The sequence below is a fragment of the Amphibacillus xylanus NBRC 15112 genome (assembly GCF_000307165.1).
In the GTDB taxonomy this organism is placed as follows: Bacteria; Bacillota; Bacilli; order Bacillales; family Amphibacillaceae; genus Amphibacillus; species Amphibacillus xylanus.
Genome location: NC_018704.1, coordinates 692,056 through 922,741, shown reverse-complemented (window position 1 = coordinate 922,741; position 230,686 = coordinate 692,056). Strand labels below are relative to the sequence as shown.

At 36.0% G+C, this 230,686-nt stretch carries 204 protein-coding genes, 3 rRNA genes, 5 pseudogenes, 3 riboswitches and 1 other annotated feature (2 of these 216 running past the window's edge); of the genes and pseudogenes, 50 read left to right on the top strand and 162 right to left on the bottom strand.

Annotation, left to right across the window (positions count from 1 at the left end):
* The 3 genes in view from AXY_RS04565 to AXY_RS04555 are tightly spaced (at most 52 nt apart) and all read right to left on the bottom strand, a layout consistent with a single transcriptional unit that may run on beyond the window.
* Positions 1–60, bottom strand: the beginning of a protein-coding gene (locus AXY_RS04565; RefSeq protein WP_015009617.1) for an HD domain-containing protein. It extends 519 nt beyond the left edge of the window; the window shows 60 of its 579 coding nt (coding positions 1–60); the start codon lies at positions 58–60; the stop codon falls past the left edge of the window.
* Positions 61–330 (bottom strand): hypothetical protein, encoded by a 270-nt coding sequence (locus AXY_RS04560; RefSeq protein ID WP_015009616.1) that lies wholly within the window; start codon positions 328–330, stop codon positions 61–63.
* A 52-nt stretch (positions 331–382) separates the two neighbouring features.
* Positions 383–685, bottom strand: a complete 303-nt coding sequence (locus tag AXY_RS04555) for a hypothetical protein (RefSeq protein WP_015009615.1) — start codon at positions 683–685, stop codon at positions 383–385.
* A 692-nt stretch (positions 686–1,377) separates the two neighbouring features.
* On the opposite strand from AXY_RS04555, the gene AXY_RS12760 reads away from it, so the two are divergent.
* The 5 genes from AXY_RS12760 (at position 1,378) to ribH (ending at position 5,256) form a co-directional block, all read left to right on the top strand.
* On the top strand, positions 1,378–1,521 hold the full coding sequence (locus AXY_RS12760; protein ID WP_015009613.1) for a transposase: 144 nt from the start codon (positions 1,378–1,380) through the stop codon (positions 1,519–1,521).
* A gap of 150 nt (positions 1,522–1,671) precedes the next feature.
* Positions 1,672–1,809: riboswitch (FMN riboswitch) on the top strand.
* A gap of 119 nt (positions 1,810–1,928) precedes the next feature.
* A complete protein-coding gene (gene ribD, locus AXY_RS04545; RefSeq protein ID WP_015009612.1) occupies positions 1,929–2,981 on the top strand; it encodes a bifunctional diaminohydroxyphosphoribosylaminopyrimidine deaminase/5-amino-6-(5-phosphoribosylamino)uracil reductase RibD in 1,053 nt (350 codons plus the stop codon).
* Positions 2,982–2,983: 2 nt separating this feature from the next.
* On the top strand, positions 2,984–3,604 hold the full coding sequence (locus AXY_RS04540) for a riboflavin synthase (protein WP_015009611.1): 621 nt from the start codon (positions 2,984–2,986) through the stop codon (positions 3,602–3,604).
* Complete coding sequence (locus AXY_RS04535) at positions 3,601–4,782, top strand: bifunctional 3,4-dihydroxy-2-butanone-4-phosphate synthase/GTP cyclohydrolase II (RefSeq protein ID WP_015009610.1); 1,182 nt, start codon at positions 3,601–3,603, stop codon at positions 4,780–4,782. Before AXY_RS04540 ends, AXY_RS04535 begins: the two co-directional genes overlap by 4 nt.
* Before the next feature lie 12 nt (positions 4,783–4,794).
* Entirely contained in the window at positions 4,795–5,256 is a 462-nt protein-coding gene (gene ribH, locus AXY_RS04530) for a 6,7-dimethyl-8-ribityllumazine synthase (protein WP_015009609.1), read from the top strand.
* Between the two features lie 207 nt (positions 5,257–5,463).
* Here the strand turns inward: ribH and AXY_RS12250 are convergent, their stop codons facing one another.
* The 3 genes from AXY_RS12250 to AXY_RS04515 form a co-directional block, all read right to left on the bottom strand.
* On the bottom strand, positions 5,464–5,652 hold the full coding sequence (locus tag AXY_RS12250) for a hypothetical protein (protein ID WP_015009608.1): 189 nt from the start codon (positions 5,650–5,652) through the stop codon (positions 5,464–5,466).
* Positions 5,653–5,833: 181 nt separating this feature from the next.
* Complete coding sequence (locus AXY_RS04520) at positions 5,834–6,034, bottom strand: helix-turn-helix transcriptional regulator (RefSeq protein ID WP_015009607.1); 201 nt, start codon at positions 6,032–6,034, stop codon at positions 5,834–5,836.
* On the bottom strand, positions 6,021–6,557 hold the full coding sequence (locus AXY_RS04515; protein ID WP_155835467.1) for a DUF6773 family protein: 537 nt from the start codon (positions 6,555–6,557) through the stop codon (positions 6,021–6,023). The genes AXY_RS04520 and AXY_RS04515 overlap by 14 nt, the downstream gene beginning before the upstream one ends.
* A 218-nt stretch (positions 6,558–6,775) precedes the next feature.
* Between AXY_RS04515 and AXY_RS04510 the strand changes: the two genes are divergently transcribed.
* From AXY_RS04510 to AXY_RS04500, 3 genes are read left to right on the top strand one after another with little or no spacing between them, the layout of a single operon-like run.
* Positions 6,776–7,150 (top strand): GntR family transcriptional regulator, encoded by a 375-nt coding sequence (locus AXY_RS04510; RefSeq protein WP_015009605.1) that lies wholly within the window; start codon positions 6,776–6,778, stop codon positions 7,148–7,150.
* Positions 7,140–8,009: an ABC transporter ATP-binding protein gene (locus AXY_RS04505; RefSeq protein ID WP_015009604.1), complete on the top strand. Its 870-nt coding sequence runs from the start codon at positions 7,140–7,142 to the stop codon at positions 8,007–8,009. The genes AXY_RS04510 and AXY_RS04505 overlap by 11 nt, the downstream gene beginning before the upstream one ends.
* On the top strand, positions 7,993–8,706 hold the full coding sequence (locus AXY_RS04500) for a hypothetical protein (RefSeq protein ID WP_041450106.1): 714 nt from the start codon (positions 7,993–7,995) through the stop codon (positions 8,704–8,706). The genes AXY_RS04505 and AXY_RS04500 overlap by 17 nt, the downstream gene beginning before the upstream one ends.
* 251 nt (positions 8,707–8,957) lie before the next feature.
* Here the strand turns inward: AXY_RS04500 and rrf are convergent.
* The 4 genes from rrf to leuS all read right to left on the bottom strand — a co-directional run bounded on the left by rrf (position 8,958) and on the right by leuS (position 17,095).
* Positions 8,958–9,070: ribosomal RNA gene (gene rrf / locus AXY_RS04495) — 5S ribosomal RNA — on the bottom strand.
* Between the two features lie 287 nt (positions 9,071–9,357).
* Positions 9,358–12,280 (bottom strand): 23S ribosomal RNA (locus AXY_RS04490).
* Between the two features lie 489 nt (positions 12,281–12,769).
* Positions 12,770–14,339, bottom strand: a 16S ribosomal RNA gene (locus tag AXY_RS04485).
* The 16S, 23S and 5S rRNA genes sit together here, the layout of an rRNA operon.
* A gap of 335 nt (positions 14,340–14,674) precedes the next feature.
* Positions 14,675–17,095 (bottom strand): leucine--tRNA ligase, encoded by a 2,421-nt coding sequence (leuS, locus tag AXY_RS04480; protein WP_015009602.1) that lies wholly within the window; start codon positions 17,093–17,095, stop codon positions 14,675–14,677.
* Positions 17,096–17,173: 78 nt separating this feature from the next.
* Positions 17,174–17,391: a binding site (T-box leader), on the bottom strand.
* Positions 17,392–17,615: 224 nt separating this feature from the next.
* Between leuS and AXY_RS04475 the strand changes: the two genes are divergently transcribed.
* Entirely contained in the window at positions 17,616–18,197 is a 582-nt protein-coding gene (locus AXY_RS04475) for a tRNA (mnm(5)s(2)U34)-methyltransferase (protein ID WP_015009601.1), read from the top strand.
* Here the strand turns inward: AXY_RS04475 and AXY_RS04470 are convergent.
* The 11 genes from AXY_RS04470 to yugI all read right to left on the bottom strand — a co-directional run bounded on the left by AXY_RS04470 (position 18,194) and on the right by yugI (position 29,983).
* Positions 18,194–19,279, bottom strand: coding sequence for a tetraprenyl-beta-curcumene synthase family protein (locus AXY_RS04470; RefSeq protein WP_015009600.1), 1,086 nt, complete (start codon positions 19,277–19,279; stop codon positions 18,194–18,196). The genes AXY_RS04475 and AXY_RS04470 overlap by 4 nt on opposite strands.
* 35 nt (positions 19,280–19,314) lie before the next feature.
* Entirely contained in the window at positions 19,315–20,514 is a 1,200-nt protein-coding gene (metK, locus tag AXY_RS04465; RefSeq protein ID WP_015009599.1) for a methionine adenosyltransferase, read from the bottom strand.
* 253 nt (positions 20,515–20,767) lie between these two features.
* Positions 20,768–21,241, bottom strand: a complete 474-nt coding sequence (gene ytkD / locus AXY_RS04460; RefSeq protein ID WP_015009598.1) for an RNA deprotection pyrophosphohydrolase — start codon at positions 21,239–21,241, stop codon at positions 20,768–20,770.
* Positions 21,242–21,255: 14 nt separating this feature from the next.
* Positions 21,256–21,870, bottom strand: a complete 615-nt coding sequence (locus AXY_RS12245) for a hypothetical protein (RefSeq protein WP_015009597.1) — start codon at positions 21,868–21,870, stop codon at positions 21,256–21,258.
* Between the two features lie 75 nt (positions 21,871–21,945).
* Positions 21,946–22,281, bottom strand: coding sequence for a YolD-like family protein (locus AXY_RS12240; RefSeq protein ID WP_015009596.1), 336 nt, complete (start codon positions 22,279–22,281; stop codon positions 21,946–21,948).
* 15 nt (positions 22,282–22,296) lie between these two features.
* Positions 22,297–23,526: a DNA polymerase IV gene (locus AXY_RS04445; RefSeq protein ID WP_015009595.1), complete on the bottom strand. Its 1,230-nt coding sequence runs from the start codon at positions 23,524–23,526 to the stop codon at positions 22,297–22,299.
* A gap of 179 nt (positions 23,527–23,705) precedes the next feature.
* Entirely contained in the window at positions 23,706–24,284 is a 579-nt protein-coding gene (locus tag AXY_RS04440) for an ECF transporter S component (protein WP_015009594.1), read from the bottom strand.
* A 157-nt stretch (positions 24,285–24,441) separates the two neighbouring features.
* A riboswitch (FMN riboswitch) is annotated at positions 24,442–24,578 on the bottom strand.
* 65 nt (positions 24,579–24,643) lie between these two features.
* A complete protein-coding gene (asnB, locus tag AXY_RS04435; RefSeq protein ID WP_015009593.1) occupies positions 24,644–26,533 on the bottom strand; it encodes an asparagine synthase (glutamine-hydrolyzing) in 1,890 nt (629 codons plus the stop codon).
* A gap of 389 nt (positions 26,534–26,922) precedes the next feature.
* A complete protein-coding gene (locus AXY_RS04430) occupies positions 26,923–27,978 on the bottom strand; it encodes a M20/M25/M40 family metallo-hydrolase (protein WP_015009592.1) in 1,056 nt (351 codons plus the stop codon).
* A gap of 116 nt (positions 27,979–28,094) precedes the next feature.
* On the bottom strand, positions 28,095–29,441 hold the full coding sequence (locus AXY_RS04425) for a glucose-6-phosphate isomerase (RefSeq protein ID WP_015009591.1): 1,347 nt from the start codon (positions 29,439–29,441) through the stop codon (positions 28,095–28,097).
* A gap of 179 nt (positions 29,442–29,620) precedes the next feature.
* A complete protein-coding gene (gene yugI / locus AXY_RS04420) occupies positions 29,621–29,983 on the bottom strand; it encodes a S1 domain-containing post-transcriptional regulator GSP13 (protein WP_015009590.1) in 363 nt (120 codons plus the stop codon).
* A 258-nt stretch (positions 29,984–30,241) separates the two neighbouring features.
* On the opposite strand from yugI, the gene AXY_RS04415 reads away from it, so the two are divergent.
* Positions 30,242–31,411 (top strand): MalY/PatB family protein, encoded by a 1,170-nt coding sequence (locus AXY_RS04415; RefSeq protein WP_015009589.1) that lies wholly within the window; start codon positions 30,242–30,244, stop codon positions 31,409–31,411.
* A gap of 194 nt (positions 31,412–31,605) precedes the next feature.
* Here AXY_RS04415 and AXY_RS04410 read toward each other — a convergent pair whose 3' ends face one another.
* The gene (locus AXY_RS04410; RefSeq protein WP_015009588.1) at positions 31,606–31,869 is read right to left on the bottom strand and encodes a phosphocarrier protein HPr; all 264 of its coding nucleotides are present in this window, start codon (positions 31,867–31,869) and stop codon (positions 31,606–31,608) included.
* Positions 31,870–32,112: 243 nt separating this feature from the next.
* Here AXY_RS04410 and deoD point away from each other — a divergent pair, with 243 nt between their 5' ends.
* From deoD to AXY_RS04395, 3 genes are all read left to right on the top strand, one after another.
* Entirely contained in the window at positions 32,113–32,832 is a 720-nt protein-coding gene (deoD, locus tag AXY_RS04405) for a purine-nucleoside phosphorylase (RefSeq protein ID WP_015009587.1), read from the top strand.
* 77 nt (positions 32,833–32,909) lie between these two features.
* Positions 32,910–33,506 carry a biotin transporter BioY gene (locus AXY_RS04400; RefSeq protein ID WP_015009586.1) on the top strand — a complete coding sequence of 199 codons (597 nt, stop codon included), beginning with the start codon at positions 32,910–32,912 and terminating at the stop codon, positions 33,504–33,506.
* Positions 33,507–33,587: 81 nt separating this feature from the next.
* A complete protein-coding gene (locus tag AXY_RS04395) occupies positions 33,588–34,061 on the top strand; it encodes a divergent PAP2 family protein (protein WP_015009585.1) in 474 nt (157 codons plus the stop codon).
* Positions 34,062–34,142: 81 nt separating this feature from the next.
* On the opposite strand, the gene AXY_RS04390 is transcribed toward AXY_RS04395, so the two are convergent.
* Both AXY_RS04390 and AXY_RS04385 read right to left on the bottom strand, forming a co-directional pair.
* The gene (locus tag AXY_RS04390; protein ID WP_015009584.1) at positions 34,143–34,364 is read right to left on the bottom strand and encodes a hypothetical protein; all 222 of its coding nucleotides are present in this window, start codon (positions 34,362–34,364) and stop codon (positions 34,143–34,145) included.
* A 43-nt stretch (positions 34,365–34,407) separates the two neighbouring features.
* Entirely contained in the window at positions 34,408–35,622 is a 1,215-nt protein-coding gene (locus AXY_RS04385; RefSeq protein ID WP_015009583.1) for an NAD(P)/FAD-dependent oxidoreductase, read from the bottom strand.
* A gap of 207 nt (positions 35,623–35,829) precedes the next feature.
* On the opposite strand from AXY_RS04385, the gene AXY_RS04380 reads away from it, so the two are divergent.
* Positions 35,830–36,819 (top strand): NAD(P)/FAD-dependent oxidoreductase, encoded by a 990-nt coding sequence (locus tag AXY_RS04380; protein WP_015009582.1) that lies wholly within the window; start codon positions 35,830–35,832, stop codon positions 36,817–36,819.
* A gap of 57 nt (positions 36,820–36,876) precedes the next feature.
* Here the strand turns inward: AXY_RS04380 and AXY_RS04375 are convergent, their stop codons facing one another.
* Positions 36,877–37,233, bottom strand: a complete 357-nt coding sequence (locus AXY_RS04375; RefSeq protein ID WP_015009581.1) for a HesB/IscA family protein — start codon at positions 37,231–37,233, stop codon at positions 36,877–36,879.
* A 193-nt stretch (positions 37,234–37,426) separates the two neighbouring features.
* Here AXY_RS04375 and AXY_RS04370 point away from each other — a divergent pair, with 193 nt between their 5' ends.
* Complete coding sequence (locus tag AXY_RS04370) at positions 37,427–37,648, top strand: NifU family protein (protein WP_015009580.1); 222 nt, start codon at positions 37,427–37,429, stop codon at positions 37,646–37,648.
* A gap of 54 nt (positions 37,649–37,702) precedes the next feature.
* Here the strand turns inward: AXY_RS04370 and thrB are convergent, their stop codons facing one another.
* Genes thrB through AXY_RS04355 form a run of 3 tightly spaced genes read right to left on the bottom strand, consistent with a single transcriptional unit; the run spans position 37,703 to position 40,938 of the window.
* Entirely contained in the window at positions 37,703–38,584 is an 882-nt protein-coding gene (thrB, locus tag AXY_RS04365) for a homoserine kinase (RefSeq protein WP_015009579.1), read from the bottom strand.
* Complete coding sequence (gene thrC, locus AXY_RS04360; RefSeq protein ID WP_015009578.1) at positions 38,581–39,642, bottom strand: threonine synthase; 1,062 nt, start codon at positions 39,640–39,642, stop codon at positions 38,581–38,583. The genes thrB and thrC overlap by 4 nt, the downstream gene beginning before the upstream one ends.
* Before the next feature lie 3 nt (positions 39,643–39,645).
* Positions 39,646–40,938, bottom strand: a complete 1,293-nt coding sequence (locus AXY_RS04355) for a homoserine dehydrogenase (RefSeq protein ID WP_015009577.1) — start codon at positions 40,936–40,938, stop codon at positions 39,646–39,648.
* Between the two features lie 303 nt (positions 40,939–41,241).
* Between AXY_RS04355 and AXY_RS04350 the strand changes: the two genes are divergently transcribed.
* On the top strand, positions 41,242–41,757 hold the full coding sequence (locus tag AXY_RS04350) for a phosphatidylglycerophosphatase A family protein (protein ID WP_015009576.1): 516 nt from the start codon (positions 41,242–41,244) through the stop codon (positions 41,755–41,757).
* Between the two features lie 60 nt (positions 41,758–41,817).
* Here AXY_RS04350 and AXY_RS04345 read toward each other — a convergent pair whose 3' ends face one another.
* A complete protein-coding gene (locus tag AXY_RS04345) occupies positions 41,818–42,102 on the bottom strand; it encodes a YutD family protein (RefSeq protein ID WP_015009575.1) in 285 nt (94 codons plus the stop codon).
* A 192-nt stretch (positions 42,103–42,294) separates the two neighbouring features.
* On the opposite strand from AXY_RS04345, the gene AXY_RS04340 reads away from it, so the two are divergent.
* The gene (locus AXY_RS04340; RefSeq protein ID WP_015009574.1) at positions 42,295–43,230 is read left to right on the top strand and encodes a M23 family metallopeptidase; all 936 of its coding nucleotides are present in this window, start codon (positions 42,295–42,297) and stop codon (positions 43,228–43,230) included.
* Positions 43,231–43,279: 49 nt separating this feature from the next.
* On the opposite strand, the gene AXY_RS12545 is transcribed toward AXY_RS04340, so the two are convergent.
* Positions 43,280–43,378 carry a methionine/alanine import family NSS transporter small subunit gene (locus tag AXY_RS12545; protein ID WP_015009573.1) on the bottom strand — a complete coding sequence of 33 codons (99 nt, stop codon included), beginning with the start codon at positions 43,376–43,378 and terminating at the stop codon, positions 43,280–43,282.
* Between the two features lie 18 nt (positions 43,379–43,396).
* The gene (locus AXY_RS04335; RefSeq protein WP_015009572.1) at positions 43,397–44,869 is read right to left on the bottom strand and encodes a sodium-dependent transporter; all 1,473 of its coding nucleotides are present in this window, start codon (positions 44,867–44,869) and stop codon (positions 43,397–43,399) included.
* A 770-nt stretch (positions 44,870–45,639) separates the two neighbouring features.
* On the opposite strand from AXY_RS04335, the gene AXY_RS13180 reads away from it, so the two are divergent.
* Together AXY_RS13180 and AXY_RS13175 are read left to right on the top strand one after the other, a co-directional pair.
* Entirely contained in the window at positions 45,640–45,897 is a 258-nt protein-coding gene (locus AXY_RS13180; RefSeq protein ID WP_015009571.1) for a hypothetical protein, read from the top strand.
* The gene (locus AXY_RS13175) at positions 45,866–46,444 is read left to right on the top strand and encodes a transposase (RefSeq protein ID WP_015009570.1); all 579 of its coding nucleotides are present in this window, start codon (positions 45,866–45,868) and stop codon (positions 46,442–46,444) included. Before AXY_RS13180 ends, AXY_RS13175 begins: the two co-directional genes overlap by 32 nt.
* Here the strand turns inward: AXY_RS13175 and metF are convergent.
* Both metF and metE read right to left on the bottom strand, forming a co-directional pair.
* Positions 46,414–47,277: a methylenetetrahydrofolate reductase [NAD(P)H] gene (gene metF, locus AXY_RS04325; RefSeq protein ID WP_015009569.1), complete on the bottom strand. Its 864-nt coding sequence runs from the start codon at positions 47,275–47,277 to the stop codon at positions 46,414–46,416. The two genes, AXY_RS13175 and metF, sit on opposite strands and share 31 nt — an antisense overlap.
* The gene (metE, locus tag AXY_RS04320) at positions 47,274–49,550 is read right to left on the bottom strand and encodes a 5-methyltetrahydropteroyltriglutamate--homocysteine S-methyltransferase (RefSeq protein WP_015009568.1); all 2,277 of its coding nucleotides are present in this window, start codon (positions 49,548–49,550) and stop codon (positions 47,274–47,276) included. The genes metF and metE overlap by 4 nt, the downstream gene beginning before the upstream one ends.
* A gap of 381 nt (positions 49,551–49,931) precedes the next feature.
* On the opposite strand from metE, the gene AXY_RS04315 reads away from it, so the two are divergent.
* Positions 49,932–51,161, top strand: coding sequence for an IS110 family RNA-guided transposase (locus tag AXY_RS04315; RefSeq protein WP_015009567.1), 1,230 nt, complete (start codon positions 49,932–49,934; stop codon positions 51,159–51,161).
* Between the two features lie 694 nt (positions 51,162–51,855).
* Here the strand turns inward: AXY_RS04315 and AXY_RS12755 are convergent.
* The 3 genes and pseudogenes from AXY_RS12755 to tnpA form a co-directional block, all read right to left on the bottom strand.
* A complete protein-coding gene (locus AXY_RS12755; protein ID WP_015009566.1) occupies positions 51,856–52,017 on the bottom strand; it encodes an aminopeptidase in 162 nt (53 codons plus the stop codon).
* A gap of 44 nt (positions 52,018–52,061) precedes the next feature.
* A pseudogene (gene tnpB, locus AXY_RS12750) lies at positions 52,062–53,166 on the bottom strand (IS200/IS605 family element RNA-guided endonuclease TnpB).
* Positions 53,167–53,172: 6 nt separating this feature from the next.
* A complete protein-coding gene (gene tnpA, locus AXY_RS04305) occupies positions 53,173–53,523 on the bottom strand; it encodes an IS200/IS605 family transposase (RefSeq protein WP_051007528.1) in 351 nt (116 codons plus the stop codon).
* On the opposite strand from tnpA, the pseudogene AXY_RS12530 reads away from it, so the two are divergent.
* Positions 53,523–53,807 (top strand): annotated as a pseudogene (locus AXY_RS12530) (superoxide dismutase); the annotation flags it as partial. The gene tnpA and the pseudogene AXY_RS12530 sit on opposite strands and share 1 nt — an antisense overlap.
* A gap of 121 nt (positions 53,808–53,928) precedes the next feature.
* Here AXY_RS12530 and AXY_RS04300 read toward each other — a convergent pair.
* The 5 genes from AXY_RS04300 to AXY_RS04280 form a co-directional block, all read right to left on the bottom strand.
* A complete protein-coding gene (locus AXY_RS04300; protein WP_015009562.1) occupies positions 53,929–55,422 on the bottom strand; it encodes a glycoside hydrolase family 5 protein in 1,494 nt (497 codons plus the stop codon).
* Positions 55,423–56,402: 980 nt separating this feature from the next.
* The gene (locus AXY_RS04295) at positions 56,403–59,432 is read right to left on the bottom strand and encodes a type I restriction endonuclease subunit R (protein WP_015009561.1); all 3,030 of its coding nucleotides are present in this window, start codon (positions 59,430–59,432) and stop codon (positions 56,403–56,405) included.
* Between the two features lie 14 nt (positions 59,433–59,446).
* Positions 59,447–60,697 (bottom strand): restriction endonuclease subunit S, encoded by a 1,251-nt coding sequence (locus tag AXY_RS04290; protein ID WP_070104672.1) that lies wholly within the window; start codon positions 60,695–60,697, stop codon positions 59,447–59,449.
* Positions 60,687–62,474, bottom strand: coding sequence for a type I restriction-modification system subunit M (locus AXY_RS04285; RefSeq protein ID WP_015009559.1), 1,788 nt, complete (start codon positions 62,472–62,474; stop codon positions 60,687–60,689). Before AXY_RS04285 ends, AXY_RS04290 begins: the two co-directional genes overlap by 11 nt.
* A gap of 11 nt (positions 62,475–62,485) precedes the next feature.
* Complete coding sequence (locus tag AXY_RS04280) at positions 62,486–62,686, bottom strand: helix-turn-helix domain-containing protein (RefSeq protein WP_015009558.1); 201 nt, start codon at positions 62,684–62,686, stop codon at positions 62,486–62,488.
* A gap of 395 nt (positions 62,687–63,081) precedes the next feature.
* On the opposite strand from AXY_RS04280, the gene AXY_RS12905 reads away from it, so the two are divergent.
* Entirely contained in the window at positions 63,082–63,381 is a 300-nt protein-coding gene (locus AXY_RS12905) for a hypothetical protein (RefSeq protein WP_172634995.1), read from the top strand.
* Positions 63,318–63,662, top strand: a pseudogene (locus AXY_RS04275) (RNA-guided endonuclease TnpB family protein); the annotation flags it as partial. The gene AXY_RS12905 and the pseudogene AXY_RS04275, both read left to right, overlap by 64 nt.
* A 145-nt stretch (positions 63,663–63,807) precedes the next feature.
* Here the strand turns inward: AXY_RS04275 and yunB are convergent.
* The 12 genes from yunB to AXY_RS04215 all read right to left on the bottom strand — a co-directional run bounded on the left by yunB (position 63,808) and on the right by AXY_RS04215 (position 76,683).
* Complete coding sequence (gene yunB / locus AXY_RS04270) at positions 63,808–64,569, bottom strand: sporulation protein YunB (protein ID WP_155835466.1); 762 nt, start codon at positions 64,567–64,569, stop codon at positions 63,808–63,810.
* Positions 64,570–64,627: 58 nt separating this feature from the next.
* Positions 64,628–65,704 (bottom strand): HD-GYP domain-containing protein, encoded by a 1,077-nt coding sequence (locus tag AXY_RS04265; RefSeq protein WP_015009554.1) that lies wholly within the window; start codon positions 65,702–65,704, stop codon positions 64,628–64,630.
* A gap of 102 nt (positions 65,705–65,806) precedes the next feature.
* Entirely contained in the window at positions 65,807–67,198 is a 1,392-nt protein-coding gene (locus AXY_RS04260) for a bifunctional metallophosphatase/5'-nucleotidase (protein WP_015009553.1), read from the bottom strand.
* Between the two features lie 146 nt (positions 67,199–67,344).
* Complete coding sequence (locus tag AXY_RS04255) at positions 67,345–67,920, bottom strand: ATP-binding cassette domain-containing protein (RefSeq protein WP_015009552.1); 576 nt, start codon at positions 67,918–67,920, stop codon at positions 67,345–67,347.
* A gap of 721 nt (positions 67,921–68,641) precedes the next feature.
* Positions 68,642–70,039, bottom strand: coding sequence for a Fe-S cluster assembly protein SufB (gene sufB / locus AXY_RS04250; RefSeq protein ID WP_015009551.1), 1,398 nt, complete (start codon positions 70,037–70,039; stop codon positions 68,642–68,644).
* Between the two features lie 33 nt (positions 70,040–70,072).
* Positions 70,073–70,510, bottom strand: a complete 438-nt coding sequence (gene sufU, locus AXY_RS04245; protein ID WP_015009550.1) for a Fe-S cluster assembly sulfur transfer protein SufU — start codon at positions 70,508–70,510, stop codon at positions 70,073–70,075.
* Positions 70,500–71,720, bottom strand: a complete 1,221-nt coding sequence (locus tag AXY_RS04240) for a cysteine desulfurase (protein ID WP_015009549.1) — start codon at positions 71,718–71,720, stop codon at positions 70,500–70,502. The genes sufU and AXY_RS04240 overlap by 11 nt, the downstream gene beginning before the upstream one ends.
* A gap of 1 nt (position 71,721) precedes the next feature.
* Positions 71,722–73,029 carry a Fe-S cluster assembly protein SufD gene (gene sufD / locus AXY_RS04235; RefSeq protein ID WP_015009548.1) on the bottom strand — a complete coding sequence of 436 codons (1,308 nt, stop codon included), beginning with the start codon at positions 73,027–73,029 and terminating at the stop codon, positions 71,722–71,724.
* A 17-nt stretch (positions 73,030–73,046) separates the two neighbouring features.
* The gene (gene sufC / locus AXY_RS04230; protein ID WP_015009547.1) at positions 73,047–73,832 is read right to left on the bottom strand and encodes a Fe-S cluster assembly ATPase SufC; all 786 of its coding nucleotides are present in this window, start codon (positions 73,830–73,832) and stop codon (positions 73,047–73,049) included.
* Positions 73,833–74,154: 322 nt separating this feature from the next.
* On the bottom strand, positions 74,155–74,970 hold the full coding sequence (locus AXY_RS04225; protein ID WP_015009546.1) for a MetQ/NlpA family ABC transporter substrate-binding protein: 816 nt from the start codon (positions 74,968–74,970) through the stop codon (positions 74,155–74,157).
* A gap of 29 nt (positions 74,971–74,999) precedes the next feature.
* Positions 75,000–75,665 carry a methionine ABC transporter permease gene (locus tag AXY_RS04220; protein ID WP_015009545.1) on the bottom strand — a complete coding sequence of 222 codons (666 nt, stop codon included), beginning with the start codon at positions 75,663–75,665 and terminating at the stop codon, positions 75,000–75,002.
* Between the two features lies 1 nt (position 75,666).
* A complete protein-coding gene (locus AXY_RS04215) occupies positions 75,667–76,683 on the bottom strand; it encodes a methionine ABC transporter ATP-binding protein (RefSeq protein ID WP_015009544.1) in 1,017 nt (338 codons plus the stop codon).
* Positions 76,684–76,775: 92 nt separating this feature from the next.
* Positions 76,776–76,888: riboswitch (SAM riboswitch) on the bottom strand.
* Positions 76,889–76,998: 110 nt separating this feature from the next.
* Here AXY_RS04215 and AXY_RS04210 point away from each other — a divergent pair.
* Entirely contained in the window at positions 76,999–77,421 is a 423-nt protein-coding gene (locus AXY_RS04210; protein WP_015009543.1) for a TlpA family protein disulfide reductase, read from the top strand.
* Between the two features lie 466 nt (positions 77,422–77,887).
* Here the strand turns inward: AXY_RS04210 and gcvH are convergent, their stop codons facing one another.
* Positions 77,888–78,271 carry a glycine cleavage system protein GcvH gene (gcvH, locus tag AXY_RS04205; RefSeq protein WP_015009542.1) on the bottom strand — a complete coding sequence of 128 codons (384 nt, stop codon included), beginning with the start codon at positions 78,269–78,271 and terminating at the stop codon, positions 77,888–77,890.
* A 15-nt stretch (positions 78,272–78,286) separates the two neighbouring features.
* Entirely contained in the window at positions 78,287–78,643 is a 357-nt protein-coding gene (locus AXY_RS04200; RefSeq protein ID WP_015009541.1) for an arsenate reductase family protein, read from the bottom strand.
* A gap of 197 nt (positions 78,644–78,840) precedes the next feature.
* On the opposite strand from AXY_RS04200, the gene AXY_RS04195 reads away from it, so the two are divergent.
* The 5 genes from AXY_RS04195 to AXY_RS04175 all read left to right on the top strand — a co-directional run bounded on the left by AXY_RS04195 (position 78,841) and on the right by AXY_RS04175 (position 81,742).
* Positions 78,841–79,083 (top strand): hypothetical protein, encoded by a 243-nt coding sequence (locus AXY_RS04195; RefSeq protein ID WP_015009540.1) that lies wholly within the window; start codon positions 78,841–78,843, stop codon positions 79,081–79,083.
* Positions 79,084–79,109: 26 nt separating this feature from the next.
* Complete coding sequence (locus AXY_RS04190) at positions 79,110–79,430, top strand: spore coat protein (protein ID WP_015009539.1); 321 nt, start codon at positions 79,110–79,112, stop codon at positions 79,428–79,430.
* Positions 79,431–79,714: 284 nt separating this feature from the next.
* Positions 79,715–80,470, top strand: a complete 756-nt coding sequence (locus tag AXY_RS04185) for a metal ABC transporter ATP-binding protein (protein ID WP_015009538.1) — start codon at positions 79,715–79,717, stop codon at positions 80,468–80,470.
* Between the two features lie 13 nt (positions 80,471–80,483).
* Complete coding sequence (locus tag AXY_RS04180) at positions 80,484–81,338, top strand: metal ABC transporter permease (RefSeq protein WP_015009537.1); 855 nt, start codon at positions 80,484–80,486, stop codon at positions 81,336–81,338.
* The gene (locus AXY_RS04175; RefSeq protein WP_015009536.1) at positions 81,335–81,742 is read left to right on the top strand and encodes a Fur family transcriptional regulator; all 408 of its coding nucleotides are present in this window, start codon (positions 81,335–81,337) and stop codon (positions 81,740–81,742) included. Before AXY_RS04180 ends, AXY_RS04175 begins: the two co-directional genes overlap by 4 nt.
* A 50-nt stretch (positions 81,743–81,792) precedes the next feature.
* Here the strand turns inward: AXY_RS04175 and AXY_RS04170 are convergent, their stop codons facing one another.
* The 15 genes from AXY_RS04170 to AXY_RS04100 all read right to left on the bottom strand — a co-directional run bounded on the left by AXY_RS04170 (position 81,793) and on the right by AXY_RS04100 (position 99,996).
* The gene (locus AXY_RS04170) at positions 81,793–82,212 is read right to left on the bottom strand and encodes a universal stress protein (protein ID WP_015009535.1); all 420 of its coding nucleotides are present in this window, start codon (positions 82,210–82,212) and stop codon (positions 81,793–81,795) included.
* Positions 82,213–82,269: 57 nt separating this feature from the next.
* The gene (locus AXY_RS04165; protein WP_015009534.1) at positions 82,270–83,202 is read right to left on the bottom strand and encodes a M14 family zinc carboxypeptidase; all 933 of its coding nucleotides are present in this window, start codon (positions 83,200–83,202) and stop codon (positions 82,270–82,272) included.
* Between the two features lie 52 nt (positions 83,203–83,254).
* Positions 83,255–84,418, bottom strand: a complete 1,164-nt coding sequence (locus tag AXY_RS04160) for an acyl-CoA dehydrogenase family protein (protein ID WP_015009533.1) — start codon at positions 84,416–84,418, stop codon at positions 83,255–83,257.
* A 153-nt stretch (positions 84,419–84,571) separates the two neighbouring features.
* Positions 84,572–85,804 (bottom strand): methyl-accepting chemotaxis protein, encoded by a 1,233-nt coding sequence (locus AXY_RS04155; RefSeq protein WP_155835464.1) that lies wholly within the window; start codon positions 85,802–85,804, stop codon positions 84,572–84,574.
* Between the two features lie 87 nt (positions 85,805–85,891).
* Positions 85,892–86,248 carry a response regulator gene (locus AXY_RS04150; RefSeq protein ID WP_015009531.1) on the bottom strand — a complete coding sequence of 119 codons (357 nt, stop codon included), beginning with the start codon at positions 86,246–86,248 and terminating at the stop codon, positions 85,892–85,894.
* 25 nt (positions 86,249–86,273) lie between these two features.
* Complete coding sequence (locus tag AXY_RS04145; RefSeq protein WP_015009530.1) at positions 86,274–86,819, bottom strand: chemotaxis protein CheW; 546 nt, start codon at positions 86,817–86,819, stop codon at positions 86,274–86,276.
* A 127-nt stretch (positions 86,820–86,946) separates the two neighbouring features.
* On the bottom strand, positions 86,947–87,411 hold the full coding sequence (locus tag AXY_RS04140) for a chemotaxis protein CheX (RefSeq protein WP_015009529.1): 465 nt from the start codon (positions 87,409–87,411) through the stop codon (positions 86,947–86,949).
* 155 nt (positions 87,412–87,566) lie between these two features.
* Positions 87,567–88,508, bottom strand: a complete 942-nt coding sequence (locus AXY_RS04135; protein ID WP_015009528.1) for a siderophore ABC transporter substrate-binding protein — start codon at positions 88,506–88,508, stop codon at positions 87,567–87,569.
* Positions 88,509–88,562: 54 nt separating this feature from the next.
* Positions 88,563–89,321, bottom strand: a complete 759-nt coding sequence (locus tag AXY_RS04130; RefSeq protein ID WP_015009527.1) for an iron ABC transporter ATP-binding protein — start codon at positions 89,319–89,321, stop codon at positions 88,563–88,565.
* Positions 89,315–90,262 carry an iron chelate uptake ABC transporter family permease subunit gene (locus AXY_RS04125; RefSeq protein ID WP_015009526.1) on the bottom strand — a complete coding sequence of 316 codons (948 nt, stop codon included), beginning with the start codon at positions 90,260–90,262 and terminating at the stop codon, positions 89,315–89,317. The genes AXY_RS04130 and AXY_RS04125 overlap by 7 nt, the downstream gene beginning before the upstream one ends.
* On the bottom strand, positions 90,255–91,205 hold the full coding sequence (locus tag AXY_RS04120; RefSeq protein ID WP_015009525.1) for an ABC transporter permease: 951 nt from the start codon (positions 91,203–91,205) through the stop codon (positions 90,255–90,257). The genes AXY_RS04125 and AXY_RS04120 overlap by 8 nt, the downstream gene beginning before the upstream one ends.
* A 264-nt stretch (positions 91,206–91,469) precedes the next feature.
* Complete coding sequence (gene addA, locus AXY_RS04115) at positions 91,470–95,186, bottom strand: helicase-exonuclease AddAB subunit AddA (RefSeq protein WP_015009524.1); 3,717 nt, start codon at positions 95,184–95,186, stop codon at positions 91,470–91,472.
* Position 95,187: 1 nt separating this feature from the next.
* Positions 95,188–98,655 carry a helicase-exonuclease AddAB subunit AddB gene (gene addB, locus AXY_RS04110; protein WP_015009523.1) on the bottom strand — a complete coding sequence of 1,156 codons (3,468 nt, stop codon included), beginning with the start codon at positions 98,653–98,655 and terminating at the stop codon, positions 95,188–95,190.
* Positions 98,656–98,789: 134 nt separating this feature from the next.
* Positions 98,790–99,458: a TVP38/TMEM64 family protein gene (locus AXY_RS04105; RefSeq protein WP_015009522.1), complete on the bottom strand. Its 669-nt coding sequence runs from the start codon at positions 99,456–99,458 to the stop codon at positions 98,790–98,792.
* A 106-nt stretch (positions 99,459–99,564) separates the two neighbouring features.
* Positions 99,565–99,996, bottom strand: a complete 432-nt coding sequence (locus tag AXY_RS04100) for a lipocalin-like domain-containing protein (protein WP_015009521.1) — start codon at positions 99,994–99,996, stop codon at positions 99,565–99,567.
* Between the two features lie 534 nt (positions 99,997–100,530).
* Here AXY_RS04100 and AXY_RS04095 point away from each other — a divergent pair.
* Positions 100,531–100,911, top strand: coding sequence for a hypothetical protein (locus AXY_RS04095; protein WP_015009520.1), 381 nt, complete (start codon positions 100,531–100,533; stop codon positions 100,909–100,911).
* A 55-nt stretch (positions 100,912–100,966) separates the two neighbouring features.
* Here the strand turns inward: AXY_RS04095 and AXY_RS04090 are convergent, their stop codons facing one another.
* From AXY_RS04090 to AXY_RS04020, 15 genes are all read right to left on the bottom strand, one after another.
* Positions 100,967–101,512, bottom strand: coding sequence for a competence protein ComK (locus AXY_RS04090; RefSeq protein ID WP_015009519.1), 546 nt, complete (start codon positions 101,510–101,512; stop codon positions 100,967–100,969).
* Between the two features lie 272 nt (positions 101,513–101,784).
* Complete coding sequence (locus AXY_RS04085) at positions 101,785–102,780, bottom strand: lipoate--protein ligase (protein ID WP_015009518.1); 996 nt, start codon at positions 102,778–102,780, stop codon at positions 101,785–101,787.
* 69 nt (positions 102,781–102,849) lie between these two features.
* Positions 102,850–103,584, bottom strand: coding sequence for an MBL fold metallo-hydrolase (locus tag AXY_RS04080; protein WP_015009517.1), 735 nt, complete (start codon positions 103,582–103,584; stop codon positions 102,850–102,852).
* Positions 103,585–103,926: 342 nt separating this feature from the next.
* Positions 103,927–105,459, bottom strand: a complete 1,533-nt coding sequence (locus AXY_RS04075) for a glycoside hydrolase family 43 protein (protein ID WP_015009516.1) — start codon at positions 105,457–105,459, stop codon at positions 103,927–103,929.
* A gap of 25 nt (positions 105,460–105,484) precedes the next feature.
* Complete coding sequence (locus AXY_RS04070; RefSeq protein WP_015009515.1) at positions 105,485–106,099, bottom strand: hypothetical protein; 615 nt, start codon at positions 106,097–106,099, stop codon at positions 105,485–105,487.
* A gap of 80 nt (positions 106,100–106,179) precedes the next feature.
* A complete protein-coding gene (gene yicI / locus AXY_RS04065) occupies positions 106,180–108,495 on the bottom strand; it encodes an alpha-xylosidase (RefSeq protein ID WP_015009514.1) in 2,316 nt (771 codons plus the stop codon).
* 21 nt (positions 108,496–108,516) lie between these two features.
* Positions 108,517–110,547, bottom strand: coding sequence for a beta-galactosidase (locus AXY_RS04060; protein ID WP_015009513.1), 2,031 nt, complete (start codon positions 110,545–110,547; stop codon positions 108,517–108,519).
* Positions 110,548–110,661: 114 nt separating this feature from the next.
* Positions 110,662–112,359: an ABC transporter substrate-binding protein gene (locus AXY_RS04055; protein WP_015009512.1), complete on the bottom strand. Its 1,698-nt coding sequence runs from the start codon at positions 112,357–112,359 to the stop codon at positions 110,662–110,664.
* Between the two features lie 51 nt (positions 112,360–112,410).
* On the bottom strand, positions 112,411–113,295 hold the full coding sequence (locus AXY_RS04050; protein ID WP_041450259.1) for a carbohydrate ABC transporter permease: 885 nt from the start codon (positions 113,293–113,295) through the stop codon (positions 112,411–112,413).
* Between the two features lie 51 nt (positions 113,296–113,346).
* The gene (locus tag AXY_RS04045; RefSeq protein WP_015009510.1) at positions 113,347–114,360 is read right to left on the bottom strand and encodes an ABC transporter permease; all 1,014 of its coding nucleotides are present in this window, start codon (positions 114,358–114,360) and stop codon (positions 113,347–113,349) included.
* A gap of 249 nt (positions 114,361–114,609) precedes the next feature.
* Positions 114,610–115,944: a DUF4340 domain-containing protein gene (locus AXY_RS04040; RefSeq protein ID WP_015009509.1), complete on the bottom strand. Its 1,335-nt coding sequence runs from the start codon at positions 115,942–115,944 to the stop codon at positions 114,610–114,612.
* A gap of 14 nt (positions 115,945–115,958) precedes the next feature.
* The gene (locus AXY_RS04035) at positions 115,959–116,630 is read right to left on the bottom strand and encodes a YesL family protein (protein ID WP_015009508.1); all 672 of its coding nucleotides are present in this window, start codon (positions 116,628–116,630) and stop codon (positions 115,959–115,961) included.
* A gap of 661 nt (positions 116,631–117,291) precedes the next feature.
* Positions 117,292–118,809, bottom strand: a complete 1,518-nt coding sequence (locus AXY_RS04030) for a response regulator transcription factor (protein ID WP_015009507.1) — start codon at positions 118,807–118,809, stop codon at positions 117,292–117,294.
* Between the two features lie 15 nt (positions 118,810–118,824).
* Entirely contained in the window at positions 118,825–120,609 is a 1,785-nt protein-coding gene (locus AXY_RS04025; RefSeq protein WP_015009506.1) for a sensor histidine kinase, read from the bottom strand.
* A gap of 23 nt (positions 120,610–120,632) precedes the next feature.
* Entirely contained in the window at positions 120,633–122,906 is a 2,274-nt protein-coding gene (locus tag AXY_RS04020; RefSeq protein WP_015009505.1) for a glycosyl hydrolase family 95 catalytic domain-containing protein, read from the bottom strand.
* 459 nt (positions 122,907–123,365) lie between these two features.
* Here AXY_RS04020 and AXY_RS04015 point away from each other — a divergent pair, with 459 nt between their 5' ends.
* On the top strand, positions 123,366–126,143 hold the full coding sequence (locus AXY_RS04015) for a glycoside hydrolase family 3 protein (protein WP_015009504.1): 2,778 nt from the start codon (positions 123,366–123,368) through the stop codon (positions 126,141–126,143).
* Positions 126,144–126,207: 64 nt separating this feature from the next.
* Here AXY_RS04015 and AXY_RS12520 read toward each other — a convergent pair whose 3' ends face one another.
* Entirely contained in the window at positions 126,208–128,829 is a 2,622-nt protein-coding gene (locus tag AXY_RS12520) for a carbohydrate binding domain-containing protein (RefSeq protein WP_172635001.1), read from the bottom strand.
* Positions 128,830–129,251: 422 nt separating this feature from the next.
* Complete coding sequence (locus AXY_RS04005) at positions 129,252–129,425, bottom strand: hypothetical protein (RefSeq protein ID WP_155835463.1); 174 nt, start codon at positions 129,423–129,425, stop codon at positions 129,252–129,254.
* Positions 129,426–129,719: 294 nt separating this feature from the next.
* Between AXY_RS04005 and AXY_RS04000 the strand changes: the two genes are divergently transcribed.
* Positions 129,720–130,079 (top strand): hypothetical protein, encoded by a 360-nt coding sequence (locus tag AXY_RS04000; protein WP_015009501.1) that lies wholly within the window; start codon positions 129,720–129,722, stop codon positions 130,077–130,079.
* A 274-nt stretch (positions 130,080–130,353) separates the two neighbouring features.
* Here the strand turns inward: AXY_RS04000 and AXY_RS03995 are convergent, their stop codons facing one another.
* From AXY_RS03995 to AXY_RS03835, 30 genes are all read right to left on the bottom strand, one after another.
* Positions 130,354–132,270, bottom strand: a complete 1,917-nt coding sequence (locus tag AXY_RS03995) for a right-handed parallel beta-helix repeat-containing protein (protein WP_015009500.1) — start codon at positions 132,268–132,270, stop codon at positions 130,354–130,356.
* A gap of 146 nt (positions 132,271–132,416) precedes the next feature.
* The gene (locus AXY_RS03990; protein WP_015009499.1) at positions 132,417–132,599 is read right to left on the bottom strand and encodes a hypothetical protein; all 183 of its coding nucleotides are present in this window, start codon (positions 132,597–132,599) and stop codon (positions 132,417–132,419) included.
* Between the two features lie 35 nt (positions 132,600–132,634).
* Positions 132,635–133,135, bottom strand: a complete 501-nt coding sequence (locus AXY_RS03985; protein ID WP_015009498.1) for a hypothetical protein — start codon at positions 133,133–133,135, stop codon at positions 132,635–132,637.
* 21 nt (positions 133,136–133,156) lie between these two features.
* Positions 133,157–133,444 carry a hypothetical protein gene (locus AXY_RS03980; protein ID WP_015009497.1) on the bottom strand — a complete coding sequence of 96 codons (288 nt, stop codon included), beginning with the start codon at positions 133,442–133,444 and terminating at the stop codon, positions 133,157–133,159.
* 48 nt (positions 133,445–133,492) lie between these two features.
* Positions 133,493–133,723 carry a P-loop NTPase family protein gene (locus AXY_RS03975; RefSeq protein WP_015009496.1) on the bottom strand — a complete coding sequence of 77 codons (231 nt, stop codon included), beginning with the start codon at positions 133,721–133,723 and terminating at the stop codon, positions 133,493–133,495.
* 429 nt (positions 133,724–134,152) lie between these two features.
* Positions 134,153–134,737 (bottom strand): hypothetical protein, encoded by a 585-nt coding sequence (locus tag AXY_RS03970; RefSeq protein ID WP_015009495.1) that lies wholly within the window; start codon positions 134,735–134,737, stop codon positions 134,153–134,155.
* Between the two features lie 275 nt (positions 134,738–135,012).
* Complete coding sequence (locus AXY_RS03965) at positions 135,013–135,369, bottom strand: hypothetical protein (RefSeq protein ID WP_015009493.1); 357 nt, start codon at positions 135,367–135,369, stop codon at positions 135,013–135,015.
* 310 nt (positions 135,370–135,679) lie between these two features.
* Positions 135,680–135,967, bottom strand: coding sequence for a hypothetical protein (locus tag AXY_RS03960; protein WP_015009492.1), 288 nt, complete (start codon positions 135,965–135,967; stop codon positions 135,680–135,682).
* A 168-nt stretch (positions 135,968–136,135) separates the two neighbouring features.
* On the bottom strand, positions 136,136–136,375 hold the full coding sequence (locus tag AXY_RS03955) for a hypothetical protein (protein WP_172635000.1): 240 nt from the start codon (positions 136,373–136,375) through the stop codon (positions 136,136–136,138).
* Positions 136,376–136,808: 433 nt separating this feature from the next.
* On the bottom strand, positions 136,809–137,258 hold the full coding sequence (locus AXY_RS03945) for a hypothetical protein (RefSeq protein ID WP_015009490.1): 450 nt from the start codon (positions 137,256–137,258) through the stop codon (positions 136,809–136,811).
* 233 nt (positions 137,259–137,491) lie between these two features.
* Positions 137,492–138,154: an ATP-binding cassette domain-containing protein gene (locus AXY_RS03940; protein ID WP_015009489.1), complete on the bottom strand. Its 663-nt coding sequence runs from the start codon at positions 138,152–138,154 to the stop codon at positions 137,492–137,494.
* Complete coding sequence (locus tag AXY_RS03935) at positions 138,155–139,654, bottom strand: hypothetical protein (protein ID WP_015009488.1); 1,500 nt, start codon at positions 139,652–139,654, stop codon at positions 138,155–138,157.
* A gap of 339 nt (positions 139,655–139,993) precedes the next feature.
* Positions 139,994–140,452: a hypothetical protein gene (locus tag AXY_RS03930; protein WP_015009486.1), complete on the bottom strand. Its 459-nt coding sequence runs from the start codon at positions 140,450–140,452 to the stop codon at positions 139,994–139,996.
* Between the two features lie 566 nt (positions 140,453–141,018).
* Positions 141,019–141,336, bottom strand: coding sequence for a hypothetical protein (locus tag AXY_RS03920; protein ID WP_015009484.1), 318 nt, complete (start codon positions 141,334–141,336; stop codon positions 141,019–141,021).
* A 298-nt stretch (positions 141,337–141,634) separates the two neighbouring features.
* Entirely contained in the window at positions 141,635–142,084 is a 450-nt protein-coding gene (locus AXY_RS03915) for a hypothetical protein (RefSeq protein WP_015009483.1), read from the bottom strand.
* Positions 142,085–142,497: 413 nt separating this feature from the next.
* Complete coding sequence (locus tag AXY_RS03905; RefSeq protein ID WP_015009482.1) at positions 142,498–142,689, bottom strand: hypothetical protein; 192 nt, start codon at positions 142,687–142,689, stop codon at positions 142,498–142,500.
* Positions 142,690–143,199: 510 nt separating this feature from the next.
* Complete coding sequence (locus AXY_RS03900) at positions 143,200–143,766, bottom strand: rhomboid family intramembrane serine protease (RefSeq protein WP_015009481.1); 567 nt, start codon at positions 143,764–143,766, stop codon at positions 143,200–143,202.
* A gap of 15 nt (positions 143,767–143,781) precedes the next feature.
* A complete protein-coding gene (locus AXY_RS03895) occupies positions 143,782–144,252 on the bottom strand; it encodes a hypothetical protein (RefSeq protein ID WP_015009480.1) in 471 nt (156 codons plus the stop codon).
* Positions 144,242–144,844, bottom strand: a complete 603-nt coding sequence (locus AXY_RS03890; RefSeq protein WP_015009479.1) for an ABC transporter ATP-binding protein — start codon at positions 144,842–144,844, stop codon at positions 144,242–144,244. Before AXY_RS03890 ends, AXY_RS03895 begins: the two co-directional genes overlap by 11 nt.
* Positions 144,841–145,593 (bottom strand): hypothetical protein, encoded by a 753-nt coding sequence (locus AXY_RS03885; protein WP_155835462.1) that lies wholly within the window; start codon positions 145,591–145,593, stop codon positions 144,841–144,843. Before AXY_RS03885 ends, AXY_RS03890 begins: the two co-directional genes overlap by 4 nt.
* A gap of 549 nt (positions 145,594–146,142) precedes the next feature.
* The gene (locus AXY_RS03880) at positions 146,143–146,532 is read right to left on the bottom strand and encodes a hypothetical protein (protein ID WP_155835461.1); all 390 of its coding nucleotides are present in this window, start codon (positions 146,530–146,532) and stop codon (positions 146,143–146,145) included.
* Between the two features lie 30 nt (positions 146,533–146,562).
* A complete protein-coding gene (locus AXY_RS12230; RefSeq protein ID WP_015009475.1) occupies positions 146,563–148,062 on the bottom strand; it encodes an HlyD family efflux transporter periplasmic adaptor subunit in 1,500 nt (499 codons plus the stop codon).
* On the bottom strand, positions 148,059–148,526 hold the full coding sequence (locus AXY_RS03870) for a hypothetical protein (RefSeq protein ID WP_015009474.1): 468 nt from the start codon (positions 148,524–148,526) through the stop codon (positions 148,059–148,061). The genes AXY_RS12230 and AXY_RS03870 overlap by 4 nt, the downstream gene beginning before the upstream one ends.
* Entirely contained in the window at positions 148,519–150,750 is a 2,232-nt protein-coding gene (locus AXY_RS03865) for a peptidase domain-containing ABC transporter (RefSeq protein ID WP_231841373.1), read from the bottom strand. The genes AXY_RS03870 and AXY_RS03865 overlap by 8 nt, the downstream gene beginning before the upstream one ends.
* Positions 150,751–151,194: 444 nt before the next feature.
* Positions 151,195–151,623: a transglycosylase domain-containing protein gene (locus AXY_RS03860; protein ID WP_015009472.1), complete on the bottom strand. Its 429-nt coding sequence runs from the start codon at positions 151,621–151,623 to the stop codon at positions 151,195–151,197.
* A gap of 228 nt (positions 151,624–151,851) precedes the next feature.
* A complete protein-coding gene (locus tag AXY_RS03855) occupies positions 151,852–152,478 on the bottom strand; it encodes a response regulator (protein ID WP_015009471.1) in 627 nt (208 codons plus the stop codon).
* On the bottom strand, positions 152,475–153,539 hold the full coding sequence (locus AXY_RS03850) for a sensor histidine kinase (protein ID WP_015009470.1): 1,065 nt from the start codon (positions 153,537–153,539) through the stop codon (positions 152,475–152,477). Before AXY_RS03850 ends, AXY_RS03855 begins: the two co-directional genes overlap by 4 nt.
* A gap of 8 nt (positions 153,540–153,547) precedes the next feature.
* Complete coding sequence (gene liaF / locus AXY_RS03845) at positions 153,548–154,309, bottom strand: cell wall-active antibiotics response protein LiaF (protein ID WP_155835459.1); 762 nt, start codon at positions 154,307–154,309, stop codon at positions 153,548–153,550.
* A 231-nt stretch (positions 154,310–154,540) separates the two neighbouring features.
* Positions 154,541–155,743, bottom strand: a complete 1,203-nt coding sequence (locus AXY_RS03840; protein ID WP_015009468.1) for an ABC transporter permease — start codon at positions 155,741–155,743, stop codon at positions 154,541–154,543.
* A 3-nt stretch (positions 155,744–155,746) separates the two neighbouring features.
* Complete coding sequence (locus AXY_RS03835; RefSeq protein ID WP_015009467.1) at positions 155,747–156,481, bottom strand: ABC transporter ATP-binding protein; 735 nt, start codon at positions 156,479–156,481, stop codon at positions 155,747–155,749.
* 479 nt (positions 156,482–156,960) lie between these two features.
* Between AXY_RS03835 and AXY_RS03830 the strand changes: the two genes are divergently transcribed.
* The 3 genes from AXY_RS03830 (at position 156,961) to AXY_RS03820 (ending at position 158,707) form a co-directional block, all read left to right on the top strand.
* Positions 156,961–157,389 carry an HIT family protein gene (locus tag AXY_RS03830; protein WP_015009466.1) on the top strand — a complete coding sequence of 143 codons (429 nt, stop codon included), beginning with the start codon at positions 156,961–156,963 and terminating at the stop codon, positions 157,387–157,389.
* Positions 157,390–157,491: 102 nt separating this feature from the next.
* Complete coding sequence (locus tag AXY_RS03825; protein ID WP_015009465.1) at positions 157,492–158,010, top strand: tryptophan transporter; 519 nt, start codon at positions 157,492–157,494, stop codon at positions 158,008–158,010.
* A gap of 328 nt (positions 158,011–158,338) precedes the next feature.
* Positions 158,339–158,707: a YtxH domain-containing protein gene (locus AXY_RS03820; protein WP_015009464.1), complete on the top strand. Its 369-nt coding sequence runs from the start codon at positions 158,339–158,341 to the stop codon at positions 158,705–158,707.
* A 601-nt stretch (positions 158,708–159,308) separates the two neighbouring features.
* Here the strand turns inward: AXY_RS03820 and AXY_RS12515 are convergent.
* Complete coding sequence (locus AXY_RS12515; protein WP_015009463.1) at positions 159,309–159,401, bottom strand: YjcZ family sporulation protein; 93 nt, start codon at positions 159,399–159,401, stop codon at positions 159,309–159,311.
* A 193-nt stretch (positions 159,402–159,594) separates the two neighbouring features.
* Between AXY_RS12515 and AXY_RS03815 the strand changes: the two genes are divergently transcribed.
* Positions 159,595–160,476: a peptidylprolyl isomerase gene (locus AXY_RS03815; RefSeq protein WP_015009462.1), complete on the top strand. Its 882-nt coding sequence runs from the start codon at positions 159,595–159,597 to the stop codon at positions 160,474–160,476.
* A gap of 121 nt (positions 160,477–160,597) precedes the next feature.
* Complete coding sequence (locus tag AXY_RS03810) at positions 160,598–161,821, top strand: HD domain-containing protein (RefSeq protein WP_041450099.1); 1,224 nt, start codon at positions 160,598–160,600, stop codon at positions 161,819–161,821.
* A 105-nt stretch (positions 161,822–161,926) separates the two neighbouring features.
* Here AXY_RS03810 and AXY_RS03805 read toward each other — a convergent pair whose 3' ends face one another.
* The 8 genes and pseudogenes from AXY_RS03805 to AXY_RS03775 all read right to left on the bottom strand — a co-directional run bounded on the left by AXY_RS03805 (position 161,927) and on the right by AXY_RS03775 (position 173,970).
* Positions 161,927–164,854 (bottom strand): AAA family ATPase, encoded by a 2,928-nt coding sequence (locus AXY_RS03805; RefSeq protein ID WP_015009460.1) that lies wholly within the window; start codon positions 164,852–164,854, stop codon positions 161,927–161,929.
* Positions 164,844–166,079, bottom strand: coding sequence for a metallophosphoesterase family protein (locus AXY_RS03800; protein ID WP_015009459.1), 1,236 nt, complete (start codon positions 166,077–166,079; stop codon positions 164,844–164,846). The genes AXY_RS03805 and AXY_RS03800 overlap by 11 nt, the downstream gene beginning before the upstream one ends.
* A 916-nt stretch (positions 166,080–166,995) precedes the next feature.
* On the bottom strand, positions 166,996–168,264 hold the full coding sequence (locus tag AXY_RS03795) for an ABC transporter permease (protein ID WP_015009458.1): 1,269 nt from the start codon (positions 168,262–168,264) through the stop codon (positions 166,996–166,998).
* On the bottom strand, positions 168,257–169,156 hold the full coding sequence (locus tag AXY_RS03790; protein WP_015009457.1) for an ABC transporter ATP-binding protein: 900 nt from the start codon (positions 169,154–169,156) through the stop codon (positions 168,257–168,259). The genes AXY_RS03795 and AXY_RS03790 overlap by 8 nt, the downstream gene beginning before the upstream one ends.
* Positions 169,157–169,331: 175 nt before the next feature.
* Positions 169,332–169,613: a response regulator transcription factor gene (locus AXY_RS13075; RefSeq protein WP_269447592.1), complete on the bottom strand. Its 282-nt coding sequence runs from the start codon at positions 169,611–169,613 to the stop codon at positions 169,332–169,334.
* A gap of 36 nt (positions 169,614–169,649) precedes the next feature.
* A pseudogene (locus AXY_RS13070) lies at positions 169,650–169,943 on the bottom strand (response regulator); the annotation flags it as partial.
* Between the two features lie 269 nt (positions 169,944–170,212).
* Positions 170,213–171,787: an HlyD family efflux transporter periplasmic adaptor subunit gene (locus tag AXY_RS03780; protein ID WP_015009455.1), complete on the bottom strand. Its 1,575-nt coding sequence runs from the start codon at positions 171,785–171,787 to the stop codon at positions 170,213–170,215.
* Positions 171,784–173,970, bottom strand: a complete 2,187-nt coding sequence (locus tag AXY_RS03775) for a peptidase domain-containing ABC transporter (protein ID WP_015009454.1) — start codon at positions 173,968–173,970, stop codon at positions 171,784–171,786. The genes AXY_RS03780 and AXY_RS03775 overlap by 4 nt, the downstream gene beginning before the upstream one ends.
* A 300-nt stretch (positions 173,971–174,270) precedes the next feature.
* Here AXY_RS03775 and AXY_RS12510 point away from each other — a divergent pair, with 300 nt between their 5' ends.
* Genes AXY_RS12510 through AXY_RS03770 form a run of 3 tightly spaced genes read left to right on the top strand, consistent with a single transcriptional unit; the run spans position 174,271 to position 174,871 of the window.
* Positions 174,271–174,447 carry a class IIb bacteriocin, lactobin A/cerein 7B family gene (locus AXY_RS12510; protein WP_015009453.1) on the top strand — a complete coding sequence of 59 codons (177 nt, stop codon included), beginning with the start codon at positions 174,271–174,273 and terminating at the stop codon, positions 174,445–174,447.
* A gap of 20 nt (positions 174,448–174,467) precedes the next feature.
* Positions 174,468–174,638, top strand: coding sequence for a hypothetical protein (locus AXY_RS12745; RefSeq protein ID WP_015009452.1), 171 nt, complete (start codon positions 174,468–174,470; stop codon positions 174,636–174,638).
* Positions 174,639–174,655: 17 nt separating this feature from the next.
* Complete coding sequence (locus AXY_RS03770; RefSeq protein WP_041450098.1) at positions 174,656–174,871, top strand: hypothetical protein; 216 nt, start codon at positions 174,656–174,658, stop codon at positions 174,869–174,871.
* A gap of 142 nt (positions 174,872–175,013) precedes the next feature.
* On the opposite strand, the gene AXY_RS03765 is transcribed toward AXY_RS03770, so the two are convergent.
* The gene (locus tag AXY_RS03765) at positions 175,014–176,612 is read right to left on the bottom strand and encodes a peptidase domain-containing ABC transporter (protein WP_015009451.1); all 1,599 of its coding nucleotides are present in this window, start codon (positions 176,610–176,612) and stop codon (positions 175,014–175,016) included.
* Between the two features lie 294 nt (positions 176,613–176,906).
* Between AXY_RS03765 and AXY_RS12740 the strand changes: the two genes are divergently transcribed.
* The 5 genes and pseudogenes from AXY_RS12740 to AXY_RS13170 all read left to right on the top strand — a co-directional run bounded on the left by AXY_RS12740 (position 176,907) and on the right by AXY_RS13170 (position 179,629).
* Positions 176,907–177,068, top strand: a complete 162-nt coding sequence (locus AXY_RS12740) for a hypothetical protein (protein WP_015009450.1) — start codon at positions 176,907–176,909, stop codon at positions 177,066–177,068.
* Between the two features lie 29 nt (positions 177,069–177,097).
* A complete protein-coding gene (locus AXY_RS03760) occupies positions 177,098–177,277 on the top strand; it encodes a hypothetical protein (protein WP_015009449.1) in 180 nt (59 codons plus the stop codon).
* An 85-nt stretch (positions 177,278–177,362) separates the two neighbouring features.
* Positions 177,363–177,881, top strand: coding sequence for a signal peptidase II (locus AXY_RS03755; RefSeq protein ID WP_015009448.1), 519 nt, complete (start codon positions 177,363–177,365; stop codon positions 177,879–177,881).
* 599 nt (positions 177,882–178,480) lie between these two features.
* Positions 178,481–179,125, top strand: a complete 645-nt coding sequence (locus AXY_RS12225) for a transposase (RefSeq protein WP_015009447.1) — start codon at positions 178,481–178,483, stop codon at positions 179,123–179,125.
* Positions 179,094–179,629 (top strand): annotated as a pseudogene (locus tag AXY_RS13170) (transposase). Before AXY_RS12225 ends, AXY_RS13170 begins: the two are co-directional and overlap by 32 nt.
* 101 nt (positions 179,630–179,730) lie before the next feature.
* Here the strand turns inward: AXY_RS13170 and ptsG are convergent.
* The 11 genes from ptsG to AXY_RS03690 form a co-directional block, all read right to left on the bottom strand.
* A complete protein-coding gene (ptsG, locus tag AXY_RS03740; RefSeq protein ID WP_015009444.1) occupies positions 179,731–181,740 on the bottom strand; it encodes a glucose-specific PTS transporter subunit IIBC in 2,010 nt (669 codons plus the stop codon).
* A gap of 174 nt (positions 181,741–181,914) precedes the next feature.
* Positions 181,915–182,757 (bottom strand): glucose PTS transporter transcription antiterminator GlcT, encoded by an 843-nt coding sequence (gene glcT / locus AXY_RS03735; protein ID WP_015009443.1) that lies wholly within the window; start codon positions 182,755–182,757, stop codon positions 181,915–181,917.
* Between the two features lie 183 nt (positions 182,758–182,940).
* Positions 182,941–183,996, bottom strand: a complete 1,056-nt coding sequence (gene rlmN, locus AXY_RS03730; RefSeq protein ID WP_041450253.1) for a 23S rRNA (adenine(2503)-C(2))-methyltransferase RlmN — start codon at positions 183,994–183,996, stop codon at positions 182,941–182,943.
* Between the two features lie 307 nt (positions 183,997–184,303).
* On the bottom strand, positions 184,304–185,224 hold the full coding sequence (locus AXY_RS03725; protein WP_015009441.1) for a glycine betaine ABC transporter substrate-binding protein: 921 nt from the start codon (positions 185,222–185,224) through the stop codon (positions 184,304–184,306).
* A gap of 63 nt (positions 185,225–185,287) precedes the next feature.
* A complete protein-coding gene (locus AXY_RS03720; protein WP_015009440.1) occupies positions 185,288–186,124 on the bottom strand; it encodes an ABC transporter permease in 837 nt (278 codons plus the stop codon).
* Entirely contained in the window at positions 186,117–187,313 is a 1,197-nt protein-coding gene (locus tag AXY_RS03715) for a quaternary amine ABC transporter ATP-binding protein (RefSeq protein WP_015009439.1), read from the bottom strand. The genes AXY_RS03720 and AXY_RS03715 overlap by 8 nt, the downstream gene beginning before the upstream one ends.
* Positions 187,314–187,700: 387 nt before the next feature.
* Entirely contained in the window at positions 187,701–187,958 is a 258-nt protein-coding gene (locus tag AXY_RS03710) for an HPr family phosphocarrier protein (RefSeq protein ID WP_015009438.1), read from the bottom strand.
* A gap of 128 nt (positions 187,959–188,086) precedes the next feature.
* Positions 188,087–189,040 carry a DNA-binding protein WhiA gene (gene whiA, locus AXY_RS03705; RefSeq protein ID WP_015009437.1) on the bottom strand — a complete coding sequence of 318 codons (954 nt, stop codon included), beginning with the start codon at positions 189,038–189,040 and terminating at the stop codon, positions 188,087–188,089.
* A 15-nt stretch (positions 189,041–189,055) separates the two neighbouring features.
* Positions 189,056–190,024: a gluconeogenesis factor YvcK family protein gene (locus tag AXY_RS03700; RefSeq protein WP_015009436.1), complete on the bottom strand. Its 969-nt coding sequence runs from the start codon at positions 190,022–190,024 to the stop codon at positions 189,056–189,058.
* 4 nt (positions 190,025–190,028) lie between these two features.
* On the bottom strand, positions 190,029–190,910 hold the full coding sequence (gene rapZ, locus AXY_RS03695; protein ID WP_015009435.1) for an RNase adapter RapZ: 882 nt from the start codon (positions 190,908–190,910) through the stop codon (positions 190,029–190,031).
* A 22-nt stretch (positions 190,911–190,932) separates the two neighbouring features.
* On the bottom strand, positions 190,933–191,382 hold the full coding sequence (locus tag AXY_RS03690; protein ID WP_231841426.1) for an 8-oxo-dGTP diphosphatase: 450 nt from the start codon (positions 191,380–191,382) through the stop codon (positions 190,933–190,935).
* A gap of 264 nt (positions 191,383–191,646) precedes the next feature.
* On the opposite strand from AXY_RS03690, the gene AXY_RS03685 reads away from it, so the two are divergent.
* The 3 genes from AXY_RS03685 (at position 191,647) to AXY_RS03675 (ending at position 195,310) form a co-directional block, all read left to right on the top strand.
* A complete protein-coding gene (locus AXY_RS03685) occupies positions 191,647–191,880 on the top strand; it encodes a heavy-metal-associated domain-containing protein (protein WP_015009433.1) in 234 nt (77 codons plus the stop codon).
* A 239-nt stretch (positions 191,881–192,119) separates the two neighbouring features.
* A complete protein-coding gene (locus AXY_RS03680; RefSeq protein WP_015009432.1) occupies positions 192,120–193,997 on the top strand; it encodes a heavy metal translocating P-type ATPase in 1,878 nt (625 codons plus the stop codon).
* A 1,007-nt stretch (positions 193,998–195,004) separates the two neighbouring features.
* Positions 195,005–195,310 carry a heme biosynthesis protein HemY gene (locus AXY_RS03675; RefSeq protein WP_015009431.1) on the top strand — a complete coding sequence of 102 codons (306 nt, stop codon included), beginning with the start codon at positions 195,005–195,007 and terminating at the stop codon, positions 195,308–195,310.
* A 120-nt stretch (positions 195,311–195,430) separates the two neighbouring features.
* Here the strand turns inward: AXY_RS03675 and AXY_RS12220 are convergent, their stop codons facing one another.
* Together AXY_RS12220 and AXY_RS03665 are read right to left on the bottom strand one after the other, a co-directional pair.
* A complete protein-coding gene (locus tag AXY_RS12220; RefSeq protein ID WP_051007526.1) occupies positions 195,431–195,787 on the bottom strand; it encodes a hypothetical protein in 357 nt (118 codons plus the stop codon).
* A 339-nt stretch (positions 195,788–196,126) separates the two neighbouring features.
* Positions 196,127–197,443, bottom strand: a complete 1,317-nt coding sequence (locus AXY_RS03665; RefSeq protein WP_015009429.1) for a 6-phospho-beta-glucosidase — start codon at positions 197,441–197,443, stop codon at positions 196,127–196,129.
* A gap of 201 nt (positions 197,444–197,644) precedes the next feature.
* Between AXY_RS03665 and AXY_RS03660 the strand changes: the two genes are divergently transcribed.
* Complete coding sequence (locus tag AXY_RS03660) at positions 197,645–198,367, top strand: MurR/RpiR family transcriptional regulator (protein ID WP_015009428.1); 723 nt, start codon at positions 197,645–197,647, stop codon at positions 198,365–198,367.
* A gap of 170 nt (positions 198,368–198,537) precedes the next feature.
* Here the strand turns inward: AXY_RS03660 and trxB are convergent, their stop codons facing one another.
* The 14 genes from trxB to AXY_RS03590 form a co-directional block, all read right to left on the bottom strand.
* The gene (gene trxB, locus AXY_RS03655; protein ID WP_015009427.1) at positions 198,538–199,488 is read right to left on the bottom strand and encodes a thioredoxin-disulfide reductase; all 951 of its coding nucleotides are present in this window, start codon (positions 199,486–199,488) and stop codon (positions 198,538–198,540) included.
* A gap of 104 nt (positions 199,489–199,592) precedes the next feature.
* Positions 199,593–200,606, bottom strand: coding sequence for a tetratricopeptide repeat protein (locus AXY_RS03650; protein ID WP_015009426.1), 1,014 nt, complete (start codon positions 200,604–200,606; stop codon positions 199,593–199,595).
* Between the two features lie 61 nt (positions 200,607–200,667).
* The gene (locus AXY_RS03645; RefSeq protein WP_015009425.1) at positions 200,668–202,251 is read right to left on the bottom strand and encodes an FAD-dependent oxidoreductase; all 1,584 of its coding nucleotides are present in this window, start codon (positions 202,249–202,251) and stop codon (positions 200,668–200,670) included.
* Between the two features lie 79 nt (positions 202,252–202,330).
* Complete coding sequence (locus AXY_RS03640) at positions 202,331–202,855, bottom strand: acyltransferase (RefSeq protein ID WP_015009424.1); 525 nt, start codon at positions 202,853–202,855, stop codon at positions 202,331–202,333.
* The gene (gene ppaX, locus AXY_RS03635) at positions 202,856–203,497 is read right to left on the bottom strand and encodes a pyrophosphatase PpaX (RefSeq protein ID WP_015009423.1); all 642 of its coding nucleotides are present in this window, start codon (positions 203,495–203,497) and stop codon (positions 202,856–202,858) included.
* A gap of 82 nt (positions 203,498–203,579) precedes the next feature.
* Positions 203,580–204,407 (bottom strand): prolipoprotein diacylglyceryl transferase, encoded by an 828-nt coding sequence (lgt, locus tag AXY_RS03630; RefSeq protein WP_015009422.1) that lies wholly within the window; start codon positions 204,405–204,407, stop codon positions 203,580–203,582.
* An 18-nt stretch (positions 204,408–204,425) separates the two neighbouring features.
* Positions 204,426–205,379, bottom strand: a complete 954-nt coding sequence (gene hprK, locus AXY_RS03625; protein ID WP_015009421.1) for an HPr(Ser) kinase/phosphatase — start codon at positions 205,377–205,379, stop codon at positions 204,426–204,428.
* Between the two features lie 133 nt (positions 205,380–205,512).
* Positions 205,513–207,255 (bottom strand): aminodeoxychorismate synthase component I, encoded by a 1,743-nt coding sequence (gene pabB / locus AXY_RS03620; RefSeq protein WP_015009420.1) that lies wholly within the window; start codon positions 207,253–207,255, stop codon positions 205,513–205,515.
* Positions 207,256–207,697: 442 nt separating this feature from the next.
* Positions 207,698–208,498 (bottom strand): hypothetical protein, encoded by an 801-nt coding sequence (locus AXY_RS03615; protein WP_015009419.1) that lies wholly within the window; start codon positions 208,496–208,498, stop codon positions 207,698–207,700.
* 463 nt (positions 208,499–208,961) lie between these two features.
* Positions 208,962–209,324, bottom strand: a complete 363-nt coding sequence (locus AXY_RS03610) for a phage holin family protein (protein WP_015009418.1) — start codon at positions 209,322–209,324, stop codon at positions 208,962–208,964.
* A complete protein-coding gene (locus tag AXY_RS03605) occupies positions 209,321–209,524 on the bottom strand; it encodes a PspC domain-containing protein (RefSeq protein WP_015009417.1) in 204 nt (67 codons plus the stop codon). The genes AXY_RS03610 and AXY_RS03605 overlap by 4 nt, the downstream gene beginning before the upstream one ends.
* Positions 209,525–209,539: 15 nt before the next feature.
* Positions 209,540–212,416, bottom strand: a complete 2,877-nt coding sequence (gene uvrA / locus AXY_RS03600) for an excinuclease ABC subunit UvrA (protein ID WP_041450096.1) — start codon at positions 212,414–212,416, stop codon at positions 209,540–209,542.
* On the bottom strand, positions 212,413–214,395 hold the full coding sequence (gene uvrB, locus AXY_RS03595) for an excinuclease ABC subunit UvrB (protein ID WP_015009415.1): 1,983 nt from the start codon (positions 214,393–214,395) through the stop codon (positions 212,413–212,415). The genes uvrA and uvrB overlap by 4 nt, the downstream gene beginning before the upstream one ends.
* Before the next feature lie 218 nt (positions 214,396–214,613).
* Entirely contained in the window at positions 214,614–216,200 is a 1,587-nt protein-coding gene (locus AXY_RS03590; protein WP_015009414.1) for a peptide chain release factor 3, read from the bottom strand.
* A gap of 149 nt (positions 216,201–216,349) precedes the next feature.
* On the opposite strand from AXY_RS03590, the gene AXY_RS03585 reads away from it, so the two are divergent.
* A complete protein-coding gene (locus AXY_RS03585) occupies positions 216,350–219,538 on the top strand; it encodes a DEAD/DEAH box helicase (RefSeq protein WP_015009413.1) in 3,189 nt (1,062 codons plus the stop codon).
* 174 nt (positions 219,539–219,712) lie between these two features.
* Here AXY_RS03585 and AXY_RS03580 read toward each other — a convergent pair whose 3' ends face one another.
* The 8 genes from AXY_RS03580 to secA form a co-directional block, all read right to left on the bottom strand.
* Positions 219,713–220,891, bottom strand: a complete 1,179-nt coding sequence (locus AXY_RS03580) for a PDZ domain-containing protein (protein WP_015009412.1) — start codon at positions 220,889–220,891, stop codon at positions 219,713–219,715.
* Between the two features lie 930 nt (positions 220,892–221,821).
* Positions 221,822–223,300: a S41 family peptidase gene (locus AXY_RS03575; RefSeq protein WP_015009411.1), complete on the bottom strand. Its 1,479-nt coding sequence runs from the start codon at positions 223,298–223,300 to the stop codon at positions 221,822–221,824.
* Between the two features lie 256 nt (positions 223,301–223,556).
* Entirely contained in the window at positions 223,557–224,945 is a 1,389-nt protein-coding gene (locus AXY_RS03570; protein ID WP_015009410.1) for a murein hydrolase activator EnvC family protein, read from the bottom strand.
* Between the two features lie 87 nt (positions 224,946–225,032).
* Positions 225,033–225,929 (bottom strand): permease-like cell division protein FtsX, encoded by an 897-nt coding sequence (ftsX, locus tag AXY_RS03565; RefSeq protein WP_015009409.1) that lies wholly within the window; start codon positions 225,927–225,929, stop codon positions 225,033–225,035.
* Positions 225,919–226,605 carry a cell division ATP-binding protein FtsE gene (gene ftsE, locus AXY_RS03560; RefSeq protein WP_015009408.1) on the bottom strand — a complete coding sequence of 229 codons (687 nt, stop codon included), beginning with the start codon at positions 226,603–226,605 and terminating at the stop codon, positions 225,919–225,921. The genes ftsX and ftsE overlap by 11 nt, the downstream gene beginning before the upstream one ends.
* Positions 226,606–226,938: 333 nt before the next feature.
* Complete coding sequence (locus AXY_RS03555) at positions 226,939–227,805, bottom strand: YitT family protein (protein ID WP_015009407.1); 867 nt, start codon at positions 227,803–227,805, stop codon at positions 226,939–226,941.
* Positions 227,806–227,834: 29 nt separating this feature from the next.
* Positions 227,835–228,933 (bottom strand): peptide chain release factor 2 gene (gene prfB / locus AXY_RS03550; protein ID WP_155835458.1). Its coding sequence is split into 2 segments (ribosomal slippage): positions 227,835–228,869 and positions 228,871–228,933, totalling 1,098 coding nucleotides; the frame shifts between segments, so codons are not numbered across the junction.
* Positions 228,934–229,025: 92 nt separating this feature from the next.
* Positions 229,026–230,686, bottom strand: the 3' portion of a protein-coding gene (secA, locus tag AXY_RS03545) for a preprotein translocase subunit SecA (RefSeq protein WP_015009405.1). The gene runs 847 nt beyond the window's last position; only the last 1,661 of its 2,508 coding nucleotides appear in the window; its start codon lies off the right edge, out of view; it ends in the stop codon at positions 229,026–229,028.

Genomic DNA, 230,686 nt, shown 5'->3' with positions numbered 1-230,686 from the left:
TCCCTTTCTCGTTTGGTTTTGATGACTTAATGTCGCAAACTCAATCGCTTGGTTAATCATTTAGTCCACTCTCCTTTGATAACTGTACGTCCCATACTCGCCATCTTTCAGGACATAAAACATACTATTTTCAACTTCATAGCCCGCTTCATCTGCAGGGATCTCCCAGATCGCCTTCAATGTGCGCCCTTGGCTACTGACAATATAGTCTTCATCACCAAAGTGACAATCGATGATCTCGTTCATCTTTTCATCACTCAAGTTCGGATCAAACTCAACGACTAAATCATAGAAAGTCGTCTTACAAATCTCGCCAAGCTTCTTTCTCATATATAGACCTCCGATTATTTTATAATTTTCCCCAAGTGACAAGGGGGGACTTTTAACCGAGTAGATTTAGCCTTTCTGCCAATGTTCGATTGTGTTCGATTAAATCTAACCAATCTGGATTAGGAATTTCCCCAGCCATTAGCAATGTGACCTCTACCCGATCTCGACTTGCTATGAATGATGTGATTCTCTTGTCCGTTTCATCATCATAGACGGTCATTAGGCCATTATCTCTAACCTCGATCACTTGAGAGATGTATTCCGCATAGCCAGTACCAGTTGGGACTAAGTGGTTGACTCTGTAATAGCCGACAACGTTCCCTTCACCGAACACCTCCATTAATTGATTACTCATGTGCGCTCATCCTTCCCATTTTAGATCGTTAACCTTCTTACTACACTTATCATACAACAACGGATGGGCAGTATATTGACCATCCGTTGTTTTTTTGAAAAAGCATGAGTCAGATTAGTTTAAATGAGCATTCAGGTCTTTGATCGCCTCAAAGAGATCGTTTTCCATCAGTTCAGTTAAACTGCGCATCTCGACTTCAGCCTTAGTTTTCAGATAGATCTGATCAGTCTCAACAAGCTTGTAGTCGGCGGTATATAACCCACCTCTCATCTTATCGGACATCTCTAGAACTGGTTTTTTACCCTTTTCGGTTCGCTCGTTGTAGGCTAATAGCTGTAGCTTAGTATTTGGGAATCTGTCTTTGCTGTCACCTGAGAAGTAGATGCTTCGATTCTCTTCTTCATTTAATAAATAGATCCCTTGTCCTTTTCCACCTGTCAGCTCTATTTTTTAAACGTTTAGATTGTATCGCGCAATAATTTCTGGTTTAATTTCTGAAAAACGTTCTGCTGTCTGATATTTCCGATCGAGATTTAACCTAGATTATTCACAGCCCGACCATAAGCCACTAAGAAACTGCGTTAAATCAATTAAAAATACACAATCGATCTTTCACTAATTAAGTGAAAAGGAGCCCGATCTTTGATATTGTATAAGTGTCTAAACAAACACAAATCAAGGAGGACTCCATAATGAAAAGTGTAATCGAAAAGTCACTTAATTTCAACAAAATGATCAAAGTTAATTTTGACGGTGGAAATTTAACCTCAGACTCAGGGCTATTATTGTATAAAGAGTTCGATGAAAAGATTGGACTCGGCCAGTCTATTCAATAAACCCTTCAAGTCAAAGACCCTGTAGACCACCGAGAACATACCAACCATGATGTCGTCATTCAAAAAATTTATCAACATATTTCCGGTTATCACACAGATGACCATGTTGACATAAAAAAAACTAAATGTTATTCTTTTTATGAATTGAATATGTTTCTTCGGGGCAGGGTGTAATTCCCGACCGACGGTGACAAGTGTGAACTTGAAGTCCGTGACCCGCAATTATTTGCGGTTGATCTAGTGAAAATCTAGAACCGACAGTTAGAGTCTGGATGGGAGAAGAAAAAACTAATTAGCTAAGATGACAGGATCAGTATACCCTTTTTTGTCATACTTTCTTTTAGTCGATGAACCAAAGCCTCGTGTATCGAACACAAGGCTTTTTTATTTGGAAAGGAGGAAAATATATGCATGAGAAATACATGAAGCTAGCGATCCAAGAAGCTAAAAAGGGATTTGGTAGAACATTTACAAATCCTTTGGTTGGTGCTGTCATTGTCAATAATGATCAAGTCATTGCATCAGGTGCACATTTGGAATATGGCAAAGAACACGCCGAAGTTAATGCCCTCTCATCATATAAAGCTCCCGATAAACGATTCGATTCAATTCTCTACGTTACACTTGAACCTTGTAATCATGATGGCAAACAACCCCCTTGTACACAAGCAATCATTAACAGCGGGATAAAACAAGTGGTCATTGCCCAACTCGACCCTAACCCTTTAGTTGCAGGTAAAGGCAAGAAAAAGTTAGAACAACATGGCATCAAGGTAATTACTGGTGTGCTAGAAACAGAGGCTCGCGAATTGAATCCTTTTTTCAATTGCTTCTATGAACAAAATCGTCCCTATATCACTTTAAAACAGGCAATTACTTTGGATGGTAAACTATCATTAGATTCAAAGCGCACAGCAATCACGGGAAAGGATACTTATCAATACGTTCGAAAAGAGCGCAATCATTATCAAGGGATCTTAGTTGGAAGTCAAACGATTTTAACAGATAATCCTTTTCTGCTGGGAACAGATCAAACCTTGCATCCAATTCGGATCATTCTAGATCGGCGCGGTCGATTATTCAACAAACTCGATCTAAATGTTTTTATTAATCAAGCTAGTCCAGTTTGGATTTTCACCGAACGAAAAGTAAACATTAAGCTTCCAAAACATGTTGAAGCAATCGTTCTCAAAAGCGCTACAGTCAAATCGATTATCAAAGAATTAACGAGGAGAAATATCCACTCTCTCTATGTAGAAGGTGGAGCGAAAGTTCATGACAGCTTTTTAAACAGTGGTTATTGGGATCAAATGATTACTTATATCGCCCCAAAGGTCATTGGCGGCAACGGCGTGCCAGCAATGTCAAGCACAAGAGAAGTTAATCAAGTGATTGAATTAACGAATGTTACGGTTGAATCCATTCATGATGACTTAAGAATTTCTGGAAGAAGGTGTTGAAATTGTTTACTGGTCTAATTCAAGAACAAGGAAAAATCCTAAAAGTTAATCGAAAGGCAGATACAGTACAGTTGACTTGCCAAGCTTCAGAAAAAATATTAGCTGACTATCAAATTGGAGATAGTATGGCGATTAACGGTGTTTGTCTAACAGCAATTGCTAAGACTAATTCCCACTTTACCGTTGATATCATGCCCGAGACTTTTTACCGGACAACTTTTTCTAAATTAAAAATAAACGATCAAGTAAATTTGGAACGTGCACTCTCTTTCCACGGAAGATTAGAGGGTCATTTAGTATCCGGGCATATTGATACAACCGTTCGATTGATCGAAAAAAGGAACCATGAAAATGCATTGATTTTAACATTTGACTATCCTAAAGATCAACAAGGCGAAATCATTCCACAAGGATCAATTGCAATTAATGGCGTTAGCTTAACTGTCACAGATGTGCAAGCACGGTCTTTTTCTGTTAGTTTAATCCCACATTCAAAGGATCAGACAAATTTAGGAACGTTAAATCGCGGTGAGTATGTTAACGTTGAAACAGATATGATTGGAAAATATATTAAGGCACAAGCTCATCTTACTGATAAAGTAACGGGAGGATTTCTACAATGACTAAACATATTGAAAAAGCGATCGAAGACTTAAAACAAGGCAAGCTTATCATTGTCGTAGATGATGATAATCGTGAGGCAGAAGGAGATTTAGTTGGTTTAGCGAGCTTAGCTACGGCCGAAACTGTGAATTTCATGACCAAACATGCGCGAGGTTTAATCTGCGCACCTATTTCTGAAGCTATTGCGGATCATTTTGGCCTCACAGAAATGATAGAAGAGAATACAGATCCATACAGAACAGCGTTTACGATCAGTGTCGATCATAAGGAAACCTCAACAGGAATTTCTGCTTTCGATCGCGCAAAAACAATTAAAGAATTAGCTAACCTGTCTAACAACGAGCAAGCATTTCATAAGCCTGGCCATATTTTCCCGTTAATCGCAAAAGAAGGGGGCGTACTCGAGCGAAGAGGCCATACTGAAGCAGCCATTGATTTAGCTAAGCTGGCAAACGAACCGCAGGCTACCTATATATGTGAAATCTTAAACGATGATGGGACAATGGCACGAAGACCGCAACTAGAAGCGTTAGCTGCCGAGTGGAAAATGCCAATCATTAGTATCGAAGAATTAGTGACTTATTTGACCGCAAATCAAGAATTAACAGTCAAGCTACCAACATCTTATGGAGACTTTGATTTAACTCTGTTCGAGGATCAAGCAAATAAAGAGCACCTTTTGCTTTCTAAAGGTGAAATTAGAAGTCTTCAAGAGCCTTTACTGATACGTGTCCACTCTGAATGTCTTACAGGTGATATCTTTGGCTCACATCGTTGCGATTGCGGCGAACAATTACACGAAGCATTGCGGATGATTGAAGAAAATGGCATCGGAGCCATTTTATATTTACGCCAAGAAGGACGTGGAATTGGTTTAAAAAACAAACTGAAAACCTATCAGCTTCAGGAAAATGGTCTAGATACATTTGATGCAAATATCGCACTAGGTTTTGAACCGGATGAGCGAGATTATCACTTTGCCGCCCAAATTCTTAAGTCGCTAGGAATTAAAATGGTTAACTTAATCACAAATAACCCAGATAAAATCGAACAATTACAAGCGTTTGGCATCGAAGTCGTTGAACGTATTCCATTAGAAGTCAGACCTGAAAAGGAAAACCTCAATTATTTAAGAACAAAAAAGGAAAAATTTGATCACCTATTATCAATTAACTAAAGGAGAATTAATATGCCAATATTTGAAGGTAATTTTAACGGAGAAAATCTAAAAGTAGGAATTGTGATCGCTCGATTTAATGAGCTAATCACTTCTAAGCTCTTATCTGGGGCAATTGACAATTTATTACGACATGGGGTTAAGGAAGAAGATATTGATATTTACTGGGTTCCAGGCGCATTTGAGATTCCTTTTATCACAAAAAAATTAGTTGACAATCATAAATATGACGGAATTATCACTCTTGGAGCCGTGATCCGCGGGGCAACGACACATTATGAATTAGTTACGAATGAAGTCGCCAAAGGGGTCGCACATATTGGACTAACATCAGATATACCGGTTTTATTCGGCGTGCTAACAACAGAAACGATCGAACAAGCACTTGAACGAGCTGGAACAAAAGCTGGCAATAAAGGTAGCGAAGTTGCACAAGGATTACTAGAATTGATCTCACTTAATAAAGCGATATAAAGTGAATCTTTAATTCAGTAAAAAACTAAGCTATGGCAATTAGACGTACATTCATACCACCGAGTACACCATTTTTGTGCTCGGTGGTTTATTTTAAAAATGAAATTTATCATTAAGCCAGATCAAGTTTGAACTGCCCCCTGTCAAGTAGACAGGTAAATAAACAAAATATTTTGTGCCATGTATGACTTTCATACATGGCTTTTCTTATGCTGGAATTTTATATTTACGAGCTAATTGAATGATAGGTATACCTTTTTGGATGTGCTCTCTAACAATTAGGTCCTTGAACTCTTTACTGTAATAATTATTTCTCAACTTCGTTTGAATGCCTTCAAGACCATTTTCTTGGTATCTTAGTACCTTATCATTAAAGATCGCTTCACTTAACAACAAACCTTTTTCTTCACTTAAGTTCCGATAACTTCATCCTTCATGTAGATACATTTGAATATATCTTTCAAGTTCATCAACAGTATATTTACTATTAGAACGCATAAAAATCCCCCTAAGGTTAGATTTTCGGTCTAACTTTAGGGGGAGCATATCAATTTTCACATGTCTCTTTCTGATCTTTTTAGTTTGGATCTTGCCAAAATAGTTCATCAAGCGTTTTGCCAAGTCGATGACAAATGGCTAAGCATAAGTTAAGCGTTGGATTATATTTCCCTAATTCAATTAAACCGATCGTCTGCCTCGTAACCCCGACTTCTTTTGCTAATTCAGCTTGTGATAAATCTTGCTCTATTCGAGCTACTTTAAGTTTAATGTTCTTCATTTTCATCACCAGAATCAGAATTGATCATCATTTTATTTACTACATCGTCACTTTTTTTATACAACGTATCGTGTCCGATAACTAAAGTGATGATTAAAAATGGTAAATAGATCATTAGTGAAACAAATGTCACCATGAAAAAATACTCAATACTCTGGCCCAAATTGTCTCCATACCGTACTGCGCTATTAATGCCGAATATTAAGGCAATTACAACACCACCAATTATACTTCCAACAAGGTTTTTCTTCCTTCTCGGCCATTTACTCGTTGCATCGTGGATTTCCACTTCCGCTGAAAATATCCCCAATTGCATAGAACGATAGGTATAGTAAGCACTGCTAAATATTAAAATGATTAATTCTGTTGCAATATCTTCTATCCCTTTATCAAGGAAAAAGTATTTCACAATACTTGATAAACTACAAATGATCGTTACGATAATAAACACTTCAGCGTAAATTTTATTTTTTAAATTAACAATTCTTTCATCGATAACCTTCGTTTGTTTAAAGAGTCTCATTTTCATTTCTCCTAACTTTGGTATTTTTATTATATAACGTCAGATGTCATAATGCAATATATAAATGTCATTTAGTAAGTTATTTTTTTCAAAATAATAAAATATAGCTATTTTGGGCGGTATCATTCATTTTTTATTGAAAAATTGACTTGCAAAAGTTCCCTTAATGTTATATGGTTAGTTACATAAGTAACTAACCGATTAGGTGGTGATTTTTATTGACAGCAAGATTGAAGGATGATCAGCCTATTTTTATTCAAATAGCTGAATTAATTGAAACAAGCATTGCAGATGAAACTTATCTTGCGCACGATCAAGTCCCTTCGACAAATGAATTTGCGAAACACTATCAAATTAACCCAGCGACAGCGGCTAAAGGAATTAATCTACTTGTTGATCAAGGGATACTTTATAAGAAACGGGGCGTTGGTATGTTTGTAACTGATGAGGCTAAAGAAATCATTTTCAAAAAAAGACGAGAACGATTTTATGATCATTTTATTATTCCTTTAGTTGAAGAAGCGAAAATGATTCAGTTAACGAAAGACCAGCTTATTAATTGGATTGAGGAGGAGTTAAAGTATGAGGATTGAGATTGATAAGATTACTAAAACATTTGGTAAAGAGACAGCTTTAAAACAGCTATCCTTAGAACTATCGGGAAACAAAATTATTGGTTTATTAGGTAAAAACGGAGCAGGGAAAACAACGTTATTACGCCTGTTAGCAGGGCATTTTCGACCTTCTTCAGGAGAGATTAAAATTAATCAGCAACCTTCTTTTGATAACTACAACGTTACAAAAGATATTTGTTTCATTGAAGAAAATCATAACTTTTATCCAAAGTTTAGAGTAGATGATATATTAAAACTATCTGCAGTTTTTTATCCAAATTGGAATACAGAAGAAGCAAATCAGTTACTCAATATTTTTAAATTGAAGAAAAAACAAAAAATTCATGCTTTATCAAAAGGTATGCTTTCTGCTCTTGGAATTATTGTTGGTATTTCTAGTCATGCACCATTAACAATATTCGACGAACCATATATCGGACTAGATGCTACTGCAAGGTCTACCTTTTACGAATTGTTACTATCCTCTTATCAAGAAGATCCACGTATGATTGTGTTATCGACACACTTAATTGATGAGGTAAGTAATTTGTTTGAAGAAGTTGTTATTCTGCATGATGGTGAGGTATTGCTTCAAGAACTAGCAGATGATTTAGCAACAAAGCATCAGCTCATCTCTGGTTCAAAGCAGGCTGTTGATCGAGCAATTACAGGGAAAAATGTGATTTATCAATCAGAGTTACTCGGTAGAAAATCAGCAATTATTTTCGATGATCAGATAGACATCACATCTGATCTAACGAGTTCACATGTTAGTTTACAAGAATTATTTGTATATCTTACAAAAGAGGAGGTTGCTCAAAATGTTCAATCAAATTAAGCACACCTTACAATATTATTATAGCTATTCGATTAAACCAGTGATGACCTTTTGGTCGTTATTCTTTATGTTTTTACTATTAAGTTTATTGTTATCTAATTTTAGGGATGTTACCTTTCATTTAACGGGGATCACTTCTCTTTTTAGCATCATTTTTATGATTTTGTTTCCTGTTTTCACATTCAAGAATGTTTTCCCATTTGTTATCAAGCTCGGGATTAGTCGGAAAGCATTTGTAATTTCCACTTATATTTATAGCTTTACATTAAGTTTGATTATGACTGGATTAAACTATCTTTATTTGTATGGATTTAATCTCATAGCAGATGGTTTCTCTATTGAAGGATTCAATTATATCGGTCTAAATATGGAAGGCTTCGTAGAATTGATGCATGGTAACGTCTATCTCTTTGACTTACTTCTACATCTAACATTATTTTTATTTTTCACTTTTCTAGGTTCATTTTTCTATCGATTTGGATTTGTTTATGGGCTTATCCTGACATTCATATTTCCATTGAGCATGCTTATTCGTTCAGTCGGGATAAAAATTGTTGAAGTTTTAGAATACTTTTTTATCTTTCAAGAAACCTATACTCCACTAAGCTTTATCATTACAATACTAATTAGCTCTGCACTTCTGTGGTTAGTTGTTAATCGAGCAAGTGTAATTGATCAAATTACTAAACAGAACTAATCCGTTGTGTCGTTGTACTATATTATAACGTTAGTAAGTCCAAAAAACTCACTAACGTTTTTTATGCGTCTAATTTTATAACTCACGTTATAAATTGAAATTAGCTACATATACATTCCGTGATACAAGATTCAGCTTCGAGAAGGTCCCATAAGGGATTCCGTTTTGACTAAAACTCTCTAGCAATGTTAAAATCACAGTTCCAACACATCAAAAAAGCCTCAAGATAATTAAATCTTGAGGCTTTCTTAGCTTAGCGACGTCCTACTCTCGCAGGGAAAACCCAACTACCATCGGCGCTGAAGAGCTTAACTTCTGTGTTCGGTATGGGAACAGGTGTGACCTCTTCGCTATTGTCACTAAACCTACAGGTTATATACCCTGAAAACTAGATAAGAAATGCACCTGACAAGTGTCATCAAATTCAATGCTGAACGGTTGGTTCAGCTATATAACCTAGCTTCCACTCCCAGCAACTAGCGCCACTTCCTTCTCCTCCGTGCGATAAGTCAACATCAACTCACTTGCGTTCGTTGTGTTTCCTTTATCTCCTTCGGATCAGTCCAGTGCGTACGTTGCTAAACGGTCGTTTCAGCTTTTTGATTAATCTAGCTCAAGCTCCTGAATGAACAGTCGCTTTCGCTTTTTGTTTTAGTTAAGTCCTCGATCGATTAGTATTCGTCAGCTTCACATGTCACCATGCTTCCACCTCGAACCTATCTACCTCATCGTCTCTGAGGGATCTTACTCTAAAAGATGGGAAGTCTCATCTTGAGGGAGGCTTCATGCTTAGATGCTTTCAGCACTTATCCTTTCCATACGTAGCTACCCAGCCATGCTCCTGGCGGAACAACTGGTGCACCAGCGGTATGTCCATCCCGGTCCTCTCGTACTAAGGACAGCTCCTCTCAAACTTCCAAACGCCCACGACGGATAGGGACCGAACTGTCTCACGACGTTCTGAACCCAGCTCGCGTACCGCTTTAATGGGCGAACAGCCCAACCCTTGGGACCGACTACAGCCCCAGGATGCGATGAGCCGACATCGAGGTGCCAAACCTCCCCGTCGATGTGGACTCTTGGGGGAGATAAGCCTGTTATCCCCGGGGTAGCTTTTATCCGTTGAGCGATGGCCCTTCCATGCGGAACCACCGGATCACTAAGTCCGACTTTCGTCCCTGCTCGACTTGTAGGTCTCGCAGTCAAGCTCCCTTCTGCCTTTACACTCTATGAATGATTTCCAACCATTCTGAGGGAACCTTTGGGCGCCTCCGTTACTCTTTAGGAGGCGACCGCCCCAGTCAAACTGCCTGCCTGACACTGTCTCCGAACCGGATAACGGTCCTGGGTTAGAAGGTCAACACCATCAGGGTGGTATCCCACCGGCGCCTCCACGTAAGCTAGCGCTCACGCTTCTTTGGCTCCCACCTATCCTGTACAAATGGCATCAACATTCAATATCAAGCTACAGTAAAGCTCCACGGGGTCTTTCCGTCCTGTCGCGGGTAATGCGCATTTTCACGCATAGTATAATTTCACCGGGTCTCTCGTTGAGACAGTGCCCAAGTCGTTGCACCTTTCGTGCGGGTCGGAACTTACCCGACAAGGAATTTCGCTACCTTAGGACCGTTATAGTTACGGCCGCCGTTCACTGGGGCTTCAGTTCAACGCTTCGTACCAAAGGTACTAACGCATTCCCTTAACCTTCCAGCACCGGGCAGGTGTCAGCCCCTATACTTCGCCTTGCGGCTTCGCAGAGACCTGTGTTTTTGCTAAACAGTCGCTTGGGCCTTTTCACTGCGGCTTCTTCTAAAAGAAGCACCCCTTCTCCCGAAGTTACGGGGTCATTTTGCCGAGTTCCTTAACGAGAGTTCTCCCGCTCACCTTAGAATTCTCATCTCGCCTACCTGTGTCGGTTTGCGGTACAGGCACCTGTGTCCTGGCTAGAGGCTTTTCTTGGCAGTGTGGAATCAGAAACTTCGGTACTATATTTCCCTCCCCATCACAGCTCATGATTAATATCAGACGGATTTGCCTATCTGACTCACTCACTGATTGGGCGTGCATTTCCATCAGCACGCTTTTCTTATCCTCCTGCGTCCCCCCTTCGCTCGTAACGGTCACGAGGTGGTACAGGAATATCAACCTGTCATCCATCGCCTACGCCCTTCGGCCTCGGCTTAGGTCCTGACTAACCCTGAGTGGACGAGCCTTCCTCAGGAAACCTTAGGCATTCGGTGAAGAAGATTCTCACTTCTTTTTCGCTACTCATACCGGCATTCTCACTTCTAAGCGCTCCACCAGTCCTCTCGGTCTGACTTCTCTGCACTTACAACGCTCTCCTACCATTGATCGAAGATCAATCCGTAGCTTCGGTGATACGTTTAGCCCCGGTACATTTTCGGCGCAGCGTCACTCGACCAGTGAGCTATTACGCACTCTTTAAATGGTGGCTGCTTCTAAGCCAACATCCTGGTTGTCTGTGCAACGCCACATCCTTTTCCACTTAACGTATACTTTGGGACCTTAGCTGACGGTCTGGGTTGTTTCCCTCTCGACTATGAACCTTATCACCCATAGTCTGACTCCCAAGTCTATATCTCTGGCATTCGGAGTTTGACTGAATTCGGTAACCCGATGAGGGCCCCTAGTTCAATCAGTGCTCTACCTCCAGGATACGTATCTTGAGGCTAGCCCTAAAGCTATTTCGGAGAGAACCAGCTATCTCCGTGTTCGATTGGCTTTTCACCCCTACCCACACCTCATCCCCGCATTTTTCAACATACGTGGGTTCGGGCCTCCAGTCAGTGTTACCTGACCTTCACCCTGGACATGGGTAGATCACACGGTTTCGGGTCTACGACCTTCTACTATATTCGCCCGTTTCAGACTCGCTTTCGCTGCGGCTTCACCTTTTCTGGTTTAACCTTGCAGAAAATCGTAACTCGCCGGTCCATTCTACAAAAGGTACGCCGTCACCCATTAACGGGCTCCGACTACTTGTAAGCACACGGTTTCAGGTACTATTTCACTCCCCTCCCGGGGTGCTTTTCACCTTTCCCTCACGGTACTGGTTCACTATCGGTCACTAGGGAGTATTTAGCCTTGGGAGATGGTCCTCCCGGATTCCAACGGAATTTCACGTGTTCCGTCGTACTCAGGATACACATCGGAGGTGATGATCTTTCCACTACAGGGCTGTTACCTTGTATCGCGGACCTTTCCAGATCGCTTCGTGTAAATCGTCACTTTGTAACTCCTAATGATGTGTCCTACAACCCCAGTAAGCAAGCTTACTGGTTTGGGCTAATTCCGTTTCGCTCGCCGCTACTCAGGAAATCGCTTTTGCTTTCTCTTCCTCTGGGTACTTAGATGTTTCAGTTCCCCAGGTCTGCCTCATTTAACCTATGGATTCAGTTAAATGTACTACTCCATTACGAGTAGTGGGTTCCCCCATTCGGAAATTCCCGGATCAATGCTTACGTACAGCTCCCCGAGACATATCGGTGTTTGTCCCGTCCTTCGTCGGCTCCTAGTGCCAAGGCATCCACCGTGCGCTCTTTCTTACTTAACTAAAGTTGAAATTTTTATTGCTTCACAGTAAAAAAGACTTTTGGTCTTACTTTGTTTAAAAGTTTGATTTGATGTCTTGTCATACAGCTCGTGTTCAATCCTCATAAATAAGGAATGTTCACTTACTGTTTATTCTTATCTAGTTTTCAAGGTACGCTTCCACACGGATGTGGTGACTTCTGTGTTGTCACAAATGTTTTCGATGGGGCGAGTAATCGCAGTCCCACGGATGTGACGATTTTAACAGAAGATCCTTTGAGAGATTGATCTCTCAAAACTGAACCAAACAACTGAATTGTTAAGTCAGCCCATAGGGCTGTTCCTAGATCAGTCTAGCTCCGACGCCTTATCGACTAGCAGATTTCGAATGCCTTCCTACGATAAGTCAATATCGATTCACTTACGTTCATCGTATTTCCTTTATCTCGTCAGGCCTTCTCCAATCTGTACGTCGATGAGCAAGGCGTCTCCACTTCCTGATTTTCCTTAGAAAGGAGGTGATCCAGCCGCACCTTCCGATACGGCTACCTTGTTACGACTTCACCCCAATCATTGGCCCCACCTTCGGCGGCTGGCTCGCTAAAAGCGTTACCTCACCGACTTCGGGTGTTGCTAACTCTCGTGGTGTGACGGGCGGTGTGTACAAGACCCGGGAACGTATTCACCGCGGCATTCTGATCCGCGATTACTAGCGATTCCGGCTTCATGTAGGCGAGTTGCAGCCTACAATCCGAACTGAAAATGGTTTTATGGGATTGGCTCCACCTCGCGGTTTCGCAGCCCTTTGTACCATCCATTGTAGCACGTGTGTAGCCCAGGTCATAAGGGGCATGATGATTTGACGTCATCCCAACCTTCCTCCGGTTTGTCACCGGCAGTCAACTTAGAGTGCCCAACTGAATGCTGGCAACTAAGTTCAAGGGTTGCGCTCGTTGCGGGACTTAACCCAACATCTCACGACACGAGCTGACGACAACCATGCACCACCTGTCACCGCTGTCCCCGAAGGGAAAGCTATGTCTCCATAGCGGTCAGCGGGATGTCAAGACCTGGTAAGGTTCTTCGCGTTGCTTCGAATTAAACCACATGCTCCACCGCTTGTGCGGGTCCCCGTCAATTCTTTTGAGTTTCAGCCTTGCGGCCGTACTCCCCAGGCGGAGTGCTTAATGCGTTAACGCCAGCACTAAGGGGCGGAAACCCCCTAACACCTAGCACTCATCGTTTACGGCGTGGACTACCAGGGTATCTAATCCTGTTCGCTACCCACGCTTTCGCGCCTCAGCGTCAGTTACAGACCAGAGAGTCGCCTTCGCCACTGGTGTTCCTCCACATCTCTACGCATTTCACCGCTACACGTGGAATTCCACTCTCCTCTTCTGTCCTCAAGTTCTCCAGTTTCCAATGACCGCTTGCGGTTGAGCCGCAAGATTTCACATCAGACTTAAAGAACCGCCTGCGCGCGCTTTACGCCCAATAATTCCGGACAACGCTTGCCCCCTACGTATTACCGCGGCTGCTGGCACGTAGTTAGCCGGGGCTTTCTCGTTAGGTACCGTCAAGGTACCACCCTATTCGAATGGTACGTGTTCTTCCCTAACAACAGAACTTTACGATCCGAAGACCTTCTTCGTTCACGCGGCGTTGCTCCGTCAGACTTTCGTCCATTGCGGAAGATTCCCTACTGCTGCCTCCCGTAGGAGTCTGGGCCGTGTCTCAGTCCCAGTGTGGCCGATCACCCTCTCAGGTCGGCTACGCATCGTTGCCTTGGTGAGCTTTTATCTCACCAACTAGCTAATGCGCCGCGGGCCCATCTATAAGTGATAGCTTGCGCCATCTTTTATCCTCTCGTCAGGAGACAAAAGGTTTTATCTGGTATTAGCTCACGTTTCCGTAAGTTATCCCAGTCTTATAGGCAGGTTGCCCACGTGTTACTCACCCATCCGCCGCTCGATCCATTAAACGTCACTCCGAAGAGATCTGTTTAATTTCACGCGCTCGACTTGCATGTATTAGGCACGCCGCCAGCGTTCATCCTGAGCCAAGATCAAACTCTCAATAAAATTGATAGAGTTACGATTAACTCAATTTTGAAGCACTAGCTTCTTCTTACTTGTTTTTCTTAACATCTTTCGTTGTTTGGATTCAGTTTTCAAAGATCAATCGTTGTCGAATCTCGTCGACAACAAACTTATTGTAACACAAACTGATTTGCTTTGTCAATTGCCAATTTTTAACGTCATAATTTCTGTTTGTTTTTTTGGCAACGAAAGTTATTCTACGTTTTTTTAAATCTAAAGTCAAGCATTTTTAAAAGTTTTTTCTTAGAAAAAAACCCAAGCAATCAGAAACCTTGTGATTGCTTGGGTTTTACCCATTAAATTTAATTGTTTGATTATTAATTAGCGACGATATTTACAAGCTTCCCTGGAACGACAATTACTTTTCGTACAGTTTTACCTGCAATTTTCTCTTTAATTATTTCATTGTCTAATGCTAATTTTTCTAATTCCTCTTTTGTTGCATCTTTATCAACCATTATCCGCGCACGGTTTTTACCTAGAATTTGAATAACAATTTCAACTTCATTTTCCTCTAGCTTTGCTCCATCATATTCTGGCCATGGCTCATATGCAATTGTTTCAGAGTAACCTAATTTACTCCACAATTCTTCTGCAATAAATGGCGCAACAGGTGATAGTAATTTAACAAAACCTTCAACATAGTCTTTCAAAATTTGTTCTGCTTTATAAGCTTCATTAATAAAGACCATCATTTGTGAAATTGCTGTATTAAACTTCAGACTTGTAAAGTTATCAGTTACTTGTTTAACTGTTTCATGATAAACCTTCTCTAATTGATCTTGCTCTACTTGGTTTACAATTTTCGGAGATAGTTTATCCGTTTCTTCATCAACGAATAGACGCCATACACGATCTAAGAAACGACGTGAACCATCTAAACCTGCTTCTGACCAAGCAATTGAAGCATCAAGTGGGCCCATAAACATTTCGTAAAGTCTTAATGTGTCGGCACCGTGACTTTCAACAATGTCATCTGGGTTTACGACGTTGCCTTTTGACTTACTCATCTTCTCATTGTTTTCGCCGAGGATCATACCTTGGTTAAATAGCTTTTGGAATGGTTCTTTTGTCGATACTACCCCAATATCATACAAGAATTTATGCCAGAATCGAGCATATAGTAAGTGAAGTACTGCGTGTTCAGCACCACCAATATAAATATCTACTGGTAACCACTCTTTTAATAGGTCTTCATCAGCAATTTTTTCTGTGTTGTTTGGATCGATATAGCGTAAGTAATACCAGCTACTACCTGCCCATTGTGGCATTGTATTTGTCTCTCTTCGACCTTTCATACCTGTTTTCGGATCTGTCACGTTTACCCATTCTTCAATATTTGCTAACGGTGACTCACCAGTGCCGGAAGGTTTTATTTCTGTTGTCTTAGGCAACATTACTGGTAATTCACTTTCATCAACACCTGTTACAGTACCATCTTCCCAATGAATAATTGGAATTGGCTCTCCCCAATAGCGTTGGCGGCTGAATAGCCAATCACGTAAACGATAAGTTACTTTACGTTCACCTTTACCTTCACTTTCCAGCCATTCAATTGCTTTATTGATTGCTTCTTCTTTATTTAATCCATTAAGGAAATCTGAGTTAATATGTTTACCATCTCCAGTAAACGCCTCTACTTCGATGTTTCCTCCCTCAAGTACCGGAATAATCTCTAAATCAAAAGTTTTGGCAAACTCATAGTCACGTTGATCATGGGCAGGTACTGACATAATCGCACCTGTACCATAACTAGCTAAAACATAATCAGCAATCCAAATTGGTATCTGCTTATTATTAATTGGGTTAATTGCATAAGCACCCGTGAAAACGCCTGTCTTCTCTTTTGCTAAGTCAGTTCGTTCTAGATCACTCTTAGATTTAATTTTTTCAATATATTGTTCAACAGCTTCTTTTTGTTCTGGAGTAGTAATCTGTGAAACAAGTGAGTGTTCAGGTGCAAGCACTGCATAAGTAGCACCAAATAAAGTGTCTGGTCTTGTTGTAAATACTGTAAATGTTTTGTCTTGACCAGCAACTTCAAATGTAACGTTTGCTCCTTCAGATCTGCCTATCCAATTTCGTTGCATTTCTTTAATACTCTCTGGCCAATCAAGTTCATCTAAATCTTCTAATAGACGATCAGCATATGCGGTAATGCGTAACATCCATTGTTTCATCGGACGTCGCTCTACCGGATGACCTCCACGTTCACTCAGACCATCAATAACTTCCTCGTTAGCTAATACAGTACCTAATGCTGGACACCAGTTAACAGGAACTTCATCGATATAAGCTAAACCTTTTTCATATAGCTTTAAGAAAATCCACTGTGTCCATTTGTAATAGTTTGGATCTGTTGTGTTAATTTCACGATCCCAGTCATATGAAAATCCAAGATCTTGAATTTGTCTTCTAAACGTATCAATATTTTTGTCTGTAAATTCAGCAGGATCATTTCCTGTATCTAAAGCATACTGCTCTGCCGGTAATCCAAACGCATCCCACCCCATTGGATGTAAGACCTCGTAACCTTGCATCCGCTTCATACGTGATAAAATATCAGTTGCAGTATAACCTTCTGGGTGTCCAACGTGTAAACCAGCCCCAGATGGATATGGGAACATATCTAACGCATAAAACTTTTTCTTCTCTGATCTTATATTCGTTTTAAATGTTTTGTTCTCTAGCCAATACTTATTCCATTTCGTTTCAATTTTCTTGTGATCATAAGCCATGATCTAATTCCTCCTTTATAACGACAGCTATATTTTTTCAGAACGTTAGTTCGCAAAAATAAAAAGTCCCCGTCCCAAAACTGGGACGAGAACTTTTTTCCCGCGGTACCACCCAAAATTAACATTGTACAAAATGTTCACTTTGTTTTCTTTAACGCAGAATACGGCGATCACTACTTAAATTTCACAATCGCAACATAAAAGGTGAGTTCATCATCGGTATGGATAACTTTCAGCAACCGTTACCTCTCTTTAGACATACACAAATGATTACTATTCCTTCTCATCGTCGTTCATCATATTTTAACAGTATTTTAGTGAAATCAACTCTATTTGTCAAGTAAAGCTTTGTTCAATTAAAGATTTTATGCGTTTTCTTATTTCTTATGGTAAAATAACCAATGGTATTTATCTAATCAATCGGTTGAAATTAAAAAGAACCGATTGATTTTTATACTATTTCATTACAATCTTATATGTGACAAATATTTTTTTCAAAATGAATGGTGGTGTCAATAAAATGTTAAAACGTGTGATTCCATTTGCCCATCACTTAATTGAGCAGGCTGTTCAACCCGGCGATTGTGTCGTTGATGCAACGTGTGGTAATGGACACGATACCGTCATGCTAAGCCGCGCAACTGGTGATTTAGGTAAGGTTTATGCTTTTGATATTCAAGCAGAAGCAATTGAAAATACGAAAAAACGTTTAGCTGACGAATCGATCACGAATGTTGAATTGATTCATGATAGTCATGATCGAATTGGGTATTACATTGATCAAACGGAGAACCAACAAATCGGTGCTGCTATTTTTAATCTTGGTTATTTGCCGGGCAGTGATAAATCAGTTATTACTAAACCAAACCATACAATTGATGCGATTCAGCAAATTATTGATCGATTAAAACTAGGTGGACTCATTGTCTGTGTTGTTTATCACGGGCATCCTGGTGGGAAAGAAGAGAAAGACGCCTTACTTGAGTATGTGAAGCAGCTAGATCAGAAAATATTTAATTGTATTAGCTATGGCTTTATTAATCAAAAAAACAATCCACCTTTTGTCATTGCGATCGAAAAAAAAAGCGACAGATTAAATTAAAAAATTTGATCTGTCGTTTTTATATGGCGATTAAGAAAGCGAATTCCCCAGTGAAAGAACCTCGCTCTATATCCACCAGCTTTTAATAATCTTCTTTTTAATCTTTGGCCATCTTTTATCGTATGTACTTTAGGATCAGCTAAATAAAGTGCTAATAAACCTTCATATATGTAACGATGAAAATGATCGTCTGGCAAATGGCGGACGCTTTTTTTACTTTGATCAATAAAATAAACAATCCGCTGCTCCATTTCCTCATGACTTGGGTAATAGAAGCAAAAGTTCAAATCATTTTCTAAACGATCTTCTTCTTGATCAATTAAATAATCAAGTAAAATATGTAATCCTTGTATGTATGGAAAGTAACCATGATAAATATCACTTATTATTGTTGCAGATAAACGATCTTTTTGATATGCGTAGCTTATCAAACAAAAAATAGCTAATGTGGAACCTGTCGCTGCTGAATATTCATACCATGCAATCGTACGATCAGATAGTGAATTGTTTTCAAACGATTTTATCAAGCGTTCAACCCGATCTTCTGGCAGTACGTGTTTATCAACTTGAAGGTCAATATATTTCATTGCTAATTCAAGCAATTGTTCTTGAATTAATCCGTAATCAGGTAGTTGACGCAACTGCTTTTGACATACTCGAACCAATTCATCCAAATAACCACCATCATCTTGATCCTGTCGGTGATGATAATAATTTATGGTTTCATTTGAAAGATTAAATATTGACAGCATCGATTGGTGTAATGAACGAAAATCGATCGGATCTAACGAATCACTGCGATCACATAGATTATCTAAGTAATCACTTATCGTCTGATAGGCGACTATAAATGTAATCGCCTCTCTCCATTTATCTTTAGCTAGCATCGCATAAATTCCCCCGCCCCTAGCATGGAAAGCTTTTGCTTCAATACTTTGCAATGCTTGCTTTCGAAGATTAGGATTAGGGATTTTTTCGGCACGTGTGTGCCAATAATGCAACTCTTCATTAACAGCAGGTATAATCTTTTTTACTGCTGTCTTTGCTAATTGAGTAGCCGATCGATAATCACGCTCATTCATGTTCTCCACTCCATTTCAGATCAAACTAAAACAGTTTATTTGTTAACAAACGCTTTAATTGCTTCAGCTTTATCTAAACGCTCCCATGGAAATTCAACGTCAGTTCGGCCAAAATGACCGTATGTTGCTGTTGGTTTAAATATAGGCTTTCTTAATTGTAACATATTAATGATTCCCGCAGGTCGTAAATCAAATAGGTCACGAACCGCTTCGATTAACTTTTCTTCACTTACTTTTCCAGTTCCAAATGTATCAATTGAAATCGACACAGGCTCAGCAACTCCAATAGCATAAGCTAATTGAACCTCACAATTATCTGCAAGTCCTGCGGCAACGATATTTTTAGCTACATATCGAGCAGCATATGAAGCTGAACGATCGACTTTTGTAGCATCCTTACCACTAAATGCACCACCACCATGTCGTGCATAGCCACCATACGTATCAACAATAATTTTGCGTCCAGTTAAGCCAACATCACCTTGTGGCCCTCCAATAACAAAGCGACCTGAAGGGTTGATGATGTATTTAGTCTGATCATCTAGCAATTCATTGGGAACAATGGCTTTAATGACATATTCTTTCATATCTGATTGAATTTGCTCAAGTGATACGTCTGCATCATGTTGTGTAGAGATAACAATTGTATCAATCCGGATTGGCTGATTTTGTTCATCGTATTCAACCGTTACTTGAGTTTTTCCATCAGGACGCAAATAATCTAGTTGACCATTTTTTCGAACATCGGTTAATTGTTTTGCTAGCTTATGCGCTAACGAAATTGGTAATGGCATATATTCTGGTGTTTGATTTGTTGCATAACCAAACATAAGTCCTTGATCGCCTGCTCCAATTGCTTCAATTTCCTCATCAGTCATCTGACCTTCTCTTGCCTCTAATGCAAGATCAACACTATCTGCAATATCACGTGATTGTTCATCAATCGCTGTGAGCACAGCACAAGTTTCATAATCAAATCCATATGCCGAATCAACGTAACCAATTTCTTTCACAGTTTGTCTAACAATTTTCGGTATATCTACATATGTTGATGTTGTAATTTCACCTGAAACAAGTACAAGTCCAGTTGTAATAGTAGTTTCACAAGCTACGCGAGCTAGCGGATCTTCTTTTAATATTGCGTCTAGAACAGCATCTGATATTTGATCACAGATTTTATCCGGATGCCCTTCAGTTACTGATTCTGACGTGAATAATCGACGATTTGCAGTCATTCTGTCAAATCTCCCTTCTCTTTCTTACACTATATTTCTCATTTTATATCCAATAACTTTTGGTTGTTTTCTATCATATCATAACTTGACAACAAAACTATGGCGATTTTTAAAAATTTCTGTAGATTAATGGTGCATTTTTATGTTTTCACTTGATTGCTACTATAGTCAAAGTAACTGAATTTTATCCTTTTTTCAAACATCATTTCTTTCCAGCGGCAATAACTAAGCGCCTGACCATTAGGGCAGACGCTTAGTCTTTAAACTTTTTGTTAATTTGTTCAAGGCTACGCTTAACAATATCATCTTTCATTATAAAGCTAAATTGACGTTTCTGCTTGATATTTTTAGGTAGTTTTTCGAGTAATACCGGCCCATCTGTTTCGTAATAAGTGGGTTGTTCGACGATTTCACTTATTCGGGCATAGTAAATATTTTTATCTACTTGATCTCCCTTACCTTCAACATGGTATTGTCCAATATAATGAATATCGGCAATATTGGCACCTGTTTCTTCTTTGACTTCTCGGATAGCTGCCTCTTGCGCAGTTTCATTTTCTTCTACTTTCCCACCTGGGAATTCTAAACCCCGTGTCTTATGTTTCGTTAACAGCCATTTGTCTTGATATCGACAAATAACGAGGACGTGCATCGGTTCTTCGGAAAAAGGATTCTTTTCAAAAGATAGCTTAACCACATTATTATAATAATCTCGAAAAACATACATCTTCATCGCTACTTTCAAATTAGATCTAGTTGTTCATCTTCGGCGGGCAGGTGTTCAATCCTAACAATTTGCCAATTATCCTCCTGAGAAAATTCAATCAGTATTCGGTATCGACCATACAAGTCTATCTCATTTTCTTGTTCAATTACAACGTTACCATTGTCTAATTGCGTCACTTCATACGGATTACCTGAAATAAACCATGGCGGTAATTCTGTTGGCACGATGTAAAGCCCACCGTCATGCTCTTCAAAATAGTAATCAATATAAGGTTGAACAGCTTGTTTCGAAACGATATCTTGATAACGATCAATTAAAGCTTCTTTAGTTGATATGCCTTTTACCTTATAATCTTGATCAATATCTTGAAGAAAAATATTAATAAAAGCTTCCACTTTATCAATTATAACATCTTCTGTTAATAGATGTTGTTCAGTCGCTCGATCTAATTGTACAATATCTTCTTTTATTACGATAGTTTTTTCCATACTCTGCATAGAACGGTATGATCCATCTTCAGCAACCGCTTGATGATCTTTCTTTGTTGGTAATTGATAAGATAGCAGAAGCAGACCGACCAAAATCAACGTAATTGTTGTCACTAAAATAATAAATTTGTTCTGCTTCATTTGCTCACCTCAAGTTCTTGTTGTTAATTTAATCTACCACTATTAGACGCATTTTAAACACTATCACCATACTTCTTATTCAATCGAAACCAATTCTGTTAAGTAAAAGTAAAACTTCTCTGTTTCAGTAACGAACTGAATTTGTTGTTTGTCTCGATCAATGTCACTTATTCGTCCCACACATTGATGATGTGCATCACTTTCATAATATGTTAGCTTAACGATTCTATTCTCTATATAAGCAAGCTCTATTTCATATAAAAAAGCTGCCAACATCTGCTCATCATAATCAGGGCGCTGCTTCTTAGACCGATTCTCTTCATGCTGACGCAATAAAGCTTTATGCTCTGGTAACATCATTCGACTTGACTCCCAGATTAAATTTGAGCCTTCAGTTAATTTATTTTTCATCTTTCCTTACTCCTTCTAACGATTATGACCACCTATTTTTGTCGCTCTAATCCGAGCTTGACCAGCATCTAATAAAGACGATGCATTCATAATTGCTGTTAAGCCATATCTTTCTCTAATTCGATCAATCATGATCGCCAATTGTTCTTCTTCAGTTGGGTCATCAAAAAACGACAGCTGTCTTTCTGTTTTGGGCATTAATTGCGCTAATGAGATCCCTAGCGCTCGAACAGGATAACCTAACCAGTACTTGTCAAATAACACTTTTGCAGTTTCATTAATCACACGACCTAATTGAGTAGGCTCTCTCAAAGTCAGTTGCCGATTAAAACCTAACTTTTCTTTAAACCGATTACTTTGAACTTGAAGCGATACAGTCAAACCAAGATAATTTTGCTTTCGCACACGACGAGCGACTTCTTCTGATAATTCTTTAATGACAACATAAATATCTTCTCGCGCTTCATAATCTCTCGGTAATGTCATATGGTGCCCAATTGCTTTTTGCGTTTGATGTGTTCTTGGTACGACAGGGCTCTGGTCAATTCCATTCGCCAATCGCCACAGAACTTCACCGTTAATCCCCCACCGTTTCTGTAACCATTTAACAGGATATTGAGCAAGGTTACCAATCGTGTGCAAACCCATATTAGTTAAATGAACACGCATCCGACCTCCTACACCAAATAGCGCATTGATTGGAAGCGGCCAAAGTAAAGATTTAAGATTAGATTCATTTAATTCCGCTACTCCTGTTCTGTTTTTCTTGGCAAAATTATCACACGCCATTTTAGCTAATACTTTATTTGGACCAATCCCAATTCTTGACTCGACACCTATTGTTTCAAAAATTTCATCATGAATTTGCTTTGCTAGCTGCTCTTTCGTTTTAAATAAATGAATTGTATTTGTCACATCAAGAAATTGTTCATCGACTGAATAAACCTCAACAAGATCAGAGTATTGCTCAAGGATTTTTGTTATTTCATAGGAAACTTTTAAATATAGAGACATATGAGGTTGAATAACCTCCAGTTCTGGGCATTTTGCTTTTGCCTCCCATAATGATTCAGCTGTTTTAACCCCGAATTTTTTCGCAAGAGGACATGCAGCTAATACAATCCCACTTCGCTGTTTTGGGTCTCCCGCAACAATAACCGGTTTGTTTTGTAATGCTGGATGACTCACCTTTTCAACGGAAGCATAAAAGGATTGCATATCTACTAAAAAGATCGTCCTACTCATCTGTCTATTCACTCCTAAGAAGCTATAATAAGAACATATGTTTGTAATTGTATTTTATTCGAACGTACGTTCTTTTTCAAGTGGAATTATTTGTGTGGATAAATCAGTCATTTGATTTTTATAAAAAAGAGGAAATAAAAAAACCTTCTCAGTTAAGAAAAGGCTTGTAAGTTTAATAATTAATTAAAGATGGCATGCTTTTGTTTGATCCATGGTTTTAGCTTAAGAAACACTGGTACGAATAAGACAGATACAATCACACTTTTCACCAAGTTAAATGGGATCACACCAGCAAAAATGGTGCTTAACATGACGGCGCTAGACATATCGCCCCAGCCCATAATATTACTGTAGATCGGTAGCAGGACAAAGTAATTTAACAGTCCCATCGCAAGTGTCATAATGATCGTTCCAGTAATTAGACCAGAAATCAAACTTTTATCTCCCTTAAATTTGTGATAAATCATTGAAATTGGAATAACAAAAGTGATCCCTGCAACAAAATTCGCAAATACTCCGACTGGATCTGCTGCACCAGTAAACAATAAATAAAGTAAATTCTTAATTAACTGCACGATCACACCAGCCATTGGTGAGAAAATTAAAGCAGCCAATAGAGTAGGAACCTCACCAAAATCTACTTTTAGATATGGTGGGAGAAATGGTAATGGGAAGTTTAAAAATAACAACACCATTGAAATCGTCCCAAACAGCGACAAGATAATTAATTTTAATAACTTTGATGATTGATTTTTCATATCAACATCCTCCTTCATCTTTTTAATATCGATTAAAATCTTTAAATTGATGAAGGGAGAGTAACTTTCTTGACCAAAAAAACAAAAAATCCTAAAGCAGAAAAGGGCCTTAGGATAAAAATAGGTATCAAGAAATAAATGGCTACGCCAAATTACTCTTAATCTTCTCCCATCCAGACTTTACTGTCGGTTCTGGAATTACACCAGATCAACCACTTAGAAAGTGGGTCACGGACTTACAACATCATGTTGCTTACCGTCGGTCGGGAATTACACCCTGCCCCGAAGATTTAATCGATATTTAATTAATTATATTATAGTCGATAACGATGAGTTTGTGAAGATATATGCTTAATTCTTTAACTAATCTTTCTTTTTTCGTCTAATTGATGATCAATTTGATCATCTTTAACAAAAATTCGATGCCAAATCATAAATATGATTGCCGTCCAAATCTTTCTACTGTAATCGTTTTTCCCTTGGCGATGCAAATCAAGTAATTTGATAAAATACGCTTTATTAATTAATTCATCCGTCTCACTTTCATTAATCACTTGTTTAGCCCAGTCATACATCTCATTTTTCAACCAATGGCGAATCGGAACAGGAAAGCCAAGCTTTTTACGATCAATGACATGTTCAGGAACAATTCCTTTTGCAGCCTCACGAAGAATATACTTCGTTGTACCTTTAGCAATTTTTAAGTTAACAGGAATCCCCATTGCCAGATCAATAACACGATCGGCCAAAAATGGCGTCCGTAATTCTAGAGCGTGAGATGCCAACATTTGATTAGCCTTCATTAAAATATCGCCACGCAACCAAGTGTGTAAATCAACATATTGCATCTGTTCAACCGGGTGTAACGTAGACACATCTTGATACAATGGTTCCGTAATCTGTTGATAAGTAATATTAGGATCATGGTGCATAAGTACACTATTGAGTTCATCATTTTCAAACATTTTTGCATTACCAATATAGCGATCTTTTAACGGGATCGTCCCGCGTTCTAAATAACTTTTACCCTTTACGCCTTCTGGCATCATTTGAGCAAGTCGATGCAACATTTCTTTCATCTTAGTCGGTATGTAATCAAATACCTTTAACGAAAGTGGCTCTCGATAAATTCGATAACCACCAAATAATTCATCAGCACCTTCACCCGATAAAGCTACTTCGACATGCTTTCGTGCTTCTTGGGCGACAAAATATAAAGGTACACATGATGGATCAGCTAGTGGATCGTCCATCTGCGCAATAATTTGCGGTAAATTTTTTATATATTCTTCAGCAGTAATGATCTTAGCGTAATTTTCAATTCCAAGTTCGGCCGCTGTTTGTTTGGCAATATCAACTTCCGAAAAACCTTCCTGTTCAAAGCCAACAGAAAAAGTTTTAATAGACGGGTTAATTTGTTTTGCGATTGATACTATGAAGGATGAGTCGATCCCTCCAGATAAAAATGCACCGATTCTTTGATCTGATTTCATCTGTTTGCTAACTGATTCAATCAAGCTGTCTTGGATACGTTTGACCCACTGATCTTGTTGTAGAAAAAGATGAGAAAATGACGGTTGCCAATAACGATGAATCTGTACCTGTTCATCATATTTGTGGAAAAGATAATGACCAGCCTCTAACCTATTCACTCGCTTATCTAAAGTAAAAGGTTCTGGTACGTATTGAAAATTAAAATAATATTGAAGCGCTTGGCGGTTTAATTGAGTATTACTCGTATTGTCATTAAGTAACTTCTTACTACTTGAGATATAAAGTGACTCATTAGTTATATGATAATAAAGTGGTTGCAATCCTAACCGATCTCTTGCAGCATAAACTGTTTTTTCCTCCTGACTCCAAACTGCGATTGCAAACCTTCCACGAAGTTTTTTAAATGCACGCGCTTTATATTCAACAAATAGGTGTAACAGCATTTCTGACACGCTATTTGAATTAAAGACATAGCCGCTTTCTTGTAAATGTTTGCGTAATTCAATTGCATTATCTATTTGTCCTGTGAAAATAACGGCAAAAGATTTATCATTTGAGACATAGAATTGATTAGTTTGTTCTTGATTGACACCACACGACTGTGGCATTGCAAATTTAACGTATTTATTTTGAAAAAAAGGATCACTAATCGGACCAAGATTTTGCATTTGTTGTGAAGACTGTGAAGTGTCATCTTGACTCTCTTCACTAGATATTAACGATGACAATTGAAGCACAACAAAAAAATCAGACATAACAACTCTCCTCTTCTCAAATATTAATTGACACTTAATTAGTCTATTAAGCTAGATAAAAGTTACAGTTGTTTTTGGTTTTAGAGGAAATATATCCATTAAATACTGTGAAAAACGGTTGTACAATATATAACGTTGGTGAGTTTGAAAACTTATTAACGTTATTTTATTTTAAGTATATTTAATTTTATAACTCACGTTATAAAGCGCAGTTAGCTAAAAGCCGTGCATGCGGAAAGCGAGTGTATTTCACCTGCGGTGAACAAGTTGTATCTTTATTAAAACTAAAATAAAGTTATTCTCGACTAATTATGAAACCTATCAACACTATTTAAGATTGAATCTAAAAAACAAAAAAATGTAGAGGATTTGACCTCTACATTTTTTAATTAATCTTCTAATGGATTTAGATTTTCTTCTCCTGTTAAGCCAGCAATAAATTCAACTAATAATTCAATTTCTTGCTCGATGTCTTTTATACTAACTGTTTCAACAGGTGAATGCATATATCGCAATGGTAATGACACTAAAGCGACAGGGACACCTTTACCTGTTAGTCGCATTCGGTCTGCATCTGTTCCTGTATAGCGCGGAGTTAACTCATATTGAATTGCCATATCTAATTTTTCAGCTGTATTTTCTAACCACTGATTAATTTTACGGTTAATTGGCGCACCTTTAGCAATCACCGGACCACCTTCTAACTTAACCGCACCATATTTATTGCGATCAACGTTCGGATGATCTGTTGCAAATGTCACGTCACATGCGATTGCCATTGTCGGTTCAATGCCCGATGCAGCAAAATAAGCACCACCCATATTCGTCTCTTCATTAACTGTGCTTGCAGCATAAACACCGACTTTCACATCACGATTAGCTAGTTTTCGTAAAACTTCCGCTACAATAAATGCACCTGTACGATTATCCAAGCCACGACCTGCAATATAGCGATCCATTAAAATCTCTGGTTTACGATCATAAACAATTAAATCGCCAATTTGAACATATTGTTCAACTTCAGCTTTTGATTTTGCACCGACATCAATAAAAAGATCACTTAGCTCAAAGTCACCTTTAATTCCACCGAGGTGTTGAGCGTTAACGCCAATCACACCAATCAATTCTTTCCCATAACCTTGGATTCGTACTCTCATTCCGATTGCAGCTTTCGGATTAACCCTACCAACCTCATCAAAATAAATAAAACCATCCTCGTCAATGCGATTAACAACTAGTGCAATTTCATCAATGTGACCAGCAAGTAAAATTTTAAATTGAGCATCTTTATTTAAAACACCAATTGCATTACCCGCATGATCCGTAATAATCTCATCGGCAAAATCTTTCACATAGTTGATCCACTTTTTTTGAATTTCTACTTCCATACTAGATGGAGATGGTGTATTAAGTAGTTCTAATAAAAAATCTTGGTTTTCTAACATGATACGTTACCCCTTTCTAAAACTATCACTATCATAGCAAAAAATCAGTTATAAATATATCTTCCAATATGAAAAAAACTCGCTAGCGAACTGAATCACTAACGAGTTTAATTCAATTATAGACGTTTTTCTAATTCTTCTTTTTCTTTTTCAAAACCTGGTTTACCAAGCAGTGCGAACATATTCTTCTTATAAGCTTCAACACCTGGTTGGTCAAATGGATTTACACCAAGTAGGTACCCACTAATTGCACAAGCCTTCTCGAAGAAATAAACAATATATCCAAATGTATAAGCATCTAGTTCTGGTAAATGAATAATTAAGTTTGGAACTTGACCATCTGTATGAGCAAGCATTGTTCCTTGATATGCTTTTTCATTTACAAAGTCAACAGTTTGTCCAGCAAGATAGTTCAAACCATCAAGATCTTGATCCTCTTTCTCAAGCGTCAAGTCATGACGTGGTTTTTCAACATGTAAAACAGTTTCAAATAGATCACGACGACCTTCTTGTACATACTGACCTAGTGAGTGTAAGTCAGTTGAGAAATTAGCTGATGATGGGAAAATTCCTTTAAAGTCTTTTCCTTCACTTTCGCCAAATAACTGTTTCCACCACTCAGAGAAATACTGTAATGCTGGCTCATAGTTGATTAACATTTCAATCGTTTTACCTTTATTATAAAGAACATTTCGAATTGCAGCGTACTGGTATGCTGGGTTTTCATCAAGATTAGGATTTGCTAATTCATCCTGAGCTTTTTTAGCACCTTCCATCATCGCGTCAATATCAACACCAGTTACTGCGATTGGAAGCAATCCTACCGCTGTTAATACAGAGTAGCGGCCGCCAACGTCATCAGGAATAACGAATGTTTCATAACCTTGCTCATCTGCAAGTGTCTTTAAAGCACCTTTTGCCTTATCAGTTGTTGCAAAGATACGGCCTTTTGCTTCTTCTTCACCATATTTATCAATTAGATATTTACGGAAAATACGGAATGCGATTGCTGGTTCAGTCGTTGTTCCACTTTTTGAAATAACATTAATTGAAACATCTTTGCCTTCTAACAAATCAAAGACATCTTTCATATATGTTGAGCTAATACTATTTCCAACAAATATAACTTGAGGTGTTTTACGTTGGTCTTTTGATAGTACATTGTAGAATGAGTGATTCAGCATATCAATTGCTGCACGAGCTCCTAAATAAGAGCCTCCGATACCGATAACTAATAAAACATCTGAATCTGTCTTTATCTTCTCAGCTGCTTTTTTAATTCGGTCAAATTCTTCTTTATCATAGTTTTCTGGTAAATCGACCCAACCTAAAAAGTCGTTTCCGGCACCTGTTTTATTGTGCACCATTTCATGAGCTAATTTAACAGGCTCTTTTAAATAGTCTAATTCATGTTGTCCGAAGAACGGTAATGCTTTATCGTATTCGAAGCGTACATGTGTCATATAATTGACCCCCTTATTAATAGTCTAAACTAAAGATACCTAAATAATGGTTTGAAATCAAGTAAGAAAAATAAAAATTGTGAAGATTAAAAAACCATGTGAATTTCTAGTCTATTTTAACGAATAATGATAAAAGAAAAACCAGATCAAGTAATAATAACTTGACCTGGATATTTTAATTATTTATTTAGATCAGATTGCTTCAACCACTCACCAAGTTTATCTTTTAATGTGTTGAAACCTTGCTCATCTTGTTGCATAGCCGGGGCTTGTCTTTTCGGTTTAGCTTGCTTTGGGGCTTCCTCAGTTGCACGAATCGATAAAGAATATTTATTTTTTTCTTCATCAATTGCTAAAATTTTAACATTTACCTCATCACCAACTGCGATATGCTCATTGATATCTTTAACAAATCCGTGAGTGATTTCTGAAATGTGAACAAGTCCTTGAACTTGATCATTTAAAGCTACAAATGCACCGTATGGTTGAACACCCGTTACTTTACCTGTTAATACTTGACCTACTGTTAATTTTTCTGACATAATAACAACTCCTGTTTTTGATTGACAAATCAATAACGATTACAAATAATCGTTGGATTCACCGATAGTTTTATACACAATTATATATTCTAACACAGTTTTAAAATAAACGACAATATTTTTGCTTTTCCTTATTATTTACTATGTGTTCAATCTATACAAATGATACGAACAAATCATACGGAATAAAACAGAATTATGTTATAATAATTTCCAACTGTAAAGTACAGTAGTATTCAAAAAGGAGTCGAACACATAATGACAATCTTTAAATCCTTACCTAATCGAAAAGGCACGCGTTCAGCAAAATGGGATCTAGTCAAAAATATCTTTGGTTCAGATGATGTCCAACCGATGTGGATTGCTGATATGGACATTGAAATTGCTGAACCAATCAAAGATGCATTAATTAAGCGTATTGAACACGGTGTATTTGGCTACACCATAACAGATAATCAGTTGAACCTAACAATAAAGAACTGGCTAAGGAAGCAACACAAATGGGAGATTGATCCGGATTGGATAATATACAGCCCAGGTGTACTTACAACAATTCATATGACGATTTTGTCTCAAACAAATCCTGGCGACAAAATCTTAATTCAAACACCTGTTTACCACCCTTTTCATCAAATCATTAAATATCATGATAGAGAATTAGTAACAAACCCACTTATTTTCGAGAATGGACAATACACCATTGACTTTGATGATCTTGAAGAAAAGTTTAAGCAAGGTGTAAAAGCATTACTTTTCTGTAGTCCGCACAACCCAGTTGGAAGAGTTTGGACTAAAAGTGAGCTTGTGAAAATTTTAGAGCTTGCGAAAAAATACAATGTCTTAATTATTTCTGATGAAATTCATGCTGATCTTATTTATCAGCCTTATCAGCACATACCGTTAAATTCGCTCGATACTATGATGAGCAATAGAATTGTATCTTGTTATTCACCAACAAAAACATTTAATCTCGCCGGATTACAAGTATCATATGCCATCGTCCCTTGTAAAAAGATGCGTGAAGAAATTGCTTCTGCTCTTTCAAATTATGGGATGGGATCATTAAACACATTAGGAATTACAGCATTAGAAGCTGCATATCAACACGGAGATGAATGGTTAAGTCATTTAATCAAGCTGTTAGATCATAATCGACAAATTGTAAAAAAGGCTTTTGCAAATTGTACAAAAATTGACGTCATCGAACCTGAGGGAACTTATCTGCTTTGGCTTGACTGTAGAAAGATGAACCTCACACAAGGTGAGTTAGTTAAATTTATGAATGAAGAAGCAAAAGTTGGCCTGAATAATGGCTTAAGCTTTGGTGAGGAAGGTCGTGGTTTTATGCGCCTTAACTTAGCAAGTCCAAGTTCATACATTAAAGTAGGTGTTGATAAAATTATTGCAGCACTTGATCGTTTGAGTTAAATGCAGTGAACAGGTTTCGTTTTTAATTAAAATAATTGGTTTTATGCTCGAAGTAGTAGGTATTATGCTTGAAATTAATGATTAATGCTCGCTTTTTTCATTTTATGCTCTAAATAAAATCTTTACGATCGATCAAGCATAAAATGCCAAAAAAAAGAAAGATCTATTCACGTGAGATAGATCTTTCTTTCTTATTATTCACCGAGTTGTTCGCGAATAGCAGCTGCTACACCTTCGATTGCTTCATCCTCATCTGGACCTTCGCAAGTTACTCTAATTTCTGCCCCTTTAGGTACACCTAAAGACATGACACCCATAATTGATTTTAAGTTTACTGTTTTTCCATTATAGTGCATTTGGACGTCAGACTCATACTGTCCTGCCTTATTTACTAATAGTGTTGCAGGACGCGCGTGAATACCCGTATCATCTGTGATTGTAAACGTTTGCTCTCTCATACTCTTTCCTCCCAACTATGATCATCATTTTAAATAATCCATCTTATTAAAAAAATAGATTATTTATAGCTATTATATACTAATTTTAACATGAAATGAACTAATTTGTTAAGTTTATCTATCATTTCATAAAATAATCTAATATATTTCTATTTTTATGCTTTAAACGCTCTAACAAAATAATTTGTAATATTAAAATAATTGTGTTAACTTTTATCTATAAAAGGTACAGGAGGCACAATCATGAGTACACATATAGGTGCAAAACAAGGAGAAATTGCCGATAAAATCTTATTACCTGGGGATCCATTACGAGCTAAATATATTGCTGAAAATTTTTTAGAAAATCCTGTTTGTTATAATGACGTCCGCGGTATGCTTGGTTATACTGGAACGTATAAAAATGAACGTATCTCTGTTCAAGGCACAGGAATGGGGGTACCATCGATATCAATATACGTCAATGAGCTCATACAAGAATACGATGTAAAAAAACTAATTCGTGTTGGTACATGTGGTGCTCTGCAAAAAGACGTCAAAGTACGTGATGTCATTTTAGCTCAAGGCGCTACAACAGACTCACAAGTGAATCGTATGGTGTTTGGTGGTATTGATTTTGCCCCATTAGCTGACTTTGAATTACTTAAAAATGCTTACCAGGTTGGATTAGAAAAACAATTGAACTTACGAGTTGGCAACGTATTTACGAGCGACAGCTTCTATCGTGATAATGGATTAGAACTATTTGAAAAATTAGCCAATTATCAAATCTTAGGTGTGGAAATGGAAGCAACTGCCCTTTATACGTTAGCTGCAAAATATAATCGACAAGCATTAGCGATTTTAACTGTTTCAGATCATGTCTTAACAGGTGAAGAAACAACAGCTCAAGAACGTCAAACAACTTTTAACGATATGATTGAAGTCGCTTTAGAAACAGCGATTATGAATGATTCGAACTGAGTTTGTCATTAGACAAACTCTCAAATATTACAAATTGTTAACCTAGTAAAAATAAAGTTTACAATGGAGGGGAAAAGATGAAATTAACAACAAGGGAACTATGTTATAGTGCTATTTTTATTTGTTTAATGGCAATTGGAGCAAATCTAACGAGCTGGGCTCCATTTCTTGCGATTCCGATTGGTGGCGTGTCAGTGCCACTGTCACTGCAAACATTCTTTAGTATTTTAGCTGGCTTACTGCTTGGCAAACGAGTCGGTGCACTCTCTATGATTGGTTATCTATTGTTAGGTGTAATCGGCGTACCTGTCTTTGCTCAAATGCAAGGAGGTCCATTTGTTTTAATTAACTATACTGGCGGTTTCTTAATCTCATTTATTTTCGTTGCCTTCGTAACTGGGTATCTAACTGAAAAAAAATCAAACTTCACAAAGTCGACAATTATTTATGTTTGCTTAGTCGGTGTAATGGTTAATTACATAATAGGTGTTAGTTATATGTATTTAGCGATGAACAGTTGGTTAGGAATCGAGGTCGGCTATCTGACAGCTTGGGTTTCAATGATCCCCTTTTTAATAAAAGATGCTGGTCTTGCCCTAGTTGCAATGGTGATTTATATCAGATATTATCGACTGTTCCCGAGTATTTCGCCTCATTTAAAGCCAAAATATTAGTCAGAATTGAATGACTTAAATAAAAAACTTGTGCTATAATAATCGATAGCATTGATTTGAGGATGAAGGGATGTGTCAGGAGTGGCTCTATTAAAAAATTTCCCACTTATAATTTCACTATTTGCAATATTATTTGCCCAAGGAATTAAAGTTCCAATCCATTATATTGCAACGAAAGAATTTAAGCCTGGCCTTGCATTTAGCACTGGAGGTATGCCAAGTAGCCACTCTGCTGCTGTTGCTGCTGTAACGACTGGAATTGGGATAGAGCACGGATTATCATCCGGTATTTTTGCTGTCTCATGTATATTTAGTATTATTATCATGTTCGACGCAACCGGAATTAGAAGACAGGCTGGTGAACAAGCTATTGTCTTAAATATGCTTGTTAAAGATTTTCAATATTTTGTTGAAGAAGCAAAAGGCTGGTCTAAGAAAAAAGAATATGAGAAGAAGCAAGAATTAAAAGAATTATTAGGTCATCAACCAATCGAGGTTTTCTTTGGTGGCTTAACTGGTATTGTTTTAGCTTTACTTGCTTACCCACTTTTTTAAATCAAACCAAAAAGCAGTTCAATGATTAGATAGTCATAAAGACATTATCTAATCATTGAACTGCTTTTAATTTACCCTCTTTTAAATAGCTGTTGGCTCGCTATACTCATTCGATTTAAATGCAGCAATTGCCTCTGTTTTATAATCAAAGTCAATTGATCGAATGAAATAGTGCTGACTTGTATGTGTAGCAAACCCTTGATTAATACCGAATAATGATATATTTGATATAGCACTAATTGTTGTGAGTGCTGCTAATACAAGCACACACGTTAAGATGAGATAGTAGATAAATCTTTTCATCGCTAAACTCCCTTCCTATCTAGACAGGGTCGCCAATTTCATTTCAATCTATACTACTTCTCTTTTTCATTTGCATTCTTACAAGCTTCCATCCACCAATTTCATATAAAAACTGATAATCAGATAACTTCTTCAAATAAGCAACAGGTCTACCAAAAATTCTTCTCCCATTAGCTGTCACACCAATTGCATCTTTAGCACCAATCGAAGCAATTGTCCCTTTATTTTTGAATTCAAATGGAATGATCTCATCAGATCCTGAGAGCTTTAATAATAAGTTATCGACAGCTGTTTTAGCCTTTTGAATGGCAATATCAGCATTAGGTAAATATGCACGCCCTTTTGGATCTTTAACAAGCGCAACATCACCAATGACATAAATTGATGGATATCCCGGTACAGTTAAGTCTTGTTCAACTTCAACACGACCAAGCATTGTTGGGATTTTGGCCTGCTCAATTAAGTGGTTCCCTCTGACACCAGCGGTCCAAACAAATAAATCAACGGGTAAATCTTCCACAATTCCAGACCGCTCGATCTTGATACTATTAGAATTCAATGACTTAATTTTTGTTCCTAATTTAAATTCAACACGTCGATTTTCTAATTGTTGCATAGCATATTCGCCCAATTCGAGATCGAATTCAGGTAACACAGTTGACTCATATTCGATTGAAAGAAGTTTGATTTTACGATAATCGATCCCTCTTTCAGCACATAGAATCGGTAATTGTTCCGTTAATTCTCCAAGTAAGACAACTCCCGTAAAGCCTCCACCACCAATAACAAATTGGAGATCACGTGACATTGATGTTTGGCGATATTCATCTAAAATCGTTAATATCCTTTGATGCAGGCGCATTGCTCTGGTCAGTGTCGTAATTGAATAGGCGTGCTCTTTTAGTCCAGGAATTTGAAAAGAGTCAATTTCTGAACCTAAGCCAATAATTAAATAGTCATATGGATATGCACCACTATCAGTTTTAATTATTTGTTGCTTTGGATCAATGTCAGTAACAGATGCTTCAATTAAATTTACTTTCTGCAAATCTAATATGTCTTTAAGGTCAAAAATAGTATCATTAACAGAATGGGAGCCCGCAGCATTGCGGTGCAGCCATGATGTTTGATAGTGATATTGATGTTTATTAATTAATGTCAATTCAATTGATTGTTCTATTTTAGCATGCTGTAGCTTTAAAATTGCTGTTAAGCCAGCATAGCCAGCTCCTAAAACTACTATTTTAAGCGGGGTCATGTTAAACCCTCCTATCGATTGTTAAAATCATTTTTGTCACAATCTTGTCATATTTATCTTAGCCGGTTTAGTTGTTTTTTTCAATCACCAAAATCAATCACAAACAGACTTGCTTGATTCTAAAATTAATTTTAATTATTATTGTAACAAGTATGTTAAAATGGATTTTAACTGTGTATACGTGCACCAATGAGGAAGGATGAAAAAATGGTAGAAAATAAAATATATGACGTAACGATTATCGGGGCTGGTCCAGTTGGTTTATTTACTGCCTTTTATGGTGGGCTTAGACAAGCAAGTGTTAAGATTATTGAGAGTCTACCTCATATAGGCGGCCAATTGAGCGCCCTTTACCCTGAAAAAAATATATATGATATTGCTGGGTTCCCAAAAATCGGCGCCCAACAATTAGTTAACAATCTAAAAGAACAACTAAAATTGTTCGATCCAACTTTTTGTTTAGAAGAGTCAGTAGAACAAGTTGAGAAATTAGAAGATGGTACTTTCAAATTAACGACAAACAAAGAAGTCCATCTCTCTAAAACGATCATTATTACTGCTGGCAATGGAGCGTTTCAACCAAGAAAATTAAATTTAAGCGAAGCTAAAATGTTTGAAAATCGTAATCTCCATTATTATGTTGATAATATGAATCAATTTAAAGATAAACGAGTTGTTTTATTTGGCGGTGGAGATTCAGCAGTTGATTGGGCTTTAATGCTTGAGCCGATCGCAAAAGAGGTAACTTTAATTCATCGACGTGATCAATTCCGCGCACATGAACATAGCGTGAAGCGGTTAACTGAATCAAGTGTAAATATCTTAACACCTTTTGTTCCAGAAAAGTTAATTGGTGATGATCGTATTGAGCAAGTTGTCGTTAAAGAAGTAAGAGGCGATCAGGTTCATACGATTGATGTTGACGAAGTAATTTGTAATTACGGTTTTATCTCAAAGCTAGGCCCAATTAAAGACTGGGGATTAGAAATTGAAAAAAATAGCATCGTCGTTAATTCAAAGATGGAAACAAATATTGAAGGTATTTATGCAGCAGGTGATATTTGTACTTATCCAGGAAAAGTAAAATTAATTGCTACTGGTTTTGGTGAGGGGCCTACTGCGATTAATAACGCAATGGCACACATCGAGCCTGATGCAAGACTACAGCCAAGACACTCAACAGACATGTTTGATTAATTAAAAATGCTACCTAATAGAGTGAATTTAACTTTATTAGGTAGCATTTTGTTTTTCTCATTTTTCCGATACGCTTTGACGTTGGCTTGGATTATTTTCAGAGCCGCATCCACATGACTTTACTATATTTGGATTATCAATGGTGAATGCTCCTCCCATCATGTTTTGCTTAAAGTCTATCGTCGTACCTGTGATAACACTGACATCTGTTTTTTTAATCGTTACTGGAATACCATTTATATTAGTTAAGTAATCATACTGATGATCATAATTCTGATCAAAACCTAATGTATAGGACAAGCCATTGCAACTCTCGTCCTTTATACCTAAGCGAAGTCTAAGCTGATCATTATCTTCATAACCTAACAATTCAATCATACGCTCTTTAGCTTGTTGAGTAATTTGGAGAACCATCAACCCTTACCCTCCTCGTCTTTCTTAAACAATAGTATACGTAAAAAGTACTATGAATTCAAATTTACCGTTCTGTTATCCTTATATTTCCTAATTTCGCTGATTATTTCCCGAGAAATAATCTCAATTGCTTTTTTATTCATTAAATAAATGTTATACTGAAACAAGCAAGAGAGAAAGGAGTAGATGGATGATGCATGAACAAGTCCAAGAAGCTTTAAATAAATTACGTCCATTCTTACTACGTGATGGTGGCGATGTTGAACTCGTAGAAGTGAATGATGGAATTGTACGTCTCCGTTTACTTGGAGCATGTGGCAGTTGCCCAAGCTCAATGATTACTTTAAAAGCAGGAATTGAGCGTGCCCTCGTATCAGCAGTACCTGGTGTGCGTGAAATAGAGCAGATCGTCTAATTAAACAAACCAAACACAAAACAAGGATTCAATATTATTTGAATCCTTGTTTTGTTATTTAACGAATACACCTTGATTGACGGCTTGGAGTGTTAACCACTTCAGTTGTGGAAATTCCCTTTTCCACTTAGCTAGGCTTTTTTGAGCTTGTTCTTCACTAGCTAGTGCAATCATTGTCGGTCCAGCACCACTTAAGTAAAGACCATAAACTTGATCTATCAGAGCCTTTTCAACTTGGTCATAATGGGGAATTAATTGTTTACGATAAGGTTGGTGGAAAAGATCCTGACTTACTAATCTACCTAACACTGGCCAATTCTGTTGACAAATAGCTGCAACACTAACATTTGCAATACTACTCGCTTTGACACTTTCGCTATGGCTAAGTTGTTTCGGTAAAACAGCACGAGCATCCTTTGTTTTTAGTTCGAAATCAGGAATTATCGTAACAAAAGTTAAATTATTTATCGGCACATGAATCGTTTCAACAGTTTGATCATAATGACCGATTACACAACCGCCCAAAACGGCAGGTGCAACATTATCAGGGTGACCTTCAATTTCAGTCGCAAGTAAAACCTTCTCATCAGCGGTAAGATTTAACTGAAGTAATTGATTGGCAAGCTCAATACCAGCAACAATAGCAGTAGCACTGCTACCCAGTCCTCTTGCGAATGGTATATCACTTGTTACTTCAATTCGACATGGTGGTAATACATCAACTTGATATCGATCTGCTGTCTTTTTTGCAATTTGATAAATGAAATTAGATTCATCAGTTGGTAAGTCATTTAGATGCTCAGATAAGTGGACGAATTCTAGCTTATCTGAGAGCTTTACCTTCAATGTTAGGTATAGGTTAAGTGCAATACCAATTGAATCAAAGCCAGCCCCTATATTCGCTGTAGTGGCTGGCACTTTGATCATAAAGGTCATTTTGATTCACGACCTACTATTTCATTAATCACAATTTCATCATCATTTGGCAAGACAGTAGGTTTAATTGTACTATATTCAATTGCTGTATCTGGATCTTTAAGTCCATTTCCAGTTAGGACACAGACGACCTGTGCACCTTTTTCGACCTTACCTTCTTCTAATGCCTTAAGCAATCCTGCAATCGAAGAATTTGAAGCTGGCTCTGCAAAGATACCCTCATTTTCAGCTAACCATTGATACGCTGAAATCATTTGATCATCAGTAATTTCATCAATGATCCCACCAGATTCATCTCGAGCCGCGACTGCTTGCTTCCAACTAGCTGGATTACCGATTCGAATAGCTGTACCAACCGTTTCTGGATGTTCGATTACTCGGTTATGGACAATCGCTGCTGAGCCACTTGCTTCGTAGCCCATCATTTTTGGTAAGCCTGTTTGTTTTGCTTCGTGATACTCCTTGAAGCCTTTCCAATATGCTGTAATATTCCCTGCATTACCAACAGGAATAAACAAGTAATCTGGCGCTTTACCAAGAACGTCGCAAATTTCAAAAGCAGCTGTTTTTTGACCTTCAATTCGGTATGGATTTACTGAGTTTACCAATGTAATATCATCACGTTCACCCAATTTACGCACAATTCTTAATGCATCATCAAAGTTCCCTTCGATTGAATAAGTCTCAGCACCATACATAACTGCTTGAGCTAGTTTTCCTTGAGCAATTTTCCCTTCTGGAATAATAATAATCGAGCGAATTCCTGCTCTTGCAGCGTAAGCTGAGGCTGAAGCAGATGTATTTCCAGTTGATGCACATATTACTGTCTTTGCGCCATTCTCGATTGCCTTTGCGATCGCCATTACCATACCGCGATCTTTAAATGAACCGGTTGGGTTGACGCCTTCAATTTTCGCATAGGCTTCAATGCCATATTTTTCAGATAATTTTTCTAATTTAATTAGTGGCGTATTGCCCTCATGTAAGCTAATCATCGGTGTTTGATCATTGATCGGTAAAAAGCTTTTATATTCCTGTAATAGACCTTGCCATGCCATAAACTATTCCTCCCCATCCACTCGATAGTGACTAATTAATCTATCTACAACAGTTAATTTTTCAAGTGCTTGCATACTTTTTAGTAATTGTTCTTGACTGATATGATGCGTTACCATGACAATCTCAGCGCGTCCTTTCTTTTTAGCTGGTAATTGTAATATTTTCGCAAAGCTTACATCATTTTCAGAAAACACGTTTGTAATCTCTTGAAAAGCTCCAGCTTGATCTTCAACGCCTAATCGAATGAAATGGCGAGAAAACTTCTCGTGATCAGCTTTTAACTTTCGTTTAAATTGAGGTTCAATATATGAACGTCCACTAATCCCTAAACGTAAATGACGCACAACTTCCATTAAATCTGATACAACAGCTGTTGCTGTTGGTAAACTACCAGCACCCGGACCATAGAACATCGTCTCACCAACCGCTTCACCATGCACAAAAACAGCGTTAAACTCATTATTTACTAGAGCTAATGGGTGATCTTGTGGTAATAATGTAGGTTCAACTGTTACCTCTGCTTTATAATTATCCATAGCGGCAATGCCAATTAATTTAATTGTATATCCAAGACTTTTAGCAAAGTTAATATCTTCTTGTGTCACCTGGCGAATACCTTTAACCGTTACATCTTCAAGATTTAACTCCATCTTAAATGCTAAATTAGCTAATAAAACCATTTTACGAGCAGCATCTAAGCCATCGACGTCCGCACTCGGATCAGCTTCCGCAAAGCCTAATTCCTGTGCTTCTTTTAAGACAACGTCAAAATCTAATCCTTCTTTAGTCATTTTAGTCATAATATAGTTTGTTGTACCATTAACAATTCCCATGACCTTTTCAATATGATCAGAAGCTAAACCATCAACTAGCGTCCTAACAATTGGAATCCCACCAGCGATACTTGCATCGTATAAAATGTCACATTGGTTCTCCTTAGCAAGTCGAAGCAATGTCTTACCATGAAGAGCCATTAAATCTTTATTTGCAGTTACGATATGTTTTTTATTTTTTAACGCACGTTCCAATAATTCATGCGTTCCATCTATTCCACCCATTACTTCAACAATCACATCAATCTCATCATGATCAACCAACTCAGACGGATCTGAAGTTAACCAACTACGATCAATTGCGACATCTCTTGGTTTTGAAATATCGTTCACTAAAATCTTTTCAATAACAATATCACAGCCAAGCATATGTTTAATTCTTGCTTTATGATCTCGCAAAACTTTAACTACACCAGTACCAACAGTACCTAAACCACATAAGCCGATTTTTACCGTATCCATTTCAATGCCTCCCCTTTGTTCCCACATGAGAAACAAATGTTTATTTATAGTGGACATTATACAACTTGTGCCAGATAGATTCAAGGTGAATTAACATAAATTTCAGAAAAAAGTGAAAATTCCTTTCAATCATTATAAACTTGTGCGCCAATCCTTTCAATATCTTTTTTGATTGTTTCATGCTATGATCGGTTATATTAAGTAATAACTGTGAATTAAGTTCTAATAAGAAGAATTGGTTTGTAAAGTTGTTTTGTTTTAGTTATGATATGACTAAATACTTGATAGATGGGATGGGGTTATATGTCAGAAAAACAACCTAAGACAGACTTAGAAAGAAAAGCACGTGAATGGATCAAAGAACGTGGTGTGACACTTGAAGATATCGGGGAGCTAGTCTACTATCTACAATCACCCTATCAAAAATCATTATCGCTAGAAGAGTGTATTGAGCATGTAGACCGTGTATTAAGTAAACGAGAAGTTCAAAATGCAGTCATTACAGGGATTCAGCTAGATGTATTAGCTGAACAAGGTAAACTTGAATCACCACTTCAGGAAACAATTTTAACTGATGAGGGCTTATACGGAATCGATGAAATTATTGCATTGTCAATTGTTAACGTCTATGGGTCAATTGGATTTACTAACTATGGCTATATTGACAAACAAAAGCCAGGTATTTTGAAAGAACTGAATGATAAATCATCTGGTAAATGTAATACATTCCTTGATGATATTGTTGGAGCAATTGCTGCTTCGGCTTCTAGTCGCTTGGCACACAGTATTGAAATTGACAATGATGAAGAACTTGATTAATTAAATAAATACGCTTAGTCCTTCACGTCTATTCGTGGAAAACTAAGCGTATTTTTTATTCTATTTATCAATTCGTTTAACAATAAAATATGCACAACCAAAATTACAGTATTCTAATAAATAATCATCAATTGCTGCAAACTTTGTATCAAATGTTGCTTTAGGATTTTGATCATCAAAAAAACCTTTGAGTCTCAACTGCTCGTAGCCCCAGTCACCAACAATATAATCGTATCTTGCTAAAATATCACTATATCGCTCAATAAATGCATTTTTATCAAAACCATTTTTAAAATTTTCAACTAATTGATAAGTCCGACCTTCTACCTCTACTCTATCGATCATCTGACAATACCTCACTTTCCATATATTCCGTTATACATCATTTAGTAATGTTTGTTTAGCTATTTCTATTTTAGCATAAAATAGCTAGCTTCAACAATGTAAGTTAAACCTGATTGGATCAAACTGCCAGTTATTTTTCGATTATTTTTGACCATATTATACGTATTAACTTTATAAGATGAGGTTTTATCAATGATCAAAATAGCTATTTTATTTCTTTTTATCTTTCAAATGATGACAAATCCAATTTTCGCAGAAGAAAATCAGAACCCAAATCAAGAAAGGTATGCTTTATATAAAAAGACTGAAGCGATAACACAAATCCCTTGGTACTATTTAGCTGCGATTGATCAATACGAACGCGTCATTCACCAGGACGACCGAATCATATCGATCAGCTTCCCTGATTCTGAGTGGTATGGCGTGACTAATATTAACAAGGACCATTCAGAGATAGCCATTAATTTACACAACGGGATGGGCATAGATGGAAATGCAGATGGATTAATTGATCCGAATGATCCAGAAGATCAGCTATATACATTAGCTTATTATTTATCTCGTTATGGAATTACGGAATTACAAATTCAAGAAGCATTGTGGCAGTATTATCAACGTCCTTTAGCAGTGAAGACGATTAAACAAAACGCTAAGATCTATCGGACATTTCAGACCATTGAATTAAATCAACGTGCTTTTCCTATACCTAAGCATTTTAATTACAGTTATAAGAGTACTTGGGGAGATGCTCGCGGATTTGGCGGTAGGCGAATTCATGAGGGTACTGATATCTTTGCTGATTACGGCACACCAGTAAGAGCAACTACTTACGGGACTGTTGAAATTAAGGGTTGGAACCGATTTGGCGGATGGCGAATTGGTATTCGTGATTTAAATAATGTTTATCATTATTATGCTCACTTAAGCGGCTTTGAAGGTAATATAAAGATTGGTGATATTGTTGAACCAGGTGATGTTATTGGTTATGTCGGTTCGACAGGATACGGCCCTCCAGGTACATCTGGAAAGTTCCCACCACATTTACACTATGGAATGTATAAAGACAATGGTGAAAATCAATGGGCATTTGATCCCTATCCATCATTAAGAAGAGCTGAAAGACAATAAAAGCGTTGTTAAGGTTATCGATACCTTAACAACGCTTTTCATCTCAACATTATTTAGATGATTTAAACGCATGAAAAACACTTGCTGCTAATCCACCCCAAATGATGAGCATACCAATGATCATCATTACAATTGCTCCAGTTGACAAGATGAACACCCCATATCATTAATTTTCATTTGGCCATTTTTTAATCGTAATAAATGCACCTAGTGCGATCGCTCCAATAACAATCGTCCAACCAAAATTAAATAAAAATTCTCTCGGATAATCTCCATATGCGTGGATCATATCTGTTCTCAAATTTTGAATCATCATATAGCCTAATACAAGTGGTGTAATGAATCGTAACGAAAATTGCCACCAAGAACCAATCTTAAGATCCGATACTTCATCTGCATGTGACTTCAAGTTATTCAATTCGCGTGCAAACCAAGCGATTCCAACAACTTCTATCAACCCTACTAATGCAACACCATAATTATTAATAAAATAATCAACAGTATCAAGTAAGACTAAACCACCTTGTGTCGCATAAAATATCGAAATAATTGATGCTAAACCTACACCGATTAGAACTGAAGTTCGTCGTGAAATATTAAATTTCTCCTGAAGTGCAGCAATATATGTTTCATTTATCGATACCATTGATGTTAATCCTGCTAAAACAAGTGAAATAAAGAATAAAAAACCAAATAATGCCGAAGCAGGCATCTGACTTACGATCTCAGGAAATACCATAAAAGCTAAACCGATCCCACCTTCAACAACGTCTGACACATCTTGACCTGTCTGGCTAGCCATAAATCCTAATGCGGCAAAAACACCAATTCCAGCCAATAATTCAAATGCCGAGTTTGAAAAACCTGTAATGAATGCATTGTTTGTGATGTCTGAATTTTTAGGTAAATAAGATGAGAATGTAATCATAATTGCAAAGCCAATTGATAAACTATAGAATATTTGCCCATAAGCGGAAACCCATACAGATCCGTTCATAATTGAAGCCCAATCTGGAGCAAAAAAAGCATCTAAACCAGATAATGCACCTGGTAAAGTAATCGCACGAATCACAATTAATAAAAAGCAAATTAATAATAGTGGAATAAAAATTCGATTCGCAAGCTCAATTCCTTTTTTTACTCCTCTAAATAAGATAATAAATACAATTGCCCAAATAATGACTAGTGGGATCAGCACACTAGGTACAAATGCACCAAATTCACCAGGAGTAGCCATATTTAAGAAATCATTAGTGAAAAATTTTTCTGGATTATCTCCCCAAGCTTGTGAAAAAGAAAAATAAGCATACATACTTGCCCAAGCAACAATGATCGGGTAATAAGTGGATATAACAAATGAGATAATCACCTGCCACCAACCAATCCACTCCATACCACCACTAATTCTTTTTAATGAACGTGGAGCTGAGCTACGATATTTATGGCCTATCGTAAATTCCATAATTAACATTGGTATACCAGCTGTTAATAATGCAAATAAATATGGTATAAAAAAGGCACCCCCACCATTTCCATACGCTACCGCTGGGAAACGCCAAATATTACCCAAACCTATAGCAGATCCCATTGCTGCAAGTAAGAATCCTAACCGGGACCCCCACTGTGATCTTTCTTCCATAAAAATCCCCTCTCAAAATAAAAAATAGGTTAACAATGATCGTTTATCCAACCCATCACTATTAATCTATTGAATATTTCTTATTTTCTGACATTAATTGAATTATAACGACTATATATTAAACTGTCAAAGCATCTTTTATGAACTTTTAGTGAAATATGCATGAAAAACCCCCTAAGGGGGAGTGCTAGTAGTGATGGAAATAAAATATGCGGAGTGACAGGCTTTAGGCGGAGACAAAACCCGAGTAATGAACAAACTGTGTTCAATACTCGGGTTTTATTATTTAATAACTATAACTTATTATCCTTTATACCTGTAAACATCTTCAGTCAACATTTCCTCTTCTCTCAACCAACGAGTTCCTGATACCTCAGGTAAAAGACTTTTATATTTACCGACATTTAAGATGTGTAGATGCCCAACCTTATCTATATTAACGGAATTAATGTTTGCAGTATTGTAAGCTGGCGCATGAATATGAATTAATAGTTGCTCTACAGCACTGATTTTATCATGCCATATTTCGTGTGATGGAGTTACTTGACCACTTAATCTAACGATATAAAAGATGAAATGATTTTCTAACCAATACGAGTGTTGTATGGGAAAAAGCAGTTAAAAATTATAGTGAGAAGTTAATCGAAAACTCAAATAAAATATATGATGAGCTACTTGAAAAAGAAATTATCCCGGAAATTAAACGTGAAAGTCCTGACGAACTTTCCATTACTGAACTTGAAGAAATAGCTGAAAGATTAGAAGAAACGGTGAACGATTATAATAAGAAAATTGAGGAATGTGAACTTGGAAGTGAACGTAAAAGCATTCGTTCAGAGAGAAAGTTTCCTAAGCAAGCATTGAAACGAATAAAGGACTTTATTGATCGAAAGAAGAAATACACACAAGATATGGCTATATTTGGAGAAAGAAACAGTTATTCTAAAACCGATCATGATACTACTTTTATGCGTATGAAAGATGACTATATGAGGAATGGACAATTGGGAGTACAATGGAGAGCATGACTATTACGTTTGTCCGAACGGACAAAAATTAACTTTCCAGTACTTTTCTAATCGTACAGATCGTTATGGATTTACAAGGGAATTTAGGGTATATCAATCTGAAAATTGTAATGATTGTCCATTACGCTCTCATTGCACAAAAGCAAAAGAGGGGAACAATCGAAGGTTGTTTATTAATAAAAAGTGGGAAGAGCAAAAAGAATATATAAGAACTAAGCTTTCGGAAGAAGAAACTGGAGACATTTATAAAAAACGCAAAATAGATGTTGAACCAGTTTTTGGATTCTTGAAGGCTAATTTGTCGTTCACTCGATTTTCCGTTAGAGGAAAATCGAAAGTAGAAAATGAATTAGCATTTGCCTTAATGGCGGTAAACTTAAGAAAGTATACCGCCAAAATCCAAAATGAAAATAATCCTAACAATCCAAAACAAAATAGAAATTGCGGAAACAACAATTCAATGTTGATTCCGCAATTTTTCTCATCTAAGACTGGTTATGTCCCAGCCTCGACTTTTTATATGACCAACAGTTTATTAATTGCATGATATATACGGTGGGCGATATCAGGCTTGTTCATTGTATACAAATGAATACCATCCACACCTTGAGTGATCAGATCAACAATTTGATCAACTGCATAGGCGATACCCGCCTCTTTCATTGCCTCGGGATTATCTTCGTACCTTTGCATCATCGCTAAGAATTTCTTCGGGAGCTTTACACCACATAAACTAACCATCCGTTCGATTTGTCTTTTATTAACAACCGGCATAATCCCAGCTTGAATAGGGACATTTATCCCTGCGATTGCAGCATGTTCTTGAAATGAATAGAAATAGTCATTATCAAAAAATAATTGAGTAATCAAATGATCTGTTCCTGCATCAACCTTTCTCTTTAAATAGAGAATATCTTTGACAATACTATCAGATTCAATATGACCTTCAGGGTAACAAGCACCAATAATGTTAAAATCACCATGTTCTTTAATAAATGAAACCAGATCGCTCGCATAGTTAAATTCATTTTTAGGCGCTATATTCGGGTTAATATCTCCTCGAAGTGCTAGAATATTTTTTATGCCTTGCTCTTCAAATTCACGAATTAGATTTAATGCCTCTGTTTTAGATAAATTAATACTCGGTAGATGGGCAACACTTTCAATCCCATAGTGATTCTTTATCTTCGATGCAATTTCAACTGTTTTTGATCGTGTACCTTGACCAACTGCTCCAAATGTGACGCTAATAAAATCTGGGTCTAATTCTGTTAATTGTTCAACTGTGTCATAAATCATATTTACTGATCCTGGCTGTCTCGGCGGAAAGATTTCAAATGACAAGACTTTTTTTGAATCAAATAGATCTAAAGTTTTCATTGAAATAATTCCCGTTTAACTTCATTAACCGCTTCAACCATATTTCTAAGACTTTCTGCAACTTCCTTATTCCCTCTTGTCTTTAATCCACAGTCTGGATTGACCCAAACTTTTTCCAGTGGCATCTTCTCTAAGATATGGGTGATGACAGCTTTAATCTCAGGTACACTTGGAATTCTCGGCGAATGAATATCGTAGACACCTGGTCCGACTTGTGTTTTAAATTGATTTTCTCGTAAAACATCCACAATTGAAAGATCTGAACGAGATGCTTCAAAGGTAATTACATCCGCATCCATTTGGTCAATATCTTCAATAATATCCGAAAATTCACTGTAGCACATGTGTGTATGAATTTGCGTTTCAGGTCTTACGCCACTATGAACGAGTCGAAAGGCAGGAATTGCCCAATCAAGATATTCACTGTACCAATCACTTTTTCTAAGCGGTAACTTTTCTCTTAAAGCCGCTTCGTCTACTTGAATATGACGAATACCTTCTTTTTCAAGGTCAAGCACTTCTTCTCTTATCGCCAAAGCAATTTGTAAAACACAATCTTTTAGCGAAATATCTTCTCTTGGGAATGACCAATTTAGAATCGTAATTGGTCCTGTTAACATCCCTTTCACTGGCTTATTTGTTAGTGATTGAGCATAGACAGAGTACTCAACTGTGATCGGACTTGTTCGGCTCACATCTCCCCAAATAATCGGTGGTTTCACACATCTTGTTCCATACGATTGTACCCAGGCATTTTGAGTAAAGATAAAGCCTTCAAGATGTTCACCAAAATATTCAACCATATCGTTTCTTTCAAACTCGCCATGGACTAAAATGTCTAAGCCAATGTCTTCTTGTAGTGCGATACATTCTGCAATTTTTTGTTTATTAAATGCTGTATAGTGTTCTAAAGAAATTTCACCCTTTTTAAATCGTGCACGGTTTTCCTTTACATCAAGTGTTTGTGGAAACGAGCCAATTGTCGTTGTCGGTAATGACGGTAGATTGAATTTTTCTCGTTGCAGACGTTCCCGTTCAGAAAAAGCAGGTTGTCTTTGAAAATCTTGTTCAGTTAATGATTTCACTCTATCCTGTACAACTAAATTTTCAAAGTGATCACGATTATCAAAGATAAACTTTCTTGTTTTGAACTCTAAGTTATCCTGATAGTTTTCCTCCTTTAAAATATCCGATAATTCGATCAATTCAGTTAACTTTTCTTCAGCGAATGCTAAATGTTGTTTTTCTGTATCCGCAAGTTTATGTTCGTTGTCTAAAGTGTATGGAACATGAAGTAATGAACAAGACGTATTAAGAACGATCGATGGACTCTTCACTTTTAATTGATTAATTAATAATACTGTTTGATCATAGCGATTACGCCAAATATTTTTACCATTAATAACTCCAGCAAACAAGATTTTATCGTTCGGGAAACCAAACTCATTAATCAATGTTAAGTTTTTTCTTCCTTCAACAAAATCAAGACCTAAGCCGTCGAAAGGTAAATCGATTGCTGTTTGATAGATATCACGGATATCGCCAAAGTAAGTTTGAAGAAGTACTTTGATTGAACCTTTTCGTTCAAGAATCTCTGTGTAAAGTTGTTTAAATAGGGTTTGATCTTCTTTAGTCAAATCCATCACAAGTGATGGTTCATCAAATTGAATCCATTCTGCCCCCAACTTTTCAAATGTCTCAATGATGTTGACATAGGCTGTCACTATATCTTCAATAAAATCATTCGCCTGTTTTTGACCCGTATATTTAGCCAATTTTAAGAAAGTAAATGCACCTATAATAACAGGCTTAGTAATTACTCCATTATTCTTTGCTTCTTCAAATTCTTCAAAAGGTTTATTTCCAACTAATGATAACCTAGTCTCATCTTCAATTTCAGGAACAATATAGTGATAATTCGTGTTAAACCACTTCTTCATCGCCAATGCTTTTACATCGCCCTGCTCACCTTGGTAGCCTCGAGCCATTGCAAAATATTGATCGATTGGAGTTAGTTTTAATTGTTGATACTTTTTCGGGATCGCATTTAGTAACACTGCTGTATCTAGAACATTGTCATACAACGAAAAATCATTTGATGATATAAAATCAATTCCTTTATTTAGCTGTTTGTCCCAATGCCTTTTTCTTAACTGTGCTGCTGACTTTTGAAGCTCAACTTCTGTAAGGTCTCCCTTAAAGTATTGCTCTGTTGCAAATTTTAATTCTCGTAAAGCTCCTATCCTTGGATACCCAATCACTGCTGTTTTCATTATTATTCCCCCTCGTATATTATGTTTAGGCCCTATCATTTGAGCCCAGATTTTCTTGCATTTTCTGCTGAATATAGTCAAAAGTCTTGGACGTCCCGAGATGTTCCTAGATAATGGTCTTAGGATCATTTGGGACAATTCTTTTCCCCCTTGTGGCTAGACCACACTATAAAGACTGTTTCCCAGTGTGCGTGCGGACCTTCCTACTCGCAGGCTGTGCACCCTGAACCTCGAACCTAGATGATAGTAGCTCTGGGGCGGCTTTCGAATCAGGGATAGTACTTATACACGAGGTTGCTGATCGGCGTTCACACTAGGGATATCTCAGGGTGTCCAAGAAATAAGTACCAATGATTCTAAATCGAAAGGAGGAAATCCCCCATGAAATTATTTGCTGGATTAGATGTTAGTTCTTTTGATATCAAGGTTTGTTTGTTAGATGGTGAAGGAGAAAAGGTTAAATCCTTCACGGTCTCTAATGACCTTCCTGGTGCGAGTGAGCTTCGGGATACCGTTTTAGAATGCGTGAATGGTCAGGCTGTTGATACACTCAGATTCGGGCTTGAGTCCACGTCTGTTTACAGTTTTCATCCATCCATGTTTCTTCATCATGACGAGGCTCTCAAAGCACTTGGCGCAGAGGTTTTTGTCATGAATCCGAAACAGATTGCGAACTTTAAAAAGAGTTATAGTGACATGGACAAAACCGATGAAATTGATGCCTTCGTCATCGCCGATTATCTGCGTTTTGGCCGATTGCCAATGTCCGTGGTAAAAGAGAGCCAATATGTTGCGCTCCAACAGCTTACACGTTCCAGGTATCAGCTGGTCCATCAGGTTACCAAGGAAAAGCAGCACTTCCTTCAACACTTGAGTTTTAAGTGCAACACTTTCAAAGAGGAGGTCGACTCTTCTGTCTTTGGAAATGCCATGATGGAGCTGTTTTTTGAGAAGTTCAGTCTGGATGAACTTGCGCAAATGCCGGTCGAGGATCTGGCTGCTTTTCTTCAGGAAAAGGGCAGAAATCGTTTTGGGAATCCGGAATGCGTTGCGAAATCCATCCAGAAAGCTGTTCGCTCTTCCTATCGTTTAGACAAGGTTGTTGAAGATTCCATCGATATCATTCTCGGAACGACTATTGAAGTTATTCGTACACTTCAAAAGCAGGTAAAAGAGATTGATAAAGCAATCGAGAGAATAATGGCTGGCTTGACGCAAACGCTTGTAACCATCCCTGGCATTGGGCCAGTATTCACAGCTGGAATTATCGCTGAGATCGGCCAAATCGAGCGATTTGATGATGAAACAAAGATAGCCAAATATGCAGGCCTTTATTGGCGAAAACACCAATCAGGCCGCTTTACAGCGGACGACACTTCACTTTCGCGGAACGGGAATCAGTACCTCAGATATTACCTGGTTGAAGCCGCCAACTCGGTAAGAAGGCACGTTCCTGAGTATCAAGCTTATTACGCGAAGAAATACCAAGAAGTTCCGAAGCATCAACATAAAAGAGCACTCGTCTTAACCGCAAGAAAATTAGTGCGTTTGGTGGATGCGCTACTACGCAATCACCAAGTCTACACGCCAAAAAGGAGCGTGAATATATGAAGTTAGCAAACTTCAAAAATCCTTTTAAATAATTCCAGTAATTACCAAATATTTACTGGTCTAGTTTCGTAATGCCTTTTTTAAGAAATCTGAACCTTGATAATCAAATATTTAATTATTTCTTTGTTGACATACCACCGCAGGTCTCGTTTGTTTATTAGCATGATTCTACCATATCGTATTCCAAATAAAGTAATACCTATTTCTTATCACTAGATATAGCTTTAAGCTATAGGTCAGTCATTCATATGAGTCAATTTCATAATACAAAAATCTAGTTAAGAACACGAACAATTACAAATGAAAATACAATATCATACGTAAATAAAGAAGCCTAATCAAGTGATTAGAACGGCAGGCGGCGACTCCAGCGGGAACAATCGTGTCCGAAGATCCAGTGATAAAAGCTTGGAAAGCTTTTATCAATTAGCTGAGGCCGATCCCGCGGAAAGCGTCCGCCTAGAGTGGAAATCACCGCGTCACCTATAACCCAATTGTTCGTGTTTTATAGCCAATTAAGTCATTATGAAATTCATTCATATAAGTAAACAATTATGAAATTGACTGACTACGGGAATAATATGCCTACATTTTTCAAGGTCAAGTAATGAGATTGAACTGACAGTTGAGTTATTCATTAAAAAAGACGGTTGATCACACCACATTAAAATGTGAGTAATCAATCGTCGATTCATTAAATATCAAACGCCCATGCGCCTTTACGGAAAACGGCTTCTGTTGAGCCATCAGGTAAAATCCCGTCAATGTCTAACTCAGCAGAACCAATCTTGAACCTCTCATGGCTAAAGCCACGAGATTCTTGGGTAGTCCGCTCTACTGAGCAGAATGAGTACATGATGTACCACCAAGCTATCCCCGCAGTTCCTGCGGTTACTGCGATTATGCAGATAGTAGTCTTTTGCCTTCGGCAAGAATATTCAAACTTGCGTTTACATCCCTATCCCATTCACTATAGCAAGAAGGACACTTCCATTGTCGCAAGTTAAGACCTTTAACCTCTTTGTTTTGGTATCCACAACACGAACAGAGTTGAGAGGAAGCGAACGTTTTGCCTACGACAACGACAATACGTCCATGCCACTTTGCCTTGTATTCAAGCATCGTTCTGAATTGATACCAGGACACTTCGCTAATTGCTTTGGCAAGTTTGTGGTTCTTCATCATGTTAGACACTTGCAAATCTTCAATCGCAATGATGTCGTGGTTTTTGACAATATACGTTGAAATTTTTTGCAAGTAGTCTGTTCAGGCATTTGCAATGCGTTCATGGATTCTGGCAACCTTAACTCGTTGTTTATTCCAGTTTGAAGAACCTTTCACACGTCTGGAAAGGATACGTTGTTCACGAATGAGTTTTTGTTCCATATTCCGTAGGAATTTCGGATTCTCGAACACTTTACCGTTAGATAGAATAGCGAAATCCTTTAACCCAACGTCAATACCGACTTCTTTGTTTGTTTTTGGCAATGGTTGCACGTCTGTTTCTACTAACAACGAAACAAAGTATTTGCCAGAGGGATTGCGTCTAACCGTAGCATTTAAAATACGACCTTCTACTTCTTTTGATTTCGCAAAACGAACAAGTCCAAGTTTAGGGCGTTTAATCTTATCTCCTTCTATCGCAATATTTCCGTTTGTGTGTTTCGTTGTGTACAACTGAACTTTATTCCTTTTTGACTTGAAACGTGGTGCATCATTCTGCTTCTTGAAGAATCGTGAATATGCGTCTGCGAGGTTCTTTACTGATGATTGAATAGCGATGCTATCTACTTCTTTTAGCCAAGGTAATTCTTTTTTTTAGATTCGGCAGTTCGGAAGAACATACTCCGTATGACAATCCTTTACCTGTTTCTTTGTATGTTTCGTTCCACTTCGCCAAGAAGTGGTTGAACACAAATCGACTGCAACCAATCGTTTTAACAATTAATACTTCCTGCTCTTTGGTTGGATAGATACGGCATTTGTATGCTTTATTTACTAACATTGCTTTTCACCTCACTTTCTGATTTTCGATGTATTGTCGTATTTGCGCTTCCGTGTGTTCACTTACGGTTGCCACAAAGTAAGAATGATTCCAAAGATTCCCTTCCCATAGCTTCTTTTTTAGCTGGGGGAACGCTTTAAATAGCAACCTTGCCGAAACACCCTTTAACGCTTTGATGATATTTGGAATTGAATGTTGCGGATTACAATCAATTAGGAGATGAACATGGTCACAATCAATTTCAATTTCTGAAATCGTGAAACCATTATCTGTAGCAATTTGATTGAGTATTTCCTTTAGCTTTTTATCTATATCACCAAGCAACACTTTATGGCGATATTTCACACACCATACAATATTTCACAGAAGCAGCAAATAAGGTAGAGGGCGGTGGCTGGGCAATTTTAGTCTGGTCGCCACGTTCAAGACGTTTAGAAATTCTTCAAGCAGAAAAACATCAAAATTTGAGTCAGTGGGATGTGATTCCATTGCTTATGTTTGATGTTTGAGAGCATGCTTACTATCTTAAGTATAAGAATGAGCGGGAAAAGTATATCGACAATTGGTGGAATCTCGTTAACTGGCCTGAAGTTGAAGCTCGCTTCAATCAAGCTAGTCAGGTGAAGTGGGAAGCGTACTAGTAGAAGTATATGAGACTAACTACTGATTAATAGAGTTAGTCTCATATACATTAAAACCAACCATTTCTTATTTACATGTGATCATAAGTTTTAAAGGATTAAGTTCGCATTCCCTTTTCTACTAATGTGAATAAACATGATCAACATAAAAAGCGGTTTTTCCAGATGAATGATTTCCACCAATAAACTGGATACCAACTTCTCTAATGTTTGAGCGATCAACATTTGATAAATCTAGTGATAGATCAATAGATTCTCCCGCTCTAATTGTCTGTACACCACTATCTCTCCACGTCCAGCCATCTCCGTACTTAACGTATAGCTTCACGTCGATACCAGATCCATAATTCCCCCAATTAGCACCCCTTACCGTTGCGTTTAATGTTGACCCAGATAAATTAAAGGGACCGATTCGATATAAATAGTGTTCTCTTCCAGATGCTAATTGCGCATCGGCTTTTAAAGCATATGAACCACTAGCACTCCATTCATTTGTTGCCCAAGGTCCACCAGATACATTGCTTGCTTCCCAACCTTCAGTACCATTCTCGAAGTTTGCGAAATGACTTACATCACCAGGAGTCTCTTCCTCACCATTTCCAGGAGTCCCGCCATTGTTTCCTGAAAAAACAGAAGCAATTTGACTCGTTTCTCTTAATCCATTTGCTCCATTTACAATCCTGTCACCCCAAGATGTTAAATAATTTCCTCCCCAATCATTTGATAGATCAAGATACTCCCACTCAGTTCCATTGCCTTTCCATGACCATGCTAACCAACCAACACCTGTCTGCTCCGCGTAACTCAAAATCGTATCTTCATCAACATCGCCATCTGTGTGATAATGACCAAATTCACCAATCACTAGAGCTAAGTCTTGATTGATCACACCGTTAATATTATCTCTAACCATTTGATCATCACCGCCAGCATATTCATACATATGAATCGAAAACATTGTATTCCCTAAACGATCTGCATTAAATACTTCTCTACCATATTGATGGATCGAGCTAGGAAATTGCCCCCAACCTGCTGCATCAATCATCAACGTATGTGTTAATCCAGCATCTCTTAATCTCGGTATCGCCTGTTTATAACCATCTGCCCAGAGACGACCATCCCAAGTGCCATACCATTCATTGACAATGTTTATGATCACCGTATCTTCTTTACCAATTAACGCATCTTTAATTTCAATCCAATAATCTACAGCCCGGTTCAAATCCGATAATGAATCCGACCCAGTAGCATCATGAACCTCAAGTACAGCGACTAAATTATTGGCTTCTGCGGTTTCAATCAAATTTCTGACTATGTTTATATCATCTTTTTGGTATTGCCCTCCATCAGATAATACAATTCGGATAGTATTCGCTCCTGTAGCCGCAATTGCAGGAATTGCCTCGGTATACGTGTCCTTATACCATGAATGGGCATGATTAACCCCACGCATAACAAATTGATTTCCATTTGCATCATACAGATTGGAATCGCTTACATAAAAGCCGTTAGCAGCTTTTACATTCACAATATTCCCAGGGACAAACAACATTAACACAGTTAATACAACAAAAAATACACTACTCAATAGTTTTAGTTTAGTTAACTTCACTCGTCTTCCTCCTTTTTATATGCTTTTACCTTCTCCTTAGTTTAATTACTCTGAAAGTTATCGCTCCTTTCCTCTTAAATTACTAAGTTGAAAATAAATTGACAATGAGATTAATTAAAATCAAATCATTATAATTAAGTTAACCACAACTTAATTGAAAACGCATTCATATCGGCGTTTAAACTATAAAGTAACATGATTTTCAAACCTTTTCAATAGTTATATTATACTAATTCAGCTTATCGATTAGCTTAACTTATTGGTTTTGTGGCGAAAATTTATTTATCGCAAAAAATAAAAATAACCACCAAAGGGGGAGTGCTAGTAGTGATGGAAATAAAATATGCGGAGTGACAGGCTTTAGGCGGAGACAAAACCCGAGTAATGAACAAACTGTGTTCAATACTCGGGTTTTATTATTTAATAACTATAACTTATTATCCTTTATACCTGTAAACATCTTCAGTCAACATTTCCTCTTCTCTCAACCAACGAGTTCCTGATACCTCAGGTAAAAGACTTTTATATTTACCGACATTTAAGATGTGTAGATGCCCAACCTTATCTATATTAACGGAATTAATGTTTGCAGTATTGTAAGCTGGCGCATGAATATGAATTAATAGTTGCTCTACAGCACTGATTTTATCATGCCATATTTCGTGTGATGGAGTTACTTGACCACTTAATCTAACGATATAAAAGATGAAATGATTTTCTAACCAATACGAGTGTTGTGTTATTCTCGTATAAAAAGTCTGCTCATTTGCTTGTCCAATATATAATAGAACATTTTCTCCGTAGACAAGGTGATTTCCATAAATTTGATAGATGCCATAATCCGTTTTCGTAGTTGTTTAGTGACCTTAAATCTTCGATACGAAAAGGACCTTCCCATTTTAATTGAATAACTTCAACTCTAATCATCCCGCTTTTTATGAAATATGGACCACTTTAACTCTAAATTAACAATTTGATATTTAAGCATAATTATCAGGTGTTTGTGACCTTAACCACTTATACAAATCTTTTGCAATGAATGAATAAATTGTATTGTAGTATGATTGGTCAGCATCGAACAATTTTTCATATGCAGATTGATTTTCAGTATACTGTTCAATAATAAAGTCTTGAAACTGTTCTTTAAACAAATTATTTTCAAACATTTCTACACTATTATTCCTTGCCATATTTACTAATTTTGCATCTGCACTTTTTCTAAGGGTTCGGTGCATTGTTTCTACTAGGACACGGTCACCCTCCGTAAAATCTTCTGGGAAACGTTCGTTGATTCTTTGGATGATTTCTTCTAATGTATCATGTTCATCTGTCGGTTTAACAGTTGCATCTACAGTGCCCGGATGTTCTAACATACCGCTTCCATCATCTTCTGCTATAAGCGATATTTCTCCCTGAAAGTCTTCTTGTAATTTGTAATATTCTAATTTTACTTTATCATCAATACTTATCTTTTCACGCTTTTCCTTGGGGATAAACTTAAGTAAGAAACCTGTAAAGATACTTTCCTCTAGTAAATCTTTATCAAAAGTTCGGTCAATTTGTGCAATGTAGTTATACCACTTATTAAAATTACGTAATGTCACTCTAAAATCATATTGCACATCTTCTTCTAGTTCCTCATAACGACCCAGTATTGGTTTGAATAGGCTGGATAATCTGCCAAGTAATCGTTCGTCTTGTTTATTACCTGCTTGTTCATTTATTTTCATTACTTGTTTAATGTCGTCATCATTATAAACATAAAACTTTCTTAATTTACTTTGTGTATCATAAATAAGGTTAATATTAATTTCTTCTTTTAATGTTGTCGCTTCATAGAAAGGTTGGAAAGCTTCAAATATATCTTCTTCTGTATTGACAAAATCTAAAACAAAAGTATCTTTTTTACCTGGCATGGTTCGATTTAAGCGTGATAAAGTTTGTACTGCTTTCACACCACGTAATTTCTTATCGACAAACATCGTGTGAAGTAATGGTTCATCAAAGCCTGTTTGATATTTCTCTGCAACGATCAGTAAATTAAAATCATCGCTATGGAAAGTTTCTTTCAATTGATTTTCTTGAATCCGTTCTCCAGACTTTGTGATATTTAGTTTAGGTTCCGTATATTCTTCTCCATCATCATTGACTGTTCCTGAAAACGCAACGAGGACATCTAAATCTTTATAACCTTTTTCCTCAATATATTGCTTAAACTCTTTCATATATCTGACTGCGTGTAATCTTGATGATGTAACAATCATTGCCTTTGCTCGACCGTTAATCGCTTTTTTCGTTACTTCTCTGAACTGTTCAATCATAATCTCTGTTTTCTGACGCAAAACCCAAGGATGAAAAGATTGGTATCTAGCAATCGCACGAACCGCTTCTGTTTTTGGTAATTCAGGGTTATCTTCAATTTCTTTTGCGATTCGGTAAGAGGTCTTATAAGTCATATAATTTTTAAGAACATCTAATATAAACCCTTCTTCTATCGCTTGACGCATGGAGTAAATATGAAAAGGTCGATAGCTACCATCTTTTTGCCTTGTCCCGAACATTTCAATCGTCTTTTCTTTCGGTGTGGCTGTAAAGGCAAAGAAGCTCAAATTGTTATGCTGACCTTGCGAAAGTAGTGTTTGCACTAGTTGGTCTTGATCATCTAAAGATTGGTTTTCAATTTCTTCTTCAATTTCTTGATATTCCTTTAAAGATGCTTCTTTATCTGCTAAAGCTTGCTTTAACTTTTGTGCACTTGATCCTGTTTGAGAGGAATGTGCTTCATCCACAATGACAGCAAAATTTCGTCCAGCCACACTATCTATCTCATCGTAAATGACAGGGAATTTTTGCAATGTTGTAATAATAATTTTCTTTCTATTATTAATAGCATCTTTTAAATGTTGGGACGTTTTATTATCCCCGATTGTTTCAACTTGACCAGTCGTATGTTCAAAACTGAGTAATGTATCTTGTAACTGCCTATCTAAGACAGTTCGGTCTGTCACGATAATGATAGAGCTAAAGATTGGCTCATCCTCTTGATTATGTAAAGAAGCCAAATGATAAGCCAGCCAAGCGATACTATTCGATTTTCCTGACCCTGCTGAATGTTGAATTAAGTAATTTTTACCCGCTCCATATTCTTTTGTATCTGCAACTAACTTTTTCACGACATCTAGCTGGTGATAACGTGGAAATATAAGAATATTCTTCTTCACTTCTAGGTTCATAAACCGTTCGATAATATCCATAAGTTGATTGCGCTGTAACACTTCTTCCCATAAATAGGCAGTTGGATAACCATCAGCATTAGCTGGATTTCCTGCACCACCAACATTTCCTGGACCATTGGAGCCTTGGTTAAATGGAAGAAAATATGTCTTATTTCTAGCTAGTTTCGTTGTCATGTAGACATCGTAATGATCTACCGCAAAATATACGAGAAACCGTGTGTTAAACTGAAAAACAAGTTCTCTTGGGTCACGATTTTGTTCAAATTGTAGTCTTGCATGTTCAACACTTTGGCCTGTATATTGATTTTTCAACTCCAAAGCGACAAGAGGTATACCGTTGACAGCGAGTACCATGTCAATCGAGTTACGATTGTTTGCACTATAATAAAACTGGCGAATACAGTGAAAACGATTAGCTTCATATAGCTTCAAGTTATCATAACTGATGGATGAAACAGGACGGAAATAAATGACACGGAAATGAACACCACGGTCACGAATGCCCTTGCGTAGAACGTGTAGTAGACCATGTGTTGTTACTTCTTCATTAAAACGCCTTATAAAACGGTCTACCGCAGCTTCTTTATAAATAGAAACATACCGCTTCCAAGCACGTGGTTGGGTTTCTTGAATGAAATCAATCAGGACAATAGCATCCATTCCAATAGAAGGATCATAGTTGGTTTCGGCAAAAGACACAGACTGCCAACCACCTTCACTTGTTAGTACTGTTTCAATATCTTGCTCAAAGCGAATTTCCTTTTTCTCAAGCATGAAACTTACCCCCCTTACACTTCTTTTTTCCCTGTCACATATTCATAGATTAAGGACTTCTTATAATCTTCAAGTTCCTCGATTATTTTTGTTTTGTCCTCAATCAATTTATCGATACGAGATGTTTGTTCGTCTAGGTAGGAGACGATTTGACGTTGTTCATTTATAGATGGAACAATAACTTCTATTTTTTTAATATCATTATAAGTAACGTTTTGACGCACACCACTTCCCATTCCATAGAACCCTTTATAAATATCGAAAGAATGTAAATACAGTCGAATGTATTTTGGTAATATTACATTTTTATGATCCGTTCTAATCGTTATATAAGCAGAAGTTATAATCCCTTTTTCTGTTACAAATCCTGTTCTTAAACTCACTTTATCATTTTGCAAATCCGTCATCCTTAATACAATATCACCGGATTCAACAATATTGTAATTTTTAAAATTGGCAGGTAATAAACCATCGGTAGAATTGATATTTCTTCTAATTATTGAACCGTAGGATAGGGATAGTAAGTTCTCCTCCTCAAGTTCATCGTTTTTATCTTTCACTTGGGAAAAATAGTTACTTATCTTTCTAACACTCCAATGTTTCGGAATCTTCCCAATCCACTCAATCCCACTATCTTTCATTTCCACATTCGGGTCTAAGCCTTTTGTAACTGCTTCTGTGATCAGTGATTGTTTGTATTTTTTTAGTTCTTCGATGGATTGTTGGGTTTGTGTAATGATATTATTAGTATTTTGAGTTAAGCGATCTAACGTTTGTCCTATTTGCTTTTGTTTATCATTTGGTGGGACTGGAATAGATATATTTTTCATTTTTAACCATTTCGTAGACCATAAGTCGTCTACAATTCCCGTACCCCATCTATAAAATTCTTCAGCAAAGGCATAATTCTTTAATAAATACTTTGTATAATCTCTATCTATTGTATAAGAATAGAGAACAGTATTTATAACTGAAACCGAACCATCCATAGATGAAATACCTGCAGACATCTTTCTATCTGATCGCGAATTAATTACAAAATCATTTTTTAAAACTAACTTCCTATTATTATGATTAGATGATTTGGCTGCTGTTTCTAGTTGTGGGACTATTCCATTTTTAGTAACCGATAAAGGTTCAAAGTCTAAGTCGGAAACCTTATCGGTTCTTTCAATATAATGTGAACCTATTTTGGAAACTTCCCAATCCTCCGGTATTTCCCCAATCCACTCAATTCCGCTGTCTTTCATTTTCCTAGTCAACATTCTCCACATCCTTCCCTGATAGTGCTTGGAAGTTTGCAACGATTGACTCTTCTAATTTTTTAATCCGTTCAGCAATAACTTCTGATGGTTCTGGTGCTGTGTACTTATAGAAAAGTCTCGTAAAGGGAATTTCATAACCGATCTTGTCTTTTGAACGATCCATCCAGGCATCTGGGTTGAAAGGTAATACTTCCCGCTCAAAATAATCATCAATATCTTCTGTTAAAGGGATATCCTCTGTGTCGCGAAGTTTTGGATCTGGTTTTGGATCCCCATTCTTTTTACGTTCAATTTCTCCGTTTTCATCTTTCAGCGGACTTTCGACAGTGACACGTGTAAAACCAAATTCTTCATTATCAAAGATTTTCGATTCAACAACACGTTCATCTAAGTAATATTCATCATTAGTAAACTCTCCATAAGCTTTGACAATCATGTCACGGCATTCTTCCGAAATATCAACACGCTTTTCACCAATGTTCTTCCTACGCTTTTCAAACATTTTTGATGCATCAATGAGCTGCACTTTTCCTTGACGTTCTTGAGTTTTGTTTTTCGTGATAATCCATATGTATGTCGAAATACCTGTGTTATAAAATAAATCATTCGGAAGTTGTACAATAGCTTCTAACCAATCATTTTCAATGACATACTGTCGAATTAAACTTTCACCTGCTCCTGGATTACCAGAAAACAATGCCGATCCGTTATGAATAATTGCCATTCGTCCAGTCTCTTTTAACTTTGAAATCCCGTTTAACTGAAACAATAATTGCCCATCACTGATTCTTGGTAGTCCAACCCCAAATCGCCCATTTTCACCAAGTTCATGTTCAGCCTTTACAGCATTTTGGTCACTCTTCCAATCAATCCCAAATGGCGGGTTAGAAATACAGTAGTCAAAAGTATAGCCTTCGAAAGCATCTTTTGATAGGGTACTGCCTAATGCCATATTGTCTGGATTTCCTCCACGAATCATCGTATCAGCCTTTGCGATTGCGTATGTTTCAGGGTTTAATTCTTGACCAAAGGTTGCAACTTCTGCACTTTCATTCATCTCATGAATTCGTTCTGTCATGGCTGACAACATTTGTGATGTTCCCATCGTTTGGTCATAAACTGTCTTCACCACATCTTTTCCAGTTAAAGTATCCTGATCTTCAACTAAGAGTAAATCTGTCATTAAATAAATAACATCCCTGCTCGTAAAGTGTGCCCCAGCTTCCTCGTTATAACTTTCTGAGAATTTTCTGACAAGTTCTTCAAAGACATATCCCATGTCTGTACTCGTCATCTTGTCTGGTCCTAGATCAACTTCTTTTTTACTAAATTCCTGAATGACATAAAAGAGGCGATCGTTTTCTGCTAGATTACTAATCTCTAAATCGAATTTAAAGTTAGCTAGAATATCCTGCATATTTTCCGAAAAACCATTTAAATAGGCTCTAAAGTTTGTTTCAATGTTTGCTGGATCTGCAAGCAATGTTTCAAATGTATAAAGGTTTGTGTTGTAGAAAGAATAGCCAGATGCTTTTGTTAGCATTTTGTTACGCATAGTTTCATTCATATTTTCTGTTTTCTTTGCGACATTTAATACAGCATCACGAGTTGGTTTTAATGTATCATGCAAACGCTTGATCACTGTCATCGGTAAAATGACCTTTCCATACTCATGAGGTTTATAAAGTCCGCGTAAAATATCCGCAACACTCCAGATTAAGTTTGCTTGTCTTTGTACATTAATTGATGTTTGTAAGTTTCGATTAAATTCATTCATTTTGTTCGCTCCTATTTCTCAAATTCTAAAATATCATGGACACGACAATTCAAAGTCCTGCATATCTTTTCAATACTCTCAAGTGAAATATATTCATTTCTTCTCATCCGTGTCGTAATATTCCCCGAATAACCTGCTTGTTTTTCTAATTCTCTTGTTGTCATATTTCGTTCATCTAATAAGTGAAATAATTTCTCATATCGTACACCCATTTCACTTCCTCCTTATCTTGAACGACTTCTGTCTACCTATCTAACATCATATCACGAAGACGTGAAACAGTCACTTGAAAATATGATATTCGTCTATTTTTGTCAATTCAAATAGAACTGATTTTCTTTTTTTAAAAAAAGGGGTTCGAATCGGTGAAATTATTCGCATATAGGTGAAGGACATATTTACAACTGTGAAACTTGTCGAGAGGTTCATAAGTGAAAAGACAGATTAGACAAACACACAGATAGAAAGATTCCCTCATTGTTCCTTGACAATTGAATAGCTAAACAAATTAAAGTCAAAGGAGGTGTATGTTTTCTGTGAGTGACATTGAAAGTATTCCAGCGGAAATGAAAGAGCACGATATATTTTGTTGCTGGAAAGAAGAAAAATGAAAGTACCATATAACGCAAGGACAGGCAGTCGTGCGAGTTCAAATGATTTAAGTACTTTTTCTTCGTATGAAGATGTGGTGAAAGTCATGGATGACTATACTGGCATAGGCTTTATTGTCAGCCATGACATTTGTGCTGTCGATTTAGATGACTGTGTCAATGAAGCGGGAGAGCTAAACGAAATTGCACAAAATATATTTGCTTATTTCCCGAACTCTTATATCGAGAAAAGTCCGTGCATATTGTCAAAAGCCACGACATCATTGCGATTGAAGATTTGCAAGTGTCTAACATGATGAAGAACCACAAACTTGCCAAAGCAATTAGCGAAGTATCCTGGTATCAATTCAGAACGATGCTTGAATACAAGGCAAAGTGGCATGAACGTACTGTCGTTGTCGTAGGCAAAACGTTCGCTTCCTCTCAACGCTGTTCGTGTTGTGGATACCAAAACAAAGAGGTTAAAGATCTTAACTTGCGACAATGGAAGTGTCCTTCTTGCTATAGTGAATGGGATAGGGATGTAAACGCAAGTTTGAATATTCTTGCCGAAGGCAAAAGACTACTATCTGCATAATCGCAGTAACCGCAGGAACTGCGGGGATAGCTTGGTGGTACATCATGTACTCATTCTGCTCAGTAGAGCGGACTACCCAAGAATCTCGTGGCTTTAGCCATGAGAGGTTCAAATATCATTCACACTAAATTGATACGTTTACCTATTACTCTACAGGTTGTAATGGAATAGTAAGTGGCAGGTCATTTTCCGGATTGGCGTTATAATAAAGAGGTACTTCGCCACTAAAGCCACCGCTACCAATTGGAATTGATTGATCGATTGTAGCTGTTTTAGAGCCGAATGGAATCACGGTTCTAATTTCAACATTTATATGGACAATCGGCTCAATATGAATACTATTAATTTTCATCCCTGTAATGAGCGTCTCAACCTTCGTATTAACGAAACCAATCACCTCTAAGTTAACAGGTATTTTTGGTCCTAAGTTTGCTAATAGCGGTACACCGAACGCTTGACCTAATGGAATTTCAATTAAGCTCGCTTGTTGTCGGATTAAGTCAATCTCATCATCAGTAATATCTAGTTCATTTAAAGCGACTGGATCAGGAACTGCTCCCCGTTCGAGTAATTTCAAAAATTGCTCGACTCGTTTTTGAATATTCCGTTGAATTTGTGCTTCAAGAGCTGAATTAACTTGATAGCTCACGACTCGTCCATTTTGATCATACTGAAATAAAATTAACTCACCTAGTTCTAAATCATCGTTAATTTTATTGCCAATCGCAACGGCCATTGCCATATTAGCATACTGTTCATTTCTTGTTTCAGCAATTTCTAATAATATCGGTTTAATACGATTATTTACATAGACTATACTTAAAAATACAATTAAGAAAAAAATAACTGTTGTTAGCGCAAATATATCTTTTTTTGTTCCAACATACCGTCTGTTTCTTCGCCACACAACAATCCCTCCTAACATAAATTATATATATGCTAGGAGGGTATAGTTTAGGCATTGTTTATAGCTTATAGCCGACAACTGTTAGATTCAATTCTTTAGCAAGATCTAGGTCATATGGTTTAACGACTTGATCATGATGACTAAATACTCGTACAATTGGTCGATTAGGTAATTTATTATTTTGTTTAACGACGATGGCATGGGCACCGTTGTTTAACTCAACTGTCACACCGTTAGGATAAACTGTAATGCTATCTCGAAAGATCCGAATCATTTCTTGATCAAATAATGTCCCACTACCGGCATATAAGATTTCCAGTCCTTCTTGTGGTAGCATGGCTTCTCTATATACACGATCACTTGTCACCGCACTAAACACGTCTGCAATCGCGAGAATTTTTCCATACGTATGGATCTCATCACCGATTAAACCGCGCGGATATCCTGAACCGTTTAATCGTTCATGATGTTGATACGCACAATGCGCAACAAGCAATGGAAAGTCTGTTTTTCGTAAATATTCAAACCCTAACTCAGGGTGTGTTTTTATTGTCTCAAACTCACCAGCTGTCAATTGACTTGTCTTCTTTAATATACCTTCTGGAATAAATACTTTACCAATATCATGGAGTAAAGCCCCTAAGCCAGTTTCTCTAATTTGATCATTTGAAAGCTTTAATTCATTAGCAAGTGCAATCGTATAAATCGTCACATCAACAGAATGCTCGAATAAATAATCATCACTAATAAATATATCTGACATGAGCGTAAGCATTTGATCATTCGATTGAATTTGGTTGATTAATGTATCAACAATCGATGTCATCTTTTGTGTAGTTTTATCTAACAAGTATGAGCTTTCTTTAAAACCGGTATCTTTAAACGAGTGAAAAAGAGACTTAACTGTATTGATTGAATCTGCCTTCACTTGTTCTGAAACCGTTGAGTGAATGACAATATCTTCAGAAAGCTCATCTTTTACATAAACAAAAGTAACACCTAATTCTAATAAGCGGTTGATAATTGGTCGTGTTAGCTTGACATGACTTTGAACTAAAACTCTTCCTTTATCATTATAGATTGGCTTGGCCAATTCATGTCCTTCTTTTAATCCCCGTGTTGTGACTAATCTCATAATGGTCTCCTAACCTTCGTTTAAATAAATAATTAAATTAAATTATTAAGCCTATTTTTATATATCGTCAAATTTTTTAACTTTTTAAATGCTAATTTATCCCTATGCAAGTTGTCGCAATGTTTGTCGCAACAAATCTCTCATAAACTCTGGTAAGAAAAACTGTTTTGACTTAGCCTGAGCGATAAATGGAGACAAATGTTCAAATGTAAACATATCCGCCGTAGCTAACCGATACGTTTTATCTAAAACGAGTGAGTGACCGTTAATTGTTAAGTGATCACACAAGTCCTGACCTCCACTCACTGGATCTCTATGACAATCTAGGCCAGCATAAACTAACTTACCCATTACTTCTCCTCGAAAACCATAACCCTTAACACGAATGCGTTGATATTCTTCGGCTAATCCTGCGCGAACAATTTCTATTAGCTCTTGACCCGTTACCACAACAACGCACGGATTAATCGGATGCGGACAATTACGATGCACGTCATATTCTGTAACCAATCCTTGTTTAAAACCGTTAAGTAAAAGACCTGCATTTAACATGGCAACGTCAGCATTTGTCCATTCTTTCAATGTTTTCGTTAAATGTTTAATTAATAGCGTTTCTTCATACCAATCTACCTTTAACGGTAGAGGTAATCTAGTAACTTCCTTCTGCAACATTCTCTCAGACTCTATTTCTTGGCGCTTAAGCAATTCGAGCACTTGTGGGTCTGGTAATTCATCCTTGATTGGATGAGCAATAGCATGCTTCTTGATCAGACGTTTTTCTTGATGATCCCACGTTAGAGCTAACTCTCCAACATAAAAGCCCGATTTCCCTACCCCTGTAAGAATCGCTTGATGATGTCGTTCTTCAGTTTTAAAAAGATGATGTGTATGTCCACCAATGATGACATCAATTTCAGGGAATTGCTCAGCAATTTTCCGATCAGGATTTACTCCAAGGTGAGATAATAAAATGATCAGATCGCTTTCTTCCTTAAGTCTATCAATATATTTATCTAACGTTTCATACGGATCATTAGCTCTCCAACCTAGTGGATGATAAAAATCATTAAATGGAGCTGTTAGACCAATTACAGCAATCTTTATTCCAGAAGCAGTAACCAATATGTGATATGGTTTTAGCCAATCTGGAGAATCATTTGTCTGACTCTCTAAATTGGCACAAGCTACGTTAAAGCTTGCCTGATCATATAGACTTGAAAGTTCTGCTTTCGTAAGTGTGATCCCCTCATTATTACCAAGATTAATAATGTCATAGTTAGCTAAATTTAATAACTCAACATTGCCTTTTCCTTTTAATGCTTCTGTAATCGGATTTACTCGATCAAGATGATCACCATTATCCAATAAAAAATAATCTTGCTGCTTGTTAACTCTAAGCGCAATTTTCTTTTTTAGAAAAGTCATGATTTTAGGCCAATTATCAAAATAACTATGTAAATCACTCGTATAGTAGAAATAAAGTTCCTCCCGCATAACTGAAAAACCCCTATCTAAACAAAGCTGTACTTTTTAATTATTATAGCACCAATTTATGTTTACAAGTTATCGTCAAAATAAAAAAAGAACTTATTTCTAGATATAACTAATCGAAATAAGTTCTCTTTTCCTATATTTATAGATTAAGATGATAGTGAAAGTACGTCATCAATGTATTCTCGAATTTCTTCTCGTAAATGATGCGTAATCATAATGACAGTGAGATCATTTTGCTCAAGCAGATTTTTTTCAATTTCTAATGCATTCTTTTGATCAAGGCTAGAGGTTGCCTCAATTTTTTTGCCTCTAATCAAACCCCTTGCTAATGCTAGGCGCTGCTTTTGTCCTCCTGATAATAAACGACCACCTTCACCAATTGATGTATCGATTCCATTTGGTAGAAGGTCAATCACATCTTGTAAGGCACTTTTTGCGATTGCATGATTGATTTCGCCTTCTGTAAAGGATTCATCTAACGTAATATTGTCCCGAATTGTCCCATCAAATATATATGGCTGCTGATCGAGATATAAAATGGATTCCCTTAAACTATCACCTGAGATCGAGTTTAATTCATAGCCATTGAACTTAACCGATCCTGGATAATCTGTTAGCTTTCCATTTAGGATATTGAGAAGCGTTGTTTTGCCACTACCACTCGTACCCACGATCGCGTATTTCTTCCCTAAGTCAAATACCTGATTAATGTTATCTAACACTTGTTTATCTTCATATGCATAGCTTAAATTTTAAATGATTATTCCTGAATTAGAGTTGCAATCAGTCAAGCGCACTTTGCTTGCCTGAGTTAGCTAAAAGCGTGTCCGCGGAAAGCAAGTGTATTTCGCCTGCGGTAAACAAGTTGTATCTTTATTAAAGCTAATATATATATTCTCGACTAATTGAGTCAATTTCATAATACAAAAATCTAGTTAAGAACACGAACAATTACAAATGAAAATACAATATCATACGTAAATAAAGAAGCCTAATCAAGTGATTAGAACGGCAGGCGGCGACTCCAGCGGGAACAATCGTGTCCGAAGATCCAGTGATAAAAGCTTGGAAAGCTTTTATCAATTAGCTGAGGCCGATCCCGCGGAAAGCGTCCGCCTAGAGTGGAAATCACCGCGTCACCTGTAACCCAATTGTTCGTGTTTTATAGCTAATTAAGTCATTATGAAATTCATTCAATTATAAAACCTACCAACACTATTTGACATTGAACCAAAAAATAACGTTAGTAAGTTTTCAAACTCACCAACGTTATATATTGTACAACCATAGACTCTTGCTACAAGTATTCATGCAGCAAGAGTTTTTTATTTGAAGAGCAAGCTTTTTAGCCATAGCTAATCGAACGTAGCAAAAAGTTGGCAAAATGAAATGTTGTAAATTCAACCAACCGTTAACACTATTGATATCAAGGATTTTAGTGTCTTAACCAATCGAACCTTCCATCTCGAAGGCGATTAATCTGTTCATCTCAACAGCATATTCCATTGGTAGTTCTTTTGTAAATGGTTCGATAAAGCCCATTACAATCATTTCTGTTGCTTCAATTTCACTTAATCCACGGCTCATCAAGTAGAATAATTGTTCTTCTGATACTTTTGAAACCTTAGCTTCGTGCTCTAGTGAAATATTATCATTTAAGATTTCGTTATACGGAATCGTATCTGATGATGATTGATTATCCATAATCATCGTGTCACACTCGATATTCGCACGTGCTCCATCTGCTTTCCGTCCAAAGTGAACAAGTCCTAAATATGACACGTTTCCACCACTATGTGAAATTGACTTCGATACAATCGTTGATGATGTATTTGGTGCAAGGTGGAACATTTTCGCACCAGCATGCTGAACTTGACCTTTACCTGCAAGCGCAATTGATAATGTATTTCCACGAGCACCTTCACCCATCAGCATGATTGAAGGATACTTCATCGTTAACTTAGAACCTAAGTTTCCATCAATCCATTCCATCGTTCCATTTGCGCCTACTGTGGCACGTTTTGTTACGAGGTTATAAACGTTATTTGCCCAGTTTTGAATCGTCGTATAGCGGCAATATGCATCTTTCTTAACAATAATTTCTACAACTGCACTGTGTAGTGAGCTTGATGAGAATGTTGGCGCAGTACATCCTTCTACATAATGCACAGAAGCCCCTTCATCAACAATAATCAATGTTCGTTCAAATTGTCCCATGTTTTCTGAGTTAATTCGGAAGTATGCTTGTAATGGTGTATCACTCTTCACACCTTTTGGCACGTAAATAAATGAACCACCAGACCAAACAGCAGAGTTTAAAGCTGAGAACTTATTATCTGTATATGGTACAACTGTTCCAAAGTACTCCTTAAATAATTCTTCATGCTCTTGTAGTGCAGAATCCGTATCTTGGAAAATGATTCCCATTTCTTCAAGATCTTTTTTCAAGCTTTGATAAACAACCTCTGACTCATACTGAGCAGATACACCAGCTAGATACTTTTGCTCCGCTTCAGGAATACCTAATCGGTCAAATGTCCGTTTAATTTCTTCAGGTACTTCATCCCATGAGCGTTCTGATTTTTCAGTTGGTTTTACGTAGTATGTTAAATCATCAAAATCTAGTTCTGATAAATCGCCACCCCACTGTGGCATTGGTCGTTTATAAAAATGCTCTAGTGCTTTTAATCGATATTCAAGCATCCATTTGGGTTCATTTTTCATTTCCGATATTTGTTCTACAATTTGTTCAGTAAGACCTTTTTCGGTACGGAAAATTGAAATATCTTTATCATGAAACCCGTATTTATATTCACTAAATTCAGGTACATTCTTTACCATGAATAGCCCTCCTTATTAATTTGCTAGGGAAAATCATTCGCTCTGTTTTGTTGCCTTTTCCATTGCCTTCCAAGCTAAAGTCGCACATTTAATTCGTGCCGGAAATTTAGAAACACCTTGAAGCGCCTCAGCGTCACCCATATCAGGATCAGATAGCTCATCGATTTCACCAAGCATTAATTTAGAAAATGATTCTGACATCTTAAGTGCGTCAATTAGTTTTTGACCTTTAATCGCCTCTGTCATCATTGATGCTGAAGCTAAACTAATTGAACAGCCCTCCCCTTCAAACTTAACATCTGTAATCCGATCATCTTCTATCATTAAGTGTATTTCAATTCGATCTCCACAGGTTGGATTATTCATCTCAAGCGTCAAAGAATTATCCGGTAACGTTCCATGATTTCGGGGATTTTTATAATGATCCATTATAACCTGTCGATACAAGCTATCTAAATTGTTAAAAGACATCGGTGAAAAACTCCTTTGTTTTCTTTAATCCAGCAATGAAACGATCAACATCTTCATGCGTATTATATAAATAAAAACTTGCCCGAGCTGTTGCCGTTACATTGAGCCATTTCATTAATGGCTGAGCACAATGATGACCAGCACGAACCGCAATACCTTCTGTATCTAAAACTGTCGCAGTATCATGCGGATGCACATCAGTTAAATTAAAGGTAATTAAGCCAGCACGTTGCGCTGGGCCATATACTTCAATCCCTTCAATCGTGCTAATTTGCTCAAGGGCATAGTTAACAAGTTCTTTTTCGTGTAGTGCAATATTATCTAAACCAATTGCTTCTAAATAATCAATTGCTGCTTTCAGTCCAATTGCCCCTGCAATAATTGGGGTCCCGCCTTCGAACTTCCACGGCAATTCCTTCCACGTTGAATCATAGAGATCAACAAAATCGATCATCTCACCGCCAAATTCAACTGGCTCCATTTTTTCGAGCAAAGATTTCTTACCGTATAGTACACCGATTCCTGTTGGACCACACATTTTATGGCCAGAAAAAGCATAAAAATCACAATCAAGCTCTTGAACATCAACAGATATATGCGGAACACTTTGCGCACCGTCAACTAATAATACGGCACCATTCTTGTGTGCAATAGCAGCAATTTCCTTGATCGGATTAATTGTACCAAGGACATTCGATACGTGAGTAATTGCCACAATTTTAGTTTTCTCAGTAATTGTTTCCTCGACTTTAGCCAACGTGATCGTTCCATCTGCTTCCAACGGGATATAAGTTAATTTCGCACCCGTTCTTTTACTGAGCTGTTGCCAAGGAATAATATTACTGTGGTGTTCCATTTGCGTGATGACTATTTCATCATCAGGAGTTAAATTTTGATCTCCGTAGCTCATAGCAACGATATTAATTGCTGATGTTGTACCTCTAGTAAAAATAATTTCTTCTCGGTGTTTGGCATTAATAAATTGCTTAACGCGATCTCTTGATCCTTCGTATTGCTCTGTTGCACGTGTGCCAATTGTATGCACACCGCGGTGAACGTTAGCATTATTAAGTCGATAATATTCATTTACTGCTTCAATAACCTGAATTGGTTTTTGTGCTGTTGCAGCAGAGTCCAAGTAAACTAACCTGTGACCATTAACTTCTTGATCAAGTAAGGGAAAGTCAGCACGGATTGTCTGAATATCCATCTTAGTAAACTTTCCTTTCAATAACATCTGTTAGTTGATTACGAACCGCTTCAATCGGAATACTTGAAACAACTGGAGCTAAGAAACCATGAATAATTAAGCGTTCAGCTTCACGTCTTGAAATACCACGGCTCATTAAATAATAAAGATGGAGTGGATCAACACGACCGACTGATGCCGCGTGTCCTGCAGTTACATCATCTTCATCAATTAATAGAATTGGGTTCGCATCACCACGCGCATCTTTATTTAACATTAAGACACGTGATTCTTGTTCTGCGTTAGCTTTCGTCGCGCCATGTTCAATTTTCCCGATTCCGTGGAAAATACCTGTCGCACTATCTTTCATGACACCATGCTGTAAAATCAGACCATTAGATGATTTACCATAATTAATTGTTTTCGCAGTAAAGTTTTGAACTTGATCGCCACGTCCAACCGAAACTGCTTTTGCATAACAGAAAGAATTATCTCCGATTAAATGCGTAACGTTTTCTGATAACGTGTTACCATCATTCATTTGACCAAGTGCCCAATTAATTATCGCATCACGCCCTGCTACCCCACGACGATTAATATAAGAAGTTGTGCCATAAGCAAAATTATCAACAGAACCATAAGAAATTGAAGCATTATCCATAGCAAATACTTCTGCAATGACGTTAGCAACTGTTTTTGTTTCTTCATGGTCAGATAAATAGTTTTCTACATATGTGACCTGGCTATTTTCTTCAGCAACAATAATGACATGATTAAATAAAGCTAAATCTCTATCTTCCTGCCAGAAAATTGCTTGTAATGGTGTTTCAATCACAACATTTTTCGGTACGTATAAGAAAACACCACCATTCATTAATGCAGCATGGACAGCAGTTAATTTATGTTCATCGACACTTACTGCTTCAGTCATATAATATTTTTTAACTAAATCAGCATGTTCTCTTAATGCTGTGAAAATATCAGTGAAGATAACACCTTTTGCTTTTAAATCATCTGATAATGATTGATAGCTATTAAATTGATTACGTAGGATCACTAAGTTCTGATCATCAGAATCTAAATTAACAAACTTTTTAATCTGATCAGGGAGATCGACAAGAGTAGAGATTTCTTTAGCCTCTCCTTCGTGTGAAAACGTCGAAAAGTCCCAGCGATTAATTTTTGTTTTATCAGGCTTTGGCATTTCAAGCTGTTCAGCTTGCTTTAATGCGTCAGTCCGAAGTGTTTTCATCCAATCAGGTTCGTTGTTTTGTTGTGAAAATCTTTCAATATAATCTGTCGTGTAGCCTTCCAACATTTCTACTGACATACAATCTCTCCTCTCCTTTAAGCGTCTTGACCAACCGTCTCATCTTCAATTCCTAATTCCTCTTTAATCCACTCATACCCTTCAGCTTCTAGACGCTCAACTAACTCAGCTCCACCTGATTTAACGATACGTCCTTGCATCATTACATGAACAAAATCTGGTGTAACATAGTTTAATAGTCGTTGATAGTGAGTAATGATTAAGCAGCCAAAATCGTCACTTCTAAGTTCGTTAATTCCTTTTGAAACAATCTTAAGTGCGTCAATGTCAAGTCCAGAGTCAATTTCATCTAAGATACCGATCTTCGGCTTAAGTAGCATTAATTGAAGAATCTCATTTCGTTTTTTCTCTCCACCTGAGAAACCTTCATTTAAATAACGCTGTGCCATATTCTTGTCAATATCTAAGAAATCCATAACACGGTCCATCTCTTTAATGAACTTCATTAATGGAATTTCATTACCTTCTTCACGGTGTGCATTAATCGCTGATCGTAAAAACTCAGATGTTGTTACACCACTAATTTCACTTGGATATTGCATTCCTAAAAATAAGCCAGCTTTTGCTCGCTCATCAACTTCCATTTCTAAAACGTCTTCGCCATCCATTAAGATTGAACCTTTAGTTACTTCATAATTAGGGTGCCCCATTATCGCGGATGCTAGCGTTGACTTACCCGTTCCGTTCGGTCCCATAATCGCATGGAACTCGCCACCTTTAACTGTTAAGTTAACCCCTTTTAAGATTTCTTTACCGTCAATTTCTACATGAAGATCTTTGATCTCTAAAGTTGATCCCGCCATCAGCTATACCTCCAAAAAAATAATTTTTATTTAAAGAATAGTAAATTATACCATTCCTAGTTTATTCTCATTACAATCTTATACTATTTAAAATCTAATATCAAGATTAACAACCGAGAGTAAACACATTTCCACACTGATTAGTATAGAAAGTTTTGTGTAACTATCTTAACACAATATCGAATCAAAGGCGAAGTGAATTGAGCAAAAATTGAAAAAACAACATTTTACCATGTAAAAAAGCCCCTTTATAATGACTAAAGGGGCTTAAAATTAACTCATGTTATTCTCAATCACGCCAGTTAATTGAGCACACGTACTTTTAGTTACCTCCAACTGGAATGATTTCTCCACCGTATTGTTGATTAATAAATTCAACTACAACGTCAGATTGTAAAATTTCAATCAGTTTCAGTAGTTTTTCATCATCTTTATCTTCTGTACGTACAGCAACAATGTTTACATATTGCGAATCGTCTCCTTCAAAGAATAATGCATCCTTTTCTGGAGATAAACCTGCTTCAATCGCATAGTTAGCGTTGATCGCCACTAATTTGTCTGTTTCATTCTCATATGCTTCAACTAATAATTCAGCATTTACATCTGGCGAAAACGTTAAATTATATGGATTATCGACAATATCATTAATTTCAGCTATCGTTTTATCGATATCATCCGCGAGTGTAATAAAACCATTTGCTTCAAATAATGATAAGATACGGCCATGGTCAGGGATATTACGACTAATAATGATTTCAGTACCTGGTTCAATTTGATCAATACTTGTAATCTCTTTTGAATAAATACCTAATGGTTCAATATGAACACCACCAAGATTGACAATATCATAATTATTCTCAGCAATTGATTTTTCTAAAAATGGTATATGTTGAAAGAAGTTTGCATCAAGTTCTCCACGTGCTAAATCTTCATTTGGTAGTGCGTAATCTGTGTAAGTTTCAATCACAAGCTCAATACCTTCTTCAGCCAATAGATCAGAGATTTCTTCTAATATTTCCCCGTGTGGCACACTAGTCGCCCCTACTTTTATTACATTTTCATCAGAACTTGAATCCCCACATGCTGCTAGAAACAAACTTGCAATAATTAAAACAATACCCAACAATCTCTTTTTCATTATTATCTCCCCTTATTGTTTTTTTTATATTAACGCTTATCAATTTTCTTCGTGATAAAATCACCAATAAATTGAAAAACGAAAACGATAACGATAATTAAAACAGTACAAACAAAGACAATATCAAAATCACGTCTTGTGAAGCCAAAGTAATAGGCATAGTCACCTAATCCTCCAGCTCCGATCATTCCTGCTACTGCGGTATAGCCAACGATAGCAATTGTCGTTACGGTAATACCAGATACAAGCGCAGGCATTGACTCCTTGATCAGAACCTTCCAAATAATTGTTGAAACTTTTGCTCCCATCGATTCAGCGGCCTCAATTACACCTTTATCTACTTCTCGTAAAGCAATCTCAACCAATCGGGCATAAAATGGAGCAGCACCGATAATCAATGCAGGTAAAGCTGCATTAGTTCCTCTGAAAGTTCCGAATAATAGCATTGTAAATGGAAATAGTAAGAAAATTAAAATAGCAAAAGGAATCGCTCGAAAAACATTCACTACAGTAGCTACTATTAAGTTAATGTATTTATTTTCCCAAAGTCCATCCGGTGATGTAAGGTATAGAACTAATCCTAATATTAGACCTAATACTAATGTGCCAAGCATCGACACTAATGTCATGTATAGTGTTTCACCAGTTGCTTCAATTAAATCTAGCCATTCAACATTTGGAAACAAATTAGTCATGTCAAATCACCTCCACTTTAACAGTGGTTGATTGAATATACTTAATCGCTGATTCAATCCATTCATCACGACCAGTTATATGAACATACAGTGATCCATAAGGACCGGCTTGTGTCTGCTTAATATTACCATGTAATATATTTAGCTCCACATCAAACTTTTTAGCTACTTGACTAATTAACGATTGATTTGTTGTCTCGCCAATAAACTGTAGCTTCAAGAGTTTTCCTGTTGAAACAGTTTGAAGCAAAGTTTCTTCAGTGACCTCTTCATCAGGTTTACCCATCACTTGTTCAACAAATCGTTTTGTAACTTGATGTTGTGGATTTGAAAACAAGTCGAGTACGGCCCCTTGTTCGACAATTCGACCATTTTCCATGACCGCTACGTTATGACAAATCTTTTGAATGACATCCATTTCATGTGTAATGAGAATAATCGTCAATCCTAATTTTTCATTTATATCCACTAATAACGATAATATAGAATCTGTTGTTTCTGGATCCAAAGCTGAAGTAGCCTCATCACAAAGTAAGATCTTCGGACGATTTGCCAAAGCACGAGCAATACCCACTCTTTGCTTTTGACCACCACTTAATTGTGAGGGATAAGCATCTTCTCTCCCTATTAATCCGACTAAGTTAATCAGTTCATCAACTCTTTTTTCACGTTCAGCTTTTTCAATACCGGCAATCTCTAATGGAAATGCAATATTCTCACGAACTGTCCGTGACCAAAGTAAATTAAAATGTTGAAAAATCATCCCAATATCTTGTCGTCTTAATCGTAGTTCCTTTTTGGATAATTTCGTAATATCCTCATCATCAATAATAATTGATCCACTTGTTGGCTCCTCAAGTCGATTTATCAAACGGACAAATGTACTTTTCCCTGCCCCACTATAGCCGATAACACCAAAAATTTCTCCCGGCTTAATCGATAAATTAATCTTGTCAACTGCATGTATCTCACTTTTACCTAAGGAAAATCGTTTTGTTAGTTGACTTATTTTAATCATTTGACTCCCCATCCTTTAAAATGACGAAATAAAAACGCCTTTCTGTTTATGAAAGAACAGAAAGACGTATTTTTATATCTAGTCTCTATGCTCTCTCATCTATCAAAGCTTTTTGCTTTGCAGGAATTGGCACCATTTTAAACAAACATTGTTTAACGGTTGCCGGGTTTCATCGGGCCAGTCCCTCCACCACTCTAAATAAGAGAATATTATATTTAATTAACTGATATCATAGCATTTGATCTTTATAGTGTCAATTGTTTTTTTGAAAATTGCTAATACATGTTATACTATAAAAAAAATAGAATTGGATGAATGATTTTGAAAGCACCTATATTTCAATTACCTTATTTAGACGATCAGAGTGAGATTTTTAACTTAGAGGATCATCTTGGAAATATCATTGTTCTAACATTTTGGACTTCGTGGTGTCCAGAGTGTAGTGTTGATTTAATGTTAAAGGAAAAACTTTATCAAGCAAGCGATAAGAATATCGTAAAATTCCTTACGATAAATGTTTCTGGCAGAGAACGTAGCACCATCGCTGGTCTCAAATATTTCCGTGAATATTTAACACAACCAACATTAATTGATCGAGGAGTTGAAACATACCGTACATATAATTGTCATGGCGTACCTACAACAGTAATCATCAATCCAAAAGGTGAATTGATTAAGCAAATAACAGGACAAGTAGATCTGATTGAGTTAATCGATACGATTCGTCCGTTTATCTAGACAAGTCATTTTAAAAATCGATTCATAATCCTACTAGACAATGTGTAAGATACCCATAAGTTTAATGGTAGGATGAGTAATAATAACAGAACATCTGTCACAATCGACCATGGCACAAACTCGATGTTAATCAACCATCTAACTAAAATAAACAGAATAAAAAATATTATAACTGTTAAGATGAGTTTTATAATAAGTTGCCTATTCCTCAACTTAATCACTCCTATCAATTATTTACTAAGTAGACGCAGTTAACTTGCAAAATATTCTGGAAAGCCCACTGATACAATAAGGCAATCTTTCTAAATTGAGATTTATTGACTTAATCTTAGCACTTTTATAATTTTTTACCAACCGGTCTAATTCTATAAAATCACGCAAAAAAATCAACACTAGCCGGTTAAACTTGATTAAGTAAGTCTCCTAATCCAAGTTTAAGCTAGTGTCACCTTTAATTTGACTCATTTTAGGCTTGATCTAAAAGCTTTTCATACTGCTCAGCTGTTAACAACTGCTCTAGCTCTTTTTCATCAGTCGCCTTAGCTACAATTAACCAACCATTCTCATATGGTGATTCATTAACTAATTCTGGCTGATCTTCTAGCTCTTCATTTACTTCCGTTACAACTAATGAGATTGGTGCATAGAGCTCAGATACTGTTTTAACAGACTCTACACTCCCAAATGTGTCTGTTGCAGATAGTTGATCAGCAACTTCAGGTAATTCAACAAATACAATATCCCCAAGCTCATCTTGCGCATGCTCAGTAATTCCTATTCGAAAGCTGTCGCCTTCTTGCTTAACCCACACATGTTCATCTGAATATTTTAAATTACTTGGAACACTCATGAAAATCCTCCTTTATTATTTCCAAACTTGTTCGTATTCTTCTATCTTAAATCCTAATGTAACATGATTACCATCAAATGCAAGTGGACGTTTAATCAACATGCCATCAGAGGCTAAGATTTGAATTTGCTCTTCTTCTGTCATAGCTGGCAATTTATCTTTAAGTTGCATTTCTCGATACTTAATGCCACTCGTATTAAAGAACCGTTTAATTGGCAACTCACTTATTTTAATGATCTTAGTTAATTGCTCGGCAGTTGGCGTCTTTTCCACAATATTAAGATCCCGATATTCTACATTATTTTCATCTAACCATTTCTTTGCATTACGACATGTACTGCACTTTGGATAACAATAAAACTCAAGCAACATATTCACTCCTTAGTTATCAACTAATATGTATAGTATAAGTTGGATAGCTCGTTTTTGCTAGTAAACTGCTTATTGACTAATATGTGAACAAAAATATAAATTACTCGCTAACGAATGAGCTATTTCATTGGTGTTGCATATTGTTTTAAGGATTTAGCCATATTACCAGTATCATTACTTTTAAGGAGGATATATTTATGCAACAAATGAATCAACAAGCGAATGGCTCAATGCCTCAACCACCAACAATGATAAGTAGTAAGGATTTCTTATACCTTACTGATATGATGTCATGGAATTTAAACGTCGTAAAAAAAGCTCATGCATTGGCTGAGAAATGTCAAATACCTGAAATTAAGCAAGCAATTGAACAAACTGAAAAAATGCATCAAAAACATTATAATCAGTTACTCAACTTCACTAAAAGTCAAACGAACTAACAGAACACTATATGGAGGTATTAGCAATGCAACCAAGTAAAGTCCAGAATCCTGAAACACAAATAGAAAAAACACCGAATCTGAATGATCGCGATATACTTAATGATTTACTTGCAACAGAAAAATATATGACTGACGGATACTCGACAGCATTGAACGAAGCGAGTAACCAAGCGTTATACGATAATATTTTGCAAATATTTACCGAAACACAAAACCAGCACCGACATCTTTTTAATTTAATGTTTAAACATGGTTGGTATAGCTTGGATCGTGCTGAACAACAACAAATTAACCAAGCTGTAAATCAATTTACTGATTATAAAAATCAATTCCCATTACATTAAACACATAACACTCTAAAGATTAGTTACTAGCAAATTTATACACCTAATCTTTAGGGTGTTTTTTTGACTACCTTAAACCGTAATCATTCCTATTTACAAAATGTTAATAATACGCTAAAATCATTAAAGATTCATTATTATATTGATACGTTATCTCATAATTTCATCAAATTCTTAATAAAGTAATGATACGTCAACGTACGTAGCTAATTAATCAAATTGTCAGAACATGCTATTTGGCTAGCTAATTAATAAATTCTCTCAAAAGATTGGAGTTAACTTTTATGAAAGAGTCACTTGTAACAATTAAAAACCTTTCCTATGCCTATGAGGATAAAATAGCGTTAAATGACATTAACCTTGATATTCATGAAGGTGATTTTCTAGGTCTAATCGGACCAAATGGTGGTGGGAAAACGACACTAATTAAATTACTGCTTGGATTAATTCCGATCCAGCAGGGTTCAATTCATTTATTTGGTCAAGACATCAAGCATTTTAAAGACTCCAATAATATCGGCTTTGTTTCTCAGAAATCAAATGCATTTAACCGCGGATTTCCTGCAACCGTTAGAGAAGTGGTCGCAACAGGCCTTGTCGCAAAGGTTGGGTATTTTAAATTTTTCACAAAAGCTGAGCACCAAAAGGTGATGAAGGCAATTGAAACAGTTGGTATGTCTGAATATATTGATCAAAATATTGGCGATCTATCAGGTGGGCAACAGCAACGCATTTTTATTGCACGAGCAATTGTGAGCGATCCTAAATTATTAATTTTAGATGAGCCTACAGTTGGTATTGATACAGAGCATGTTCAGAAATTTTATCAATTACTGAATCAATTAAATCAAGAAAATAATATTACACTTTTACTTGTCTCACATGATATTGGTACAGTTACAAAATATGCTAATGGTGTTGCATGTTTAAATAAAGTATTACATTTTCATGGCGGAACTGAAGAGTTTGCAAATATCTCTGATGAGGAATTGTCACATTTTTATGGTCATGATTTAAAATTAGTGACCCATCACCATTAAGGACGTGTTATCTATGTTATCGCAATTTTTTCAATATGACTTTTTACAAAATACATTTTATACTGGACTGTTAATTGGATTAATCGGTCCTCTATTAGGTTCATTTATTGTCGTTAGGCGCCTGTCACTCATTGCTGATGGCCTGTCCCATGTTACATTAGCTGGAATTGCATTCGGATTATTTGTTGAAAAGAAATTTGGTTTATTGCTTCTGACTCCCTTTTATTATGGCACTGCATTTTCAGTTATTGGTGCAGTATTAATAGAACGGCTACGTAGGGTTTACCATGCGTTTCAAGAGTTAGCAATTCCGATCATTTTATCAGCTGGCGTTGGATTAAGTGTTATTTTTATTTCACTAGCTGACGGCTTTAATAATGATTTATATAATTATTTATTCGGTTCAGTATCCGCAGTTAGTCGGAATGATTTTTATGGAATATTAATTATCGCTATCATCGTTGTCACTGTGCTCATCATCTTTTATAAGGAATTATTTATGCTTTCTTTCGATGAGGAATATGCTAGAGTTTCAGGAATTCATGCTGAACGAATTCATTTTTTATTTATTATTTTAACAGCATTAGTTATTTCAGCTTCTATTCGAATTGTTGGCGTATTACTTGTTTCGGCACTAATGACACTTCCTGTTGCTGCAAGTATACGAATAGCTAGAGGATTTAAGCAGACTATCATTTATTCAGTTATTTTCGGAGAGATTTCAGTTATCGGTGGATTAATTTCTGGTTACTACTTAGAAATTCCTCCTGGAGGAACGATTGTAATGATTTCAATTCTAATCCTATTATTAACAATTAGCGGGAAAAAGCTATGGCTTAATATGAAGAGAAAGAAGGCGATCCTATGAATATTGAGAAAGCATTAACTATATTAAAAGATGCGGGCTATAAATATACCGATAAGCGTGAGTCAATTTTGACTTTCTTTGAACAGGAAGACCGATACCGAACTGCAAAGGATTTACTCGATTATATGGAAGAACACTATGAGGGCATTAGTTTTGATACGATCTATCGAAATCTAAATCTCTTTACAGAACTAGAGATTTTAGAATCAACAGAACTAGAAGGAGAAAAGCTCTATCAATTGTCTTGTGCAGATCATCATCATCACCATTTTATTTGTCGAACTTGTGGTATGACACAAGAGATTGATCTCTGCCCAATGGAAGACATAGCTAAAGAATTACAAAACTATTTAATTGAAGACCATAAATTTGAGATTTACGGGCTTTGTCCTGTATGCCATTAATAAACCTCCTTCTTTACAGACTAAACAGATGTAAAGAAGGAGGTTTTAATTTATTTTACAATCATTACAGGACAATCTACGCGTTTGGCAACTTTGTGACTGACACTACCTAACACCATTTCTTGGAATCTATTTAAGCCACGGCTACCAATTACACATAAGTCTAAATCATTTTCATTCGTGTATTTTACAATAGTCGGACCTGGATCCCCATGTAGTACAACGATTTCATAATTTATTCCAGCCTCAGTTAACTTACGCTCAGTTATTTCTAACTTTGCTTTTCGACTCTGATCTAACTCTGTTGCATTATAGATTTTTGTCACGTCTGCTCTAGACGTTGCTGCATCTACCACGTATAAAACTGTGATTTTTGATTCAGGGTCTTGTTTAGCTATATAGATTGCCTTTTCGCAAGCGCGAATAGAATATTCCGATCCATCAGAAGCTAATAATATGTTTTTAAACATGAGACCACCCCTTACTATTTGATACTTATATTATATCAATAATTCTGAAAATTTGTATCATTTTTTAAGCCATTCGGCTGAATTATCTAGTAAAAAGTCCCCAACTGTGTACAACACTTGTTTATTATCATAGAAAACTTGATCATAATAATGATATGGAACTGGTCGCGGACCGATATATGGCGCAATTTCAAATGTAAATGATGGCTTTTTAAATTTAGTTAAAAACCAATCAGTAAATCCTCCACCACTCGGTATCCCTTCTGGCTCAATTAAACAATATTTTGTGACATCTGCGAGTTGATTGGCTAATGGACGAAATGACTCGATAAAACGATTCGGTAAATTATAACGCCAGAAAATTTCCTCACCAGATGAATGATAAGCTAAGGCACAATCAAAATCATGTTGATTCACAAAATCTACAAGTGATTTAATTTCTGGTTCACTTAAAGGATGCTCTCCTTTATAATTACTTGAACTTGGTCGTCCTGGATCTGCTTGAATTTCTTCCCAGTCAATTGGGTATTGACGATTCAAATCGACTCCCCGTGCATTTGCTTTCCAACTAGAAAAGTCCAATGAATCATCATTAAGATCAATTAATTCGTCTCGATTACTAAAATGATCTGGTCCATCCTGTACTAATGTGACACCATCAGGATTTACCATTGGAACAAACCAAAACGTCATTCGGTCTAACCATTCTTCCCTAATATGCTTCCAAGGCTCAGCCTCGCTTGTAACTAGGTGGCAAATAAAATCTACAATAAGGCGTGAAGTCATCCATTCACGAGCATGATGCGCACCATGACAAATGACCTTAACATCACCTGTGCCAACCTTTAATGCTAATAGTTTTCGCCCTTCAACTGATGTTCCGATCGTTTCAAGTTCAACTAAATTTGGAAACTGTTTTGCAAGTTGATTTAAGTCACTTACTAAATTGTCGTACCGATAAATTTGAGCAAGTTCAATTTTACTTTCCATTAAATAAATCACCCCCTAATAAGCTATGCCTATGTAAGGGGGATTTAGTACATTATTCTGATAGCGCTCGATTGGCTAACATCTGCAGTACCATATCATCCATTGGTGGATTATGCAGTCCTGCTCTAACATCACGATAAAATTGTTCAAAGCGATATGATTTCGATAGCCCTCTTCCACCTGCAATCCGCATCGCTAAATCTACTACTTCATTTGCAATATTAGTTGCTACAGTTTTTACGGCAGCTAATTCTGCGCTGAGTAGTTGACGCTCTTCTTTGGTGCGATTATCCCATTCTGTCGCGACTTGATACATAAAGCTACGTGCTTGCATTAACTTTAGTTCCATTTCACCAATCTTTTGTTGAATGTGAGGCACTTCAGAAATAGGTGTGTTTAGACTATTTGGTTTAAAGTTTTTCGCAAACTCAATGGCTTCATTCCTAGCTGCAATTGCAATCCCTAAATAACATGCAGGGATATGCAGTAGCCACCCTTTTGCTTTTCGAGGATTGGCTTGATTATTAAGCTCAACAAGTAGAGATTGATCTACTTTCACTTGATCAAAAATTAGATCATCACTACCAGTTCCTCTCATACTCATTGTATCCCACGTCTTTTTAATTGAAATACCTGGTGTATCACTTTTTATTAAAAATGAGCCTACAGCATCTTTATCCTCAACATAGGCAGAGACAATATAGTAGTCTAGTACAGCAGCCATTGTCGAAAAGGTCTTCTGGCCAGTAATGATATAATCATTTCCTTGTCTAACTGCGATTGTTTGAGGTACACCTCCTCGTGTTGGGCTGCCTGTTGCCCGTTCCGAGGCGATTCTATTTACAAGTACCTGATTTTCTACAACTTCCCGTGCTAATTTATCAAAAATCTCTGGTTGCCACGGTCGTTCTTCTGCTAGTTCCTTTATAATGCCTAGATGCCACCCAAAAGATAGTGCTGTTGCTCCATCAGCCGCAGCAAGTCTTTCTTGAACTAATAAAAATTCATAAAGTGATAACTCTTCACCGCCTATTGCTTTAGGTAGTGTAAGTGAAAAGAACTTTTCTTGTTTGAATTCAGTTACTGTTTCTTTAGGTAACTCTGCGTATTCTTCTGCTTGTTTAATCCGCTTTAGTGCTTGATTACCTAATCGTTCAGCTAAATTAATCAATTGTTGTTGACGTTCATTTCTAACATACGTTTGAAATATTGACATCCATATCCTCCTCACGATTGATCGTTACTCTGTATTTTATGGACTTTACGACAAACTTGCAATAAATCTACCTTCTCTATGCTCAGCTTAAAAACTACCCTATTAAAAATGACCCAGTGAATAAAGATAAATCCACTGGGTCATTCATACATGTTATTTAGCAACATCTTTTAAATATTGTGCATCTTTTTCTAACATCTCTTTAATCTCAACAAGGAGATGATTTAAGCGTTCTGTAGCTGAATCTACCTCTGATATACCAGCAGCTGATTGCTCAGATACACTCGCGATATTAGATATTGCATCATTAATTGCTTTCGTATCATCTAATACATCATAGAGTGCGCTATAAGTATCATCAATTTCTGTTCCCATATTATTAATGACAGAATTTAATTGTTTGATTGTATCACCTGTTGTTTTGATTTGGTTTGCACCTTCATTAACAGCTCGATACCCTTCTTCTAGTGCAGTCACTGCAGCCGAGGATTCTTCTTGAATACCTGTCGTTGTATCTGTAATGTCATTTATAGATAAACTCACTTGTTCAGCTAACTTTCGGACTTCATCTGCTACAACCGCAAAGCCTTTACCATGTTCTCCTGCACGCGCCGCTTCAATGGCAGCATTTAAAGCTAGGAGATTTGTTTGCTCAGCTACTTCTTGGATGACTGTTACTAGTTGAGTAATTTTAAGTGTCATCTCATTTAAGCCTTTAACTTTCTCTAAAGACTGCTTAATCGTACTATCAATAATGTCCATTTTCTCGACAGACTGATCCATCAAGTTTTCACCTTGATTTGTCATATTAAGCATTTGCTGAGATTCACTCTTAATCGATTCACCTTTGATTGCAACCTCTTTAATCGTATCAGTAAACTGGAACAATATTTCAGTTAATGTTGCAGCTGATTGCGCTTGAGTTTCTGATCCACTTGAAATTTCTCGAACTGTATGTGATATATTATGGCTATCAGTTGTTAGTCTTTCCATATTGTTGATTAATGTCGAGATTTGATTACGAACATGTTGTGTCACTTGTGTAATTAAATCTTGTGATTTAATGATACGCTCATGCGCGAGTTCAATCTTATTATTAATTTCTCTTAAATCTTTAGCCTTAATCTTACCTTCAGGCAACTCTACCAATTCATCATTACCTAAAGCCTCAAGACGCGCTTCAATTAAACGCTCATCTTTATTTCTTACTTTAATAGAGATAAAGACAAGCACGAAACTAGCTACTACTGCCGCTGCAATTACGATTAAACTATCAATTCCAATTGAAGTTAACACGTTTAATGAGAATAAACTATAAACCAGTGCTAAGATATGTAATGCACTAATAATAACTGCTAATAAAACGAGATTCTTTTTATTTTTCATCTTACTCATTCTCCTTAATTATGTAGTATAAGCGATTAAATACTCTATAACCTAAGTAGCTAGCGATGAATCTATAGACAATCTCATTTAAAATATTTTTTCGATCGCTTGTTTAATGCGTTCTTGATCAAATGGTTTAACAATAAAATCCTTAGCCCCTGCTTGGATTGCTTCTAATACCATTTGTTGCTGTCCCATCGCAGAACACATCACAATTGTTGCATTTGGGTCAAAGCTTTTAATACCTTTAACCGCTTCAACACCGTTCATTTCAGGCATTGTGATATCCATCGTTACTAAGTCAGGCATTAATTCTTTATATAAATCTATTGCGACTTGCCCGTTTTCCGCCTCACCAACGATTTCGTGTCCAAGTGATTCAAAAATATTTCTTAATTGCATACGCATAAACGCTGCATCATCTGTAATTAAAATTCGAGCCATTTTCTATCTCTCCCTATTTCCATGTCTATTCTTCAGTTGCTATTTCTTCATTATTATTTGACTCTTCTACTTGCTCTGTCGATTCTTCTTGTGGTTGTTGCTCTTCTTCAATTTCATCTTCTACAACTTGTTTAACTTCCGTCATTTCTTCATAGTTTAAAACATGTGATAAATCAACAAGTAACAACAAGCGATCATCAAGATTCGCCACACCACTTAGGAAATTAACATCAATTCCCTTCACACTTGTTGGTGTTGGTTCAATAACAGAATCATCAATATCGATCACATCAGAAGCAGCGTCTACAACAAAGCCGACTGCAATCTCATTAATAAGCGAAACGAGCATTCTTGATTGATCTGTCTCCTCAGATTCTGGTAAGCCCATCCGTTTTTTTAAGTCAATAACAGGAATAACATCACCACGTAGTTTAGTGATCCCTTCAATAAAGTCAGATACCTTTGGCAACGAAACAACTTTTTGCAATCTTTCAATTGAGACAATTTGTTCAATACTTGTGCCGTATTCTTGACCATTCAGTTGAAAAACAATATATTTTTCAGTACTCATATTGATAACTCCTTTACCTATCTTTAATAGCTCAATTATAGCATGTTTACCCATCTATTACCTAGATTATAAATTAAATCTAATAAACTTCAATGATTAAAAAGACTACTTATTATAGCGTTATAATCTACTGATTAAGTAACAAATGTACTGCTAACTGTTGATTATTCTCATAGGTGATTTCTACTAAAAGTGCACGCTTAAAGCCTGACAGTTGAGCATCTCCCTTTAAGACTGTCGGATGTGTGATGTCTGTTCTTATTTCTTGATTTGCTAAATGTGTAGATAAACTACCCGCTATCATGTTCCCTAATTCACCAGCAAAAGATTCGAGCATCTCACCAGAAACCGGCATCCCAAACATTTTTTCACCAATTAGACTAACAAAAGTTGGATCAGCCTTTAATACTAATTCACCTTTTAGACCACCTGTAAAACCAATCATCACTCCGAAATTAACACTAAGTGGTGGATTGATCAATTGTGGTGATCCGACCGCTGGTTCAAGTGGGATTATATTCTTCACGGCAAATATTGTACCGTTATAAACCTCTTTAACTAATTCATTAATACTTTTACTCTGTACTGTCATACCCATCATCCTTATCTATTAAAAAACTGTGTTATAGAACCTTTACACTACACCCTTCTTTACTATTTTCGGTTAACCGACATAAATTATCAAGCTATTTTACTATAAAAAAAGAAAATGGTCGAAACCGCGACCATTTTCCTATGCATTTTTATTTATTTAAATGTTGCTTTAATTTCTGCAATCATTTGTGTTACAGATTCAATTCCACCACTTGATAAGTACCAATAATCAGGTGTTAAGTAGGTGACTTGTTCCTCTTGAACTGCAGTTGTTTGATTCATCAATTCATTATCAAGTGTTGAAGCAGCATCATATTCCCCACCCGTAACAGCATTACGGTCTAAGACGAATAAGTAATCTGGATTAACATCTGCTACAAATTCAAAGCTAATATTTTGGCCGTGTGTGGCAGCTTCGACGTCAGTTACTGCAGGTGTTACATTAAATTCGTCATGAATAACACCAAAACGTGATCCCGGTCCATATGCGCTTAATGATCCATCACTCGTTAAGAGAATCAATCCCGTTTTATCAGTCGGTACAGTATCAACAAGATCAGCGATATCTGATTCAATTTGAGCAATTGCTTCTGTTGCTACTTCTTCTTTATCAAAAATCTCAGCTAATATTGAAACATTAGTTTTAAATGAACCAAGATAATCTGCTGTGTCAATTCCTAAAAAGATTGTCGGTGCAAGCTCTGATAAATCGTCATACGATTCTTGCGTTCTACCTGAAATAATAATTAAGTCTGGATTTAAATTTGCTAACAGTTCAAAATCCGGTTCAAATAATGTTCCCGCATTTTCATATTGATCTGCTTCATATTGACTTAAATAACTTGGCACACTAGCTTTCGGTAATGCAGCAACCTCAACACCAAAATAGTTCAAGATATCTAATGATGCAAAGTCAAAAACAACGACTGTTTCTGGATTTTTCGGTACAACAGTTGTTCCTAAATTATGAACAACTTCTACAGTCGCAGCTGCTTCTTTTGATGTATTGTCAGCTTCCCTTTTAGATGTATCCCCACAAGCGACAATAAAACTCGCAAAAATTAACATAAATATGAATAATGATAGTTTCTTCATTCTCTTTCTCTCCCCTAAAAAAAGTTAATTGGAATTTAGCATATGTTTCTTAAACTAATTAAAATATAGGCAAATACGACATTGATCGATATCATGAATCTGAATATCCATATCGTATACTTCTTTTAAAACACCATTATTAATAATTTCTTCTGTCTTACCCTTTTTTACAATTTTCCCATCTTTCAGCGCTACAATATAATCTGAATATACGGAGGCAAAATTCACATCATGTAAGACGATAATGACCGTTTTACCTAGTTCATCGACTAGTCTACGAAGCACCTTCATAATTTGAACAGAATGCTTCATATCTAAGTTATTCAATGGTTCATCGAGTAAAATATAATCAGTATCCTGAGCGATGACCATTGCGATATATGCACGCTGTTTTTGACCACCACTTAACTGATCTAAAAATTTATCCTCCATCTCTTCTAATTCCATATATTTAATCGCACTATCAATCATTTTCTTATCAAGCTCAGTCAAGCGACCTTGTGAATAAGGAAATCGACCAAAGCTTACGAGCTGTCTAACTGTTAGGCGAACATTGATATGATTGGATTGTTTTAATATTGAAAGCTTCTTAGCTAGCTCTTTATTATTCGCTGTCGAAACCTCTTGATCATCTATCAATACTTCCCCATGGTCCTTAGCAATTAATCGACTGACAATCGATAAAAGCGTACTCTTACCTGCACCATTCGGCCCAATAAAGGAGGTAATTTTCCCTTTAGGTATTGTCATTGACACATGATCAATAACGACTGAATCACCATACGTCTTGACAACCTCTTTGATCTTTACCATGCTCGATTCTCCTTTAAAATAAGATATAAGAAGTAGGAACCACCCATTAAATTAATAATCACACTTAACGTTGTTGAAAATGAGAATATCCGATCAACAACTAATTGTCCCCCTACTAAAGCGATCACACTAATGATGATCGTTGCTGTTAATAAAATTGAATGACGATAAGTTTTAAACATTTCATATGTGACGTTAACGACTAATATACCTAAAAAGGTAATTGGTCCAACAAGTGCTGTGGCAATTGAAATAAGGATTGCGACGATTATCATTAATCGTTGAACAATTTTGTCATATTCAACACCTAAATTAATCGCATGCTCTTTACCTAATGACAATACATCTAAATATTTAAAGAATCTGAATAAATATATAAATGTTAGCAGTAATATACCTAGTGCTAAATACAACAAGTCAGTTTGAACGTTGTTAAAGCTAGCAAACATTCGATTTTGAATCATCATAAATTCATTTGGATCAATTAACACTTGCATAAATGTCGTAAAGCTTTGGAAAAACGTTCCGAAGATTAGACCGATTAATAATATGAGATATACATTATGATTACGTTTAAATAAAATCTTAAATAATACAAGCGCAAAGACAATCATTAATGCAATTGAGATGATAAAATTGATCTTCTGATTAACGATCGTAATGCTTGTAGAACCATAAAAGAAAATAATAAAGGTTTGCAACAACTGATATAACGAATCCAAGCCTATTAAACTTGGCGTTAGGAGTCGATTGTTTGTAATCGTTTGAAAAATGACTGTTGCCACCGCAATGACAGCACCAGTTGTCACAATCGCAAGCATTCGAGTTGCGCGACGCGTTAAGATATAACCGACATTTCCTTCTAATCCTAAAAATAAATAGAATCCAATCAGTCCAAGCATGATACCGATTAATAACATCAGTTTGTTTCGATTAGTCATATGCATTTCTCCTCATGATGAGATATAGGAAGATAAAGCTCCCAAGTACCCCGACAACAACGCCAATTGCTATTTCATAAGGGAAAATAATCACTCTACCCAATATGTCACTAAACAATAAGAAAATAGCTCCTAGTAAAGCAGTATAAGGTAAATTAGTTTTCAAATGATCGCCACGATAAATCGAAACAATATTCGGTACGATTAAACCGAGGAATGGGATTGTTCCAACCGTTAAAATCACAATTGCCGAAATTAAAGCAACAATCGTTAACCCACAATTGACTACGAATCGATAATTTAGACCGAGGTTTTTCGCAAAATCCTCACCTAAACCGGCAATCGTAAATCGGTTAGCAAAAAAGTACGCAATGATCACTAATGGGATACTTAAATAAAGTAATTCGTATCTTCCTTGCATCATTAATGCAAAGTTACCTTGTAGCCAGGCAGATATATTTTGTATTAAATCATGCTGGTAAGCAAAAAATGTTGTAATTGAACTAATAATACTTCCAAACATTAAGCCAACTAAAGGAATAAATACTGGGTCTTTGAATTTAATTTTATCGAGGATTTTCATGAAAATAAAAGTCCCAGCTAATGAGAATACAAATGCAACAATTACACGTTGCATCGGTGTTGCATTGCTAAACATTAACATTGCAACTAAAATCCCAAAACGAGCTGAGTCCATAGTCCCTGCAGTTGTAGGTGAAACAAATTTATTTCGACTAAGCTGCTGCATGATTAATCCTGAGATACTTAAGCCTACTCCGGCAATGATGATGCTGATTAATCTTGGTAGACGACTGATCATAATAATTTGCATTTGTTGGTCCGTTAGCTGAAAGATATCAGTGATTTTTAAAGGTACCACTCCAATAAAGATTGATAGACCTGATAAGACTATCAAAATTGGAATTAAATATTTATATTTCATAAAAAAACCTCATTATATAATATTATGATAATGAGAGTCATTATCAATTAGATGTATTAATTTTATCATGTATATAGAAACTGTCAATAGAGCAGAACGAGTTTTTATATTTTTTACACTTTTCAGTTAATTTACCCAACTAAATAAAAAAATCCGAACGAATTTATTGATATCCTTTACCTAAAGTAGATTTTTAACTACATAAATGACTTTAAGTATACGGATCATTTCACATTTCGTTCGGATTTTCATCATGTTATCGTTTTATAGCTCAATGAATATACTTCGATTGAAGAAGTAAAGATATGTTTGGTTAATCTCAACTTTCAATATTGTTTCTATCGCTTGTTTATAAAGTTTAATTTGTGTTTGGTAGCGATCTTTCAAACGATTCACTTCAGCTTGATCAACTACTGGGTTGACATAGTCTGTTTTATAATCGATAATCACCCAACCATCATCAGTCTCAACAAGCAAGTCGATAATACCTTGTAAAAAGATATCTTCTTGCTCACCTTGCCAATCCGGGTAAACCTCATTAGACGGGATCATCACACTAAATGGTACTTCTCGTTCAATTTGTCGAGCTTTTTTAATGACTTGATAGGCATCACTATGGAAAAATTGTTCAATGCCTCTTAAATCAATCACTTCACTTTGTTCATGAGTTAAAATTTCTTTCAAAACAAGTTGTTGAATAAATTGCTTCAATTTTGATTGATCCCAATCTTCTTCAAAGCTAATATGCTGCATAACTGTATGCATTGCTGTACCAATTTCAGCACGACTCAGTCTTTTTTCTTTTAACATGAATGTTGGTCGAGCCGTTATTTGTGGTTGGAATGGGCGAATGAGATCTGTTGCAGCATTGTCGTCTATCTTTTCTTGTTGTCGCTTGATCTCAGTTACTGACTGCTTAGCACGATGCTCAGTCGCTTGGACGTACTGATAATTAAATGATAAACGATTCTCAACGTGCTTAGTCAATTCAGGATCAAGATCAGTAATGAGTTCACCTTGATCGATCTTATCCCTTAAGTCAATGAGGTCGATTTGTTTATCTTCGCTTACCGTTTGATAATCTCGGGCATGCTCTAGACTAATTTTCCATGCTGAAGGGTCATTAAATACTTCATCACAGATTTGAACAGCTTGCTCATCACCTCTTAATAATTCGGCTTGATGATGGCGGATTACGCTTGCACCAACCCAATCCATATAACTCGACATTTGCAGTCGTGTTGCGCTAGGTAACGTCCAATCTGGTTGTTCAACAGTCTCTAACCAGAGGTTTTGCTTCTTCTCAAATGAATTGACTGTCCCAACCATGACAAGCTTTTCTTTTGCTCGTGTCAGCGCAACATAGAGGACACGCATTTCTTCAGCCCATAGCTCCCGTTTCATATACTGTCGAATCGCATAATACAGTAATGTAGGATACATGATTCGCTTCTCTGGATCGATGTAACGACTACCGAAGCCAAAATCTTTATGCAAAAGATATCGTTGACGTAAGTCTTGCTGATTAAACACTTTATCCATTGCGCCTAAAATGACGATCGGATATTCTAGACCTTTACTTTTATGAATTGTGGTAATTCTAACAACATCTTCCTGCTCTCCAAGTGCTCTAGCTGCACCAAGATCTTCTCCTCGCTCTTCCATCCGCTCAATCATCCGTAAAAAACGAAACAGTCCACGGAATGTCGTTTGCTCATAGCCACGAGCACGATCATATAACGCTCGCAAATTCGCTTGACGCTGACGTCCACCAGGCATACCTGCAACAAAATCATAGTAGCCCGTTTCACGATAAATTTGCCAAACAAGCTCAGATAAACTACCACGTCTTGCTAGCTGACGCCAGTTTGTCAATCGGTCAACAAATTGCGTTAATTTCGCCTTTAGCTGGCGATCTTGAATCTCTGGTAAAAATTCTTGTAACGCCTCATAATAACTCACTCTTTGGTTAGTTAATCTAATTTGAGTTAGTTCTTCTTCATTAATACCGACAATTGGTGACTTTAAAACACTCGCTAATGGAATATCTTGCTTAGCGTTGTCAATAATTTTTAGAACATTTAACATCACTTGAATTTCAATTGCTTCTAAGTATCCTGTTGTTAATTCTGCATAGACTGGTATGCCCTGCTTTTTTAACTCCTCCATTATCGTTGGAGCCCACGTCATTGATCGTAATAAAATGACGATATCACGATATTGAGCAGGTCGACTCATCCCCGTATCCTTATCAAATACAAGTCTTGGTTCTGATCCATCAATTCCGATCCATTGCTTAATCCGTTTTGCATATGCACGTGCTTCAATTTCCGCTTTAGCTAAATCAACGAAAGTCTCATCACCAGTTTCAGAATCAGAGGTGTCTTGTGCTTCACGATCAATAATGACAAGCTCTGCTTCAACATCTTCTTGCGACGCTTCGTCATAACTTAAGTTTCCATAGATTAATTCTGCGTCTAGATCATAATTGATCTCACCAACTTCTTCATCTAGCACCTGTCTAAAAATATAGTTCGTTGCCTCAAGTACTTGCTTCCTACTTCGGAAGTTCTTAGCTAAATCTATTCGTGCTCCTGATGAGCCAGGTTGTGAAAATTGCTTGTATTTTTCAATAAATAGTGACGGTTCTGCATGTCGGAAACGATAAATACTTTGTTTCACATCTCCAACCATAAATAAGTTTCCGGGTTCATCTCTTGATACGAGTTGAATAATCGTTTCTTGAACCATGTTTGTATCTTGGTATTCGTCAACTAAAACCTCTTCATACTTATTGCGTAATTCAATCGCAACACTAGATGGCTTTATTTCATCATGACGACTTTCTGGATCGCGCAAAATCTGTAACGCATAATGCTCTAAATCAGAAAAATCGACTAAACCTTGGTCTTTTTTAAGTTCACGATAGCGACTACCAAAATCTTTTACTAAAATCACAAGCTGTTTGACAGTTGGATATAGTGTTCTGAGATCTTTTAAATGAGCCGATAAGTCACGTGTGAACAATTGCTTAGCTAATTCTGTTAATCGTTTTTTACTACGATCGCGTAGTACCTTAACGCGCTCTCGTTTATCTGGATCACATTCAACCTTCTTACGTGATAGTGCCTTAAATGAAAGCTGTTGAAACCCTTGTTGTGCTTGATCCCAGCCAAACTCTAGCTTCGCTTTTAGTTCTTGAATTAATAGAATATCTAAATCAATTGCCTCAGCATAATGATACGGCCCGTCACTTTTACGGGTTAGATTAAGTGCTTGTTCTAAATCTTCAAGTGATTGCTCAAGTTGATCACGTACATCTTGTTTTAATACAAGCAACCAATTTAGCTCAGATTCATCAATGTTATCAGGTATATTGTATTGATTTGCGATCTGGTCCAACCAGTAATCAGGCGAAGGATTCTGCATCGCAAATTCATATAATTTTAAAATTAGTAGCTCAACCTCTTGATCACTTCTATCACTCGAAAAGCGATCAATTAATTCAAAGAAAGCTTCTTGCTGATCAAATGGTTTCCCATACCAATCTTCAAATAAATCATCTATGACTTCTTGACGAAGTAAATCAGCCTCAATCTCATCGGCAATTCGAAAACCAGGATCAATATCAATTAAATAGCTATAACGCTTGACGAGATCTAAACAAAATGAGTGCAATGTTGAAATTGAAGCCTGTTGGATTAACGTTAATTGTTGTTTTAAATGGGCTGATTCCGGATTTTCCTCTAGTGCCTGTTCAAGAGCTGAGGAGACTCGATTACGCATTTCCTGTGCTGCGGCATTTGTAAATGTCGCCACTAACAACTGATCAATATGAACTGGATCATTTTCATTAAGAATCTTTTGGATAATCCTTTCAACAAGAACAGCCGTTTTTCCCGATCCAGCAGCGGCAGCGACTAAAACATCATGTCCAGACGTATAAATGGCATCATTTTGTTCTTTTGTCCACTTTACCATTTTAAATCTCCCCTCTCTTCATTTTCTCGACAATTTGATCATCTTTAAGAATTGGTAGCTTGCGATACTGGTGATTCGGTAAGCTAGGATCAAACTGACAGACTGATCGGAACGGACAGAATCGGCAAGCTGTTTGATCGGCTTGCTGGTATGGATTCAATTTAACCTCACCATTTGTAATGGCAACACCTGCTGCTGCGATCTTCTGCCTCACATGCTCTTGCAGCAAATCAAATGTTTCTTCACTTGCTATTTGTGAACCACTTCTAAATGTTCCATCCTTTTTTAATCCTGCAGGAATAATTGGACTAATACCTGTTTCTAAATCGGTATCCATCATTTGAATAATCGGTTCCTTATCGATCAGTAAGCCTTGCATCTTATATTTTTTAAATAATTTTTCTTCAATTGCAGATGCACTTAATGCCTCTTGCTCACTTAACATAGGATCATGAATATGGAAGTAGAGCATCCCTGCCGGTGAAGCCTTAACACCAAGCCAGCGTTCAGAGTTAGTTAAAATGACATCTAAATAAGCAAGCATTTGTAGTGCTAGTCCATAATAAACTTCTACTAAGTTTAAGCCTGTTGCACTAGATTTATAATCAATAATTCTTAAATACAACTGATCCTCTAGCTTTGCTTGATCAACTCGATCTATTCGTCCGCGTAATATCAATTCAACACCATTTGGTAATGTCATTCTAATCGGATCTAGTGATTGATTGCCAAGTCCAAATCCAATCTCCATTCCTATCGGTGTGAATTCACTCTTTCTTGCTTGTTCACTCAACACAAACGTTGCCCGCGCAACAATTTGCTCAAGCTTTTTTTGCATATATTGATAGCGATTTGAACTGTGTAAAATCTGATGCTGTAAAATCGGGGCTAGCTTTTCTAGCGCACGTTTAGCATACATATTTGCTTGCTCACGATTTAAATCACGTAAAGTCAAGCCATCCTTTTGGACCCACTCCGTAATAATTTTCAGCGCTTCATGGAATAGTTGTCCCATATCTGGCGCATCGAGTTTGTAAGTCGGGCGATCTGCTAGCTTTAAAGTATACTGAGCAAAGTGCTGATAAGAGCAACGATGGTACATCTCCATCCGCGATACACTAGCTTGAATCTTATTTTCGTAGACTTTTTCGGCTGTTTCTTGCTTCAAATCGACTGGTTGATTTTGATAAAATAAACTTGCTAAGATCATCTCAATCATCGGGTCTTCATCTTTACGTGTAATAAACCAGTTCAATGCACTCCACCAGACTGAATCAATCGGATAAGCCCGTTGATATTTAGCCAATTGAGATGTTAAGGCTGATAAAGTTTTCTTCGGTGTTGTCACAAACCGATCAGCATCAATCATCTCTTCTGGATCTTGTAATAAGATAGGCTTTGGTAACTGCGGGAATAAATTGGTTATCCGCTTAATTAATGAGGATGGCATTTTGGCCTTTCCTTCTGTATCACTTAATGGATAACTGATCCATAATTTATCTTGAGCTAATGTAAGTGATAAATAAATGTAAAACCAATCATCAATTAGCTGTTGTGTCTCGTTATCAGCTAAAACAATTCCAGTTGACTTTAAGCGATCTCGTTCTTCTTCAGACAAAATCGTATCAACTTGTGGTTTTGCTGGCCATGTCCCTTCATTTACCCCGAGTAGTAAAGCTACCTTCGTTCTCATAATTCTTGAGTGATCAATCGAGCCAACAACTATATGATCAAGTGTTGGTGGGACATGGCTATATGTTAACGTATCAAGCCCCGCCTCTAACGTTTGGAAAAACAACTCACTTGATAACTGCTCATCTCCGATCATTTCAACCATTTCATCTAAAAGATTAATAAACGCTTGCCAAACTTGTTCTTGCTCACGCGCTTGTTCGATTTGACCTGATGCGTCTAACTCACTTTGCCAATTTTCCAATACGTGATGCACACCTAACTGTTCAATCCACTCATATAGCACTGTCGCTTTTTCCCTGACAGTTGCTGCTGCTTTAAAAGCTTGGTCAAACTTAGCCATCACACGAATGACTTGATCACGGTAAGCATTAATTTTTTCTTGCATTAATCGTTCATGGTCTGTTTGAGCAGCCTGATCAAACCCTCTAAAGCGCTGAAAGACCCATGGCTGATCACTAAACCATTGATTCCGGCCACGAATACCATACTCAAGTACATAGTTTTCTAGCGTATCAATCGCCTCTTGATCTAATGGATATTCTTCTTGCGTTGAGGGAATTAAGCCTGTTTTCAACATGCGAAACACAGCATCATAACGCCAATTTGTTAAAATGACATCTAATCCCGAACGAATCAATTCAATGAGTGGATGATAGATCATTGCTTTCTTTTCATCAACGAAAACTGGAAGATCATAATCAGCAAAAATTGTTTTAATTAAATCCTGATATAGTTCACTATCACGGACTAAAATTGCAATATCTTTATATCGATACCCTTCATCACGAACCAGTCGCAATATTTCCTGCGCTGCACCTTCCACCTCTGCCCTTGGATGAACAGCATAAGCAAGTTGAATCGGCGCTTTCCCTTTATATTGCGGGAAAGGACGCTTATCAAAATAACGTTCTAAATGAAGTAAATGTGGTGCTACTTTAGTCTTTGCTACTACACTTTCAACTTGTACAAGTTGATTACGCTCATGGGCAAGTGCCTCGATCACCGCATATGTTTCCTTTGTTTGACTAAAGATATCAAAAGGAATCTCTTGATCGAGTTCATCCGGATTAAGCGTTAAAGTAAACGTCATTTTTTTGGTGTGATCCATTAACTTTCCAATCACTAGCTGTTCTTGTGGTGTAAAACGGTGAAAGCCATCAACATAGACTATGGCATCTTTTAAATAAGTAGATTGCGGAATTTTCTCTGCCAGTAAAGCTAATTGATCTTCACCATCTATGTATTGATTAGCCAGCGTCTCTGTTAACGATAAATAAAGATAATGTAAATCAGCTAATTTATCCTGAAGTGCACTCGAACGCTCTGTCTGCTCATTTGAATCCAGCTGCGCAGCCAACATTTCTGGTGTAATCCGATACCGCTTAAATTCAGTAATCATAACCTCTAATTGCTCAATAAAGCCTTTTTTCTCAATCGACTTTTGGAAGATTCTCCAGTCTGTTTGTTTCTGCTCAATTATTTTTCGCAGCATCATTTGGATCCCAGTTGAACTAATGAATGCTTTCGTCACGCCACCACATTCTTGTAAAACTCGAAAAGCAAGACGAGAAAAGCTCAGGACTTGAGCTCGAATGCTCCCTTTTACATCTTGATCAGATAATAACTGATACTCTTGCTGAAAAGTCATTTGTTCTGGAACTAGATATATAATTGGTCGCCCATAGGGACGTTCACGTAATTCAGCCCGAATTTGCTCAAGGCAGTAATCACTTTTTGATACCGTTGCAGGTCCAACTAATAGATGAATAGACAATCGCCTTTCTCCTCTCAATGTTAATTATTCCTATTTTTATATCGATCATTTGTTCTACTTTCTATTTTAACATACTAGCACAACTTGTGAAAATGAAAAAAAGCTCCACTAATTTTAGTGAAACTTTTTTATCATTATTCGCCTCTGTCTTGTTGTCTCTGCTCTACTTCTTCATCATTTTTTTGCATCCTGCGCTCAATTTGCTTGCCTAAGAGCCAAAACAACATGATACCAACACCGACTAAAATCGTTCGAACTGGATGTTCAGCAAATGAAGTTAAACTATCTCCAACATAAGCAATTGAAAAAATCATCACTGCTTTTCCAAGTAAAATCGCTAGCACAAACTGAAAGAAGCTTACACCAGACAAAGCAGCGACTAAATTTATCACAGAGGACGGCGAAAATGGGAAGCATAACAAAATAAATAACGGACCAAAACCACGCCTCTCTAACCACCCTGTCACTCGCCTAACCTGACGATGACTATGTATCCAAGCCAATAATTTAATATGGCGAAAACGGCGAATCACTAAAAATACGACAATGGCACCAAAAGTAGCACCTAGCCATGAATAAAGAAAACCTTCTAGCAAACCGTATGCAGCTGCATTTGTCACAACGATTGCCATTAAAGGTAAGAAGGGTAAAAGCGCTTCAATAAACGGTAATAATATTCCCGGTAACGGACCTAATGCTTCATAAAAAACTAACAGCCTCTCTATTAACGCATCATATTGATTCGTTTCAAGGAGCTCACGCACTTGGTCAATGGATATGGAATTGTCGATAGTTAAGATCAAGACGATCACTCCTTAATTGATTAATGTCATGGTTAAAGTTACTATTCCCTAAATAAAAGGAAACATAACGTTTTTCAGACTCAAAATTCCAATCTTCAACTTATTCTTAATCGTTAATTTTTTGCCAAACTAATTTCCGCTCAGGATGTCTAACATTTGATAAATATAGCTTATCAGCTTCAATCTTAGCAGTTCGGGTTTGGTCTGAACCAATGTATGCATGAACTAAACTAAGCTCAACACGTGTTGTTAATGTGCTATTTTCTTCATCAAGTTTATACCGTCCCGAATAAGCATGATAACCGAATTTAGCCATTTCGACCTCAGTGTCTGTATTCAACCGTTCGAGGAAGTCGCGAGATTGTAACGATTCACGATTTGTTGCCATAATCTGAACAGCCATACGTTGGTCACGGGTAAACATGATCACACCTTCAGCCTCTTTCCCTAGTGGATAGATAATTTCGCCAGATTTATCTTCAGACTGAAAACTTACTAAACGCCATGATGTTCCTGCAATTTGCTCTGCGATAGTCAATTGATCTGTCTCCTTTTTAGTTGAAATTTATTAACCAGATTCTCACTATAATTATACTACAGCTTTATGAAAGATATCTTAAATAATCCTCATATTTCTCCCAGAAGCTTCTTTTACAAAGACGAGATCTACAAGTAAAAAGTTACTTAAATGAATGAATTTCATAATGACTTAATTGGCTATAAAACACGAACAATTGGGTTACAGGTGACGCGGTGATTTCCACTCTAGGCGGACGCTTTCCGCGGGATCGGCCTCAGCTAATTGATAAAAGCTTTTCAAGCTTTTATCACTGGATCTTCGGACACGATTGTTCCCGCTGGAGTCGCCGCCTGCCGTTCCAATCACTTGATTAGGCTCCTTTATTTACTAATTATATTGTATTTTCATTTGTAATTGTTCGTGTTCTTAACTAGATTTTTGTATTATGAAATTGACTCAAATCTAAAATTAATGCAAATCATACTTTTATTTTTTCAACATTTCGGATATAATAAGAACACATGTTCTATTTTAATTGTGAGGAGGGTAATCATGCGCTATTTAACAGAGGATGAATACAATTTAGCCTCTCGCTTTCTCTTCTTATCAATGGCCATCACCGTCATTCAACGAGACATAGCTGTCATCGAAAAAGGCACCGCTCTAAAAATAAAGGAGCCTTATCTTGTTTTACTAAAGAAGATGGAAAATGAAGCCATGCTCGAACGCCAACAATTACGCAAATATATGTATGATCAAAAATTAAAGGTCGTCCCCTTAGAAAGAAACGACACATTCACTGCCTATTTATTTTTTTGTCACAACCGAGAAGAACAGCGCTCTTATTTCAATCCAGCCATTAGAAAAAAGGTTGAGCATATTTTAGAGGAATTAATGTTAAAAAGCTATGAGAACGAAAGCATATCTTCTTAGATAAGAAAAGATCCCTACAATAAAGTTCGATATTTATTGTGGGATCTTATTTTAATTAATCTAGATTTAATTCTTCATCAAAAAGCGCTTTCAAAAGTGTCTCTAACGCTTTCTTTTTCTGGAGTGGTTGGATTTGTTGATCAATCATAAAGCGAAATTGAGCAGTGCGATAGAGTTGGTTGGTCATTATCATTTCGGAGACCGGTATCTCTAGCTTATGACCATTTCTAAAATGAACAATTGCCCCGCCGTATTTAGCTTTTGAAACCGTCGTACTATGAGTGTGCGAAAACCATGAGCAGTTAGGATTAGAAGGTGAATGTGTCGGAAAATAATAAAGATTTTTTGTTATGCTAATTACAACCGGGGGTTTATTATTGAAGCCGCAAACTACTTTTGCTGCATCTGCTCTTGCTAATAGCTCCTCTCCATTTTGCTTATGCGCCTTTTCAATAATCTTCGTAGGAGGTTCTGCCACATAGATTGGTTTAGACGCACCCTCCTCATAAACAATGCTTCCCCACAAACCATCGATCTCCGTTGCGATTAAAGCCATTGTTGCTTGAGATAGTTCATAGGATGTCCTTTCTTTTAGATTCATACTCAACATCCTTTCTCAATAATTGGTTTTTTAAAGAATTATTGTAAAAACATTCTTTGACTAAATTATACACATTAATCCAACTAAATTCCTCTTTTTTCTTAAAAATTCATCAAATTTTCATAATTTATCATACTTATTGCTTATAAATAAACAAAATAGCAGGATTTAATACGAAATTGTCGAATATATAAGATTTGCCACTTTTTTTAAATGTATTGTGAAGAAAAAAACCGCCTAGTTTTGAACTAAACGGCTTTTTGAATTGAGATTTAATAGACTAAATCTATAAATTCTTCTTTTGTAATTTTACCTAGATAATGTGGAACATCTACGTCTGCTAATGCTTCTTCAAGTGCTTGACGGCGATATTGAACCCCAATTAATTTTTCCTCAATCACCTTAACATCACCGACACCGAAGAAGTCACCATAAATCTTACAGTCCTTAATCGTTCCTTTAGATACGTCCATGCGCACGTCTACAAGACCAGCAGGGAATTTGTGTGACTTTTGAATATCAAATGTAGGAGATTTTCCGTAGTTCCACTCCCACTTTTGATAACGTTCTTCAGAAATTTTGTGGATATTATTCCAATCTTCTTCTGTTAATTCATAACGTGGGACATCTTTCACGTCATCAACGTTAAAGAGGAATTTCAACAAGTGCTCTTTAAACTGGTCCATTGTCATTTTTTCATCAAGGAATTCAACAATGTTCGCAACACGACTTCTAATTGACTTGATTCCTTTTGACTTAATCTTTTCAGCATTAACATTTAGTGCTGATACAACGTGCTCAATTTCCGAATCAAGCATTAAGGTTCCATGGCTAAACATCCGCCCACGTGTTGTAAATTGTGCGTTACCTGAAATTTTCCGCCCACCAGCAACTAAGTCGTTACGACCTTCTAATGCTGCCGGTACGTTCAGCGCATTAAGGGCTTTGACAACAGGCTCAGTAAATTTTGCAAAGTTATGGAAACTATTACCATCATCTTTTGTAATAAAGCTAAAGTTCAGGTTTCCTTCATCATGATAGACGGCACCGCCACCAGATAGTCGACGAACAACTTTAATATTGTTCTCTTCAACGTATTTCGTGTTTATTTCTTCAATTGTATTTTGATTACGTCCAATAATAATTGACGGTTGATTTACATAAAACAATAAGTATGTATCTTCTTCACCAAAATTGTTTAGTACATACTCTTCAATCGCAAGGTTTATATATGGATCCGTAATGCCTTGGTTATCTATAAACTTCATCTAAATCCTCCTTACAGTAGTTACTATTTCTATTTTATTTAAACATTTTTTTGAAAGCAACTAAACTGCCTAAGTTTCGGGCCACTGGTAACCTGATTTGGCCAATCGAACTGTTCCAGAATAATATTTTTTTGCTTCGGAAGCGAGTTGGCTCCGATCCCAGAAATGAGGTTGATGACTAAGCAGCAACGTTTTCACCTGAGCTTTTTCAGCAATTAGCGCGCCTTCCTTACTATTCATATGGCCTGGTTTTGAACCATCCTGTTCTTCATAAAAGTTACAATCCGTAATGAGTAGGTCGGCATGATTGCTAAACGGAATAAATTGATCTTGATAGCTCGAGTCTGCTGTATAGACAACTGTTTTCGCTCCGTCCGTCACTCGCATTGCATAGCAAGGAACTGGATGAATCGTTTTAAGAAATGTAATCGTAAATGGCCCTAAATTTAATGATTCGTTCGGTTGGTAAGCTATCCCTGTCGTATGACTACTCGTCAGTTCGGCAAATGCTGATTGATTTTCAGCATGCCCATATATGTTTAAGTTGCGCGCTTCATTACGAATTTGATTTTGGACTTTGATTAGATGTTGCAAAACTCCAACATCGGCAATGTGATCTGAGTGATAATGTGACAAAACAACCGCATCAAGATCATATGGGTCAATGTATTTTGGAAGTTGTGCCAAGGCCCCACTCCCACAATCGATTAATAAACGAAAATCGTCTTTTTCAAATAGGTAACTTGAGGTTGCTTCACCCTGTGCAGGATAGGCTCCCCAAAACCCAACAACCGTCACTTTCATTCGATCGCCCCTTTCTAATTTATCAACATATAGTCATTTTGATATTATTCCCTAAATCAAAATCAGTCAAACACTGTATTTTTACATAACGATAAGTCTAATCATAGGTGATCAGAACATTTTAATCGCGAAAATCCAACGATTAGCACTTAATCGTGACCTGACTCGTCTTATTTTCGCTAGAGGGGGAACGTTTAGACATTAATTGTGCCCTAACTCGACTTATTTCTGCTAGAGAGGGAACGATTAGCAACTAAGCTAATCACTTCGCTAAAAAAGTGAGTCAACGATCCATTCGTTGCTCACTTTTGCGTAACTCATCTCATTATTTTTCACGTATAATTAAGCTTGATAGTTGTACCACTTGAAATAGGCTGGAGTAGTTGACTTTTTCCCGTTACCCGTCGCATACATTCCAATATAAACACCAGTAAAGCCGCCAGCTACCTCGGTTGCGAGCATGCCACATTCGGCCTCGCCAATCTGATATTCCTTCACAACTTTTTCGTTATCTAGCTCTTTAACGTAAAACTTATATTGATAAGGATCTGCTCTCACACCTAGAATCACTTGATCGGCATCACATAAAACTTTTTTCTCGATCACGGTTAGATCCGCTAGCGTTTTTCTGAGAATAATATACTGTTGATCTGCTTCTCTCACTTTAGCAATTTCATAGTGAAAACGACCATTCATGTATGTGACTAACCCTGCTTCTTCATCATCTTTTTTCGGGGCAAAATCTAAGTACGTCTCAACAGTACAACGATGATCGGTTTGGCGTCTGCCAATAAAGGCTGGTGAATCCAAGTCGTTTAATGTCACTGCCGACCCATTCAATGTTAGCCAACCTTTTCTGTCTGTCAATGACCAATCATTCGGATATGGGTTTCTTAAAAAATTAAACTCTTGATGAAGCGTGTCCGACGTAAATAGATAATTTGACTCTGGCTTTTTTTCATAGCCCTTGAACAGTTGAGGTGCTTCCATTTCTAGTCCAACTCGCCCGTTTTGACCGAAAATTGGCCAGCCATCTTGCCATTCAACAGGTGCTAAAAATGTTTCTCTTCCAATGTGATGTTTTCTTGGATACCCGATGGGTCGAATCGCTAAGAAAACGCCCCACCAACTTCCATCATCTAATTCAACTAGATCGGCATGCCCCGTAGCATGGATCGGGCTATCTAAACTTCGATGCGTTAAAATCGGATCATGAGGATTGCCTTCAAACGGACCAAATGGATCATTGCTTCGTGCGATCGTCTCCATATGCCCGTACTCTGTTCCACCTTCAGCGGTCATTAAATAATACAGACCATTTATCTTATATAGATGGGGCGCTTCTGGAGATGCTGTGCCACCTGTTCCCTCATAAATATACCTTCTTTCAGATAAGAGCTTACCACTCTGAGGATCAATTTTCGCTTGATAAAGGCCTGGTTTTTCATCTGATCCTCCATCACTAGTTCCTGTAATATAAACATCCCCATTATCATCAAACAGTAGTGACGGATCAATTCCAGGCCAATCATCTAACCAAATTGGATCAGACCATGGACCCCGTGGATCATTAGCGGTAACAATAAAGTTTTTATTTATGGTAATATTCGTTGTGATGACATAAAACACACCATCATGATACCTAATTGTCGGTGCAAATATACCGGCTGAACTATGACTATTAGCTAGCGGTAACTGCTCATCACGCGTTAAACAATGACCAATTTGTGACCAGTTGACTAAATCTTTACTATGAAAAATTGGGATCCCAGGGAAGTATTCAAATGTACTTGTTACAAGATAGAAATCATCATTCACTTTGCAAATACTAGGGTCTGGATAAAACCCAGCAATAATCGGATTATTAAACTTCATCTCTCTCACTCTTTCTTTTCATTGTTTAGTTATCAGTTAAATCGGCGACGAGTCGAGCTGTCTTTTGTTTGTTTTTCCCAGAAGCAGGCACAAGCAAGTACGTATCTTGATAAGCATCATATTGATTAAAAATAGCTAAATCCGCTGTTGGGATCCCATATAAAACACCATTCACAACTAGGGCATCATCAATAAATAGATCGACTGTTTCATCCAATAAGACCTGATCTAGCGGACTAAAAATATCTTCACCAATCAATTGCTCTGCAAACAAATCATTAGTAACTAAAAGATCAATTTGGCCAACACCGATCCGCATCGCCAAACGCTCGATTAACTCATAAGCATTTTCTTCAATGATACCACCTTGATGTTGAATATGTTCAAAGTAAATGTCAAAATTATCATCATCAAGACTTTCAAGCTCTATTTCTAACGTCTCAACAACATCACGTGTTGCCTCACTAATTACAGTCACACCAATTGGCTCTTCACCTTTACTAGCTAAACCGTCAATAGCCAACCAAATAAACAGGATCAAAACTATGATGCCGACCAAATGCCACTTGTAATATTCCCACAAATAATCGAGTCTTTCTTTTCCTGACATCTCTTTTAGTTGATCGCTTAGCTTAACCATCTATCCACCTCACATTTTTAAAAAAGTGAGCAAACGAACGATTCGTTGCTCACTTTTCTCCACAACACCCTAACTACCGATTAAAGCGTGATTGTAATCGTATCAACACCTGATGGAACAGTTACTTTTGTGCCTATTTCAGTTGTCTCAATTTCACCTGAAGTGACGTCTTTAACGGCAGTTACACCAATTAATTCAACATTAAATGATGTGTCCGTTTGATCAACTTTAATGATCAAACACTCTGCCTCCCTCGTGACTTCAAAAGTTTTGATCAACTCTGCATCAGCACTATAAATTGGTGTCGAAATTTTCGTACCTTCTTCAACCTGATAAAGTCGGAGTGTCACACCATCACCATAGTTGTAAACTGGCTTCAGATCACTTGATCCGATTGGTAATACTGTATTTTCACGCACGAATAACGGCAAGCTAAAGTAATCATAGTTTTCCTTAATCCAAATCCCGCCTTCAACCACTTCGCCCGTTAATAAGTGCGTCCATTTCCCAACCGGTAAATAAAACGACCCTAAACCTTTTTCGTTAAAAATTGGCGCCACAAGTAAGGCGTCGCCAAACATGTATTGGCGATCCAACGTTTCACAGAGCGGATCGTCTGGAAAATCAAAAATCATTGGGCGCATCATTGGGACGCCGGTTTCGTGATTTTTAATCGCATGACGGTATATATACGGCATAAGCTGATTTTTTAATTTCGTAAAGTGACGCGCAACATCAACCGCTTCTTCGTCAAATTCCCAGGGGACACGATATGATGTACTGCCGTGGAATCGGCTATGGCTTGATAGCAAACCGAATGCAGTCCAGCGCTTAAACACATCAGGTGTCGCCGTGTTTTCAAAGCCACCGATATCGTGACTCCAATACCCAAAGCCAGATGTCGTTAATGATAGGCCACCCCGTAAACTCTCTGCCATTGCTTCATAAGTCGAATCACAATCTCCACCCCAGTGGACAGGGAATTTCTGACCTCCAGCAGTTGATGAACGGGCAAACAACACGGCTTCACGCTCGCCTTTAACCTTCTCGACGACATCAAAAACAACCTGATTAAATAAATAAGAATAATAGTTATGCATTTTTTCCGGATTTGAACCATCATAATAAACAACGTCAGTCGGAATTCGCTCACCAAAATCAGTTTTAAATGAGTCGACACCCATCGCCATTAAATCTCTTAAATGATCTTGATACCATTTAGCAGCCTCTGGATTGGTAAAATCAACAATCCCCATTCCAGCCTGCCAACGATCCCATTGCCACGTATCACCATTCGGCTTTTTAATTAAATAACCTTTTTCATGTGCTTCAGCAAACAGTGGAGACTTCTGCGCAATATACGGATTAATCCAGACTGAAATTTTTAGATCTTTTTCCTTTAATCGTTTCAACATTCCCTCTGGATCAGGGAAGTTTTTCCGATCCCAAATAAAGCTCGTCCATTCAAACGCATCCATCCAGAAACAATCAAAGTGAAACACACTTAACGGAATTCCACGCTCAGCCATCCCATCGACAAAGTGGTTAACTGTTTCTTCATTATAATTTGTCGTAAATGATGTCGATAACCAGAGCCCAAATGACCATGCTGGCGGAAGTGCTGGACGTCCTGTTAAAGTTGTGTAACGCCCGATCACTTCTTTAGGTGTTGGTCCATTAATGATATAATAATCGAGTTTTTCTCCTGGTACACTAAATTGCGAACGTGCGACAAGCTCTGAACCGAGTTCTAAACTGACTTTTTCAGGATGATTAATAAACACACCATAACCTTTACTTGATAAATAGAATGGAACGTTTTTATACGATTGCTCTGAACTTGTTCCACCATCTTCATTCCAAATCTCAACGGATTGACCATTTTTAACAAATGGCGTGAAACGTTCACCTAACCCATATAAATGCTCACCAACAGACAATTTTAACTGACTGCGCATATAGGTTTGGTCTTCTGGTGCTTCAATCCATGCAAGGCCTTTTTGATCAAGCACAGTTAATTCACCAAGCGCATTTTCAAACAGCATTCGGAAATGATCCTTATCAATTGTAATGTTAAGCTCACCACTGTTAAATGTGAGTTGTTGATCTGTTTCATCAATTTCGAGTGGCAAATTGTCATTCGCAACATCAAAGTTTGGGTATTTCAATTTTTCACCTTGATAGTGCCACGTCTCAACTCGAATCACATCTTCGAGCGGTGCCGTTAGTTTAATTGTTAACAATGGACCATCCAAAGTGTCACCGCGGTGATTAATATATTTAGTTGGTGCATAAAGTGTAACTGCCTTGTCTTCTTTTTTAACATCGTAAACTAATTTTGGGAAGTGAATCTCGTAGCCTTCTCTTACTAGCCAATTTCCATCAGTAAATTTCATCTTCATTCTCCTCTAATAAATTTATTTTTCAACTAAAATAAGTACGTCGTGTCCTGCAATTGTTGCCTCACCTTGAAATTCCTGACCAGATAGTAGGTCTTGATAAACCTTATCTTTCGGGTAAAACTTTGCTTGATGATCATTGTGATTTAAGACAAAAAGATATTGTTGGTCACCCTTTTCTCGGCTCGCAACCTCAACCCCTTGATCTGACTCAAGCAATGCAGTCAGTTCATTCTCGGTTGCCAAAGTTTTGACAAAATCACTAATAAAGGCTTGGTCAGGGCTTGATGCCACATAATAAGCTGAACCTTGCCCATATTTATTTTTCGTTAATACAGGCATCCCTTGGTAAAAATCGCGACCATATGTTGCTAAAACTTCTGCTCCCTCTGAATGAATTAAATCAAATAACGTGCTACACTGATAGCTGTCTTGCAAATGACCATGGGCTTGATTGAAGACAATCTCATTTTTAATTGAAGGTTCTAATGCATCAATCTCTTCTGCCCAAATCCCAACAAGCTCCCTCAGTTCACCTGGATAACCACCCAACGTCACAAGATCATTTTCATCAGCAATCCCACTTAAGAATGTTGTCACAAACGTGCCACCATTTTTAACAAAAGCTTTAAGTCGATCAGCAAGGCCGTCTTTCATCATATACAGCACTGGTGCAATCACAAGATCGTATTTATTAAAATCTTCTTCAACACCAATCATATCAACAGGGATATTCAGGTCATAAAAAGCTTGATAATATTTATGAACTTCCGCTTCATAATCAAGTGCGATTGAAGGTCCACTTGATAAATTAATCGCCCAACGATTTTGATAATCAAATACAAGCCCTACTTTAGCCTTCGTTCGACTATCAATAATTTGATCGCCAAGCTGCTTTAGTTCCTCGCCTAATTGTTTCACTTCATTAAAAACTCTTGTGTGCTCATGACCGACATGTGCGATCACTGCACCGTGAAACTTTTCCGTTGCTCCACGTGAACGACGCAATTGGAAAAACTGAACCGTATCTGCCCCGTGGGCAATCGCTTGATAACTCCATAATCGCATCACACCAGGGCGTTTTAAAGCATTATAGGCTTGCCAATTTTGTTGAGATGGTGTTTGTTCCATTAACATAAATGGCTGACCACTTTTCAATCCACGCATCAGTTCGTGTGTCATGGCAATTTTACTCACTGGTGTATCAATCGATGGATAGTTATCCCATGAAACAACATCCAACTCTTTCCCCCATTTAAAATAATCTAATTCTGGATAGAGCCCCATTAAATTTGTTGTAATTGGAATCTCAGGTGTATGCTTTTTGATCGCATCTCTTTCAAGTTTATACGTCTCTAATAAACTATCTGATTGAAAACGGCGATAATCAAGTGAAATCCCTTGAAAATTTGTATTATTCCCATTTTCCCATTCCTCACTCAAAAGATTAGGGGCAACAATTTCATCCCATTCATAAAAAGTATGACCCCAAAACGCTGTGTTCCAAGCGGTATTCACTGCATCAATTGAGTTATATTTATCCTTTAACCAAACACGAAAAGCTTTTTCACAGTTATCACAATAACAATAGCCACCATATTCATTTGACACATGCCAAGCAACGACCGCAGGATGATCTTGATAGTGTTCTGCCAGTTTCCCTGCTAACTGACACGCATATTTCAAATAAGTTGGACTGTTCGGACAGGAATTATGACGACCACCAAATTTACGCTTTCTCCCCTCAAAATCAACCCGACGAATATCAGGGTACCTTTTTGCCATCCAAGCTGGATGTGCTGCTGTACTTGTTGCTAAACAAGTATAAATACCATCTTGATACAAGCGATCGATCGTTCGATCAAGGTTTGAAAAGTCATAGGTCACTTCATCTGGCTGAATCAATGCCCAAGCAAAAATATTGACCGAGGCGATGTCAATGCCAGCTAGTTTAAATAGTCGATTATCTTCTTGCCAAGTTTCCTCATCCCATTGTTCCGGATTATAATCTCCACCGTACCATATTTTGTTTAGCTTTTTACTAAGCATACTTAGCCCCCTCACATATTATGTAAATTTGACACTACAGTGAATAATTCGAGCCTGATTCTCCAATCAGGCTCGATGATTAATTCAATTTATCAACACTAAACTGCATCTATTTTATTCGACGTCACCACTCCATAATTTTAGTATGTTCTGGGTCAGTTGTGTCATTTCTTCATTCAATTTATCAACACCAGCTTCTTCTAATTCCACTAACATCGCATCCCATAGCTTATCGAATTCAGCCGGATCAGCTAAAATAGCTTGGGTAATTCGTGTTTCAGTAATATCATCCGCACGTTGTTGGATCACTTGAATATCTGATCCTGCTGGGATAGAGAAATTAGCAGCTGCTCCATGATTAGAAATCTGTAGTTCATCTTGTTGTGGGAACCAATCAATCCAGAGTTCCATACCATATTCAGCTAAAGCTTCTTTTTCGGCATCTAATTGATTTTCAATCACTTGTTCTTTCGTATTAACTGTAATCGATTGACCATTTGAATCTGTTGCTCCTGTTCCCCACTGCGGGAATGGATAAATATAGTAACCCACACCCGTTTCTTTAGAAAAATCTCCATCTGTATTCATTCTTTCACGTACTTCGTCAAATAGCACACGCTGACCATCAACAATTTCATAATGTTCACCTTCGATACCCCAGTTCACTAAAATTTGCGCCTCTTCTGAAGCCATCCAATCAAGGAAATCAAAAGCTAATTCAGCATGTTCTGTAGTCGAGGAAATCGAAATACCCCACCCCCCTGCAAAGCCGTAATTCTTCAAGCCTTGGTGGACATAATCGTCACCCAAAGTCACTGGGAGTGGTGCAAAAGTACGTTCTTCCATGCCCGCATCAATTAGAGCATAGCGCGCATCATACAAATTCCAATTTTGGTCTGCCACACTTAAAACACGACCAGATGAGATTTTGGAAATATACGTATCATATGTGTGCGTAAATGATTCAGGATCAAGCAAGCCTTTCGCATTCATACCGTTTAGCCACTTAAAGTACTCATAAAATTCCTCTTTTAGGAACTTATAAACAGCTTCACCTGTATCAGGATCAATCACCCATTGACCATCATCTGGGTACCCTCCAGCGAAACCAGCAGGGTTTCCTACAGTAATTAGCCAACGCCAATCACTTCCTAATAGAGATAATGGTAATGTCTTTTCACCATTAATTTCTGGATACATTTCAGCATACTCTGTTAAAGCAGCTTCAAACTCTTCTAACGTCGTAATTTCAGGATAACCTAACTCTCTTAAAACCTCTAATTGAATTTGGAAAGTACCTGATGTCTCCAAATGTTCATTATGAACACCGTAAGTACCTACTTGATAAATACCAGGATCATCTAATGAATTACGTAAACGATCAATTTGATCACCATACATCGCTTTTAAATTATCGCCACGTTCTTCGATTAGATCGTCTAGTTTCATCACACCACCAGCATCAATTAACATCCCGATGTCACCTTTTGCAAAGATTAAATCAGGATAATCCCCACTTCCAATCATCAATGGAATTGTCTCATCGCTACCACCAACTGGATAAGATATATCCAAGATAACTCCTGTTGCTTCTGTAATCTTTTGGGCAACGGGATCATCAAATGATTTCTCTTCACCATCTGCATTATAAAATGTTAGTGTGACTGGCTCAGCAGGTGTCTCATCCTCTGATGTACCTGGATCTTCAGTGTCAGGATCACCATCTACTGATTTGCCATCATCACTACAAGCGACAAAGATCAGCATCCCAGCAACGAGTAACAACCATAATATTGATAAACGCTTCTTCATAATTTTACCCCTCCATTTTTAAAAAATAATTTATATTAATTTTCATTAATATCATGATTTAACGGCACCTAATGTTAATCCTGTTACAAAATAGCGCTGTAAAAATGGATAAACGACTAAAATTGGTACTGTTGCAATAATCGTAATTGCCATTTGAATCGATTGCGGATTTGTTCGTCTAGCAACAAATTCTGCACTCTGCGAGGTCACACTACCCGATGAAATATTTGTATTATCTAAGATTTTCATCAACTCAAACTGTAATGTTGATAAATTTGCATTCCCGCGTGCATATAAGTAAGTATCAAACCAGCTATTCCATTGTCCAACAGCTAAAAATAAGGAAACTGTTGCAATCACCGGTAAACTCAATGGAATAATAATTCGCCAAAAAATCGTAAAGTCATTCGCTCCATCAATTTTGGCTGACTCTGTTAAAGCCATTGGTATATTATCAATAAATGATCGAATGACAATCACATTAAAGGCATTTAAAAGCATCGGCAAAATATAAACAAGAAAATTATTCATTAAGCCTAATTCGCGAATTAGTAAATACTCCGGAATAAGCCCGCCACTGATAAACATTGTAATGACAAGGATAAAACTAATTGGCGCATTTAAAATGTAATCTCTTCGACTTAAAGTAAACGCCAACATTGTACTGGCAATAATTCCAGTAATCGTTCCAACTAAAGTTCTTAATACTGACATGACAAATGCTGACCATAAATCAGCCGTTCCACCAAAAATTTCTTGATAGTTTGCCCAAGTAAATTGTCTTGGAAAAATATGAAGCCCACCACGTGCAGTATCAGTCGCATCATTCAATGAAATCGCTAATATATTTAAGAATGGATAAAGTGTAACGACAATTACACCAACCATTAAGACTAACAAAAAGATATCAAAAAAAGTTATTTTCAACTTTTTCATCATTTTTCGCTCCCTCATTTTAATTTATCCCGATCCTTTAATCGATTTCCCTTAGAATACACGACCTTCCCCTAATTTACGGGCAAAAGTATTGGCGATTAAAATTAAGATAATACTTATAACTGATTTGAAAATACCAATTGCTGTACCAAATGAATAACGGAACATACCAATTCCATAGTTCAGAGCATAAAGGTCAATAACTAACGCACGCTCCATTACAATGTTATTTCCGAGTAGCATCTGTTTTTCAAACCCAATATTAATTAAATTCCCAATGTTTAAGATTAAGAGGACAATAATAACTGGTCGAATACTCGGTAAAGTAATGTGCCACATTTGGCGTAATCTAGATGCCCCATCAACTTTAGCAGCTTCATATAATTGCGGATCAACTCCAGCCATCGCAGCAAAGTATATAATCGCATTCCACCCAGTAGACTTCCAAACTTCTGCAGCTGTTACAACTCCCCAAAACATATTAGGTCGAGCCATAAAATTAATTGGATTATCAATCAAACCAATAGACATTAATAAATTATTGATCGGGCCACTAATCGAAAGCATCGTAATGACAATATTTGCAACGATCACCCATGACACAAAATGCGGTAAATAAGAAATCGTTTGAGTTAGTTTTTTTAACCGAGTAAAACGCATTTCGTTTAAGAGTAAGGCAAACGTTATCGCCGCCAAAGTACTAAATATTAGACCCAAAATTCCCATACCTAACGTATTTTCTAATGCCCGGTAAAAAGTCGGTTCATTAAATAAGTCTTTGAAATGTTTTAAACCAACCCACTTTTGTTCAAACAATGAGTTTTGCGGTTTATAATCTTGAAATGCCATCGTCCAACCTAAAACAGGGATGTAACGAAAGACAATCAACCAGATAACAAAGGGTAAGGACATAAATAGAAGTGCTTTTTGACTTTTTAACTTCTGCCAAAAATTCTTCTTTCCTGGTGAGTAAGGTGTTCGATTCCACTGATTCCCAGTTTGATTAATCGTCGGTGCTATCGGTGTACCAGCCTGATAATTAGCTGGTGATAAGTTTTTGCTCATTTCTCTCTCTCCCTTTTGTAACCCCTGGATTTTTCTTTCTCATATTAATAAGCTAACTTAATTGTATAAGTGAACGCTTACAATTAAAACATGCATTTCAAGACATAAAAACCATTCAAAAGAAGACCTTTTAGTTTCGAATTGGACGTAAATCAAGGAAGTAGCTCTCAATCCCACTATGTAGACATAAAAATAGGTATAGAAACTGACTCAATTTCCATACCTATTTTTTAAAAAGCAGTTCAATAACTATTTCAAGACATTTACAATCGAAGCGATCGCTTCTTCTACATCTGCTTTATTCACTAAAAAATCACTCACTTGATCAATAAAAACTGCATAATGCTCATCACTATAATCGACAAAATTCAATGCAATCTCTTTTTCACCTTGATCATGAATGATCGTTGAAGTTACCACAATTTCTGGTGCCTGATCAATCACCTTCCCTGAAATACCTACTGCTTTCAAGCCAGCAAGGGAGATATAAGCCTTGCGCCACTCAGATTCATCAAGTAATTGACCATCTACTTTAAATTCAGTCGTATCCTCATTCAGATGATTCATTTCAATATCAACAACTAATTGATCAGATTCAATGCTCAATTGGCTCATGACATCAAGTGCTAAAAGTTTGACATAACCATCATGATAATCTTTCGCTTGATAGCTAAAGGCTTCTAATAATTGATTGGATAGGGTAAAGACTTGATCTTCACCTTCAATTCGAGCAAAATAACTTTGACCAGTTGCTGGTGAACCGATCAAAAATTTAATTTGATCAGTTGCAGTGACAAATTCAATCGTAAATTGACTCGATTCTAAACCATACTCCGACCAATCAGAAACACGCTCAGCGACTAGCTCCTCCATTTGAAACGATTGCAAACTTTGTAAAAGACCTTCCATGAGCGAATAAGTAGTATGGTGATAATGTTGGTATGGCGCCCCGATTAACCATCCCGTTAGATTCGTACGCGTTTCTTGTTCTGGGTATGGGCTATTCTTTGTTAAGTGAATCTCTTCCGTTCCATTATCAATAAAAACTGTTTCAACTTCACTAGCTGACCATGGTAGAAGTGAAGTGTCAAGATAGGCTTGAACAGAAAAAGGGAACGATTCAATTAATGAACGGTCAACTAAATAAATTTTCCCCTGCTCACGATCTCCAACATAAAAACTCGTTCCGCTTGAATCAAGCTTCCCAATCATTAGGTAAGTGTGCGTACCATCATCATAGTCAACTCGTATGCTCAAAATTGGAAAATCTAAGCCGACATCTTTCCGTTTAACGTCGACATTTTCACCACTCCATTGTTGCAACTGAACGATATTTTGCTCAACCACCGACTGATTTGTTTTTTCAAGCCGATCGAGCACAGCCCATTGATCTTGATCTTTTTCAATTGTAAAACCTCGCTCACTTTGAACCGCAATTTTCTCAATCTGTTTTTCTATGTCGATGAAGTGATGCTCTGCTTTCCCTTCAAGTTCACCAAACGGCAACTGCCGAATTAAGAATACGAACAAAACGATTAAACTAATTGAAAAAGTTAATTTAACTTTTCTAGATAGGTGTTTCATTTTTTAGCACCTCACTATTCTTCTTGATTTAAAAACTGCGCTTCCAATTGGTTGAAAACTGGCTGTAAATTATACATGATAAAGAAGCAAATTAAGCTCATAAAAAAGAGTACCGTAATTCCTGGAACAGTATAATAAATAACACCAAAAGCAAGTAATGTCGTTGCATTCAGCAGCGTCACCTTTATATACCGGAACAACGAATAGATCGAAACAATAAATAAGTTTTTCATCTTCACCTCAAAACGTGTTAAAATTGGGAAGGTATATAATATTAACAGCAAGAAAAATACAATAAAAATCAGAAACACAATTGATAATGATGGAATATTCAAATTAGCATAGTAAATATCAATGATTAAAATAACTAAAATTGTCCATTGAATTAACCAATATTTAATCGATACTTTAAAATTCCGCACAAAAAACTGCCAAAAGTCAGCTGTTGGTCGAATCACTTTATCACTAATAAGTTTATCCATCGTTTTTAACAAAGCAGCAAATGCTGGTCCGAATGGGATTAAGGTCACATAATAGAGTAATATATTTTGAACCGTGAATTCTGCTAAGTAATAAACGACGATGAATGGGCTTATTAATAATAAAAAATATAAATTAGTCATGAAAAAAGCATAAATATAATTAATGATTTGATAGATTGGGCGCTCAATGATTGATTTACTCATATCTTCCTCCTACTTAAATTTACTTACTCGAGTCAATTTCATAATACAAAAATCTAGTTAAGAACACGAACAATTACAAATGAAAATACAATATCATACGTAAATAAAGAAGCCTAATCAAGTGATTAGAACGGCAGGCGGCGACTCCAGCGGGAACAATCGTGTCCGAAGATCCAGTGATAAAAGCTTGGAAAGTTTTTATCAATTAGCTGAGGCCGATCCCGCGGAAAGCGTCCGCCTAGAGTGGAAATCACCGCGTCACCTGTAACCCAATTGTTCGTGTTTTATAGCCAATTAAGTCATTATGAAATTCATTCACTCAACTTTCGTAATTATATTTTTAGCGAATACTTAGATTGATTAAGGATAAAACACGAATAACTTTGTTAATGCTAGACTCGTGATTTTCACATGAGTGAGGGCACGATTAGCAACTATTCGTTACCTAACTGTTGATTTTAGCACGAGTAAGGCCACGATTAGCGTCTATTCGTTACCTAACTGTTGATTTCCACACGAGTAAGGCCACGATTAGCATCTATTCGTTACCTAACTATTGATTTCCACATGACTAAGGGCACGATTAGCAACCATTCATGCCACTTCGCTCAACGCTCAAATAAAAATTTGCAAAGGTTGAGTTGCTTATAACAGTCGATCATTAGCTGTTCATGTCAATTTCGAGTGATTTTCGATATTCTTTCGGGCTTTTGCCGACATGTTTTTTGAATTTTTTATAAAAATAATCCATATTGTTGTAGCCAACAAGCTCTGAGATAACATAAACCTTTTCTTGGCTCGTTGCTAATAATGTCTTTGCCTTTTCGATTCTTACTTTCTCTAAATACTCATGAAAATATTGCCCTGTCTCTTTTCTAAATTTTTTGCCTAAATATGAACGATTATAATTAAATAGATCAGCCAGACGCTTTAATGTTATATCACGGGAATAATATTGATCAATATAGGCAATAATTTTTTCAATACTGTCATCGTCCGATGTAATAATAAATCCATTGATCTCTTCAGTTAAAAGCCACCATTGTTCGATTAGATTATCAATCAATTCTGCTAGATTATATGATTGATAGACCTGATCTACCCATTCATGTTTCGAGGGTGTCTTTGTTTCTGGATATTGACTTTTAATCGTTCGCGTAATTAATAAGACGAGTTCAAGCATCTCGATTTGGACTTTTTCCTTAATTAAAGCACGACTCTGATAATAGTCAATAATTTTTTCGCCTTGTTCAAGTAGCAACGAATGATCTTTAAACTCAATTGCTTGAACAATTTTAGCGCTAATTTGCTCTTGATCTAACGTGACTGGATGGGCTAACCGATTAAATGGGTGCTGAAAAACCTGTTGATTTGAATAACTAAAGCCACGATCTTGTAAATCAATAATTTCATCAATCGCTTTCTGTGTATCAACAAGTTGCTGATATTCTTTTGCTAAACTAGCCGAGGCATCAGGATCATGTTTTGTATGAACGTAGCTTAAGATCTGAACAAGTTCTTGCTTAACCGTCTCTTGATCTTGATTTAGATAAAGTAAATAAATCATATTATCTTTAAAAATGACTTTTGCAGTCGGACTAAGTACATGAATGAACTCATTCTTAATCTGACCTCGCTTACATTTTTTCCGTAACTTTATTCCAGCCAGTAAAAATGGACCAACCTGGTTTTTCACGTATACTGAGCGTTGCCATTCTTCAAGCCGACCATCAATCACGGCTCGCCATGCCTGTTCTTCTGTTAGTTCATAATAAGCGGTCAATTCAGAATTAATCAGCTTCTCTCCATCAAGAATTTGTTTGATTTCAATTAAAATCTCAACTAATTCATCTTCATCAATCGGTTTTAATAAATAGGAATGAATCCCTAATTTAATTAGTTCCTGCGCATAACTAAAGCTTGAATACCCAGAAAGAATGACAAACTTGCCTGAATAACCTGCCTGTTTCGCTTGTTCAACCACTTCAATCCCTGACATTCCAGACATTCGGATATCTACAAAAGCTAAATCAGGCTTTAATGTCCGAATTAAATTTAATCCATCACGACCATTTCCGCTATCACCACAAATCATAAAGCCATATTGTTCCCATTCAATTATTTGCTTCATTCCATCTCTAATAATAGGCTCATCATCAATCAGTAAGACCTTATACATGATTTATCCCTACCTTTAATAGTTATTCTTCTGATCTAATGGAAGTGTAATCATCAGAGTTGTTCCAACATTGAACTGACTTGAAATCGTTAATCCATACGCATCACCATAATAGAGCTTAATCCGTTGATGAACATTTCGGACGCCAATTTGTTTTCCAGAAAAGTCTTCCTCTAGATCGAGGCGTTTTTTTAACTCTTCAAGTTGATGGGCTGTCATTCCTACACCGTTATCATAAACACTGATTTTTAATTGATCGTGATTAGGGACAACTGAAATAATTATTTCCCCTAAACCCATTTTAGGTTCGAGTCCATGGATGATTGCATTTTCAACTAGTGGTTGAATAATCAATGGAAAAATTGTATATTCTGAAAATTCACCGTCAATGTTTATTTGATAAGTCAATTTATCACCAAAACGCATTTGCTGAATTTCTAAATAGGTATTAATTAAATCAAGCTCATCCGTTAATGGCACTGGGCGATCTGTTCGTTCTAATGCTGAACGCATCATTTTGCTTAACTTTCGAATCAATGTCGCTACTTCTTTATCTTGATTAACGATCGCTTTCATTCGGATCATTTCTAATGTGTTATATAAAAAGTGTGGATTAATCTGACTAGATAGCATTTTAAATTCTGATTCTTTTTGTTGGCGACGCCATCGTTCTTCCTTGATTTTATGCACATAAACTTCATCAATTAACTTTTGTAAACTCTGCGACGTTTGGTATAATTCTCCGTACGCCTCACCAATCTCGTCACCACCTTTAATCTTAGGTCTAATATTAAATTCACCACGGGCAACTTTCGTCATCGCATGCTTTAAAACGTTAATTCTTGAATCAAACACTTGACTAAATAACCAGAAAGAGAACATTGAGATCACAAGGGCAAGGAAGATAATCCAATAACCCCGGGTAAATATTGCATTAGGTTGCTCCAACAACGTTTCTATAGGAATAATTGTTGCTATTTGGAACTCATTAATTAAGCTCTTTTTTGGTTGAAGGCGACGGAGATTAATTGTGACATCTTCACCACGATAATGATAATCATACAACTGAGTTTCGAGATCATTTTCAGGTAAGCCATTTAAAAAATCCGGATAAGTAAACAATAATTCTTGATTGTGGTTGTAAATAATCCATTCTTCATCTAAAACAATAAAAACGTCATGAATTTCACTATCAACAATTTCCTTTAATTTTTCTTGAGAAAGATAGATAGCTAGGACACCTAAAAATTGATCCCTTTCACCATAAACTGATCGTGTTAAAGTTAGATACGGCTTGCCTGTCCACTGCTCTTCTTTAATAATCCAATTAATCTTGCTTCGGTTATTAACTGCTTCTTGATACCATTCTTCGCTACTTATTTTCTCATCTGCATGAATGAAATAGGAATTCGTGATCATTGGACTCGTCATATAAAATTGTATCGTTTCAACCTCATCATAATATTTTAGGTAATCATCAAAAACTGGATAGTTTGAATAGGCATTATACATATCTAACGTTGTCTCATATTCTTGGTTGAGCAACAAATTCATATCACGGCTAATATAGATTAAATCTGAAATTTGTGTAATTCGACTTAAAACTGTATCGAGGCGGATTTCAATTTTATCTAAATTTGATTCTGTTTCAAAAATGGCGTTATTAAGCATAACGTTTCGCATCCCGACATTTAAATAAACGCCAACAAAGATGATTGGAATCGCTGTGACAAGGAGGTAGACACCCATCAACTTATGACTAAATTTTAAATTTAAAATCTGCCCTTTAAGCCATCGCATGTTAAATACCTCCCTGTAAAAAATTATGCCAACTTTATTTCAATCGTTTTTAGTTCATTTGCTACTAAATTTAAGCTAAAATCTTCTTGCAACTGATGATTTAACTTTGCATTTGGATGGAGTGGTAATTTCAGTTTCAGTTGTTTATCGATCTTACTTATTAATGACAGCTGAACTTTACTTTTCTTTAAATCCCACTTTAATTTTCTAACTGTCATTTGATCTGGTAATCGCACACCGGCTAGCTCCCCACAATCAAGATCAGATGGTAAAGCTTGCAGTAAATATAATGTGTCATGATGATAATCAACGAGCATTTCATGGATTACTTGTGGAAATGCACCATTTCCATCGACATTAAACACTTCTTGATTGTCATAGTGACTCATCATCAATGAAGGATAGAAACAATTGTTGTTAATCACGAGCATGATCACTTCTTTAATTAATTCAGGCATATGGAATTGTGTCGCACATAAGGCCGTATGCATTCGACCATGTGTTGAAGTTGTTTCCCCCTCTTCATTCAAGAGCCATGCTTCTAAACGTTTTTCAAAGGCAACTCGACTCGCCTTAAACATTTGCGGATTTGTTTCTGCAGTAAATTCACGACTTTGAAAGATCGGATACAAATGTGAAAAGTGACGATGGTTATAATTTTCTCCCTTATCAGGAGTTAGCCATTCCTTTAAAGCACCTTCCTGATTTATTTGATAGGCTGGCAACCGATCAAGCATATTTTGCCAATGTTCTATTTTATCTGTTTCAATCGCTAAAATTTGATAACTCTCGATCAAATTACTTAATACTTCTTTGGCCACAGCCACATCTTGTGTCGCATTGTCAGCAGCGCCATTTTCTGCCGAATAAGACGGTGTAAAGCGGTAAGTGCCATCTTCATCCTCAATGAGGAAATCTTGATAAAATAAGGCCACCTCTTCTAAATACGGAACAGCTATATTTTTCAGAAACGATCGATCTCCTGTAAATCGATAATATTGAAAATACCAATGACCTAACCAGCCCGCGCCACACGTCCAAATTTGAAGGGGCCACTCCTCATTCCAATGGAGATGTTGTCCATAATTACTTGCATGCGCTGGAGCCACGATCCCTCTAGCATCAAAATAATATTTTGCATTTTCTCGAAAACCGGGCAATAAAGAATCAATTAAATTGAATAAGCCATGAAGCCCTTCTTCTAAATGACTCGTTAAGGCCGAGGCAATTGAAAGCTGGACGTTCGTATCAAATGTGTAATCACCACTCCACGCTGGATGGAACGTACCACTCCAAATCCCTTGAAGATTAGGAGTCGATACACCCGCACTACAAATATACATATAACGGCCAGCATCATAGATCTTTTCAATTAATGCCTTTGGTAAGCCCTCTGATGATTGTGCCTCTGACATTAAATCTTGAAAACTACGACCACGTTCATAATCGGTTGTTAATTTAAGCTCAACCCGATCAAACAACTCCTGATGAAGTGCCTGATGCCGATTAAATAATGGCTCATAGAGCCCTCGAGACCAATCAACCTGCTGGTTAGTTAACTCAGGGTAAATTTTAATCATTAATAATAACTGATCTGTATGACTAATCATCATCCGGTCTTGATCCGTTTCAATTGTCGCATTTGGAGCGATAACTTGAGCGACAGTCGTATAACCACCAGCTCCTTTTGTATAATGATAATCCAAACGAAAACCAGTATCGGTCCAAACTAACCGTCCATCTAATTCAGGTTCTTGAAAAATAGCCGGTTCTAATTCAACCTGAAATTGATCAGCAGTCGTCTTTAATTGATAAACAATCACTCCATCTGCACGTGAAACAAACGAACGACTTTGATAAGTCGATTGATCCGCTTGGTAATTAACAGTTATTTCACCTGTTTGGTAATCAATACTTTTCCAATAATCGGACACTGCCCTAACACCGGTTTTGATTTGAAGTTGAAATGCGGGGGTGTATGGATCACTCATCGTTAAGCCAGGGTAGCCTTTTTCAACCGCTTTTTGATAATGAAACGCTAATCCTTTCTGATAGCCTTGCTCTTTAATAATCCGTCTAAATTCAGGTAATTCTTCTCTCAAATCAGGCACGACAAATTGATTTCCCATCGGTAAAAACAATTGCGCATGATTCCCAATCAACGTCTCCTCTTTCGGATCACCAAAAACTAATAGACCCATTTCGCCATTTCCCGATAAATAGGCCTCTTCCCATTTCTTTGCAGGCTGATCATGCCAAATACCTTTTAAAGGAACTTGATCTGTCTTAATCGTCATTGAATGTTCATCCCTTCTTCACATTATTAAATTAGCCTAAATTTCTACTACTCTATTAAATTATTTGTTAACGCTTACAAAAAGGCAACACTTTAAATAACCTTAATCCATCGTTCAATATTAACTAATAAACCCAAATAAATACTTTGGTAAATTAATTTAATTAATTCTCATTTATTTGTGTCAAATTATATCAAGCGAATAAATATTTGTCTAGCTGATTATAAACCATTTTTGCTCTTTCCTGTGAAGTAAACCCACTCGGAACCATACTTCATCACTATTTATACAAGGTTTTAATGAAAATTGCCAGTTGTTTTTAAAGTTTATTACTTTATCGTTTAGTCAATCTCTCTTTATCACTAGTTTTCACCTCTACTTATTTATGTATTAAATGTAACCGTTTTCTGATAAGCTAGTAGAGAGATCGTTTATTTTTATCTATTGGAGGTATGACTAATGAATAATCAATTAATCGGAGTACCATTAGAAGGATTTGCTGAATTTAGTCGTCAAGTTGCCGCTGACGGTGCTGTTTTGTTAAAAAATGATCACGCCACATTACCGCTTCAACAAGGTGAACGCGTCTCAGTTTTTGGGCGCGTGCAAAGTGACTATTACCGCAGTGGAACAGGCTCTGGTGGAAGTGTGAACGTCAGCTATACAACAAACCTAATTGATAGTTTACGCGAAAAAAATCATCTCGAAATCAATGAAAACTTAGCAGCAATTTATCAAGCATGGATTAAAGACAATCCATTTGATAATGGCGGTGGCGGTTGGGCTGCTGAACCTTGGCATCAAAAAGAAATGCCCCTGACTGAGAAAATCGTCAAACAAGCGAGTGACGAGTCAGACAAGGCAGTGATTGTGATTGGTCGAACAGCTGGTGAAGATCAAGATAATGCTGCTGAACAAGGGAGCTATTTATTGACAGATGATGAGCTGACAATGATTAAACGCGTAACTGACCATTTTAATCGTGTCGTTGTCGTCTTAAATACCTCAAATATTATCGATACGAGTTGGATGCAAGATTATCCAATTCAAGCATTAATTTATACATGGCATGGTGGGATGGAAGGTGGACGTGCAGCAAGTGACGTACTTGTTGGTGAGGTCACACCGAGTGGAAAGCTACCAGATACAATCGCCTATTCGATCGATGATTATCCAGCAACAGCAAATTATGGGGATGACCTGAAAAATATTTATGCCGAAGATATTTATGTTGGCTATCGCTACTTTGAAACATTTGCACCAGAAAAAGTTCAGTTTCCATTTGGCTTTGGCTTATCGTATACGACCTTTAAACTCGACTGTGCACCTGGACAAACAGTTCTCATCGATGGGGCGGAACAGATCGAATTTGAAGTAACCGTTAAAAATACTGGGGAGAATTTTTCAGGAAAAGAAGTCGTTCAAGTCTATCTCGAAGCGCCACAAGGCGAGCTTGGGCAGCCGTCACGTTCACTTGTTGCTTTTGCAAAAACAAAGTTGCTACAGCCTGGTGAATCTGAAGTATTGACGTTACGTTGTGCGGTCGATTCGTTTGCTTCTTATGATGATGCTGGGGTGACGGGTTATCGGTCAGCTTATGTGCTTGAGGCTGGTGATTATTTATTTCATATTGGATCAAGCGTCAGACAAACAGAGCGAGTTGAAGTTGATGGGAAAGCAGGTTATCTTGTTTCAGAAACACGTTTAGTCGAACAACTAGAGGAGGCGTTAGCTCCAGTCGAAGCATTTAAGCGACTTAAGCCGGGTGAAAAATTAGCTGATGGGCGCTATCAAGAGACTTATGTTGATGTACCGACTCGACAAATTTCAATCAAAGAACGAATTGAAGCGAGAATGCCAGAGTCTCTTGAACAAACGGGTGATCAGGGCTACACATTACAGGATGTTGCTGAAGGAAAAGTAGCGATTGAAACGTTTGTCGCGCAATTTTCCGACCAAGATTTAGCGACGCTCGTTCGCGGTGAAGGAATGGTTAGTCCGCTTGTCACACCTGGAACGGCTTCAGCGTTTGGTGGTGTCAGTGATTCACTATTAAACTATGGGCTACCTGTTGCTTGTACGGCGGACGGGCCGTCTGGAATTCGGATGGATACGGGACAAAAGGCAACCCAAGTGCCAATCGGGACATTACTCGCCGCAACTTGGGATCAAGCTTTAGTTGAAGAGCTTTACGTTTATGAAGGAAAAGAGCTTGTGCGCAATCAAATTGATTTGTTATTAGGGCCTGGAATGAACTTAAGACGCCATCCGCTTAATGGGCGTAATTTCGAATATTTTTCTGAGGATCCATTTTTAACTGGTGTGATGGCAATTGCAACTTCACGTGGGATTGTTAAAGGTGGCGCACATGCAACGCCAAAGCACTTTGCAGCCAATAACCAAGAACAATCACGTACGAAAGTCGATGCCGTTGTTTCTGAACGTGCATTACGTGAACTTTACTTAAAAGGGTTTGAGATGATCGTTAAAGAAGGTGGCGCTAAAGGGATGATGACAGCATATAACCCAATCAATGGGCACTGGTCGGCATCCAATTATGACCTCAACACAACGATTCTACGTGGCGAATGGGGCTTTGATGGGATTGTAATGACTGATTGGTGGGCACATATGAACGATCCAATTGAAGCGGGCAAAGCTGATCGGAGCAATACTCATCATATGATTCGGGCACAAAATGATCTCTATATGGTTGTACCGAACTATGGTGCCGAAGTGAATGCGAGTGAGGACCGGACGATCGAAGCGTTAGAGGCTGGCACGTTAACACGTGGTGAATTGCAACGATCGGCGATTAATATTTGTAAATTTTTAATTGAGGCACCTGTATTTAATCGAAAGCAAACTTTTGATGACTCGTTTGGAAAATTGGCTCCGACAAAGCTGGTAGAGCCAGAGGATGTCCAAAGTTTAGCAACAAATGATTTAGTGACACCAAACCCAACCGGAACGATTGTTTTTAAAGTTGAAGTAGCTGGTGAATACCGAATGTTTGTTGATCTGTCATCACCGGGAAATGATCTTGCCCAAACAGCTTGTAACATTGTGATCAACGGGCAAATCGTAGCAACCGCTCAAACAAACGGAACAGATGGCAAAATAGTTAAGCGAAAATTACCAAAAATTGAACTTGAAGCCGGTTTATATGAATTAAGCTTAGATTTTACAAAACCAGGGATTGAGATTGAAGCGGTTCAGTTTGTTAAATTAGATTAGTCGAAAAAACAATACTAGCTATCAAGTTCTTAAACTTAATAGCTAGTATTTTTATCTTCTCTATTTAGTTCGCTTCTGTAAATGTCCAGTAATCAAAGTTAAATAAATGCTCTTCTCCTTGGCCAGTGAAGATAAAGTAAACATCATGAACACCTGAAACGCTCGTTACATCTGTTTCCATTACCTCCCACTCTTGTTCACCACCAGTTGGGCTAACTTCCAGTGTTCCAATGAGTTCACCGTCTGTACTACCTAAACGAACCTCGATCGCACCACCAACAGTTGCTGCAACATTTGCCTTAAAGGATTTCGCTCCATTTTCACCAAAATCAACTTGTGAAACAGCTACCCAATTTCCATTATGAATATCTGTGACATGAAGATTAAGTTCGTCTAAAATACTTCCTGGCGCTTCCGACTCTTCAGTTTTGATACCTGCACTCCACGCAATCGTCTCAGCTTCAACCCTTTGATATGGATTTAAGTTTGTCAGTTGTTCTACTCCATCCATATTTGCAATAATATCAATAATTCTACCGTTTTCATCATATTCTAGCTTATTAATATGTGGTGAACGATAGCCTTGTACAGTACCTAAAGCATCACCTAACGTTTGTGCATGATAGGCAACATATGAATGACCATTAAACTCAAAGAAGTCCTGATGGTTGTTACCACCGACACCAAAAAACTCAAAACCATTTCTTAAAGCAACACCTTGATAAGTAAATGGTCCCATCGGATGATCACTCATCATATAAGCAATATCAGCATAACCCGGATCGTCTTCGCCTCGATCTCCAGAGAAGTTCGTGCTGTACGTGTAATAATATTTACCATTATATTTATGGATACCGCTAGATTCAAAATGGAAAGGTGAATCGATTAATTGTGCCTCTCCTACTGTAGCGATCATATCATCGCTTAGTTTAATCACTCTAGCAGTTTGTGGACGCTCTGCCTGCTCTTGCGTAGGTTCACCACCATTACTTGGCACTCCCCCACCGTAATAGAGGTAACCATCTCCATTATCATCGATTAAAATATCAGGATCAAAAATCCATAACACACCTTCAGTACCTGGAGTTCTTCCATCAATTAATGGACGTCCAATTGGATCTTCCCATGGCCCTAAAGGAGAATCTGCTTGTAAGACACCAATGCCTGATCCATTATTAGAAAAGTACATGAAAAACTTATCCTGACCATCGATTTCCTTTACTCCAACTGCGACAGCCCAAGAGTTAACCGCCCACTGTGCCTTACCATTTGGACCAGCAACTGGCACTGCACCATGATCTGTCCAATTCACCATATCCTCTGATGAAATTACAGTAATCGTATTAATCCCAGCATACGTATTATCAATGACATTTCCAAGTGCATCATACTCATACTCATCATTCGTTAAATACACATAAACTCTTCCATCATAAGCTAACACATTTGGGTCTGCACCAAACTTATGACTAATTAATGGATTATGTTTCCCCGGTAGCTTAGCAACTGCATCAGTACCTTCATGGATAGCCCCATGCTCTTCGCCTTTTGGCGCTGCTCTTAACGACTTACCAAAAGTCACATTATCGACATAAAAATCCATTAAATCCACTTCTGGATCTGCTGGATCAACATAAGAGGTTTCTAAAAAAATAAATGTTTCAGATAGATCCGCATCTTCCGGAACAGTGTAGGTCCCTTCAATTAAACCCCACTCACCCTTAGTAATCGTTGAGGACGCCATAACCTCAATACCTTCCCAACTAGAACCATGCTGAATATTATAATTAAATTCTTTTTCATCTGGACCATCCGTATATTTTATCCAGGCAGAAAATTCATAGTTTGTTTCGGTTTCGATCATTCCCGTAATATCCTGCTTTGGTCCATTCGTCGTAAGCTGTCTATCAGAGATAAATAGACTATTTGCTCCACTATAAGATTCTTTATCAGTAACCTCTATACTCGCATCACCATAGTTCGTCCATGGCTCCAAACCATCCTCAAAATCACTATTCTTTAATAAATTTGGTCGTTCGGATATATCTACAAAAGAGACATCATCTACATAAAAATCCATTAAATCCGTTTCTGGATCTGCCGGGTTTGCATACGTAGTTTCTATGAAAATAAAATTCTGTGATAAATCAGCATCTTCTGGTATCGTGTAAGTTCCTTCGATCAGGCCCCACTCACCTTTTTTAATCGTCGAACTTGCCATAACATCAATATTTTCCCAACTCGGTCCATTTTGAATATTAAAATTAAAACCTTTTTGATCAGGCCCATCAACGTACTTGACCATCGCTGAGAATTCATAAGTCCCACCAGCTCTCACCTTTTCAGTGATATGTTGTTGCGGTCCATCAACCGTTGCGACACGATCAGTTACTAGTAAACTATGTGAGCCACTATGGGCTTCTTCATCTGTAACCTCAATTTGTGCCGAACGATAATTAAGCCAAGGGGATTCACCCTCTTCAAATCCACCATTTTCAATTAACTCTTTATTTACCACTGTGGGTGTCATCTCTTCGTCAGTTTCCACTTCTTCGACTTCCGGTTCACCCGCCACCTCATCGTCAACATCTGGTGTCGAGTCGCCTGAATTGATAGCGAAAACAACGATGACAATGATCGCTAATAGTGCAATAATAGTACCCATGATTTTTTGCCTATTGTTCAAAATCATACCTCCTTCTAAAAAACATTTAAATTGATCGCTAATCTTTATTATATAAAACGCTTACACTCTATGTAACCCTATCAACTCTACGTTTAACATGCCTAATTCTAGGTCTAAGCTGATATTAGTAAAGCTTGACCAAATCTCGACTTAAAGACCGTTTACTTATGGCTTTGCGTTTTTACTTTCTTCATGGGTCTTCACGATTTTTCAGTGTATTCACGATTCTCACAATCACGATTTGATTCTATTTTATTTAATGATTCATAGTAGGTAGATTTAGTTATATCAAGGGTTTCGAACATTGTAGCGATAGGATGTTAGGCTTTATGTTTTGAAGTAAATTCTGTCAGTTCATTAACGTTTACTTTCTTGCAAATATAACCATAGCCTTTTTAAATAATATCAAGCTTATGCTTCAATCAAAGGTTTTCTTTTTGAATGGCATCAAATTCTTTAGGTGTAATATCTTTGCCATCAACACCTACAACTAGAGTAATATCCTTAAACCGTTTATATATAGTTACCGCTGAAGCGCCATACTCACTGCTCAAATCCTTTACAGAACTTCCAGAACGATAAAGATTAACCACCATAATTTTAAAATCAACGTTATAACGTTTGCGCTTTTTTGTTTTCCCCTTGTGACACATTCTACTTAAATTGATTGTATCTAATTTAACTTAGGTGTGCCTATGAAACTATACTAGCATCAGAATAGTAAGTAAATTAGATTGAAGGCAAGGAGGTTAATCGCCAACTTCTATTAATAAAGAAAAAATCGATTATAGTTATTTTCTGTTATGTTATTTACAATTACATTACATTAATGTAATATTATTTATAATAATGGCTTTTACTAGAATATAGAAGAAATTAGGAGGTTAAATATGAGTGATCTAATTGTATTTTTTGAGATTTTCCAAAGTGCTGAGTTAATCATTGGATTTAGTGTAATTTTATTATTATTTTTGGTACTGCCACTATTATTTATAATTAAGAGGTATAAAGAGGTGCTGTCAACGTCTTCTCTTTCAATTGGCGTCATAATTTGTTTCTTAACGATCTTTATTGTGGCATGGATTATGACAAGGGTTATTTTTTTTCCACAAGGACAATATTATAACCATGGCGCTCCTGGTGGACTATTGTTCTTGGTGGTCACTGTTATTGTATCTCTGATAATTGGTTTACTTACAATGTGGTTTTTCTATAAATTTAACGTTCAACATAAATCAACTGGAGAGTAAAAGTTTTAGATTCTATGTCACGTAAATTTGGTGAATAATTTTGGCGATAAATATTAATTAAGTGCTCTATAATTTATGGTGTTGATGAGTTTTTTTAAACTTACTAACACCACTGATATTTCAAGAAGAACAAGCAGAGAAATCGGCCTAAAAAAGAAGGAAGAATTCGTATTGAATTCTCCCTTCATAATCTCTGACCAACACTATTTAACATAGAGCCTAAAGATCTTAACAACCCTTAGAAAGTCTCCTATTCGATAAGCTAATTTTTCAATTAGCCCCACACTTTAATGCGGTTCTTACCTGGTTTTAGGTTTGCCAGTGGCCCTAAAACAGTTTCGCCTGACTTTTCTTCCCCGAGAAGGTCAGTGTTAAGTACTAGTTCGCCACCATGTGGTTTTTCAAATTCAACATCAGTGAGTCGTACACGACCTAATGTAAGAGTCGAGTGAACATCACCTTTGATTTCCTCGAAGTTCTCTGGAAGTGTGATTTCAAGATACACTTCATCGCCTTCTTCAATCAATGCAAATTCAGGATTATAGTCTGAAACAAGGTTTGTTTCTTCTCGCTCAAAAGGCGTAGCACCATTGAAATAAGCATTGTCATTAATATAAACAGGCTGTTCAACTGCGTTAAACGCACTATGGTCAGCACCTGTTGTATCATAAATTTTCGACATATACTCTTCTAGTGATGTAGTATAGCCCTTGTAGTGAGCAGTTCCGACTTCTTCAAGTCCCTCGTCGCCAATGAAAATGTTATTGTACCAGCGATCATCTCCACCGTACACAGGAGCCATTCCTTTAATATTTGTACTATGAGGCTCATGATATGGTGTCGAACGGTCAAGCATCTTTCTATGAATCATTTCACCTCTGATAATGTTATTAACATAGGCTCCACCTTGCGCATGATTATCTAGAGCATAATCAGCAGTCAAGATATTATGGTCAACGATGAATGGACCACTCGTTACTTCAACAAATAAGTCACGGTTATTTCGGTAAAAAATGTTCTGGCTAACGCGTGTACCTTGTAATTGCCAATCTAACCAAATACCGAGTGATGTATCATGAATTCGGTTATTATGAATATGTGTGTCAATCGGCGCATGTAACTTAATTCCACCAATTTCATGACCCCAGAATTGACGTTTTACAGCAATGTTATAAATGTGGTTATTGTAAATTTCACTAAAGATACAGCCTAAGTGTCCAACAATACCATTTTGACCACAGTCATAAATAACGTTATTTCGGACAATATGTGAACCAACTGATTCTTTACTCCAGCCTTGTTTATGCGCTTGGAAAACTGTCTCAATCTGATAGTGATAACCTGGTTTATCTTTGCGTTTCGTGTGGTGATTATCACCTGTTGAAATTTCTTTTCCTAAACTAATTCCACTTGTTTTCGCATCATGAATGATGTTATCTTCGATGATCCAACCTTTACTCCAATGTGGACCAATTAAACCTGGTTGATCCGCAGTTGGTGGTGTCCATGGCGTTGCTGCATGAACCATTTCAAAACCTTTAACTGTAATATAATCCATACCAGTTTTTTCAGGGAAAAAGACTGTTTTACGTACGTTAATTTCAGTTAATTCTTCATTTGGATTATACTCATGAAAGTTAGCATAGATTGTTGTGTTTTCTTCATCTACTTCTGTATACCAAGTATAAACTGACTGTTCTGGATCATGTGCTGGAACAGTTTTTCTTGTCCAATGATCAACTACTTCTATTTGTTTAACTGGATTTTTAACTTCGTCCAGTGTCGGGACTTCATAAAATGACTTGCCATTTAGATACACTTCACCTAAATGTCTGTTTTTATTATCTACGAGCCAGTCACCATAAACTTCTTCTTTATAAGGGTTATAATCTCCGAAAAATTCATTAGGAATAACTACTTTCCATACAGTTCCTTCAAGTTTTTCCCAGCTGTCGATTCGTTCTGAACCTTTAATGACAACTTTTTCACCTTCAGCACTCTTGTATGTAATTCTTCTCCATTCACTTAGTCCCGGATTTTGCGGATTTACCCATTCGCGATACTCACCTTCGTGAACAATAACTGTATCACCTGCAACAGCAACCGAAGCTGCTTTATTAATCGTTAAAAAGGGATCGTCTTTTGTTCCTTTACCTAAGTCTGATCCATGTTTTGCTACGTGATATTCCATTACCAATTTGCATACCTCCTTATATATCATTTATTATATAACGCTTACAAAAACCTTCCTACTCAAAAAATTATACTCTATGAGACATTATTAGTGATTTTTAATGTAAAATCTATTATTATGGCTAAACCAAGGATACTGTTGATTTAGTCTTTCATGATAAAGTAGACTGCCCCAGAAAGATACATTGGACTTAGAGTCAACAAAATGGTAGAGATGCTCCAACCTGAAGACAGACCTAATACGATGACGAAAAGAGTAGTGATCGCAAACATAATGACGATGATTTTAGTTAGCAACGCCTGAGCATCTTCAATCGTTCGATGCATAGTCTTGTCATCCTTTCTTATAATCCTTTAATAATTTACCTCAAACGCTCCTCATACCAAGTCTTATATTCTTGATATTGCTTGAACAAGATCAAATTCACATAAGACAATACACTAACCATGAACAACATCCCCACGAATAAGATAATTGATGCGGCTGACAGGCCCGAAATAATCAAAAAGCCAATTACATGATAAAGTAAATATATAAAAATTAATAGAATGAAAAAGATAGGAAAAGCGATGCCAAATATCCACCTCTTCAAATCTTGTTCTCTGAAAATAATTTCATATGAGCCATCTGTTTCTAATTCAAGATTTTTTGATAGTCTAATATACGTCGCTTGTTTACTAACATGAAATTTCCTCGGGATCAAGAGAAAATCTTTGCTTGGGCCATCGAAAAATTCAATTAACAAGTAGAACAAAAAAATAAATGGATTTTTATCATAAAATTGATTGGAGATAACAATGCTTTGATCGACGACTTCAACATGGTAATAGTTAATCGCAAATTCAAGTTTAATATTTTCCACTTATATCATCCTAACTTTTAATTAATGATTCCGTTCTTTATTTAAATGTTTTATATGTAGTTTATGGGCAATATAAATGATACTTAGAAAATAAGCATAGAGGATGATAAACTTATAAAACTCATCTGCGATGACAAGTATAATGAGGTTGGTTGGAATAAAAGCTATCCCAAAAAGTTCCGCATTAAATTGAACTTTTCTTGCTTCTTTGCCTTCTTTCGCTTTCTTTTTGTTAGCAATATTCATATACACAAGAACAACAGTATAAAAAACAAATACGACCAAAGCTAAAATAATTGCTTCTTTCATTGAATCATCGTCCCCCTTTACAAAATTTATTAACTAACTTTCTACTAGTTAAATATACGCCCGAATATAGTTTTTCAATTCATTCGGCGTGCTAAATTGGTTGTCAATCTGATGAATTTGGCCGTTGTTTAAAAACAAAATTTCATCCGCAAGTTCCTGGGCTATATTTAATTGATGTGTAGAAACAACAACTGTCTTACCAGCTATCTTCACCTCTTTTAGTACATCAATAATTACCTCTGCTGTTATAAAATCAATCGTTGCAAATGGTTGATCCATAAGGTAACGATAAAAACAGCATAAATAATCGTAATCTTTGGAAACACAAATGCTTATAATAAGTGAGTTTTCACAACATCAAGATCGTTTTTTAAGCCTGTATATTCTTCATTTGGCATGATCAAGATGCCATGTAGAATAATAAATGAGTCAATTTCATAATACAAAAATCTAGTTAAGAACACGAACAATTACAAATGAAAATACAATATCATACATAAATAAAGAAACCTAATCAAGTGATTAGAACGGAAGGCGGCGACTCCAGCGGGAACAATCGTGTCCGAAGATCCAGTGATAAAAGCTTGGAAAGCTTTTATCAATTAGCTGAGGCCGATCCCGCGGAAAGCGTCCGCCTAGAGTGGAAATCACCGCGTCACCTGTAACCCAATTGTTCGTGTTTTATAGCCAATTAAGTCATTATGAAATTCATTCAAATACCAAAAAATAAACAAAATAAAATTTGCTCATAAAAATTGAAGCCTCAGGATCGTGTATTTCAGGAATAGTCAGAAAGAAAAAGATCATTATACCAAAATAAATCAATTGAGTAAGTGTCAGCAGTACCAACATCACCATGCTACGGCTCATAATCTGCTTAATATCTTTTTCAAAAAGAATTTTCTGAAGGTGTGACAAACCAAAGCCATATATTTTCATGTACATTCTCTCTAATTGATTAGTATTTATCTCAAAGTTCAAATCACGGTTGCGTAGTAAAATATTAAGATCTAAACGATGACTTGTTAAGCTTAAAACGACTGAAAGCACAACAACATTAAGGACTACCGGAAAGATAAGTGCAGTATTCATTTGATATGATGGAAACTCCGCATTTGATAGTAAAGCCCCGAGCGTTTCTAGCAACGGCTCAGTACCGAAAAATACAAGATAACTAACATAACTAACAAAGCTAATAAATACAACAACTTGCAAGATTTGTAATGTTAGACGTTTTAATGTATTCATACAATACCGATTCCTAATAGCAACCGCAACTTGTAAGTTGATCATCTAAACTTTTGAGTTCCTTATTCTTGATAACAATGGTGTAATGACAAAAAAGTCAAGCATATAAAAAATATAGAAAATACCAGAAATTATTGAGATAACAATCTCTATATTTGTATTTGGCAAGTTGCTTATTATTACACAGCTTGTTGCAACCATGAAAGAGAATATACTATACTTTTCTTTATTTATAAATTTATTTATAAGTTGATAGATCGAAATAATTAATACGATTATTAATAATAGGGAATTCAATTAATTCACCTCCTCTACTCATATCAATAAAATACCCGTTTATTTCCTAAGTAACCTATTGCTAATGCAGAACCGAGCCCTGCTAAGAAGCCAGCCCAAAACCCTCCAATTAAACTAACCACTCTAGCAATCCCACCTGAGACCTTTCCTATGACAAACAAATGGAGCGAGTCCTGATTCAAAAGAAGTAACTCTTCACGATACATTAAACGGATGAAAAGATATTGAATTAAAAATAAAACTTGCAAAACACCAATAATAAACAATGTCGGTAAACCAGTGTACTCAGCAATGAATGATTGAGTAACTGAAACGGTAATAAAAGCAGAAACGATTAAAATGGTGATTAAAGCTACATATTTATTTTTGTTAGATAGCATAAGGATTTTGTGGAATTTAAACACAAAGGCACCTCTAATTACCAAACTAAAAAGCTAGTCTATTCATTTTCTAACCTGCTTCTTCTCTATTGATTATGGGAATTAACTTAGTATAGAAGATTTTATATGGAGATGCTCCATGTCAAACCTACTATGATTCTATCTTTTGACTATACTCCTTACATTAAGAATCAAGGATCCAGTTCTTGGGTAATTAATAATTCATATGAAAAAGGTGTGACACCTTAAGTCAAATGATTATAGCTGGTGCCACACTTAATTTTATTTCATCTCATCCTTTACACTATACTCACCACTCATATTTCTCAGGATCTCTTAGATAATCCTTAGTTTCTTTCTTGAACTCTTTCATCTTAAGAACAAAATGTGTCCAAGTCCAAGTTATAACACTAATGCTTATACCACTTAATAGTGCTAGCATATTCAAACGATCATGCCGCTTATCAGCAATATCAATAAACAACCATAGGTATGGTGCGACACAAACTAAACTGAGAAATATAGGATTAAATATACCTGGTTTATAAACTCTTTGAATTGTTTTTAAAGCCTCGTCTTTATCCAATGGTTGATTCATATGCAAGATACCCCCTACCCGAATAAATACCCATTATTAGGTCTAGAGTCAAAACGATCAATTCCTCTAGCTACCAACTGACCTAATGAACTCCCTACTAATGCAAGAACACTATTTAATACAATACCTACTACCCTTACTGCTGTTGAACCAAATAATTTTCTAATTTCATTGTGTACTTTCCTTTTTAGCTAGTAATGACGTAGTAGAAAAAGCCATAATAATAATTAATACATCTTCAATTAGTTGATTTATCTGTTCAGGTATGAATAACATTGCTCCCTGTGTAATGCTTAACAATAGAATCCAGATCCCCTTGCCCTTGCCTTGTAAAAATTGTTTATCTAAAAAATCTAGAATAACTGCGACTAGTAGCCAAGTGAGCACTCGAATGATCACTTGTATCACCTCGTCTTTCCTTATAGATCATTTTAATATTTTAATTCTCATCATTTTCTTCATCTGGAGTCCTAATTAAGATGATGAAGCTAAGAACCACAATTGCGATCATGCTAAATGTATAACCCATGCTGTTGAACCCATCAACTTTCAGATGGAAAATAAAAATCCCTACTAAATAAACCAGACAAACGCAAGCATTCATGCAATACAAAACCAACTTGTGTTTATTGCTCTTTTTACTCATGATCCACCTCATTTTTAATTTAGCTATATGTATTAGCTTGATTAAATTGTTAATATTTACAAACACAAAAGTTACCTACTTAGGTTTAAATTACGACTTTTTCCATTCTAAATCAATAACTTTTTCTGAAAAATCTGACTACGATAATTAATGTTCAAATGAGTAACATATATTCGAACAAAGTGAGCCAGTCGCTCATTGAATTATGCTAATAATGATGTAGGCGCCTAGAGTTAGAGAAAGGCTGATTAAATTATAACGAAGTAGCTTTTGCTTAAATTCTTTTGGCTTAAACAAATTGCTGTCAATTGTCTCTTTACTATTTCTATACTCAAATGCCGTTAGGATAAAAAATAAGATCAGCATCGTTGAGTTAGATTGTAAAAAAATCGTCCGATCACTGGCATCTAAAAATGGTGTATTATAAATATAACTCCAAATATATACAGACCAGAGAAATAGATATGATACTAGCGCAACTAGAGAAGTATGCTTAATCTCTTGCAATAAGCTTTCAGATACATCTAATTTTCTTAATCCTTTCAAATAAATAAATTGGTCTCCAACAGTGACTAAGATCCAGCCATTAACTATCTGCACGACAACAGCAATCCAAAACGTCACATAACTAAATGTCGCTAACATAACTATGTATCCTCCATGAATCAATCTGCACTTCCTCCGTGTAAAGTAGTCGACTTTCACATTAATTAATTTAGAAACTAGATAACAACAAAACTCGTCTGCTCATTTAGTATCCTTTTTTCAACATGTGGCGAAAATAACTGAAACAAAATACAATCATTCCAATTACAAGCATCATTTTAAATCTGTAGATCTTTGAATTTTTAAAAAGAGTAATTATGACATTTACTTACCTAAATATACTCCCGAATGTAATTTTTCAATTCATGTGGTGTACTAAATTGGTTGTCAATCTGATGAATTTGGCCGTTGTTTAAAAATAAAATTTCATCGGCGAGTTCCTGAGCGATATCTAGTTGGTGCGTGGAAACGACGATTGTTTTACCAGCTTCTTTCACACTTTTTAACACATCCGTAATCACTTCTGCAGTAATAAAATCAATCGCAGCAAACGGTTCATCCATTAAGATGTATTGATAATCCAATAATAGACCGATAATCAAAACGAGCTTCTGCTTTGTTCCTAATGAATAAGTCACGATCCGCTCTTCTTTGTAGTCTCTCATCTTTAATCTATCAAGCAGCTGATCAAACTGTTCACTATCAAAATGCTTTTCTTTCAAAGAAAAAATCAGTTCAGTAAATTCAAGTCCAGTTAGATTTAAGTAAAAATGCATTTGATCCTGAATATAGAGCAATTTATCTTTAATCAACTCCTGATCTATTGTCAGATTACTTTTCAAAAAGCCACTTAAGCAATTAAACAACGTTGTTTTGCCAGCGCCATTCACACCTAACAAACAGTAGATCACACCCGCTTCTAGCCTGAATGACACTTCATCAAGAACAATTTTTTCATTATCATAAGCAAAGGACAATTCATTTACTTCAAGCATCTACTCAACCCCTTCGTTCGATTTAAATTTTTTAAAATCTTTGTTGATAAATAAATGGAAACAGTAGAGCACAATTAACATCAGTAAGACTAGACCTTGGAAGATAAACAAGCTCTCAAGCGGATGACTAAGTGCCTGACCAAGCAGAACAAAGAAAGCTAAAATAAGACCAAAATTGATGTATGAGATCAACTCACTTGGATGGTTCATCTGGTTTGCACTTTTCACAATCCAAAGACTCCATGCTTTGACGAAAATTAAGAGTTGCCAATAATTAATAAAATAAACCAAAGATACAGTGTATTCACCCAAGATTAAAAGGGTAATGACAAAACCAGCATAAATAATCGTTAATTTAGGAAAAACAATAGCTTGCAGTAATCTCGTTTTAACATGAACTAATTGTGATTTTGAAATGTCAATGTGATAGCTTTTAGCCACATCAAAGTCACTTTTAAAGCCTGTATATTCTTTGTTTGGCATAAGTATGAATCCATTAAAAATGATAAAGATAAGGAAAAAGACAAAATAAAACCGACTCATAAAGATTTCAAGATTTATCTCAGAAAAGTCAAGGAAGAAAAAAGTCATCATTCCGATATAAGTTAGATGCATCAAGCCGTGCATGACCAACGTTACCTTACTATGTCTGATCAAATGTTTAATATCTTTTTCAAATAATATTTTTTGAATTTTTGATAAGCCATACCCGTAAATTCTTACAAGAATCCGCTCTAAATTTCTCGTCTTTAATTCAAAACTTAAATCACGATTACGCATTAAGATTTTGAAATTGATCCGATTAATAAATAAACTTGAAGCAACTGAAATAACGGCAACAATCGATATGATGATTGAAATATGTGATGGATCGATCTGATATAATGAATAAGCCTCTCTGTTCATTAGACTATTTTCTAACGCTTCCAATACTGGTTCTGCCGCTGAAAATGAAAACCAAGCTATAAAGCTGATAAACCCAACAAACAAAATAACTTGCCAGGTTTGTAGCGTTAACCGCCCCCATGTATTCATCCAATATCGAAGCCAAATCGCCCCCGAAATCTGCAGATTAATAAGGAGTAGAATTAAAATAAACAAAAGTAATACAAAATAAACTCTTTCAATAAAGAAGCTAAGAAAAGTAATCGTGAATATAAAAATCGGAAGCTGAAACTTGATCACAAAGAAAAGTAATCTAGTTTTGATAAATTGCGCTGTTTTCTCCGGAATAAACTTTAATAACGCCTCAGTATCTAATTTGCTTAACACATTTCGTTGAGCATAAAATTGGACGCCGACAACGACAAGAAGATTGATACCTAAAACAGCTAGAATCATCCTCTTTGGATCATAAAATCTTTGCAAACCAAAAGTAACAGCCGAAATAATTGCTGAAAAATTAGGTACAATATACATGTAAAATAATTTCTTTAAATTCTTAAAAGAATGCAAACCTTTGTCATTACCAAGTTCAAGTGCTAGGATTCTTGATATCATCTGCAGTTACTCCGATCGATATTTTGTGAGTTTTTAATATAATCTATACTTATCGTTTTTCCTTGTTCATTAAATAGAGTGAAAGCATAATCATCGCTAACCCGACAAAGCCAACTATGCCGCTATACAGATCATTCATAAGTATGGGTAAGATATACATAGATAAGATGCTTAAAATGAAACCAATGATAGCTAGAGTTAAATTAAGTTTTTTCATTTGAGCTGAAAGCCACCTTTTTATTATTCAATGTAGTTGAGCTCTTTTGCTGATCAAAATTAATTTTGATCTTGGTTTTAGAAGATGTGTCATATTAAAGTTTGTTCATCTCAATTTTTCACTCAAACGGTTTTAATCAAATTTAACAATCGGTTATATCTCAAATACTGATAAATAACACCTGACAAAATCAAATAGACAGGTAATAATATCAGCAATGAATAATAGCCACTAACTTGAATTGCACTCACAGATACAAGAGTTAAGAGCACGCAGACAACAATCGCAAATAGAATCAGCAATCGATAAGCCAGTTGCCAGTTTTTAATTTCAGCCGATCGTTTTGCCACCGTGTAGTTAAGATGACTACTGATCTGAACTGACAAGTTTTTATCGATCTTAACTTTTAAATCATCATTTTCATCAACATCAAAAACTTCAATCAATAATGGTGGTCGCAGATCGGTATCCAACACAAGAGAGAGCAACCCTTTCGACCAACTGGAAAAAGCATCTGTAAAAATAGTTAGCACACCGTCATGAATCTCATACTGATAGTCATCACTGATCGTTAATTTCATCTCGATTCCACCTCGTTAAAGATTGATCTAAAAGAAAAAGGCTTTCCTGTTTCTCAATTCACTAACAAAGCAAAAAGAATAACAGACACGGATAACAGAAACAAGAAAACAGTTAGAATTCCAAGAACTATCAATCCCAATGGTCTGTTCTTTATGTTTGATATAATACTTTGGTTGTTTTTCTCCATATTTAATGCCCTCCTGTTAAGTTCTTATTTAAATATGAATGAGCAATATTGCAGATAAAGAGCAAAGAATGAAGTAAAAGTTATACGATTAAATGCATTCACTACCGCATCATGCTAAAAACACTTATTCACTTTGACGTTTGGATTTTATGTAGTCAGTAATTTCTGTCGTGATTAAAATAATAAGTGCAGTAGTTCCAATTATTAATGCGATTGAACCAACTGAATCACTCGAAAATCTACTAAAGATAAATGCAACGATAAATAATAGAATCAGAAATTTAATGCACGAACTGAGCAACATTTTGTAGTTTGAAAGTAAATATCTTTTTAACAATGTTTTCCCTCCATACCATCATTATTAACATTTGTTAATCATCAATAAACCATCAACACGATAAAATAATTCACAACTGCAACGATAGATAAGGCCGAAGTATAGATAAAAACTTTATTAAATCGATTTAGATTCAATGTACCTTTCTTCGCTTGTTTGTGAATTCCTGGGATAAAGATATACCAAGTTAAAAATGCAATTGACAAGTTAATCACGATTACAACAATATAACTTATTATGACGGCAATGCTTGTGTCACTGTGGTTAATCAGTCTTTTCCCTGTTTGATCAGATATGATTATTAATATGATAAACATGTATACCAGCCGATTTGTTTTTGCAAAAACCTTATTCACCATATGCATCCCCTCCACTATTTACGTCACAGGATATAGCAAGGATAAATATTCAAGAAAGTACTAGATTAGTTAATTGTCTTTCCTTATAGATCATTTTAATCATGAGGCACCTTACCTTTGAATTAATTGTATGAATTAATTCGATTAAATTGTTAATATTTACAAACACAAAAGTTACCTACTTAGGTTTAAATTACGACTTTTTCCATTCTAAATCAATAACTTTTTCTGAAAAATCTGACTACGATAATTAATGTTCAAATGAGTGACATATATTCGAACAAAGTGAGCCATTCGCTCATTGAATTATGCTAATAATGATGTAGGCGCCTAGGGTTAGAGAAAGGCTGATTAAATTATAACGAAGTAGCTTTTGCTTAAATTCTTTTGGCTTAAACAAATTGATGTCAATTATCTCTTTACTATTTCTATACTCAAATGCCGTTAGGATAAAAAATAAGATCAGCAGCGTTGAGTTAGATTGTAAAAAAATCGTACGATCACTGGCATCTAAAAATGGCGTATTATAAATATAACTCCAAATATATACAGACCAGAGAAATAGATATGATACTAGCGCAACTAGCGAAGTATGCTTAACCTCTTGCAATAAGCTTTCGGATACATCTAATTTTCTTAATCCTTTCAAATAAATAAATTGGTCTCCAACAGTGACTAAGATCCAGCCATTAACTATCTGCACGACAACAGCAAGCCAAAACACTACATAACTAAATGTCGCTAACATAACTATGTATCCACCATGAATCAATCTGCACTTCTCCCTACAAAGTAGTCGACTTTAACATTAATTAATTTAGGAACTAGATAACAACAAAACTCGTCTGCTCATTTAGTATCCTTTTTTCAACATGTGGCGAAAATAACTGAAACAAAATACAATCATTCCAATTACAAGCATCATTTTAAAATAGACTCTTTTAAGCACCGTTTATCCCTCTTTTCCTTGATCCGTGTCATTCTGATTAAAATAAGACTTCTTTACAATCAACAAGCTCCCTACTAAATAGATTGGAAATAATATTAGAATATAGGTAAGGTTTTTCGTTAATAACCCTTCTTCCACCAGGGTCTGTGAGCCATAATTACAGACGAATAAGAATATGGAATATCTGATAAAAAACTTAAGGTGTTGTTTTTTCATGATTGCATCTCATCCTTTTTAAAGAAATAGATAGAAGCACAAATTAAATAGCTGATGACGATTACAAAGCTTAATGACAAGGCAATAAATTGAACCAGCTCATTGAAAGGAAAAATAATGACAACCATCATAATTATTTCTGACAAAATAAATAGATTTGAAAGTCTACTAAATGTTTCTTTCTTCATCTTTATCACTCCGATAAATTACCTTTTATTTAAGCCAATCACTCTAAAAAAGCTAAATTAGAACAAACCTCATGCATTTTTTCATAACGTTTGTTTAAATTGATTGTATGTCAAAATACATCATATTCAAACGCCAAAGATGGCGGGGAACCATCAAAAATTGGCGCGGTTTTGGATTGAGAAATGATCCAGTCAATAATGTGGATCATTTAATTCACCTGTCCCGTTATAATGAGTTACCTTATTCTTCACAGACAATCTGGATGAGATGTCGATTGACGTCTACACAGTTTTTTTATCAAATGATTTTTCTTCCATTCCACAAATTAGTAATAAAAACACTATCCACATTTGTATAATTGCAACTGGAATATCTAAGGGTTTCTTAAAAGGGATTTGTGTGAAATCCATCATACATAAAAGCAAATATAAAGATCACACTAAAAATCCATCTAGATTATTTTTATAAAGACGTTGTTAATATATTTCTAGATAACTAGGCTTTATATTTCATTGTTCAAATGTAACTGATCTTTTTCGTGAACATATTAACTCAAAAACAAGCCCTACGATAAATCCAGCTAAATGCATGAGTATAGAAATATGGGGAATCACAATCGTTAAGCCTAAAAAAAGCAAGCTAACTTCGATCGCATTTGCTTTATGTCGTTTGTCATCACTTAAATACAAATGAATCATCTGTGAACCTAAAAGAGCTGCAATTGCACCACTACTTCCTAAGTACAAGATCTCTTCCTTTGCAAATACAAACAGTACCAGAGCAACAAAAATCATTCCACTTATGTAGATCAGAAAAATTTTCCTAGTAGAATTATATTTTTGCAATTCATGACTTAAATACAGTAGGACGATCACATTGACTAATAAATGATAAACACTGTCGTGTAACCACTGTGTCGTGATTGACTTCCACAGACTGCTAACACTGATTTCTTGTCCGCCAATAAAACCAGCGATTGACTGTAGATCATAATCGAACCAATCTGTTTTGGAAACAACAAAAGCGAGTACCATGATAATCACAAAGATGATCGACCAATCGATTCTCCTTTTCACTAGACAACCTTCTCTCTATTTGCCAAAAACATTTGCTAAATAACTTAAAAAACTGACGACATTTAAGATAAATGCAATTGTAAACGTAAGAAAATAAACCATACTTTTTTTATTTAGATAGAGTAGTACAAAATCCGTTAATTGATAGGCAACTAATATCACAATATTAATAAGAAATAATGACTGCATAGAGAAAACCACACTAAAGGTGAAAAAAGTCGGACAGTACATCAAAAATCCCCACAGAAAAATTTTCGGTTTAATGATTTTGTTGCGTAAATTTAATGTCATGATGATTGTCTTTTCAATATTTTCTTGAATCCAAATCGAATTCACAAAAATGATGATGTTCAAATAGATGATTGCGATTGCACCTACAAAGTAAATCGATTGACGATTAAAAGAGAAAAAGATTAGGGCTAAACTTAACCCAATATTAAATAAAGTTTCTTGCTTCGAATACCGTGAAACAACTTTACTCGACATTTTTCTCTAGTTTCCGGTCAACTATTTTTATCTTGTGGCTGAATCGTCCTCTAATATCTAATTCATTGCTTGAACAGAGAATTAGACAGCCTTTATTAGCCATACTTTCAAGATAAGCAATTGCTTCTGGTATGTGTTCTTCATCTAAATTAGAAATATATTCATCCAGTAAAAGTACGTCAGGCTTTAAATAGGATAGAAGCTGAAAGATCACCATTTTTTGTTCGCCGGTCGAATACTCATATAGTGGCTTCTTTTCATATTTTGGTTGATATGGTTGTTTTAGTGTGACATCATTAATTGATAATAAATAATTAACAAAACTTGCTTCATCAAGGTGCCCTGGTATAGCTAACTGATTATCTAACAAAACAACTTCTTCACTAACGTCTATTACACTCTCATCAGCAATTGAACCCAACTTTTTTCTGTCCTCAGCATTTGAAGCGAGTAATTTTAATAATGTTGTTTTACCAGAACCATTCTCACCTTCAAGTAGCCATAATCCTGCTTCCAATGTGAGTGAGGCCTGATCAAATATCAATCTGTCATCACCAGAATATTGAAAAGTTAAGTTGCTAACTTTAATCATGTGAGCTCTCTCCAAACTTTATGTAGTTTTACTGCAATAACAACAATAATTAGAATACAACTGGCAAGCAATATTTCGATTTTCGGAAAATAAAATAGTCCAATAGCTATAGCCAATAAACTCGTTTGTAAAAAAGTTTCTGGCACACTTTTTATCATCTCATTTACCTGATCCAAATCAATTAAATAAACAAGCAATACAAGAACAAAGCCAGTAAATATGGCGATACTTATTAATTTAAAATCTACGAAAGTCACACTGAGAATTAAGCTAAAAATAAGTGATAAGATGGATTGAAGCAAATAGATCAGCACTATCTGCCCGATTTTATTCAAAAACACCTTTCTCTTTGCACGCTTTCCTATAATAAACAAATGGAGCGAGTCTTGATTCAAAACAAGTAACTCTTCGCGATACAATAGGCGGATAAAAAGATATTGGATTAAAAATAAAACTTGTAAAACACCAATAATAAACAATGTTGGTAAACCAGTGTCCTCAGCAATGAATGATTGAATAGCTGAAACTGTAATAAAAGTGGAAACGATTAGATTTATGATTAAGGATGCGTATTTGTTTTTGTTTGAAAGCATTAGGAGTTTGTGAAAGTTGAACAAAAGTACACCTCCGACAATATAATTTACACTGAAAATTAAAAGCAAACTCAAGTACTCAACCATAATACTACATAAGTGTAAATACCAACTACTAAACCAATTGTTTAATTTGTTTCCATTACTTTCTGACAAAAATTAATAATATCAAATACAATTATGTAGAGATATAAAGAAATAACTATAAATGTGATCCCCTCTTTAATACGCCTTTATCAAAAGGATGCCACTAAAAATTATTTAGTTAATTATTAACTATTGTACTAATGATTTCTGTAATCATTGCCAGTAAAAACTTACACTTAATTTAAGACAAAATCCCTACATTAAGAAGGAAGTACTTATTGATACCCGCTATGAATATGTTAAGTATCAACATATTACAAGTTTCTCAAAAGTACCTCCCACTTTACCCCACATTCGTCAATATAAAAGACTAATTACTTGATAATTAACTTGTTTTTACAAAACCACTAATCAACTTCATTTTTAATATATTTGAAGTAAATATAAATCAATAAAATTACTTGCAATACTAGTAAAATGAAAAGCATGATCATCCATTTTAAAAATGGACTATCAAAAGTAGAATGGTTACTATTTATATACGTTAGCACACCACTAGTTATTAATGTAGAAACAACCGTTATAATGAAAATAACACTATAATACTTTCTCACGGTCTCACCATATTGCATTCAAATATCCATTATTAGGCTTATTGTCCCGCCTGTCCCAAATAGTGGTTAATGCAGCGCCTACAGAAAAGGATAAAAATCCATTAATTGCTCCTAAAACAAGTCCTGTTACAGTGTTCGCAACTTTAGTACTAACAAATCGTACTAATACTTTATTAAACTCTCTTCTAGCGGCTGCAGAACCATTACGTTTAATAAATTTAGCTAATAATCTTATTGTGCCTCCACCAGTTAGTTTTGCAATTCCAATATTAATTACTGCTGAAACTGTCCAATTAGGGATTCCAACCCCCCCATCCAAATACATCATTTCTTCTTCAATTACTGCATAACTTGCTGGTAATACCATCTGCATTTCTACCACTCCTCTTATCATTTTTTATATTAAAGCCAGATGGCCATAATATTACTTTGACCTTAGATTCGATAAATCTAGTAACCACTCTAAATAGGATTCTTCTTGGTAAACAATTCTAGCTTCAATCGGCATTGAACGTATGATTTTAACAACTTCTCCTGATTTACTGGCCAAAAAGTCTTCGTCTAAACTAACTCTTGCTCGATAAAATCTAATCACACCTTCTGCTGTTTCATTTTGAATTGTTCCAGGTTCAATAAATTCAACTGTTCCTGAAATTGTACCGAAACGATAATTATTCACCCCCACAACAGCCACATTGACAGGTTGTCCAACTTCAACTTTACTTCGATCTTGGGCTTGGATATAACTATCAACGTAAAATCCCTCTTCATCAGTCGCAATTTCACCAACAATTTGATTTTGCTGAAGAGACATACCAATTGACAGGGGTTGTAAATAGTGAAGGATCCCAGATTTTGTTGCTGTTACGACATGGATTGTATCCTGCTCAGTTGCAACACCTTCATTTGCTCTTAATTCTGTTAATTGACTTTGAATTTGATTTCTCTTTTCACCAAGTTCACTAAGTAGTTGAAGTCTTGTTTGCTCAGCTTGTGAGTAAGGGGCCTCAGCTTGTTCGTTCAGTTGTTTAATTTCTTCTTCAAGTCCTTCAATTTCTGATTTCTTAGCTTCTAAATCAGCTTGGATTTCTCCTTGTTTCTCCATAAGTTTACTTTGACTAGAATCTATATCGATATTTTCGTAATGTTGATCAATTTCTTTTGTTAATTGATCAAGCTCTGACTGTTTTACAGTCAGTTTCTGTATGATTGTTTCATCAGAGTCCTCTTGTCCTAGTTGTCCCTCAAGATCAGTAACCTCAGCGAGTAAATCTTGCTGTCTAGCTTCTTTTTTCTTTAAATCCTCATTAGATTTTTTAGTCAACTTCTCATCTTCGTCAATTTGTGTCTCAATCTGATGCAATTCCTTTTCTAATTGAATAATCTCTGACCTTAATTGATCAAGTTCTGACTTTTTCTCACTAATCTCTCGGTTTGTTTTATTCGCATCATAAGTCTCTTGGTTAAGCGTATCTAAGTAATAAGCAACCTTACCATAGTATTCCAATTCCTTTTCAGTTTGGCTCAACAGATTTTCTTTCTGCTCGATTGCTTGTTCATACTTATCCATAATCAACAACGTATCTTCTAATTCTCCAATTTGAGCACCTACAACTGATGCCTGTAACCCTTCATTTCCAGATGAGAGCTCAAGAATGACTTGACCAGCTTCAACAAATTGTCCAGCTTCGGCATGAATATTCGTGATCACACCTTGTGTTTTCGTTGATAAATAACTTGTCCCATCAACACTGACTGTTCCCTGTGCCTTTACCACATAGGGGCGTTTAACGAATTGTGCCCCAACAACTGAAAAAATTAAGCAAAGAACTAGAAAGATAATAAAGACTGTCATGTACCTAGGAGGTCGTTTGTCAAAAAAGACACGCGCATCCTTTAATTCATTACGAGTATAGAGTTTCATAGACTTGCCACCGGCCTAAACAAGTCAACTTCTATCTGTTCTGGGTATTCATTAATTAAAACAGTGATCACATCACCATTCGATGTTAAGCCTTCTTCATAAAGATATAAATCAAGTTTTGAATGGGCATAATGGAGATCCTCTGGCTTGCCTTTGAATTTCAAGTAAATACAATTCGGAAACTCAAGCCGTTCTTTAATTTGAAAAGAATGTTTGTATTGTTTGTAATCATGCGCTTGAATATATAATTCGTAATCAGTCGTCAAATTCCCATCATCATGAATCGTTGTCCCTGCATTGCGTGTCACTAATGGACCAAATGTTTGGACTTTGAATAATTGTAGCTGATTTGTGAAATGATTTAATTTCTCCTCAAATTTATCTAACTCAATATTTTTATGTTGTTTAACCAACACTTGCTTTAACACCAATTTTTTATTTTGTTTCACTTCAAGTTTAGTCATAAGAAACCTCCTCATCATCATTGCTTTGTTGTATATTTACGTCTGAACTTCCAACTAAGTTAAATCCACCTTGTGCTTTAACTAACTTGGCGTAGCGGCCACTTTGTTTCATTAAACTTTCATGATCACCTGTTTCAATGATCTGACCGTCTTCAATAAAGAAGATCCGATCACAATTTAATATGGTTGACAAACGATGGGCGATAATAATAGTCGTCTTACCCTGTATCCGTTTAAAAATAATTTCTTGAATCTTTTGTTCACTAAAGGAGTCTAAATGTGATGTTGCTTCGTCAAAAATGTATAAATCACTTTTAGCTAATAGCGCACGGGCAATCGCAATCCGTTGTCTTTCTCCTCCTGATAAATTACTGCCACCTTCTTCAATAATTGCATGATAGCGATTTTGAAGCCGTTCGATAAATGTATCTGCGCCAGCTAGCTGACAAGCCGCAATAATCTCCTCGTATTTTGCATCTGGATTGGCAATTTTTAAATTATCAATGATCGTACCTGTAAATAGGTCAATCTTTTGTGGGATATAAGCAACCTTTTGTCTCAAGTGTTGGTGGTCTAAGTCTGAAAGTTGATGATCACCAAACTTAATTTGTCCTGATTGCGGGATAATAAATTTTAATAGTAACTTCGCAATCGTACTCTTCCCTGCACCACTTTCTCCTACTAGCGCGATCTTTTCACCTTGATTAATCCGTAGGTCAAAGTCTTTTAGCACAGGTGGTCTTGAGCCATAGCCAAATGTGACATTTTCAAAGATTAAATCTGTTTTTAGATCAACGTCTTGAATCTGTTGTTCAGACTGTGCGTCTTCTCGTTCCAATGACATCAACTCACTCAGACGATTCATGGCGACTTGGGCTTCTTGAAAGGTAATTTGTAAACCTACTAAGTTTTGAACAGGTTCAATAAAGAATTGACTCAACGTTTGAAAAACAAGTAAATCACCAATACTGATTTCGCCATCGATAATCATTAGCGCACCAACACCAAGAATAAACACATTACCGATTGAATTTATAAACGTTGAGATGAACCCTTGAACATTTTGTAAAACGCCTTCTTTATAGCCAATTTTTAACGCATGAACAAAGCGATTTTCTAATCGGTGCATTTGTTCTGGTTCATTGGCATGGGCTTTGACCGTATCAATGTTCTGCATTGATTCAATCAGTTGAGCATTAAGCATGGCTCCTGCTTCCATCTGTTCGTAATTAATTTTTCGATAGGGCTTTTTAAAAATATAAATAAGTGCAATATTAATCGCAACCATAATAAGTAGAATAATAAATAGGTTCGTATTTAGACGCCAGAGTAAAATACTACTAAATAGAGCTAACGTAATATCTAAACCTAGCGATAAAGATACTGACGTAAATATGTCTTTGATTGTCATCGCATCTTGAAAGCGAGTAATAATATCGCCAATCTTACGTGAACCAAAAAAGCTATATGGCAGATGGATAATATGATTGTAATACCCCATCATCACTGGTATATCAATTTTTCTTGATAAGAATAGTAGAATGTGCTGACGAAAATATGAAACTAGGTTTTGGACTAAACTCACTAAAGCAAAGACAATTAGAAAAACATAGAGACTTCTTTTAAGTTGATACGGTATAATCTCGTCCATAATGATTTTCGAGAAAAAGCTTGAAAAAATTCCTAATGCGGTTAGTAACACAGATGCAAGAATGATCACAGCCATCAGCTTTTTCTGTGGCAAGATCAGTTGAACGAATAGTTCAAACATCCCTTTATCTTTCATCTTCATCATTTCAAATTCAGTCGTTGGCACCATAAAGATCATTACACCAGAGAATTGCTCGGCAAATTCAGCTTTAACTTTTCTTTCAATCCCTTTAGCTGGATCAGCAATAATCATTTGATCTTTTTTGGTCACCTTATGTATGACAACAAAATGATTGAGCCCTTCTTCTGTTTGGATTTGAGCAATCGCTGGGTAAGTTAAATCAGGAGTAATTTGCTCGACTGTCGTTCGAATGGCTTTTGCATTAAAATTTAGCTTTTCTAAGCCATCCATAATCCCTTTCACCGTTGTTCCATAAGCATCGGTACCAATCATTTCACGGATCTTCATAATTGTTGATTCTTTTTTGTATCGTAGCATAACTGTTGATACAACAGCTGCCGCACAATCTGAAGCATCATGTTGCATCGTGCACGGCCATTTTTTAAATCGCAATGGATAACCTCCTGTCTTTTAAACTAGATAACTTTGAATAATAAGATGAATCATTATCAATAGGTAATATTATTTAATTAAGTAATTAACATGATATAAATGGATATATTTAACTACCTAACTTTAAATTACCTCCAAATAAAGTTTTGTCAATAGTTTTTTTCAGAAAAATCAGAATTAATTCCAATTTTATTCATAGAGTTAAATTATATTGTGACTTTTAATTATTCACTCTATTTACTGTAGAAATACAGTAATATTTTCAGGAACAACATAAAATCCAGATAACTTCAAATAATCATTCAGTTCCATATCGATCAAAAATAACCATACTTCCATAAAATTATAATGATTTTTTAACAACACACTTGTTTTACTGTATAATTACAGTAAAATATTTTCCCCACCAAAAAACTCACATCCAAAACGGAATGTGAGTTTTTATTAATCTAACAATGATAATCTTACTGTATTCGATCGTGTGCCTGTTTGATCGGTCAATGGGTTGTATGGCACGATGTAGTAGGTACCTTGATCAAAAATGGACATCTCTGATAAAGTAAATTCACCTTCTCCGACGACACGTCCGAGATATTGATCGGCATCTTCGACTTTATCTAGCGCAATCAGATCACGATAAACAGCACGCATAACACTTCTAAAATCTACCCCTGCATGTGAATAGAACCTCTGATCCTCAATCGCAATAAATGCTTCTTGGACGTGTTCTGGAATATCTCCTAACTTGACAAGTTGGCGATTTTCTTGATAGAGTCTGCCTGCATACTCACCGTCTTCGGTTATCACTTGTGTCGTCGCAGGTAAGATGAGTGCCGACTCAGCAACGATTAAACGACCACCAAAGATGATCAATAAAAACCCAGTTAAACTTAATGCTATAAAAGACGCGATTAATCATATCGGCCATTTAATCCAACTTTGATTAATCCATTTCCATATACGAATTAGCAACGCTTTTATTTTTCCCCACAAAAAAACCACCCCACAATCTGATCAAACTATATGTAACTAATACTGGATAAGACATATGTAGTCAAAACTATTAGTATTAGTTTATTGATCGATTATGAAGTGATTTATTTATAATAATTGATGGCGGTGAGCATAGACGGCTGCTTGTGTTCGGTCATGAACTTCTAATTTTCTTAAAATATTACTGACATGTGTTTTAACTGTTTTAATTCCGATAAATAACTGATCGGCGATCTCTTGATTTGTTGCACCGTTTGCCAAGCAAATTAACACTTCCAATTCGCGATCGGTCAATTGATCGTGTAGTGTTGGTTGTTTACCTTGAAAACGAGTCATCACCTTATGTGCCACCTTAGGCTCAATTACATTTTCACCATGATAGGCTTTCTTAATTGCACTAACAATGTCTTCGGCTGATGCGGTTTTTAATAAATAGCTAAAGGCACCCGCTTCTAATACCGGAAAGATTTGTTTGTCATCATAATAGCTCGTTAATACGATTACTTTACAGTCTGGAAGCACTTCTTTAATTCGTTTCGTTGCATCAATTCCATTACCATTTTCCATAATTAAATCCATTAAAACAACATCCGGATTTTGCTTTAAGACGACTTCAATTCCCTCTTCGCCACTACTTGCTTCACCAACAATTTCAAAGTCTTCTTCTGTTTCCAAATATGCGATGACACCTTTCCTAACAACATCATGATCATCGACTACTACAATTCGAATCATTCATCCGCCTCCTTTTTAGGAAATGGAACACGAATATCGATGTATGTTCCGATCCCTTTCTTTGTTCGTAAATTGAACTGGCCTCCAATTTCTTCACTACGCTCACGCATTGTTTTTAGGCCATACGAGGTTTTCATTTGATCAGCTTGCTCCCAGTCAAATCCTTGACCATCGTCAGCAATATGAACAAATAAATGCTCTGGTTCAGATTTAAGAATAATTTTCACTTTACTTGCATCGGCGTGGCGTAACGTATTCGATAATGCTTCTTGAATAATTCTGAAAATATGTTCCTCGGTAAAGCGAGGTAATTCATCAAATTGATCAATAATAAGTTCAAAATCAATGTCACTCTTAGTCTTTAACTCAGCAATTAGGTTATGAATCCCGTCACTTAATGATTGATTAGATAAATGGATAGGTCTTAGATGTAGTAAAAGTGCACGCATTTCATTTTGTGCCTTCATCGCAGTTTCTGCAAGATCTTCAACCTGACTTTGCGCTTTTTCTGGATTCATTTTTACCGTTCGAACAACAGCCTTTGACATCATAGCCAGAGCAAATAGCTGTTGACTGACTGAATCATGTAAATCACGAGCCAATCGTTGACGTTCTTCGATTGTGGCAATTTTGTGAGCACGCTCAGCATAGGCAGCTTTTTCATCAGCCAGTCGTTGTAAATAATGAACTTGATCACCTAATTTTTTTGCTAGATCATTTAACTCAACACCAATACGTGACACTTCGCCTTTTTCCTCTAAGCGAAATCTCGTATGATAATTTCCACGTGATAATTGCATAATCATAACTGATAAATCATCAAATTGTGATTTCAATCTACCACTTGAACGAAAACCAATTAAAATCGCAATTATTGATCCAATGATAAAGTGAATAATTGAAAATAGCATAATGGTTGCTTGATCCAACCAACTAGGATCTATAATCAAATCGATTAATGTTAGCGTAACTAGAATAATCAATGTTAAAAAGGCAACTGTCGTCAATTGAGCTTGAATGTAAGAGTAACGAATCGAATTTAACTTTTTGAACAAGTGCATCACCTTCCTTAAATTCGATCAACCCTGATAGAACCAGCATTTAATTTTAAATTAAATGTTAACTTACGTGTTGCTTGCTCATAACCTTCTGTTTCATAGATTAATGTGCGATTAATTCCTTGAGATGTTTGATCAATGACAACAACCTCACCAGCATGCACTGTCGCACGAACCGAGAAATCGACATGATGCGGTAAAATAATATTTATATCGCCTGCTAAACCATGAATTGTAATTGGCGTATCCTGATCAGGAATAAATGCTTTTGTAAAATCCATTGTATGGTCACCAACAACGTTCCAAATATTCGTTGGCTCTACTTTCCAATTTGTTTTACTGTAATCATAATCACCAAAAATGACACGTTCTTTTTCTCCATCTTTATTCGTATTCAATTCAGGATCATTTGATTCATAAAAAATCTTCATCTGTCTTTTTCGCGGAATACCTAAATAGCTTAAACCAATAAATACCAATACCATTGGCCAAAGTTTATAGACATCCCAAAATTCAAATATTATATAATTAAATTGATCAAGTAACAACAATGAACCAAAGATAATTAAAAATAGCGGTACCCAAATACCATTTAATCCTTTAAAGGCTTTATATAACCATTTTAACCCGACCAAAATGAAGAAGCTTGGATAAATATAAGGCCACCAATCACCTATTGTCCATTCTACGAGATCAAGATTTTCTAAGACAAGAATAACTCCTAATAAAACAATCGCTATCGCAAATAAACTACGAAAAAAACGACTTCCCATCATCAATCACCCTTTCTATTTATAGTTTTCTAGTCTAATTTTATTCTTAATTCTATTATACTGAATAAAAAAATAACCGACACAATCTAGAGCATGGTTTTATCTCAGTCTTAAGTATGAGTTTCTATTACTTTAGGTGTTGAACTAATGTATCATAATTCATCTCACACCTTTAATGTATTAAAAAAGATTCACAAAAACAGATAAGTATTTGTGAATCTCTATAATCATTCAATTGATCTTTTTCCTAACATAGATTCGCGCAAATCCCACGACAAACACAACGCCTACTAATAACACAGAGCCAGCTTGCCAGAGATCTGACGTCAATAGGCTAATGATAGTAAAGATTAGTAGCTGTAGTATGAGTAGCTGTTCAATTAACTTGATAAGCGAACGTTCTCTATCGATTACTTTAATCGGATATAAACTCCCCAAAACCTGAGTTCTATGGTGATACCATAGCGGTATCAATTGAATCCCTGTAACAAATAGAAAGAGAACATTAACTATAAGTATTATAATGATATGGTCAAAATAAGCAAGTAACACAGAACCAATGAGTGTTAGTCGAAAATATAAACCAAAATAATCAGCAGATCTAACAAATGTAATCCGATATAAAAACGAATAACTATTTTCCTGCTTAAAGCTAATTCTCTTTGTCATCCAAGCAACTAATAAACGACGTTTTTTAATTGATAATTTAAACTGTGGTACATCAGTAAACATACTTGCCAGTCGGTAAAAGCTTTGCATTCGTTGCTGGTCTTTTGCAACTAATTGATCCCACGCTAAGGCAAATCGATGACTATAATAATAGAAATAAGCAAATAGCGCAAACAAACCAACAGTTAATATGCTTGCTAATAAAACTTGTCCATTCATATAGCTATAAAAAATAAATAACTGCAGGATTAGGCGCGTCAATTTTCCAATTCGGTGTATCGCCTTATCTCTTACACGCAACAACCACCAATTCAGTAAAAAATGCCATCCTTTAAAAAAGACTAACATAAATATGATGACAAGGTAGCTTTGAGCTAACCTACTCGCTTGATAAAGTGGGGCTAAAGCTGCAACTACAATCGCAACTAAATAAAGCTGTGTGATAAAACTATACAACAGAGTGAAATTAAAATATTGAGTTAACTTTTTTTCTGCTGGAAATAAAAAGACTAAATCAGCTTCTTTTAATAAGTTTTGAATCGGGTTATAAAGGGCAACAAGTGCAAACAAACCACTCACTATCCAATCCGTTGGAAAGTTCTCTGGTAGTTGATTTAACAATTGTTGATAAAAAACAGCCCCCGCCCCGATCAAAAATAGAATCGCAATCGCCAAGTGACCATTTAAAATAAATTGAAGATAACGAATCGTTTCTTTAACATGGGCGCTAAATCGCTCCTTAAATAGTTTTTTACTATCCATCATTGCTTAACCTTCCTTTGTCAGTTGCAAATAGAGATCGTCTAATGTACTCGTTGGCATATTAAATTGCTGTCTTAATTCATCAATTGTTCCAGATGCCCTTATATCACCCTCATGTAAAATCACAAATCGATCACAATAACGCTCTGCTGTTGCTAAAATATGTGTAGACATTAAAATGCCTGCACCACGTTCTTTTGCTTCTATGATCCGATCTAACAGTGCCTGAATCGCTAATGGGTCTAATCCAACAAAAGGTTCATCAATGATATACAACGGTGGGTCAATTAAGAACGCACACATAATCATCACCTTTTGCTTCATCCCTTTAGAAAAGTGAACTGGGAAATAATTTATTTGTTTTTCTAAACGAAACATTTTTAATAGTTTAGGTAATCGTTCATCAAAAGTCTTTTGATCTAGGTCATAAGCCATGGCGGTCAATTTTAGATGTTCATATAAATTTAACTCTTCATATAGTAATGGTGTTTCAGGTATGTAACCAAATTGTTTGCGAAAAAGCTCTGTATCTGATTGATTCGTATAGCCTGATAACGTGATATTGCCTGTACGTGGTTCCATTAGTCCAATAATGTGTTTAATTGTAGTACTTTTCCCGGCACCATTTAAGCCGATTAAGCCTACAATTTCACCAGGCTTAACGTCAAAAGAAATACCATGAAGAACATTTTTATGTGTATAGCCACCAGTTAAATTTTCTATCTGTAATAAGTCGGACATACCGTCCCCTCCTCATACTTGGTTAAACAAATTTTTGCTAAATGAATGAATTTCATAATGACTTAATTGGCTATAAAACACGAACAATTGGGTTACAGGTGACGCGGTGATTTCCACTCTAGGCGGACGCTTTCCGCGGGATCGGCCTCAGCTAATTGATAAAAGCTTTCCAAGCTTTTATCACTGGATCTTCGGACACGATTGTTCCCGCTGGAGTCGCCGCCTGCCGTTCTAATCACTTGATTAGGCTTCTTTATTTACGTATGATATTGTATTTTTATTTGTAATTGTTCGTGTTCTTAACTAGATTTTTGTATTATGAAATTGACTCAAATATCAAATAATGTGTGAATGTCAGTTATGTATATAAATTTTACCATTATTGAGACTGAAAGCAAACAGTGACATATTGTCGTATTTTTGCTATGTTGAGTGTTTTAATGATAAAATAGGGTCAAATTAATAAAGGAGTGAATGTGATGTCAGCTGATCACAACTGTATTTTTTGTAAAATTATCGCTGGCGAGATCCCGTCTGCGAAAGTTTATGAGGATGAGCATGTCTTTGCATTTCTTGATATTAGTCAGGTAACAAAAGGTCATACTCTAGTGATACCAAAAGCTCATGTGAAAGATATTTATGAAACTAGTGACGAAATCGCAAGTCAGTTATTTGCTCGTGTACCTAAAATAGCTCAGGCAATTGAAAAGAGCTTTAATCCAAAAGGCATTAATATTCTGAGTAATACTGGTGAAGCTGCTGGTCAATCAGTATTTCATTTACATCTACATTTAATTCCAAGATATGATGAAACGGACGGCTTCTCACAAAATTGGGTTACACATAATGATGATTATACCAAGGAAGACCTGTCAAATATTGCAGAAACAATTGTTCAGAATATTTAGTATTTACTTTTAATTTTAATATGGTATACTTAAAAAAACTTCGCATTTGGCAATGAGTGCACAAATGGAGGTTAAAATGAGTTTAGTTGAGGAGAGATGAGAATGAGAACGAAAGATTTAATTTTATTAGCATTATTTATGGGGATCGGTGCTGTTTTACACATGATTTCACCTCCAATTTTATTTGGAATGAAGCCTGATATTATGTTGCCGATGATGTTTCTAGGGATTATGTTGTTCCCTAAAGTAAATTACGTTATTGTCGTGAGTCTGGCTACAGGTGTCATATCAGCGCTAACTACAGGTGCACCAGGTGGTCAAATATCAAATATGGTAGAAAAACCGATTACAGCATTTATCTTTTTTGGTTTATTATTAATTATTCCTAAAGCAGTAAATCAAAAGATTACAGTCCCTATCTTAGTTACGGTTGGTACGCTTGTGAGCGGTTCAGTGTTTTTAATTATGGCACTTTATGTTGTTGGATTAATGGAAGGTGCATTTACTGCACTATTTGTTGCAGTTGTATTACCTGCCGTATTATTCAACGTTATTTTTACACTGATACTCTATCCAATCATTCAATCAATCATGAAAAGATCAAACTTTGAATTTGCATAATATATCAATAAATAAGCATCCACTGTTTAACTGGTGGATGCTTTTTAATTTGGTTCAATGTCAAATAGTATTGGTATGTTTTATAATTAGTCGAGAATAAATTTATCTTAGTTTTAATAAAGATACAACTTGCTCACCGCGGATGAAGCTTATCATCTATTGTGAATACTTGATCCTAAAGAGGAAATTATAAACTTAGTTTAGACGTCTAGAAAAAACAGTTATCTACTTCGAGAAAATTATATTGGATTTTATTTTTTGATGTTTGACTGAACGAAATAAAGAGAAGATAATAGTAAGTAGCAGTAAGTAGAAAGGAGTGTAAACGATGGCTAAGGGCAAATCATTATTACTAGGTTTTCTAGCTGGTGGTATTATAAGTGGAGCAATCGCTCTTTTGAATGCACCTAAGTCTGGTAAAGAGACACGTGCAGATTTGAAAAAACAAGCTACAGAATTAAAGGATTCATTTGAACATGTTAAAGAAAATGGTAAAGAGTTATCAGAACAAATTATTAACACATCTAAAGAAGCTGCGAAACTAATTAAAGAACTTTCGATAGATGTGAAAGATTCACTTGAAAGTTGGCAAGAAACAATTAAGCCACATCAAGAAAATATTAAATCTTATTTAAAACAAATTGAAGAACGACTTAATGAATTAGAAAACCAAACAAAAACAATTGAATCAAAGTAAATAGCTGTAGATTGGGCTTTTTTAATAAAGCCCTTTTCTTATTTGTTCATAAAGCGATTACAAATTTTCTATAAAACGATTCAGTCCATCTGTAAATAGTGATATTCTTAAGAAAATAAGCATTGTATAGTAGCAGTGTTTTTAAGTTATTATCTATGAAAAACAAATAGGGAGAGAATCTAAATGACTATAAGTAAATCAGCGTTACTCGGGGTATTAGTAGGTGGGGTCGTAAGTGCGTCGGTCGTCTTGTCAATTGAACCAAAATCTAGACAAGCAATCTCTGAGTAAATTATTAACAAGTCAAAAGAAGGATTAAAATTACTTAACGGGGTTTCTATTGACCTTAAGGATTCACTTGATAGCTACAAATCTAAAGATCATCCTTATCAAAGAAATATTAATTTTTCAATTCATATGCATCAAAATAATTACAACTAAAAGTCTTGCTGGATCTAGTTGATCATAATTAAGCGGTAAGTAAATTAAAAGCTGATCCTTTAAATTTTTTTTTAGAGGATCAGCTTCTTGATGACTTGCTTTTATTATTCATTTGTGACAATTCCTACAATATTAAACAATTACTTGATTTAAATTAATTTTATACCCAAGCTGCTCCAACAATTACTAACAGGATAAATAAAACGACGATAAAAGCAAAACCACCATAACCGTGCTTACCTTTATGACTCATTTTTCATACCTCCTTCATTATTACATTAATATGTTATGCCCCAATTAAGAAAGGGCATGGGCTTTTTAACGATTATTAGTAAAAAGAGTGGAATTTTACTTTAAATGATTTATTTTTGCTAAATCTATGTTATATTAACATTTGAGAAAAATAATTAGACTTAATAGTCTTGAGTAAATGGGAGTGTAACTATATGAAGAAATTAGCTATCGTAGCAACAATTTCAGCAGCAATTATCGGATTATCAGCATGTTCAAAAGCTGACCCAGAAGTAGTTGTTGAAATGGATCAAGGAAATATAACTAAAGAAGAGTTTTACGAAGAATTAAAAGCAGCGAGTGGTGAAAGTGTTTTACATAGTTTAGTTTACGCATCGATACTTGAGGATAAATATGAAGTTGATGATGAGCAAGTTGATGAACAAGTTAACGCAATGAGAGATCAGTATGGCGAGCAATTTGAAATGGTTCTTCAACAATACGGATTTGCTTCTGAAGATGATTATCGCGCAACATTAAGATTACACTTACTTGAGCAACAAGCTGTTACTGAAGATATTGAAGTTTCAGATGATGAAATTCAATTACGTTATGATCGTCTTTTCAAAGAAATTGAAGCAAGTCACATCTTAGTTACAGATGAAGACCTTGCAAATGATCTATATGACCAATTAATGGATGGCGCAGACTTTGGTGACCTAGCTAGTGAGCATTCTAGAGATCCCGGCTCAGCAGCAGATAACGGTTCGCTAGGCTACTTCACAGCAGGAGACATGGTTAAAGAGTTTGAAGATGTAGCTTATGAATTAGCTGTAGATGAAATCAGTAAACCAGTAGAGTCTACTCATGGTTGGCATATTATTAAAGTAACTGACATTCGTGATACAGAAAGAGAAATCGGTTCATTTGAAGACATGAAAGCACAATTAAGAACTGAAATTGCCTTACCAAAAGTAGATGAAACAGTTGCAATGACAAAAATGCAATCATTACTTGAAGGTGCAAACATTAAAGTCAACATTAAAGAATTTGAAGACTTATTTACATTTGAGGACATCCCAGAGTTAGATCAATAATAACAAGTCAAAAGCATATTGGTGAAAACCGATATGCTTTTTCACATTTTATTTTCAATAGGATTTTACTTCAATCTACGTTACAATAAATTTAATAAATACCTTCTAAGGAGCGAGAGAAATGAAATTGGAATCCAATTATTTTTTTGGACAAATACCGATCGAAATTGAAATGAATGAAGAAGAAATAGATTATATACAACAACGTTTTCCTGCTCCTGAATTACCGAGCGGGCAGAATGTTTTCTCAATTGATGATCAAACTGCTGGGAATCAGGTTAAACAACGCTTACTATTAAATGATTATGAAGTGCGACTCACTCGGACAAATAAGAATTTTCTCAGACTCTCGTTTAGTAACAATGCTGGGATGATTCAAGCGAAAATGTGGGACAATCAGGGCATGATTAACCGTGTCCTACCACTACTTGAAGAGTATTCAGTATTTGATGTTGAAGCAATCGTTGATGACTATAACAATCAAAAATCACTAACTATTAATCGTCTTACACCTGTTGATGAGAAAATTAATCCATTTTCATTACTTCCTTACACAGATGAAGATTACAATCATTTAACAATTGAATTATATAGCTACCTTGATCAGTTAGATGAGCCTTATTCAACCTTAGCTAAAGAAACACTCTTTCTTTTCTGGTCTGACTTTAGTATCGCTCCTGCAGCAAAAGGACATCACCATAACTACTTAGGCGGACTACTAAAGCATACTGTCGGATTAATGCGAATTGCACGTTATATTCTCAATGAACAAAAAGGACATATCGAAGCAGTTATTACATTGATTAACCTAGTTGAAAAAAGCTATAAAAAAGATCTTTACCTTGCATATAAAAATAATGAGCCACTTAATTACGCATCAACATGGAATCAAACAATCGACCATCTCTATACGATGACTACTGGGGCAATGAATTTTAAAGACCAAAGCCCTGATTACAATATTTTAATTGTGTCAATTTTGTTTCATGATCTTGGAAAAATACTTGAATATGACCATGCAGGATTATCACATAAAGCATTTGAAGTACTTTTCCCAACAGCAAATCGCGAAAGCTTAGAAACTCGTAAACAAGCTGGTATCAGTATGGATCCGCTTGGTGTTATGATTGGCCATATTCCATATGGATTTTTACTATTCAGCAAGCTACTAGAGCAATTTAACATTTCACTAGATATCGATGCTGTTCATCAAATTAGTCACTGTATTTTATGCCACCATGGTTTACCAGAATGGGGCTCAGCAGTTAAGCAGCCTCAAACAATTGAAGGCTACTTAATTCATATCGTTGACTACTTAGATAGCCGTTATGAAAATGCCAAATAATCATATAAAAAATCAGAGCACGTTGAACTGTCTTTTTTCAAGGGTTAGGGGCAGTTCACATATTACGTAGCTCTGATTTTTTATTATCGTGTAAGTCTAAATTTTTTAGCTTAAAATGATCACTCTATCTTCTACTTTATCACGCAATTGTTCATTTGTTGGTATATCTTTCGTGAAATATATAATTTGATGGACATCACTAAGTCCTTCTAAAATACGCTCCATTTCCTGCTTTCGTTGCTGGTCAAAATGAACAAACCCATCATCAATTAAGAATGGTAACTGAATATGCTCAGCTAACCAACTACTGATTCCTAATCTAATCGAGACAAATAATTGGTCCATCGTCCCTTGTGATAACTCCTCAAGCTGGTATGTTTGCTGATCTGAAGCTAGTAAAAATAATTGCGTATGATCTAGATCAAAATCAATATTCATATATCGTCCTTTTGTCAATTGCATAAAAAATGCGGAAGCTTTTTCTAAAACTACTGGCAAATAAGATGTTTGGAAGATCGTTTTTGTCCTCTCGATTTGCATTAAAGCCAATTGATTGATCAGCCATTCTTTAGCCCCTTCAATCAATTTATCCCTCGTTAAATGAAACGCATGCTTTAATTCAAGCGATGCCTTTGAATGTGCTAGCGTGTTTAAAATCGCTTGTAGATCGGCGTCTTTTTTGATTAAATCATTTAATTGATGATCAAGTGCTCGTAATTCAGCTTCATTCGACTGAATCTTAGCGTTCAGTTCGGTTTTTGTTAAGTAACCACCTGCTAAAATGGAGCCAACTAAATCATCTGGTAAGTGCACTTTTATTTGGCGAACCATTTCTTGCTGTGTTTCTTTTAGCTCATGCCACTGCTGATAAAGTTTTGCTTTTTTAATAAAATCTTCTTCCGAGTTGACCTTTGCTAATGCTAATAACTCGTCCAATTCTTTTTGATATGGAATCGTTTTTGCTTCAGCCTGCTTTTGCTCATCATACATAGTTGTTAAGCGGCTTTCCAATTTATCTTTCCTGTCGAGTAGCGTCTGCTGTTGGAACAGCAAATCCTTAAGCTGATCTAAATAACTTTGAAAATCAGTTTTATCAGCCTTAATGAGCTGACCAAATTGCTCTATTGTTTCCACTTCAAATTGATTAAGCTGCTCTTTTAAATCGGTAAGTGTGGCTTTTAATTGATCACGCTGATGCATAAGGTCAATAATGTCTCTTAAACGACCAGCTAAATCTGGCCAAAATTGAACTGACAAGCTTTGTAGGAATGAAAACTTGCTTTTCTCTTCGTTTATTAATTGTGTCAGTCTCGCTTCCTCAAGCTCTAGTGTTACTAGCTGCTCTTTTACAACATGGTATTGGTCATCAACCTCTTTTAACTTGTTAGACGCAAGCAACAATTGATCACGATGATGATCATGAGAGGTGAGTTTTTCCATTAATAAAATCCGTCGATCATGCCATTCAGCTGTCGCTTCTTCTGTCTGTGTGTTGAGCATGTGTAGCGATTTTTTCCGTAATTTCATTTGTTGCCAAATAAAAATTCCACCGACAATTAGAAGTGCACCTGTTAGTATACTATTTAACAAGCTGTGTTTACTTGATAGAAGTAAGATGATGCTGAGTAGTAGTATACTGATCATTACGATATTAAAGATTCGTTGCGTGTTATATTGCTTTATTAATGGATGATCAGTTTGCTTTGGTTGATATAGTCGCTGATTAATTTGCTCTAATTCTTGCTCAGTCATTTCCTTTTCACGCGCTGATAGTGTTTTAGTTTCAAGCAGCTCGCGCTCTGTGGTTAACGAGCTTTTTTGGTTTATCAATGTTTCAAGTAATGATTTATTCTCTGATAATTTTTGTTTATTTTGAACAGCTTGCTCAGCTAAATCCTGCCAAGTCTGTTCTGTTGTGTAGTTTAACGGCAAATCTTCTAAATCAGCCTCTGTTAAATTAAGCTGAAGTTCATTAAGTTGTGTAGAGATCGACTGATTTTTTTCTTTAATTTGTCGTTCAATTTGATATTTTTCTTGAACTAGTGCCTGATATTCTCTAGCTTGGTTAAGACGCTTTTCAATCTGATTAATGATTTGCTTTGGATAAAGATGTTCGACAAGCTCATCATGATCTGATTTTAATTCAGTTAATTGTCTTTTAATTACTTCAACATCTGCTTGGAGTGGTTGAAGTGTTTCTTTCAACCGCTTATATCGTTCTTCACCTTGCTCAGGAAAATCAATCTGTTCAGGATACTCTAGCAGCTCTTGCTTATTTAAATGGTATGTTTCAATTGCAGGATAAACACGCTGTTGTTCAACTAAGAGGTTCAATTCATTTTTTAGCCTGCCAATTTCTAACCTAATTGCCTTCATCTCAGCTTGATATGCTTGGCTTTTTTCTTGGTGTGCTTGATAAGCCTCGACGGTATCTTCTAACTGTTTTAATTCTTTTTCTTGCTCAGTAAGTTGCTTAATCAATTGATTAAGCCTTGGTTTTGAACCACCCTTTTTAAATTGGTCATCTAATGATTTATTGAGTTGTTTTTCCGTTTGGTAAATTCGATCTGAGCCAGTCATCCCGATGCTTAATAAGATTTCTCCTAACTGTTCCTTGGAAAACCCCCCCTCCACCTGTAAGGCAAACACATCAAAATTGAAGATCTGATTATAAAGCGTGCGATCAACTCCATTTAACTCCTCAGTTAACCAGTCAGGAGCAAGTTTTTGTCCATGTTGATCATAACAAATCGCTTCAGCGTTCGATCGATTATCAACACGCTCAATTGTGTAATCTTGACCATCTGATCCTTGAATGATCATTCGTCCACCTAATTGGCCACCACGCTTCGGCAGGTATCGTTTTCGTTGTTGGGGTGGTAGACCAAAAAGCATAAATAAAATAAATGCACGTATCGTTGATTTACCGGCTTCATTTTCACCTGCAATAACTGATAATTGCTGGTCATTAAAGTCCCACTTTTGATCTTGCCATTTTCCAAATCCGTATATATGTAGTTGTTTAATTTTCATTTTGATTCACCCCAATCAATTGATAGAGGGCAAGCTCTTTAGCCGCTTCAATGATTTCTTTTTTCTCGTCATCAGTCAGTTCTGGTAAAAATCGCTTCGCCTGGCGATGCTGCCACAAATCTTTTGCTGTGGCATTCCAATCAACTTGATCAAATTGCTTTAACAACTGCTTTATAAATGGGTCACGTGTTTTAAGTAGATTTTCGATTGCTTCTTTTTCTTGTTCTACTTTATAAGACTGGATCCAAATCCAATTCCGCATATCAGCTTGTTGTTCATTAAATACATCAATTAAGTCCTTTAAATCACCTTGGTGGTAGTGTTTGATCATTTGCTGTGATGCGTTAATTAAGTTTAAATAAACAATAATTTTCTTCTGTCCAAATTGATTCAGTTTATCGTTGATGAGCTGATAAACCTGATCAAGATCATCACAGTCTTTTAAATCAACCGTAACATTTTCAAATCGAATGAATTGTAACGGTACAAAAGTTAGCTTTGTTTCAGTTTGATCAAGCTCAACTAAATAACATCCCTTTTCTCCTAATTCCTTACTTGATCGGCCTTGCGTATTACCAGGATAGACAATCGCGGGATCCGTTCCTAAAATAGCTCGTTTGTGAATATGTCCTAACGCCCAATAATCAATTTTTTTTGCACGTAAATCACTTAATTGAAATGGCGCATAATTGTCATGCTCATCTGCTTGTCCCGTACTCCCGTGAAGCATGCCAATTTGATATGGGACTCCCTCAATCGGTTGAAATTCTAATGCTTTATTACTTAGTACTGCTTGTTCTAAATAGCTAAAGCCATGAATCGCAACGAGCGGATGGCCGTTTTTGTTAAAAATTTTACATTCAACTTGATCAGAATCAAAGACATGAAGGTTATCTGGATATTTCAGCGTACGAGTTTTCGCATTTAAATAGTCGTGGTTACCATAACTTAAATATACCGGAATATTAGCTTCAGCTAATTTTTCACAAGCTAGTAGAAACTGCATCTCAGCATAAACACTTCTTAATGATTGATCAAAAAGATCCCCAACTATTAAAACAAAATCAACTGCTTCATCAATCGCAAGTTTGACAAGATTGTCTAAAGCTGAAAACGTACTCGATTTTAACTCTTGATAAAGTGAACTAGGTAAAGTACTCATCCCTTTAAACGGACTATCTAAGTGCAAATCGGCAGCATGAATAAATTTAATATTTTCTAGCATAGCTCCTCCTCCCAATCCTTATATTTTAAGGATCAACATTATAATTAATAGTGTCGCCACAGCTTGATGATTAATTTAGGGAACATATTCATAGACTTAATCTTAACTAAAAAATTCTATTAATATAATTTTACCAAACTATTAGTGCGAATGCACGTTCGATGTGGTTGGGAAATATTTTTTGATTATTATTTTAGAAGATTGCGTATTTTGATTAATAGAATGTATGATTTTTCTAAAGTTTAGGGGGGTTTAGGTTAAATGTTTAGGATTTTTGCTTTATCTTAAACATTTGGAGTGTTTCTTAGACAAAACGTTAAAGATTTTTGCCTTATCATTAACATTTGGAGCAGTTTTTATGATAAAAGTTAATGATTTACGCTTTATCTTCAACGTTTGGAGCAGTTTGCATGTCAAAAGTTAACGATTCGCACCCTATCTTCAACGTTTGGTGCCATTTTCATGACAAACATTAACGATTTGCGCCGTATCTTCAACGTTTGGTGCCATATTCATGACAAACATTAACGATTTGCGCCGTATCTTCAACATTTTGAGCGGTTTGCATGACAAACGTTAACGATTCGCACTCTATCTTCAACGTTTAGAGCAGTTTCCGTGACAAAGGTTAATGATTTGGGCGTTATCTTCAACGTTTGAAGCGGTTTGCATGACAAACGTTAAGGATTCGCACCCTATCTTCAACATTTGGTGCCATTTTCATGACAAACGTTAACGATTCGCACTCTATCTTCAACGTTTAGAGCAGTTTCCGTGACAATGGTTAATGATTTACTCCCAATCTTCAACGTTTAAATCATTTTTCACACCAAATGTTAAAGATACACCCTGTCTTCTTCAAAATCTAATAAATATATAAAAACCCGAGCACAGCTTATTGTGCCCGGGCTATATATTAGCGATCTTTTTTTGATAATTGTAGTGCGCGTTTAAAGTCTTTTAAGGATGCACTTCTTCCGTACATCAATACACCGCCACGGTATACTCTTGCACCGATTACAGCGAGGATAATTGTTGTTAATACTAACAGACCTATGCTTAAACCAATTTCCCAGATTGGAACATCTAGTAAACCGACTCTTAAAAACATAACGAGCGGTGATAAAAATGGAATGTATGATGTGACAGTTACTAGGCTTGATTCAGGCATATTGAGGCCAAACATTGAAATCATAAATGCAACGACGATCATCAATGTGACTGGTAGCATAATCTGACCGACATCTTCCATTCTTGTCACGAGTGAACCCAGCATCGCAGACAATGTTGCATATAAAAAGTAGCCAAGAATAAAGAATACAACAGCGTACACATAAGTCGAAATAGGAACATCTGCAAAACCAAACACCTCGAAAAATTCTCCGTTCATGTCTTCGGCTCTACTCTCAATAATGAGATAGCCACTAACTAAGAAAATACTAATCTGTGTTAAACCTAATAACGAGATTCCGATAATCTTAGCAAACATTTGACTAATCGGTGATGAGCTTGAAATTAGAATTTCCATTACTCGTGATGATTTTTCATTAGCAATATCCATTGCGATCATATTCCCGTACTGGAGGACTGCAAAATATAAAATAAACAGCATGACATAAACTAAACCTTGAGCAGCACCAATTTCTTCAGCAGTTCGAGCTGTTGTGCCATCTGCAAGTTCAACCGCAACCGTCTCAAATTTAATAGGTTGATAGATTTCCTCGAGCATAGCATAATCAATTCCTTGATCAGCTATTGCATATGCGTTTTTCAGTTGTTGCAAATCGTTTGTCAGCTGATATTGTATCGACTGGTTAATAAGCTGATCAGTATGATACTCTACTACAAAATAATTATCTGGATCAGGCTTAATATGCAGCAAGCCTTTGATTGCTCCTGATAAAATATCTTCCTCAGCATCAGCCAAAGTGCCTTCATATTCAACAAACTCAAAATTTGCGTCAATCTGTTCATATTGCTCAATTAAACTAGTGTAAATTCCACCTGTTTCATCTATAACAGCAACTTGATCAAGAACATCATCATTATCAAACAAGCCAATAATCCGATCAATGTTACCCATCCCAACGAAAAAGAGTACAAAGATTGCTGTTGTGATAATAAATGACTTTGATTTAAAACGAGACATATACGTATGAGAGAGTACAATCCAAAACTTAGCCATATGATTTACCTACTTTCTCAATGAAGATATCATTTAAAGAAGGTTCTTCTAATGCAAAACGACGAACAAAACCTTTGTTTTTAACTGCTTCCAGAACTGACTGAGAAATATCTTCACTTTCAATTTGTAGCTTGCAACCTTCTGGAGTAATTCTTTGGCTCACAACACCAGGGAGATCCTTTAAGAATGTTAGATCAAAATCAGCATGAATATAAACATTCTTCTTACCAAATGAGCGCTTAACATCTATTAAACTTCCATGAATAATCTGTTTACCTTCTTGGATAATACATAACGATTCACAAAGCTCCTCGACAGTATTCATCTGGTGTGATGAAAAGACAATTGATGTACCGCTTTCTTTTAGATCAATAACTGCATCCTTCATCATTTCAATATTAACAGGATCAAGACCACTAAATGGCTCATCCAAGATTAATAGTTTCGGTTGATGAATAACGGCAGAAATAAATTGGATTTTTTGCTGGTTCCCCTTTGATAACTCCTGAACTTTTTTATCAATATTTTGTGGGACTTCAAATCGTTCCAACCATTTCTCTAATTCCACAACCGCATCTTTTTTGTCCATCCCTCTTAATCTAGCTAAATAGACAATTTGATCCCGAACCGATAATTTTGGATACAAGCCACGCTCTTCAGGTAAATACCCGATCTGATCCGTTCTTTCGTAATTAATAGGTTCACCTTGCCAAGTAATTTTACCTTCAGTTGCATCTATTAAACCAAGTATCATTCTGAAAGTGGTCGTTTTACCTGCACCGTTTGATCCGAGAAAACCAAAAATTTGCTTTTCTGGAATCTCTAATGTCAGGTTGTCAACTGCAGTAAAATTACCAAAACGCTTGGTTACCTGTTCTATTTTTAATGACATGGTTTAACTCCTTTTCCCTTTATTGCTTGAGTAAAATCAAGCTCTATCAATTTAGAATTAACATATTATTCAGACAATAATTCACATTTTTAGTTTATCGTACTTTAGGGGTTTAAACAACTAGTTTTAATTTTGTAGTTACCCTTCCTGATTAAGATTTTATAAAGCTTAATCTTTAAATAATGACATCTGGAATTAAACCCAACTCAAATGCTTTAACAAGAGCTTCCTCCCTAGATGCTACCTGTAATTTTTTGTAAATATTTGTTAAGTTCCTTTCTAAAGTTCTTTTACTCATATATACGTTCTCTGCAGTTTCTTCATTTGTCAATCCTTTAGATACTTCTACTAGTATTTCTTGTTCCTTTTCTGTAAGTATAACTTTTTGACCATTTTCTAGTTCAACTTCATATTCCGAAAGTCTCAATTGAGTAAAAAGGTCAATCGGAATGGTCACTTGACCCTCTATAGCACTCCAAACTGATCGAATTAATTGATCCTTTGAATAAGATTTACTAATAAAACCAGATATGCCTAGATCAACAAAATTATTAAAGCAGCCTGTAATTTCACTATCTGTTAATATAATTACTTTCGCATTGGGTTCATAAGCTAAAACATTTTCGGCTAATTCTAACCCGTTCATTTTAGGCATCTTTAAATAAAAAATGTAGACTTCATACTTATTTTTAGAAATAACTTTATAAGCCTTTTCACTACAAGCCATTAACTCAACATTGAACTTTGGTTCACTAGATAAAAAATTTTTAATCCCTTCACCAACGAGTTCATGTTTATCATTTTACATTCCCCTTTTAAATAAACTCATAAATGTAAAATATCAGTTGAATTATGCTATATTTACCTTATTTTATCATAATAATAGGCAATTATAAAGTTTTAATGTATATTTACATAAGATAAAAAATGTATTTAATTTTTTTACCATTTTAATTACATATAGATACTTTTATAAAAAAATCCCCTTAGAGTTAACAATTTAATTTGTCAACTTTAAGGGGATGTTTCTTAACAGTATTTCACAAGTGGATAAACTCAATCTCTTAAATCAATTTTCTCTAATAAAAAGTGTAGTATCTTCTTTGATTCACTTACGATGTGTGCATCAGTTGTCATCCCTACTTTTATATGTCCAGGTACACCTTTATAACTCACCAATTCATCCTGATCGATTACTGCCTCCGCTAAATAATAGCTTAGTCCTGTTTCTGGATCGTTAATTGCATCCGTACTAATTCTAGTTATTTCTCCTTCTAACTGTCCATATTCTTGATAAGGTAAAGAATGAATTCTTAATTTCACCTGATCACCGACCGCAGTGTTTGCGATATCTTGATTCAAAATCGATAGTTGAACAGTAAATGTCGATTCTTTTGTTTGCGGTACGATCGTTAATACTTCTGTACCAGCTTGCAAATAATCACCTTTAGAAATATTCGTGCGTATATTCACTTTTCCATCTATCGGTGCTGTAACAATATAACTCTTCATCTGATCTTCAAGCAATATTAATTCTTTTTCTAATTGTTCAACTTGTTGCTCCATTGACTCAATATCTGCATTAACTTGTAGTAGGACGTCTGATTTAAAATTCTCCACTGTAGCTAAATAGTTTTCACGATTATAATCAACAACTTCGGTATAATCTTTTGTCATACTTAGCGTATGTTTAAGTTCATTTAGCTGAATCTTTTCTTGGTCAATTTCACTATTAATTTGTAGTAATTGTTGATTCATATATTGTTCTAGCTTTAACTTAGACTCTGTAACCAACTGCTCAGCATTGTCTATCTGATCTTTAGGATCAGTTGTTTCTGGGGTCACTATTGCATCTTCCTCGGATTCTTCATCTGGTACTTGATGACTTTTAATTGATTCATAATATTTTTCTGCTTCTTTAATCGCATTTTCCATTTGATCCACCGTCAATTGAATATCAATATAGCGATTATAATAAGGGACATCTCTTTCAGTAAATAAGTTTTTTTGTTTCTCAATTGCTTCCTTTAACTTTTCCAATTGATCAATTTTCTTTTCAAGATTATTCTTTTGTCTTTGCCACTGTTGGTTTTGAAGGTTTTGATCATCTAAGGCTCGACTAACTTCTAGTGTTGATCCTTCATGCTCTTGCTCCATTAGTGCTAAGTTAGTTTGATATGCTTTATATCGTTCATAAGCTTGACCTTGCTTAGACTCTTCAGTAAATAGATCTTCCTCTTCTCTTATACTTTCCTTCAAGACTTTTAAATGACTAACTTGATCAGTTGCTTGATTTAATCGGTCTTCTAATAGTGATTGTTGCAGTTGTTGATCACTTTGTTTTAATGTGAAAAGAATATCTCCTTGTTTGACTAATTTTCCTTCTTCAAAATAAATGTCTTCTACTTGACTAGCCACTTCATTACGAACTGTACTAATCGCTTCATCTGGACGAATCACGCCACTTGCCTTAATTACCTCATCTATTTCACCAAAATAAGTCCAAATACCAGTAATCACAATTATAGTAATTAGTAAATAGATAAATAAAGGCATGATTGGGTTTGGTTTTGATTCTAATAATTCTCTACTATCGCTCATCTCATTTATATTTTTAAATTCTTCTCTCATTGTGCTTCACCAACTTTTTCAATAGGCGGAAGTTGATCTTTCCACAAATTATAGTACTTACCTTTTTGTTTCATTAAATCTGTATGCGATCCTGTTTCTATAATTCTGCCTTTATCCATTACTAGTATCGTGTCACATTTCATAATTGTGCTTAATCTGTGAGCAATAATGATCGTCGTAATCTCACCACTAATCTCCTGAATTGTCTCAGAAATAACTTTCTCAGTTGTTGAATCCAGATTACTCGTTGCCTCATCCATGATTAAAACGTCTGGATTTTTTAAAATGGCACGTGCAATTGCTAACCGTTGCCTCTGCCCACCAGATAAATTCGAAGCATCTTCTTCAAGCATCGTGTCATAACGTAAAGGCAATTCATTAATAAACTCATGGGCTCTTGCATGTTTACAAGCATGAACAATTTCTTCAAATTCAATCGTATCTTCTACACCTAACGTTAAATTTTCTCGGATCGTGCCACTAAAGAAAAATGTATCTTGTGGAATGTAGGCAATTTTTTCTCGTAAAACATCGCGATTTATATCTTGAATGTTATAATCGCTGATGAGAATGTCCCCTTTTTCTAAAGGGTAAAAATTCATCATTAATTTTGCTAACGTTGTTTTTCCAGACCCACTTTCTCCAACTAAGGCAACTTTTTCCCCCTGTTTAATTGATAGATTAATCTCTTTCAAAACCCAATCACGAGTTCCGTAGCGAAAATCTAGATTTTTCACTTCGATTTGGCCACGTAATGACTCAGGATTTATCTTCCGATCTTCATCTGGTGACTTCTCTGGCTCCAAGTCTAAAATATCTCCTAATCGATCAGATGCAACAACAGCTGTTAATAAGGTTGGTTGTAAATTAATCAAGTTTCTAATCGGATCAAGGAAATAAGCAAGCAATGCGTTAAACGTGATTAACTGCCCAACAGATAAATTCCCTTGAATCACTTGATAGGCACCGACCCAAAGAATGACTACACCACCGACTAATTCAACAAAAGAATTTAATGAACCTTGCGTGTTACTCATTGTGCCATGTTTAAAGATCGTTTTAATAAATTTGATAAAACGCGTTTCTGTTTCTAAATTTGCTTTTCTTTCTGCATTGTAAGCTTTTACCGTTTCAATCCCATTAATCGATTCCACTAAATATGATGTCAGCTGAGCATTTTCCTCCATCTCTTTTCGATTGATTCGATCATATGGCTTTTGATATAACCAAACAATCAATGCATAAATAGGGACTAAGATCGTTGCAACACCAAATAAAAAGCCACTTTGCATATACAATATAACGCCACCGACAATGACCATTAAAACATCAATCATAACCGTTAGCGTCGCACTTGACATTGCATCCCTAACTTTAGACGCATCGTTAAATCGAGAGATAATCTCTCCTACTTTTCTCGTCCCAAAAAAGTTCATCGGTAAAGATAAGACGTGATGATAGTATCCGAGCATTAAGCTAATATCTAATTTTTGTCCTAAATAGAGTAATAACTGTGATCGAAATAAATTGAGAATAACTTGTAAAGTGTATAAAAGAATAATTCCAATTGATATAATATGTAAGGTCTTACTCAAACCATAAGGCAAAATATCATCTATTAACAATTTAAAATAAAAAGCACCTAGGATTCCTAGTACTGTATATAAAATAGATGCAAAAAAGATATGTATAATCAATTTTTTTTGTGGTTTTAATAGGCCAAAGAAACGTTGAAATAACCCCTTTGTTTCGTCACCTTTTTCAAATTGTGGCGTCGGAACCATTAGTATAAGTACACCTGTCCAGATTTGAAAAAATTCTTCTGGTGTTTGTTTTATTAAACCTTTTGCTGGATCAGCAATTAATACTTCATCTTTTGTGATCCGATGAATCACAACATAATGTAACAACGACCCATCAACGACAACATGCGCGATTGCTGGTAAGGGAAACTCTCCGAAAAAAGCTTCTTGATCACCTTTTACACCTTTTGCAGTGAAACCCAATTTTTCAGCGGCCTTGATTACACCATACGCATTTGTCCCTTGTTTATCGGTTCCCGCAACTTCACGTATCTTAGATATCGGTAATTTTAAACCATATTGTTTTGATATTGTGGCCAAACAAGCTGCACCACAGTCAGTGATGTCTTGTTGTTTGATGCAGTGGTATTTTTTAAACATAACATAAAAAACCTCCATAATTATTTCATTAATAGGTTCGTAATTTTGACTTTCATATGTAGTAAAATTCTAATATAGTTACGGAATAAAATAAACGACAATTACTGGCGGTTAACCGCCAATATTTGTCGTTGCTATAAATTAGCAATACATTATATACTTGTTTCATAATAAAAATTTGATTGTTTTATACAAATTAACTAAATGATATTTGGGGTAGTGAACAAATCGGTGCACACATTTAAGTAACTATACCTTAATATAAATGTCTCAAAATCATCATACGGAGGTGTTATTAGAATGGAACTAGCTTTAAACAACAGATTTACTGAATTGTCAAAAAATGAATTGGAAGTTGTTGATGGAGGCTTTTTTGGACCTACTTTATTTGTTATTTGGGGAGTGAAAGTTACAGTCGGTCATTGTCTTGCGGCTGGAGCGGCCGTCGGAATTGCTGCTGGTGCAGCAGCAAACTAATTTAAAAGGAGGTATGTATCATGGATTCCAAATTCAATGAATTATCTAAGATTGAATTGTCCAGTATAGAAGGTGGAAGTGTGCTTGGTGTCTTAATGGCCGCTGGATATTTTGTTGGGTCTGCTGTAGTTGTAGGTGGAGTGACTTACAGCTTAAAAAAAGGGTTGGAATATCTTGGTTCATTGTTTTAAGGAGGATTTCTTTCCATATGAAAGATTTAGTTTTTAAAATTTTAAAGTATTCTACATTGTTTCTTGCACTTTACCTAGGTTCAATAATAGTAGTGAGTATATTCCGATTTTTAGGTGCTGAGTATAATAACGTTTCAAATGTAGCTTTTTCTGCAACTACTATAGCGTTTATATTGCTCATTTCTATAAACAAATTTAGAAATAAAAATTCAAGCAAGCACAATTCTAATTAATATCATATTACCTTAAAGTGAAATTTCAATATCATTACGTTGGGATAAAACTCAGCTAAAAAGAAAAAGGAATTCAGTTGATACTGGATTCCCTTTTCACTTAATCGCCATAATTTAAAGTTGACCTGAGCTATTCAGTATCTTAAACAAATAAATTTATCATTAGTTTTGATAATGTTGTTTTTCCAGAACCACTTTCTCCAACTAAGGCAACCTTCTCTCCCTGTTTAATTGATAGATTAATCTCTTTCAAAACCCAATCTCTTGTTCCATAGCGAAAATCTAGATTTTTCACTTCGATTTGGCCACGTAATGACTCAGGATTTATTTTCCGATCTTCATCTGGTGACTTCTCTGGCTCCAAGTCTAAAATATCTCCCAATCGGTCAGATGCAACAACAGCTGTTAATAAAGTTGGTTGTAAATTAATCAAATTTCTAATCGGATCAAGGAAATAAGCAAGTAATGCGTTAAACGTGATTAACTGACCAACAGATAATTTCCCTTGAATGACTTGATAGACACCGACCCAAAGAATGACTACACCACCAACTAATTCAACAAAAGAATTTAATGAACCTTGCGTGTTACTCATTGTGCCATGTTTAAAGATCGTTTTAATAAATTTGATAAAACGTGTTTCTGTTTCTAAATTTGCTTTTCTTTCTGCATTATAAGCTTTCACCGTTTCAATCCCATTAATCGATTCCACTAAGTATGATGTGAGTTGGGCATTTTCCTCCATCTCTTTTCGATTGGTCCGGTCATAGGGTTTTTGAAAAAGCCAGACAATCAATGCATAAATAGGAACTAAGATCGTTGCAACACCAAATAAAAAGCCACTTTGCATATACAATATAACACCACCAACAATGACCATTAAAACATCAATCATAACTGTTAGCGTCGCACTTGACATTGCATCCCTAACTTTAGACGCATCGTTAAATCGAGAGATAATCTCTCCTACTTTTCTCGTCCCAAAAAAGTTCATCGGTAAAGATAAGACGTGATGATAGTATCCGAGCATTAAGCTAATGTCTAATTTTTGGCCTAAATAGAGTAATAACTGCGATCGAAATAAATTGAGAATAACTTGTAAAGTGTATAAAAGAATAATTCCAATCGATATAATATGTAAGGTCTTACTTAAACCATAAGGCAAAATATCATCTATTAACAATTTAAAATAAAAAGCACCTAAGATTCCTAGTATTGTGTATAGAATTGATGCAAAAAAGATATGTGTAATCAATTTCTTTTGTGGTTTTAATAGACCGAAGAAACGTTGGAACAACCCCTTCGTCTCATCACCTTTTTCAAATTGTGGAGTCGGAACCATTAATATCAATACGCCTGTCCACATTTGAAAGAATTCTTCTGGTGTTTGTTTAACTAAGCCTTTGGCTGGATCAGCAATTAATATCTCATCTTTTGTAATCCGATGAATCACAACATAATGTTGCAATGACCCATCAACGACAATATGCGCAATTGCTGGTAAAGGGAATTCTCCAAAAAAAGCTTCTTGATTACCTTTGACACCCTTTGCAGTAAAACTTAGTTTTTCAGCGGCCTTTATTAAACCGTATGCACTTGTCCCTTGTTTATCAGTTCCTGCAACTTCACGTATTTTAGATATTGGTAATTTCAAACCGTATTGTTTAGATATTGTAGCCAAACAAGCTGCACCACAGTCAGTGATGTCTTGTTGTTTGATGCAGTGGTATTTTTTGAACATAACATAAAAAACCTCCATAATTATTTCATTAACTAGGTTCGTAATCTTGATTTTCACATGCAGTAAAATTCTAATATAGTTACGGAATAAAATAAACGACAATTACTGGCGGTTAACCGCCAACATTTGTCGTTGTTGTAAATTATCAATTCATTATATACTTAATGCGTTAATAAAAAAATAAGTATCTTGTACAAATTAACTCATCGATATTTAGGTAAGTGAACAATGGGTGCACACATTTAGTAGCTATGTCCTAATAAATAATTGATATAATTCTTGGAGGTGATAAATATGAATAATCTGTCATCTGTAGGTTTTTCAGAGCTAGATAGTGATGAGACCCTTAACATCAATGGGGGGCTTTCTGCAGCTGGTATAATAGCATTAGCAGCTCTTGGTTTATTTCTAATAGGTTCTATGGAAGGTTGTGCCAAAAAAGATCAAGGAAGATAATTATTTATTAAATGAAGGAGAAATCAAACATGAAAGAATTAAGTTCAAGTGAATTGTACGAAATTAATGGGGGGAAGATTACGGTTGACATTAATGAATTAGTACGTCAACTTAATCCCTATGAGATTGGGAAAAGTTTTGGTAGGAATGTGGTTCATCCATATATTTGGACACCAGCTAAAAATTTGTATAATAAAATATTTCGTTAAAAGTTAGAATTATACACCTCACTTTTTGAAGTGAGGTGTAATTACATAAAGCTGATGATATTATGATACACTAGGAGGTTTTAAAATGTTGTTTTTTATCCTTGCTTTAGTTATAACTGATATGGTTATTAAAACAATTATATATTTTAATTTTATGGATTTAAATGTTACATTTTTTAATGATTATTTAGGATTTACCCCCTATATTAACCAAGATCAAATGTCTATATTTAATTCTACTTTTAATTTAGGTATAAATACAACTACATTAACTATTCTAAATAGCGTCCTATTATTAATTCTCGTTCTTCTGTACTTCCGGATAAAAAGGGTTTTTGGTGTTGATAGACACGTTACATTCATCTTTATTCTATTTATTTCTGGAGCGATTTGTTCTATAACCGATAAGTTACTTTTAGGAGGCAGTCTGGATTATCTATTAATTAGTAGATGGATTTGTGATCTCAAAGATATTTATTTATATACAGGTTTTGTTTATTTAGTAATCTATTTAGTTAAAAATGCCGATACATCGGGATCTATCAAAGATGATTTTAATAAAGTAAAACAATTATTCAAATTAAATAGTAATACTGATAACTGATCTTTAATCGATAGATTAATATTCTAGTACCAGATCTCGCTTCGCATAACGGAAAACCATTTTTACATGACCACGTAATGGCTCAGGATTTATTATTCATTATGTAGTAAAATATTCATATTAGTATACTTTTGCAAGATAGATTAGGAGGATAAAATGAAATCATTAGTAAATATATTAAAGATTGTAGTTCTTTTCATTTCCCTTTTTACCATTAATATACTAGTAATGAGGGTTTTATCAAAAATGGGGTATTTTAAGTTCACCGAGGTAAATGGACTTTTATTATCACCATTGCTTACTACTATATTGTTGGTGTTTATTTATAAAAGACAGGATAAACAATTGTCTTGATTTCAATTTTTAGTTAATCACTTTAAATAATCGTAAGTTTCTTTAATTAGTCACCTAGAAAAATAAGTATTTACGGAAAGTAAGCTGGGTAGTGTAAAAAGTTCTATGAAAACTACCCGATAATAAAAACTCTCATCTATTTTGAAGGAGAAAAATAACCGCCATCGCCCTTGACAAACACGACAACGATTTACCTGTGGGGTGTCAAGGGCGAAGGGAACAAAAGTAGGCATGACAAATAGCCCTTGACTTTTACTAGTATAAATCGCTGTCTAGTTCGGTTTGTCAAGGGTTCGCTTCGCCGGTGGCTGAATGGTCGGGCTCAGCTTTCCGGTTATCACACAGATGACCATGCGGATGAATTAAAATATGAACCGATGTTTACCACGATTCTGGATAAGAGACGATTAGCTTCACAACCGACGCTGTCACGCCTAAATCAAAAATTTGATCAAGAAACGATGAAGCAACTCCAACAGGTTAATCAAAAATTAAATCGGCGAATTCAAACGATTCAGCCGAGTGAGCATTTTGTTTTTGATTTGGATTCGGCAATTTTCACGACCTGTGGTCATCAATATGGCACAGACTACAATGCCCATTATCAAACAAACGGTTACCATCCACTCGTATTATTTGATGGCTTAACGGGTGATTGCATCAAAGCAGCTCTTCGTGCAGGTAATGTTTATACGTCTCGCAATGTCGTTAGCTTTGTTGGTCCTGTGATCAAGGAATATAAAAAAATAAATCCAAGTGCAACTATCGCTGTCAGGGGTGATAGTGGATTCGCTGTCCCTGCCCTGTATGAATTATGCGAAGAACATGAGCTCAAGTACGCCATTCGCCTGAAATCCAATAATTGTCACGAACTTAAGCTACCTCCCTAAAAACATCGTCAAATTTTATCAAAACCGTGGGACGATGGAGAATTTCATTAAAGAAGGAAAAAGTGGCTTTGCGTTCAATCGATTAAGCAGTCCTAACTTTTACACAAATGCGACAAAGCTACAAATTGCCTTACTCGCCTACAATTTTGCGAATTGGTTTCGCCGACTCTGCTTACCAAAAGCATGAATAACAGCACCGTAGCAACTGTTAGAATTAAGCTGATTAAAATAGCAGGTAAAGTAATCAATACAGCCCGTTATACGACCTTCAAACTATGTAGCAGTTGTCTTTATAAAAAACAATTTTGGTTCGCCCTGAAAAAATTCAAGGCATACCACTTATTGAGTGACCCAATCAATAGCCATCCATCATTTAAAAAACCGAACTCATCCCGAGGGATAAGTGTGCCCATTTTTAAGCATAATGTCAAAACAAGGGCAATTTTAAGTGAAAATTTAACTGGCATCCAAACTTATTTAGTCATAAAAAATAAATTTCCCTGACTATCATTCGTTTTTAGCAAATTAATAGGAGAAACACTTATAAAAAATCAAGTTATGAATAATGCAGGATATATCTTAAAACAGAAAGTACTGTAAAGATCTTAACTTAATTTTGCAAAGTCGGATTGACCTTTATCAATCTTACCTGTTGAAACGTTAACTGATTGACCTTCTTCCAAATTGGTGAAAATCACAGGTGTAATCGTAGATGTCGCGTGTTCACGGATATAATCAAGGTCCATCTTGATAATCACATCACCTTTTTTAACTGTTTGACCTTCTTCTAATACCTGAGTGAAACCTTTACCTTCTAATTTTACTGTGTCAATTCCAATGTGGATCAGAACTTCTAATCCATTATCTGATTCAATACCTATTGCGTGTTTTGTCGGGAAAATGTTTAAAATCTTACCATCAACAGGACTGATTACTTCGCCAACTGTTGGATTGATTGCAAAACCATCACCCATCATTTTTTGTGAAAAAACTTGATCTGGTACTTCGGTAATTGGCATTAATTCACCAGTCATTGGGCTAACAAGATCTAGTGTATCAACATTGACATCTGTTTTTGCTGTTTGTTTACTTTCATCAATTGGGCTTGGTGTTTTGCCATCGATAATATCTTGGATTTGACCACGGATTGTATCTGATACCGGTCCATATATTGCTTGAATATTATTACCGACTTCCATGACCCCACTTGCACCTAACTCCTTAAGTCGTGCTTTGTTAACTTCCTTAATATCTTTAACACTAATACGTAAACGTGTAATACATGCATCCAAATTTGTAATGTTATTTTCTCCGCCTAATGCATGAAGAATTTCAAATGGGCGGTCATCTTTACTACTTCCTTGTTCAGCTTTATCTTCTTCAACTTCTCGACCTGGTGTTAATAAATTAAATTTCGTAATCGCGAAACGGAAACCAAAATAGTAGATAACACTAAAGATTAAACCAATAATGATTACCCACCACCAGTCAGTACGGTTAGGTAATACACCAAATAGCATAAAATCAATTAATCCGCCAGAGAAAGTCATCCCAATTTTAACGTCAAGCAAATACATCGACATAAATGATAAACCTGCGAAAATAGCGTGAATACCGAATAAAATTGGCGCAACAAATAAGAATGAGAACTCTAGTGGTTCTGTAATCCCTGTTAAGAATGATGTTAATGCAGCTGATAGCATTAAACCGCCCACAACCTTTTTCTTTTCTGGACGTGCTTTATGATAGATCGCTAAAGCAGCAGCTGGTAAACCAAACATCATAAATGGAAACTTACCTGTCATGAAGTTACCTGCAGTAAAGTTTACACCGTCTTTTAATTGTGAGAAGAAAATGGCTTGGTCGCCACGAACAACCTCACCTGCTTGTGACACATATTCGCCAAACTCATACCAGAATGGTGAATAGAAAATATGATGTAAACCAAATGGAATGAGCGAACGCTCGATTACTCCAAAAACAAAAGTTGAAATTGTACGGTTTGTATCAAGCATTAAATGTGATAACGAATTTAAAGCGTCTTGAGCGTATGGCCAAATATAAACCATCACTATACCTAAAAGTAATGATGAAAATGCTGTAATAATTGGAACAAAGCGCTTCCCTGCAAAGAAACCTAAAAAGGCAGGCAATTCAATTTTAAAATATTTATTAAATAAATATGAAGCCAAGACCCCAACAATAATTCCTCCAAATACACCTGTTTGTAAAGTATTAATACCGAGTATTTGTGTATAAGCAGGTTCTAAAGTCATTTCAGGTGTTACACCTGCGAATACACCCATTGTCACATTCATAATTAAAAAACCAATAATTGCAGCAAGTCCTGCAACACCGTCACCTCTTGATAAACCAATTGCAACACCTACAGCGAAGAGTAACGGTAAATTATCAAAAATAATTCCACCTGCTTGGTTCATAATCTCTAATATGAGCTGAACACCTTCATTTCCAAACCATGGAAATTGTTCAACCCAAGTTTCCTGTGAAAAGCTTGCACCAAACGCAAGTAATATACCTGCAGCTGGTAGTAACGCTACTGGTAACATAAGTGACTTACCAATCTTTTGTAATGTACCAAAAATATTTGACATCTTTCTTTCCTCCTAATATTTGTGACGCAATTAAATATCGAGCTTAGTTATATTAATTCGAAAATCATTTAATCTTAATAAATAAAAAAGGCATGAGTGAGCATGCATCAAGAATATAGAAAATCTATATTTCAAATGCAAATTCACTCATGCCTGATCGAATCAGTAACACGTTTATATTTTATTCGTAAGCCTTCGTAAATGAATCGTCAAATATAAAACTTCTGACTCACTTATAGGTTTATTTAACTGCTTCTGCATAACTTTAACTAACTTCCAGGCTAGATTATAGCATATCGGATATGTCGTTTTCAAGACATTTTTTAAGTATTCTTCTTTACCAAGTAGATTGTCCTGATTAACACGATCAATTGCTCGATGTAAATGTTGCAGCAAGCGATTGTAATTAACATCATCTTTATTTATTGTTATGTTTAAATTTTCCTCTATCAATTCCACCATTAAAGCTATTAGTTCATGGTGACGATTTAAATCTCGAATCTTCCGATCTGTAATTGCACTATGAATATGAAGCGCAATAAAGCCCGTCTCCCCTTCAGGAAACTCAACCCCTAATTCCTCTTTTATTTGTTTAACTATATTTTGAGCAACTTTATATTCTTTAGGATAAAGTGATTTGATTTCAAATAAAAATGGGTTACTAAACTGAATCTTTGAATCAGCACGTTTAATCGCGAAACTCAAGTGATCTGTCAAAGCTATGTGAATATGCTCGTTTAGTGGCCTATCCATCTGTGCTTCAATGTAGAAAATAATATCATTTAAGAACTCAATCAGTGCTGGATCTTGATGTTTAATAAGTGTTTGATATTGTTCAATTTCTATTTTATCTGTTAAAACAAAAGTTTTTTCTGCTTCTGAAACGCTGATTGTATCACCTTTTTTTCGATTAAAGCCGATTCCTTTACCAATTAGTACAACCTCTTCTAGTAACGGTCCCTTTGCAATAACTACATTATTATTAAGAGCCTGCTTAACTCTTATTTCTTTCTCCATTTTGTTTCCTCCACCTACTGGATAAATATTATTATTATCCTAGCCGTTTTACTCTAAATAAACAAGTAAATTGTTTAACTCATATTTTTCATCAATTACAATCTAGCACCATAACAACCATTTACTTCAAGATACTTTCATAAAAAAATCACCCCACATATACATTGAGGTGATTTTTATAAATTATTTTTTCTTCATTTGCTTACTTCTCAATTGACCACAAGCTGCATCAATGTCAGAGCCTTGCTCGACGCGGACACCGCAGTTAATGCCTTGCTTTAATAGAACTTCGTAAAAGTCTACAATCGTTTGTTTTTCACTTCGTTCGTATTGATTATGTTCTTCAACAGGGTTGTATGGAATCAAGTTCACATATGATAAATGGCGCTTATCCTTTAATAAGTTAACCAGCTGAAGTGCATGCTCTTTTTGATCATTGACACCTTTTAATAAAATATACTCAAATGTGACACGGCGATTTGTTTTTTCTAAATAGTAATCGATCGCATCCATTAACTTCTCGATTGGGAAAGCTCGATTAATCTTCATAATGCTTGTCCGTAACTCATTGTTAGGCGCATGAAGAGAAACTGCTAAATTCACCTGTAACTGCTCATCTGCAAATGCTCTAATTTTATGAGCTAAGCCACTCGTTGAAACAGTTATATGTCTCGCTCCAATTGCTAAACCATCTGGATCATTTACCGTTCTTAAAAAGTTCATCGTATTGTCGTAGTTGTCAAATGGTTCACCAATTCCCATCACAACGATATGACTAACCTTTTCACCTTTACCTTGCTCGTCTAATAATTTTTGGATCCGAACAATTTGCTCAACAATTTCACCACTTGTTAAGTCGCGGTTTTTCTTTAGTAAACCACTTGCACAAAATGTACAGCCAATATTACAGCCTACCTGTGTAGTCACGCAGACTGATAGACCGTATGGAAAACGCATCAATACCGTCTCAATTAGGTTACCATCTGTCAGTTTGAATAATAATTTCATCGTACCATCTTTTGATACTTGTCTAATTTCTTCTGTTAATTTATGAAGTGTAAAATGACTATTGAGTAATTCGCGTGTTTGTTTATTTAAATTTGTCATTTGGTCAAAGCTATCTACACGTTTAACGTAGAGCCAATCCCAAACTTGTTTTGCTCGAAACTTCTGCTGTCCTTGTTCAATAAACCAAGCTGTTAATTGTGCTTGTGTTAAATCGTAAATCGATTTTTTCATTTCCATTTATATGCTCCTTACTAAAAATCAAACCAGTTTTATTTGAATATGCTCATTCTAAACTACTAAAAAATCTCCATAAAAAAATGCTCCTAAATCAGTCCTCATCAGCTAAGCATACGTGACTGAATGGAACAACCTCACAAATAGTTATTATAGCATAAAAAATCAATTGTTAATGTATTTTCTTTCGTTATTGCTAATATGTATGATCCAATCTTCCCCAAATAGTTGATAGAAATGTTTTAATTAAAAATGGCGTTGTCACGTCAATCGACGTAACAACACCATAAAACCAAACTTACTATTATTCAGCTGGAATCCATTCGTTTACTTTGTCACGGTTTGCTTCAACCCAAGCTGAAGCAGCATCTTCTGGAGATGAACCTTGAGAAATTTCTAACATTACTGTTTCCATATCTTCAGAGCTCCAATTGAAATTATCTAAAATTTCATAAGCTAAAGGACTATCCTCTTTAAGTCCAAAGCGTACCATTGTATCGATTGTTTCAGCATCACCGAATGTATTTTTTTCATCTTCTAAATATTTTAGATCAAACTCGGCAAATTTCCAGTGTGGTGACCAACCTGTCACAACAATTGGCTCTTCATTATTATATGCTTGTCTTAATGCTGTTGCCATTGCACCACTTGATGATGTATCAACAGTCCAGCCTTCTAAGTTATAATCTTCAAGTGCTTGCTCAGCTGCTTGAACTACACCAGCGCCTGGTTCAATCGCTGTAATTGAACCGCCAAACTCATCAGTAAAATCATTTAAATCAGTAATTGAATTCACATCTTCCATATATGCAGGTAAGACAAGACCAATTTTTGCACCTTCTAAATTAGCACCTAAGTGTTCCATTTTATCATGGTACTGTTCATAAAGTGCACCATGTGTTGCTGGTAACCATGCTGCTACCATACCATCTGCATCACCAGTTGCAACAGCTTCCCACATAATTGCATTATCAATTGGTGTTTTCTCAACATCGTAACCTTGTTCTTCTAGAACGTGTGCAATAACATGTGTTGATGCAACCTCTGTATCCCATTCAACATAAACTAATTCTAATTCTGTTTCTCCAAGATTACCATTTGCTGCTTGATCACCTGTTGCTGTATCATTCGCATCGTTATCCCCATTACTACCACATGCAGCTAAAAATAGTGATAATACTAGAACTAAAGCTAAACTTGTTTTTTTCCATGTAAATTTAAACATTAAATCGTCTCCCCTATTATCTATTTAATCTTCCTCAATGGAAGTATTTCTTTAATTTCAAACTTATTTCTTATAAAAACTTTGTGTGAAGCGGTCCATTATAATCGCTAAAATTACAATTGATACACCAGCAACAAACCCTGGACCTGCTTGTGCACGTTGAAGTGCTGATATAACTGGTCGACCTAATCCTGGTGCTCCAATCATTGAAGCAATGACAACCATAGATAGTGACAACATAACCGTTTGGTTAATTCCTGCCATAATTGTTGTCTTAGCCATTGGTAATTCAACTTTAAATAAACGTTGAAAACCAGTACTACCAAATGCTTCAGCCGCTTCAATTAATTCTGTTGAAACTTGGCGAATAGCTAAATTGGTAAATCTTACAGTCGGTGGTGTTGCAAAGATTAATGATGCAAACACTCCTGGTACCATACCGATACTAAAGAATACAACTGCTGGAATTAAATAAACGAAAGCCGGCATTGTTTGCATAAAGTCTAATGTAGGCAACATAATTGCTTCAACTGTACGACTTTTCGACATTAAGATACCGATTGGCACACCGATGATAATCGACAGCAGACTCGCTATCAGAACAAGTGTGAATGTCGACATAAATTCAGTCCATAATCCTTGATTATAAACAAACAATAAACCAATTAACGAAAATATTGCTAAACCAAATTTCCGTCCGGTAATGAAAAATGCTCCAACGACAACAACGAGTATGACAATTGCGACCGGAATATTATCAAGAAAATCTGCAATCCATGACATAAAATCTCCGAAATCTTCTCTAATCGGATTGAAAATAAATGCGAATGTGCTCGTAATCCACTCAACAATTTTATCGACCCACTCTGCTACTGGTAACTTTGGTATAAAATCAAACATGATTCACGACCCCTCCTTCACTTGCTAAAGCCGCTATCACAGAACCTCTAATGATAATACCAACCAATTTCCCATTATCGATAACAGCAATTGGAATGGGTGAGTCATGAATAAGATCAAATATCTCTTGCATTGGCTTATCACGATTAACTGTTGGTACACTTGGATTTATCACTTCAGATAAATCTCGGATATTATCCTTAATCGCTTGTGAAGCAGCCTCAGCAGTTAAATAGCCTTGTAAATTACGATTACTATCTACGATATATATCCCTGATAACCCTTCTTCTCTCATCCGTTCTAGTGCAACACGAGGACCGTGTTTATCAATATTAATAGTTTCAGGTCGTCTCATGATGTTTTCAGCAACCAATACTTTTGAACGATCAACATCTTGGACAAATCGCTCAACATAATCATTTGCTGGATTAACAAGAATTTCTTCAGGCGTCCCGATTTGAACAATTGATCCATCTCGCATTAATGCAATTCGGTCACCTAGTCTCAACGCCTCATCTAAATCGTGAGTAATAAATATAATCGTTTTTTTCATTTTTTGCTGTAATTCAATTAACTCATCTTGCATATCTTTTCTGATCAGCGGATCTAATGCAGAAAACGCCTCATCCATTAATAATACTTCTGGATCATTAGCTAATGCACGCGCCAAGCCGACACGCTGTTGCATACCACCTGACAATTGATCTGGATACTGATCAATGTAATTACCTAATCCAACTAATTCAAGTGCGTGTTTTGCTTTTTCCAAACGCTCTTTCTTGGGCATTCCTTGCACTTCTAAACCGTATACCGCATTTTCTAAAATAGTCCGAAACGGAAATAAACCAAACTTTTGAAAAACCATACTTAACTTTTGACGTCGCACACGGCGTAAGTCTTCTTTGTTCATCGTTGCTAAATCTTCACCGTTAACCTTCACACTTCCCTCTGTCGGTTCGATTAATCGATTAATCAAACGAATAAGTGTTGATTTTCCACTACCAGATAAGCCCATGATGACAAATATCTCACCTTGGTTAACTGTAAAATTTGCACGATTTACGCCTACTGTGTCACCTGTTTCTTTTAATACGTCTTCTTTCTTTTTTCCCTGATCTAATAGCTCTATTGACTGCTTAATATTTTTTCCAAATATTTTAGATAGGTTTTTTATCTCTATGATTGGCAACTTTGTCCACCCCTTCTTGCTTTAGCCCTGCTTCTATAAAGACCCGACTATTTTTTTGTCTACTTTGAAACTAATATGTTCGGCATCTCTATATCCATAAAAATGACACTTTGTTACTATAACCTTTATCGCAGGTAACATTCAAACAACAAATTTCGTTATTTTCGTATGTATAATACGGTCAGTTTATACTGATTGTCCATTTTAGATAGTTTTCTTAGAATTGCTCTGTTTTCCTCTCATTTTCATAAGGATATGCTCTAATTAGTATGTATTTATTGAATTGTTTTCAATATATGTTATTTTATGTAATGAGTTTTTGTAAAATAAAATAAGCCACCCTTAATTGGATGGCTTAATATAACTGAATAAATCTATTATTTTGTATTAATTTGTTTCCGTTACGCATGCAACTAATGCGTCAATTGCCTCTTCTCCGTCAGAGCCATCACTAAATAGCGTAATCGTATCTCCGCTTGCAATGGCTAGACTTAGCACGCCCATTATACTTTTCGCATTAATGCGACGGCCTTTTTTCTCTAAATAAATTTCTGCTGCAAATCGATTTGCTTCACGTACAAATTTCGCGGCCTTATCTGCTTGTAATCCCGGCTCAACCGCAACAACTACTGACTTCTCAACCATATTAAAGCGCTCCTCTCAAATTTACCATTAAAGCTATTTAAGTATATGATGACTTACAACTTAATTATAACCTAATAATGACTTGATTTGAAGAACCCGTTTAAAAAATGTAAAAAATAATCATTTAATTAATATGGCTTTTTTAGTCCTTGTTCCTGTCTAATTTGATCAGCGATTTGATCAATTCGCTTTAAGCGATGATTAACTCCTGATTTACTAATCTTAGCACCAGTAACCATTTCCCCAAGTTCCTTTAATGATGCATCTTGGTGTTCAACCCTAAGCTTAGCAATTTCTTGTAGCTTAACGGGCAAAGTTTCTAGGCCAACAACTTGATCAATTAATTTAATGTTTTCAACCTGTCTAAAGGCTGCACCAATAGTTTTATTTAAGTTGGCAGTTTCACAGTTTACTAACCGATTAACTGAGTTACGCATGTCCCGCATAATCCGGACGTCCTCAAATTTAAATAAAGCTTGGTGTGCACCTGTTAAGTTGAGAAACTCTGTTATTTTCTCTGACTCTTTAATATACGTAATGTATCCGTTACGTCGTTCGAGAATTTTCGCTCGTAAATCAAAACGATTCATTAACTCACAAAGTGACTGATTATGTTCTTCATAAGCATTAGCAATTTCCAAATGATATGATGACGTTTCAGGGTTATTAACTGACCCACCAGCTAAAAAAGCCCCTCGCAAATATGCTCGTCTACAACAATCTTTTGCTAAGTATTTATCAGATATAGTTCGGATCAATGAGAAGGGTTCAGCTAGAATATGTAAGCTTTGAAGGATATCCTTTGCCCCTTCTTCAATTCGGGCAATATAGACATTATTTTTCTTTAACTTCATCTTTTTACGGACGAGTAATTTTATTGGATATGGATATGTTGATTTAATTAATGTATAAATACGTCTTGCAATAGCAGCATTCTCTGTTTGAATATCTAACACATAAGATTCACGAGCAATTGAAATCGCCCCATTCATCCGGATCAATGCTGCTAATTCTGCTTCCTTACAACAATCATCATTTTCTATTTGAGTCATTTCCTTTTTAATCTCTGATGCAAACGACATGGTGATCTCACCTCCCTAATTTTTAGGATCGATACCAATTAAAGAACAAAGTATTTCCGCCACCTTTTTATTATCATGGCGTAAATATTTTTGGTTTTCATCAATAATATCTGCTTCAATAATTTCTAATCCAAGTGAAGCCAATCGATCTAAATCATATTCTACTGGTTCTGCATTTTCTTCAGCATATTTTTCTCTTACGGATTCAGTAATTTGTTTATTATGAACGATGATCTTATCAAGACAGCCTTCACCAACATGATCAATAATTGCTTGCGCATGATCAGCAGCTGTATAACCAGCAGTTTCGCCTACTTGGGTCATCACATTACAAACATAAACAACCTTACCTTTTGCTTCTCTTAAAGCACTAGCAATTTGAGGAACGACTAGATTGGGTAATGTACTTGTATATAAACTTCCTGGAGAAATGACGACAAGATCCGACTCTTTAATAGCTGTAATCGCTTCTGGTAAAGGGACAATAGTTTCAGGTTCAACGAAAACTCGTTTGATTTTTTTATTTGCTAATGGAATTTTAGATTCACCTGTAACAATTTCACCATCGAGCATTTCTGCATTTAGTACAACATTTTGATTTGCAATTGGGTAGATTCTACCTTTAACATTAAAAACTCGGGCAATTTCCTTAATTCCAGTGTAAAAATCACCTGTTACGGCAGTCATCGCAGCTAAGAATAAATTCCCCATTGAATGACCCATAAGTCCTTCTCCATTAGTGAATCGATGTTGAAATAACTTTTCCATCATCGGTTCAACTTCTGATAATGCAGCAATTACATTTCGAATATCGCCAGGTGCTGGCATTGACATTTCTGTTCTTAGCCGACCTGAACTACCGCCATCATCGGCGACAGTCACAATTGCTGCTAAGTGAATTGGGTAATGCTTTAGTCCACGTAAAAGGACAGGCATCCCTGTCCCACCACCTATAACGGTGACTTTTTTGTTTTTGGATTTCATTAGTTTAACGGCCCTTTCTTTTATCAATATCTCGATGTGAAACATGAGTAATATACTGATTTGAAAAATACTTCGAATAGTATTCAGCAAGTGTTACAGAACGATGTTGTCCCCCCGTACAGCCAATCGCGATAACAAGTTGAGACTTTCCTTCTTTTTTATATTGTGGCAACATAAAACTTAATAAATCCGATAATTTTTCGTTAAATTTCTGTGTCTCAGTCCACTTCAATACATAATCACTCACATCTTTATTTAAACCAGTCAACGGCTGTAGATGTTCAACATAGTGAGGATTCGGTAAGAATCGGACATCAAAAACTAAATCGGCATCTATCGGCATACCGTACTTGAATCCAAATGAAACAAAATGAATTGAAAATATTTTTTGTTTCTCTTCGCCGTACTTAGCAATAATCTTTTCACGTAATTCTTTGGGCTTTAAGTTTGTCGTATCAATAAAGAATTGTGCACGACCACGTAAGTCAGCAAGCATTCTTCGTTCTAGATTAATTCCTTCAAGAGGTAACCCTCCCGGAGCTAATGGATGATTTCTTCTTGTTTCTTTATATCTTGAAACAAGCATTTTATCTTGGGCATCTAAAAATAATATGTGTTCTTCTAGCCAATCAGATTCGGCTAAATGATCAAGCGCATCAAACAATGAATCAAAAAATTCTCTACCACGTAAATCCATGACAAGTGCTACTTTATTGATCGTATTATTTGCGTCCTTCATAAGTTCAACCAGTTTCGGTAATAGAGCTGGAGGCAAGTTGTCAACACAGTAATAACCTAAATCCTCAAAACTTTGAACAGCAACAGTCTTTCCCGCACCTGACATCCCTGTTATAATGACGAGCTTCGTTTCTTGACTGCTTGTCATAATTAAACTTCCTCCCTCTAATTTATTGTTCATTCACTCGATAATCATTTAATTGATCATCCTCATCAAGATCAAAACTTGCATACAGACGTTTTTTCTTAGTTAAAAGTGCTTGATGGATAAAGCGATCACTCGGAGCAGTTGGAATAGAATCAATTTCTGAAATTGGGATCCATTCAAGTTCACCCTCAGGAGACTCATCAACTAATTCACCTGAAAAGCGATCAGTAATAAATGTAAACATCATCCACTCTTTTAACGCGGCTGATGCAGAAGCTTTTGTCATTGTCGCAACACTAGATAATTGAGGACCTATGATCGTTAAACCAGTTTCTTCTCTAACCTCTCTAATTACTGATTCATACACCGATTCGCCAGCTTCCATCTTTCCTCCTGGCATTGCATACCAACCACGTCGAGGTTTTTTCAGTAGTAAAACTTCCTCACCTTTGATAATTAAACAATTAGTCACACGTTGCAAATTGACTCACTCATTTCTACTATATTCAGATTTCATTATACTATAACTGGCTAAGACTGACTAGCAATCCAATTTGAGTTAGGCTCAAGCAGACAGCTGGAATTTTCGTGTGATTTAGTTATAGAATCATTCTTTTAACAAAAGTTATCTTAGACTATTTTTCAAAAATTGATCTAGGTCAATTATTTAATTAGGAAAACAGGATATCATGAACTTAATCATAAAAGACTAACTTAATTAAAGGAGAATCTGACTATGTCAAAAGCAACGATTTCTTTAGAAGATTTAGCATGTCCATCATGTATGCAAAAAATTGAAGGTGCTGTAAAAAATGTTGCGGGTGTTGATAAAGATAGCGTAAAAGTTCTATTCAACTCAAGCAAAGTAAAGTTAGATTTTGATGCTGACGTAACACCAATTGAATCAATTGAACAAGCTATTGAAAAAATGGGCTATTCAGTCATTAAATCAAAAGTTAAACCTTCATAATGCTTGAATTAACTAAATATCAAGTTTAGCGATGCTAGAGCTTAGATTTATGCAGATCAGATTTTTCTTAAATATTTTGCATACTGCTATGCTCTAGTTTTTTTTATTCGATAAATTAGTCACTGAACGATGAATCTTTATTTTAAAACTTGATCTTAATCAATTCATTCGTTTTCTAAACTCGATATAGTTGAATTAACAAATAAAGATAAAATAAATTTACAAAAGGAGTAGTCAAGATGCAACTAAAGATCTTAAGTCAAAAAAATCGCATCACATGGATTAGTGGTGTACTCATCGTTCTAGGTTTCATTTTTCGCTTTGGTTTTAATAATTTAACTATATTTAATATAACATTTATTATCGCCTCAATATTAGGGGCTGCGCCAATCGCAATTCAAGCCTATCAAGCCTTAAGAGTTAAGGTTGTCAGCATCGATGTATTAGTCACGATTGCTGTTGGTGGTGCTTTTTTAATTCAAAATTATGAAGAGTCAGCAATTGTCACTTTCTTATTCTTATTCGGTGGATTTTTAGAACAACGAACACTTAATCAAACAAGGTCTGCAATCAAAGAATTAACTGAGATTGCTCCAGAAAGTGCTTTAAAACTAATGGATGATGGTGAATTTGAAGAAGTTGACGTTGATGATGTTGATGAAGGTGATATTTTACTCGTTAAAACAGGTGCAAAAGTTCCAGTTGATGGCACTGTTTTAACTGGTGAAGGCTATATTAATGAAGCAAGTATCACTGGAGAATCAGAACCAGTTGGTAAGGAAAAAGGAGCCAATGTCTTTGCAGGAACGATATTAGAAAATGGTACAATTCAAATTCGTGCCGATCGTGTTGGTGAAGATACAACATTCGGTAAAATTATTGAATTAGTTGAAGAAGCTCAGGACTCAAAATCAGAAGCAGAACGATTTATTGACCGCTTCTCCAAATGGTACACACCAGCAGTATTAGTATTGGCCTTCTTTGTTTGGATTTTCTCAAAAGATGTTGAGTTAGCAATTACTGTCTTAGTTCTCGGATGCCCAGGTGCATTGGTCATTGGTGTTCCTGTTTCAAACGTCGCCGGCATTGGAAACGGTGCACGTCATGGTGTCCTGCTAAAAGGTAGCGAAGTTATCCATGATTTCAGTCGTGTCGAGACAATTTTATTCGATAAAACAGGAACATTAACAGTTGGTAATCCAGAAGTTGCTGAAAAAATATATTATGGAACTAATATAGATGAAGCACTTGGTTATCTTGCAAGTATTGAACGTGAATCAGACCACCCATTGGCTAAAGCTATCATAAAAGATATTGGTGAAACAAATTACTCTCCAGTTGTAGATACAGAAGTTGTTAAAGGTGGCGGAATCGTTGCAACAGTTAACGGCCACAGAGTTGCGGTGGGCAATGTTGCCTTAATGGAAAAGGAAAATGTTGAATTTAGCAAACAAGCACTGTTAGATGTTAAACAATTTGAGAAAAACGGTAACTCTATCGTTCTAACAGCAGTAGATAACGAGTTGAAGATTTTAATGGGGATTCGGGACCAAATTCGCCCAGGAGTTAAAGCTGACTTAAGAAGATTAAAACGTCTCGGTGTAAAGAACTTAATCGTACTTTCAGGAGACAATCAAGGTACAGTTGATCTAGTCAGTAAAGAGCTTAGCCTAACGGAGGCACATGGCCACATGTTACCAGAAAACAAAGCAGCTTACCTAAAGAACCTTCAAGAACAAGGTCAAATTGTCGCTTTCGTTGGTGATGGTGTCAATGATAGTCCTTCATTAGCACTAGCTGATATCGGAATTGCAATGGGAAGTGGAACAGACGTTGCAATTGAAACATCTGATGTTGTCTTAATGAACTCTGACATGAGTCGACTTCCACATGCTCTAGGCTTAACAAAGGCAACAGCAAATAATATGCTACAAAACATTGTTATCGCAGTTGGAGTAGTGCTCGTACTATTAGCAAGCGTGTTCTTCAGTGACTGGATGAATATGTCGATTGGTATGTTAGTACATGAAGCAAGTATACTAGCAGTTATCTTTAACGGTATGAGACTACTTGGTTTTAAATTAAAAAATCGCGGACAAAGTAACACTGAAAAATAAAATCTCTTGCTAATCAAATACATTAGTGGTATGATTAAATATCAGTAACAAATAAAGAATCTGGCATTCTACAATGTTTTTGAAGATGCTTATTCACACTGGAGCGATTATAGGGTCGCAAGGACGTAAGAGCAGGTAGGGCTTGCGTTGCTTAGGTTAGAGAACAACCAGTAGATGATGTACCGCGGTAAAGCGAAGTTTTTATTAATCGTTATAGTTAGATCATAAAAGTTTGAATCAATTAACGAAATTAATCATTTCCACCCGAAACAAACGGGGAATATAAATAAAAATTTATCTGTTACTTTAAACCAAAGAGGCCGGTTCATAACTAGCCAACAAAGAATAAAATGGCTCTGATCAAACAATAATTTGGTCAAAGCCATTTTTTGTTTGTCTATTTTTATTTTCAACTTGGTAAAATGCATTCCAGTTTTCGAGAATACACACAAGTTTGCAAAAATATACTCAAGTTTTGCGAAATGCACACAAGTTTGCGAAAATACACTCAAGTTTTGCGAATTACACTCAAGTTTATGAAAATACACTCAAGTTTGCGAAAATACACTCAAGTTTATGAAAATACACTCAAGTTTGCGAAAATACACTCAAGTTTCGAGAATTGCACACAAGTTTGCGAAAATACACTCAAGTTTCGAGAATTGCACACAAGTTTGCGAAAATACACTCAAGTTTCGAGAATTGCACACAAGTTTGCGAAAATACACTCAAGTTTCGAGAATTGCACACAAGTTTGCGAAAATACACTCAAGTTTTGCGAATTGCACTCAAGTTTTGCGAAATGCACTCAAGTTTGGGAAAATACACACACGTTCGACTTTTAAAACAGAATAATGTAGTGAGATTTTAGGTGGGTCTTGTATCAGCCTCTTTACTAATGATCTTATCAATAATCTCTTGCATAAAATCAATCAAAATTCATGACAATAAGTATCGCACTGTGCGATAATATAACAACTAATTTAAATTGATTGGAGATTAAGATCATGAAATGTAAAATTAACCGCAATGCCGCCAAAGAACTAAAAAAAATCCTCGCTACAGAAGAAGCACAAGGTAAGATGATTCGCGTGTTTGTTACTGAAGTTCATGGAAATCATGCACATTATGATATGATGCTTGACACACCCACAGAACATGATGAAATTGTAAAAACTGATAAAGATATTGATATCTTACTTGATTCACGAGTGGATTTCCTTGATGGCGTGTGGATTCAATATTTTTATGTTGGCGATAATCCAGGATTTCAGATCGTTAATAATACTAAGGGTTGGCCGCTAAATCATTAATTTTATTGGAAAATAAGTGAAATCAATAGGGCTTTATGAAATACAAATACTCCGTTTTAGATAGTATGTTTTGCTTATCTAAAACGGAGTATGTCACTATATTGGTATAATTTATTTATATCATTTCGTATCTTGTAAAACTTTAACTTCGGCTTGCGTTTTTGTTAAGCTGCCTGAAAGTATAGTTAGTTGACTATCAATCACATCTATTTTATGATTAATTTTATTTAACTCTTGCTTAATATCTTGATCCATTGTATCGATCCGTCTTTCAAGTGTGTCAATTCTGTCACTCATGCGTTTATCTAGCGTCTCTATCTTACTACTCAATCGCTTGTCTAACGACTCTATCTTGCTACTCAATCGCTTGTCTAATGAATCTATCCTATCTTTGTTCCGAGCATCCGTTTCTGATATTTGATTGGCTAATTCTTTTATAGCTACAAGTATATCTTGTTTTGTTATTTCTTCACTCACTTTTCTTCCTCCTTTCATCTTTCTTATACAAAATTAGACAATCTTCTTTGGATTTATTTTAACAGAAGCTAAATGGTCCGTCTATGCGTAAAACTGTTGGTTAACAAGTAGATATTAGTAAAATAGGGTACATTTATACAAAGTTTTCACTATTTTAATAGTCATTCTTTAGATTTTTATACGTTATCTATTGCTATTATTAATTTCAATTAACTTTCGGTATCTTTTAAAGTAATTTGGTTTTTATCTTCTACCAATAGAATAAATTTCCTAACATAACTTTAATTTCAACATAAAAAAATGACTAAAAATATTTAGTCATTTTTTTAGCGTCATATCTCAATTAAACTGTGGCAAATGCTCCTTGTGTGCTTCTAACATTTCATCAAGGATTTCTTTTGCTATTGTATCAGAAGGTACTAATGGGTTGATCGTCATTGCTAATAATGCCGTTTGATAGTCACCTGTTACTGCCGCTTCAGCTGCAACTCTTTCAAATGATTTTATTTGTTGGACAAGTCCTCTCGTTGCTACCGGTAAGTCGCCGATTGCGATTGGCTTTGGTCCATCTTTCGTGATCACGCAATTAATTTCAACTGCTGAATCATTTGGTATACTTGCGATTGCACCATTATTCATCGTGTTAACAGGTTGAATATCTTTTCGATCATTATAAATGGAGTCAATTAAGTTACAAGCTGCATCACTATAATAGGCACCGCCACGTTTTTCAAGCTGTGGAGGTTTAATCGTTAATGATTCATCTTGATAAAGTTCGAATAATTCCTTCTCTAGCTTTTGGACGACTTCAGCTCTTGTCCCTACCGTTTCAGCAGCTTTCATTTCCTCATCAAACATTTCATCTGTCTTGTAGTAATAACGGTGATATGGACATGGTATTGCTTTAAGTGCTTTAATAAATTCAGGTTCCCACTTCAAATCAACGATATTTTGCATCGTTCCGCTCGACTCATCTTCTGAAGTTATCAAATTAATATATTTGTCAGTATAAAGCTCTCCGTCAAGATAAATATCTAACCCATATATCATATGATTAAGTCCAGCAAAATCAATATGAACACGCTCAGGCTCAACACCTAGCTGAGCAGCGATGCCCATCTTCATGCCCACTGGTACGTTACATAGACCAATCACCTTCCGCCAGTTGCTATAACGAAGTACTGCTTCTGTTACCATACCTGCTGGGTTTGTGAAGTTGATTAACCAAGCATTTGGACAGAGTTCTTCCATATCACGAATAATATCTAAAATAACTGGTATTGTTCTTAATCCTTTAAATAATCCACCAGGACCATTTGTTTCTTGACCGATCACGCCATACTTTAATGGAATCCGTTCATCTTTTGCACGAGCTTCTAGTAAGCCTACTCTAAATTGAGTTGTGACAAAATCAGCGTCCTTTAATGCCTCACGACGATTCAATGTAAGATGAACTTTAATCGGTAGACCTGCTTCTTTAATCATCCGTTTCGCAAGTCCTCCGACAATATTTAACTTTTCTTCTCCTTCAGGAATATCTACAAGCCATAATTCACTTACAGGCAAGCTTTCATAGCGTTTGATAAAACCTTCTACTAATTCAGGCGTATAGCTTGACCCACCGCCTATTGTCACGATTTTAATGCCTTTTGTCATCATTATCCTCCTCAACTAAATTCAGAAAAATTTTATATCCTTAAATTTAGTGTACCGAAAGCGATCTCACCTGCATAGTCAATTTCAACAATCTGTTCGTTATCACACCAACTGTTACTTGTTACATTTTAAAAACAGTGTGTTTTATTATGCATTCATGCTATACTTAAGCTGAATTGTTTAAGGATTAGGAGGGTGTTTATGTTTACAAGTGAACGGATTGCATCATTTAATGAACTTGATATGGCGATTTATCGTTATGTAAGTCAAAATCGAGATAAAGTCGCCTATATGAGGATTCGAGAATTGGCCGAAGAAACACACGTTTCTACAACGACGATTTTACGTTTTTGTAAAAAGGTTGGCTGTGACGGATTTTCCGAATTTAAAACAAAGCTTAAACTTGATCAAGAGCAAAAACAGCAGTCAATTAAAAGTAGACATCACCCTGTGATTGAATTTTTTGAGCGTAATTTTACCTCAGAGCAAGAGCAACTCATTCGAGAAGCTGCTGAATTAGTTAAAGCTGCTGATCATATCATTTTTATCGGCAATGGAAGCTCTGGTATCCTTGCTGAATATGGTGCACGCTATTTCTCTGGTGTAGGGAAGTTTTCATTATATATTAAAGATGCTTCTTATCCGATTCATTCAAATATCCAAACAAATAGTGTGACGATTGCTTTATCTGTTTCTGGTGAAAGTCACGCAACTATTAATCAGTTAAATGAACTTAAACAAAAAGGCAGTAAAGTTATTGGTATTACAAACAACAAACAAACGACAATCGGCATGATGTCAGATATTAATATTACATATTATCTAACTGAAGAATTTTATCAATATACAAACATCACCAGCCAAGTGCCTGTCGTATTTATTATTGAGTCGATTGCTAGGCAAATCCACCATTTAAACAGTTAATTTCAGCCAAAAAAATAGCACAGACAACTTGCGTCTGTGCGTCAAAATATATTATAAAAAAGGGGGTTAATTAAGTTAGTTATAGTATACCCCAGCAGTGTTTCATTTTTGTTACAGCCTGATTAAGAAGAGGTAAAGCTTTGTTTAACTTATTGTAAGCCTGGTTAGATTTACTTTACCTTTGCTAATCTTTCTTCAAATTGTTCTACGTAAAGCTGTGCATTCTCAGCAGCAATACTACCATCACCTGTAGCAGTTACAATTTGACGAAGTGTTTTTACGCGTACATCACCAGCTGCAAAAATACCTGGTACTTTTGTTTCCATGTTTTCATTTGTTAGGATATAACCCTCTTCATTAGTGATACCTAATGACTCAAAAGGTTCACTCATTGGTACTAGGCCGATGTAAATAAAGACGCCATCTGCTTTCTTTTCGTAGATTTCTCCTGTTTTAACATTTTCCAAAGTAACAGAGCCGACCTTTCCATCTATGCCATTGATTGATTTTAATACTGTGTCCCAAATAAAATCAATTTTTTCATTTTTAAATGCACGGTCTTGAAGAATCTTTTGAGCGCGTAGTTGGTCTCTTCGGTGAACGATTGTCACTTTGCTTGCAAATTTAGTGAGGTACATACCTTCTTCGACTGCTGAGTCGCCCCCACCAATTACAAATAGCTCACGTTCTTTAAAGAATGCACCATCACAAACGGCACAATATGATACACCACGGCCAGCAAGCTCTTCTTCTCCTGGAACACCTAATGTCTTATGTTTAGCTCCAGTTGCAATAATAATTGATTTTGTTCGATATTGTTTATTACCAGCTACGACAATTTTATAAGGGTCGTCGTTGATCACTTCAGTAATCATACCGTAAGCATATTCCGCACCAAATTTCTTAGCGTGCTCAAACATCTTAGTTGATAACTCTGGACCTAAAATGCTTTCGTATCCTGGATAGTTTTCAATATCTTCTGTGTTAGCCATTTGCCCGCCAGGAATTCCTCGTTCAATCATTAATGTATCCATATTTGCTCGAGATGCATAAACTGCCGCTGTCATACCTGCTGGTCCTGCACCAATAATTATTACGTCATAAATTTTTTCTTCTATCATCTTGCTCAAATCCCTTCAACTCTGATTACTTTTTCGCTCATCTTTTATATACCCATTATCGTATTTTTCATGAATGACGTCTAATAATCTGCTCACACTAATCGTTACTTAAGCCATGGTAAAGGCTCATCAGCTAGTTCTGAATGCTTCTTACATCCCTCTGCCCAAATTTTCTCTGCTAAGTTTTGATGATTTAAAGCAGCCGCTGTTTTAGAAAAGTAACGGAAATAATCCAGATGATTTCTTAACTTGGCTTTAGGTAATGTTAAGAAACGTCGATACGCTTCTTTATAATAACCAAGATAAGCAAATGTAATCGCAATTCTCAAGCCTGTTTCACAATGAATTGGATAAACATTAGTAAGTTTTCGTATTAATGCTTCTGCTTGATCTCGTCTATTCGTCTCTTGATAAAAAACAATTAAGTTAGTGATGCTGTGTGTTGATTCAGGGGACTGCTTGTACAACTCTTCCTCTAAGCGAATCGCCTCTTCTTGCTTACCAACAAAGAACAATGCATAGTTATACTGGTGTTTTGCAATTAAGTAATCAGGAAAATGTTTAATCATTTCAGTTAAAATTTTCCCTGCTTCATGCCAGTCATGACGTTGAATATGATAAAAGGCTGTTTCTTGATAAATCAGCATTTCATCTTCTTCAAAATCAAAGTCAAAGTCATCATCTTCTTCAGATAACCCCAGTTCTAACAATGTTAGCAGTTGTTCAGATTCTGAACGAAACTCACCTTCTATATCTTTTTCCAAATAAAGAGAGGCAAACTTTTCTGCCTCTTTCAATAGACCTAAGTGGGCATAATTATTTGCCATTAAATAATAAAGTTCAGGATATTGCTCATGGTTGTGCTGAGACAGTTCTGTTAATATTTGATTAGCGAGATGAAATTCTTCCATCTCAGTATAAACTACTGACATTTGTATTGGATAAAGTAGTTCATCTGGGTCAGCTTCAGTTGCTTTTTTAATCCACTTTAAGGCGAGATCAAATTTTCGTTTGTAAAAAGCATCGACCCCTTTGGAAAAATAAAACTTAGCGTCGGGTATAAATGGGATGATTGCTTTTGGATAATTTTTTGTCGTCTTGTTATTCTTGTCTATCACTATTCGCCTCTTTTACATAATTTCTTAGAATTGTGAATTGAATTATTTATAGTTTAATATTTTATGATTGTTCAGTTAACCATATCTTTAATTCACGTTCAAAATATGATCGTTCTTCTTTAGTCCAGGCTAATTTCTTTTCTAACAAATTAAGTATGCCTGTCGTTTGTTGTTTAATTTCATCTAAATTATGGTCAATCCGAGAACGTCTAACAAAAAAGTCAAGCGGTGTATAGATGGCCGTATGCTCAATTGAATAAAGCAGTTCTGCACATAATAATTGATTAATTTCATATGCTGTATGCTTCATTTCACAATGATGATAGTATTCGAGCAGTTGGGGTGTTCGGTCACCATACACTTTGGTCAATTGAGCCAAGTCTTCTTGATCAATTGTTAGCGTCTCTAATTCTTCAATTTCTTTTTTCTTATTAATCGTTAAAACATTAGTCTCTGAATTAGAATATAGAATATTAACTTCTTTTTTCAAACCTTTTGCAATCATATCAACGATTTCGCCTGCATACAGTCGATAGGCTTCGGTTCCTGTACCCAATACTGAAATTAGACCTGCATCTGATACCATAACCAAGCTTGATAAATCGTTATTCGATTCATATTGTACCTCATATGTTAGGTTAACATCTGTCACATCGTTTACTGTAAATTCTTCGTCTTTGATCACTTGTTTTAATAAATTTAGGTAGTGATCGATATCTGATTCTAAGGGTTGACTAGATAAAGTTGTCGGTTGGACAAGCTTTTCTACAGACGTTAAGAGAAGATTTCCTTTGGCTGGAATTATCGTAACATAAGCATCACGTTTAGCATCATTAAACGAAAGAATCCGATTAATAGGAGGTATAGGTGTATTAAGATACATTATCGTTTTTTTATTTAAAATTGGGGGAAGTTGCTGTTGTTGATCAGAGACATCAAGTTTTCTAATTCGATTAAAATATTTCCCTGTTGCGTTAATGATTCTTCTTGCGTAAATTGAAACAGAATCACCATTAATTTGATCTTCTGCAACTACTCCAATAATTTGATCATCTTGATCATAAATAAATTGAGTTACTCTTAAATAATTGACAGCTGCTGTGCCGAGTTGATTAGCCTGTTTAATTAATTCAATTGCCATTAATGATCGATTAATTAGACCATTTTCAAATAAGTAACCTCGCTCTAATTGTTTCGGATTCACCTTAGGTTCATATTCAAGTATTTCTTTATGACGTAATGTTTTAGTTAGGTGAATGGACTGCTTTTTCCTAATTGGAAATAAGAGCCCACGCTTAATGTTTGTGAAATTTTTCAGGTCTAAATCACCACGATATTTTAGATACATCCCTGTCGTCGGTTGATAAAGTGCGGAAAAGTTCGTAGCGATAGTTTCCTTTTCTTTCTCTAGATTTTTCCACGTTTTGTAATAGTAATCGCCTTGCTCAAAGCTCAGCATACTTTGGCGATATGAGCCACCAGAGCCGAAGTCAGCCATGTCTAATAAAACGGTATCCATCCCACGAGTTGCTGCATCGAGTGCAATACTTGATCCGGTTAGACCTCCGCCAATGATAAGCAAATCATATGTTTTTCCTTTTAGAGCTTGTAGCGTTTCTTCTCGATTTCGATTTGATAATCTCATCTATTTGCCCCCCTAAATCTTCATACAAATAAGTGAAATTTTAACGATCGAATGAGTATTGGAAGCGAGTCATTCCAAGTCAATCAATAGTCTGTTTCGCTTTTTTTCGTTGTTCCATCTCTTCTTTGGTGTAAATGACTCGCATTGGATTACCACCAACAAAACTTCCTGCCTCAATATCTTTAGTAACAACCGTACCAGCTGCTACTGTGGCACGATCACCTATTGTTACTCCTGGAAGGATTGTACTGTTAGCACCAATCATGACTTGATCACCAATTTTAACATCACCAATGCGATATTCATCAATCAAATATTCATGTGTAAGAATGGTCGTGTTGTAACCAATTACCGTATCCTTACCGACAGAAATTCGCTCCGGAAATAGTAAATCTACCATTACCATTAAGGCAAAAGCTGTTTTATCGCCAACTTTCATACCTAGCAAATGACGATAGAGCCAATTTTTCATTGGTAGCCACGGTGTATAACGTGCAGTTTGAATGACGAGAAAATTCTTAATCACTTTTAGGAATGGCACGGTTTTGTACATTTGCCATAGCGCATTTGAGCCTTCAACTGGATAGCGTTCTGTTTTACGCATTTATTCCACTCCTAATATTTTTAATAGATCTGCTAATTCCTCTAACATATAGTCTGGGGATAGTGCCTCAAGCGTTTCTCTTCCTTTGATTGACCAAGCAACTCCTGCTGTTTTCGTTCCAGCATTTTGCCCCGCTTCAATATCATGATAATTATCACCGATCATCAGGGCATGCTCAGGGGTTTCACCTAACGCATCGAGAGCTTTAAAAATTGGCTCTGGATTAGGTTTAGCATTCTCAACTTCATTCAATCCAATTACCACATCAAAGTATGGTGCAAGTCCTGTAATTTCTAAGCCTAGACGAGCATTTTCTGTAATTTTAGTCGTTACAATCGCTAACTTATAACCTTTTTTATACAAAGTCTTAATTGTCTCCACAACCGTTGGATAAGGCTCAACAAATCCTTCATGGTTTTTTATATTGTGGTCAATATATGTATGCATGAGTTCCTCAGCCTGGTTTGGATCAATCTTTTGCATGGACTCGATTAATGGTGGTCCAATAAAAGGTAAAACCTGTTCCTTAGTATAGACTTTTCCTGTATGCTTTTTAATTGTATAAATAAATGATTCAATAATTAATGGATTTGTATCAATTAATGTTCCATCTAAATCAAATAATAAAGTACGAATTGTCAAAGTCTTTCCCCCCCAATAAATGATCTTTATCTATTTTCATGAAACAACCTGCTAATTTAGTTAAAATCAGCAGGTTGTTCGATTAAATCTTTTTACCATTATATCGAACATTTGCTTGACCCGACTTACGACGATAAATAATTAACCCGATACCAACTACTATCGCTAGCAATGAAATGAGCTGTGCAGTTCGAATAAGATCAAATAGGTAAAGACTATCTGTTCGTAGCCCCTCGATAAAGAAACGTCCGATTGAATACCAGATTAGGTAAGTAATAAATACTTCCCCTCGAAGCGGATTACGGCGTCTTAACCATAACAATCCGGCAAAAACGAGTAAGTTCCATAAAAATTCATATAAAAAGGTAGGATGGTATAGGACACCTTCAATCGTCATTTGTTTTTCAATAAAATCAGGTAAGAATCGAAGGAAATTTTCATAGGCTGCCTGTGAAACAGGTCCACCATGTGCCTCTTGATTCATAAAGTTACCCCAGCGACCAATAGCTTGACCGATGATTATACTTGGTGCAGCTATATCAGCTAATTTCCAAAAAGGGATCTTCTTTTTATTTGCAAAGATCATTGTTGTAACGATTGAACCAATTAGCGCACCGTGAATTGCCAGTCCACCTTCCCAAACAGCAAAAACGCTCCACCATGGTCTATCAATATAGCGATCCCACTCAAAGATAACGTAGTAGAGACGAGCAGAAATAATAGCAACTGGTAATGCCCATAATAGTAAGTCACTATATGTCTCTTTTTTAATACCTAGGCGTGATCCTTCTTTTGTCGCTAATTGCAAACCGACGATAACACCTGTAACGATAAAAATTGCGTACCAGTAAATTTTTATCGGGCCCAATTGTAAAAAGACAGGATTTAATGGCGCATTAAGTAAAGTCAAAATAAATCCTCCTTACGACTATTCATATCTAATACCGTTTTCTAGATTTTCTTTTTCCTTTTCGATCATTTCTGTAAGACGTTTTGAAAATTCTTCAGCCGCATTGACTCCTAGTCGTTTCAATCGGAAGTTCATCGCCGCTACTTCAATAATAACAGCTAAGTTTCTTCCTGGACGAACTGGTAATGTTGTTTTTGGAATTTCAACATCAATGATTCGAATTATTTCATCTTCAATACCGATTCGATCATACTGTTTCTTTTCATTCCAAATTTCTAAATTGATCACATAATCAATTTCTTTTCGCGATCTTACGGCACTCGCACCAAATAATGTCATGACATTAATAATGCCTAATCCTCGAATTTCAAGTAAATGCTCAATTAATTCTGGTGAGCTACCGATTAAGCGGTCATAATCTTCTTGACGTATTTCGACACTATCATCTGCGACAAGTCGATGCCCACGTTTAACGAGTTCAAGAGCTGTTTCACTCTTACCAACACCACTTTGTCCTGTAATTAAGACACCAACACCATGGATATCAACTAACACACCATGCATTGTTGTAAATGGAGCAAATTCTGCTTCTAAAAAGTTCGTTAAACGGCTAACTACCCGTGTCGTTTTATATGGTGAGCTAAGTAATGGCACATCCGCCTCATTACACTGATCAATCAATTCTTGCGGTGCTTCAAGTCCTCTTGTAATGACTATACAAGGCGTAACCTTAGTACAAAGTCTTTTTGCTCGATCGATTCGATCTTCTTTAGAAAGCTCATTTAAGTATGAAATTTCAGTCTTACCTAGAACTTGTAATCTCGCTTTAGGATAATAACGGAAATAACCTGTTAATTCGATTCCTGGTCGAGAAATATCACTCATGATAAACTCTCGATCAAGGCCTTTTTCACCAGCAAGAATCTTAAGATTAAATTGTTTAATTAAGTGTTTCGTTTGTACTTTTGACATCGACATTCCCTCCATCTATCCTACATAGATAGCAAAGCTAATTAGTCTCTTTATTGTAGCACTTATTTGTCTTCTTCGCACGAATCATGGTTAAAAATTCAACAAATAAGTCTACCAGACTATATAGACGTTTTTATTTACAAATAGTTTCAATTTCTACCCAGCCTCTTACAGCATTTATTAACCAAATTTCATCAGCACGTTCTAAATCTGCTTTAGTTAATCTAGCTTCTTTAATTCTTCCTTCTTCAAGTAAGATTTGACGGAAAACACCTGGTAACAGCCCTACATCGATCGGAGGTGTCAAATACTGATCAGCAATTTTTAAAACAATATTTCCAATTGTAAATTCCGTTAACTCACCATCATCATTCCACAATAGTGTTGAAAAGTTATCCTCTGCATCGACTTCAAGTTTCTGATAATGATCTCTAATTGTTGTCTTATGATATAAATAGCGATTCTCTTTATCGATCGGTAATGGAGCTAAATAAGATTTAACTGGTTGTAGAGGTAGGTTAATTTCCTCTGAATCTAATTGAATGTCTCCATCTGATTTTAACAGTAACCGAACTTTATAATCTTTTACTGGTAATTGCTTTGCTAAAGCGATCAACTTTTCGCAAGTATTAATGCGATTAAATCGATATGAAAAATACTCTGCAGATTCAGCCAGCCGATCTAAATGTGTATCGAGATACGGATACTGCCCTTCTGTTAATCGGATTGATTCAATTAAGGAAAAAGGGCGGTTCTTCGCTGTTAATATGGCTGCTTTTGTTTTAATCTCAGCATATTCATTTGCAGCCTCAGATCCTGCTGTAATTCCTCCACCAACTCCATAAGTCGCCATATTCTGTTCTCTATCTATCACAACCGTCCGAATCGGAACATTAAAAATAGCATCACGTTCTGGTGTAATATAACCAATTGCCCCACAGTATACTTCTCTTGGCGTTATTTCTAATTGGTCAATCATTTTCATTGTCTCTAATCGAGGTGTACCTGTAATCGAGCCGCACGGAAATAATGCTTTAAACCAATCAACAATTCGGCTAGTGTCGTTTAACTGTGCAGTTATCGTTGACGTCATTTGATGCAATGTTGGGTAAGTTTCAACTGTTAAAAGTTCTGGAACCTCAATTGATCCTGGTACGGCTAGCTTACTCAAATCATGTTTTAAAACATCAACAATCATTAAATTCTCTGCTCTTTCTTTATCTGAATTCAATAAATAGTCCTTGTTCTCCCGATCTTCAGCTAAGGTTCTCCCTCGTTTAATCGTTCCTTTCATCGGTCGAGTTGTCACCTTATTTTGCTTAATTTTGAAAAAAAGTTCAGGAGATGCAGATAAGATTTTGAATCTACCAATGTCTAAATATGCACTATACGATGCTTGTTGGTTTTCAAGTAATTGCTGATAAAAGCGATATGAATCGCCACTGAACTGATTCGTTAATTGAGTAGTAAAGTTGATTTGACCCGTATCACCACGTTCAATTGCAGCTTTGATCAAGTTAATCCGTTCATAATATTGTTGCTTACTCATTGTCGCCTGCCAGTTTGAAATCGTATAAGATGTTGTAGATTTTTCAAGGTCTAATTTAACAGGCTCTTCAAAACTAGCAAACCACACGAGTGGCATATTTAATTGCTTCATTGTCCGATAGTTCGGCACAAATGCCTGAGCGGCTTCATATGATATATATCCAGCAATATACAAGCCACGGTTATGCTCAGCTTCAAGCTGCTCAAGTAAAGGGATCACTTGATCGACCTGATCCGTTGTAAATACGCGTTCAGGCTTTGTAAATTGTAATTGAGCTTGATCATAATCTTTATCTTTAAAATCAAATTGCAATAAAATCTCTTCCATCCTGCACCTCGTTTCTTAATCTCTTCTAAGTATAAATTAAAAAGGCTCTACTTCAAATGGTAAACTGAAGAAAATTTTCTTCAATTATCACTTGTCATAGAACCTTTTATGATCGAATTAATAAATGAAAAATATATACGCGTAAAGGAACATAACTACTAATATGTTAATTACTTGTATTCCGGTAAATTTTAAACGTTTATAAAATTTCACATTTTCATATAGCATAACAAACAATAGGATCGGAGAAAAAATGTACATAAATTGCATCGGCAAAGCTAACCACTCTTGTAATTTAAAAATCGGTACCGTGAAACTAATAATCGTACAAAATGTTGCAATATAAATTTGGTAAATGAATAAATGATACACTGTAATAAACCTTTGTTTCTTATTTACCAAATTAATCATTCCCTTTATTATGATTTAAATTCATTGTCAGTTATCTTATAGGAAAGTTCACAATTGCTGGACTAGCTTTTTGGTGCGTAATCGACGGTGATACACCAAATGAATTGCTAGTCCCTAAGTTGATAGAAAAATTAGTTCCAATTTTAGCGTGTGCGTACTGACCATGAATTGAACTATTTATCATCGATGATTTTCCTTTTCGCGCATGATATACCATATATCCTCTAAAGTTATTTATGTATTGTTGTCCCGAATCATAAATAACCCCATTAGAAACTCCAAATCTTAAACCCAATCCATATAAAGAAGTTGTACTTGCTTTAGAATAGTAAGCATGTGAAGTTCTTATTAAAGAATTATTACTATTTCTTCTTATATCAACTGAATTACGAGCGTTGAAATTACCCAATATATCCCAATCTGAACTGTGCGTTATTGCCGCTGCGTCAAAGAATCTATTTTTCGGGACTGATTTCCACTCCCAATGTAAGCGAAATTGATAATCATCTGTGTTTATCTTATTTACGAAGGCTCTTAATTTTATAAAACTTGATTCTTTAGTGCTTGACCACGCCTTTGTACTATATGTACTCAGAAGTTTATTGTTCGGCAATCTAATCACAGAATCTTCATTATTCATTTGTTCTTCAATTTCCACTTTTTCTTCAAAATCTTCTTCTTCTAATTCAATAAACTCTAATATCTCACCATCACTATCAGTTATCACCTCATAATGAGTTTCGGTAAATTCTATCAATTCCCCATCAATATCTTTAAAATACTCTAAATCTTTCTCGGTTAGATCAGCTATATCACTATCCGTAAAACCCATTCTTTGAAACCTTTCAAAATCAGATTTTGTTAAGTCACTTGCAAATACAGGATTAGTTATGAAAAAAAAATAAGGAAAATGCTAATAAGGTAATGAATTTCTTCATGATAGTCTCCTTTTAATATTTTTTTGTTTTCTCCACATTCTTAAAATTTGATTATATTATAATCATTCCTTTACATGGGGTATTTTACCATAAATAATCTAAAAAGTACATATTAAATTAGTAATAATGTATTTATTTAACTAACTTGTTGATTTGATGATTCAAATAAATTCTCTTAATAGCTATTTTTTTAGGTAATGTTTAATATGTTTCATATAAAATTTGTGTAATTTCTATATATCATATTTCAATTTTTTTATAAAGTTGTCCGCTGTTCCTTCTTTATAGATATACACAAATGGTGTCGGTGAGTTCGAATGAACTCACCGACACCATTAATTACAGAACTATTATTATCTATTTTTTCGTTAATAGTGGATCTTTCACGAGCTTATTTAAGATTAAATTAATCACTGATAAAACAATCGCTGCTAGGATTGCCACACCAAAGCTATCAATGACAAAATCTGATCCAATTAACGCCTGAGTTAGCATCAATGTGACCGCATTAATCACAAAAGTAAACAGACCGAGAGTTAGCAGATTAATCGGTAGTGTAAAGAACAGTAGGATTGGTTTGACGACTGCATTCAAGATCGCCAAAATTAAACTGGCGATAATTGCGACACCAAACGATTCTAAATGAAAGCCAGAAAAGATTTCAGCAACAAGCAACAAGGCAATAGCGTTTAAAACTAAAGATAACAGTGCACGCTTCATCGATTATACACATCACTTTTTGGGATGATCATAGCTGCCGCAATATAGATTGCTGTTGGTGCAATACCAGCAGTAAATATCCAAAAAACAGCATAAACTAAACGTACAATCGTTGGATCGAGTCTAAAGTACTCTGCGATCCCACCTAGCACACCCGCCAACATGTAGTTTTGATTTGAACGATACAATTTTTTTGACATTTAACACTCTCCCGTTTATTTTATTTCAGCTTGTTCAACAAGATCAGCCATCCGTTTCCGATCGCGTTCTAAAATTGGTTTCAAGTAATGCCCTGTGTATGATTTTTCTACTTCTGCAACTTCTTCAGGTGTTCCCGTTGCAACAATCGTTCCACCTTGATCGCCACCTTCAGGGCCAAGATCAACGATATAATCTGCAGCTTTAATCACGTCTAAATTATGCTCAATTACGACAACTGTGTTGCCACTTTCAACTAATCTTTGGAGTACTTCTAACAGACGTTCAATATCTGCTGAGTGTAGCCCAGTTGTTGGTTCATCTAAAATATAGAGTGTTTTTCCATTTGATCGTCTGTGTAATTCACTCGCTAATTTAACGCGTTGGGCCTCACCACCTGATAAAGTAGTTGCAGGCTGACCTAATCGAATATAACCTAAACCAACATCATCAATCGTTTGCAATTTCCGAGTAATCTTAGGGATATTTTTGAAAAATTCTAATGCTTCTTCGATTCGCATATTTAAAATATCAGAAATGTTTTTCCCTTTATATTTTACTTCTAAAGTTTCTCGATTATAACGTTTACCTTCACAAACTTCACATGGTACATAGACATCAGGTAAAAAGTGCATTTCTATTCTAATTATACCATCACCACGACATGCTTCACAACGGCCACCTTTAACATTAAAGCTAAAACGACCTTTCTTATATCCACGAACCTTAGCTTCATTTGTTTGAGTGAAAATATCTCGAATATCATCAAATACACCTGTATACGTGGCCGGGTTTGATCTTGGTGTTCGACCGATTGGTGATTGATCAATATCGATGACTTTTTCTAAATGTTCATAGCCTTTGATTTCCTTATGTTTACCCGCTCTTCTTCGGGCTTTATTTAGGGTTGTTGCTAATTTATTTAGCATAACTTCATTAACTAAACTACTTTTTCCTGAACCAGATACACCAGTAACAGCAGTAAAGAGGCCTATCGGAATTTTTACATCTATTCCTTTAAGGTTATTTTCAGCAGCTCCGATCACTTCAATGTATCTTTCATCTGGCTTACGACGCTCTAACGGTAAATGGATGAATTTCTCACCAGATAAATACTGTCCAGTAAGCGATTTTGCTTCCTTAATAATCTGTTGTGGAGTACCTGTTGCGACGACTTGGCCACCGTTTTCACCAGCATTCGGTCCAATATCAATAATATAATCAGCCTCTAGCATCGTGTCTTCATCATGCTCAACGACTATTAACGTATTACCGAGATCGCGCATTTGCTTCATTGTGTTAATCAAACGATAATTATCTCGTTGGTGTAAACCAATTGAAGGTTCATCAAGAACATAAAGAACACCAGTTAATGCTGATCCGATTTGAGTCGCTAGACGAATCCGTTGCGCCTCTCCTCCAGATAGTGTTCCAGCCATTCGATCTAGTGTTAAATAATCTAACCCTACGTTTTCTAAGAATTCAAGTCTGTCTTCAATTTCATTTAAAATTAAACGGGCAATTTCCATTTCTTTTTCTGTTAACTCAGCTTGTCTTAAAAACATAAGTCCTTCTTTGACTGAACGTCTTGTAAATTGGCCAATATGTTCACCATTAATTAAAACTGAACGTGCTTGTTCATTTAATCGGTGACCATCACAAGCATTACAAGCTTTCTCAACCATATATTTCTCCATTTGAGTCCGGATATAGTCTGATGAAGTGTCACGATATCTTCGAGCAATGTTATTTAATACACCTTCAAATTGGATATCTGTTTTTCTTGTCATACCATAGTCATTTTCATAGCTAAAGAAAATCGTCTCATCGCCGCTACCATGTAAAATTTTATCAAATTGTGCTTTAGGTAAGTCTTTAACAGGTGTATCCATATCAATTCCATAATGTTTACAAACACTTGCTAGTAACTGCGGATAATACTGAGAGCTTGTCGGCTGCCAAGCTAATATCGCACCTTCATTTAATGATAAACTCTTATCTGGAATGACTAAATCTACATCCACTTCAAGTTTATGACCTAGACCATCACATTTTTCACAAGCTCCATAAGGTGCGTTAAATGAAAATAAACGTGGCTCTAATTCAGATATGGAAAAACCACACATCGGACAAGCATGATGTTCATTAAATCTTAACTCTTCTTGTCCAATTAGATCTACAATTGCTTGGCCATTTCCTAATTTTAATGCTGCCTCTAGCGAATCAGATAATCGTGTTGCTACACCTTCTTTAATGACGATTCGGTCAATCACTACATCGATATCATGTTTTTTATTTTTCTCTAATTTAATTTCTTCTTCAATTTCAACAAGTTCACCATCGACGCGTAATCTGATGTAACCTTCTTTTTTTAACTCATCAATTAATTTAACGTGTTCACCTCTACGTCCCGATACAACTGGTGCTAACACTTGTAATCTCGTTCGCTCTGGATATTCTAAGATCCGATCAACCATTTGCTCAATCGTTTGTGATGTAATTTCAATCCCGTGTTTAGGACAAGTTGGTCGACCTACACGTGCAAATAATAAACGTAAATAATCATATATTTCTGTTACTGTTGCAACAGTAGACCGCGGGTTATTGCTTGTTGTTTTTTGATCAATTGAAATTGACGGTGACAGTCCTGTAATTGAGTCAACGTCAGGTTTGTCCATCTGTCCTAAAAACTGACGAGCGTACGATGATAGTGATTCAACATAACGTCTTTGCCCCTCAGCATAAATCGTATCAAAAGCAAGTGATGATTTTCCAGAACCTGATAGACCTGTTAAGACAACAAGCTGATCTTTTGGTATGTCTAAATCAATATTTTTTAAGTTGTGTGTGCGTGCTCCCCTAATAGAGATCGTTTTCTTTGTCACTACTCTCATCCTTCCGCTTTCAATTCAAGAACAAGGTCTCTTAATTCAGCGGCTTTTTCGAAGTTTAATTCACGCGCTGCTTGTTTCATTTCTTGTTCCATTTTTTCAATCACTTTATGCAACTCTTGTTTTGAAAGATCTGATAAATTTAACTTTTCCTTTGGAGAATCTAATGCTTCTTCGGCAACCTTTGTAGCTCGGATGACATCGCGAACCTCTTTAATGATTGTTTTCGGTGTAATATTATGCTCAACATTATATGCATGTTGTATTTTCCGACGTCTCTCCGTTTCATCGATTGCTTTTTTCATCGAATCTGTGATCCGATCGGCATACATAATTACTTGACCAGATGCATTTCGTGCCGCTCGTCCCATCGTTTGAATTAACGATCGTTCAGAACGTAAGAATCCTTCCTTATCGGCATCAAGAATGACAACGAGTGAAACCTCTGGTATATCTAACCCTTCTCGGAGTAAGTTAATTCCAACTAAAACATCATATTTACCGACCCTTAAGTCACGAATAATCTCAATTCGTTCTAGTGTCTTTATTTCAGAGTGTAAATAGGCGACTTTCATTCCGATTTCCTTGAGATAGTCAGTCAGATCCTCTGACATCTTTTTCGTTAATGTTGTCACAAGTGTCCGTTCATTTTTTGCAACACGTTGATTAATTTCTTTAATAAGATCATCAATTTGACCATCAATTGGGCGTACTTCAACTTTTGGATCTAATAAACCAGTTGGACGAATAATTTGTTCAACCATTTTTGGTGTATGCTCTAGTTCATAAGGTCCCGGTGTTGCCGAAACGAATAGAAGTTGATGCGCTTTCTTCTCAAATTCCTCAAATGTTAATGGGCGGTTATCTAATGCTGATGGCAAACGAAAACCGTGATCAACAAGCACTTGTTTCCTAGCCTGGTCCCCATTATACATACCACGAATTTGTGGCAATGTAACATGAGATTCATCGACGACGATTAAAAAGTCATCAGGGAAGAAATCAAGCAGTGTATATGGAGTCGAGCCTGGTTCTCGTAGTGTTAAGTGACGAGAATAGTTTTCAATTCCTGAACAAAAGCCCATTTCTGCCATCATCTCTAGATCATAGCGTGTACGTTGTTCGAGGCGCTGAGCTTCTAACAATTTATTATTATCGCGGAAATACTTTAACTGTTCTTCTAATTCAATTTCAATATTTTCCATCGCTTTTTTTAATTTATCTTCTCCAGTTACGAAGTGTGATGCCGGGAAAATCGCAACGTGCTCACGATCACCAATAATTTCACCTGTTAATGCATCAACTTCTCGAATCCGATCAATCTCGTCACCGAAAAACTCAATTCGAACACAATGTTCTTCTCTTGAAGCAGGAATAATTTCAATCGAATCACCACGTACTCTAAATGTACCACGTTGAAAATCAATATCGTTACGTGCATATTGAATATCTACGAGGTCACGCAATAATTGGTCACGTTCCTTTTCCATATTAACTCGTAAAGATAGCACTTGATTCTTATATTCTTCTGGTGAACCTAATCCATATATACAAGACACACTCGCAACGATTAATACATCCTGACGCTCGAATAGAGCTGACGTTGCTGAGTGACGTAATTTATCAATTTCATCATTAATACTTGCATCTTTCTCTATAAAGGTATCTGTTGACGGAACATAGGCTTCTGGTTGGTAGTAATCATAATAACTGACAAAATATTCGACTGCATTATTCGGAAAAAATTCTTTAAATTCACTATACAATTGTCCCGCTAACGTTTTATTGTGTGCGATGACTAAAGTTGGTTTATTAATTTCATTTATAACATTTGATACAGTGAATGTTTTCCCTGTTCCTGTTGCACCAAGTAGTGTCTGCGCGCGCTTATTATCCCTAATACCTTGCACAAGTTCTTTAATTGCTCGTGGTTGATCACCTTGAGGTTTATAACTAGAGATCAAATCAAATTGTTGTCCCATCCTTCACGCCTCCATTCTATCTTTATTATCATTGTTTATACCTTTTTTATTATACAAGAAAACACTCATAAATGCGAACAAATATTCGCTATCCCTTGAGTTTATTTATTAAAATATAATTATCAATCGAATTTGCTTACATTTAGAAAAAACTTGAGGATGTGTCCTCAAGTTTTTAGTTTAATCAGAAATTCAATGTCTAAAACGACAAATCCTTCTTAATACGATTGATTGTATTGATTAACTTCAAATAAATCAATTAAGTCAATCTCTTTATGTTTATCTTTAAACCAATTCAAAGCAAATTCATTTTTAAATAATACTAAGAACTGACCTTCTCGATCTTTAACGAGCATATTTCGCTCGTCAAATAATTTAACGTCAACTTCTTTCTGATCAAGCCATCTTGGAATCCGCTCTCCAATTGACTCTAATTGCACTTCTACATTATACTCGTGTTTCATTCGATGTTCAAACACTTGATATTGTAGCTCCCCAACAGCACCAATAATTAATGTTTCGTACGGGTGACCAGTAAATAGCTGAATCGCTCCCTCTTGGACAAGCTGATCAAGACCTTTTTTAAATTGCTTTGATTTCATTACGTTTTTAGCTGTCACTCGTTTAAATAAATCCGGTGGGAATTGTGGTAATTCATCATATTGAATCGGTTCTTTACTATCAGTTAACGTATCACCGATTCGATAATATCCTGGATCATAAATACCGATAATATCACCTGGATATGCAACATCAACGGTTTCACGTGAAGCTGCTAAGAACTGCTGCGTTTGATTTAACTTAATCGTCTTGTCTGTTCGCGATAATTTAACCGACATCCCTCGTTCAAACCGACCTGAACAAACTCTTAAAAATGCAATACGGTCTCGGTGAGCTGGGTTCATATTTGCTTGAATTTTAAATATATAGCCTGAGAAAGCATCGTAATCTGGTTGAATAATTTTATCAGCGGTTTTTCTTGGTTTAGGGCTTGGTGCCATTTTAACAAATGTATTAAAAAATACTTCAACACCAAATGGAGCTAGCGCACTTCCGAAAAATACCGGTGTCTGTTCCCCGATCATTACACGATCAAGTGAAAACGGATCACCTGCTTCGTCAAGTAATGCCAACTCTTCTAAAGTTTCTTGATACATAGGCTGTTCAGTCAAATCAAGGTAGCTGTCCTTATCTAAATCAGCATATGGAATATACTCCTCTTCCTCATTACCTTTAAAGCGAACAAATTGTTTATGATAACGATCAAAAATCCCTAAGAATCGTTTGCCCATACCTGCTGGCCAATTCATTGGATATGTCTCAATTTCTAACACATCTTCAATTTGCTCTAACAATTCAAATGGATCCCGACCCTCACGGTCAAGTTTGTTGATAAATGTAAAAATAGGAATACCGCGCATCTTACAAACTTTAAACAATTTAATCGTTTGTGGTTCAATCCCTTTTGTCGCATCAATAATCATAATAACACTATCAACTGCTGTTAACGTTCGATACGTGTCCTCACTGAAATCCTCATGCCCTGGTGTATCAAGAATATTGACGTGATACCCTTGATAAGCAAAATTCATCACACTCGATGTAACTGAAATACCTCGCTGTTTCTCAATTTCCATCCAATCCGATGTCGCAAACTTCCCTGATTTCTTACCTTTTACAGTTCCTGCAGAACGAATTTGCTGGCCAAATAGCAATAACTTCTCTGTCATCGTCGTTTTACCCGCATCGGGGTGTGAAATAATCGCAAATGTTTTTCGTTTATTAATTTCTTCTGTTAGTTTCATTTATTAACCCTCTAACCCTTTTAATTTGTCGTAATTGAAAATAGCACATGATGATTATTAATGTCAATTTCTAATTAGTTCTAATTCATCAAGCTTTCATATCTTAGTTTTGCTATAATAAAGGGATAGAATTTCTTAAGGAGCAGATTATGGCACAATTTTATTTAGACACGCAAGATATCCTAAAAATTACTGGCCAACGTTTTTTCAGGCGTGGTGTCGATTTATATAAAAAAGGCCGTGTAACTAAATTAACATATAATCAAATGATTAACTCTTGGCAAGCTACTGTGAAAGGTGGCAATCTATATCAAGTGAGTATCTTTTTCTTTGAAGATGATGATTTAGAAGCCAAGTGTGATTGTTCTGCTTATCAAACCCATTATACATGTAAGCATATTGCAGCTGTATTATTGGCAATTACGAAGCATAATTCGTCAACAACATTCTTTCCTGAGCAAAACACGACCGAAGTGACGGATCCTTTCCCACTACGGATGATTGATATGTTTGAAACAGAACAAACCGGGTTGATTACAAAAGAAACGCAATTAAAGCTTCATTATCAACTAGAGGAAAAGCGTCATCGTGTGTTAAAGGATACTTATTATGAACTTCAATTAAAGGTTGGCGAGAATCAACTGTATATCGTAAAAGAACTACCTGCCTTTATTAAGGCAATTAAATTTAATGAAGTACACAAGATTACTGAAACATTTTCTTATAAACCGAAGGATCATTATTTTGATGCGATAGATTTAGCACTGCTCGATATGATTGGTGAAGCCATTACTCACGAGGAGCTCTATTCACCTGATTTTCCAACAGTGGATAAGCGTTCTGTAAATTTACCACCATTCTTAATCTTGGATTTCTTTGAAAACTTAATCTCACGCTCATTTGAAATCATTCGAGATGATGATTCAATCATTGATCAACTAAACATCGAACAAAACTTACCGAAAATTAAGTTTCCTATTACTCTGAATGAAGATGGTAGTTTTATCGTTAATTTTCAATCATTGTTTAGTTATCAGTTTTCAAGCTATTATCAATTTTTAAATAAAGATCATGAATTTTATTTTCTATCGACAGAGCAAAAGAAAATTATTGAGCAAATTTATACGATCTTACCTTATCAGAAAAAGTATAGTTATCAAATTAGCAAAGCGAAAATGACACATTTTATCGGCTATGTCTTACCTCAGTTAGAATCAATCGGTGAGGTTCAATATAGTGAGGAGGCCGAAACGCAAATCAAACAGGTACCACTTGAAACTAAGCTCTACCTTGATTTGAAGAAAGATGCGCTAAACGTCTCTGTTGTCTTTCAATACGGAGAGGAAAAAATCTTCCCTAATCAAACAACTCAAGCACAAGAGCAAGTATTAGTCAGGGATTTTCAAGCTGAACAGGCTTTATTGACTCGATTGAAAAATAGTGGTTTTCGTTTATTAAATCAATCATATTGGCTGTTTAGCGAGGAAAAAATGTATCAGTTTATTTACGATGACTTACCTGAATTACTAGAGCAAACAAGTGTGTTTATGACAGATCAAGTTGAAACACTGAGAGCAGAACGTGATTATTTCCTAGATACCCGTGTAGAGGTGAATGCACTCACAGGTATGCTTGATGTTCAGTTTAATATCGACGGTATTACAAAACAAGATGTTCAAAATGTACTTCAAGCATTAGTTGAAAAGAAATCCTATCACCGATTGCAAAATGGTGCTTTAATCAAATTAACAGATGCTTCTTTCCAAGCATTTCAATCATTAGCTGATGAACTTTATTTCAAAAAGAAAGATTTAGCAAGCACAAGTATTGAATTATCACCAGCAAAAGGCTTACAGCTAGAACATGCACTCGATGATTCGCAAGTAGACTATTCAGAAACATTTAAGCAACTGTTACAGACATTAAAACAGCCAGATCAGTTTGATGACCAAGTTCCAGAAACGCTAAATGCCCAATTAAGAGATTATCAAGTGACAGGTTTTAAATGGTTTAAAGCTTTAGCACGTTATCAACTTGGTGGCATCTTAGCTGACGAGATGGGGCTTGGTAAAACCATTCAAGCAATTAGTTTTATTCTAAGTGAGAAAACAACTGAAAAGATTGGACCATCAATCGTCATCGCACCTGCTTCACTTATTTACAACTGGAAAAAGGAATTTGAAAAGTTTGCACCAACGTTATCTGTAAAAGTTGTTTCTGGTACTAAAGATGAACGAATGACGATTATTAAAGACAATCATGAACCTGATGTATGGATCACTTCATATCCATTGTTGCGTCAAGATGTAAAGCTGTACAAGCATATGTATTTTGATGTGATGATTCTCGATGAAGCTCAAGCGATAAAAAATCATTTAACCCAAACAGCAAAAGCAACACGACAAATTCAAGCAAAACAGCGGTTTGCATTAAGTGGAACACCTATTGAAAATCGACTAGAGGAGTTATGGTCAATCTTCCAAACGATTTCACCTGGCTTCCTCGGTCCTAAAAAAGAATTTATTCAATATCCAAATGATTATATTAGGAAAATTACTAAACCATTTATTTTACGTCGTCTGAAAACAGATGTATTACCAGATTTACCTGAGAAAATTGAATTTGAGCAATATAGCGAATTAACAAAAGAACAAAAACAAGTATATCTTGCCTACCTTGAAAGAATTGAACAACAACTAGATGCTGTTGTCGACGCTAATCAATTTAATCAAGAAAAAATTGAAATCCTTGCTGGGCTTACTAGGTTAAGACAAATCTGTTGTCATCCAAGCCTGTTTTTAGAAAATTACCAAGGGGAATCTGGCAAGTTAGAATTACTTATGACGATGATTGAACAGCTACGTGCCGAAAATCGCCGCGTCCTTATTTTTTCACAGTTTTCAAGTATGTTGAAAATCATTGAAAAAGAACTTAATAAACAACGCTATCAATCATTTTATTTAGATGGACAAACACCACTTAAAGATCGTGTCGAAATGGCTGAGGCATTTAATAATGGTGAACGTGAGATTTTCATTATTTCATTAAAAGCTGGTGGGACTGGACTAAACTTAACAGGAGCAGATACTGTGATTCTGTTCGACCTATGGTGGAATCCAGCAGTTGAAGCACAAGCAGCAGGCCGAGCACACCGAATCGGTCAAACTAAGAAGGTAGAAGTGATTCGTCTCATTACTCAAGGGACAATTGAAGAAAAGATTTTCCAACTTCAAGAACGTAAACGAAAATTGGTTGATGAAATTATCCAACCAGGCGAAACACTACTCTCTTCACTAAATGAAAAAGAATTAAGAGAACTATTAACCTTTGAACAATAAAATGTAAAACAGGAGTCCTATTCATGCTTGGACTCCTGTTTTCTTATAATAATTTTTATATAAATGTTTAATTTACATAGCACTGTTATTCTATAGCTTACTTAATTCAGCACCAATTGACAGTAATCTATTATTTCCTGGGTAATAATTATGCAGATTTTGCCGAATTAAGCTTTATGTTGCCATTCTATCTTCGTGACTTTCGATAAAGATGACACCTAGCTCATGATGTTCACCTTGATAAAAGGCACGCTGAGCAAATCGCACTTCACCACGATCATCAATAACTTCTAACCGACAAAAAGCTCGATTAATATGCAGTGCTTGATAAAACTCTCTAGGCGTTGAAACGTCTTGTCCATTGACTCTTTTAATTGTATCACCTGGGATCAATCCTAGTTCAACTGCTGGTGTACTTGGTAATATTGCTAAAACTCTTAACCCCTCTGGTAGTGGCGTAAATAAATATGGTTGTTGTTGATCTTTAATTTTAAAGCGATAACTAATAAACTCATGACCTACAACTGCAACAATCACACTTACTAACGATAAAACATGAACATAATAGCTCATTAACGAAATTGCTACAACTAATAAGCCTAATAATAAAGGGTACTCACTATATCGTTTTGCAGCTTTTGTAGGTAATCCTGATCCAACTGTAAAGTCAAAGCCGATAATTATCGGAAAAATGATTAATCCAAATGGCATCTCATTCCACTCAAATACCGGCCACCAGTTAGATGTAATTGTTAATGAGCCGATTGGCCAAATCAATAGTAATGGAATGAATGAGAGCTTCTTCAACCTGTGTAACCCAACAACCTTTCCTCTAGGGCTAGTAAATAACTCTGGGAAAGTTTGATCACTTCGAACAGAGCTTATCATAAGTGATTCAATAATGAGAAAGAGACCCATTAATGTCGTAAATACAACCCAATCCATTTGTGTTAAGTCATGTTGTAATACTGTAGGTAAGTAAGACTGATAATAAGGCAAAAATAATAAAACAATGGCGGTAAAGCCAAAAGTGTATGCACTTGAAAGCCAAGTAAAGCGTCGGCTAAGTGTGAATAAAATTGTGAAACAAGTAACGCCTGCAAGCATTAACGGATGAATGCCAACTCCTAAAATAGCTAAACAAATAGAAATAATCAGTCCAAATAATAGTCCTCTAAACCGTTGACCATACCATTCATCAAACAATGGATAAATTTTTCTTCCGAAGTATTTCCGCTCACATTTAATTCGATATAGGGATGCAAATAAGGTAAGTAAAATAAACCAATATAATAATGGATTTAACAACAGCCGTACAAATGCTTTAGCCATTTCAAGCAACCAATTTTCCATCTCTTACAACCCCCAACTAAACACTCTAATAAAATCATTAATAATTTGAAGTGACATCATTAGCATTTTTCTGCAAAAATTTCTATTATTTTAACTATACCATATGTAAGCAGTTTTGCGTTTGACTTTTCCATTTTATCAGTCGATAATTTGTGATCGCAAAAGTTGATGATTTGATTTAATAAAAATTAATGCCAATTAAAAGAGAACAGGACAAAACCCACCTCTGACATGAAGAAGCCGTTATATTTTTCTGTTTTAAAAGTTGAAGTTGAGTGTATTCTAGAAAAGTTGAGTGTATTTCGGCGAACTTGTGTGCATTTCCGGAAACTTGTGTGTATTTTCGAAAACTTGTGTGTATTTCAGCGAACTTGTGTGTATTTTCGAAAACTTGTGTGTATTTCAGCGAACTTGTGTGTATTTTCGAAAACTTGTGTGTATTTCAGCAAACTTGTGTGCATTTTCATAAACTTGTGTGTATTTCAGCGAACTTGTGTGCATTTTCGAAAACTTGTGTGTATTTCAGCGAACTTGTGTGTATTTCAGCGAACTTGTGTGTATTTTCGAAAACTTGTGTGTATTTCAGCGAACTTGTGTGTATTTTCGAAAACTTGTGTGTATTTCAGCGAACTTGTGTGTATTTCAGCGAACTTGTGTGCATTTTCGAAAACTTGTGTGTATTTCCGCGAACTTGTGTGCATTTTCATAAACTTGTGTGTATTTCAGCAAACTTGTGTGTATTTTCATAAACTTGTGTGTATTTCAGCGAACTTGTGTGCATTTTCGAAAACTTGTGTGCATTTCCGCATACTTGAACGAACTTCATAAAAGATGAAAATATAAATAGACAAACAAAAATGGCTTTGAACAATTTATTTTTGTTCAGAGCCATTTTTTTTATTTCACTTGGCAAGTTTTTTGTCCCAGCCTCTATTTAAATAATTCTTCTATTGCTTTATGCTTCTGTAAATCGTCTTGATCATTTCTAACACGTTCGATAATATCAGCAACGATTTTGCTTGCTGTTTCTTGATCAAGTTTACCATTTACCGTTAAGTTTTGGTCAGCTTGATATTGACGAATTGCTGCTTCTGTCTGTTCACTAAAGTAGCCATCTTCACGATCAACATCATATCCAAGTGCATCTAACATAACTTGAGCATAGCTAATATTAATATTTGTATCATCAAAAGCTAATGTTTCATCAATTTGAATTGGTGGTGTATAGTAATAATCTGGTTGATCAACTTCAACAGTCGGTTGAACACCAACTTCATGAATTGACACGCCTTCAGGTGATAACCATTTTAATACGGTTAACTTAAGTGTACTGCCATCTCCCATAGGAATCGTTTGCTGGACTGTTCCTTTTCCAAAACTATTACGTCCAACAATTTTTGCATCGATTGTTTCTTTTAATGAAATTGCTAGAATTTCTGATGCAGACGCACTTCCTTCGTCAATTAACACACTAACTGGATAATCTTTTGGTTTGTCTAAATCTGAGAAGAATCGCGTTCGATTGTCATCATTATCAGCTATTTGCATATACGGTTGATCACTTGGAACAAATAGTTTTAAGATTTCCTCTGTTACTTCTAATAATCCACCTGGATTACCACGAACATCAATCACTAAACCATCAATTCCTTGGGCTTCTAATGCTTTTAGTTCTTCCTCAAAGCGGACGGCTGTTTGCTCTGCAAATGATGTAATTTGAATTACACCAGCCTTATGTCCGTCTTGCTCAATTAATTCTGAATAGACCGTTTCTAAAGGAATCGTGTCACGAATTAACTTGAATACTATTAAATCAGGAACACCTGGTCTTTGAATTTCAAGGATGACTTCTGAACCTTTTTCTCCTCTAATTTTAGCAACAGCTTCGTATAGATCTAAACCTTCAATACTTTCACCATCAACTGTAATGACTTGATCATTTGGTCTTAAGCCTGCTTTTTCAGCTGGTGAATCTTTGATTGGAGCAACAATCGTTACTTTATCATCGATCATACTAACTTCTGCACCAATACCTTCAAAAGATGATTCGAGCTGCTCACTAAATTGCGCCATCGTTTCTTCATCCATATACTCACTGTAAGGATCGTTTAATGTCGCAAGCATACCGCGAACTGCCCCTTCGACAAGTTCCTCATTCGATACAGGATTTATAAAATTAGATTGAATAATTGTATATGCCTGGACAACCTTTGGTAAACTTATTGCGTCCGTTAGCTCGTTTAACATTTCTTCGTATTCTTCTTCTGTCATCAATTGACCTGATTGATCACTTTGCTTTTCATCTTGCCCTAAAATATCAACTAATTCAGTTGCAAAGTACGTTCCCGCACCGCCAATAATAATCGCTAAACCTAACAATAGAGCAAATACACTTTTCTTCACATGCACATTATTCACCTCAAATTAGCAAAACCTTACTCAGTACGCTTAACGTTAAAAACTAACTGTGATCAAGTTTTACTTATCGTTTATTTCTGATCTCACTTTATTAAAAAAGTCTTGTTTATATAGTGTAACACAAACTAATATTTCAATCAGTAAAAGAAATTTGAACAAGTAAAAAGTTTTATTGCTATCCTTTAGAAAAAGCATCGCAACTCATTGTGCGATGCTTTTTATAAGCTTTAAGCTCTTACAGTAAACATTATGGTAGATATTTCATCGGGTCAACACGGTTTTGGCCGTATGTTCCTTCAAATACTTCAAAGTGTAAGTGGATACCAGTTGAACGACCTGTCGTTCCCATTATTCCGACCTGCTCACCACGACTCACAGATTGACCTGAGCTCACACTTATTGAAGCCAAGTGCGCGTATAACGTTGTTAGATTCAGATCTGGATGATGGATCACGACTGTGTTACCATAGCCACCTCTTACTCCAGCACTTACTACAACTCCATCTTCGGCTGAGATAATTGGCGGTGACGCTGCATTAGTTGAAGATCTTGCAAAGTCAAGCCCATTATGCATACTTTCATAGCGAGTAAACGGGTCAATTCTCTTGCCATACTTTGAACTAATTCGATAAGGTCCACCGACTGGGATTAACAATTTCCCACCGCTACTTGCCGGCGGATTACTTCCATTTCCACTATCTGTTTCTTTTTCTTGAGCTAATTGAGCTAATCTTTCTTCTTCTTTTTTGTTATCGAGTAGTTGTTTTAATACTCGCTCTTGATCTGCGATAATTTGTCGTTGATCTTCAATAGACATCTTTAATTCTTCTAATTCAAAAAATTCTTCTTCTAACTCATGTGCAGTAGCAACTTGTGTATCTCGTTGCTGATTTAATTGTGCTTTTAAGTTAGATAGTTCTTGTTGCTGAGCTACTAGAGTCGCACGTTTGCTCTCTACTTCAGCCTTTTCTTCATCAAGTTTGGCCTTATCAGCAACTAATTGTTCTTTTTTTGCTTCAACAGTTTCATGCATTTCTTCAAGATCAGCTTTATCGCGTTCTTGAGCAGCCATGATCGTTTTATCTGAATCTAGTATTTTAGAAACTGCAGTCGCACGGTTAATAAAATCTGTAAAGCTTTGAGCGCCAAATAAAACTTGTAAATAGTTAATATTTCCACCGTTATGTTGCATTGAACGGAGTCGATTTTTGATTAAAGTATCTCGCTCTTCAATTCGTTCAATTAGATCGGTAATTTGTATTTCTAATTCTTCTAATTCTGCCTCAGTCTCTGTAATTTTTGTTTCAGTTTCAGAGATTGATGCTTTTAGATTTGCGATTTCTTGATTGGTTGTATCAATTTCTTGTTGTTTTGCGTTAATATTTGCTTGAGTTACTTCTAGCTCACCGTCTATTTCACTAATTTTTGCTTTAACTTGAGCTTGTAGTTGTTCATTTTGTTTAATTTTTTCTTCTGCATCTTTTTCTTCAGAGCTGATTGTAGATCGTTCTTCTCTCAACTCCTGCAATTCTTTCTCTAACTCAGCAATACTCTTTGCTGAAACAGGACTCATTCCAGGACTAACGATACCAATTGCCAAGATGACTATTAGTATGTAGGTTATTATACGTTTCATCTATAGATTTCTCCTTTTCAGCTTAGATTTTTTTAGTTCTTCCTTATGTATTCAAGATAAGTCTCTTAAACTAAGAGACTTATAAACTTATACTTTAAGAAACTTACGAACACTCATGACACTACCCCAAACACCGATGACTGCACCAATTAAGAGCACAATTCCTGATAGTTGCCAGACAAACGGGTTAAATGGAAGTATCGTAATAAATTCAAATTGATTCACAACGTCAGCATTTTTATCTAAGAAGTAATAACCAGTAAAGAGTAATGTAATCGGAATAATACTTCCTAAGACACCTAGTAATAATCCTTCAATAAAGAATGGCCAGCGAATAAACCAATTCGTAGCACCGACTAGTTTCATAATCTCAATCTCTCTACGTCTAGCAATAATCGTAATTTTAACTGTATTAGAGATTAAAAATATCGCTGTAAATAGTAAAGCTACGATTAAAATTAAGCCAATATTTCTTGCGTAATTGTTAAATTTGAAAATGTTCTCAACGACACCTTGTCCGTAATTAACCTTTTCAACTCGATTCATTGTCTCAATTTCTTCTGCAAGCTCGATTGTGTCTTGTGGTTCAAATGCTTTAACGATATAAGCATCATTAAGTGGGTTTTCATCTTCATCTAATAATGAAAATGCATCCCCCTCATCACCCATACTTGAAATTAAATCTTCAAGCTCTTGATCACGGGATGAAAACTCAACTGATGCTACTCGATTTAGGGATTCGATCGATTGACCTAATTCACTAATTTCTTCATCTGTTGCAGTTACATCAATTAAAACTTTAATTTGGACATCTTCTTCAATATTTGCTGCTACGTGATTTAAGTTCATCATTAAGGCTAAAAATACTGAAACTAATAATAAGGTTGTTGTAACAGCTCCGACTGATGCTAATGTCATCCAGCTGTTTCTCCAACTACTTTTTAAACCTTCTAATACGTGTCGTTTCAATGTTCTAATTTTCATAACCATAATCACCTCTATATTGATCGCGTACAATCAAACCATCTTCCATTGCAATAACACGGCGTTTAATTGTATTAACAATTTCTTTACTATGGGTAGCCATGATTATGGTTGTACCTGATGCATTAATTTCTTCTAGGATTTTCATGATCTCCCAAGATGTATCGGGATCAAGGTTTCCAGTAGGCTCATCTGCAATCAACAATTTTGGATAATTAGCAATTGCTCGTGCAATCGCAACACGTTGTTGCTCACCACCTGATAGTTCATCAGGAATAAAACGGGCTTTATTTTTCAGTCCAACTTGATCTAAGACTTCCATCACACGTTTACGAATTTGTCGTGGCGATTGTTCAACTACTTCTAATGCAAATGCAACATTCTCGTAAACAGTTAGTTTAGGAAGTAACTTAAAGTCTTGAAAGACAACTCCAATATCGCGACGCAACATAGGAACATCTTTCCATTTCATATCGACTAAGTCTTTATTATTTACTTTAATCGTACCACTTGAAGCTATTTCTTCGCGGAAAATTAACTTTATAAAAGTTGACTTTCCTGCTCCACTTTGTCCAACTAGATAGACAAATTCGCCGGGTTTAATATCAACATTAATACCTTTTAATGCGGCGACACCATTGGGATAAGTTTTCTTTACATCTTGCATTTGTATCATGTATATACTCACCTTTTTTATCAAAATTGTGGATAAAATATAATAATATGATTGCTTACTCTCAATCTACTACATTATAACATCAAAAACGACTTTTTTTGGTCTTTTTTTATTACAATTTGATTTCAAAACCTGTAAAAAAATGCAACATTGACTTTTACTAGGTGGTTTGAACTAATTTATTAGTGACAAAATACCTAGGTTAAATCACCTTGTTATCTGATTATTCATGTGAAATTGACAACAACGATTAAATTATAACAGAGCCTCTCATCATCTTCCATTCTATTAATTTAGCACGACTATAAAAATTGTGTAAAAAAAAGAGAGAGCCTAGTTTTTACTAAAGCCCTCTCCGATAACTTCACTTGCATTCATAACGATAATAAATGCGTTTGGATCAATTTGTTTAATAATTTGTGTTGTCCGACTAAATTCATTCTGATTTACTACAGACATAATCATTTTCTTATCTTTTCTTGTATAGCCGCCCTCGGCTTGCCAAACTGTTACTCCTCGATCTATCTCATGTAACAGTGCATCTCGAATTTCTTCTAAATAATCACTTACTACCATAATTGCCTTGGAGTTATTGAGACCAACTTGGACTAAATCGATTGTCCGACTCGTCACAAATAAACCAATCAATGCATACAATCCCGCTTCAACTGAAAATACAAATGTAGCTGTTAAAACGATTATTCCATCAAATAACGCAACGCAAATCCCAAAAGGTAATGGGACAAATTTGTGAAGAATTTGTGCAGCTAAATCAATTCCACCCGTTGAGCCTTTACCCCGGAATACAATTCCTATCCCCAATCCACATGCCATTCCTCCAAAAACCGCTGCTAGTAGCGGATCAGAACTAGCTGGATTCCAGTCTCTTGTTAATGAGACGAATAATGGAACCATCACAGTACCTACTAATGTTTTGATACCAAAGCCACGTCCGAGTATCCACATGCCTAGGAAGAATAAAGGTATATTGATTGCCCATTGAACTATTGATGGTTCAAATTTAAACAATGCATAAAGAATTGTACTGATTCCTGCAACTCCACCTGATGCAATTTTGTTGGGTAATAAGAATAAATTAAAGCCTATTGCAACGAAAAATGAACCGAGGATAACGAGTCCATATTCAAAAACGAGTATCGCTTTAGTAGGCAATGGCTGGCGTCGATATTTTGCAATCATTAATCATCACCTCTTACTTTTCCATTTACCTACACATTTTGACGTAAATAGGCATCAATAAACGGATCAATCCCACCGTCCATTACACTTTGTGTATTTCCAATTTCTAAATTTGTTCGGTGGTCTTTAATCATTGAATAAGGGTGGAATACATATGATCGGATTTGACTTCCCCAACCTATATCCTTTTGCTCACCACGAAGTTCATTTAGTTCTGCTTGTTGTTTTTCGATTTCTAGTTGATAAAGTTTAGATTTCAACATCTTTAATGCCTGCTCGCGGTTCTTAATTTGTGAACGTTCAGACTGGCATGTTACAACAGTATCTGTTGGTATGTGTGTGATTCTGACAGCAGAGTCAGTCGTGTTAACGTGCTGTCCACCTGCACCACTTGCTCGATAGGTATCGATTTTTATCTCTTCAGATTTAATTTCAATATCAATATCATCATTTAACTCAGGTGTAACTTCACATGATACAAATGACGTATGTCTACGCCCTGAAGAGTCAAACGGTGAAATTCTAACTAGTCTATGAACACCTTTTTCTGCTTTTAAATAACCATACGCGTTATGTCCTTTTATTAGGAGCGTCACACTTTTAACCCCAGCTTCTTCACCTGGTAAATAGTTTAATGTCTCTACTTTGAAATTTTTATGTTCTGCCCATCGCGTATACATACGTAAAAGTAAACTTGCCCAGTCCTGGGATTCAGTACCACCAGCACCTGGATGAAGTTCTAAGATGGCATTGTTTTTATCATGAGGATCACTTAATAAAATCAACAATTCATATTGATTTAAATCTTTAATTAGTTTTTCTAATTCTTCATTTAATTCCTGTCTTAGCTCTTGATCATCTTCTTCTTTAACAAATTCATAAGTTACTTCTAAATTTTCTAACGCTTCAACATGTTGATCAAAGGTTTGGACAAGATTTTTCAAATGATTTACCTGATCTATAATCTTCTGAGCATTTTTTTGATCATCCCAAAAGTTAGGTGCTGTCATTTCATTTTCTAGATCGGCAATATCGGCTCTTTTCTTTTCTAAGTCAAAGAGACCCCCTAAATTCGTCAATGCGGTTAGAAATCTTCGTTAGTTCTTGTTTTATTTCAGTTAATTCCATACTTTCACCTCAAAATGTAATTGATATATTCGTTACAATGGACATCCACTGATGGATGTCCATTATACTTAGTTATAAATTTTTATTTATGCTTATCTTCCGTGACAATGTTTGTACTTCTTGCCACTTCCGCAAGGGCATGGGTCATTTCGACCAACTGTTTCCCCTTTAACAAATGGTGTCTTTTTCTTTTGTTTCTTAGATTGGTCACCTGTAACTGCAGTCGCATTCTTAACAACTTCTTGGCGCTCAAGATTATGACGAACTTGTGCTTTCATAATAAAGCGAGCGACTTCTTCATTAATCGATTGAACCATTGCTTCAAACATTGCGAAACCTTCCATTTGATACTCATTTAACGGGTCATTTTGTCCATATGCACGTAAATGAATACCTTGGCGAAGTTGATCCATTGAATCAATATGATCCATCCATTTCGTATCAACTGTTCTTAATACAATGACTTTTTCAAATTCGCGCATTTGCTCAGAACCAAGTTCTGCTTCTTTTTCTTGATACTTCTGAACAACTTTTTCCATGATTGTTTCTTTAATTACTTCTGGTTCTTTATTTTCAATATCTGCTTTTGTTAAATAGTTAGACTCAACTAAGTTTGCATGAACATATTCAATTAAAGCATCTAAATCCCAAGCTTCTCTGTCCTCATCAGATGTATACATGTCTACAGTATCATTAACAACTTCCTCAATCATACCGATCACAACATCATATAAGTTTTCTGAATTAAGAACATCGTAGCGCTGTTGATAAATGACCTCACGTTGTTCTCTTAAGACATCATCATAAGCAAGAACGTTCTTACGTGCATCAAAGTTATTACCTTCTACACGTTTTTGTGACGATTCAACTGCTTTAGAAACCATCTTACTTTCGATCGGTTGAGAGTCATCCATATTCAAGCGGTCCATCATTGCTTTCATATTATCCGAACCAAAGCGACGCATTAAATCATCTTCCATTGATAGATAAAATTGTGATTCACCTGGGTCACCTTGACGACCTGAACGACCTCGAAGCTGATTATCAATACGACGAGATTCATGACGTTCTGTACCGATAACTGCTAAACCACCAAGTTCTTTAACACCTTCACCTAGTTTAATGTCGGTACCACGTCCAGCCATGTTAGTTGCAATTGTTACAGCAAATTTCTCACCTGCATTTTCAATAATTTCCGCTTCTCTAAAGTGGTTCTTAGCGTTTAAGACGTTATGCTTAACCCCAGCCTTCTTTAGTAATTTAGAGATTAATTCAGATGTTTCAACTGCAACAGTACCAACGAGCACTGGTTGACCCTTTTTATTTCTCTCTTTAATATCAGCAACAACGGCATTAAATTTACCTTCCATCGTTTTGTAAATTAAGTCTGGTCGGTCATTACGAACAACTGGTTTATTAGTTGGAATCGCAAAAACATTCATATTATAAATGTTACGGAATTCTTCTTCTTCCGTTTTTGCTGTTCCCGTCATACCAGCTAGTTTATTGTACATTCTGAAATAGTTCTGGAATGTAATTGATGCTAATGTCATACTCTCATTTTGAATTGGTAATCCTTCTTTTGCTTCAATCGCCTGGTGTAGTCCATCACTATATCGACGTCCCTCCATCAATCGACCCGTAAACTGGTCAACTATAACCACTTTACCTTCTTTAACAACATAATCCATGTCACGGTGCATCGATACGTGTGCTTTTAGTGCCTGATTAATATGGTGAGTCAATGTAACGT

Coding starts and splice junctions, on each gene's coding strand:
- AXY_RS04560 (WP_015009616.1), bottom strand. CDS start 330: ATGAGAAAGAAGCTTGGCGAGATTTGTAAGACGACTTTCTATGATTTA.
- AXY_RS04555 (WP_015009615.1), bottom strand. CDS start 685: ATGAGTAATCAATTAATGGAGGTGTTCGGTGAAGGGAACGTTGTCGGC.
- AXY_RS12760 (WP_015009613.1), top strand. CDS start 1,378: ATGAAAAGTGTAATCGAAAAGTCACTTAATTTCAACAAAATGATCAAA.
- ribD (WP_015009612.1), top strand. CDS start 1,929: ATGCATGAGAAATACATGAAGCTAGCGATCCAAGAAGCTAAAAAGGGA.
- AXY_RS04535 (WP_015009610.1), top strand. CDS start 3,601: ATGACTAAACATATTGAAAAAGCGATCGAAGACTTAAAACAAGGCAAG.
- ribH (WP_015009609.1), top strand. CDS start 4,795: ATGCCAATATTTGAAGGTAATTTTAACGGAGAAAATCTAAAAGTAGGA.
- AXY_RS04520 (WP_015009607.1), bottom strand. CDS start 6,034: ATGAAGAACATTAAACTTAAAGTAGCTCGAATAGAGCAAGATTTATCA.
- AXY_RS04515 (WP_155835467.1), bottom strand. CDS start 6,557: ATGAGACTCTTTAAACAAACGAAGGTTATCGATGAAAGAATTGTTAAT.
- AXY_RS04505 (WP_015009604.1), top strand. CDS start 7,140: ATGAGGATTGAGATTGATAAGATTACTAAAACATTTGGTAAAGAGACA.
- AXY_RS04500 (WP_041450106.1), top strand. CDS start 7,993: ATGTTCAATCAAATTAAGCACACCTTACAATATTATTATAGCTATTCG.
- leuS (WP_015009602.1), bottom strand. CDS start 17,095: ATGGCTTATGATCACAAGAAAATTGAAACGAAATGGAATAAGTATTGG.
- AXY_RS04475 (WP_015009601.1), top strand. CDS start 17,616: ATGTTAAAACGTGTGATTCCATTTGCCCATCACTTAATTGAGCAGGCT.
- AXY_RS04470 (WP_015009600.1), bottom strand. CDS start 19,279: ATGAATGAGCGTGATTATCGATCGGCTACTCAATTAGCAAAGACAGCA.
- metK (WP_015009599.1), bottom strand. CDS start 20,514: ATGACTGCAAATCGTCGATTATTCACGTCAGAATCAGTAACTGAAGGG.
- ytkD (WP_015009598.1), bottom strand. CDS start 21,241: ATGTATGTTTTTCGAGATTATTATAATAATGTGGTTAAGCTATCTTTT.
- AXY_RS12245 (WP_015009597.1), bottom strand. CDS start 21,870: ATGAAGCAGAACAAATTTATTATTTTAGTGACAACAATTACGTTGATT.
- AXY_RS12240 (WP_015009596.1), bottom strand. CDS start 22,281: ATGAAAAATAAATTAACTGAAGGCTCAAATTTAATCTGGGAGTCAAGT.
- AXY_RS04445 (WP_015009595.1), bottom strand. CDS start 23,526: ATGAGTAGGACGATCTTTTTAGTAGATATGCAATCCTTTTATGCTTCC.
- AXY_RS04440 (WP_015009594.1), bottom strand. CDS start 24,284: ATGAAAAATCAATCATCAAAGTTATTAAAATTAATTATCTTGTCGCTG.
- asnB (WP_015009593.1), bottom strand. CDS start 26,533: ATGTCTGATTTTTTTGTTGTGCTTCAATTGTCATCGTTAATATCTAGT.
- AXY_RS04430 (WP_015009592.1), bottom strand. CDS start 27,978: ATGTTAGAAAACCAAGATTTTTTATTAGAACTACTTAATACACCATCT.
- AXY_RS04425 (WP_015009591.1), bottom strand. CDS start 29,441: ATGACACATGTACGCTTCGAATACGATAAAGCATTACCGTTCTTCGGA.
- yugI (WP_015009590.1), bottom strand. CDS start 29,983: ATGTCAGAAAAATTAACAGTAGGTCAAGTATTAACAGGTAAAGTAACG.
- AXY_RS04415 (WP_015009589.1), top strand. CDS start 30,242: ATGACAATCTTTAAATCCTTACCTAATCGAAAAGGCACGCGTTCAGCA.
- AXY_RS04410 (WP_015009588.1), bottom strand. CDS start 31,869: ATGAGAGAGCAAACGTTTACAATCACAGATGATACGGGTATTCACGCG.
- deoD (WP_015009587.1), top strand. CDS start 32,113: ATGAGTACACATATAGGTGCAAAACAAGGAGAAATTGCCGATAAAATC.
- AXY_RS04400 (WP_015009586.1), top strand. CDS start 32,910: ATGAAATTAACAACAAGGGAACTATGTTATAGTGCTATTTTTATTTGT.
- AXY_RS04390 (WP_015009584.1), bottom strand. CDS start 34,364: ATGAAAAGATTTATCTACTATCTCATCTTAACGTGTGTGCTTGTATTA.
- AXY_RS04385 (WP_015009583.1), bottom strand. CDS start 35,622: ATGACCCCGCTTAAAATAGTAGTTTTAGGAGCTGGCTATGCTGGCTTA.
- AXY_RS04380 (WP_015009582.1), top strand. CDS start 35,830: ATGGTAGAAAATAAAATATATGACGTAACGATTATCGGGGCTGGTCCA.
- AXY_RS04375 (WP_015009581.1), bottom strand. CDS start 37,233: ATGGTTCTCCAAATTACTCAACAAGCTAAAGAGCGTATGATTGAATTG.
- AXY_RS04370 (WP_015009580.1), top strand. CDS start 37,427: ATGCATGAACAAGTCCAAGAAGCTTTAAATAAATTACGTCCATTCTTA.
- thrB (WP_015009579.1), bottom strand. CDS start 38,584: ATGACCTTTATGATCAAAGTGCCAGCCACTACAGCGAATATAGGGGCT.
- thrC (WP_015009578.1), bottom strand. CDS start 39,642: ATGGCATGGCAAGGTCTATTACAGGAATATAAAAGCTTTTTACCGATC.
- AXY_RS04355 (WP_015009577.1), bottom strand. CDS start 40,938: ATGGATACGGTAAAAATCGGCTTATGTGGTTTAGGTACTGTTGGTACT.
- AXY_RS04350 (WP_015009576.1), top strand. CDS start 41,242: ATGTCAGAAAAACAACCTAAGACAGACTTAGAAAGAAAAGCACGTGAA.
- AXY_RS04345 (WP_015009575.1), bottom strand. CDS start 42,102: ATGATCGATAGAGTAGAGGTAGAAGGTCGGACTTATCAATTAGTTGAA.
- AXY_RS04340 (WP_015009574.1), top strand. CDS start 42,295: ATGATCAAAATAGCTATTTTATTTCTTTTTATCTTTCAAATGATGACA.
- AXY_RS04335 (WP_015009572.1), bottom strand. CDS start 44,869: ATGGAAGAAAGATCACAGTGGGGGTCCCGGTTAGGATTCTTACTTGCA.
- AXY_RS13175 (WP_015009570.1), top strand. CDS start 45,866: ATGGACAATTGGGAGTACAATGGAGAGCATGACTATTACGTTTGTCCG.
- metF (WP_015009569.1), bottom strand. CDS start 47,277: ATGAAAACTTTAGATCTATTTGATTCAAAAAAAGTCTTGTCATTTGAA.
- metE (WP_015009568.1), bottom strand. CDS start 49,550: ATGAAAACAGCAGTGATTGGGTATCCAAGGATAGGAGCTTTACGAGAA.
- AXY_RS04315 (WP_015009567.1), top strand. CDS start 49,932: ATGAAATTATTTGCTGGATTAGATGTTAGTTCTTTTGATATCAAGGTT.
- AXY_RS12755 (WP_015009566.1), bottom strand. CDS start 52,017: ATGTACTCATTCTGCTCAGTAGAGCGGACTACCCAAGAATCTCGTGGC.
- AXY_RS04295 (WP_015009561.1), bottom strand. CDS start 59,432: ATGCTTGAGAAAAAGGAAATTCGCTTTGAGCAAGATATTGAAACAGTA.
- AXY_RS04290 (WP_070104672.1), bottom strand. CDS start 60,697: ATGTTGACTAGGAAAATGAAAGACAGCGGAATTGAGTGGATTGGGGAA.
- AXY_RS04285 (WP_015009559.1), bottom strand. CDS start 62,474: ATGAATGAATTTAATCGAAACTTACAAACATCAATTAATGTACAAAGA.
- AXY_RS04280 (WP_015009558.1), bottom strand. CDS start 62,686: ATGGGTGTACGATATGAGAAATTATTTCACTTATTAGATGAACGAAAT.
- AXY_RS12905 (WP_172634995.1), top strand. CDS start 63,082: ATGAAAGTACCATATAACGCAAGGACAGGCAGTCGTGCGAGTTCAAAT.
- AXY_RS04265 (WP_015009554.1), bottom strand. CDS start 65,704: ATGAGATTAGTCACAACACGGGGATTAAAAGAAGGACATGAATTGGCC.
- AXY_RS04260 (WP_015009553.1), bottom strand. CDS start 67,198: ATGCGGGAGGAACTTTATTTCTACTATACGAGTGATTTACATAGTTAT.
- sufB (WP_015009551.1), bottom strand. CDS start 70,039: ATGGTAAAGAATGTACCTGAATTTAGTGAATATAAATACGGGTTTCAT.
- sufU (WP_015009550.1), bottom strand. CDS start 70,510: ATGTCTTTTAACAATTTAGATAGCTTGTATCGACAGGTTATAATGGAT.
- AXY_RS04240 (WP_015009549.1), bottom strand. CDS start 71,720: ATGGATATTCAGACAATCCGTGCTGACTTTCCCTTACTTGATCAAGAA.
- sufD (WP_015009548.1), bottom strand. CDS start 73,029: ATGTCAGTAGAAATGTTGGAAGGCTACACGACAGATTATATTGAAAGA.
- sufC (WP_015009547.1), bottom strand. CDS start 73,832: ATGGCGGGATCAACTTTAGAGATCAAAGATCTTCATGTAGAAATTGAC.
- AXY_RS04225 (WP_015009546.1), bottom strand. CDS start 74,970: ATGAAAAAGAGATTGTTGGGTATTGTTTTAATTATTGCAAGTTTGTTT.
- AXY_RS04220 (WP_015009545.1), bottom strand. CDS start 75,665: ATGACTAATTTGTTTCCAAATGTTGAATGGCTAGATTTAATTGAAGCA.
- AXY_RS04215 (WP_015009544.1), bottom strand. CDS start 76,683: ATGATTAAAATAAGTCAACTAACAAAACGATTTTCCTTAGGTAAAAGT.
- AXY_RS04210 (WP_015009543.1), top strand. CDS start 76,999: ATGATTTTGAAAGCACCTATATTTCAATTACCTTATTTAGACGATCAG.
- gcvH (WP_015009542.1), bottom strand. CDS start 78,271: ATGAGTGTTCCAAGTAATTTAAAATATTCAGATGAACATGTGTGGGTT.
- AXY_RS04200 (WP_015009541.1), bottom strand. CDS start 78,643: ATGTTGCTTGAGTTTTATTGTTATCCAAAGTGCAGTACATGTCGTAAT.
- AXY_RS04195 (WP_015009540.1), top strand. CDS start 78,841: ATGCAACAAATGAATCAACAAGCGAATGGCTCAATGCCTCAACCACCA.
- AXY_RS04190 (WP_015009539.1), top strand. CDS start 79,110: ATGCAACCAAGTAAAGTCCAGAATCCTGAAACACAAATAGAAAAAACA.
- AXY_RS04185 (WP_015009538.1), top strand. CDS start 79,715: ATGAAAGAGTCACTTGTAACAATTAAAAACCTTTCCTATGCCTATGAG.
- AXY_RS04180 (WP_015009537.1), top strand. CDS start 80,484: ATGTTATCGCAATTTTTTCAATATGACTTTTTACAAAATACATTTTAT.
- AXY_RS04175 (WP_015009536.1), top strand. CDS start 81,335: ATGAATATTGAGAAAGCATTAACTATATTAAAAGATGCGGGCTATAAA.
- AXY_RS04170 (WP_015009535.1), bottom strand. CDS start 82,212: ATGTTTAAAAACATATTATTAGCTTCTGATGGATCGGAATATTCTATT.
- AXY_RS04165 (WP_015009534.1), bottom strand. CDS start 83,202: ATGGAAAGTAAAATTGAACTTGCTCAAATTTATCGGTACGACAATTTA.
- AXY_RS04160 (WP_015009533.1), bottom strand. CDS start 84,418: ATGTCAATATTTCAAACGTATGTTAGAAATGAACGTCAACAACAATTG.
- AXY_RS04155 (WP_155835464.1), bottom strand. CDS start 85,804: ATGAAAAATAAAAAGAATCTCGTTTTATTAGCAGTTATTATTAGTGCA.
- AXY_RS04150 (WP_015009531.1), bottom strand. CDS start 86,248: ATGGCTCGAATTTTAATTACAGATGATGCAGCGTTTATGCGTATGCAA.
- AXY_RS04145 (WP_015009530.1), bottom strand. CDS start 86,819: ATGAGTACTGAAAAATATATTGTTTTTCAACTGAATGGTCAAGAATAC.
- AXY_RS04140 (WP_015009529.1), bottom strand. CDS start 87,411: ATGACAGTACAGAGTAAAAGTATTAATGAATTAGTTAAAGAGGTTTAT.
- AXY_RS04135 (WP_015009528.1), bottom strand. CDS start 88,508: ATGAAGAAACTATCATTATTCATATTTATGTTAATTTTTGCGAGTTTT.
- AXY_RS04130 (WP_015009527.1), bottom strand. CDS start 89,321: ATGGTAAAGATCAAAGAGGTTGTCAAGACGTATGGTGATTCAGTCGTT.
- AXY_RS04125 (WP_015009526.1), bottom strand. CDS start 90,262: ATGACTAATCGAAACAAACTGATGTTATTAATCGGTATCATGCTTGGA.
- AXY_RS04120 (WP_015009525.1), bottom strand. CDS start 91,205: ATGAAATATAAATATTTAATTCCAATTTTGATAGTCTTATCAGGTCTA.
- addA (WP_015009524.1), bottom strand. CDS start 95,186: ATGGTAAAGTGGACAAAAGAACAAAATGATGCCATTTATACGTCTGGA.
- AXY_RS04095 (WP_015009520.1), top strand. CDS start 100,531: ATGCGCTATTTAACAGAGGATGAATACAATTTAGCCTCTCGCTTTCTC.
- AXY_RS04090 (WP_015009519.1), bottom strand. CDS start 101,512: ATGAATCTAAAAGAAAGGACATCCTATGAACTATCTCAAGCAACAATG.
- AXY_RS04085 (WP_015009518.1), bottom strand. CDS start 102,780: ATGAAGTTTATAGATAACCAAGGCATTACGGATCCATATATAAACCTT.
- AXY_RS04080 (WP_015009517.1), bottom strand. CDS start 103,584: ATGAAAGTGACGGTTGTTGGGTTTTGGGGAGCCTATCCTGCACAGGGT.
- AXY_RS04075 (WP_015009516.1), bottom strand. CDS start 105,459: ATGAAGTTTAATAATCCGATTATTGCTGGGTTTTATCCAGACCCTAGT.
- AXY_RS04070 (WP_015009515.1), bottom strand. CDS start 106,099: ATGGTTAAGCTAAGCGATCAACTAAAAGAGATGTCAGGAAAAGAAAGA.
- yicI (WP_015009514.1), bottom strand. CDS start 108,495: ATGAAATTTACTGATGGAAATTGGCTAGTAAGAGAAGGCTACGAGATT.
- AXY_RS04060 (WP_015009513.1), bottom strand. CDS start 110,547: ATGCTTAGTAAAAAGCTAAACAAAATATGGTACGGTGGAGATTATAAT.
- AXY_RS04055 (WP_015009512.1), bottom strand. CDS start 112,359: ATGAAGAAGCGTTTATCAATATTATGGTTGTTACTCGTTGCTGGGATG.
- AXY_RS04050 (WP_041450259.1), bottom strand. CDS start 113,295: ATGAAAAAGTTGAAAATAACTTTTTTTGATATCTTTTTGTTAGTCTTA.
- AXY_RS04045 (WP_015009510.1), bottom strand. CDS start 114,360: ATGAGCAAAAACTTATCACCAGCTAATTATCAGGCTGGTACACCGATA.
- AXY_RS04040 (WP_015009509.1), bottom strand. CDS start 115,944: ATGAAACACCTATCTAGAAAAGTTAAATTAACTTTTTCAATTAGTTTA.
- AXY_RS04035 (WP_015009508.1), bottom strand. CDS start 116,630: ATGAGTAAATCAATCATTGAGCGCCCAATCTATCAAATCATTAATTAT.
- AXY_RS04030 (WP_015009507.1), bottom strand. CDS start 118,809: ATGTATAAGGTCTTACTGATTGATGATGAGCCTATTATTAGAGATGGA.
- AXY_RS04025 (WP_015009506.1), bottom strand. CDS start 120,609: ATGCGATGGCTTAAAGGGCAGATTTTAAATTTAAAATTTAGTCATAAG.
- AXY_RS04020 (WP_015009505.1), bottom strand. CDS start 122,906: ATGACGATTAAGACAGATCAAGTTCCTTTAAAAGGTATTTGGCATGAT.
- AXY_RS04015 (WP_015009504.1), top strand. CDS start 123,366: ATGAATAATCAATTAATCGGAGTACCATTAGAAGGATTTGCTGAATTT.
- AXY_RS04005 (WP_155835463.1), bottom strand. CDS start 129,425: ATGGTGGTTAATCTTTATCGTTCTGGAAGTTCTGTAAAGGATTTGAGC.
- AXY_RS04000 (WP_015009501.1), top strand. CDS start 129,720: ATGAGTGATCTAATTGTATTTTTTGAGATTTTCCAAAGTGCTGAGTTA.
- AXY_RS03995 (WP_015009500.1), bottom strand. CDS start 132,270: ATGGAATATCACGTAGCAAAACATGGATCAGACTTAGGTAAAGGAACA.
- AXY_RS03990 (WP_015009499.1), bottom strand. CDS start 132,599: ATGCATCGAACGATTGAAGATGCTCAGGCGTTGCTAACTAAAATCATC.
- AXY_RS03980 (WP_015009497.1), bottom strand. CDS start 133,444: ATGAAAGAAGCAATTATTTTAGCTTTGGTCGTATTTGTTTTTTATACT.
- AXY_RS03975 (WP_015009496.1), bottom strand. CDS start 133,723: ATGGATCAACCATTTGCAACGATTGATTTTATAACAGCAGAGGTAATT.
- AXY_RS03970 (WP_015009495.1), bottom strand. CDS start 134,737: ATGATCAACTTACAAGTTGCGGTTGCTATTAGGAATCGGTATTGTATG.
- AXY_RS03965 (WP_015009493.1), bottom strand. CDS start 135,369: ATGCTATCTAACAAAAATAAATATGTAGCTTTAATCACCATTTTAATC.
- AXY_RS03960 (WP_015009492.1), bottom strand. CDS start 135,967: ATGAATCAACCATTGGATAAAGACGAGGCTTTAAAAACAATTCAAAGA.
- AXY_RS03945 (WP_015009490.1), bottom strand. CDS start 137,258: ATGTTAGCGACATTTAGTTATGTGACGTTTTGGATTGCTGTTGTCGTG.
- AXY_RS03940 (WP_015009489.1), bottom strand. CDS start 138,154: ATGCTTGAAGTAAATGAATTGTCCTTTGCTTATGATAATGAAAAAATT.
- AXY_RS03935 (WP_015009488.1), bottom strand. CDS start 139,654: ATGATATCAAGAATCCTAGCACTTGAACTTGGTAATGACAAAGGTTTG.
- AXY_RS03930 (WP_015009486.1), bottom strand. CDS start 140,452: ATGAAATTAACGATCAGTGATGACTATCAGTATGAGATTCATGACGGT.
- AXY_RS03920 (WP_015009484.1), bottom strand. CDS start 141,336: ATGGTGAATAAGGTTTTTGCAAAAACAAATCGGCTGGTATACATGTTT.
- AXY_RS03915 (WP_015009483.1), bottom strand. CDS start 142,084: ATGTTAGCGACATTTAGTTATGTAGTGTTTTGGCTTGCTGTTGTCGTG.
- AXY_RS03905 (WP_015009482.1), bottom strand. CDS start 142,689: ATGAAGAAAGAAACATTTAGTAGACTTTCAAATCTATTTATTTTGTCA.
- AXY_RS03895 (WP_015009480.1), bottom strand. CDS start 144,252: ATGTCGAGTAAAGTTGTTTCACGGTATTCGAAGCAAGAAACTTTATTT.
- AXY_RS03890 (WP_015009479.1), bottom strand. CDS start 144,844: ATGATTAAAGTTAGCAACTTAACTTTTCAATATTCTGGTGATGACAGA.
- AXY_RS03880 (WP_155835461.1), bottom strand. CDS start 146,532: ATGATAAGAGGAGTGGTAGAAATGCAGATGGTATTACCAGCAAGTTAT.
- AXY_RS12230 (WP_015009475.1), bottom strand. CDS start 148,062: ATGAAACTCTATACTCGTAATGAATTAAAGGATGCGCGTGTCTTTTTT.
- AXY_RS03870 (WP_015009474.1), bottom strand. CDS start 148,526: ATGACTAAACTTGAAGTGAAACAAAATAAAAAATTGGTGTTAAAGCAA.
- AXY_RS03855 (WP_015009471.1), bottom strand. CDS start 152,478: ATGATTCGAATTGTAGTAGTCGATGATCATGATGTTGTTAGGAAAGGT.
- AXY_RS03850 (WP_015009470.1), bottom strand. CDS start 153,539: ATGCACTTGTTCAAAAAGTTAAATTCGATTCGTTACTCTTACATTCAA.
- liaF (WP_155835459.1), bottom strand. CDS start 154,309: ATGGGAAGTCGTTTTTTTCGTAGTTTATTTGCGATAGCGATTGTTTTA.
- AXY_RS03840 (WP_015009468.1), bottom strand. CDS start 155,743: ATGATGGATAGTAAAAAACTATTTAAGGAGCGATTTAGCGCCCATGTT.
- AXY_RS03835 (WP_015009467.1), bottom strand. CDS start 156,481: ATGTCCGACTTATTACAGATAGAAAATTTAACTGGTGGCTATACACAT.
- AXY_RS03830 (WP_015009466.1), top strand. CDS start 156,961: ATGTCAGCTGATCACAACTGTATTTTTTGTAAAATTATCGCTGGCGAG.
- AXY_RS03825 (WP_015009465.1), top strand. CDS start 157,492: ATGAGAACGAAAGATTTAATTTTATTAGCATTATTTATGGGGATCGGT.
- AXY_RS03820 (WP_015009464.1), top strand. CDS start 158,339: ATGGCTAAGGGCAAATCATTATTACTAGGTTTTCTAGCTGGTGGTATT.
- AXY_RS12515 (WP_015009463.1), bottom strand. CDS start 159,401: ATGAGTCATAAAGGTAAGCACGGTTATGGTGGTTTTGCTTTTATCGTC.
- AXY_RS03815 (WP_015009462.1), top strand. CDS start 159,595: ATGAAGAAATTAGCTATCGTAGCAACAATTTCAGCAGCAATTATCGGA.
- AXY_RS03810 (WP_041450099.1), top strand. CDS start 160,598: ATGAAATTGGAATCCAATTATTTTTTTGGACAAATACCGATCGAAATT.
- AXY_RS03805 (WP_015009460.1), bottom strand. CDS start 164,854: ATGAAAATTAAACAACTACATATATACGGATTTGGAAAATGGCAAGAT.
- AXY_RS03800 (WP_015009459.1), bottom strand. CDS start 166,079: ATGCTAGAAAATATTAAATTTATTCATGCTGCCGATTTGCACTTAGAT.
- AXY_RS03795 (WP_015009458.1), bottom strand. CDS start 168,264: ATGGCTAAGTTTTGGATTGTACTCTCTCATACGTATATGTCTCGTTTT.
- AXY_RS03790 (WP_015009457.1), bottom strand. CDS start 169,156: ATGTCATTAAAAATAGAACAGGTAACCAAGCGTTTTGGTAATTTTACT.
- AXY_RS03780 (WP_015009455.1), bottom strand. CDS start 171,787: ATGAGAGAAGAATTTAAAAATATAAATGAGATGAGCGATAGTAGAGAA.
- AXY_RS03775 (WP_015009454.1), bottom strand. CDS start 173,970: ATGTTTAAAAAATACCACTGCATCAAACAACAAGACATCACTGACTGT.
- AXY_RS12510 (WP_015009453.1), top strand. CDS start 174,271: ATGGAACTAGCTTTAAACAACAGATTTACTGAATTGTCAAAAAATGAA.
- AXY_RS12745 (WP_015009452.1), top strand. CDS start 174,468: ATGGATTCCAAATTCAATGAATTATCTAAGATTGAATTGTCCAGTATA.
- AXY_RS03770 (WP_041450098.1), top strand. CDS start 174,656: ATGAAAGATTTAGTTTTTAAAATTTTAAAGTATTCTACATTGTTTCTT.
- AXY_RS03765 (WP_015009451.1), bottom strand. CDS start 176,612: ATGTTCAAAAAATACCACTGCATCAAACAACAAGACATCACTGACTGT.
- AXY_RS12740 (WP_015009450.1), top strand. CDS start 176,907: ATGAATAATCTGTCATCTGTAGGTTTTTCAGAGCTAGATAGTGATGAG.
- AXY_RS03760 (WP_015009449.1), top strand. CDS start 177,098: ATGAAAGAATTAAGTTCAAGTGAATTGTACGAAATTAATGGGGGGAAG.
- AXY_RS03755 (WP_015009448.1), top strand. CDS start 177,363: ATGTTGTTTTTTATCCTTGCTTTAGTTATAACTGATATGGTTATTAAA.
- ptsG (WP_015009444.1), bottom strand. CDS start 181,740: ATGTCAAATATTTTTGGTACATTACAAAAGATTGGTAAGTCACTTATG.
- glcT (WP_015009443.1), bottom strand. CDS start 182,757: ATGGAGAAAGAAATAAGAGTTAAGCAGGCTCTTAATAATAATGTAGTT.
- rlmN (WP_041450253.1), bottom strand. CDS start 183,996: ATGAAAAAATCGATTTACGATTTAACACAAGCACAATTAACAGCTTGG.
- AXY_RS03725 (WP_015009441.1), bottom strand. CDS start 185,224: ATGTTTAAATTTACATGGAAAAAAACAAGTTTAGCTTTAGTTCTAGTA.
- AXY_RS03720 (WP_015009440.1), bottom strand. CDS start 186,124: ATGTTTGATTTTATACCAAAGTTACCAGTAGCAGAGTGGGTCGATAAA.
- AXY_RS03710 (WP_015009438.1), bottom strand. CDS start 187,958: ATGGTTGAGAAGTCAGTAGTTGTTGCGGTTGAGCCGGGATTACAAGCA.
- whiA (WP_015009437.1), bottom strand. CDS start 189,040: ATGTCGTTTGCATCAGAGATTAAAAAGGAAATGACTCAAATAGAAAAT.
- AXY_RS03700 (WP_015009436.1), bottom strand. CDS start 190,024: ATGAAATCCAAAAACAAAAAAGTCACCGTTATAGGTGGTGGGACAGGG.
- rapZ (WP_015009435.1), bottom strand. CDS start 190,910: ATGACAAGCAGTCAAGAAACGAAGCTCGTCATTATAACAGGGATGTCA.
- AXY_RS03685 (WP_015009433.1), top strand. CDS start 191,647: ATGTCAAAAGCAACGATTTCTTTAGAAGATTTAGCATGTCCATCATGT.
- AXY_RS03680 (WP_015009432.1), top strand. CDS start 192,120: ATGCAACTAAAGATCTTAAGTCAAAAAAATCGCATCACATGGATTAGT.
- AXY_RS03675 (WP_015009431.1), top strand. CDS start 195,005: ATGAAATGTAAAATTAACCGCAATGCCGCCAAAGAACTAAAAAAAATC.
- AXY_RS03665 (WP_015009429.1), bottom strand. CDS start 197,443: ATGACAAAAGGCATTAAAATCGTGACAATAGGCGGTGGGTCAAGCTAT.
- AXY_RS03660 (WP_015009428.1), top strand. CDS start 197,645: ATGTTTACAAGTGAACGGATTGCATCATTTAATGAACTTGATATGGCG.
- trxB (WP_015009427.1), bottom strand. CDS start 199,488: ATGATAGAAGAAAAAATTTATGACGTAATAATTATTGGTGCAGGACCA.
- AXY_RS03645 (WP_015009425.1), bottom strand. CDS start 202,251: ATGAGATTATCAAATCGAAATCGAGAAGAAACGCTACAAGCTCTAAAA.
- AXY_RS03640 (WP_015009424.1), bottom strand. CDS start 202,855: ATGCGTAAAACAGAACGCTATCCAGTTGAAGGCTCAAATGCGCTATGG.
- hprK (WP_015009421.1), bottom strand. CDS start 205,379: ATGTCAAAAGTACAAACGAAACACTTAATTAAACAATTTAATCTTAAG.
- pabB (WP_015009420.1), bottom strand. CDS start 207,255: ATGGAAGAGATTTTATTGCAATTTGATTTTAAAGATAAAGATTATGAT.
- AXY_RS03615 (WP_015009419.1), bottom strand. CDS start 208,498: ATGGGTTTTACGGATAGTGATATAGCTGATCTAACCGAGAAAGATTTA.
- AXY_RS03610 (WP_015009418.1), bottom strand. CDS start 209,324: ATGAAGCGTGCACTGTTATCTTTAGTTTTAAACGCTATTGCCTTGTTG.
- AXY_RS03605 (WP_015009417.1), bottom strand. CDS start 209,524: ATGTCAAAAAAATTGTATCGTTCAAATCAAAACTACATGTTGGCGGGT.
- uvrA (WP_041450096.1), bottom strand. CDS start 212,416: ATGAGAGTAGTGACAAAGAAAACGATCTCTATTAGGGGAGCACGCACA.
- uvrB (WP_015009415.1), bottom strand. CDS start 214,395: ATGGGACAACAATTTGATTTGATCTCTAGTTATAAACCTCAAGGTGAT.
- AXY_RS03590 (WP_015009414.1), bottom strand. CDS start 216,200: ATGAAACTAACAGAAGAAATTAATAAACGAAAAACATTTGCGATTATT.
- AXY_RS03585 (WP_015009413.1), top strand. CDS start 216,350: ATGGCACAATTTTATTTAGACACGCAAGATATCCTAAAAATTACTGGC.
- AXY_RS03580 (WP_015009412.1), bottom strand. CDS start 220,891: ATGGAAAATTGGTTGCTTGAAATGGCTAAAGCATTTGTACGGCTGTTG.
- AXY_RS03570 (WP_015009410.1), bottom strand. CDS start 224,945: ATGAAACGTATAATAACCTACATACTAATAGTCATCTTGGCAATTGGT.
- ftsX (WP_015009409.1), bottom strand. CDS start 225,929: ATGAAAATTAGAACATTGAAACGACACGTATTAGAAGGTTTAAAAAGT.
- ftsE (WP_015009408.1), bottom strand. CDS start 226,605: ATGATACAAATGCAAGATGTAAAGAAAACTTATCCCAATGGTGTCGCC.
- AXY_RS03555 (WP_015009407.1), bottom strand. CDS start 227,805: ATGATTGCAAAATATCGACGCCAGCCATTGCCTACTAAAGCGATACTC.